The organism is Acidimicrobiia bacterium, assembly GCA_041393965.1.
GTDB lineage: Bacteria > Actinomycetota > Acidimicrobiia > Spongiisociales > UBA5794 > UBA5794.
The window spans coordinates 343921-574606 of sequence record JAWKJB010000002.1 but is presented as its reverse complement, the minus strand read 5'-3'; the positions used below and the strand labels follow the sequence as shown (position 1 = coordinate 574606).

At 63.6% G+C, this 230686-nt stretch carries 234 protein-coding genes, 4 tRNA genes, 1 pseudogene and 2 riboswitches (2 of these 241 running past the window's edge); of the genes and pseudogenes, 68 read left to right on the top strand and 171 right to left on the bottom strand.

The annotated features are described in order from the left end of the window. The 12 genes from pheT to rpe all read right to left on the bottom strand — a co-directional run. Positions 1-1458, bottom strand: partial view of a phenylalanine--tRNA ligase subunit beta gene (gene pheT, locus R2823_07620; protein ID MEZ5176058.1) — the 5' portion only. 933 nt of this gene lie to the left of the window's left edge; the window shows 1458 of its 2391 coding nt (coding positions 1-1458); it begins with the start codon at positions 1456-1458; the stop codon falls past the left edge of the window. After that, entirely contained in the window at positions 1455-2480 is a 1026-nt protein-coding gene (gene pheS, locus R2823_07615) for a phenylalanine--tRNA ligase subunit alpha (GenBank protein MEZ5176057.1), read from the bottom strand. The genes pheT and pheS overlap by 4 nt, the downstream gene beginning before the upstream one ends. 177 nt (positions 2481-2657) lie before the next feature. Further along, positions 2658-3389: an RNA methyltransferase gene (locus tag R2823_07610; protein ID MEZ5176056.1), complete on the bottom strand. Its 732-nt coding sequence runs from the start codon at positions 3387-3389 to the stop codon at positions 2658-2660. A 43-nt stretch (positions 3390-3432) separates the two neighbouring features. Then, a complete protein-coding gene (rplT, locus tag R2823_07605) occupies positions 3433-3789 on the bottom strand; it encodes a 50S ribosomal protein L20 (GenBank protein MEZ5176055.1) in 357 nt (118 codons plus the stop codon). Between the two features lie 8 nt (positions 3790-3797). Then, positions 3798-3992 (bottom strand): 50S ribosomal protein L35, encoded by a 195-nt coding sequence (rpmI, locus tag R2823_07600; protein ID MEZ5176054.1) that lies wholly within the window; start codon positions 3990-3992, stop codon positions 3798-3800. A gap of 3 nt (positions 3993-3995) precedes the next feature. Continuing rightward, positions 3996-4712 (bottom strand): translation initiation factor IF-3, encoded by a 717-nt coding sequence (gene infC / locus R2823_07595; GenBank protein MEZ5176053.1) that lies wholly within the window; start codon positions 4710-4712, stop codon positions 3996-3998. Between the two features lie 215 nt (positions 4713-4927). Continuing rightward, positions 4928-5398, bottom strand: coding sequence for a 6,7-dimethyl-8-ribityllumazine synthase (gene ribH / locus R2823_07590; GenBank protein MEZ5176052.1), 471 nt, complete (start codon positions 5396-5398; stop codon positions 4928-4930). Next, positions 5388-6605, bottom strand: a complete 1218-nt coding sequence (locus R2823_07585; protein MEZ5176051.1) for a bifunctional 3,4-dihydroxy-2-butanone-4-phosphate synthase/GTP cyclohydrolase II — start codon at positions 6603-6605, stop codon at positions 5388-5390. Before R2823_07585 ends, ribH begins: the two co-directional genes overlap by 11 nt. After that, positions 6602-7210, bottom strand: coding sequence for a riboflavin synthase (locus tag R2823_07580; GenBank protein MEZ5176050.1), 609 nt, complete (start codon positions 7208-7210; stop codon positions 6602-6604). The genes R2823_07585 and R2823_07580 overlap by 4 nt, the downstream gene beginning before the upstream one ends. After that, positions 7210-8265: a bifunctional diaminohydroxyphosphoribosylaminopyrimidine deaminase/5-amino-6-(5-phosphoribosylamino)uracil reductase RibD gene (gene ribD, locus R2823_07575; protein MEZ5176049.1), complete on the bottom strand. Its 1056-nt coding sequence runs from the start codon at positions 8263-8265 to the stop codon at positions 7210-7212. The genes R2823_07580 and ribD overlap by 1 nt, the downstream gene beginning before the upstream one ends. Before the next feature lie 3 nt (positions 8266-8268). Then, a riboswitch (FMN riboswitch) is annotated at positions 8269-8387 on the bottom strand. A gap of 51 nt (positions 8388-8438) precedes the next feature. After that, entirely contained in the window at positions 8439-9365 is a 927-nt protein-coding gene (locus tag R2823_07570) for a response regulator (GenBank protein ID MEZ5176048.1), read from the bottom strand. Continuing rightward, entirely contained in the window at positions 9362-10033 is a 672-nt protein-coding gene (rpe, locus tag R2823_07565; GenBank protein ID MEZ5176047.1) for a ribulose-phosphate 3-epimerase, read from the bottom strand. The genes R2823_07570 and rpe overlap by 4 nt, the downstream gene beginning before the upstream one ends. Positions 10034-10085: 52 nt before the next feature. Here rpe and R2823_07560 point away from each other — a divergent pair, with 52 nt between their 5' ends. Further along, entirely contained in the window at positions 10086-10892 is an 807-nt protein-coding gene (locus tag R2823_07560) for a polyphosphate kinase 2 family protein (protein MEZ5176046.1), read from the top strand. 7 nt (positions 10893-10899) lie between these two features. Here R2823_07560 and fmt read toward each other — a convergent pair whose 3' ends face one another. The 44 genes from fmt to R2823_07340 form a co-directional block, all read right to left on the bottom strand. Beyond that, complete coding sequence (gene fmt, locus R2823_07555) at positions 10900-11817, bottom strand: methionyl-tRNA formyltransferase (protein MEZ5176045.1); 918 nt, start codon at positions 11815-11817, stop codon at positions 10900-10902. After that, complete coding sequence (gene def, locus R2823_07550) at positions 11817-12320, bottom strand: peptide deformylase (GenBank protein MEZ5176044.1); 504 nt, start codon at positions 12318-12320, stop codon at positions 11817-11819. The genes fmt and def overlap by 1 nt, the downstream gene beginning before the upstream one ends. 60 nt (positions 12321-12380) lie before the next feature. Then, the gene (locus R2823_07545; GenBank protein ID MEZ5176043.1) at positions 12381-14141 is read right to left on the bottom strand and encodes a hypothetical protein; all 1761 of its coding nucleotides are present in this window, start codon (positions 14139-14141) and stop codon (positions 12381-12383) included. Then, a complete protein-coding gene (coaBC, locus tag R2823_07540) occupies positions 14126-15310 on the bottom strand; it encodes a bifunctional phosphopantothenoylcysteine decarboxylase/phosphopantothenate--cysteine ligase CoaBC (GenBank protein MEZ5176042.1) in 1185 nt (394 codons plus the stop codon). The genes R2823_07545 and coaBC overlap by 16 nt, the downstream gene beginning before the upstream one ends. 3 nt (positions 15311-15313) lie before the next feature. Beyond that, positions 15314-15547, bottom strand: a complete 234-nt coding sequence (gene rpoZ, locus R2823_07535) for a DNA-directed RNA polymerase subunit omega (protein ID MEZ5176041.1) — start codon at positions 15545-15547, stop codon at positions 15314-15316. 40 nt (positions 15548-15587) lie between these two features. After that, a complete protein-coding gene (gmk, locus tag R2823_07530) occupies positions 15588-16163 on the bottom strand; it encodes a guanylate kinase (protein ID MEZ5176040.1) in 576 nt (191 codons plus the stop codon). Continuing rightward, positions 16147-16470: an integration host factor, actinobacterial type gene (gene mihF / locus R2823_07525; GenBank protein MEZ5176039.1), complete on the bottom strand. Its 324-nt coding sequence runs from the start codon at positions 16468-16470 to the stop codon at positions 16147-16149. The genes gmk and mihF overlap by 17 nt, the downstream gene beginning before the upstream one ends. 13 nt (positions 16471-16483) lie before the next feature. Next, a complete protein-coding gene (gene pyrF / locus R2823_07520) occupies positions 16484-17197 on the bottom strand; it encodes an orotidine-5'-phosphate decarboxylase (GenBank protein MEZ5176038.1) in 714 nt (237 codons plus the stop codon). Continuing rightward, on the bottom strand, positions 17191-18099 hold the full coding sequence (locus tag R2823_07515) for a dihydroorotate dehydrogenase (protein ID MEZ5176037.1): 909 nt from the start codon (positions 18097-18099) through the stop codon (positions 17191-17193). The genes pyrF and R2823_07515 overlap by 7 nt, the downstream gene beginning before the upstream one ends. Then, on the bottom strand, positions 18096-21356 hold the full coding sequence (carB, locus tag R2823_07510) for a carbamoyl-phosphate synthase large subunit (GenBank protein MEZ5176036.1): 3261 nt from the start codon (positions 21354-21356) through the stop codon (positions 18096-18098). The genes R2823_07515 and carB overlap by 4 nt, the downstream gene beginning before the upstream one ends. After that, positions 21340-22515 carry a glutamine-hydrolyzing carbamoyl-phosphate synthase small subunit gene (gene carA, locus R2823_07505; protein ID MEZ5176035.1) on the bottom strand — a complete coding sequence of 392 codons (1176 nt, stop codon included), beginning with the start codon at positions 22513-22515 and terminating at the stop codon, positions 21340-21342. The genes carB and carA overlap by 17 nt, the downstream gene beginning before the upstream one ends. Continuing rightward, complete coding sequence (locus R2823_07500; GenBank protein ID MEZ5176034.1) at positions 22512-23774, bottom strand: dihydroorotase; 1263 nt, start codon at positions 23772-23774, stop codon at positions 22512-22514. Before R2823_07500 ends, carA begins: the two co-directional genes overlap by 4 nt. Beyond that, positions 23767-24684: an aspartate carbamoyltransferase catalytic subunit gene (locus R2823_07495; protein ID MEZ5176033.1), complete on the bottom strand. Its 918-nt coding sequence runs from the start codon at positions 24682-24684 to the stop codon at positions 23767-23769. Before R2823_07495 ends, R2823_07500 begins: the two co-directional genes overlap by 8 nt. Further along, positions 24681-25214, bottom strand: a complete 534-nt coding sequence (gene pyrR, locus R2823_07490; protein MEZ5176032.1) for a bifunctional pyr operon transcriptional regulator/uracil phosphoribosyltransferase PyrR — start codon at positions 25212-25214, stop codon at positions 24681-24683. Before pyrR ends, R2823_07495 begins: the two co-directional genes overlap by 4 nt. A 143-nt stretch (positions 25215-25357) precedes the next feature. Next, the gene (gene nusB, locus R2823_07485) at positions 25358-25741 is read right to left on the bottom strand and encodes a transcription antitermination factor NusB (protein MEZ5176031.1); all 384 of its coding nucleotides are present in this window, start codon (positions 25739-25741) and stop codon (positions 25358-25360) included. Next, positions 25738-26298, bottom strand: coding sequence for an elongation factor P (gene efp, locus R2823_07480; protein MEZ5176030.1), 561 nt, complete (start codon positions 26296-26298; stop codon positions 25738-25740). The genes nusB and efp overlap by 4 nt, the downstream gene beginning before the upstream one ends. Next, entirely contained in the window at positions 26295-27377 is a 1083-nt protein-coding gene (locus R2823_07475) for a 3-dehydroquinate synthase family protein (GenBank protein ID MEZ5176029.1), read from the bottom strand. The genes efp and R2823_07475 overlap by 4 nt, the downstream gene beginning before the upstream one ends. Next, positions 27362-27856 carry a shikimate kinase gene (locus R2823_07470; GenBank protein MEZ5176028.1) on the bottom strand — a complete coding sequence of 165 codons (495 nt, stop codon included), beginning with the start codon at positions 27854-27856 and terminating at the stop codon, positions 27362-27364. Before R2823_07470 ends, R2823_07475 begins: the two co-directional genes overlap by 16 nt. A gap of 2 nt (positions 27857-27858) precedes the next feature. Then, the gene (gene aroC / locus R2823_07465; protein MEZ5176027.1) at positions 27859-29013 is read right to left on the bottom strand and encodes a chorismate synthase; all 1155 of its coding nucleotides are present in this window, start codon (positions 29011-29013) and stop codon (positions 27859-27861) included. A gap of 38 nt (positions 29014-29051) precedes the next feature. Then, positions 29052-29786: an A24 family peptidase gene (locus R2823_07460; protein MEZ5176026.1), complete on the bottom strand. Its 735-nt coding sequence runs from the start codon at positions 29784-29786 to the stop codon at positions 29052-29054. Between the two features lie 57 nt (positions 29787-29843). Next, positions 29844-30626, bottom strand: a complete 783-nt coding sequence (locus R2823_07455) for a shikimate dehydrogenase (protein ID MEZ5176025.1) — start codon at positions 30624-30626, stop codon at positions 29844-29846. Beyond that, positions 30623-31705: an endolytic transglycosylase MltG gene (gene mltG, locus R2823_07450; GenBank protein MEZ5176024.1), complete on the bottom strand. Its 1083-nt coding sequence runs from the start codon at positions 31703-31705 to the stop codon at positions 30623-30625. Before mltG ends, R2823_07455 begins: the two co-directional genes overlap by 4 nt. Then, positions 31689-32114, bottom strand: coding sequence for a Holliday junction resolvase RuvX (gene ruvX / locus R2823_07445; protein ID MEZ5176023.1), 426 nt, complete (start codon positions 32112-32114; stop codon positions 31689-31691). The genes mltG and ruvX overlap by 17 nt, the downstream gene beginning before the upstream one ends. Continuing rightward, positions 32111-34732 carry an alanine--tRNA ligase gene (gene alaS, locus R2823_07440; protein ID MEZ5176022.1) on the bottom strand — a complete coding sequence of 874 codons (2622 nt, stop codon included), beginning with the start codon at positions 34730-34732 and terminating at the stop codon, positions 32111-32113. Before alaS ends, ruvX begins: the two co-directional genes overlap by 4 nt. Before the next feature lie 56 nt (positions 34733-34788). Next, a complete protein-coding gene (locus tag R2823_07435; protein ID MEZ5176021.1) occupies positions 34789-35007 on the bottom strand; it encodes a hypothetical protein in 219 nt (72 codons plus the stop codon). A 37-nt stretch (positions 35008-35044) separates the two neighbouring features. After that, positions 35045-36409 (bottom strand): replication-associated recombination protein A, encoded by a 1365-nt coding sequence (locus R2823_07430; GenBank protein ID MEZ5176020.1) that lies wholly within the window; start codon positions 36407-36409, stop codon positions 35045-35047. After that, positions 36402-38225: an aspartate--tRNA ligase gene (aspS, locus tag R2823_07425; GenBank protein ID MEZ5176019.1), complete on the bottom strand. Its 1824-nt coding sequence runs from the start codon at positions 38223-38225 to the stop codon at positions 36402-36404. Before aspS ends, R2823_07430 begins: the two co-directional genes overlap by 8 nt. Continuing rightward, positions 38207-39439, bottom strand: a complete 1233-nt coding sequence (hisS, locus tag R2823_07420; protein MEZ5176018.1) for a histidine--tRNA ligase — start codon at positions 39437-39439, stop codon at positions 38207-38209. The genes aspS and hisS overlap by 19 nt, the downstream gene beginning before the upstream one ends. Further along, positions 39436-40086, bottom strand: a complete 651-nt coding sequence (locus R2823_07415; GenBank protein ID MEZ5176017.1) for an MBL fold metallo-hydrolase — start codon at positions 40084-40086, stop codon at positions 39436-39438. The genes hisS and R2823_07415 overlap by 4 nt, the downstream gene beginning before the upstream one ends. Positions 40087-40136: 50 nt before the next feature. Continuing rightward, positions 40137-42377 carry a bifunctional (p)ppGpp synthetase/guanosine-3',5'-bis(diphosphate) 3'-pyrophosphohydrolase gene (locus tag R2823_07410; protein ID MEZ5176016.1) on the bottom strand — a complete coding sequence of 747 codons (2241 nt, stop codon included), beginning with the start codon at positions 42375-42377 and terminating at the stop codon, positions 40137-40139. A 9-nt stretch (positions 42378-42386) separates the two neighbouring features. Beyond that, positions 42387-43457: a protein translocase subunit SecF gene (gene secF / locus R2823_07405; GenBank protein ID MEZ5176015.1), complete on the bottom strand. Its 1071-nt coding sequence runs from the start codon at positions 43455-43457 to the stop codon at positions 42387-42389. Continuing rightward, positions 43454-44926: a protein translocase subunit SecD gene (secD, locus tag R2823_07400; protein ID MEZ5176014.1), complete on the bottom strand. Its 1473-nt coding sequence runs from the start codon at positions 44924-44926 to the stop codon at positions 43454-43456. The genes secF and secD overlap by 4 nt, the downstream gene beginning before the upstream one ends. Then, positions 44923-45270 carry a preprotein translocase subunit YajC gene (gene yajC, locus R2823_07395; protein ID MEZ5176013.1) on the bottom strand — a complete coding sequence of 116 codons (348 nt, stop codon included), beginning with the start codon at positions 45268-45270 and terminating at the stop codon, positions 44923-44925. Before yajC ends, secD begins: the two co-directional genes overlap by 4 nt. 48 nt (positions 45271-45318) lie before the next feature. Then, complete coding sequence (gene tgt, locus R2823_07390; GenBank protein ID MEZ5176012.1) at positions 45319-46434, bottom strand: tRNA guanosine(34) transglycosylase Tgt; 1116 nt, start codon at positions 46432-46434, stop codon at positions 45319-45321. Next, positions 46431-47456 carry a tRNA preQ1(34) S-adenosylmethionine ribosyltransferase-isomerase QueA gene (gene queA, locus R2823_07385; protein MEZ5176011.1) on the bottom strand — a complete coding sequence of 342 codons (1026 nt, stop codon included), beginning with the start codon at positions 47454-47456 and terminating at the stop codon, positions 46431-46433. Before queA ends, tgt begins: the two co-directional genes overlap by 4 nt. Before the next feature lie 16 nt (positions 47457-47472). Continuing rightward, positions 47473-48510, bottom strand: a complete 1038-nt coding sequence (gene ruvB / locus R2823_07380; GenBank protein MEZ5176010.1) for a Holliday junction branch migration DNA helicase RuvB — start codon at positions 48508-48510, stop codon at positions 47473-47475. Next, positions 48507-49082, bottom strand: coding sequence for a Holliday junction branch migration protein RuvA (ruvA, locus tag R2823_07375; GenBank protein ID MEZ5176009.1), 576 nt, complete (start codon positions 49080-49082; stop codon positions 48507-48509). The genes ruvB and ruvA overlap by 4 nt, the downstream gene beginning before the upstream one ends. Further along, complete coding sequence (gene ruvC, locus R2823_07370; protein MEZ5176008.1) at positions 49079-49573, bottom strand: crossover junction endodeoxyribonuclease RuvC; 495 nt, start codon at positions 49571-49573, stop codon at positions 49079-49081. The genes ruvA and ruvC overlap by 4 nt, the downstream gene beginning before the upstream one ends. Before the next feature lie 59 nt (positions 49574-49632). Then, positions 49633-50373, bottom strand: coding sequence for a YebC/PmpR family DNA-binding transcriptional regulator (locus R2823_07365; protein MEZ5176007.1), 741 nt, complete (start codon positions 50371-50373; stop codon positions 49633-49635). A gap of 2 nt (positions 50374-50375) precedes the next feature. Beyond that, positions 50376-50960: a pyridoxal 5'-phosphate synthase glutaminase subunit PdxT gene (gene pdxT, locus R2823_07360; GenBank protein MEZ5176006.1), complete on the bottom strand. Its 585-nt coding sequence runs from the start codon at positions 50958-50960 to the stop codon at positions 50376-50378. Then, positions 50957-51850, bottom strand: a complete 894-nt coding sequence (gene pdxS, locus R2823_07355) for a pyridoxal 5'-phosphate synthase lyase subunit PdxS (protein MEZ5176005.1) — start codon at positions 51848-51850, stop codon at positions 50957-50959. Before pdxS ends, pdxT begins: the two co-directional genes overlap by 4 nt. A 70-nt stretch (positions 51851-51920) precedes the next feature. Continuing rightward, positions 51921-52958 carry a glycosyltransferase family 4 protein gene (locus R2823_07350; GenBank protein MEZ5176004.1) on the bottom strand — a complete coding sequence of 346 codons (1038 nt, stop codon included), beginning with the start codon at positions 52956-52958 and terminating at the stop codon, positions 51921-51923. Further along, positions 52958-53848, bottom strand: coding sequence for a phosphatidylinositol mannoside acyltransferase (locus R2823_07345; protein ID MEZ5176003.1), 891 nt, complete (start codon positions 53846-53848; stop codon positions 52958-52960). The genes R2823_07350 and R2823_07345 overlap by 1 nt, the downstream gene beginning before the upstream one ends. After that, on the bottom strand, positions 53845-54429 hold the full coding sequence (locus tag R2823_07340) for a CDP-alcohol phosphatidyltransferase family protein (GenBank protein MEZ5176002.1): 585 nt from the start codon (positions 54427-54429) through the stop codon (positions 53845-53847). The genes R2823_07345 and R2823_07340 overlap by 4 nt, the downstream gene beginning before the upstream one ends. Before the next feature lie 128 nt (positions 54430-54557). Between R2823_07340 and R2823_07335 the strand changes: the two genes are divergently transcribed. After that, positions 54558-55853, top strand: coding sequence for a citrate synthase (locus R2823_07335; protein ID MEZ5176001.1), 1296 nt, complete (start codon positions 54558-54560; stop codon positions 55851-55853). 9 nt (positions 55854-55862) lie between these two features. Here R2823_07335 and R2823_07330 read toward each other — a convergent pair whose 3' ends face one another. The 3 genes from R2823_07330 to thrS all read right to left on the bottom strand — a co-directional run bounded on the left by R2823_07330 (position 55863) and on the right by thrS (position 61065). Continuing rightward, the gene (locus tag R2823_07330; GenBank protein ID MEZ5176000.1) at positions 55863-56297 is read right to left on the bottom strand and encodes a hypothetical protein; all 435 of its coding nucleotides are present in this window, start codon (positions 56295-56297) and stop codon (positions 55863-55865) included. Positions 56298-56318: 21 nt separating this feature from the next. Further along, the gene (locus tag R2823_07325; protein MEZ5175999.1) at positions 56319-59021 is read right to left on the bottom strand and encodes an MMPL family transporter; all 2703 of its coding nucleotides are present in this window, start codon (positions 59019-59021) and stop codon (positions 56319-56321) included. A gap of 97 nt (positions 59022-59118) precedes the next feature. Then, positions 59119-61065, bottom strand: a complete 1947-nt coding sequence (gene thrS / locus R2823_07320) for a threonine--tRNA ligase (protein MEZ5175998.1) — start codon at positions 61063-61065, stop codon at positions 59119-59121. Positions 61066-61121: 56 nt separating this feature from the next. Between thrS and R2823_07315 the strand changes: the two genes are divergently transcribed. Then, on the top strand, positions 61122-62018 hold the full coding sequence (locus R2823_07315) for an aminoglycoside phosphotransferase family protein (GenBank protein ID MEZ5175997.1): 897 nt from the start codon (positions 61122-61124) through the stop codon (positions 62016-62018). A gap of 58 nt (positions 62019-62076) precedes the next feature. After that, complete coding sequence (locus R2823_07310) at positions 62077-62280, top strand: hypothetical protein (GenBank protein ID MEZ5175996.1); 204 nt, start codon at positions 62077-62079, stop codon at positions 62278-62280. Here the strand turns inward: R2823_07310 and R2823_07305 are convergent. Then, the gene (locus tag R2823_07305) at positions 62265-63113 is read right to left on the bottom strand and encodes a GNAT family N-acetyltransferase (GenBank protein MEZ5175995.1); all 849 of its coding nucleotides are present in this window, start codon (positions 63111-63113) and stop codon (positions 62265-62267) included. The genes R2823_07310 and R2823_07305 overlap by 16 nt on opposite strands. A 60-nt stretch (positions 63114-63173) precedes the next feature. Between R2823_07305 and R2823_07300 the strand changes: the two genes are divergently transcribed. Then, on the top strand, positions 63174-64133 hold the full coding sequence (locus tag R2823_07300) for a patatin-like phospholipase family protein (GenBank protein ID MEZ5175994.1): 960 nt from the start codon (positions 63174-63176) through the stop codon (positions 64131-64133). 24 nt (positions 64134-64157) lie between these two features. Beyond that, positions 64158-64865 carry a hypothetical protein gene (locus tag R2823_07295; protein MEZ5175993.1) on the top strand — a complete coding sequence of 236 codons (708 nt, stop codon included), beginning with the start codon at positions 64158-64160 and terminating at the stop codon, positions 64863-64865. A gap of 128 nt (positions 64866-64993) precedes the next feature. On the opposite strand, the gene R2823_07290 is transcribed toward R2823_07295, so the two are convergent. Together R2823_07290 and R2823_07285 are read right to left on the bottom strand one after the other, a co-directional pair. Next, positions 64994-66367: a 3-deoxy-7-phosphoheptulonate synthase class II gene (locus R2823_07290; protein ID MEZ5175992.1), complete on the bottom strand. Its 1374-nt coding sequence runs from the start codon at positions 66365-66367 to the stop codon at positions 64994-64996. Between the two features lie 247 nt (positions 66368-66614). Further along, positions 66615-66686 (bottom strand) — tRNA-Val (locus tag R2823_07285). Between the two features lie 65 nt (positions 66687-66751). Here R2823_07285 and R2823_07280 point away from each other — a divergent pair. From R2823_07280 to R2823_07260, 5 genes are all read left to right on the top strand, one after another. After that, positions 66752-67105 (top strand): metallopeptidase family protein, encoded by a 354-nt coding sequence (locus R2823_07280; protein ID MEZ5175991.1) that lies wholly within the window; start codon positions 66752-66754, stop codon positions 67103-67105. A gap of 26 nt (positions 67106-67131) precedes the next feature. Continuing rightward, complete coding sequence (locus tag R2823_07275) at positions 67132-68100, top strand: alpha/beta hydrolase (protein MEZ5175990.1); 969 nt, start codon at positions 67132-67134, stop codon at positions 68098-68100. A gap of 55 nt (positions 68101-68155) precedes the next feature. Then, positions 68156-68515 carry a hypothetical protein gene (locus tag R2823_07270; protein ID MEZ5175989.1) on the top strand — a complete coding sequence of 120 codons (360 nt, stop codon included), beginning with the start codon at positions 68156-68158 and terminating at the stop codon, positions 68513-68515. An 11-nt stretch (positions 68516-68526) separates the two neighbouring features. Then, positions 68527-70818 carry a 1-acyl-sn-glycerol-3-phosphate acyltransferase gene (locus tag R2823_07265; protein ID MEZ5175988.1) on the top strand — a complete coding sequence of 764 codons (2292 nt, stop codon included), beginning with the start codon at positions 68527-68529 and terminating at the stop codon, positions 70816-70818. Positions 70819-70917: 99 nt separating this feature from the next. Continuing rightward, positions 70918-71568, top strand: coding sequence for a hypothetical protein (locus R2823_07260; protein ID MEZ5175987.1), 651 nt, complete (start codon positions 70918-70920; stop codon positions 71566-71568). A 28-nt stretch (positions 71569-71596) separates the two neighbouring features. Here the strand turns inward: R2823_07260 and R2823_07255 are convergent, their stop codons facing one another. Together R2823_07255 and R2823_07250 are read right to left on the bottom strand one after the other, a co-directional pair. Continuing rightward, positions 71597-72220: a NifU family protein gene (locus R2823_07255; GenBank protein ID MEZ5175986.1), complete on the bottom strand. Its 624-nt coding sequence runs from the start codon at positions 72218-72220 to the stop codon at positions 71597-71599. A 28-nt stretch (positions 72221-72248) separates the two neighbouring features. Next, positions 72249-72545, bottom strand: coding sequence for a hypothetical protein (locus R2823_07250; GenBank protein ID MEZ5175985.1), 297 nt, complete (start codon positions 72543-72545; stop codon positions 72249-72251). Between the two features lie 174 nt (positions 72546-72719). On the opposite strand from R2823_07250, the gene R2823_07245 reads away from it, so the two are divergent. Continuing rightward, positions 72720-74153 carry a nitronate monooxygenase gene (locus R2823_07245; protein MEZ5175984.1) on the top strand — a complete coding sequence of 478 codons (1434 nt, stop codon included), beginning with the start codon at positions 72720-72722 and terminating at the stop codon, positions 74151-74153. Positions 74154-74573: 420 nt separating this feature from the next. On the opposite strand, the gene R2823_07240 is transcribed toward R2823_07245, so the two are convergent. Then, a complete protein-coding gene (locus R2823_07240; GenBank protein ID MEZ5175983.1) occupies positions 74574-74948 on the bottom strand; it encodes a hypothetical protein in 375 nt (124 codons plus the stop codon). A 228-nt stretch (positions 74949-75176) separates the two neighbouring features. Here R2823_07240 and R2823_07235 point away from each other — a divergent pair, with 228 nt between their 5' ends. The 5 genes from R2823_07235 to R2823_07215 all read left to right on the top strand — a co-directional run bounded on the left by R2823_07235 (position 75177) and on the right by R2823_07215 (position 79622). Next, complete coding sequence (locus R2823_07235) at positions 75177-75542, top strand: peptidase inhibitor family I36 protein (GenBank protein MEZ5175982.1); 366 nt, start codon at positions 75177-75179, stop codon at positions 75540-75542. Positions 75543-75618: 76 nt separating this feature from the next. Continuing rightward, positions 75619-76563: a hypothetical protein gene (locus tag R2823_07230; protein MEZ5175981.1), complete on the top strand. Its 945-nt coding sequence runs from the start codon at positions 75619-75621 to the stop codon at positions 76561-76563. 77 nt (positions 76564-76640) lie between these two features. Then, the gene (locus R2823_07225) at positions 76641-77789 is read left to right on the top strand and encodes a hypothetical protein (protein MEZ5175980.1); all 1149 of its coding nucleotides are present in this window, start codon (positions 76641-76643) and stop codon (positions 77787-77789) included. Further along, complete coding sequence (locus R2823_07220) at positions 77770-78462, top strand: ABC transporter ATP-binding protein (protein MEZ5175979.1); 693 nt, start codon at positions 77770-77772, stop codon at positions 78460-78462. Before R2823_07225 ends, R2823_07220 begins: the two co-directional genes overlap by 20 nt. Next, the gene (locus tag R2823_07215) at positions 78459-79622 is read left to right on the top strand and encodes an ABC transporter permease (GenBank protein MEZ5175978.1); all 1164 of its coding nucleotides are present in this window, start codon (positions 78459-78461) and stop codon (positions 79620-79622) included. The genes R2823_07220 and R2823_07215 overlap by 4 nt, the downstream gene beginning before the upstream one ends. 760 nt (positions 79623-80382) lie before the next feature. Here R2823_07215 and R2823_07210 read toward each other — a convergent pair. From R2823_07210 to dut, 5 genes are all read right to left on the bottom strand, one after another. Then, positions 80383-80454: transfer RNA gene (locus R2823_07210), tRNA-Val, on the bottom strand. A gap of 46 nt (positions 80455-80500) precedes the next feature. Next, positions 80501-81559, bottom strand: coding sequence for a lysylphosphatidylglycerol synthase transmembrane domain-containing protein (locus R2823_07205; protein ID MEZ5175977.1), 1059 nt, complete (start codon positions 81557-81559; stop codon positions 80501-80503). An 87-nt stretch (positions 81560-81646) separates the two neighbouring features. Continuing rightward, a tRNA-Cys gene (locus R2823_07200) sits at positions 81647-81717 on the bottom strand. A gap of 40 nt (positions 81718-81757) precedes the next feature. Next, positions 81758-81830: transfer RNA gene (locus R2823_07195), tRNA-Gly, on the bottom strand. 32 nt (positions 81831-81862) lie between these two features. Continuing rightward, positions 81863-82300, bottom strand: a complete 438-nt coding sequence (gene dut / locus R2823_07190) for a dUTP diphosphatase (GenBank protein ID MEZ5175976.1) — start codon at positions 82298-82300, stop codon at positions 81863-81865. A gap of 29 nt (positions 82301-82329) precedes the next feature. On the opposite strand from dut, the gene R2823_07185 reads away from it, so the two are divergent. Then, positions 82330-83568: a hypothetical protein gene (locus R2823_07185; protein ID MEZ5175975.1), complete on the top strand. Its 1239-nt coding sequence runs from the start codon at positions 82330-82332 to the stop codon at positions 83566-83568. Here R2823_07185 and nrdR read toward each other — a convergent pair. The 3 genes from nrdR to R2823_07170 all read right to left on the bottom strand — a co-directional run bounded on the left by nrdR (position 83555) and on the right by R2823_07170 (position 85308). After that, positions 83555-84013 (bottom strand): transcriptional regulator NrdR, encoded by a 459-nt coding sequence (nrdR, locus tag R2823_07180; protein ID MEZ5175974.1) that lies wholly within the window; start codon positions 84011-84013, stop codon positions 83555-83557. The two genes, R2823_07185 and nrdR, sit on opposite strands and share 14 nt — an antisense overlap. A 53-nt stretch (positions 84014-84066) precedes the next feature. Then, the gene (locus R2823_07175) at positions 84067-84354 is read right to left on the bottom strand and encodes a LysM peptidoglycan-binding domain-containing protein (protein ID MEZ5175973.1); all 288 of its coding nucleotides are present in this window, start codon (positions 84352-84354) and stop codon (positions 84067-84069) included. 264 nt (positions 84355-84618) lie between these two features. After that, entirely contained in the window at positions 84619-85308 is a 690-nt protein-coding gene (locus R2823_07170; protein ID MEZ5175972.1) for a hypothetical protein, read from the bottom strand. A 144-nt stretch (positions 85309-85452) separates the two neighbouring features. Between R2823_07170 and lexA the strand changes: the two genes are divergently transcribed. After that, positions 85453-86085 (top strand): transcriptional repressor LexA, encoded by a 633-nt coding sequence (lexA, locus tag R2823_07165; protein ID MEZ5175971.1) that lies wholly within the window; start codon positions 85453-85455, stop codon positions 86083-86085. A 15-nt stretch (positions 86086-86100) separates the two neighbouring features. On the opposite strand, the gene dapF is transcribed toward lexA, so the two are convergent. The 10 genes from dapF to R2823_07115 form a co-directional block, all read right to left on the bottom strand. Then, on the bottom strand, positions 86101-86862 hold the full coding sequence (dapF, locus tag R2823_07160) for a diaminopimelate epimerase (GenBank protein MEZ5175970.1): 762 nt from the start codon (positions 86860-86862) through the stop codon (positions 86101-86103). Continuing rightward, positions 86850-87710, bottom strand: a complete 861-nt coding sequence (gene miaA, locus R2823_07155; GenBank protein ID MEZ5175969.1) for a tRNA (adenosine(37)-N6)-dimethylallyltransferase MiaA — start codon at positions 87708-87710, stop codon at positions 86850-86852. Before miaA ends, dapF begins: the two co-directional genes overlap by 13 nt. 56 nt (positions 87711-87766) lie before the next feature. Then, entirely contained in the window at positions 87767-89152 is a 1386-nt protein-coding gene (gene miaB, locus R2823_07150) for a tRNA (N6-isopentenyl adenosine(37)-C2)-methylthiotransferase MiaB (protein ID MEZ5175968.1), read from the bottom strand. A 32-nt stretch (positions 89153-89184) separates the two neighbouring features. Beyond that, entirely contained in the window at positions 89185-90711 is a 1527-nt protein-coding gene (rny, locus tag R2823_07145; protein MEZ5175967.1) for a ribonuclease Y, read from the bottom strand. Between the two features lie 223 nt (positions 90712-90934). Continuing rightward, positions 90935-92017 carry a recombinase RecA gene (gene recA, locus R2823_07140; GenBank protein ID MEZ5175966.1) on the bottom strand — a complete coding sequence of 361 codons (1083 nt, stop codon included), beginning with the start codon at positions 92015-92017 and terminating at the stop codon, positions 90935-90937. Positions 92018-92141: 124 nt separating this feature from the next. After that, entirely contained in the window at positions 92142-92708 is a 567-nt protein-coding gene (gene thpR, locus R2823_07135; GenBank protein MEZ5175965.1) for an RNA 2',3'-cyclic phosphodiesterase, read from the bottom strand. Further along, on the bottom strand, positions 92705-93940 hold the full coding sequence (locus tag R2823_07130; protein MEZ5175964.1) for a competence/damage-inducible protein A: 1236 nt from the start codon (positions 93938-93940) through the stop codon (positions 92705-92707). Before R2823_07130 ends, thpR begins: the two co-directional genes overlap by 4 nt. Continuing rightward, positions 93940-95265, bottom strand: a complete 1326-nt coding sequence (gene rimO, locus R2823_07125) for a 30S ribosomal protein S12 methylthiotransferase RimO (protein MEZ5175963.1) — start codon at positions 95263-95265, stop codon at positions 93940-93942. Before rimO ends, R2823_07130 begins: the two co-directional genes overlap by 1 nt. Before the next feature lie 28 nt (positions 95266-95293). Beyond that, complete coding sequence (locus tag R2823_07120) at positions 95294-96175, bottom strand: PHP domain-containing protein (protein ID MEZ5175962.1); 882 nt, start codon at positions 96173-96175, stop codon at positions 95294-95296. A 42-nt stretch (positions 96176-96217) separates the two neighbouring features. Next, positions 96218-96631, bottom strand: coding sequence for a hypothetical protein (locus tag R2823_07115; GenBank protein MEZ5175961.1), 414 nt, complete (start codon positions 96629-96631; stop codon positions 96218-96220). A 58-nt stretch (positions 96632-96689) separates the two neighbouring features. Between R2823_07115 and R2823_07110 the strand changes: the two genes are divergently transcribed. Continuing rightward, entirely contained in the window at positions 96690-98312 is a 1623-nt protein-coding gene (locus tag R2823_07110; protein ID MEZ5175960.1) for a long-chain fatty acid--CoA ligase, read from the top strand. Continuing rightward, positions 98309-99121, top strand: a complete 813-nt coding sequence (locus R2823_07105; protein ID MEZ5175959.1) for a thioesterase family protein — start codon at positions 98309-98311, stop codon at positions 99119-99121. Before R2823_07110 ends, R2823_07105 begins: the two co-directional genes overlap by 4 nt. Before the next feature lie 51 nt (positions 99122-99172). Here the strand turns inward: R2823_07105 and R2823_07100 are convergent, their stop codons facing one another. From R2823_07100 to dapA, 3 genes are all read right to left on the bottom strand, one after another. Continuing rightward, positions 99173-101422: a DNA translocase FtsK 4TM domain-containing protein gene (locus R2823_07100; GenBank protein MEZ5175958.1), complete on the bottom strand. Its 2250-nt coding sequence runs from the start codon at positions 101420-101422 to the stop codon at positions 99173-99175. 97 nt (positions 101423-101519) lie between these two features. Continuing rightward, complete coding sequence (locus R2823_07095; protein ID MEZ5175957.1) at positions 101520-103148, bottom strand: ribonuclease J; 1629 nt, start codon at positions 103146-103148, stop codon at positions 101520-101522. Then, positions 103145-104047 carry a 4-hydroxy-tetrahydrodipicolinate synthase gene (gene dapA / locus R2823_07090; GenBank protein ID MEZ5175956.1) on the bottom strand — a complete coding sequence of 301 codons (903 nt, stop codon included), beginning with the start codon at positions 104045-104047 and terminating at the stop codon, positions 103145-103147. Before dapA ends, R2823_07095 begins: the two co-directional genes overlap by 4 nt. Positions 104048-104140: 93 nt before the next feature. On the opposite strand from dapA, the gene trxA reads away from it, so the two are divergent. Further along, positions 104141-104986 carry a thioredoxin gene (gene trxA / locus R2823_07085; protein ID MEZ5175955.1) on the top strand — a complete coding sequence of 282 codons (846 nt, stop codon included), beginning with the start codon at positions 104141-104143 and terminating at the stop codon, positions 104984-104986. A gap of 26 nt (positions 104987-105012) precedes the next feature. Here the strand turns inward: trxA and dapB are convergent, their stop codons facing one another. From dapB to arfB, 3 genes are read right to left on the bottom strand one after another with little or no spacing between them, the layout of a single operon-like run. Beyond that, positions 105013-105774, bottom strand: a complete 762-nt coding sequence (dapB, locus tag R2823_07080) for a 4-hydroxy-tetrahydrodipicolinate reductase (protein ID MEZ5175954.1) — start codon at positions 105772-105774, stop codon at positions 105013-105015. Next, complete coding sequence (locus tag R2823_07075; protein ID MEZ5175953.1) at positions 105771-107018, bottom strand: pitrilysin family protein; 1248 nt, start codon at positions 107016-107018, stop codon at positions 105771-105773. Before R2823_07075 ends, dapB begins: the two co-directional genes overlap by 4 nt. A 55-nt stretch (positions 107019-107073) precedes the next feature. Continuing rightward, positions 107074-107469, bottom strand: coding sequence for an alternative ribosome rescue aminoacyl-tRNA hydrolase ArfB (gene arfB, locus R2823_07070; GenBank protein ID MEZ5175952.1), 396 nt, complete (start codon positions 107467-107469; stop codon positions 107074-107076). A gap of 45 nt (positions 107470-107514) precedes the next feature. Between arfB and R2823_07065 the strand changes: the two genes are divergently transcribed. Then, positions 107515-109731 (top strand): hypothetical protein, encoded by a 2217-nt coding sequence (locus R2823_07065; protein ID MEZ5175951.1) that lies wholly within the window; start codon positions 107515-107517, stop codon positions 109729-109731. After that, positions 109724-110716, top strand: a complete 993-nt coding sequence (locus R2823_07060) for an AAA family ATPase (GenBank protein MEZ5175950.1) — start codon at positions 109724-109726, stop codon at positions 110714-110716. The genes R2823_07065 and R2823_07060 overlap by 8 nt, the downstream gene beginning before the upstream one ends. A 51-nt stretch (positions 110717-110767) precedes the next feature. Here the strand turns inward: R2823_07060 and R2823_07055 are convergent, their stop codons facing one another. Then, on the bottom strand, positions 110768-111253 hold the full coding sequence (locus tag R2823_07055; GenBank protein MEZ5175949.1) for a YajQ family cyclic di-GMP-binding protein: 486 nt from the start codon (positions 111251-111253) through the stop codon (positions 110768-110770). Between the two features lie 70 nt (positions 111254-111323). Between R2823_07055 and R2823_07050 the strand changes: the two genes are divergently transcribed. From R2823_07050 to R2823_07030, 5 genes are all read left to right on the top strand, one after another. Further along, the gene (locus tag R2823_07050; GenBank protein MEZ5175948.1) at positions 111324-112385 is read left to right on the top strand and encodes a TIGR00730 family Rossman fold protein; all 1062 of its coding nucleotides are present in this window, start codon (positions 111324-111326) and stop codon (positions 112383-112385) included. A 36-nt stretch (positions 112386-112421) separates the two neighbouring features. Beyond that, positions 112422-113204, top strand: coding sequence for a maleylpyruvate isomerase family mycothiol-dependent enzyme (locus tag R2823_07045; GenBank protein MEZ5175947.1), 783 nt, complete (start codon positions 112422-112424; stop codon positions 113202-113204). Positions 113205-113206: 2 nt separating this feature from the next. After that, positions 113207-113974, top strand: a complete 768-nt coding sequence (locus R2823_07040; protein MEZ5175946.1) for a BtpA/SgcQ family protein — start codon at positions 113207-113209, stop codon at positions 113972-113974. 316 nt (positions 113975-114290) lie between these two features. Continuing rightward, positions 114291-114683 (top strand): hypothetical protein, encoded by a 393-nt coding sequence (locus tag R2823_07035; protein ID MEZ5175945.1) that lies wholly within the window; start codon positions 114291-114293, stop codon positions 114681-114683. Between the two features lie 40 nt (positions 114684-114723). Next, positions 114724-115257 (top strand): universal stress protein, encoded by a 534-nt coding sequence (locus R2823_07030; protein ID MEZ5175944.1) that lies wholly within the window; start codon positions 114724-114726, stop codon positions 115255-115257. Here R2823_07030 and R2823_07025 read toward each other — a convergent pair. From R2823_07025 to R2823_07010, 4 genes are read right to left on the bottom strand one after another with little or no spacing between them, the layout of a single operon-like run. Beyond that, positions 115227-115784, bottom strand: coding sequence for an NUDIX hydrolase (locus R2823_07025; protein MEZ5175943.1), 558 nt, complete (start codon positions 115782-115784; stop codon positions 115227-115229). The two genes, R2823_07030 and R2823_07025, sit on opposite strands and share 31 nt — an antisense overlap. Beyond that, on the bottom strand, positions 115781-116344 hold the full coding sequence (locus tag R2823_07020; protein MEZ5175942.1) for a hypothetical protein: 564 nt from the start codon (positions 116342-116344) through the stop codon (positions 115781-115783). The genes R2823_07025 and R2823_07020 overlap by 4 nt, the downstream gene beginning before the upstream one ends. After that, positions 116341-118230 (bottom strand): ABC transporter ATP-binding protein, encoded by a 1890-nt coding sequence (locus tag R2823_07015; GenBank protein ID MEZ5175941.1) that lies wholly within the window; start codon positions 118228-118230, stop codon positions 116341-116343. The genes R2823_07020 and R2823_07015 overlap by 4 nt, the downstream gene beginning before the upstream one ends. Before the next feature lie 60 nt (positions 118231-118290). Then, a complete protein-coding gene (locus R2823_07010; protein MEZ5175940.1) occupies positions 118291-118968 on the bottom strand; it encodes a hypothetical protein in 678 nt (225 codons plus the stop codon). 55 nt (positions 118969-119023) lie between these two features. Here R2823_07010 and R2823_07005 point away from each other — a divergent pair, with 55 nt between their 5' ends. Further along, positions 119024-119824 carry a lipoate--protein ligase family protein gene (locus tag R2823_07005; GenBank protein MEZ5175939.1) on the top strand — a complete coding sequence of 267 codons (801 nt, stop codon included), beginning with the start codon at positions 119024-119026 and terminating at the stop codon, positions 119822-119824. Continuing rightward, positions 119821-120267, top strand: a complete 447-nt coding sequence (locus tag R2823_07000; GenBank protein ID MEZ5175938.1) for a type II 3-dehydroquinate dehydratase — start codon at positions 119821-119823, stop codon at positions 120265-120267. The genes R2823_07005 and R2823_07000 overlap by 4 nt, the downstream gene beginning before the upstream one ends. A 24-nt stretch (positions 120268-120291) precedes the next feature. Here R2823_07000 and R2823_06995 read toward each other — a convergent pair whose 3' ends face one another. Beyond that, entirely contained in the window at positions 120292-121437 is a 1146-nt protein-coding gene (locus tag R2823_06995; protein ID MEZ5175937.1) for a pyridoxal phosphate-dependent aminotransferase, read from the bottom strand. Between the two features lie 99 nt (positions 121438-121536). Here R2823_06995 and serC point away from each other — a divergent pair, with 99 nt between their 5' ends. The 4 genes from serC (at position 121537) to msrB (ending at position 124742) form a co-directional block, all read left to right on the top strand. Continuing rightward, complete coding sequence (gene serC, locus R2823_06990; protein ID MEZ5175936.1) at positions 121537-122658, top strand: phosphoserine transaminase; 1122 nt, start codon at positions 121537-121539, stop codon at positions 122656-122658. 33 nt (positions 122659-122691) lie between these two features. Beyond that, on the top strand, positions 122692-123189 hold the full coding sequence (locus R2823_06985) for a histidine phosphatase family protein (GenBank protein ID MEZ5175935.1): 498 nt from the start codon (positions 122692-122694) through the stop codon (positions 123187-123189). 68 nt (positions 123190-123257) lie between these two features. Continuing rightward, on the top strand, positions 123258-124304 hold the full coding sequence (locus R2823_06980; protein MEZ5175934.1) for a threonine aldolase family protein: 1047 nt from the start codon (positions 123258-123260) through the stop codon (positions 124302-124304). Positions 124305-124343: 39 nt separating this feature from the next. Further along, the gene (msrB, locus tag R2823_06975; protein MEZ5175933.1) at positions 124344-124742 is read left to right on the top strand and encodes a peptide-methionine (R)-S-oxide reductase MsrB; all 399 of its coding nucleotides are present in this window, start codon (positions 124344-124346) and stop codon (positions 124740-124742) included. Between the two features lie 6 nt (positions 124743-124748). Here msrB and R2823_06970 read toward each other — a convergent pair whose 3' ends face one another. Continuing rightward, entirely contained in the window at positions 124749-125207 is a 459-nt protein-coding gene (locus tag R2823_06970) for a hypothetical protein (protein ID MEZ5175932.1), read from the bottom strand. Positions 125208-125287: 80 nt separating this feature from the next. After that, positions 125288-128602: an error-prone DNA polymerase gene (locus R2823_06965; GenBank protein ID MEZ5175931.1), complete on the bottom strand. Its 3315-nt coding sequence runs from the start codon at positions 128600-128602 to the stop codon at positions 125288-125290. Between the two features lie 115 nt (positions 128603-128717). Between R2823_06965 and R2823_06960 the strand changes: the two genes are divergently transcribed. Beyond that, positions 128718-129098, top strand: coding sequence for a hypothetical protein (locus R2823_06960; protein ID MEZ5175930.1), 381 nt, complete (start codon positions 128718-128720; stop codon positions 129096-129098). Between the two features lie 54 nt (positions 129099-129152). Beyond that, positions 129153-130163, top strand: a complete 1011-nt coding sequence (locus tag R2823_06955; GenBank protein MEZ5175929.1) for an LLM class flavin-dependent oxidoreductase — start codon at positions 129153-129155, stop codon at positions 130161-130163. A gap of 1 nt (position 130164) precedes the next feature. On the opposite strand, the gene R2823_06950 is transcribed toward R2823_06955, so the two are convergent. From R2823_06950 to R2823_06900, 11 genes are read right to left on the bottom strand one after another with little or no spacing between them, the layout of a single operon-like run. Next, the gene (locus tag R2823_06950; GenBank protein ID MEZ5175928.1) at positions 130165-131148 is read right to left on the bottom strand and encodes a hypothetical protein; all 984 of its coding nucleotides are present in this window, start codon (positions 131146-131148) and stop codon (positions 130165-130167) included. Between the two features lie 34 nt (positions 131149-131182). Beyond that, positions 131183-131584 (bottom strand): hypothetical protein, encoded by a 402-nt coding sequence (locus tag R2823_06945; protein ID MEZ5175927.1) that lies wholly within the window; start codon positions 131582-131584, stop codon positions 131183-131185. Then, positions 131581-131931 carry a hypothetical protein gene (locus tag R2823_06940; protein ID MEZ5175926.1) on the bottom strand — a complete coding sequence of 117 codons (351 nt, stop codon included), beginning with the start codon at positions 131929-131931 and terminating at the stop codon, positions 131581-131583. The genes R2823_06945 and R2823_06940 overlap by 4 nt, the downstream gene beginning before the upstream one ends. Further along, positions 131928-132245, bottom strand: coding sequence for a hypothetical protein (locus tag R2823_06935; protein ID MEZ5175925.1), 318 nt, complete (start codon positions 132243-132245; stop codon positions 131928-131930). The genes R2823_06940 and R2823_06935 overlap by 4 nt, the downstream gene beginning before the upstream one ends. 35 nt (positions 132246-132280) lie before the next feature. After that, complete coding sequence (locus R2823_06930) at positions 132281-132436, bottom strand: hypothetical protein (protein ID MEZ5175924.1); 156 nt, start codon at positions 132434-132436, stop codon at positions 132281-132283. A gap of 27 nt (positions 132437-132463) precedes the next feature. Continuing rightward, entirely contained in the window at positions 132464-133243 is a 780-nt protein-coding gene (locus R2823_06925; protein ID MEZ5175923.1) for a type II secretion system F family protein, read from the bottom strand. Continuing rightward, positions 133240-134040, bottom strand: a complete 801-nt coding sequence (locus tag R2823_06920; protein ID MEZ5175922.1) for a type II secretion system F family protein — start codon at positions 134038-134040, stop codon at positions 133240-133242. Before R2823_06920 ends, R2823_06925 begins: the two co-directional genes overlap by 4 nt. Further along, on the bottom strand, positions 134037-135008 hold the full coding sequence (locus R2823_06915) for an ATPase, T2SS/T4P/T4SS family (protein ID MEZ5175921.1): 972 nt from the start codon (positions 135006-135008) through the stop codon (positions 134037-134039). Before R2823_06915 ends, R2823_06920 begins: the two co-directional genes overlap by 4 nt. Beyond that, entirely contained in the window at positions 135005-136042 is a 1038-nt protein-coding gene (locus tag R2823_06910) for a hypothetical protein (protein MEZ5175920.1), read from the bottom strand. Before R2823_06910 ends, R2823_06915 begins: the two co-directional genes overlap by 4 nt. After that, positions 136039-136659: an RcpC/CpaB family pilus assembly protein gene (locus R2823_06905; protein ID MEZ5175919.1), complete on the bottom strand. Its 621-nt coding sequence runs from the start codon at positions 136657-136659 to the stop codon at positions 136039-136041. Before R2823_06905 ends, R2823_06910 begins: the two co-directional genes overlap by 4 nt. After that, complete coding sequence (locus R2823_06900; GenBank protein MEZ5175918.1) at positions 136659-136958, bottom strand: hypothetical protein; 300 nt, start codon at positions 136956-136958, stop codon at positions 136659-136661. The genes R2823_06905 and R2823_06900 overlap by 1 nt, the downstream gene beginning before the upstream one ends. 280 nt (positions 136959-137238) lie before the next feature. Between R2823_06900 and ychF the strand changes: the two genes are divergently transcribed. The 3 genes from ychF (at position 137239) to R2823_06885 (ending at position 140106) form a co-directional block, all read left to right on the top strand. Then, the gene (gene ychF / locus R2823_06895; GenBank protein MEZ5175917.1) at positions 137239-138333 is read left to right on the top strand and encodes a redox-regulated ATPase YchF; all 1095 of its coding nucleotides are present in this window, start codon (positions 137239-137241) and stop codon (positions 138331-138333) included. 92 nt (positions 138334-138425) lie between these two features. Beyond that, on the top strand, positions 138426-139229 hold the full coding sequence (locus tag R2823_06890) for a DUF4328 domain-containing protein (protein ID MEZ5175916.1): 804 nt from the start codon (positions 138426-138428) through the stop codon (positions 139227-139229). A gap of 46 nt (positions 139230-139275) precedes the next feature. Then, positions 139276-140106, top strand: a complete 831-nt coding sequence (locus R2823_06885) for a GDSL-type esterase/lipase family protein (protein ID MEZ5175915.1) — start codon at positions 139276-139278, stop codon at positions 140104-140106. Here R2823_06885 and udk read toward each other — a convergent pair. After that, on the bottom strand, positions 140036-140671 hold the full coding sequence (gene udk, locus R2823_06880) for a uridine kinase (protein MEZ5175914.1): 636 nt from the start codon (positions 140669-140671) through the stop codon (positions 140036-140038). The genes R2823_06885 and udk overlap by 71 nt on opposite strands. Positions 140672-140708: 37 nt before the next feature. Here udk and R2823_06875 point away from each other — a divergent pair, with 37 nt between their 5' ends. The 6 genes from R2823_06875 (at position 140709) to R2823_06850 (ending at position 148390) form a co-directional block, all read left to right on the top strand. Continuing rightward, positions 140709-142694, top strand: coding sequence for a potassium transporter Kup (locus R2823_06875; protein MEZ5175913.1), 1986 nt, complete (start codon positions 140709-140711; stop codon positions 142692-142694). Further along, positions 142681-143973 (top strand): APC family permease, encoded by a 1293-nt coding sequence (locus tag R2823_06870; GenBank protein MEZ5175912.1) that lies wholly within the window; start codon positions 142681-142683, stop codon positions 143971-143973. Before R2823_06875 ends, R2823_06870 begins: the two co-directional genes overlap by 14 nt. Before the next feature lie 40 nt (positions 143974-144013). Next, a riboswitch (TPP riboswitch) is annotated at positions 144014-144136 on the top strand. Continuing rightward, positions 144122-144775, top strand: a complete 654-nt coding sequence (locus R2823_06865; protein MEZ5175911.1) for a thiamine diphosphokinase — start codon at positions 144122-144124, stop codon at positions 144773-144775. (Overlaps the previous riboswitch by 15 nt.) Further along, positions 144772-145812, top strand: coding sequence for a thiamine ABC transporter substrate-binding protein (locus tag R2823_06860; GenBank protein MEZ5175910.1), 1041 nt, complete (start codon positions 144772-144774; stop codon positions 145810-145812). Before R2823_06865 ends, R2823_06860 begins: the two co-directional genes overlap by 4 nt. After that, entirely contained in the window at positions 145788-147443 is a 1656-nt protein-coding gene (locus tag R2823_06855; GenBank protein ID MEZ5175909.1) for an iron ABC transporter permease, read from the top strand. The genes R2823_06860 and R2823_06855 overlap by 25 nt, the downstream gene beginning before the upstream one ends. Continuing rightward, a complete protein-coding gene (locus R2823_06850) occupies positions 147440-148390 on the top strand; it encodes an ABC transporter ATP-binding protein (GenBank protein MEZ5175908.1) in 951 nt (316 codons plus the stop codon). The genes R2823_06855 and R2823_06850 overlap by 4 nt, the downstream gene beginning before the upstream one ends. Before the next feature lie 4 nt (positions 148391-148394). Here the strand turns inward: R2823_06850 and R2823_06845 are convergent, their stop codons facing one another. Then, positions 148395-148952 carry a cysteine hydrolase family protein gene (locus tag R2823_06845; protein ID MEZ5175907.1) on the bottom strand — a complete coding sequence of 186 codons (558 nt, stop codon included), beginning with the start codon at positions 148950-148952 and terminating at the stop codon, positions 148395-148397. Between the two features lie 2 nt (positions 148953-148954). Continuing rightward, positions 148955-149971, bottom strand: coding sequence for a 5-formyltetrahydrofolate cyclo-ligase (locus tag R2823_06840; protein ID MEZ5175906.1), 1017 nt, complete (start codon positions 149969-149971; stop codon positions 148955-148957). Positions 149972-150067: 96 nt separating this feature from the next. Between R2823_06840 and R2823_06835 the strand changes: the two genes are divergently transcribed. Continuing rightward, positions 150068-151300, top strand: a complete 1233-nt coding sequence (locus R2823_06835; protein MEZ5175905.1) for a hypothetical protein — start codon at positions 150068-150070, stop codon at positions 151298-151300. A 25-nt stretch (positions 151301-151325) separates the two neighbouring features. Here the strand turns inward: R2823_06835 and R2823_06830 are convergent, their stop codons facing one another. Further along, on the bottom strand, positions 151326-152513 hold the full coding sequence (locus R2823_06830) for a crosslink repair DNA glycosylase YcaQ family protein (GenBank protein ID MEZ5175904.1): 1188 nt from the start codon (positions 152511-152513) through the stop codon (positions 151326-151328). 35 nt (positions 152514-152548) lie between these two features. Here R2823_06830 and R2823_06825 point away from each other — a divergent pair, with 35 nt between their 5' ends. After that, a complete protein-coding gene (locus R2823_06825; GenBank protein MEZ5175903.1) occupies positions 152549-153295 on the top strand; it encodes a lysophospholipid acyltransferase family protein in 747 nt (248 codons plus the stop codon). 23 nt (positions 153296-153318) lie between these two features. On the opposite strand, the gene R2823_06820 is transcribed toward R2823_06825, so the two are convergent. Then, entirely contained in the window at positions 153319-154791 is a 1473-nt protein-coding gene (locus R2823_06820; protein MEZ5175902.1) for a DNA polymerase Y family protein, read from the bottom strand. Continuing rightward, entirely contained in the window at positions 154727-155443 is a 717-nt protein-coding gene (locus R2823_06815) for a hypothetical protein (protein ID MEZ5175901.1), read from the bottom strand. Before R2823_06815 ends, R2823_06820 begins: the two co-directional genes overlap by 65 nt. Positions 155444-155587: 144 nt before the next feature. Here R2823_06815 and R2823_06810 point away from each other — a divergent pair, with 144 nt between their 5' ends. Then, the gene (locus tag R2823_06810; protein MEZ5175900.1) at positions 155588-155791 is read left to right on the top strand and encodes a dodecin family protein; all 204 of its coding nucleotides are present in this window, start codon (positions 155588-155590) and stop codon (positions 155789-155791) included. Positions 155792-155821: 30 nt separating this feature from the next. Here the strand turns inward: R2823_06810 and R2823_06805 are convergent, their stop codons facing one another. The 26 genes from R2823_06805 to R2823_06680 form a co-directional block, all read right to left on the bottom strand. Then, positions 155822-157129, bottom strand: a complete 1308-nt coding sequence (locus R2823_06805) for a phenylacetate--CoA ligase (protein ID MEZ5175899.1) — start codon at positions 157127-157129, stop codon at positions 155822-155824. A 111-nt stretch (positions 157130-157240) separates the two neighbouring features. After that, complete coding sequence (locus R2823_06800) at positions 157241-158560, bottom strand: phenylacetate--CoA ligase (protein ID MEZ5175898.1); 1320 nt, start codon at positions 158558-158560, stop codon at positions 157241-157243. A gap of 80 nt (positions 158561-158640) precedes the next feature. Beyond that, on the bottom strand, positions 158641-160962 hold the full coding sequence (locus R2823_06795; GenBank protein ID MEZ5175897.1) for a polyribonucleotide nucleotidyltransferase: 2322 nt from the start codon (positions 160960-160962) through the stop codon (positions 158641-158643). Positions 160963-161108: 146 nt separating this feature from the next. Continuing rightward, a complete protein-coding gene (gene rpsO / locus R2823_06790) occupies positions 161109-161366 on the bottom strand; it encodes a 30S ribosomal protein S15 (GenBank protein ID MEZ5175896.1) in 258 nt (85 codons plus the stop codon). A gap of 102 nt (positions 161367-161468) precedes the next feature. Beyond that, positions 161469-162437, bottom strand: a complete 969-nt coding sequence (locus R2823_06785) for a hypothetical protein (protein MEZ5175895.1) — start codon at positions 162435-162437, stop codon at positions 161469-161471. A 57-nt stretch (positions 162438-162494) separates the two neighbouring features. Next, the gene (locus R2823_06780; protein MEZ5175894.1) at positions 162495-163439 is read right to left on the bottom strand and encodes a bifunctional riboflavin kinase/FAD synthetase; all 945 of its coding nucleotides are present in this window, start codon (positions 163437-163439) and stop codon (positions 162495-162497) included. Then, positions 163436-164329 (bottom strand): tRNA pseudouridine(55) synthase TruB, encoded by an 894-nt coding sequence (gene truB / locus R2823_06775; protein ID MEZ5175893.1) that lies wholly within the window; start codon positions 164327-164329, stop codon positions 163436-163438. The genes R2823_06780 and truB overlap by 4 nt, the downstream gene beginning before the upstream one ends. Further along, positions 164326-165291 (bottom strand): bifunctional oligoribonuclease/PAP phosphatase NrnA, encoded by a 966-nt coding sequence (locus R2823_06770; protein ID MEZ5175892.1) that lies wholly within the window; start codon positions 165289-165291, stop codon positions 164326-164328. The genes truB and R2823_06770 overlap by 4 nt, the downstream gene beginning before the upstream one ends. Continuing rightward, the gene (gene rbfA / locus R2823_06765) at positions 165284-165670 is read right to left on the bottom strand and encodes a 30S ribosome-binding factor RbfA (GenBank protein MEZ5175891.1); all 387 of its coding nucleotides are present in this window, start codon (positions 165668-165670) and stop codon (positions 165284-165286) included. Before rbfA ends, R2823_06770 begins: the two co-directional genes overlap by 8 nt. Positions 165671-165676: 6 nt before the next feature. Then, positions 165677-167734, bottom strand: a complete 2058-nt coding sequence (gene infB / locus R2823_06760) for a translation initiation factor IF-2 (GenBank protein MEZ5175890.1) — start codon at positions 167732-167734, stop codon at positions 165677-165679. Between the two features lie 2 nt (positions 167735-167736). Then, complete coding sequence (nusA, locus tag R2823_06755; GenBank protein MEZ5175889.1) at positions 167737-168918, bottom strand: transcription termination factor NusA; 1182 nt, start codon at positions 168916-168918, stop codon at positions 167737-167739. Between the two features lie 9 nt (positions 168919-168927). Beyond that, complete coding sequence (gene rimP, locus R2823_06750; GenBank protein MEZ5175888.1) at positions 168928-169407, bottom strand: ribosome maturation factor RimP; 480 nt, start codon at positions 169405-169407, stop codon at positions 168928-168930. A 120-nt stretch (positions 169408-169527) separates the two neighbouring features. Beyond that, positions 169528-171258, bottom strand: a complete 1731-nt coding sequence (locus tag R2823_06745) for a proline--tRNA ligase (GenBank protein MEZ5175887.1) — start codon at positions 171256-171258, stop codon at positions 169528-169530. A gap of 10 nt (positions 171259-171268) precedes the next feature. After that, positions 171269-172483, bottom strand: coding sequence for a flavodoxin-dependent (E)-4-hydroxy-3-methylbut-2-enyl-diphosphate synthase (gene ispG / locus R2823_06740; protein ID MEZ5175886.1), 1215 nt, complete (start codon positions 172481-172483; stop codon positions 171269-171271). Positions 172484-172529: 46 nt separating this feature from the next. Then, a complete protein-coding gene (locus R2823_06735) occupies positions 172530-173690 on the bottom strand; it encodes a site-2 protease family protein (protein MEZ5175885.1) in 1161 nt (386 codons plus the stop codon). Positions 173691-173743: 53 nt separating this feature from the next. After that, entirely contained in the window at positions 173744-174916 is a 1173-nt protein-coding gene (gene dxr / locus R2823_06730; GenBank protein ID MEZ5175884.1) for a 1-deoxy-D-xylulose-5-phosphate reductoisomerase, read from the bottom strand. After that, a complete protein-coding gene (locus R2823_06725) occupies positions 174883-176424 on the bottom strand; it encodes a phosphatidate cytidylyltransferase (protein ID MEZ5175883.1) in 1542 nt (513 codons plus the stop codon). The genes dxr and R2823_06725 overlap by 34 nt, the downstream gene beginning before the upstream one ends. A gap of 43 nt (positions 176425-176467) precedes the next feature. Beyond that, positions 176468-177013 carry a ribosome recycling factor gene (frr, locus tag R2823_06720; protein MEZ5175882.1) on the bottom strand — a complete coding sequence of 182 codons (546 nt, stop codon included), beginning with the start codon at positions 177011-177013 and terminating at the stop codon, positions 176468-176470. Further along, positions 177013-177732 carry a UMP kinase gene (gene pyrH, locus R2823_06715; GenBank protein ID MEZ5175881.1) on the bottom strand — a complete coding sequence of 240 codons (720 nt, stop codon included), beginning with the start codon at positions 177730-177732 and terminating at the stop codon, positions 177013-177015. The genes frr and pyrH overlap by 1 nt, the downstream gene beginning before the upstream one ends. Positions 177733-177750: 18 nt before the next feature. After that, on the bottom strand, positions 177751-178362 hold the full coding sequence (locus R2823_06710) for a translation elongation factor Ts (protein MEZ5175880.1): 612 nt from the start codon (positions 178360-178362) through the stop codon (positions 177751-177753). 2 nt (positions 178363-178364) lie between these two features. Next, complete coding sequence (gene rpsB / locus R2823_06705) at positions 178365-179114, bottom strand: 30S ribosomal protein S2 (GenBank protein MEZ5175879.1); 750 nt, start codon at positions 179112-179114, stop codon at positions 178365-178367. A gap of 137 nt (positions 179115-179251) precedes the next feature. After that, a complete protein-coding gene (whiG, locus tag R2823_06700; GenBank protein MEZ5175878.1) occupies positions 179252-180043 on the bottom strand; it encodes an RNA polymerase sigma factor WhiG in 792 nt (263 codons plus the stop codon). After that, complete coding sequence (locus R2823_06695; protein MEZ5175877.1) at positions 180018-180923, bottom strand: tyrosine-type recombinase/integrase; 906 nt, start codon at positions 180921-180923, stop codon at positions 180018-180020. The genes whiG and R2823_06695 overlap by 26 nt, the downstream gene beginning before the upstream one ends. A 56-nt stretch (positions 180924-180979) precedes the next feature. Further along, positions 180980-181879, bottom strand: coding sequence for a DNA-processing protein DprA (gene dprA, locus R2823_06690; GenBank protein ID MEZ5175876.1), 900 nt, complete (start codon positions 181877-181879; stop codon positions 180980-180982). Next, the gene (locus R2823_06685; protein ID MEZ5175875.1) at positions 181876-183339 is read right to left on the bottom strand and encodes a YifB family Mg chelatase-like AAA ATPase; all 1464 of its coding nucleotides are present in this window, start codon (positions 183337-183339) and stop codon (positions 181876-181878) included. Before R2823_06685 ends, dprA begins: the two co-directional genes overlap by 4 nt. Before the next feature lie 76 nt (positions 183340-183415). Then, positions 183416-184204, bottom strand: coding sequence for an enoyl-CoA hydratase-related protein (locus R2823_06680; protein MEZ5175874.1), 789 nt, complete (start codon positions 184202-184204; stop codon positions 183416-183418). Between the two features lie 74 nt (positions 184205-184278). Here R2823_06680 and R2823_06675 point away from each other — a divergent pair, with 74 nt between their 5' ends. Next, positions 184279-184536: a hypothetical protein gene (locus R2823_06675; GenBank protein ID MEZ5175873.1), complete on the top strand. Its 258-nt coding sequence runs from the start codon at positions 184279-184281 to the stop codon at positions 184534-184536. Here the strand turns inward: R2823_06675 and R2823_06670 are convergent. Further along, positions 184522-184845, bottom strand: coding sequence for a YraN family protein (locus tag R2823_06670; protein MEZ5175872.1), 324 nt, complete (start codon positions 184843-184845; stop codon positions 184522-184524). The two genes, R2823_06675 and R2823_06670, sit on opposite strands and share 15 nt — an antisense overlap. Before the next feature lie 181 nt (positions 184846-185026). Between R2823_06670 and R2823_06665 the strand changes: the two genes are divergently transcribed. Beyond that, positions 185027-185791: a DsbA family protein gene (locus R2823_06665; protein MEZ5175871.1), complete on the top strand. Its 765-nt coding sequence runs from the start codon at positions 185027-185029 to the stop codon at positions 185789-185791. Between the two features lie 115 nt (positions 185792-185906). On the opposite strand, the gene lepB is transcribed toward R2823_06665, so the two are convergent. The 5 genes from lepB to R2823_06640 all read right to left on the bottom strand — a co-directional run bounded on the left by lepB (position 185907) and on the right by R2823_06640 (position 188937). Next, positions 185907-186572 carry a signal peptidase I gene (lepB, locus tag R2823_06660; protein MEZ5175870.1) on the bottom strand — a complete coding sequence of 222 codons (666 nt, stop codon included), beginning with the start codon at positions 186570-186572 and terminating at the stop codon, positions 185907-185909. Continuing rightward, a complete protein-coding gene (locus tag R2823_06655; GenBank protein MEZ5175869.1) occupies positions 186569-187237 on the bottom strand; it encodes a DNA-3-methyladenine glycosylase 2 family protein in 669 nt (222 codons plus the stop codon). Before R2823_06655 ends, lepB begins: the two co-directional genes overlap by 4 nt. 10 nt (positions 187238-187247) lie before the next feature. After that, on the bottom strand, positions 187248-187595 hold the full coding sequence (rplS, locus tag R2823_06650; GenBank protein ID MEZ5175868.1) for a 50S ribosomal protein L19: 348 nt from the start codon (positions 187593-187595) through the stop codon (positions 187248-187250). A gap of 79 nt (positions 187596-187674) precedes the next feature. Then, positions 187675-188346, bottom strand: a complete 672-nt coding sequence (gene trmD, locus R2823_06645; GenBank protein ID MEZ5175867.1) for a tRNA (guanosine(37)-N1)-methyltransferase TrmD — start codon at positions 188344-188346, stop codon at positions 187675-187677. A gap of 3 nt (positions 188347-188349) precedes the next feature. Further along, positions 188350-188937 (bottom strand): TetR/AcrR family transcriptional regulator, encoded by a 588-nt coding sequence (locus tag R2823_06640; GenBank protein ID MEZ5175866.1) that lies wholly within the window; start codon positions 188935-188937, stop codon positions 188350-188352. A gap of 91 nt (positions 188938-189028) precedes the next feature. On the opposite strand from R2823_06640, the gene R2823_06635 reads away from it, so the two are divergent. Genes R2823_06635 through R2823_06625 form a run of 3 tightly spaced genes read left to right on the top strand, consistent with a single transcriptional unit; the run spans position 189029 to position 191744 of the window. Next, entirely contained in the window at positions 189029-189970 is a 942-nt protein-coding gene (locus tag R2823_06635; protein ID MEZ5175865.1) for an ABC transporter substrate-binding protein, read from the top strand. A 41-nt stretch (positions 189971-190011) separates the two neighbouring features. Beyond that, positions 190012-190986: an iron ABC transporter permease gene (locus R2823_06630; GenBank protein ID MEZ5175864.1), complete on the top strand. Its 975-nt coding sequence runs from the start codon at positions 190012-190014 to the stop codon at positions 190984-190986. Beyond that, positions 190983-191744 (top strand): ATP-binding cassette domain-containing protein, encoded by a 762-nt coding sequence (locus tag R2823_06625; GenBank protein MEZ5175863.1) that lies wholly within the window; start codon positions 190983-190985, stop codon positions 191742-191744. The genes R2823_06630 and R2823_06625 overlap by 4 nt, the downstream gene beginning before the upstream one ends. A 33-nt stretch (positions 191745-191777) precedes the next feature. Here R2823_06625 and cofH read toward each other — a convergent pair whose 3' ends face one another. Then, on the bottom strand, positions 191778-193646 hold the full coding sequence (gene cofH, locus R2823_06620; protein MEZ5175862.1) for a 5-amino-6-(D-ribitylamino)uracil--L-tyrosine 4-hydroxyphenyl transferase CofH: 1869 nt from the start codon (positions 193644-193646) through the stop codon (positions 191778-191780). Beyond that, the gene (cofG, locus tag R2823_06615; GenBank protein MEZ5175861.1) at positions 193643-194785 is read right to left on the bottom strand and encodes a 7,8-didemethyl-8-hydroxy-5-deazariboflavin synthase CofG; all 1143 of its coding nucleotides are present in this window, start codon (positions 194783-194785) and stop codon (positions 193643-193645) included. The genes cofH and cofG overlap by 4 nt, the downstream gene beginning before the upstream one ends. A 58-nt stretch (positions 194786-194843) precedes the next feature. Between cofG and R2823_06610 the strand changes: the two genes are divergently transcribed. Beyond that, a complete protein-coding gene (locus R2823_06610; protein MEZ5175860.1) occupies positions 194844-195716 on the top strand; it encodes a hypothetical protein in 873 nt (290 codons plus the stop codon). 40 nt (positions 195717-195756) lie between these two features. On the opposite strand, the gene R2823_06605 is transcribed toward R2823_06610, so the two are convergent. The 3 genes from R2823_06605 to R2823_06595 all read right to left on the bottom strand — a co-directional run bounded on the left by R2823_06605 (position 195757) and on the right by R2823_06595 (position 201333). Beyond that, on the bottom strand, positions 195757-199065 hold the full coding sequence (locus tag R2823_06605) for a methylmalonyl-CoA mutase family protein (protein ID MEZ5175859.1): 3309 nt from the start codon (positions 199063-199065) through the stop codon (positions 195757-195759). A gap of 88 nt (positions 199066-199153) precedes the next feature. Beyond that, the gene (locus tag R2823_06600) at positions 199154-199411 is read right to left on the bottom strand and encodes a hypothetical protein (protein ID MEZ5175858.1); all 258 of its coding nucleotides are present in this window, start codon (positions 199409-199411) and stop codon (positions 199154-199156) included. A gap of 194 nt (positions 199412-199605) precedes the next feature. Continuing rightward, positions 199606-201333, bottom strand: a complete 1728-nt coding sequence (locus R2823_06595) for a discoidin domain-containing protein (GenBank protein ID MEZ5175857.1) — start codon at positions 201331-201333, stop codon at positions 199606-199608. An 85-nt stretch (positions 201334-201418) separates the two neighbouring features. Between R2823_06595 and R2823_06590 the strand changes: the two genes are divergently transcribed. Continuing rightward, on the top strand, positions 201419-202714 hold the full coding sequence (locus R2823_06590) for a DUF222 domain-containing protein (protein ID MEZ5175856.1): 1296 nt from the start codon (positions 201419-201421) through the stop codon (positions 202712-202714). Between the two features lie 33 nt (positions 202715-202747). Here R2823_06590 and rimM read toward each other — a convergent pair whose 3' ends face one another. The 4 genes and pseudogenes from rimM to ffh form a co-directional block, all read right to left on the bottom strand. Beyond that, complete coding sequence (rimM, locus tag R2823_06585; GenBank protein ID MEZ5175855.1) at positions 202748-203287, bottom strand: ribosome maturation factor RimM; 540 nt, start codon at positions 203285-203287, stop codon at positions 202748-202750. Between the two features lies 1 nt (position 203288). Continuing rightward, positions 203289-203540 carry a KH domain-containing protein gene (locus R2823_06580; GenBank protein ID MEZ5175854.1) on the bottom strand — a complete coding sequence of 84 codons (252 nt, stop codon included), beginning with the start codon at positions 203538-203540 and terminating at the stop codon, positions 203289-203291. Positions 203541-203638: 98 nt separating this feature from the next. Next, positions 203639-203890 (bottom strand): annotated as a pseudogene (rpsP, locus tag R2823_06575) (30S ribosomal protein S16). Between the two features lie 7 nt (positions 203891-203897). After that, positions 203898-205244 carry a signal recognition particle protein gene (gene ffh / locus R2823_06570; GenBank protein ID MEZ5175853.1) on the bottom strand — a complete coding sequence of 449 codons (1347 nt, stop codon included), beginning with the start codon at positions 205242-205244 and terminating at the stop codon, positions 203898-203900. Between the two features lie 121 nt (positions 205245-205365). On the opposite strand from ffh, the gene upp reads away from it, so the two are divergent. From upp to R2823_06540, 6 genes are all read left to right on the top strand, one after another. Next, positions 205366-205983: a uracil phosphoribosyltransferase gene (gene upp, locus R2823_06565; protein MEZ5175852.1), complete on the top strand. Its 618-nt coding sequence runs from the start codon at positions 205366-205368 to the stop codon at positions 205981-205983. Then, positions 205980-206264, top strand: a complete 285-nt coding sequence (locus R2823_06560; GenBank protein MEZ5175851.1) for an MGMT family protein — start codon at positions 205980-205982, stop codon at positions 206262-206264. Before upp ends, R2823_06560 begins: the two co-directional genes overlap by 4 nt. Beyond that, a complete protein-coding gene (locus R2823_06555) occupies positions 206261-207568 on the top strand; it encodes a thymidine phosphorylase (GenBank protein MEZ5175850.1) in 1308 nt (435 codons plus the stop codon). Before R2823_06560 ends, R2823_06555 begins: the two co-directional genes overlap by 4 nt. Beyond that, the gene (locus tag R2823_06550; protein ID MEZ5175849.1) at positions 207565-208401 is read left to right on the top strand and encodes a purine-nucleoside phosphorylase; all 837 of its coding nucleotides are present in this window, start codon (positions 207565-207567) and stop codon (positions 208399-208401) included. Before R2823_06555 ends, R2823_06550 begins: the two co-directional genes overlap by 4 nt. A gap of 73 nt (positions 208402-208474) precedes the next feature. Further along, complete coding sequence (locus R2823_06545) at positions 208475-209230, top strand: electron transfer flavoprotein subunit beta/FixA family protein (GenBank protein ID MEZ5175848.1); 756 nt, start codon at positions 208475-208477, stop codon at positions 209228-209230. A gap of 1 nt (position 209231) precedes the next feature. After that, on the top strand, positions 209232-210176 hold the full coding sequence (locus R2823_06540; GenBank protein MEZ5175847.1) for an electron transfer flavoprotein subunit alpha/FixB family protein: 945 nt from the start codon (positions 209232-209234) through the stop codon (positions 210174-210176). Between the two features lie 21 nt (positions 210177-210197). On the opposite strand, the gene R2823_06535 is transcribed toward R2823_06540, so the two are convergent. From R2823_06535 to R2823_06480, 12 genes are all read right to left on the bottom strand, one after another. Further along, positions 210198-210923 (bottom strand): hypothetical protein, encoded by a 726-nt coding sequence (locus tag R2823_06535; protein MEZ5175846.1) that lies wholly within the window; start codon positions 210921-210923, stop codon positions 210198-210200. A gap of 31 nt (positions 210924-210954) precedes the next feature. Next, positions 210955-211359 (bottom strand): cytidine deaminase, encoded by a 405-nt coding sequence (locus tag R2823_06530; GenBank protein ID MEZ5175845.1) that lies wholly within the window; start codon positions 211357-211359, stop codon positions 210955-210957. Beyond that, positions 211356-212354, bottom strand: coding sequence for a signal recognition particle-docking protein FtsY (gene ftsY / locus R2823_06525; GenBank protein MEZ5175844.1), 999 nt, complete (start codon positions 212352-212354; stop codon positions 211356-211358). The genes R2823_06530 and ftsY overlap by 4 nt, the downstream gene beginning before the upstream one ends. Positions 212355-212388: 34 nt before the next feature. Continuing rightward, positions 212389-215823 (bottom strand): chromosome segregation protein SMC, encoded by a 3435-nt coding sequence (smc, locus tag R2823_06520; GenBank protein MEZ5175843.1) that lies wholly within the window; start codon positions 215821-215823, stop codon positions 212389-212391. An 89-nt stretch (positions 215824-215912) separates the two neighbouring features. After that, positions 215913-216608, bottom strand: coding sequence for a ribonuclease III (rnc, locus tag R2823_06515; GenBank protein MEZ5175842.1), 696 nt, complete (start codon positions 216606-216608; stop codon positions 215913-215915). Then, positions 216586-217560, bottom strand: a complete 975-nt coding sequence (gene plsX, locus R2823_06510; GenBank protein ID MEZ5175841.1) for a phosphate acyltransferase PlsX — start codon at positions 217558-217560, stop codon at positions 216586-216588. The genes rnc and plsX overlap by 23 nt, the downstream gene beginning before the upstream one ends. A gap of 7 nt (positions 217561-217567) precedes the next feature. Further along, the gene (gene rpmF / locus R2823_06505; protein MEZ5175840.1) at positions 217568-217744 is read right to left on the bottom strand and encodes a 50S ribosomal protein L32; all 177 of its coding nucleotides are present in this window, start codon (positions 217742-217744) and stop codon (positions 217568-217570) included. A gap of 17 nt (positions 217745-217761) precedes the next feature. Next, on the bottom strand, positions 217762-218265 hold the full coding sequence (locus R2823_06500) for a DUF177 domain-containing protein (protein ID MEZ5175839.1): 504 nt from the start codon (positions 218263-218265) through the stop codon (positions 217762-217764). Positions 218266-218309: 44 nt separating this feature from the next. Next, positions 218310-218837: a hypothetical protein gene (locus R2823_06495; GenBank protein ID MEZ5175838.1), complete on the bottom strand. Its 528-nt coding sequence runs from the start codon at positions 218835-218837 to the stop codon at positions 218310-218312. Further along, the gene (coaD, locus tag R2823_06490) at positions 218834-219310 is read right to left on the bottom strand and encodes a pantetheine-phosphate adenylyltransferase (protein MEZ5175837.1); all 477 of its coding nucleotides are present in this window, start codon (positions 219308-219310) and stop codon (positions 218834-218836) included. The genes R2823_06495 and coaD overlap by 4 nt, the downstream gene beginning before the upstream one ends. Then, complete coding sequence (gene rsmD / locus R2823_06485; protein ID MEZ5175836.1) at positions 219307-219846, bottom strand: 16S rRNA (guanine(966)-N(2))-methyltransferase RsmD; 540 nt, start codon at positions 219844-219846, stop codon at positions 219307-219309. Before rsmD ends, coaD begins: the two co-directional genes overlap by 4 nt. Positions 219847-219854: 8 nt before the next feature. Beyond that, positions 219855-222062, bottom strand: coding sequence for an ATP-dependent DNA helicase RecG (locus R2823_06480; GenBank protein MEZ5175835.1), 2208 nt, complete (start codon positions 222060-222062; stop codon positions 219855-219857). Between the two features lie 86 nt (positions 222063-222148). Here R2823_06480 and rpmB point away from each other — a divergent pair, with 86 nt between their 5' ends. Genes rpmB through R2823_06465 form a run of 3 tightly spaced genes read left to right on the top strand, consistent with a single transcriptional unit; the run spans position 222149 to position 222828 of the window. Then, positions 222149-222337 (top strand): 50S ribosomal protein L28, encoded by a 189-nt coding sequence (gene rpmB / locus R2823_06475; protein ID MEZ5175834.1) that lies wholly within the window; start codon positions 222149-222151, stop codon positions 222335-222337. Continuing rightward, entirely contained in the window at positions 222338-222547 is a 210-nt protein-coding gene (locus R2823_06470; GenBank protein ID MEZ5175833.1) for a cold shock domain-containing protein, read from the top strand. 47 nt (positions 222548-222594) lie between these two features. Continuing rightward, positions 222595-222828, top strand: coding sequence for an Lrp/AsnC ligand binding domain-containing protein (locus tag R2823_06465; GenBank protein ID MEZ5175832.1), 234 nt, complete (start codon positions 222595-222597; stop codon positions 222826-222828). A gap of 12 nt (positions 222829-222840) precedes the next feature. Here R2823_06465 and R2823_06460 read toward each other — a convergent pair whose 3' ends face one another. Further along, entirely contained in the window at positions 222841-223884 is a 1044-nt protein-coding gene (locus tag R2823_06460; GenBank protein ID MEZ5175831.1) for a D-alanine--D-alanine ligase family protein, read from the bottom strand. Positions 223885-223927: 43 nt separating this feature from the next. Between R2823_06460 and R2823_06455 the strand changes: the two genes are divergently transcribed. Then, positions 223928-225712 carry an ATP-binding protein gene (locus R2823_06455; protein ID MEZ5175830.1) on the top strand — a complete coding sequence of 595 codons (1785 nt, stop codon included), beginning with the start codon at positions 223928-223930 and terminating at the stop codon, positions 225710-225712. A 6-nt stretch (positions 225713-225718) separates the two neighbouring features. Here the strand turns inward: R2823_06455 and fabI are convergent, their stop codons facing one another. Both fabI and R2823_06445 read right to left on the bottom strand, forming a co-directional pair. Continuing rightward, entirely contained in the window at positions 225719-226510 is a 792-nt protein-coding gene (gene fabI, locus R2823_06450; protein MEZ5175829.1) for an enoyl-ACP reductase FabI, read from the bottom strand. 51 nt (positions 226511-226561) lie between these two features. Continuing rightward, entirely contained in the window at positions 226562-226933 is a 372-nt protein-coding gene (locus R2823_06445; GenBank protein MEZ5175828.1) for a hypothetical protein, read from the bottom strand. An 85-nt stretch (positions 226934-227018) separates the two neighbouring features. Here R2823_06445 and R2823_06440 point away from each other — a divergent pair, with 85 nt between their 5' ends. Then, complete coding sequence (locus tag R2823_06440; protein MEZ5175827.1) at positions 227019-228239, top strand: class I SAM-dependent RNA methyltransferase; 1221 nt, start codon at positions 227019-227021, stop codon at positions 228237-228239. 22 nt (positions 228240-228261) lie between these two features. Here the strand turns inward: R2823_06440 and R2823_06435 are convergent, their stop codons facing one another. Next, a complete protein-coding gene (locus R2823_06435; protein MEZ5175826.1) occupies positions 228262-228876 on the bottom strand; it encodes a PH domain-containing protein in 615 nt (204 codons plus the stop codon). Positions 228877-229939: 1063 nt separating this feature from the next. Here R2823_06435 and R2823_06430 point away from each other — a divergent pair. Next, positions 229940-230686 carry the 5' portion of a PD-(D/E)XK nuclease family protein gene (locus R2823_06430; protein ID MEZ5175825.1) on the top strand. It continues 132 nt past the right edge of the window, so 747 of the gene's 879 nt are visible here — the first part of the coding sequence; it begins with the start codon at positions 229940-229942; its stop codon lies beyond the right edge, outside the window.

The window sequence follows — 230686 nt, the reverse complement described above, 5'->3', positions numbered from 1 at the left end:
CGGCAATCCGCCGCCAGGCCCGTTCGGAACGGTGTCCGGTATCCCCGCGAAGCCATGGAGGCGGGCGATCTCTTCGACGACATCGACCGGGGCCCGAACATCGGGGCGACGGGTGGGCACCGTGACCGTGAGCGGATCGGTGCCCTCGACCTCGAACGACATGCGTCGAAGCAGATCGCTTGTGGTGTCAGGGTCGAGTGCAATCCCAAGGATGCGTTCCGTCGTGGCGAGTGGGTAGGTGATGCTCCATGGTCGGACATCCGCAGGATTCACATCGACCGGCCCCGGGGCAGGTAGGCCTCCGGCGGTTTGGACGAGAAGCTGGGCAACTCGGTCGGCGGCCATCGCACAGAACGACGGATCAGCGCCGCGCTCGAACCGCATCGAAGCCTCACTGCGCAGCCCCATGTGTTTCGAGGTTTCAAGAATCGTCGCGGGATCCCAATACGCGGCCTCGATGAAGACATCCGTGGTTTCGTGCCCCACCTCGGTCGTTGCCCCACCCATCACGCCGCCGATCGCGACCGGCGCGACTCCATCGGTGACAACGAGGTCAGATCCTGTGAGAGTGCGAAGCCGATCGTCGAGCGTGACGATGGTCTCCCCATCGGTTGTCAGCCTCACCTGAATCGTCGTTCCGAGCCGGTCGACATCGAACGCGTGGGTCGGGTAGCCGAACTCGATCATCGCGTAGTTCGACGCATCGACGACATTGGAGATGGGACGAATCCCCGCCTGCATCAGACGCCATCGCATCCAATGGGGTGAAGGTCCGACCCGGACCCCTCGCACGCGTCGTCCCGCGAACCTGCCGCAGAGCTCAGGGACATCGATCGTGACGGTGATGTCGTTGCGTGCGCCGCCCTCGCGGAGGTCGATGTTCTGGCCCCGGAGCGGCACCTGGAAGTACGCGGCGAGATCCCGACAAAGCCCGTAGACGGAGAGACAATCGGGACGGTTCGGGGTCACATTGATCTCGTAATGCACATCGGGCAGACCCATGAACGCTGCGAAGTCGCCACCAAGGACAAAGCCATGGGGAGCATCGAGCACCATGATCCCGTCGGCGTCATCCCCGAGTCCCAGCTCGGTCTCCGAGCAGATCATCCCGTTCGAGGTGACGCCGCGGATCTCACGACGGGCGATCTCGAAAGAAGGGTCGAGGACCGCTCCCGGGACGGCAACGGGAACGATGGCGCCGACCTCGAAGTTCCACGCGCCACAGACGATGTCGAGCACCTCATCACCGATGTCGACCCTCGTCAAGCGCACCTTGTCGGCGTTCGGGTGTCTCGTGATGTCGGTGACCTTCCCGACGACGACGCCTCGAAATCCTGCTTCGAGGTCGTGCCAGTTCTCGACCTCGTGTCCGAGGCTCTCGAACACCTCGATGAGCTCCTCGGGATTCCTCGTCGGAAGGGTGACGAACTCGTCAATCCACGATCGGGTGAGCTTCATCGGTACTGCTCCAAGATGCGTGGGTCGGCGTCGAGGAGGGTTCGTAGGTCGTTGATGCCGTGGCGGACCATCGCCATCCGCTCGATCCCCATGCCGAAGGCGAAGCCCGTATATGCGTCGGGGTCGTACCCGACATGCTCAAAAACCGCAGGATTCACCATGCCGCAACCGAGCAGCTCGATCCACTGGCCGTTTGTGTACGCATGCATCTCGGCTGATGGCTCGGTGAACGGGAAGTAGTGCGGTATGAACTTGACGCTGGTGTCAGGACCGAAAAAGGCCTTCGCGAAGTAGGCAAGCGTGCCCTTGAGGTCGCCAAGGGTGATGTTCTCATCGACGGCGAGGCCCTCGAGCTGGGTGAACACCGGCGAGTGTGTCGCGTCGACGGCGTCCGCACGGTACACCCGACCCGGGACCACGACATAGGTCGGTGGGTCGTGCTGTTCCATATGTCGGGCCTGCATGGGCGAAGTGTGCGTGCGCAGGAGGACACCCTCGTGTTCGTCGCCGTAGTCGAGGTAGAGCGTGTCGCTCTCGAGCCGCGACGGATGGGACTTCGGGATGTTCAGCGCCGTGAAGTTGTAGAACTCGGTCTCTGCTTCCGGTCCTGTTGCCACGGTATACCCGAGACTGACGAAGATGTCGATGATCTCGTCCATGGTCGACTGGATCAGGTGATGTGTCCCACGCCGTGGCCGACGGCCCGACAAGGTGACATCCACCGTTTCGGTTGCCAGCCGTGCCGCTTCTTCTGCCTGTTCGACGACCTCGCGCTTCGCGGCAACGAGCGCCTCGATCTGTTTGGCAACATCGTTGATGGCCTTGCCGGCCGCTCCCCTCTCGGCAGGATCGGCAATCTGACCGAGGCCCTGGCGTGCCTTCGCGATCGGCGAGGAACGCCCGACGAGCGCTGATTCGACGACATCGAGTTCGGCGGTCGTTGAAGCAGACTCGATGCGTGCAGGAGCTTCCGTCGCGAGCTTGCGCAGTGGTTCCATCGATGGCGGCAGACTAGCGGTCATGGTTTCCTCGGTTGCGTTGGCGTCGATGCATCAAAAAAGCCCGGGAGTCACCCGGGCCGTTGATCGTGTGGTGAGACGAGTCAGGATGCCCGAGGTGACCTCGGAAAGAACTCGTTCGTGAATCGGATAGGTGTCATTGTGTTCGAGAGGCTATCAGAGTCGTGCTGTCGCGCCAATTCAACGCCGCGAGATGGCCACCATTGCCAGCGCTGCCGCAACCGACGCGTTCAGGCTCTCGACGGGGCCGGGCATCGGAATCGTGTAGGAGATGTCGCAGGCCGCGACGGTCTGTGGATCGAGTCCGTGGGCTTCGGATCCGACAAGCAAGGCATACGGTCCTCCCGTTGCCACCTCATGATGCCCACCGCTCACAACCGTCGCGACCTTGGTGTGGTCCGCGAGCTCATCGATTCCATCGATTCGACTGATGGCGGCGGCGAAATGGGCCCCGGCTCCTGAACGAAGCGTCTTCGGACTCCACAGGTCCACCGTCGCGGGGGTCGTCACGACGGCCCATCGGAACGCCACCGCCGTTCGGATGATGGTGCCCGCGTTCCCCGGATCGCCGACACCCACGAGCACCACGACATCGTCGTAAGGAACCGGCGTCGGCGGCGGTCGGTCAAAGACCGCTACCGGTGATTGGGGGTGTTTGGTGTCGGCAACTGATGCGAGCACGCGATCGGTGACAAGGATCGGAACGACTCCGGTTCGTTCAGCCGCGGCGATCGAGAACGAGTCGCCGGGTGTCACAAGCAGCATCTCTGGGATGAGCCCGGCCCCCGTTGCGGCTGCAAACAGCGTTGGCCCTTCGACGAGGATGCGGCCGGTCTGGTCGCGTTCCTTTCGGCGCTTGAGGCCTGCCACGGCCTTGATTGTGCTGTTTGTGGTCGACGAAACGACGGCCACCGCTCACCTCACGACGCATACCATCGAGGCATGAACAACCCGACTATTCGGTTGCGGTCGTTGCGACCTCGACCAGGGCTCGGAAGGCGTCCGGGTCGCTGACGGCCATCTCAGCGAGCATCTTCCGATCGACCTCGATGTCAGCAGCCCTGAGGCCCGCCATGACACGCGAATAGGTCGAGCCGTTCTGGCGGGCCGCTGCGTTGATTCGTTGGATCCAGAGGCGCCGGAACTGTCCCTTTCGTGCCCGACGATGGTCGTAGCTGTCCTGCATGGCGTGCATGACCTGTTCACGCGCGGTGCGGTACCGCCGTGATCGTGCCCCGGTGTAGCCGGAGGCACGGTCCATGATCTTTCTGCGTTTCTTGCGTGCGTTCACCGAACGCTTCACTCGAGCCATGATGCCTCCTAGTTGCCGAGCATGCGGTCGATTCGCTTGGCGTCGCCACCGCTGAGAATCCCGGTGCCGTCGGCGCGACGCCATCGGGTGGCACTCTTCTTGTTCCGGTTGTGGCCGTGCCAGGCCTTCTGGAACTTGATCTTGCCGCTTCCGGTGCGCTTGAAGCGCTTCGCGGCTCCCTTGTGGGTCTTCATCTTCGGCATCTGCTATTCCTCTCCAATCTCGACCGTCGCCGCAGCGCCGGGCGTGAGCCCTTCGTCGGCGAGCTCGGCATCGGAGTCCTGCTCCACATCGTCGTGGTCATCGTCGTGGTGGTCGTCGTCGAGATCCTCCGGAGGGGGGCCCGCCGGCATGTCCGCGGCAGGTACGAGAACCATGGTCATGTTGCGACCGTCGAGCCGCGGCATGGTCTCGATTTCGGCATAGTCCTCGACCTGTTGATAGAGCCGGTCGAGGATGTCCTTCCCGAGCTCGGGATGGGCGACTTCACGACCTCGGAAGCGCATCGTGCACTTGACCTTGTCCCCTTGCTGGAGAAACTTGACGACTCGCTTTCTCTTCACCTCGAAGTCGCTCGCACCGATCTTGGGTCTGAACTGAACCTCTTTGACCACGGTACGCGTCTGGTTCTTTCTGGCTTCCCTCGCCTTCACGGACTGGTCGTACTTGTACTTCCCGTAGTCCATCAGCCGCACCACTGGGGGTCTGGCATCGGGTGCCACTTCGACGAGATCGAGTCCGAGTTGCGCTGCGAGCCAGCGAGCCTCGTCAATGTCCTTCTCGCCGATCTGGCCCCCGTCTGGGGCGATCAATCGGACGCGTTTGACGCGTATGCGTTCGTTGACGCGTGGTTCGACGATGGGGGTACCTCCTGTGTCCCGGGGCCGAGCGGGGCGCCCACGGAACCAGCGACAGCGTGTCACGCTGCCAGGAAGTCCGGACCTACTGCACCTTGTGCCGCATCGCCTGCGTCGGTGAGCAGGTGGGAAGCAGGCGCCTCCTCTTGCTCTTTCTGTCACGGTGAGACTAGCGGTCTGTTGCTCGAATTGGGAGCGCGTATCGCCACAGCGTCACCGTCGTTCCTCGGGGCGACACCCTGCGAACACATAGTGGTGGGTGGCGGCCGCCTGTTCGGGTCTCAACCCGATGGGATCGCGCGCAGGGTATTCGCCGTGGTGACCGCCGCGATGGCCGCCTCACGGCCCTTGTTGTGAACCCCGGGCTTGGATCGCAGCTCGGCGTGTTCAATGTGTCGCACGGTGAGGACTCCGAACGCGACGGGAATGCCCGTATCGAGCTGCACCCTCATGAGGCCTTCCGCGGTCCGGCTTGCGACATGGTGGTAGTGATCGGTCTCGCCTTCCACGACCGCTCCGAGGCACACGACGGCGTCGTAGCCGACCTCCGCGAGTTTCTGTGCGATCACGGGCAGCTCGAATGCTCCCGGCGCATCGAGAACCAGGATCTCGTCGGCATCGGCTGCCTCGAGCCATGCGATCGCACCGTCCCGGAGACCATCGGTGATGCCACGGTTGAAGGTACTCGTCACGACGCCGATGCGGAGGCCGGCTGCGCTCACCTCATCGGAGGAGCCAGGATCAACCCTCATCGGGCGCCCCCGAACCGAGATGGCCCATCCGGTGAGCCTTCGTCGCGAGATACTCGCGGTTCTGGTCGGTTTCGCCGACCCAGAGAGGGTCTCGACCGCTCACCTCGACACCGAACCGGGTGAGTTGCGTGATCTTGTCAGGGTTGTTGGTGAGCAGCTTCACGCTGCGAATCCCCAGATCGTGAATGATCTGCGCATCAACGCCGTAGTGGCGTGCATCATCTGCATGTCCCATCTCCAGATTCGCATCGACCGTATCGAGACCCTGCTCCTGGAGGTGGTATGCAGCGATCTTGTTGATGATGCCGATCCCTCTCCCCTCGTGCGATGTGTTGTACACGAGAACCCCCTCACCCCGTTCATGGATGCGGCGCATCGACTCGGTGAGCTGCGCGCCACAGTCGCATCGCAGCGAGCCGAATGCGTCTCCGGTGAGGCACACCGAATGGACGCGGGTGAGGACATCGGACTTGTCCGCCACATCGCCCATGACGAGCGCAACATGCTGGGTCGGGCCGATGGCAGCCTCATAGCCAATCATCGTGAACACACCATGTTGGGTTGGAAGCGATGCCGAAGGGCCGCGTCGGACGATGCCTTCGGTTCGCCACCGATACGCAACCAGGTCGTCGATGGAGATCATGACGATGTGATGCTCAGCCGCGAACGCTTCGAGCGTCGCACCTCGCGCCATCGTGCCGTCATCGTTGACGATCTCGCACAGTGCACCGGCGGGTTTCAAACCGGCAAGCCTTGCGAGGTCGACAGCGGCTTCGGTGTGGCCCGGTCGGACAAGGACTCCGCCTTCCCGATATCGGAGCGGGAAGATGTGGCCCGGCCTCGAGAAGTCTGAGGCCTTGGTTCCGTCATCCACGACCGCCCGGATCGTCGACGCCCGGTCTGCCGCGGATATCCCTGTTGTCGTCCCCTTCGTGTAGTCGATGGAGATCGTGAATGCGGTCTTGTGCATGTCGGTGTTTTCGAGCACCATCAGCGGGAGCTCGAGACGATCGAGGATCTCTCCGACGGTTGGGAGACACACCAGCCCCGAGGTGTATCGGACCATGAAGGCGAGGTGTTCCGCGGTGACCTTCTCTGCCGCGATGATCAGGTCGCCTTCGTTCTCGCGATCCTCGTTGTCGACGACCAACACGAACTCGCCATTCGCGATCGCCTTGATCGCGTCCTCGATGGGGCTGAGTGTCATGGGCCGTATCCCAGGAGTCGCTCGACATACTTGGCAACGATATCCACTTCGAGGTTCACCCGATCCCCGACGCTCCGTTTCCCGAACACGGTGCTGGTCATCGTGTGCGGGATCAAGGCAACCTCGATCCATGGATCAGGCTCTCCGGGTTCCGACACGGCGGTAAGGGTGAGGCTGACACCGTCGACGGCGATGGATCCCTTCTCGACGGTGTAGGGGGCGATGACGGGCGGGATCTGGATTCGCAGTCTCCGCGCCTCACCTTCAGATTCGATTCCGCTGATCGTTCCGACACCATCGACATGGCCCTGGACGATGTGGCCATCGAATCGACCCATCGCGACCATCGGTCGTTCCAGGTTCACAGCACCTTCGACGGTGAGGTCCGCGAGTGCCGAGCGACCGAGCGTCTCGCCGATGGCGTCGCAGGTGAACCCGATGGGTGAGATCTCGGTTGCCGTGAGACAGACACCGTTGACGGCGATCGAATCACCCACCGCGGCCCCTGCGACCGTGTGCGGCGCCCTGATCACGAGGCGTGCACCCCCATCCGTCGGCTCAATGGCGGTGACCGTACCGACCTCGGTGATGATTCCCGTGAACATCAGCGGCCCCCGGGTCTCGGGTCGGCAATGATCCGTACATCGCCGCCAACCCTCTCCACCGATTGGATGCTGATGTCGATGGCATCGCCGATCGTCTCGAAGCGGGCATCGAATGCGGGGAGCCCGACTCCACCGGCGAGTCTTCCTCCGAGATACCAGACGATCCGGTCGACAGCACCGGCCGCGAGAAACGAGTGTGCAAGGGTCGGGCCCGCCTCCACCATGGCCGACACGATGCCCCGTGCTCCGAGCTCCTCGAGCATCGCTCCGATGTCGACGCGGCCATCGCTACCGGCCCGGAACACGAGGGGATCACGGTCGCCGATGGCGGCACCGCTCGGGAGGGGTCGCCTCCCGGCAAGGACAACCGGCACGGGCTGGGGTCCCTTGTAGCCCTCGAGCCGCACCGTGAGGGCAGGGTCGTCCGCGATGACCGTCCCCATGCCGGTGATGATCGCGTCGTGCTCCGCCCGCAGACGGTGCACATCTTCACGCGCTTCCTTTCCGGTGATCCAGCGGGAGGTCCCGTCGACAGCTGCGACCTGTCCGTCGAGGGTGGTTGCCACCTTGAGCGTGACGAACGGAAGGCCCGTTCTGCGGTGATGGAAGTAGCCGGGGTCGGCAGCGACGACCTCCTCAGCGACCACACCCGACACGACCTCGATCCCGGCCCCCTCGAGACGCGCAAGCCCCGTTCCGGCAACCCTCGGGTCGGGATCGGTGGCTCCCACCACCACCCGGGCAACGCCCGCATCGATCAGGGCGTCCGCGCATGGCGGGGTGCGACCGTGGTGGCTGCACGGTTCAAGGGAGACGATGACCGTCGCGCCTCGAGCGAGGCCGATCTCGGGCAAATGGTCCAGCGCGTCCGCTTCGGCGTGAGGTGTTCCCGGCCCCTCGTGGACCCCCACCGACAGCACCCGGTGGTCGGGTGTCACGATGATGGCTCCGACCCGTGGATTCGGATGCGGGTAGGTCGATCGAGCTTCGTGGATCGCTGCACGCATCAGCTCCTCCACGCCGAGTCCATCGGGTATGTCGACGGCGCGACGCAAAGCGTCCCCTTTCTTCCATCCGGACTGTCACCGTCGGCCCCGGACTCTCACCGGATCGGCCCCAGGGGGGTTCGCGGGCTGTTACCGCCGGTCGGGAATTGCACCCTGCCCCGAAAGAGGTATGTGCAACACAGCGTAGCCGGATCGCGGCCCCACCCGACCGCGACAGACCACTAGGAGCGTCGGTCCACCTGGTAGTTGGTGCCCGGAACGCCTTTGGCCACTTCCTTCATCTCCGATGCCACCGACGAAGCCTCCCACTCGGAAGTCAAGCTACGGCGCTCGCTCGTCGCAACGCCCATCGACAGCGAGCAGATCGGGTATGCGTTGCGCTCACCCTTGCGGTCGGTGACCTCGATGTAGCCCTGGAGCGCATCGGCCGTGTCGTAGTAGTCGAGAATGCCGTCATCGAATCGCGTGAGGATCTCCTCGCAGTACGCCTTCATGTCGTCGGAATGCACGATCGCCACGAAGTCGTCGCCCCCGACATGTCCGACGAACGCCTCACGGGTTCGTGCGACCGTGGCGGCATCCAACAGAACCCTCGCGGTGAACTTGATCACGGTGTCGCCGCGCATGAACCCGTAGTGATCGTTGAACGCTTTGAAGTTGTCCAGATCGGCATGGATCACGGCGATCTGCTCCCCCGCTTCGATGCGCTCCTCGAGCGCGGCGGTGATCCGGAAGTTCCCGGGAAGGCCGGTCAGCGGGGAGAGGTCACGCATCTGCCTCGATCGTCTGAGCACCGTGCGAACGCGGGCAACGAGTTCCTCGAGATCGAATGGTTTCGTGATGTAATCGTCCGCGCCGAGGTCGAGACCTTTCACACGATCCTCAGCAAGTGAGCGTGCCGTGAGGATGATCACCGGCACCGACGCCGTCGGCGGGTCGCTCCGCATCCGACGCAGCACCGTCAGCCCGTCCATCTCGGGCATCATGATGTCGAGCAGCATCAGATCCGGTGGCCGTGCTGCTGCCTGTTCGAGGGCAGCCCTTCCCCCGTCCGCTGTCTCGACACGGAAACCATCGAGCTCAAGGTTCATCTGGACGAACTGGAGAATGTCCGGATCATCATCGACCACGAGAATGCGTTCGCTCATCTCATCTCACTCTGTGCGGCTACTCGGATGGAATCGATCGCCGCTGCGGGGTCCGACGCCCCGAACACGGATGTTCCGGCGACGAACACATCGGCGCCTGCCTTGGAGGCGAGGGCCGCCGTGCGTTGGTCGATTCCACCATCGACCTGTATATCGACAGAAAGCGCCGCAGCATCAATGATTTCTCGCAACCGGACAATCTTGGGCACGACGGCCTCGATGAATGCCTGGCCGCCGAAGCCCGGATGCACGCTCATCACCACCACCATCGAGCACAGCTCGAGGAACGGTTCGACGGATTCGACCGGGGTCGGAGGATTCAACACGAGGCCGAACTCGACATCAAGGTCGGCAGCGACCCGCGCTGCCTCGTTTGGGTTCGGGACGGCCTCGATGTGGACCGTGACGCCGTCCGCCCCCGCCTCATGCATGGCAGGAAGGTAGGTCAACGGATCCGTGATCATGAGGTGGCAGTCGAGGTGGAGCGTGGTCGCGGCTCGCAGCGACGACACGACCGGAGGGCCGAGCGAGATGTTCGGTACGAAGTGTCCATCCATCACATCGACATGGAGCAGATCGGCAAACGGCTCCACCCGTGCAACCTCGGAGGCGAGGTTGGCAAAATCGGCTGCCAGAATGGACGGAGCCATCCGCACGGGGTTTCTCATCGCGTGCGAGTGTAAGGGAACATCCGGACGCATCGGGGCATCGGAGGCGGCGTTGGAGAGGTATCGAGTACGACCCAATGACCGCTGCGACCTCCGAGCCGTGGACACTCGCGACACCAGCGCATTCCCCGACATGACCAAAAAGCGTTCACGCGCCCTCCTCGCGAGCCTTCGCGACGAGCTCGCCGAGTTGCAGCGGGTGCTGTGGGCCGATGGCTCCCAAGCGCTCCTCGTGGTCCTCCAGGCGATGGACACCGGTGGCAAGGACGGCACGATCCGCAAGGTGTTTTCCGGGGTGAATCCGCAGGGCGTCGATGTGACCGGTTTCGGAGTTCCAACCGAAGAGGAACTGGGCCACGACTACTTGTGGCGTATCCACCGGCATGTACCGGCACGGGGCCGCATCGCGGTGTTCAACCGAAGTCACTATGAAGATGTACTGGTGGTACGGGTCAACAACCTGGTACCCGCCGATCGATGGTCGAGACGCTACGGGCACATCCGGGATTTCGAGCGCCTCTTGACCGATGAAGGGACGACCATCGTCAAGATCATGCTGCACATCTCCAAGGATGAACAGCGAGACCGGCTCAATGCGCGCCTGGAAGACCCCACGAAGAACTACAAGTTCAATCCGGCCGATCTCGTGGCGAGGGATCGCTGGGACGACTACATCGACGCCTACCAGGCCGTGCTCGACGAGACCTCAACGGAGACCGCGCCCTGGTTCGTCGTGCCCGCCGATCGGAAGTGGTATCGCAACCTCGTTGTGGCGAGCGTCCTGATCGAAGCCCTTCGCTCGCTCAACCTCTCGTACCCTGAGGCTGAGCACGATCTCACGGGTTTCAGGATCGAATAGCACGCCCTCAGCGATCGATGACCGTGAGCTGGTCGACACGCCGACCGTGCATCCAGTCGGCACCATCCATCGATTCCTTCCCTTGTGGTTGCACCCTCACGAGTCGGAGCCCACCGTCGGCAAGAGCAAGAACCGGTGCAGCGTCGACCATCCGAATCGATCCCGGGAGGTGGGCCGGACGGTCGGTGATCGATGCTCGATGGATCTTGATCTCTCCGGCATCAGTGACGATCCATGCACCCGGCCGGGGATTGAAGGCACGGATCGACCGTTCCGCCTCAACGACGCCCGTCGAGCTCACAAGCCTTGCCTCATCCCGTGAGAGCCGCGCCGCGTGGGTTGTTCCCGTGTCGATTTGGGGAACGGGAAGCCGTCGACCCCGCAAGTAGTCCGGAACGGCGTCATCGACGAGCCTTGCTCCGAGATAAGCGAGCCGAGCCGTGAGCGTTCCGCCGGTTTCGTCCGGAGCGATGTCGGTGGCTCGCTCCGCGAGGACCGGGCCCGTGTCGAGACCTTCATCGATACGCATCAGGGTGACCCCGGTCGTTTCGTCCCCAGCAGCAATCGCGCGCTCGACCGGCGCGGCCCCGCGCCATCGAGGAAGCAGTGAGAAGTGGACATTGAGGAAACCCATTGGCAGGCGGGAAAGCACTCCCTCGGTGAGGATCCTGCCGTAGGCCACCACGAGGCCGAAGGTCGCCATGCTTCGGGTAATCACGGCGTCGAGCTCGGCACTCGTGGCGGGTTGCGCGACGGGAAAGCCGAACTGGTGCGCGGCGGTCTTCACCGGTGGTGGGATCCCCATCCTCGAACGCTTCCCGGGCTTGTCCGGCTGGGTCACGACCAGCTCGATGTCGGCAACCTGGGCAAGGGCGCACAGGCTCGGAACAGCCGCGGCCGGTGTCCCGAGGAAGATCGCCCCCATCAGAGAGGCTCTCGCGTGCTGGAATGACCGGACCTCAGTTCCGCAAGGACCTCGTTGCGGGTGCGCCGATCCAGATGGGAGAGAAGGAGCGTTCCGTTCAGGTGGTCGATCTCGTGCTGAAGGACGCGACCCATGAGTTCCTCACCCTCGAAGCTCACAGGGCTTCCGTCGAGGTCCATGCCAACAGCTCTCGCATAGTCGGCTCGCTTGATCAGCCAGTAGCGGCCGGGCACCGACAGGCAACCCTCCTCGTATTTCCATGTGCCGCGAAGCTCGACGATCTCGGGATTCACCATAACGAACGGGCTCTCCCCGACATCGGCGACGAAGATCCGTTTCGAGATGCCGATCTGTGGAGCGGCGAGCCCAACACCGGGGGCGTCGTACATCGTGGCGAACATGTCATCCACCAGCTTCGCGAGCGCATCATCGAAGACCCCGACATCGGACGCCTGCATCGCGAGAACCGGGTCGGGAAAGGTGCGTATCGGGTAGATCGCCATGGCGGGCAGGGTACCGATGTTGCAACGAACAGGGCAGCCCTCTTGCACGCCGATCGTGGTTCACAGGTCGATGGGATCGGCGTCGATCCGAACCCTCGCCCCACTTGCGCGGAGCGCGTCGACGGCACCGCGCAATGCAAGGCGCGCCTCGGCGAGGTCATTGCCGTGAACCAACCAGCGTTCGCGATCCCGCATGTGCGCCGGCCCGCGGACCGTCGCCGTCGGCTCGCACGCTGCTCTGATACGCTGATCGGCCTCCGGCGAGTTCGCAACCTCAATCGCAATCAGTTCACCGTACGGCGGAAATCTGGCGGCTCGGCGGGCGGCCTGCTCGGCGCGCACGAACGCCGAGAATCGCCCCTCGCGCAACGAGCTCAAGACGAGATGATCGGGATCCGAGGTCTGGACGATGGTTCTGGCGTCGTGACGACCACCCACCCGATTGGCAAGTCGTGCAATGAGGCGAAGCGTGTCCTCTGCGGCTCGGAAATGAGGTGCCCCGACCATACCGTCGGCATCAACGACGAGACCGAGACCGACCGATGCCAGACCGATGAGGTCGCGTTCGGTCCCGACGAGGATCGCCGCAGGATCCTCAGCCGTCCCAACGGCGGCATGCCCTGCGAATCCCGCGATCTCGTCGACGATCGCACCGATACCCGCCCCGAGAGGGGCGAACCGGATGCCTCGACAGCCAGCACACCTGCCGAGCTCGTTCCCACAGCGCCGACATGCGCCCTTGTCGGCGGCTGCGGTCCCACATGCCGAGCACCGTCGGAGCGATCCGCAGGCCACGCATCGGAAGGCTGGGGCATACCCCCTGACGCCAACGAGCACGAACACCCTCCGTCCGCTCCGAAGAACCGCAAGGATCGCCCGCCTGGCGTGTTCGGTCACGAAGTGGGGGCTCGGCGGTTCTCGGGTACGGTCGAACACTTCGACGGGCCCCCACGACCGACCGGGATCCGCCACGATCTCGACTCCGTACGCGAGTGCCTCGAGTGTCGGAACGGGCCCGATCATCGCGACCGGTGTCCGAACATGTCGCCGCCGAGCCATGACCAGATCCCTCGCGTGCATCGTCGGCGTCGACGGAGACTTCATCACCCGCCTCCCGTCCTCGACGATCACCCATGCCCCGCCACCAGCTGCCCGCCACAACGCGACCTCACGGGTACCAACGAGGATCGTGTCCGGGTCGTGTGCTGCTGCGCCCCACGCCCGTGTCACGGTTGCATCCGACATCGCCGAGGTCGCCACCTCGACACCGTTCGGGAACTTGCCCCGGAGTTGCTCGGCCAGCACGATCGCTTCCTCCGATGACGGGACGATGACGATCCGGCTTCGCCCCTCGCCAAGCTCTCCAAGCGAAGCCTCCACCGCCTCGACATGGGGGGCGCGACTGACACGATACGGCAGCCGCCCGGTGGGTCCCGGGGTCGGCCCCCTTTCCGGCTGGCTTGAGCGCCGGGGCACATTCGGCGGGCTTGTGCGCGCAAGGACGGTCGCGAGCGGGGCCACATAGTGGACGGCCGCCCAGCGACAGACCGCGAGAAGGCCCTCATCGAAGACGGAGGCATTCCCGGACACCTTGTCGACGGGAAGCAATCGTCGGTTGGTGGGCCTTGGAAGGACCGCGGTGACATATCCCGTCAGACGACGACCCGAAACCCGCACCCGCACGCGTGAACCGACCGAAACTGACATCCCCCGCGGCACCGAATAGGTGAACCCATCGTCGACGGAGAACGACGGGATCTCCGGGACCACCTGACACGCGACTTCCGCCTCGTCTGGCGCCGAGATCAGGCTCCGCCCCACTGTGTCTGCACTTCGTCCCACAGTGCGTCGGCCACCGCGTCCTTGTCGAGGAGCGGGAGCTCTCGTGACGAACCATCGGCGCGAAAGATGGTCACCTGGTTCGTATCGGTCCCGAATCCGGAGCCCTCTGCCGACACATCGTTTGCGACAAGGAGATCAACGCCCTTCCGCTTGGCCTTCGCTGCAGCGTCTTCGAGGCTTCCGGTCTCGGCTGCGAACCCAACAAGGAAGGGCCGGGTGTCGGACTCGTGAACTCCCTTGAGCACATCGGGTGTCGGGACGAGTTCGATGGTCGGTACGCCATCGGCACGCTTCCACTTGACAGCTCCGCGTTGTTTCGGCTTGAAATCTGCAACAGCCGCCGACATCACCGCAATGTCGCAGGCTCCGAGGCGTGACCACACAGCGTCAGCCATTTCGTCGGCTGACTCGACGGTGACGGCCACAACACCGCTGATCCCGGGGTCCTCTGCCGCGGTCACGAGCGTCACCGACGCACCTCTTGCGGCTGCGGCACGCGCGATGGCGTTGCCCATCTTGCCGCTCGATCGGTTGCCGATGAATCGCACCGGATCGATCGCCTCCCGGGTCCCACCTGCCGTGACGATCACACGCACCCCTGCAAGGGGCCCCTGCGACAGTGCCGACACGACCGCGGCGACGATGACCTCCGGATCGGCGAGTCGTCCGATACCGACATCGCCTCCCGTCAGGTCCCCGGATTCGGGCTCAACGATGACACAGCCGCGGCGGCGAAGTGTCGCGAGGTTCGATTGAGTCGCGTCGTGCTCCCACATCTCCGTATGCATCGCGGGGGCGATCACGATCGGAGCGGTCGTGGCGAGCAGTGTCGCCAGAAGTGCATTCGACGATTCACCCACCGCCAATTTCGCGATGGTTGCCGCTGTCGCCGGAGCAACAACAACCGCATCTGCCCATTGGGCGAGGGTCGTGTGGGGTGAAGGGTCGGCGTCGGCGAACAGGTCGACGACGGGTTCGTTGCCCGTGAGTGCCGAGAGGGTCGCGGCACCAAGGAACTCGGTGGCGGCGGGTGTCATGACGGCGCGGACCGACGCACCTTGTTCGACCAGTCGTCTGGCGAGGTAGGCCGCCTTGTACGCAGCGACACCCCCGGTGACGCCGAGGACGATGCGTCGCCCGGCGAGCATGAGCTACTCCTCGGCTGGAGCCACAACGACCTTGTCCTCGACGATCTCCTCGAGGGCTATCGACAGTGGCTTGCGGGACAGCGAGTGGACCTGTGGCGGGACATAGCCGAACTGACCGGCTCCCAGTTCGTGGAAATAGGCGTTGATTTGCCGCGCCCTGCGCGCTGACAGGATCACGAGCCCGAAGCGCGACTGCGTCTTTTCGACGACCGCGCCAATGGGTGGCTCTAGCATCATGTTGAACTCCTGTTCGCAGCAAACGCTCGCGTATCGCAGTCTACGGGGTGCGCCGCGGTTGCCTCAGTATATCGAGCACCTCGGTGATGGTCGTCGCCAGATCGTCATTGGTGACGATGTGGTCGTACAGCGCCCCGGCTTCGACGATCTGTTCATCGGCGACGGCGAGGCGTTTGTCGATGTCTGATGGGGAGGTGTCTCCCCGCCGTGCAAGGCGCTCGGCGAGGTGATGGAGCGTCGGTGGCCGGATGAAGATCATGAGTGCATCGGGGTAGGCGTCCCGGATCTGGCGGGCGCCTTCGTTTTCGATGTCGAGGACGACATCGGTGCCGGTTTCGATGATGGGAAGGACCGCCGCGCGGGGTGTACCGTAGAAGTGGCCACCGTAGGTCGCCCATTCGAGGATGTCGCCTCGGTCGCGCATCGCGCGGAATGCTGCCGGTGTCAAGAAGGTGTAGTCGACCCCTTGCACCTCACCTGGTCTTGGCTCCCGAGTCGTCGCCGAAACGGAGAATCGTGCGTTGGTTCGGGCGAGCACGGCTTCGACGATGCTTGTCTTGCCAACGCCGGAAGGTCCGGAAATGACGATGAGCCTACCTTCAGGAGAATCGGGCAAGGAGGTCCTTCGTCTGCCTCGGTGTCAACCCGCGCAGGGTGCGGTTCTCGGCGATACCGATCTCTTCCAGAAGTCGGATGGTGGTGATCTTTCCCATGCCGGGCATCGAACCCACGATGGCTTTCACCCGGGTGCCCGCTACGAGATCGTCACCTTCTGCCCGGTCGAGAACATCCTGGAATGTGAGGCTGCTCGTCTTGAGGAGTGCCTTGATCTCGGCTCTTGTCCGTCGCGCGAGTGCTGCCCGTTCGAGGGCCGCCGCCCGTTGGTCATCGGTCATGTGGGGTGGGTTGTTTGATCGGGTCATGTCGTCATCGTACTCATTGGGCGGAGCGGCCCTCAGCAATCCGCTCGAGGATCCCCTCAGCGGCAGCAACAGGGTCCGCGGCGCCGACGATCGGTCTCCCGACAACGAGCATCGTCGCTCCGCGCTCGATCGCTGCCTCCGGTGTCGCCGTCCGGGACTGGTCGTCGTCGGTGGCATCGGGGCGAATGCCCGGTGTCACCCGAATCAGCCCCGGAGCCGACTGTCGCACGACATTGATCTCTTCGGGGGAACACACCACTCCTTCACACCCCGCGGCGGCAGCCACCTTCGACATCTTGCCGACAAGCTGCCCGCTGGTGCGCGGGATCCCGATTCGTTCAAGGGCATGTTGATCGAGGGAGGTCAGGACCGAGACACCGAGGATGCCCGCTTGCGCGTGGCCGGAACCACGGGCAAGACCCTCGACGGCAGCCTGCAGCATGTCGGCACCTCCGGAGATGTGGGCCGTCACCCATCGGGCACCGTGCGAACCGAGCCGCTCGGCGGCTCGTTCGACCTGGGACGGGATGTCGTGGAGCTTGGCATCCGCGAAGACCGGGAGGCCCACCCGTACCAGGGTGTCGATGACCCCGGGTCCCGGTCCGTGGAGAAGACCGAGCCCGACCTTGAACGCACCGACCACCGGAGCGAGCCGCTCGGCGAGCTCGACAGCCTCTGACGCGGTTGACACATCGAGCGCCACGATGATCGGGTTCGGCGTCACCACGGCACCATCGCTCCTCGAAGCTCTGACACAGCCCCGACACCGTGCCTCTTTCCGTACCGAAGGAAATCCCGGGTGATCTTGCGGCCGATGCGCGGCTGCGCGAGGTGCGCGGTGCCGATCGCGACCGCCGATGCGCCGGCGAGGAGGTACTCGACGACATGGGCAGCCGAAGACACCCCTCCGCATCCGATGACGGGAAGATCCGGCACGGCTTGGGCCGTTTCGATGACGCATCGCAGTCCCAAGGGTCGCACGGCGTCACCCGAGTAGCCCCCGATGACCCCCGACAGGAGCGGACGGCGGCTTTCGGGGTCGAATCCTGCGCCTCTCGCGGTGTTGGCAACCACGAGCCAGTCCGCGCCGCCGTCGGCGACTGCTTCGGCGACGGCGCCGATCGGGTGCGCATCGGGCGAAAGCTTGGCCCCGATCGGCAGATCGGTCACCGTGCGAACCGCCCCCACGACCTCGCGTGATGCCTTCGGATCGAGCGCGAACGGCATCCCATCCAGGTTGGGGCACGAGAGGTTGATCTCGATCGCCTGCACCCTCGTTCGGGTCATCGCTGCGGCAACCGTGGCAAAACCGTCGATGTCGTGCGCGACGACGCTCCCCCACACGGGAACCGGTGCCTCCCCAACCGCCTCGCCGTACTCGTCGAGCCAGACCTCGATGCCGGGGTTCTGGATGCCGATGCCGTTCAGCATGCCCCCACCGGCTGGAGCCATCCTTGGCGGCGGCCGCCCATGCCACGGGTCTGGCGAGACCGACTTGGCGACGGCAGCGCCGTACACCGACCAGTCGACCGTCTCGTCGAGGTCGACAACGCTTCCAACCGTTCCCGATGCCGCAATGAGGGGGGACCGAAGCCGCACAGGACCGAGTTCGACCGAAAGGTCCATCATGTGACTCCCGCTCCGTGATGGTGGTCCTGGAGGCTCACAACCGACAACGGAGCTTCCCTCGTCGCCCTGATCGACCTCGCCACGGCGAGGCCGCCCTGGGCGGTCGTCACGCTGGGAATACCGTGGCGGTTGGCTGCAAGCCGGATGAGACGACCATCTCCCCTCGCCTTGCCGCCAGCGGGTGTGTTCACGACAAGGTCGATCCGGTCCTCCTCGATCAGACGAACCGGGTCGTATGCGCCTTCTCCGACCTTGTCAACATGGGTGGTAGGAATGCCATGACGGGCGAGATGCCCGGCCGTTCCGTGGGTGGCATAGAGCTTGAATCCGAGGGCGGCGAGGATTCGCCCGATCTCGACCCCAACCGTCTTGTCCCTGTCGGCGAGCGAGATGAAGGCAGCACCGGTATCGGGCACGAAGTGGCCTGCGCCGCGCAGGGCTTTCGCGTATGCGATCCCGGCCGTGGCTCCGATGCCCATAACTTCACCGGTCGCTCGCATCTCAGGTCCGAGCAGGGTGTCCTCACGCGGAAAGCGCTTCCAGGGAAGCACGGCCTCCTTGACGGCTGTGTAGGCGGGTCGCGGTGTGGCCGCCGGAATCCTCCCCGCGGCACGGAGATCCTCCAAGGACTCGCCGAGCATCACCCAGGTGGCAAGTTTCGCAAGAGGAACCCCTGTTGCCTTCGAGATGAACGGCACCGTCCGCGACGCTCGTGGATTCGCCTCGAGGACGAACACATCGTCGCCCCTGATCGCGAACTGGATGTTGACAAGGCCCCGGACCGACAGAGCCTCTGCGAGAAGCCGCGTCTGCTCCGTCACGGTCGCGATCGCTTCGGGGCCGAGTGTGGGAGGTGGGACGACACACGCAGAGTCGCCCGAGTGGACGCCTGCTTCCTCGACATGTTCCATGATGCCGCCGATGTACAGCTCGGTGCCGTCGTAGATTGCATCAACATCGACCTCGACCGCCGATTCGAGGAACCGATCGATCAACAAGGGCGCCTCGGAAAGATCGAGCCCTCCGCCTTGCACCGCTCCATAGAACTCGGCGAGATACCCGGAAAGCTCTTCGATCGAATAGATAATGCGCATCGCCCGTCCGCCAAGCACATAGGAAGGGCGAACGACGGCAGGAAGACCGATGCGATCGACCACATCTTGGGCCTCGGCCATCGATGTGGCCGTTCCGTTCGGTGGCTGACTGATCCCGATCCGTTCACACAGAGAAGAGAACTGCTCGCGGTCCTCGGCCATGTCGATGGAAGTCGGAGAAGTCCCGGCGATCGGCACGCCAGCATCCTCCAGTGCTCGTGCAAGGCCGAGAGGAGTCTGCCCGCCGAGCTGAACGATCACGGCCCGGGGTCGCTCGACCGCAACGATCGCCATGACATCGTCAATCGTCAGCGGCTCGAAATACAAGCGGGTCGAAATGTCGTAGTCCGTCGAGACCGTTTCGGGGTTGCAGTTGACCATCACGGTTTCGTAGCCCGCCTCCTCGATTGCGAACGCTGCATGCACGCAGCAGTAATCGAATTCGATTCCCTGGCCGATTCGATTCGGGCCCGATCCGAGGACCATCACCGTTCGATCGCCCGGGGCAGGCACTTCGGACTCATCTTCATGAGTCGAATAGAAGTAGGGAGTCTCGGCTGTGAACTCGGCGGCGCAGGTATCGACCGTCTTGTAGGTCACACCCGAGTTCGCCCCGGCAGTGAGGGTCGCGAGCGTGTCCGGGCTGATTCGCCACAGGTAGCAAAGCTGGGGATCCGAGAAACCCATCCGACGGGCAACGCGAATCAGTTCGGCACTCGGGTGCTGTCCTTCCAATGCGTAGCGCAGTTCGACGATTTGGGCAATCTGGTCGATGAACCAGGGATCGATCGCGGTCAGCTCGGCGAGGCGTCCAGGGGTCTCCCCCCTCCGGAGGAGCTCGGCGACCTCGAAGATCCGGCCGGGGCTCGGAATTGCGCAGCTCGCGACAAGCGTGTCCGTGTCGGCCTCTCGCAGCGGGGCCTCCCCTGGGTCGGCGTTGAGCCCGGCACGGCCCGTCTCGAGACTTCGCAGTGCCTTTTGGAGAGCCTCGGGGAAGGTTCGCCCGATCGACATCGCCTCCCCAACGGACTGCATGGAGGTCCCGAGCGTGGCTGGAACCGACGGGAACTTGGCAAAATCGAACCGAGGCGCTTTGACCACCACATAGTCGAGCGCGGGCTCGAACGATGCGGGTGTGGCTCCGGTGATGTCGTTCGCGATCTCATCGAGCGTGAACCCAACGGCGAGGAGCGCAGCGATTTTGGCGATTGGGAACCCGGTTGCCTTCGATGCCAACGCCGATGACCGTGACACCCGCGGATTCATCTCGATGATGATGCGCCGTCCGGTTCGTGGGTCGACCGCGAACTGAACATTGGAACCGCCCGTTTCGACGCCGATGATCCGCAGACACGCGATTGCCTCGTCCCGCATTGCCTGGTACTCACGGTCGGACAGCGTCATCGCGGGAGCGACCGTGATCGAGTCACCGGTGTGGACCCCCATCGGGTCGAGGTTCTCGATCGAGCACACAACCACAGCGTTGTCGGCGCCGTCGCGCATGACCTCGAGCTCAAACTCCTTCCAGCCGTACACCGATTCTTCGATCAGCACCTCCCCCACGGGGCTTGTGGCGATGCCGTTGGTGACGATGTCGATGAATGCCGCCTCATCGTGGGCAAGACCGGTTCCACCACCCCCGAGGATGTAGCTGGGACGCACCATCGCCGGAAAGCCGAGCTCAGCCACCGCTTCGAGCGCCGACTCGACCGAAGTGACATACCGAGCCCGGGCCGTCGCGATTCCGGCACCTTCCATGGCCTGTTTGAATCGTCCGCGATCTTCGGCCATCTCGATGGCGTCGAGTGATGCGCCGATCAGTTCGACTCCGAGTTCGTCGAAGATCCCTGCCTTGGCGAGCTCCACGGTGACATTGAGCGCCGTCTGGCCCCCAAGGGTTGGGAGGACGGCGTTGGGGCGCTCCTTGCGCATGACCGCCTCGACGAACTCGGCGGTGATCGGTTCGATGTAGGTCGCATCCGCGAATTCGGGATCGGTCATGATGGTGGCCGGATTCGAGTTGATCAAGACGACCCGATGTCCCCGGGAACGAAGGGCTTTCACCGCCTGGGTTCCCGAATAGTCGAATTCGCATGCCTGTCCGATGATGATCGGGCCAGACCCGATCACAAGGATCGACCCCAGGTCAGTCCGCTGCGGCACGATGGCCTTCGATCATGGCGACGAAATCGCCGAACAGACCCCTCGCGTCCGAAGGACCGGGTGCGGCTTCGGGATGGTATTGCACCGAGAACGCAGCGACCTCCAAGCATCGGAGCCCCTCGTTCGTCCCGTCGTTCAGATTCTGATGGGTCGGCCGGACGATCCCGAAGTCGGTGTTCACAAGGTCCGGCAGAAGATCGCTCCCCGGGAGTCGACCCGCAGTAGGCCGTGCTGTGTCGGTCAGCGACCACAGGTCCACGGCGAATCCGTGGTTTTGGGCGGTGATGGCGACGCTGCCGTCGTCGAGTCGACGCACCGGATGGTTTCCGCCGTGGTGGCCGAACGGGAGTTTGAAGGTGGTTGCTCCCAGGGCGAGACCGAGAACTTGGTGCCCGAGGCAGATTCCGAACAGGGGTACTTGTCCGAGGAGTCCGCGCACGGCCCTGATCGAATCGGTCAGTGGCTCGGGATCCCCCGGGCCGTTCGAAAGGAACACGGCGTCCGGCGCCATGGCGATGACCTCCGACGCCGAAGTACCCGCTGGGACGACGGTGACATCGAGACCGTGGCTTGCCAGGCTGCGGGTGATATCGCGCTTGATGCCGAGGTCGTATGCCACCACCGTTCCACGCTTCGGCGCTGTCGCTTCCTGACAGTACGGTTCGACGGTGGTCACCGACGCGACGAGATCCTGACCCTCCATGGTCGGTGCCGAGGCTGCGAGTTCGGTGAGCTCGCGCTCGTCGATGTCGGATCCGACGGCGACGGGCATCGCGCCATGCTCCCTGAGATGTCTCGTGAGGCGCCGTGTGTCGATGTCGCTGAGGGCAATGGTTCCCCTGGCCTCGAGGTATTCGTCGAAGGGCTGATCCGATCGCCACGACGACGAAGACCTGCTCAGCGATCGGGTCACCACCGCGCGGGCGTGCACCCGTGCCGCTTGTTCGTCATCTTCGCTGCTGCCGTAGTTACCGATGTGTGGCGTCGTGAACACCACAACCTGCCCGGCGTAGGAGGGATCGGTGAGGATCTCCTGATAGCCGGTCATCGATGTGTTGAAGACGGCCTCACCGACGGCGACACCTCGGGCACCGTTCGCCGTTCCCCGGAACACCGTACCGTCCGCGGTGGCGAGAATCCCGGGCTGTGTCCCGTTCATTGATCCGCTCGATGCGTCACAACACCGCGCAACAGGGTCAGCCGTGACCTTCCCGTCAACTCCCGCCCGAGATAGGGGGCGTTGCGGCTCTTGGAGCGGGTCCTCACCGGTGTCCAGCGTTCGGAAGGGTCGATGACGGTGAGCGTCGCTGCTCGCCCCTCGGCAAGCAGGTGGCCGTGTTCGTCGAGGCCCGCGATGGATGCCGGTGCAACGGCCATGCGGTCAAACAGCGATGATTGGTCGAGGCCGACCACGCCGATGGCGACCGAGATCGCCCATTCGAGGCCAAGGATGCCGTGGGGCGCCTCTTCGAACGGCACTTCCTTCTCGAGGGCTGCGTGGGGAGCGTGATCGGTCGCGATCGCATCGATCGTACCGTCGCTGAGACCGGCAACGAGCGCCGCACGATCCGCCTCGTCGCGCAGGGGCGGCATGACCTTGAAGTTCGAATCGGTTGTGGCAACATCGGTGTGATCGAACGCGAGGTGGTGCGGGGTCACTTCCGCCGTCACCGGAAGGCCCCGACGCTTCGCCTCTCGAATCATTTCGACACCTCCGGCCGTCGATACATGCTGGAGGTGGTAGGTGACACCGGTCATCTCGACGAGGGCAAGGTCCCGGGTGATTTCGATGTCGTCGGCCTGTCGCGGGATTCCGTACATTCCGAGTTGTGACGACACGGAGCCTTCGTGCATGTGGCCCGCAGCGGCGAGGTCGGAATCGACCGCGTGCTGGGCGATGACGCCGCCGAGTGAAGAGACATACTCCATGGCCGTACGAAGGAGCGCGGCATTGGCAACCGAAGCGCCGTCATCGGTGAACATCCGGACGCCGGAAGCCCACAGATCGTCGAGATGGGCCATGACCTCGCCGCGTCGCCCCATCGTGATCGCACCCGCAGGCTGGATATCCACCAGACCGACCTCCCGCCCGCGGTCCTTGACGAATCGCGCGACATGGCCCGCATCGATCGCAGGGTCGGTGTTCGGCATCGCGACCACCGCGCCGTAGCCGCCGGCTGCTGCAGCGGCTGAGCCCGACGCGATGTCCTCTTTCCACTCCTGTCCCGGTTCGCGCAGATGCGTGTGGAGATCCACGAGGGCGGGCCCGATCCACCTGTTCGAGCAGTCGATGACTTCGTGGGCTTCGCCGAGGTTCGCGCCCATTGCCACGATCATGCCCTCACCAATTGCCACATCGGTGACGACGACACCCCCGGTGGTGGCCACCGAGCCGCCCCCAAGGATGAGGTCATACATCGGAATCACCGCCGAGGAGGGCAAACAAGACCGCCATCCGGGTTGCAACGCCGTTCGCAACCTGATCGAGGATCAGGGCGCGCTCGTGGTCGGCAACATCGTGTGCGATCTCGACGCCGCGGTTCATGGGGCCCGGATGCATGACGATGGCATCGTCGGCGAGCGCCGCGAAACGGCGGTTGGTCATCCCGAACCGCTGCGCATACTCCGCGATCGAAGGAAAGACCGATGCGCCACCGCGTTCTGTCTGAACACGCAAGAGGTAGACAACATCCACCGTTGGCACCGTTGCATCCAGGTCGGCGGTTGTCTTCACTGGCCAACCTTCCAAGTCGACCGGAAGCAGCGTCGGTGGTCCCACGAGGGTGACATCGGCGCCGAGGGCGGTCATGGCCTGCACATTCGATCGCGCAACGCGCGAGTGGCGCACATCCCCGACGATCGCGATGCAGAGACCGTCGAGCGTGCCGAATCGCTTGCGGATCGTTTGGCAGTCAAGGATCGCCTGGGTCGGGTGCTGGTTGGCGCCGTCGCCTCCGTTCACGATCGGGATGTCCAGCCACTCCGCGAGGCGCATCGGCGCGCCGGTGGCCTTGTGGCGAACAACCATCAGATCGACACCCATGGCTCGCACGGTGAGGGCGGTGTCCTTGAGCGATTCACCTTTCGAAAGCGCCGAGATTCCGGGGCTGAACGACACGGTGTCTGCCGAGAGCGCTCGTGCCGCCTTCTCGAAGGACATGCGTGTCCGGGTCGACGGCTCGAAGAACATCATCGCGACGGTCTTGCCCCGCAGAGCGGGCACCTTCGGGATGGGACGGCTGAGGACCTCACGGAATCCATCAGCCTCGTCGAGGAGCGAGGTCAGCGTCTCCCGATCGAGCGTCGCCGTCGTGAGCAGATGCCTCACGCAAGGACCTCGCTGCTCACCCAAACACCGTCCTCGTCGTCAGTGGGAACGATCCGAACCGACACATGCTCGCTCACCGATGTGGGGATGTTCCTTCCGACATAGTCCGGCCTGATGGGAAGTTGGCGATGACCGCGGTCGATGATGACCGCGAGTTGGACCGTGGCAGGTCGCCCGAGGTCGGCGAGTGCGTCAAGTGCTGCACGGATGGTTCTTCCCGTGTACAGCACATCGTCGACGAGCACCACATCGGCGCCGTCGATGGGCCGCGGGATGTCCGTCGGGCCCAAGCGTGTCCGCGGCCGCGTGTCGATGTCGTCCCGGTACATCCCGATATCGAGCGATCCGGCAGTCATCGTGACTCCCTCGATCTCGCACAGGACCGCACAGATCCTTTCCGCGAGCGGCTTGCCGCGGGTCGGTATGCCGAGCAGAAGCACATTGTCGACGCCGTGGTTGCGTTCGATGATCTCATTGGCGATACGCCGTACCACGCGGTTGATATCGCCTTCGTCCATCACCCTTCGCATGGAAGGACCGGGGTGTCGAGCGTCGGAAAGACACAAAAAGAACCGTGCCCCCTGAGGCACGGTTTGGCGAAGAGTTGCATCATGGCTGCTCCATCCTTGGCGGCCTCACGGGACCGCATTAAAGGTCGGTTGACCACACTGTACTACGACTCGGGTTCCGATCGTTCGGCACGCTGTCCGGCGACCGTCGAAAGGACGCCGTTGATGAACGCACCGCTCGCCGCGGTCGAGTACTCCTTGGCGAGTTCGACGGCCTCATTGATGATGATGCCGACGGCCATGTCGGTGTACAGCAACTCGAAGGTCCCGAGCCGCAGGATGCTCCTGTCAACCGCGGCCATTCGTTCGAGGCGCCAGGTGTCCGCCGCTGCGGAGATGGCAGCGTCGATGGCGTCGAGATGCTCCACCGTCCCTTGCGCGAATTGCCCAGCTCGGCGGCTGAGTCCCGAGGCGTCCAGAGCTTCGAGAGGTCTGGCATCGAAGGCGTAGAGGGCGCCGAGCGCCGATGCCCGGTCGCCGCTGCTCATGTCACACGCGTGATGTAGTCACCACTCCGTGTATCCACTTTGAGGATGTCTCCCTGCTCGACGAACAAAGGAGCCTGGATGGTCTTCCCGGTACTCAGCGTCACCGGCTTGGTTGCGCCCGACACACGGTCTCCCTTCACGCCGGGCTCGGCGTAGGTCACCTCGAGTTCGACCGACGGCGGAAGGTCCACCTCGATGGGGATCCCATCGTGGATCGAGATCTGAACGGTCATCCCATCAGATAGGTACTCGGCGGCTCCACCGACGATGTCCGTATCGATCATCGTTTGCTCGTAGGTCTCTTCGTCCATCACATGGAAACCGAGATCGTTCCGGTACAAGAAGGTGAAGTTGCGGCGATCGATTCTGGCGCTCGGAACATTCTCGCCTGCGCGGAAGGTCCGGTCGAGGACCGCGCCGGTCCGCACATTCTTCAGTTTCATCCGAACGAACGCCTTCCCTTTGCCGGGCTTGACATGCTGGTGATCCGTCACCGTGAAAAGCCCTTCGGGGAGATCGAGCGCCATGCCCGGCCTGACATCATTCGTCGAGATCATTCGCTTCCCTTTCCCGCGGAAGGCCCGGATGCAAGTCCGACAGCCCCGAGCGCGGCGTGTACGGTAGCGTCGTCGACCGCAACGACGACAGGGGAACCGAAGTCCTCAAGCAGGACCATCCTGAGGCCGGTCGCATCCCGCTTCTTGTCCCGTGCCATCAGCGCCCGGACGCGACCCCGTTCCGTTCCGGCTGGGGCAACCACAGGAAGTCCGAGGCTCATCAGCAGGTCCCGTTGTCGCTGCTCCCCCGCGAATCCGGTGACGAATGCTGATGCCGCTCCTGCGGCAGCGATTCCGATCGAGACGGCATGACCGTGAGGGATTCCGGCGGCGGTCTCAACGGCGTGCCCGACCGTGTGCCCATAGTTCAGGATTGCCCTTCGTCCCTTTTCCGTGAAGTCCTCGTTCACGACATCGACCTTCACGCCAATTGCCCGGTTGACAACATCCTCGAGGTCGACCCCGTCGATGCCGGACCGCTCGTACGCCTCCACGATCGCCATGTCGTCGATGAACCCAGCTTTGACGGCCTCCGCGGCGCCTTCCATTCGCAAGGTCCTCGGCAGACCATCGAGGGTGTCGATGTCAACGAACACATGCCGTGGATGCACGAATAGGCCGGCGAGGTTCTTCCCGTCGACATTGATGCCGGTCTTGCCGCCGATCGCGGCATCAACAGCACCCAGCATCGTTGTCGGGAGGTAGATCGCAGGAACGCCGCGCAGAAAGGTCCCCGCAATGAACCCGGCCGCGTCGGTGAGTGCGCCTCCTCCCACCGCGACGATGACATCGTCGCGGGTCAGTGATGCGGCGTTGAGCTTGCGGTACATATCCTCGACGACATCGACACGCTTGGCGGCTTCACCGTCGGGAAGCGTGAATCCGTGGCTGTCGACACCACGCGACAAGAGTGCGGTGGCGACACGGTCTGCAAGAGACTCGGTTGCGGGCTGGCACAGGATCGCTGCTCGCTCGGACCCGCCTTCTGCCACGGCAGCGGCGACGGAGGGGATCAGATCTCGCCCGACAACGATTGCTGAGGAGCCAGCGGGTGCGTTCTGAATCACATACCGACGCATGCCAACACCTCCCTCGCGACCGACGCAGCATCTTTGCCTTCGGTGGTCACTGCGTGGTCGGCGGCTTCGAGGTAGACAGCCGTCCTCAGGGCTGCGATGGCCTCAAGCGCCTTCGCATCGCGAGCGAGCGGTCTGGTGTGGCTCTGGGCAAGGCGGTCCATGATGGTCTCGGTCGATGCGGTCAACAAGACCGTCACCCCGGTTGCTGCCATCGCATCGAGGTTCTGCTGCGCGAGCACGGCTCCTCCGCCCGTTGCAATCACCGAGGGCGGCTGCACCGAGGCTTCGAGCAGAGCAGCTGTCTCGGCGCGACGGAAGACCTCCTCGCCATCGGCGAAGAGCTCGGGAATGGTCTTGCCGGTCGCAATCATGATCTCGTTGTCGAGGTCGATGAATGGGCGCTTCAGCTGCTCAGCGACCAACACACCAACGGTGGTCTTGCCCGTTCCCATCATCCCGATCAGCCACACATGGCGCACGATCAGAACTCCGAGATGCGTCTGCGGTACGCGGCATCAGCTGCGACGACATCGCCGACGGTATCGCCGCCGTAGGTGCGCAGGACTTCGTTGGCGAGCACATACGCGGTCATCTGTTCGGCAACGACTCCTGCTGCTGGGACCGCACAGACATCCGAGCGCTCGCGGAACGCCTTGGCGGCCTCCTTGGAATCCACATCAACCGTGTCGAGCGGACGCATGACGGTTGCGATCGGTTTCATCATGACCGTCACGCGAAGAACTTCGCCCGTCGTGATCCCACCTTCGAGACCACCCGCACGGTTGGTCCGGCGGCCGAAGCCCTCCCCGTCTCGGGTGATGGCATCGTGGGCAGCTGAGCCGGTCATGTGCGACTGTGCGACGCCGTCGCCGATCTGGACCGCTTTGATGGCCTGGATCGACATGAGGGCACCGGCGAGGAGACCGTCGAGCTTACGATCCCAGTGGACATGGCTCCCGAGCCCCGGAGGTAGTCCGTACCCGAGAACCTCGGCAGCGCCTCCAAGCGTGTCCTTGGCGTCGGCCGCCGTCGTGATCGCTTCGATCATTGCCGCTTCGGTGGCAGGATCGAACGCTCGAACGGCCGACGCATCGACCGCATCGAGGTCATCGGGCCCTGGGAGCGGCGCATCCGGGTCGGCGGCCGCTTGTCCGATCCGAACGACATGAGACACGACCCGGATGTTGATGGACGCAAGGAGTTGCTTGGCGAGGTATCCGACAACGGTGCGGGCGGCCGTCTCTCGAGCCGATGCCCGCTCGAGGATATCGCGGGCGTCATGGGTGTCGTACTTGAGCATGCCGACGAGATCGGCATGCCCCGGCCGTGGCTTCGTTTCCCGTTTGCCCCGTTCGCCCGCATCGGGAGACATCTGGGCCCGCCACTTCGGCCACTCGGTGTTCCGTATCAGGACCGCGACGGGTCCCCCGAGCGTCGATCCGAAGCGGACGCCTCCGAGGATCTCTATTTCATCTTCTTCGAGCGCCATCCGCGGTCCCCGTCCGAACCCGAGCCGTCGACGCGCGAGTTCGGTGCTGAGTCCCTCGCTCGTCACTTCCAAGCCTGCGGGGAGACCCTCGACGGTCGCGACGAGACCGGGACCGTGTGACTCCCCTGCGGTGATGAACCTGAGCATGGGCGAAGCGTAGGCGTCCTGTCGTGGTGCCAGGCAACTCAGGAGCTGTACCACGCCGCGATCTCAGTGGACCACAACACCGCAACGATCGCCGTGCTGGTCATGAACGGCCCGAAGGGGATCGTGTCCTTGCGGGACCGGATCCTGAGCGCGAGCAGCACGATCGATACGAGACCACCGACGAGAAAGGCGCCGAAACCGGCCGCGAGGACGGATTGCCAGCCGAGGAAGCCGGTGAACAACCCGATCAAGCCGGCGAGCTTCACATCCCCGTAGCCGAGGCCACCCCTCGCGATCACCGCGAGCAGGTACATGGCGGCGAAATAGCCGACCGCGCCAGCAACGGCACGCAGGAGTGAGCCAGCTCCGGTATCGGCGACCCAGCCGACGACCAAGAGCACTCCGGAAATGACCGAAGCGGGTCCGAGCATGCGGTTCGGGATGAGCTCGGTGTCGAGATCCACAACGGTGAGCAGCACCATCGTCCAGGCGAATACGGCGTAGGCGGGCCACACCCAATAGGTCGGGAGGGAGACGACCAAGGCGCCCGACAGCACCGGCGTGACAACCATGATGAGTGGGTTTGCCAGCCGCTGTCGATGGTGGCTGGCCCGGCACCGCACCGTCGCCAAGCCGAGTGGGCTACGACAGACGCCACAGACCGGGCCGTACCAGCGGTCCTTCTCATCCCAGCGATGCGCATCGACCGCCGCAACGATGGACCGAGCGGCGACGATTCCTGCGATCACGGCGAGTGCAAGCATGAGCGGCATGGCTGCGAGCATACGGCCCCGCGAACTCGATGTGGGGACCGGCATCCGAGCGCTCGGTCACTCCCCGGCCAGCCCCCGCGCTGCGGTCGTGAGGATGTCGCGGTCTGGTGTCGTGCCGGTGAACAGACGAAATGCGCCGATCGCCTGGCCGACGAGGACATCGAGGCCGTCGGCGCACGGCAGACCTCCGCGTCGGATCGCCCTGCACGCGGGGGTTTCTTCGGGGCCGTACGCCATGTCGACCAGACCACTTGCAACACCGAGCACCGGCCGCGGCAAGGACTCACCGTGCATGCCGATTGGCGTTGCGTTCACGATGGCCGATCCTGCGACCCCTTCACCCCAGCGCACGACAACACCGGGGCACTGCACCCGATCGAGCATCGCTGTTGCCGCCGCGGGGTTCCGAGCGGACACATACACGGCACGACCACAGAGCGCGACGACGGCGGACGCACTTGCCCCCCCAGATCCGAGGACGAGCACGGGTGCGAGGTCCGGGATACGGGCCGTGTCGAACGCGTCGGTGATGCCTCCCACATCGGTGTTTGCTCCCACGAGTCGGCCATTACGGCACACGATGGTGTTGACGGATCCCGATCGCTGCGCATCCACCGTGTGCTCGTCGACGGCGTCGAACGCCGCACGCTTGTGCGGCATCGTGACATTGACTCCGTCGAGTCGCCCGGATCGCAAACCGTCGATGATGCGGTCGAAGTGGTCGGGCGGGGTTGGAAGGAACTCGTACACGGCGTCGATGCCGAGAGCTCGAAACCCCGCCTCATGCATCGCCGGAGACCGCGAATGATCCACCGGGTCACCGACGATGCCGAACCTCACGGGAGAATCCCCTCGCGTTTGGCGCGCTCCACATTGGCCTTGTGTTCTTCGTAGGTCACCGCGAACGCATGCGCACCGTCGGTCGACGCAAGCACATAGAAGAGGTAGTCCGTGTCCGCTGGTGCGATCGCTGCCTTGAGACTCGCCGTCGACACCGTCCCGATCGGGGTCGGTGGCAGCCCATCGATCCGGTAGGTGTTGTATGGGGAGTCGGTCTCGAGATGGCTCGCGAGGACCTGACCGGGGTTGCCTCCGAGGGCGTAGATCACGGTCGCGTCGATCTGGAGACGCATACCCGTTGCCAAGCGGTTGTGGATGACACTTGAGATCAGCGGTCGGTCCTCGGCGACTCCCGCCTCGCGTTCGATCAGCGAACCAATGATGAGGATCTCATAGCGCGAGAGGTCGGTGTCTTGCAGTCCCGCCCAGTCGGTCCCCTCGAATCGCGCAACCATCTCGTCGGCCATCGTCTGGAGCATTGCTGCTGGCGTGGCGCCGGTGGGGATCTGATAGGTGGCGGGATACAGCAGTCCCTCCCAACGACTCAGCGGTGACACCTGCTCAGGGGCGTTCGTCAGCAGCGGCGAGGTGACGGCGCCGTTGCTGAGAGCTTCAGCGAAGTCGTCGACCGTGAACTCCGTCGCGTCGGCGAGTTCCTCGATGATGCGTGCAACCGTCCAGCCCTCGACGATGGTGATCGTCCTGCTCTCAGGCGCGTTCCCACCCTCAAGGAGGAGACGGAGAACCTCCCCTGCGTCCATTCCGGTCTCCAACGCATAGGTTCCGGCTTGCAGCGACGACTCGGCGTTGGCTTGGTGAACGGCCTGTTCGATTGCGGCATAGGCGACCACGCCTGCGTCTGCAAGTGTCCGGTAGATGGTCGATGCCGCCTCGCCGGGTTGGATCGATACCGTCACCGGGATACCCGGCTCGGTGGTCGGGCCGGTGTCACCGGACGAGACCATGCCCGCGACGATGGACGCGGCGACAGCGAGGATCACGACCGATCCAACGACGCCCGCACCGATGAGAAGCAGTTTCCGGGTGCGGGCCGGAGCGGGTTCAGGAGTCGTCGTCACGCTGGTTGCTCCGGTCAAGGAAGGCTTGGAGCATCACGGCTGCTGCAACCTGATCCCGCCTTGTTCGTCTCTTCGACCGGCGCACCCCACCTTCGATCAGGGCCCGTTCGGCTGTGTGGGTACTGAATCGTTCATCGGAAAAGACCACTTCGATTCCGGTCACCGCGTGCACCCTTTCGCCGAATGCTCTTGCCTTCGTGGCGGCAACGCCTTCCGTTCCGTCGAGGCTGATCGGGAGCCCGACCACGATCAGGGTCGCGTCCTTGGAGGCGCACAGATCCAAAAGCTCCTGATCCATGTCCTCGGTCACGGTGTCGATGTACCGCTCGGGCGACGCGATGGTACCGCTCGGATCCGATACTGCTACCCCGACCCTTCGCTCTCCGGGATCGAGTCCGATGATTCTCATGACGCCGTGATGGCCGTCCGTGCCGCGTCCGTCGCTGCGGCCAACGCTTCATCCATGGCAGCGGTGTTGGGCCCACCGGCCTGGGCGAGTCGCCGGTCTCGAGAGCTTCCCCCTCCGAGGATGGTCGCACCGGCCTGCGCAATTGCGCCTGCGGACACCGCTCGATCGGCGAGATCGTCGGTGACGAAAACGACGAGGGCGGCCTTCCCGTCACTGACCGAGGACATGACGCCGACCCCCGAATCGATACGATCCCGGACCTGGAATGCCAACGATCGCACACCGTCGGGGCCGAGGCCGTCGACCCGACCCGACACGAGCATGGTGCCGTCGATCGTTTCGGCGTCATCGACGAGCGTCAACGCGAGCCTTGCCCGATCACGCTCCTCAAACTCACCAAGCCGCTCCTCGGTTGCGCGAAGCCGTTCGGTGAGTGACCGGGCGGTATCCACGACTCCCGTCGGATGGGTACGCAACGCTGCGGCGACCTCGTCGAGTGTGGCTCGCAGCCCGCTCAGGTGTTCGTAGGCCGCGGAACCCGTCAATGCCTCGACGCGACGGATGTTGGAGCCGACCGATCCTTCGGTCACCAGCACGAGCGGCCCGACCTGTCCCGTTGCGGGAACATGCGTCCCGCCGCAGAACTCGGTGGAGAAGCCACCCGTCTTGACCACCCTGACTCGTTCACCGTACTTGTCGCCGAAGAACGCGATTGCCCCCATCTTCTCGGCTTCTGTTTTCGAGGTCTCGATCGTCGTGACCTCCTCGTTCGCGATGATGCGTTCGTTGACTTCGCGTTCGACATGGGCGAGTTCGTCGGGACGGACGGCATCGAAGTGGGAGAAGTCGAATCGGAGCCGGTCCGGCGCAACGAGCGACCCGGCCTGATGGACATGGTCACCGATGGTGTCCCGAAGAGCCCAGTGGAGGATGTGTGTTCCCGTGTGATTCTTGCGGATCCGCTCCCGGCGCGACCCGTCAACGGTGAGGCTCGCCTGTTGGTCTCTGCGCACCGTTCCGTCGACGACGGTGCATCGATGGCCGTGCACTCCGGGAAGCACGAACTGGGTGTCGTGCACCTTGAGCCGACCGGTTTCGGTAGCGATGGTGCCGGTGTCACCGACCTGGCCGCCGGACTCTGCGTAGAACGGTGATGTCTCGACGAACACCTCGACCTGGGTGCCGAGCTCTGCGCGTTCGGTCGACTCCCCTTCGACGAGAAGCCCGAGAATGGTCGCTTGCGCTTCGAGCTGGTCGTACCCAACGAACTCGGTTTGATGGATGGATCCGAGCTCACGGCGGTAGCGCGCCGCGTCTGCTCCACCGTGGTCGGCCCTGAACGCCGTTCGCGCGCGTTCTCGTTGAGCGGCCATGGCCCGTTCGAAACCGTCACGATCCACGGTAAGGCCCCGATCGGCGGCGATCTCGACGGTCAGATCGATGGGAAAGCCGTAGGTATCGTGGAGCCTGAACGCCATGTCGCCGGGGATGATGCCTGATTCCTCGATCCCGCTGATCGCGTCGTCGAGGAGCTGTTCACCGGCCGCGAGCGTTCGTGAGAACCCTGCCTCTTCCCGCGCGGCCATGTCCCTGATCGCATCGGCATGGGCGACGAGCTCCGGAAACGCCGGGCCCATCTCCGAGACAGTGGCATCGACGAGTGCAGGGACGATGGGTTCGGAGGTTCCGAGCAGGTGTGCGTGTCTCACGACTCGACGAAGCAGCCTCCGCAAGATGTAGCCGCGTCCTTCGTTCGATGGGACGACGCCATCGGAGATCAGGAATGTGAGCGCCCTGGCGTGATCGGCGAGGATGCGCAAGGAAACATCGGTCGGTTCGGCGTCACCGTAGGCGACGCCCGTTCTGCGCTCACCAACGGCCATGATCGCCCGTAGCGTGTCCGTCTCGAAGACCGAATCGACGCCCTGGAGCACCATTGCCATGCGTTCGAGGCCCATTCCGGTATCGATCGATTGCAAGGGGAGGTCGCCGACCACATGGAACGGCTCGTCCTGTACATACTGCATGAACACGAGGTTGCAGATCTCCATGAACCGTTCCTCGTCCACGACCGGACCACCATCGCCCCCATAGGCTGGGCCCCGGTCGTAGAACACCTCCGAGTCGGGTCCCGCCGGTCCTGCAACACCCATGTGCCAGAAGTTGTCCCGGTCGGTGCGCTGCACGCGTTGGGGATCGACACCGACGCCATCGATCCAGATCTCGGCTGCTTCGTCGTCGTCGACATGCACCGTGTACCACAGTCGATCCGCATCGATCCCGTACTGTTCCGTGATGAGCTCGTACGCGAGCGGTATCGCTGTCTCCTTGAAGTAGTCGCCGAATGAGAAGTTGCCGAGCATCTCGAAAAACGACATGTGGCGTGCCGTGGTGCCGAGCACATCGATGTCTGCGGTTCGGATGCACTTCTGGGAGCTGACGGCGCGTGGATACGGCGGTGCTTCCTCGCCGAGGAGGTACGGCTTGAAAGGCACCATGCCAGCGACCGTGAGAAGCAGCGTCGGATCAACGGGAATCAGCGACGCGGAATGGACCCGCGTGTGGCCACGCGCCTCGAAGAAGTCGAGAAAGGTGCTCCTGACAAGGTTGGTCTCCATGGAGCGCAGAGGTTAGCGACGCCCCTGCTGGCAGACGCGACCGCTTTGATACGGCCCTACGGGCCCGAGCCCGACCCCTCGGGGTCCCGATCTGCGGATCGTTGCAGGCGACGACCTGCGTACTCGATCACATCCGCGCCGTAGGCGGCAAGCACCCTCGCAACGCCTTCGGCGTCGAGTCGCTGCTTCATGCTTCGTGCGCGCTGGAAGATCAGCCCCGTGACGATCACCGTGGCCACCACTCCGTACAGGAACCACCGCAGGCGGGTGAACATGGTGGCGAACGTACCACGATCCCGCCTCCTACGGCGCCTACGACGATGGGGAACCCGGCGGCGATCTGCGGTCTTGCTTGCCGAGGATACGGTCGATGTGAACGAGCCGGTCAGCGATCTCCGCTTCGTCCCCGAGCCGTTTCGGGTGGTACAGGGTCGCATCTGCAACCGTGTCAGGGAGATAGGCCTGGGCGATCACGGCGCGGGCGTCATCATGGGGGTAGCGATATCCCGATCCGTACCCGAAGGATCGCTCCCCTGCCGTCGTCGCCGATCTCAGATGGAAGGGAACCTCTCCGGAGGCATCCGACGCAACGAGATCCGCCGCCGCCATCATGGCCGTCTTGACCGAGTCAGATTTCGGGGCAAGGGCGAGATAGAGTGCCGCGTGAGACAAGGCGAAGTTGGCTTCTGGCAAGCCGATGACCTCAACGGCCCGGAAGGCAGCAATCGCAATACCGAGCGCACTGGTGTCGGCAAGGCCAACATCCTCCGAGGCGAGGATGACCATGCGTCGTGCGATGAATTTCGGATCCTCTCCGGCGGCAACCATCGTTTCGAGCCAGTAGAGCGCAGCATCGGGATCTGAGCCTCTCACCGATTTGATGAACGCCGAGATGACATCGTAGTGCCGGTCTCCGGCCCGGTCGTAGCGGATGATCCGTCTCTGAAGAGCTTCTTCGACGACGGCAACATCGATGATCGCGCCAGATGATCGCCCTGAGGCAATGGTCGCCGCGAGTTCAACGGTGTTGAGCGCAAGCCGGGCGTCGCCCCCGACTCGCTGCGCGATCTCGTTCGTCGCTTCGTCGGTGATCGAGATCCCGCTGACACCACGCATTTCATCCGCGAATGCTGCGTCGATCAGATCTGCGATTTCGGAGGGAGTGAGCGCCTCGGTGCGAAACACGGTTGCTCTCGAGATGAGTGGGGAATTCACCTCGAAAAACGGGTTCTCGGTGGTCGCACCAATGAGGGTGACGGTCCCGTCCTCCACGCCGTGGAGGAGGGCGTCCTGCTGTGCCTTCGTGAATCGGTGAATCTCGTCGAGGAAGAGCACCGTCGGCCCGCGTCCCTCACCGAGGCGCTGATCGGCTCTCGCGAGGATCTCCCGAACATCTTTGACCCCGGCACTGGTTGCGGAGATCTGCTCGAAGAACCCACCAACATGCGTCGCGACGACCCGCGCCAGCGTCGTCTTCCCGGACCCCGGTGGGCCCCACAGGATCAGCGAACCGAGCCGACCGCTTTCCACCATCGATCGGAATGCGGCCCCGTGCGCGAGCAAGTGACGCTGGCCGATCACCTCGTCGACTGTGCGGGGCCGCATGCGCTCCGGGAGGGGTGCGTGGACACGCCGGTGCTCGTCGCGTGCGACGCCGAAGAGGTCCCCCTCAGCCATCAGGGGCGGATGAGGATGCGTCAGACTCATCATCCCAAAGCGCCACGATTGCAGGGTCGACACGAATACCGAGCTCGTGGAGCTGCTCGTTGTCGACTCTGCTCGGCGACCCGGTGAGCGGATCAAATCCTGTCTGTGTCTTGGGAAACGGGATGATCTCCCTGATGTTCGGTTCGTTCTGGAGGATCGAAACGAACCGATCGATCCCGATCGCGAACCCCGCATGCGGTGGTGTCCCGTATCGGAGCGCCTCGAGAAACCACCCGAACCGACGATCGGCGTCCGTCTCGCTGATTCCCATCACCTCGAAGACCTTCTGCTGCACCGCAGCATCGTGGATACGAACACTTCCAGAGCCCAGTTCTGTGCCGTTGAGCACGAGGTCGTATGCCTTCGAGACCGCCGACTCGGGTGACTCGACGAGATCTTCGACATCGGCGGGTGCGGTGAAGGGGTGGTGGGCAGGAGTGAGCGAGCCGTCTTCTGCGATGTCGAACACCGGGAAGTCGACGACGAGGACAAAGGCGAGATCATCGTGTCCGTCGGGCTTGCCGACATGGAGGCGGAGCAGGCCGAGCACCTCAAGAACGGTGCGCGTCTGATCGGCCACGATCAGCAAGGTGTCCCCCGGTGTTGCCCCGAACGCATCTCGGATCTGGGCGAGCTCGGGTTCGGACAGGAACTTGCTGATCGGTGAACGCATCGAGCCGTCGTCCTCCGCCACCATCCACACGAGCCCCTTCGCTCCGGCAGCCCGCGCGGTTGCGACGAGATCGTCCAGCCCTGACCGCGCAAGCCCGAGAGGTCCCGCATTGATGCCGCGTATCGACCCACCGGCTTCGATTGCCTCACCGAACGCCCTGAACGCGGTAGCCGAGAAAATGTGCGACAGATCGCGGATCTCCATAGCGAACCGAAGGTCTGGTTTGTCGGTGCCGTACCGCTGTGTGGCCTCGGACCAGGTCATTCGGGTGAATGGGGAATCCGACACAGATCCACGCAGCTCGGCCACAACTCTCTTGGCGACGGCCTCGATCGTTTCGAGGACCTCCTCTTGGCCCCAGAATGCTCCCTCGAAGTCGAGCTGCGCGAACTCGACCTGCCGATCGGCACGGAAGTCCTCGTCCCGGTAGCACTTGGCGATCTGGTAGTAGCGATCCACACCGCCGATCATCAGAAGCTGCTTGAAGAGCTGTGGTGACTGAGGGAGGGCATAGAACTGCCCTTTGCGGAGTCGGGATGGAACCAGCATGTCGCGCGCACCTTCCGGCGTCGACGCGATGAGCGTCGGGGTTTCCACCTCGAGAAAGCCTCGATCGTCCATCTCCGTTCGCATGGCGCGTATCGCCGCGGATCTCGCCTTGAGGTTGGCTGCCATCCGGTCCCGGCGCAGGTCCAGGTAGCGGTACCGCAGCCGCAACGCCTCATCGATGTCGGTTCGCTCATCGAGAGGAAATGGCAGAGGATCGGCCGCACTCAGCACGGTGACCTCTCGCGCGGCAACCTCGATCGCACCGGTGGGAAGGTGGGGGTTGACGGTTCCCTCTGGACGGAGTCGAACGGTGCCGACCACCTTGATACAGAACTCCATCCTCAGTCCATGCAGAACATCTGCATCAGCGGGAGCATCCTCGGGATTGAGCACGACCTGGATGATTCCGGTGGCATCTCTCAGGTCGACAAACACCACGCCGCCATGGTCGCGGCGTCGCTGAATCCATCCAGCGATAACGACCTCCGTGCCGACGGCTGCTGCATCGAGCGATCCGGCAGTGCTGGTTCGGAAGGGCCCCGCCATCATCGTTCCTCGAGCCATCGGTTGATCTCGCCCACGCCGATTCTCTCCTGATCACCGGTGGTGAGGTCCCGCATTGTGATCTCTCCGTCATGCCACTCAACGCCGACGACGGCCGCAGCGGCCGATCGCCTCCGGTCGGCCTCCTTGAACTGCGCTTTGACGGATCGTTCCGAGTCAGTCATGTCGGCTCGTATCCCCGCTCGACGGAGTGTCGAAGTCAGGGTCCGTGCAGCCCTCCTCAAGGCGCCATCGGCAACCACGACGAAGACATCCAAATCGTTGGGGTCGTGTGGTTGATCCGAAGCAAGCAGAATCCTCTCGATGCCCATGGCGAGACCGACCGCGGGCGTCGGCGCACCTCCGAGGATCTCGAAGAGCCCGTCGTAGCGGCCGCCTCCTCCCACAGCACTCTGGGCTGCCCCATAGCCGGCCGGGACATACTCCCACACGGTCCGGTTGTAGTAGTCGAGCCCCCGCACCAGTCTGGTGTCGATCACATAGGGGATCTTCATATCGGCAAGTCCATCTTTGACGGCATCGAAATGTTCGGCGGCCTCGGCTCCGATGTGGTCGAGGGGTACCGGCGCATCGGCAACGATCTCACGATCCGCTTTCGAGTCGAGGACACGCATCGGGTTCGATCCGATTCGCTTCCTCGCGTCGGTCGATAGACCGTCCTTGCGTTGTTGCAGGAATTCGGTCAGGAGGGTCCCGTAGTGTCTCCGATCCGATGGGTCCCCGATGGAATTGAGCCGGACTTCGACATCGGGAACCCGCATTGCTTCGAGGAATCGGTATCCGAACTCGATCACCTCGACATCAGCTTCGGGAGAGCCGGACCCGAGATACTCGACTCCCGCTTGGTAGAACTGGCGCATACGGCCCTTTTGGGGTCGCTCGTATCGGAACATCGGTCCCCAATAGACGCCTTTGAAGCGCCCCCGGCTCCCGGCCTGGATGGCTGCCCTCACGACCGATGCGGTGGCTTCAGGACGCAGGGTCAGGCTTCGGCCACCGCGGTCGATGAAGGTGTACATCTGCTTCTCGACCACTTCGGTGTCCTCACCGACACCGCGCGCGAAGACCTCGGTGTGCTCGAAGATCGGCGTGATGACCGGGTCGTAGCCGAATCGAGTGGCGATGTCATCGAAGGTGTGGCGTGCGAGGCGCCAGCTCACCGATTCGGGTGGGAGCACATCTGAGGTTCCTTTGGGTCGATGCAGATCGCTCATGGCAGGTTCCTCAGGAACGGATTGGTGCGGCGTTCGGCGGCAATCGTAGTGGTCGGCCCGTGCCCGGGAAGGACTGCCGTCTCGTCGTCGAGGGGAAGCACGATGTCGCGCATCGAGATCATCAGCTGGTCGAATGAGCCCCCCGGAAGGTCGGTGCGGCCGATGGAGCCCTCGAACAGGTGGTCCCCGCTGAAGAGGATCCCGTAGTCTTGGATGTGGAAGCAACAATGGCCCGGCGTGTGGCCAGGGGTGTGGAGGACACCGATCTCGAGCCCGGCCAACGACAGCTGCTGCCCGTGGGCGAGCGCTTCGATGGGGGACCTCACGGTGTCGTCGACCAGTCCGTCGGCAGCCGGGCCCATCAAGGCGCGCAGTTGCTCGCGGGGGTGCCGTGCCATGTCGATGTCGTCAGGATGGAGGTAGGCGGCCACGCTCGGTGCCGCGACTCCATCGATGCCCCCTGCATGGTCCACATGCCCGTGCGTCACGAGCACCGCAACCGGTGTGAGGTCGTGGGCCGCAAGGAGATCTCCGATCCCGCGGGGATCTGGCGGGGCATCGATGACCACAGCAGGGCCACCGCGATCCGGCGCAACGACATAGGCGTTCGTCTGGAAGTACCACAGGGGCGCCGAATCGATGAGCATGCGTTGAGCCTAGGGGCACCCGGGCACGGCGGTGCTCGACGCTATGACCGTCACACGACGAGTCGATACGCGTCGTAGACCGCCCCGACGCTGCGAAGCGCCGAAAGCACACCTTCGAGCGCATCGCGGTCGGACAACTCGATCTCGTAGCGAAGCAAGGCGATCCTGTCCCGCCCTGTCACCGAAGACGACGCGTGAATGTTCGCACCGAGATCCGAGAGCACTGCGGTGACATCGCGTAGCAAGCGTGGTCGGTCGAGAGCCTCGACCTGGATCCACACAAAAAAGGTTCCATCCTGTTCAGCGGTCCACGCCACATCGACCATTCGTTCGGCCCCGCGCGCCGAGAGCGAGCCGATGTTGGCGCAATCCGCGCGATGAACGCTCACGCCGCGCCCAACGGTCACGAAGCCGACAATGTCGTCCCCGGGTACCGGACCACAGCACTTCGCCATGCGGACAAGCATGTCCTCGAAGCCCTCAACGACGACATCACCCGCGACTCGTTGCTTGCGCTTGTGCGGTGTGGGGAGCCGTTCGGCCTGTACCGCCTCGGCGGCGTCGTCGGGACGGAGACGCCGGGTGAGGCGCTGCGCAACGGTTTGTGGGCTCGTGCGACCCTCACCGACGGACATGAACATCTTGTCCGGCTCATCGAATCCGAGGTCGGACGCAACCTTCGCGAGGTCATCGTCGATCCCCCGGATCGGAAGCCCGTGCTTGCGGAACGCTGCAATGACCGATTCCTTGCCCTCGACGAGCGCATTGGCGCGGCGTTCCTTGGAGAACCAGCCGCGGATTTTTGACGCAGCCTTCGACGACTTCGTGAACTCGAGCCAGTCACGGGACGGGTGAGCGTCCTTGGCTTTCGAAGTGATGATCTCGACGATGTCGCCCGATTCGAGCTTGGTCGACAGCGGAACGAGACGCCCGTTGACTCTCGCCCCCGCGCATCGATGGCCCACATCCGTGTGGATCCGGTATGCAAAGTCGATCGGCGTTGCGCCCTTCGGAAGCGTCTTGACATCCCCTTTCGGGGTGAGGGCGAACACCTCGTCCTGATAGAGGTCGAGCTTGAGGTTCTCAAGGAACTCCTGGGGATCCTCAGCGTCCTCCTGAAGTTCGCGGATCTCAGCCACGACCGGAAGGTCACCGTTGCTGGTGATGTCATCGTCCTTGTAGCGCCAATGCGCTGCAATGCCCGCCTCGGCCCTGTCGTGCATCTCCGTGGTGCGGATCTGGACCTCGAGGGCCTTGCCATCAGGCCCGACAACCGTGGTGTGGATGGACTGGTAGAAGTTGAACTTCGGCATCGCGATGTAGTCCTTGAAACGGCCCTGGATCGGCGGCCACAGGGTGTGCACCAGCCCGAGCGCCGCATAGCAGTCGCGCACCGTATCGACGATGATCCGGATACCGATGAGGTCGTGGATGTCGCGGAATTCGAGTCCCGACGAAACCATCTTGCGATAGATCGAATAGAGGTGCTTCGGTCGCCCGGTAATCGTGGCCTCGATGCCTGCTTCGTCAAGCTCCTCACCGACGAGCTTGATGACCGTATCGATGTAGCTCTCCCGCTGTGGAGAGCGGCGGCGAACCGCCTCTTCGAGTTCCGCCTTCGGTCCCGGATACAACACGCCGAAACAGGTCTCCTCCATCTCGTGCTTGATCTCCTGCATCCCGAGTCGATGCGCGAGCGGGGCGTAGATGTCCAGCGTCTCAGCGGCCACTCTGCGTTGTTTGTCGGGGGGAAGAGGGGCGAGGGTGCGAATGTTGTGGGTGCGGTCCGCCAGCTTGATCACGAGAACACGGATGTCTCTGGCCATCGCCACCGCCATCTTGCGAATGGTCGCCGCCTGCGCGACCTCCCGCGACGAAAACTTGATCCGATCGAGCTTGGTGACTCCGTCGATGAGAAGGGCGACCTCGTCGCCGAATTGGTCGACCACACCGTCGAGGGTGAGGTCAGTGTCCTCCACCGTGTCGTGCATGAGTGCCGCGGCAAGGGTGGCTTCATCCAATCCGTACCCGGCGAGGATCTCAGCAACCGCGATCGGATGCACGATGTACGGATCACCCGTTGCCCGCCGCTGCCCCTCGTGGTGTGCGGCGGCAACCCGATACGCTTCCTCGATGAGGGTCGTGTCGGCGCCGGGATGACTCTCGAGGTACAGCGAGAGCAGATCTTCCATCATCTGGTCGACGCTGCGGCCGTGCCGCGCCGGATCGGCCTGAGAATCGAGCTCTTCGTCCGCGCCAGGGCTCGGATTGGCGTCTTCGGCATCTGCCATCACGCAATGCTACCGGCGTTTTCGCCTCTGCTTCGGGGGTCGCGCCGCTGCCTTCGGGACATCGGGGGTCAGGGCCTTCTCCGCAATGTCGGCCTGCGTCACCTCCGGATCCTCACCTTCCCGCGATGCCCTCCTGCGCTGACGCTCCCACGCTGGTTCCTGTTCCTTCCAGCGTGCAAGGATGGGAGCAGCGACAAAGATCGAGGAGTAGGTACCGATCGCGATCCCGATGAAGAGGGCAAGAGCGAACTCCTTGAGCGTTTCGGCGCCGATGGCGAGAACGCTGACCACGAGCAACGACCCGACCGGCAGCAGCGAGGTGAGGGAGGTGTTGATCGATCGCATCAGAACCTGGTTCATCGACAGGTTCGTGATCGCCGAAAAGGTCGTCTTCGTGTGGAGCTGGTGCTCGTTCTCCTTGACCTTCTCATACACGACGACGGTGTCGTACAGCGAGTAACCGAGGATCGTGAGGACCGCGATGATCGTGGATGGCGTAACGACGAACCCGACGAGGGCGTAGATGCCACCGGTGATGATCAGGTCGTGGAACAGGGCCGCGAGGGCGGCGATCGCCATCTTCCATTCGAAGCGCCAGGTGATGAACAGAACAACGACGATGAGAAACACGACGAGGGCCTCGATCGCCGCCCTGGTGACCTCATGACCGAATGTCGGGCCCACTGCGGAAATGTTCGCATCGTCGACATTGGACCCTGCTGACTCCGCAACGGTGGCCACGAGAAGATCCTGCTCGTCGGGATCTTCGATCGCTTCCGTCTGCACCGTCACCGTCGGCGGTCTCGTCTCGTCGAGGCCGTCCTGGGCGATCTGGACGCGAGCGTCGCCATGCCCGATGTCGCGGAGGTCTGCTCGGATGTCCTCGACGGTCGCCCCGTTCTGGCCGGGTACCGTCACGATCACTCCGCCGGTGAAGTCGATCGAGAGGTTGAACGGTCGCACCAGCATGATCAGGAGCGATGCTGCGACGGCCACAAGGGACACTCGGAGCGTCGTGCGGGAGACGCGCACGAAATCGAAGTGGGTTTCTCCCCGATAGAGCCTGCTGATCACACTCATGCGTCCGCTCCGACAGGGTCGTCGACGGCAGCGGGGATGTCGTCGCGACCCATGGCTCCACGGATGGAGAACACCCCGCCATCCCCGAGCGGGCCGCGTCCCAAGAGGTAGACCATCGGGCGGGTATAGAAGTACGCGACGACGATGTCGATCACCGTTGCGATTCCGAGCGTGAGAGCGAATCCCTTCACCTGCCCGATGGCGAGCATGTACAGCAACGCAGCCCCGAGCAGCGTCACGGTATCCCCGGTCACGACCGTCCGAAATGCCGATTCGAACGCATGCGAGATCGATGGCCTGAGGCCCCGTCCCTTTCGGTACTCCTCCTTGATCCGTTCGAAGTACACGATGTACGAATCCGAGGTGATGCCGACCGACACGATCACGCCGGTGACCCCGGCAAGCGTCAGGGTCGTGCCCTGGGTCTCGCCGAGGAGTGTGATGATGCCGATCATCAAGGACCCGAACACGGTCAGGCCGATGATCGAGGCAAGACCCAACGATCGGTAGTAGACCAGCATGTATCCCGCGACCAACATGAGGCCACCGAGGCCCGCGATCAGGCCGGCCCTGAGGGAATCCTCGCCGAGGGTTGCCGACACCGATTCGACGCGTTCGCGCTCGAAGTTCGTCGGCAGGGCACCGTATCGGAGGATCGCGGCGAGATCTTCGGCTTCCTCCTGGGCATTGGACGACGCCCCGACCGTGATGACAACGGCGTTCGGATCGAGCCCCTGGGACGGATCCACATCGGTTGCGACGGCCGGAGCCGAGAAGACAACCCCATCGACCACGATCGCGAGCTGGCGTCGGGGGTCGCCTGCGGGATACCCGGCAAGGATCTTGGTCGCTTCCTGAAACTTCTTGCCTCCCTCGTCGGTGAACACCGGAACGACCACCCACTGCGTTGCAACACCGCTCTGGGAGAACTGGACCTGCGCGTCAGTGATGTCCGCCCCGGTCAGGAACGCAGCTTCAACCGAATAGACGAACAGATCATCCTGATCGGCCAGATAGGCCGGGCGGGTCACATCGTCGACCATCGTGAGGCCGGTTTCGGGATCGAGACCGTCGGGGTGATCCCCGTCGGGTTGCGTGAGGGCAGGACTCTCGACAAACTCGCCGAGAACAGGTCGGAACGAGAGCTCGCCGGTCGTGCCAACCGCCTGCAGGGCCCGGTCGCGATCCGTGACCCCGGGAAGCTGCACGACGATGGCCCTTGTGCCAACGACCGCTATCTCCGGTTCCTGGACTCCACCAAGGTTCTCGACCCTCCGGCGCATGATCTCCGCAGCGGTTTTGAGCGTGTCCGCATCGGTCCCCTCGGGCGCCACGAGGGTCACGGCGAATCCACCCTGGAGGTCGAGGCCCAGCTTCGGAGCCCAACCCGCCGACAGCATCGCCGCGAGCGAGCCCCAAGCGATTCCGACCGCGACGACAAGGGTGATGATCGCGCGCCGTTTGCTCACGCGTCGTCGCCCTCGTCAGCTCTCGGCGGCCGAATCGGCTCCGCGACGGCCCGTTTGACGACCCGCATCGTCGAGCCGCCGAGGTCGAGCGTGAACGTCTCGTCATCCTCATCGACGATGGTGCCGATGATGCCGCCAATAGTGCGCACATCGTCGCCGATGCGCATCGCGTCTTGCATTTCCCGTGCCTTGCGTTGCCGGCGCCGCTGCGGCATGAGGATGAAGATGTAGAACAGGGCGCCGAGGATCAAGAAGGGAAACAGGAATGCCAGAGCCGAACCTCCAGCCGAGTCTTCCTCGGCTGCGGTCGCAAGTACTTGGATCGCGGTGATGGTTCCGATCACAACAACGCCTCCGTCGACGGACGGGATCTGGCCGGCAAGTACCGGATGCTAGTCCGTCCGATTCTTTCGTTGTCTGCGACCAACGGTGTCCCGGTGAAAGGCGGCGAATGTCCGTGAGGCGATGTGGAATCGAACTTCGGCGAACAGTCGGTAGGTGTAGGTCAGGTTGTGAAGTGTCAGAAGGCGTGCCCCGAGGGGCTCTCCCGCTGCGACGAGGTGCCTCAGGTAGCCCCTGGTGTAGCGGCGGCACGCGATGCACGGACAGTCCTGTTCGATCGGTCCGGTGTCGTCGGCCCACTCGGCACGCTTGATCGAGAAATCGCCGGATCTTGCAAGGGCCTTTCCGTGGCGCGCCAATCGGGTGGGAAGCACGCAGTCGAACAGATCGATCCCGCGTGCGACGGCATCGAGAATCCCCTCCGTGTCACCGAGTCCCATGACATAGCGCACAGCGTCGGGCGGGAGTTCCCCAGCGCAGACCTCGATCGCCTTCGCGCGTTCGGCAGCGGACTCCCCAACGGCGAGTCCACCGATTCCGAAACCGGGGAACCCGATCTTGGCCGTCTCACGCGCTGACTCGGCGCGGAGCTCTGCATCGACCCCTCCCTGGACGATGCCGAAGAGCGCTTGGTCGTCACGCTGCTTGGCGTGGTGTGACCGTTCGGCCCAGCGAAGGGTCTGATGCATCGCGGCTTGGACAATCCCACGCTCGGCGGGCAGGGCCACCGGCACATCGAGCACCATCGCGATGTCGGATCCGAGCGTCTCCTGGACTGCCACCGCCCGTTCCGGCGTCAGTTCTACCGGCGATCCGTCATAGCTCGACCGGAAGACGAGAGCGTCGTCGGTGACCGTGGGGCGGAGCGACAGCACCTGGAAGCCGCCCGAATCCGTCAGGATCGGCCGATCCCATGCCATGAATCCGTGGAGCTCACCGAGGCGGCTGACGGTCTCTTCGCCGGGGCGCAGCATCAGGTGATAGGTGTTTGCGAGGACGATCTGCGCGCCCACCCGATCGAGGTCGTCCGAGTCGACCGTCTTGACGGTGCCGCGAGTTCCCACGGCCATGAACGCGGGAGTCCCCACATCTCCGTGTCCGGTCGACATCACACCGCAGCGGGCATCACCATCGAGCGCGGTCCCGGCCCACGACACGGCGCTCACCGACGCACCTCGAGGTACATGGCGTCGCCGAAGGACAAGAATCGATAACCCTGATCGAGGGCAAGGCGGTACACGCTCCGCCATCGGTCGCCCATGAGCGCCGCGATCATGACGAGCAGTGTCGTGCGAGGTGCATGAAAGTTCGTGATGACGGCGTCGACCGCCGCGAATCGAAACCCTGGCCGTATGAACAGGTCCGTGGAACCATCGAAGGGAGCAAGGCCACCGTGGGGAGTCGCGGCACTCTCGAGTGACCGAACGACGGTCGTTCCTACGGCGATCACTCGTCCGCCGCTGCGACGGGTCCGCTCGACGGCATCGACGGTCGCGGGTGGGACCACCACCCGTTCCGAGTGCATCCGATGGGCTTCGACGGTCGCGGCTCCGTTCCTTCCACGATCCATGGGCCGGAAGGTGTCGATGCCGACCTCAAGGTCGACCGCAGCGATCCCAACACCGGTGGCCTCGATTTCGCTTACGAGTTCCGGAGTGAAATGAAGGGCCGCGGTCGGTGCTGCGGACGAGCCGATCTTCGACGCGAACACGGTCTGGTAACGACCGAGTTCGACCTCACCGTGGAAGTAGGGCGGAAGCGGTGTCGACCCATGGGCAGCGATATCGTCTTCGATGTCGGTCGAACACCCCTCGACGAGCACCGTGGCAACGCCATCGACCGGTGTGGAAAGCAGTTCGACCCGCAATGGTCCGACCGCGACCACCGAACCCGGCGAGAGCTTCCTTGCGGGACGAACCAGCGCCTCCCAGCGTTTGTTATCGATCCGGCCGGTGAGCAGCACCTCGGTGGTCCCTCCCCCGTCGCGTTCACCCACGAGGCGTGCGGCACGCACCTTCGTTTCGTTCACGACGAGCAGATCCCCCGCATCGAGAAGTTTCGGAAGCTCGCGGAATACGCGATCAGTCATGGTCGTCGTGTCGAGCAGGCGCGACGCATCGCGCGGATCGATCGCCGTCTGGGCAATCGCCTCTGGCGGAAGCTCGTAGGAGAAGTCATCGACCAGCATGCCGGGCAGGGTACGCCTAGAGCAGTGTTCCCTGACTGTCGTTCGAGCCGTTGCGCGGCGGTGGGTCCAAGCCGAGGTGCCGGTATGCGCGTTCGGTGGCGACCCGACCCCGTGGCGTGCGCTGGAGCAATCCCTCAAGGATGAGGAAGGGCTCGTATGCGTCCTCGACGGTCTCGGAATCCTCTCCGACCGCGATCGCGAGGGTGGATAGACCAACGGGTCCTCCGTCGAACTTCACGACGAGGGCTTCGATGATTGACCGATCGACCTTGTCGAGCCCGGCGTCGTCGATCTCGAAGGTTGCGAGCGCAACCTCGGCGACCTCCGCTGTGACAACACCCTCGGCACGCACCGCCGCGTAGTCACGCACGCGGCGCAACAGCCTGTTCGCGATGCGTGGTGTGCCCCGACTGCGGGAGGCAATCGCATTGCGGCCGGAAGGCTCGGTGTCGCATTCGAGCAGCCGCGATGAGCGTTCAACGATTGCAGCGAGGTCGTCGGAACCGTAGTAGTCGAGCCTCGCCACATAGCCGAACCGGTCGCGCAGCGGCGGGGCAACCCTGCCGACCCGGGTCGTGGCGCCGATCAGGGTGAACTCGGGGAGGTCGATCTTGATGGAGCTCGCAGCGGGCCCCTTCCCGACGACGATATCGAGTTGTCGATCCTCCATGGCCGGATACATCACCTCTTCGACTTGGCGGGGAAGCCGATGGATCTCGTCGATGAACAGGACATCTCCCGGCTGGAGGTTGGTCAGCACAGCTGCCAGATCCCCCGGCCGGTCGAGCGCAGGGCCCGAGGTCGAGCGCAGCGCCGCCCCCATCTCCGCCGCGACGATGGCCGCAAGGCTGGTCTTGCCCAAGCCGGGCGGCCCCGAGAAGAGAATGTGATCGACGGCTTCACCACGCGCCGAAGCCGCCTCGACGAGAATCGACAGGCGTTCCTTGAGAGGTCCCTGCCCCACGAACTCGGACAGCCGGCGTGGCCTGAGTCCGATCTCAACGGCTCGATCCTCGTCTGATTGTGCCGTCGCGAGCAGCCCGTCCTCTCTCATGGCTGACTCCGCCCGAGCTCTTGGAGGGAGCGCTTGACGAGGTCTGCAACCGGAAGATCCGGCGACAGCGCGCCGAGGACTCCGCGGATCTCGTCGGGTGCATAGCCAAGACCCTCAAGGGCAGCTCGAGCCTCACTCATCGAACCTGAGACCGCACCGGAACCGATGTCGATATCCATCCTTGGGCGGAGCTCGACCATGAGCTTTTCGGCGCTGCGCTTGCCGATACCCGGAACCGTCGTGAGGGCCGAGGTGTCACCCGAGTGCACGGCCCTGCTCAGATCGGTCGGGGTGAGGGTCGCAAGGATCGCGAGGGCGACTTTCGGACCGACACCCGAGATGCCGAGCAGCACCTGAAAGAGGTTCCGCTCTTCGGTCGACATGAAGCCGAACAAGGCGAGCTGGTCCTCGCGAACATGCAGATGCGTGTGCAGGACGGCAGCCTCGCCGAGGGCCGACAACTCGCTCAGCGTCCTCGGTGTCACAGCCACGGTGTAGCCAACGCCGCCGACATCGAGAATGACCGATTCGGGCCCACGATCGACAATGGCGCCACGCAGACGGCCGATCATCGTGTCGCCAGCCGTGCGAGGAGGCCCGCATGCTGGATATGGCACAGCGCAACACCGAGCGCATCGGTTGCATCCACAGGACCACGAAGGGTCCCGATGCCGAGGCGCAGGTCCAACACGGCAGCGATCTGATCCTTGGTCGCGCTGCCTGAGCCGGTGATGGCCATCTTCATGCTCGAAGGAGAGTACTCGGTGACCCCGATGCCCCGACTTGCGATCGTCGCCATCACGACGCCCGATGCCCTCGCGACCGCGATCGCGGTCCCACGGTTCCGGTTGACGAAGACCTGCTCGATGGCCGCCGTATCGATGGGATGCTCATCAAGGACACTGTCGAGATCATCCCGCAGCTCCAGGAGGCGCATCGCGTCCTCGATGTCCGGGTTGGTGACAATGACCCCGGCCGCGAGGGCACGCACCTTCCCCCCGGATGATTCCACGACACCGTAGCCGGTACGGGTGAGACCCGGATCGATACCCAAGACGAACATATGTTCGGAGCGTACCCTGTGGGCTCCACATACTCAAGCACCGCACGAGCCAGCGAGGTTCACATCTCCATCGTCGCGAGCACATCGTCTGGGATGTCGAAGTTGGCGAAGACCGCCTGAACATCGTCGAGATCCTCGAGCGCGTCGACCAGACGGATCACCTGAGCCGCATGCCGCTCGTCGATCGGCACCGAGGTGGCAGGAAGGTAGGTGACATCACTCGACTCGATGGCGACGCCTGCGGTTTCGAGCGCGGAGCGCACGGCCTGGAGATCGCTCGGTCCACACAGCACCTCCCATTGCCCATCGGACGGGGCAACATCATCGGCACCCCCGTCGATAGCGGCGAGCATGACGGTGTCCTCATCGCCATCGACCAAGAGGTAGCCGCGCTGTTCGAAGAGGTACGCGACCGAACCCGGCTCCCCCAAACTGCCCGCGTTCTTCGTGAACGCGGCCCGTACATCAGACGCGGCTCGGTTGCGGTTGTCGGTAAGGACCTGAACATACACGGCGACCCCACCGGGGCCGTACCCTTCGTAGAAGCTTTCGGTGTAGTCGACGCCGTCGAGGTCCCCTGATCCCCTTGCGATCGCTCGGTCGATGTTGTCCTTCGGGACCGAGTTGTCCTTTGCCTTTTGCACGGCGGTTGCAAGGGTCGTGTTCGCCGCGAGGTCAGGGCCACCGTTGCGTGCAGCCGACTCGATCGCTTTGATGAGCTTGGCAAACAACTTCCCGCGCTTGGCGTCCTGCCGTCCTTTGCGGTGCTTGATGTTGGCCCACTTCGAATGGCCCGCCATGGTCAGGACTCCTCAACAAGATCGACAAGCATCCTGTGGAGCCGACGGTCGTCGGTCAACTCAGGGTGGAAGGCAGCCGCGAGGATATGGCCCTGGCGTACCAATACGGGGTGGCTCGCGCCGCCTTCGCTCCGTACGGATGCAAGCACCTCCACATCGGCGCCGATCTTGTCGATCCACGGGGCCCTGATGAAGACCGCGTGCATCGGCTCGTCGAGGCCATCGATGGTCAGGTCGGCTTCGAAGGAGTCGACCTGACGGCCGAACGCGTTGCGTTGCACGGTCGCGTCGAGCAACCCGAGGAGCGGCTGATCGTGGCCGACCGTGTTGGATGCGAGGAAGATCATTCCTGCACAGGTACCCAGGATCGGCATCCCCTCATGCGCCCGGTCACGGATCGGCTGGATGAGACCGTGGGCGACCGCGAGCCGCCCGATGGTTGTCGACTCCCCGCCTGGAATGATCAGCGCATCGACCGTATCGAGATCAGCGGGTGTCCGCACATCGGGAGCGTCGATTCCGAGGGATTGGATCGCCCTGCGGTGCTCGCGGAAGTCCCCCTGAAGCGCAAGGATGCCGACCCTCATGACCCGCGATGCTGCATCAGCTCCGTGTCGGGCAGCGTCTCGATGTTGATGCCGACCATCGCCTCGCCGAGGTTCTTCGATACCTTGGCGATCATCGCTGGATCGTTGTGGAAGGTCGTTGCCTGCACAATGGCGCTTGCTCGCTCGGCCGGATCGCCCGACTTGAAGATGCCGGATCCGACGAAGACACCGTCACAGCCGAGCTGCATCATCAACGCGGCGTCCGACGGTGTGGCGATCCCGCCGGCGGCGAAATTCACGACCGGCAGCGTTCCGCTTGCGGCGACTTCCTTGACGAGGTCGTATGGGGCACGCAAGTCACGAGCGGCGTTCATCAGCTCGTCTGGCCCAAGGGTCGTCAACCAGGCGATCTGGGCGTTCATCTTCCGCATGTGGCGCACGGCTTCGACCACATTGCCGGTACCGGGCTCGCCCTTGGTGCGAATCATCGCGGCTCCCTCACCGATACGGCGCAACGCTTCGCCGAGATCCTTGGCACCGCACACGAACGGCACCGTGAAGGCTCGCTTGTCGATGTGGTGCTCGTCGACGGGACTGAGCACCTCTGATTCGTCGATGTAGTCCACCCCAAGGGATTCGAGAACCCGCGCTTCGACGAAGTGCCCGATGCGTGACTTCGCCATGACCGGGATCGACACGGCGTTGATGATCTCCTCGACGCGGGCCGGATCCGCCATGCGGGCAACTCCCCCGGCGGCCCGGATATCGGCAGGCACGCGTTCGAGGGACATCACGGCACAGGCACCTGCCTCCTCGGCGATCCGGGCCTGGTCGGCTGAAACGACATCCATGATGACGCCGCCCTTGAGCATTTCGGCAAGGCCGCGTTTGACCTTGTCGGTACCGTGTTGCGTCGTTGCATCGGACATGGTTGAACCCTCACTTGGCGGCCACTTGGCGTCGTGACAAGTCTAGGCGAGGTGGACATTCCCGCGACCGTCACGACGCGGCGATTGCCTCCTCGTACGCCGCAACGAAATCGGAGGCCACCCGATGTCCGTCGAACTGCGCTGCACGCGCAACGCCGGTCCGCGAGAGCCCGGCGCGGAGGCCTTCGTCACCGAGAAGGCGAATGATGCCGTCGGCGATGCCTTCCGGGTCGTTGGGTGCAACGAACACCGCCGCATCCCCCGCGACATGGATGAACGCCGGGAGGGCCGATGCGACCACGGCACATCCCGACGCCATGGCTTCGGCGATGACAATCCCGAAGGACTCCCCGCCGAGGTTCGGGGCGCAGTAGATCCCGGCTCTTGCAAGGATGCTCGCCTTCGTCGACTCATCGACCCGACCATGCCACACAACTCCCGGGATCTCATCGGGCCGGGCCGCCCCCATCACATCGAGGGTTGCCTCCGGACAGGTCGCCCGGATGCGCGGCCAGGCGCGAAGGAGCACATCGAGCCCCTTGCGCGGTTCGTCGCGACCTAGGAATGCAACCGATGCAGGCCGCTTCGGCTGTTGGGAGTAGGACGACACATCGATCCCGTTCGGTACGATCCGGGCCTCGACGATTCCCGCGACCGCGGAACGAGATACCGGGCTCGTTGCCGTTGCCACATCGAGCCCCGACATGATGCGACGCAACAACATGCCCGTTCCGCGATACATGCGGCGCATCAAACGGGAAGGATCGGCGTGGAAGGTACCGACAGAAGGCGCTGCATGCATCCGAGTCGCTGCCAGTGACACACTCGGAACGAGGGGTTCGTGGATGTGGACGACCTCCACTCCTGCGAGTGCTTCGCGCAACGCATGCCGCGTCCGAAGGCTGAGCCTGATCGGAGCTCTCGAACGGTTGACGGCCAAGACGCTGGTGGTGCCGAGGAGTGTCGCAGACTCGGGGCCCTCCGTCCCCGGACCGACGAGCATTGGCTCGTGTCCGAGATCGCGGAGCCATCCGACCAGCTTGATCGCTTGATCCTGGACACCGCCCACCGCGCCAAGATCGTATGGGCAGACGATTCCGATTCTCATCACCCGACTCCTTCGTCGGAAGGCCAGTTCGGTTGGAAGAGATGCCACTGCGACGGGTCACGACGAATGATCGACTCGAGCGTTGTCGCCATCAGCGCCGCACCCTCGGCGATGGCCACATCGCGGGTCTCCGCAGCGGGGATTTCGAGGGGTGGATGGATCTCGATGCGGTGCCCGGCCCCCTCACGGAAATACACCCCGACGGGAATCAACGCCGCCCCCGTCAGCACCGCAAGACCCACCGGTCCGGACGGCATTTTCGTTTCCTCTCCGAAAAACCGGACTGACACGCCACGCCCGGTCACATCTCGATCGGCGAGCAACGCGATCGCTTCGCCACCAGCGAGACGGCGGATCAACTTCGATCGCCGTTGCGGGTCGGTCGTGAGAACGATGTCGATGCCGAGGGCATTCCTGATCCGTACGAACCATCCAGTGATGAGGCTGTTCGGAAGGTCTTCGGCGACCGCGAGTACCGGGACGCCGATCTCGTCGGCGACAAGCCCGGCGACCTCCCAACTCCCGAGGTGCGGAAGGGCAAAGATGATGCCTTGTCCCCGCGCCACCGCTTCGTCGATGTGCCAGAAGCCGTGCCGTTCGACCCGCGCACACACCGCATCGTGTCGCCGCGGACGAAGCCAGAATGTCTCAGCCCAGTAGCGGCCGTACGATTCGAACATCCGATCAACCGCGTAATCGATGGCATCGGCCGGGGCCTGCGATCCCATGACCCGCCGCATGTGACGCTCCAGGAGGGGACGCTTCGCCTTCGAGCGAGCCGCCCAACGCCGCCCGAACCACTCGCCGATGTGGCGCATCCACGGCTCGGGCAATGCACCGAACACGGCCGCGACCGATCGGAATCCCGCATAGACCAGACGCGCCTTCACGATCCGAGCTGCTGCCAGGTCTTCCAGATGCGTTGCGCCACAGTGAAACCGGTCAGGGCGACGAACACCCAGAGAATGGGTTCGAGCGCCAGCCCGAAACCGACAAGTCCGACACCGGTGAGAATGAAGATCATCCGCTCGGCCCGCCCCATCCAGCCCCCTTTTCCTTCCAAACCGAGCACCTGTGCATGCGCCCGGATGTACGGGACGAGGAGTGACAGCACCAGTCCGATGATGCAAAGGACGAGGAGTCTTTGGTCACCGCGGACGAATACCGCGATACCGATCCAGATGGCGATCTCCCCGAAACGGTCGGAGATGGTGTCGAGGAATGCGCCACGGTTCGTCGCCGTTCCCTGCAGGCGCGCGAGCGGGCCATCCAACGCGTCGAGCAGCGTACCGAATCCTGCGGTTGCCGCGCCGAGGGAGAGCCTGCCTGCCGCAATCAGGGTGGCGCCGACGACGGTGATCACCAATCCGAGGATCGTGACCACCGTCGGGGTGAGCCTCAGCCTCGCGAGGAATGCGGCGATCGGTTTGAGTACCGGAGCGACCTTTTTTCGCCCCTTGAGGTCGAGCAAGCGGGACCTCCTTCGCCGGAAAGGTACCACAGACAGTCACGGTTCCTCCTGCCGCTAGAGTCACACCCACGACGGGGATCGGCCGTCAGATAGGGACTCCACGCACCGCGAACGAGGAACCAGGACAGATGAGCGACGCAAAGGCCAGGCTTCAGATCGGAGATGCCAGTCTCGAACTCGACACCTTCGAGGTGTCGGCTGGCCAGCCCGGAATCGACATCAGGCGGCTTCGCGCTGAGATCGGTCATGTCACCTTCGATCCCGGATTCGCGAACACGGCGAACGCCCGTTCTGCGATCACCTACATCAACGGCGCGGCTGGCGAGCTGCGCCATCGCGGCTATGCGATCGAGGACCTCGCTCGCAACTGCAGCTTCCTCGAGGTCGCGTACCTGCTGATGTATGGCGAGCTCCCAAACAAAGCCGCACTCGACACCTGGGAGCACGATATTTCGACACACACGCTTCTCAACGAGGAGATGCGCTCCTTCTTCGACGCGTTTCCCCGTCGTGCACACCCCATGGCGGTGCTGTCGTCTGCGACCAATGCCATCTCGACCTTTTACGACATCTATCGGCGCCCCACCCGGAAACGCGAGGTGGATTCGGGGGCGAGAACGCTGATCGCCAAGCTTCCGACGGTTGCCGCGTGGGCCTATAAGAAATCGATTGGCGAGCCGTATATCTATCCGGACAACACCCTCGGTTATGTCGAGAATTTCCTCCACATGATGTTCGCTCGCCCGGTTGAGGAGACCCCGATCGATCCTGCCGTCGTCAAGGCCCTCAATGTGCTGCTGATCCTCCATGCGGACCACGGCCAGAACTGCTCAACGGCGACCGTACGGTCCGTCGGTTCGTCGCGCGCCAACATGTTCACGAGCGTTGCGGCAGGTATGGGTGCGCTGTGGGGTCCGCTCCACGGTGGTGCGAACCAGTCCGTCATCGAAATGCTCCAGGAGATCCATGACGATCCGAAGGCAACAATCGCCTCGACTCTCGAGCGAGCAAAGGACAAGAACGACGACTTCCGGCTGATGGGCTTCGGCCACCGCGTCTACAGCAACTACGACCCGCGGGCTCGGGTGTTGCGATCGTACGCAGAGGATGTCCTCGACCGGATGGAAACGAGCGATCCGCTCCTCGAGATCGCCCGTGAGCTTGAGGCCGCGGCACTCGAGGACGACTACTTCGCCTCACGCAAGCTGTATCCGAATGTGGACTTCTACTCCGGGATCATCTTCCGCGCACTCGGATTCCCCTCAAGGATGTTCACGGTGCTGTTCGCAATCGGGCGTTTGCCGGGCTGGATCGCGAACTGGATGGAGATGAACAGCGACCCCGACACGAGAATCATGCGTCCGCGCCAGCTCTACATCGGCGAGACCGCGCGGGAATTCGCCCCGATCGCCGATCGGTCCTAGAACTCGTTTCTAGGGAACCCCAACCGCCTCTTCGTGGGTGCCGAGGACCTCGCCGGTCAGGGCATCAATCACCACCAACGCCTGATGGTCCGGTGTGCCACCGGCGGCATAGACGACCACCTGCCACACGGGCTTGGCCAGCCAGCCGCGATAGCCGAGGGTTGCCGATCCGTGGCCGACCTCGAAGGTCGTGTGCCGTCCGGCGGCGGCGATCGCTGCCATGTCCGTGACCTCGATCCTCCAACCACCGACGAACTGGGAGAGGGCAAGCAACAGGATCGGCAGCACCGCCGTCAGCCACATCGCGTTGATGCCGACAGCGAGGATCAGGAGCGAAGCAACTCCGGCGGCGCCGAGGTAGACGACAGAGGCCCTTCGGCGGGTCGCCGTGTCGAGGACACGATACGGAACGGCCCCCGATGGTCGACTCCCGTTGGTCGTCATCCCTCCTGCCCTCCTGAGGCTCTAGGTGGCGTCTCCGTTCGGATCCCCTCCGAGCGGCACAATCGACACCGGTGCATCACCCCGGCGCAGGTGCCAGCGCGACCACACCACAAGCATGGACGGCAGCACCGCCACTGCCGCGATCAGCGCAAGCAGAATCGTGTATGCGGTGACGAACCCGAACTGCCTGAACGGAATCGTGGACGAGGTGACGAGTATCCCGAATCCGAACACGGTGGTTGCGGCAGATCCACCGAGGGCACCACCGGTATGGACGAGCGTTTCTTCGATGGCATCGTCGATATCGTCGACCTCGGCACGCTCCTCGAGGTACCGGTGGGTCACATGGATCATGTACGGGATCCCGATGCCGATCGCGAGCGCCGAAATCGTGGCGGTCACGGGGCCGAAGGGGATCCCGAGCGCTGCCATCAGCCCGAACGACCACACAACCACGATCGCAACCGGGATGGTCGTGATGACGCCCACCATCGGCCTGCGAATCTCGTACCAGAAGTTGATCACCAGAAGGAGGAGGGCGGCCGACAGGGTGAGAATCAGCGATGAGACCTGCGAATCGCTCAGCGTGTCGACGACGAGGCCGCTGATGATGAAGTTCGAAGTCGCTACGGCCGACCCGCCGATGTCGCGCATCGGCTGGAACGCCTCGTTGAGATCAACGGCGAGGCTCCCTGCGTCGGACTCACCCGCCGTGGTGTCGAAGTTGTAGACGGTCGCGTCGTACGAAGGCGTCAGGATTGCACGCATCGTGACGGGATCCTTCGCGTACGCGGCGTCGTAGAGGGGGGAAACATCGGCATCCTCCGGCACTCGCCGATCCTGGCCGAAACCGACCGACAGCGCGGTATTGAAGAGGTCCTGGTCGAACGCCGGGCTTGCCGGGTTGAGCCATTGGTTCATGATTGTCATCAGCGAGTTCCCGGCTGCGAATCGTGCACCCGATGGGAGCTCGACCACCGACACATGGTCGACATCGCCAGCGTTGGTATAGGAGGTCAGCATCGCGTTCCATCCGTCGCCGTTGGTGAGGTCGCCCTCGACGAGTACCGAGGTTGTCTCGGGGAAGTCGAACCGGGTGTCGATGGTCTCCGCCGTGTCCCGAAGCGGGGAAGTGGTTGGAACGAAATCGAGAAAAGAGAACTTCGTCGTGAGTCCCGTCATGCCGTAGGCACCCAACCCGGCGAGAAGCAAGGAAACGACAAGGGTTCCGACCGCGAACTTGTGCGGAAGAATGGCAAGGCTACCGACGGCTTTCGGAATGAGCCGTGACTCGTTGCTGTCGAAGCCGCCCGTGTCGAGAGTGCCTTGCCGTTCGGCCTTGCGATCGAGGAGTTCCCGAATCGCAGGGACAAGGGTCAGCATCAGGGCGAACGATGCGAGAATCCCGAAGGCTGCCATCTCCCCGAACTCGGCAAGCGCGGGAATCGAGCTCGTCACATTCGTGAGGAAGCCAACGGCCGTGGTGACCGTCGCAAGGACGAGGGCAACGCCCACCGTTCGAATCGCTCGGGAGATCGAGCTGTCGACGGAACGGCCGCGTGCGAGTTCCTGGCGGTACCGGGAGTTCATGTGGATCGCGTAGTCGACACCAAGCCCGATGAGCAGGATCGGGAGCAGCTGCACCATCTGGGACATGTCCTTGAACCGGAGGTAGCCGTACCCGTTCATCCAGACGATCGCGAGCATGATCGCCACGAAGGTCACGAGCGTGTCGGCCGTTGTTCGGCGCAGCCGTCGACTCGTCAAGGTCCACATCAAGAAGGCGATCAGGTAGCACGCTGAGGCGCCAATAAGGACTGGCTGCACCTCCACATCGGCCCACGCATCGGGGAACAGGTCCGGAAAGATCGTCGCGAGTCCCGGCACGATCGCAATCCCGGCGCCGACGATCATGAGCGTGACACCCGCGATGTGAATGGCGCGGTCCCGACCACCTTTCGGTTTGACCAGGAAGATCGTTGCGAGAACGAGCAAAATGATCATCACCGCAGCGAGCAACAAGCGCGAGATTTCCGTCTGGAACTCGTCCGTTGACGAGAAGATCAGCTCGGCACTGAAAGGGGTCTCGGTGATCGATGCTGGCATCGGTGCAGAACCGATCGCTGCGGCAAGGTCCTGCGCCCGGTCGGCGAGCTCATCGAAATCATCGGTCGTCTCATAGGTGATCACCGTCAGACCGAGCTCGCTCGTCGCCGTTGCGAGGTCGGCATCGTCACTGAGCAAGGAGGTCAGGAACGGTCGAAACTCAGGCGGCGTCTGCTCGAGCCCTGCCGTGTAGAGGGCTTTGACCTCTGCATCTGAAGTCGGTGCCGGGGCTCCCGCCGCGACCGCGAACTGCACCGGGGCGAGATGGCTCAGAACCGCAGGGAGCTGCGGCGTGTCGACGAGGTACTCCCCGGCACTCGAGGACCGCACTGCCGCTTCGAGTTCTTGGGCCGCTTCGAGCGCAGCGAGCGTGACCACATCTCCGGTGTCGCTGCTCACGACGACCTGCATGTTGGTGACGGCTCCGAACGAGGCAGCGATCGTCTCGGAAGCTTCAAGTTCGGGAGCCGAAGGGGCGAACGACTCGTTCTGGTCCTCGGCTGGCTGGAACTGTGAGCCAAAGGATCCGAGCACCATCGTCACCAAGACGACGACGCCGATCACGATCCACGGGCCACGGCGCACGGACATCGCGAGTCCATTCACAAGGGTCTTCACGGCATGCCTCCAAGAAAAGCGAAAGAAGTGGGGGTGCTTCGCCGGCGCAGACTAGTGACGGTTCTGTTGGCAGCGGTGACCACCGGAAACGGTCGAATCAGCGTGGCGGTGCGGCGAGCTTCTCAAGGCGTTCAACGGTCGCTTGCACCGCAACGCCGCGTTCTTCCTTGTCGTCGCCGCGAAGACGAAGCCCGACGGTGTCGTTTTCAACATCGTTGTCCCCGACAACCAGCACCGCGGGGTGCTTGGCGGTGATGGCCTTCCGGATCTTGTCGCCGACGGTGTCGTCGGCGGTGTCAACCTCCACCCGGAGACCGACCCCCCGGAGGCGGTCAGCGACGGAGGCGGCGTAGTCGCGGTGACGGTCCGCGACCGGGACAACGGTGGCCTGCACAGGTGCCAACCACACCGGGAATGCACCGGCGTAGTGCTCGACGAGAACCCCAACGAATCGCTCGATGGAACCGAGAAGGGCGCGATGGATCATCACCGGTCGTTCCCTCGTGTTGTGAGCCGATGCGTACACGAGATCGAAATTCTCCGGCTGTGCGAAGTCCACTTGGATCGTCGAGAGTTGCCATCGTCGCCCGATGGCGTCCTTGACATGGATGTCGATCTTCGGCCCGTAGAAGGCTCCTTCACCGGGAGCGAGCTGATAGGACAGGCCTGCGGATTCGAGTGACGCGGCGAGGTACGCCTCTGAGCGCTTCCACGCCTCGATGTCCCCGACATATTTCTCGGGGCGGGTCGACAGGTCCGCCTCGAACTCCTCGAAGCCGAAATCGCGCAACACCATCAGCACGAAGTCGAGGAGTCGTTGGAGTTCGTCAGCGAGGCCGTCCTCGGTCGTGAAGATGTGGCTGTCGTCCTGGGTGAAACCTCTCGCCCGCAAGAGACCGTGAACGACGCCTGAGCGTTCGTATCGGTACACGGTCCCGAGTTCGAACAGCCGCATCGGAAGGTCGCGGTATGACCGCGTCGAGGATCGGTAGACGAGGATGTGGAAGGGACAATTCATCGGTTTGACGACATACGCCTGGCCTTCACGCGTGTCGTCGTTGTCGAGCACCATCGACGGATACATGTTCTCGGCGTAGAAGCCGCTATGCCCCGAGGTTTCCCACAGGTCGGCCTTCGCGAGATGTGGACTCACCACACAGTCGTATCCACCGGCAAGGTGGGTCCTGCGCGAGTAATCCTCGATCGTCTTGCGCAGGATGCCGCCCTTGGGATGCCACAACGCAAGACCACTTCCGAGTTCTTGGGGGAAGGAGAAGAGATCGAGCTCTGCGCCGAGCCTGCGGTGATCCCGCTGAGCTGCCTCCTCGAGCCGGACCAGGTACTCGTCGAGTGCTTTGGGTGACTCCCATGCCGTTCCGTAGATCCGCTGAAGCTGCGGGTTCGTCTCGTCACCACGCCAGTACGCCCCGGCGGATCGGAGAAGCTTGAAGGCGACGAGTCTGCCGGTCGATGGCAGGTGGGGACCGCGACACAGGTCGAGGAACTCATCGTTCCGGTAGGTGGAGACGCCGCTGTCTCCGACACCTTCGCCTGCATCGACCCCTTTGATGATCTCGAGCTTGAAGGGATGATCCGCGAAGGCAGCCAGCGCTTCATCGATCGTCAGATGGTCTCGCTCGAAGGGCTGGTCGGCGGCAACGATCTCGGCCATCTTCTGCTCGATCCGTTCGAGATCCTCGGGTGTGAACGGCTCATCGACCGCGAAGTCGTAGTAGAAGCCGTCGTCGATCGCCGGACCGATGGCGAAGGTCGCGTCCGGGAACAGACCGAGGACGGCCTGGGCCATGATGTGCGCTGCCGAGTGTCGCATGACTTCGCGGCCCGCTTCGGTGGTGTCCGTGACGATCGACACGGATGCGTCATCCTCGATGGGACGGTGAAGGTCGTACAGTGCACCATCGACCGTGACCGCCACCGCCGCTTTTGCAAGGCGCGGCCCCACATCGGAGGCAATGCCGTGGCCGGTGACACCTTCGGGATACTCCTTGATGCTGCCGTCCGGGAGCGTGATCGCAACCGTCACCGTGTCTCCTGATCGTACGGATGTGAACGGCAAGGGTACCCTCGTCCGGCATTGGTGTGTATCGTTCGGGATACGACGACAAGGGTGGGGCAATGGATCCGAAAGCGCTGGCAGAGAAGTTCGCCGAAGGGACGGCGGTCCAGCAGTTGACTTCCCCGACACCCCTCCAGGGCGCAAACCATGTGTTCCGGATCTGGCGTGAACATTCCACCGAGATCCTCAAGATCTATGGTTCCGATTCGCGCCTCCGTCGGGAGATGCATGCGCTCGATGCCTTGTCGGATGTGCCCGGCGTGCCGTTGATCGTCGAACGGGGGGTCGAAGAGGGGATCCACTGGGCGAAGTTCGTCGATGGGGGGAAATGGAACCTCCAAACTCTTCCTGAGAATCCCGGACTGGCAGAGAAGACCGGGGAGATCCTCGCGTCGCTGCACCGAGCTGCGCCTGCCGCCTTTTCGAATCTCGCACGAGGCATCGATCAGGAGTGGATCGCTGTGGATTTCCGTTCGGCGTTGCGTCGCCTCGACCGTTACCGGGCACGGGTCGGTGTCCCCGCCGAGTTGGTATCTGCCGCGACAACGGTGCAGCCTCCCCACGCTGGGACGCCGGTGGTCTCGCACACGGATCCGATCGCGAAGAAGTTCGTCGTTGACGACGCGGGGGGCGTGACCCTTGTGAGCTGGGAATGGGCAACGCTCGCACCGCCCGAGTGGGACCTGTCGCGCGCCGCGTGGTCCGTTGGTATCCACATGGGGCCGGTTGCAGCCGCGGCGGTGCTTCGCGGCTACGGAAAGACCTTCGAGCCTGCCCAGCTCGACCGCTGGATCGTCTACCACGCAGCGCAGGCGCTTGTGCACCTCGCGGAACAGCAGCTCTCGTCGAAACCGACCGATGTTCCCGACAATCTGGTGCCCGAATTCAACCGCGCGGTGCTCGGGGCACTCGGCGAGTAAATACCGGGGATTTTCGCGGTCTGCGCCTACATTGGGTCACCCGATGGAGGGAGAGCCGATGTTGGAGATTGCCCTTGCCGCCGTGTTCGTAACCATCGCGCTCGTCACGGTCGGCAGCCGGGCCGTTCCGTCACCGAACATGGGGAGGGAACCCCAGGTAGCGCTCGTCGGCGACGGAAGCGACCTGCCGTGCCCGTGGTGCCGCGCCCAGACATCAGACGGGGATGTCCACTGCCCGTCGTGCGGTCATCGGTTCGGCTGAACACGCCTCGCCGCGAATTCCCGATTCCTGCGGCGTGGAGTGAACCCGATCCGCTGATACATCGCAACGGCAGCGGCATTCGTCTCGTCGACCCACAGAAAACCCTCGGTGCATCCATGCTCGGCAGCAAGGTGGTTGAGACCCTGCTCGGTGATGGAGCTCCCGATACCCATCCCGGCTTCCTTGGGTCGGACCCCGATCCGATAGATCTCTCCACGACCGTCAGGGTGGACCTTCGTCCAGCAGAAGGCGACGATTGGCCCGTCGGGGGGATGCAACAAGATGCCGTCGGGATCGAACCACGGCTGGGCTGAGAGCTGAGCCATTGCTTGCCGATCGAGGTTCCCGGCCTCGGGATGATCGGCAAACGCAGTGTTGTTGAGATCGATCAGATCATCGAGGTCATCCGCTGCGAACCGCCGAACCGGGAGCACGGCGGATGTCCCCAAGGGGAGATCAACACCCATTTCGACGAGGGACCGAACGGGCAGGTAGCCGGATCGTTCCAGGACGCCATCAAGGCTTGCTCTGGCACTCCACACCGTATGCCGCTCCCCTTCCGGTACCAGATCGACGGTGGCGGTGAGGAGCCGTTCCTCGAACGCTGGGAACTGCATGGAGGGGTGGACCGCCGTTTCGACGGCCCACCGGGTTCCGTTCGGTGCTGAGTGGGCCACGGCGACGCCAAGGCCGCAGATACCATCGTCACCGGCAATCGAAACGAACGACTCCCCACGCTCGAGACCAAACACCTTGGCTTCGCTCAGTGGCTGATACCCCTGAGCCGCGGCAACATCCTCGAGGAAGCTTCGATGGGCAGCATCGGTCGGCACCTGCGCACGATAGGGCCGATGTGCACCGCCACAGGTCCACCAGCCGATATGCTCCCCGTCGTGAGCCGGGTAGGACTTGTCTTGGGAGGTGGCGGCATCACGGGGGCGGCGTTCCACTTCGGAACGCTTCTGTCGATCGGGATGGCCACCGGATGGGAGCCGAACGACAGTGAGGCCCTCATCGGTACCTCTGCTGGCGCCTTCGTAGGTGCCATGGTGCGCGGCGGGCAGCTCAACATGGAGACCTTCACCGGTACGGGAGAGTCAAGGGACGAGATCCATGCCTACCTGAGCGACTACCTCTACACGCGCGGAGCGCCCCGGGGAGCGATCAGGTGGATTCGGCGGGGGCTGATTCCGGCGCTGCGGCGACCGAGCCTCCACGCTGCGGTGGGAAGCCCCGGGATGTTTCGAACCGACGGCTTGCAACGGTGGGTTCGCGATGCCGTCGGTGCTCTCGCTGATGGATGGCCGGACAAGCCGACAGCGATCGTTGCGTATGATGTGCGCGAGCATGTGCGCGTGCCGTTCGGTATGGAGTCAGCGCCCGATGCCACCCTGGTGGAGGCGGTCGCTGCTTCGTCAGCGGTTCCATTCGTGTACGAGCCGGTTCGGATCGGGGATCGCTGGTACGCTGACGGGGGCCTCGCGTCAGGCACCTCTCTCGACCTGATCCTTGCCCATCCTGACCCACTGGACCTCGTGATTGTGATTGCACCGTTTGCTGCGACCGAGCCACGTTCCGGGGGCCGCATGTACGAGGACATCTTCGACCGTGTCGGTCGCAAGGCCCTTGCGGGAGAACTCGCGGTGGTGAGAAGCGAATGGCCCGATACCGAAGTGGTCGTGTTGCGGCCCGACGATGCGGTGCTCGAGTTGTCGCGGCCGAACCCGATGTCGGCCGCCGCCGCGGTTCCGACCTTCATGGCGACGCTGCGGTCGATGCACCGACAGCTCGCTCGTCGATCTGTCTGGCGGGTGCTCGACCAACACCTCAGCGGGTCAACGGCCATGCTGTAACCTCGCAGCGTCTACGATCCCGTCATGCCTGAACCAATCGAAACCGACAGAGGCTCCAATCTTTGGGGCAGCAACGACCGAATCGAGCTGATCGCAACCGTCATCTTGGCGGTCGCGACGATCCTCACCGCCTGGTCTGCCTTCCAGGCCGGGAAGTGGAGCGGTCAGCAGTCCATCAACTTCTCGGAAGCCGGAGCGGCTCGGACCGAGTCGACGCGACACGACACGGCCGGCGGCCAGCTTTCCCAGATCGATGTCGCAATGTACATCGATTGGGTGGCTGCGGTCTTCGACGAGATGGAGGCCGGAACGCTGGTGCTCGACGATGCATCCGAGTATGTGCCACAACGGGGAACCCTGTCGGGCTTCCTGTACTTCCGGTTCCGGGACGAGTTCAAGCCCGCCGTTCAAGCATGGCTCGCAACCGATCCTCTGAACAACACCGACAGCCCATCGTCCCCGTTTGTGATGGACGAGTATGTGGTGGCCGAACGGGTCGAGGCGCAACGCCTCGTCGGGGTTGCCGACGCCAAGGCCGCGGCAGCCCGGCAGTCGAACCAGAACGGAGACAACTATGTCCTCACGATGGTGCTGTTCGCCTCGGTGCTGTTCTTCGCAGGCGTGAGCTCCAAGATCTACAAGCCGCGCAACCGGATGATCGTCGTCGGAATCGGGGCCACCATGCTCGTGGTCGGCGTCATCGTGCTGCTCAGCCTCCCGATCCTCGTCTAGCCGTCGAAGGCCCGTGAACGCGTACCCAGGGTTCCCGTTCAACTGAAAGGTCAACTATGGCCCACGGAATGGTGCGTTCTGTGGACAGGAGAGAACCTTTTTGTTGAACGGGAACCCTGGGTACCAGTTCACTCGTTGGGTCGAGTTGGGAGTCCCCGCAAACCTCGGAGCTGATCCGCGAGGATGAAAGCGAATTCGAGCGCCTGGCTCGCGTTCAGCCTCGGGTCGCAATGCGTGTGATAGCGATCGGCGAGGTTGGCTTCTTCGATCTGGATGGCCCCACCGGTGCATTCCGTCACATTCTGGCCGGTCATCTCGAAGTGGACACCTCCGGGATGCGTTCCGTAGTCGCGGTGGATGGCAAAGAACTGCTCGACTTCCGACACGATACGCTCGAACGGTCTTGTCTTGTACCCGTTGGCTGACACCATCGTGTTGCCGTGCATCGGATCGACTGACCACACGACATCCATGCCCTCGCGTTCGACGGCCTCGATGAGGCCGGGGAGGTGCTCAGCGACTCCATCGGCGCCGTGCCGGGTGATGAGTGTCAGGCGTCCCGGGTCGTTGTCGGGGTCCAGGGTGGCAATCAGGCGAACGAGCTCGTCGGGCGTCAGGCTCGGTCCACATTTGAGGCCGATCGGGTTCTCGACACCTCGCAGGAGCTCGACATGCGCCCCGTCGACCTGCCGGGTGCGGTCCCCGATCCACAGCATGTGGGCAGAGCATGCGTAGTAGTCGCCCGACATCGAATCCACACGGGTCAAGGCTTGCTCGTATCCGGGCAACAACGCCTCGTGGCTCGTGTAGAAGTCGGTTTCGCGAAGCTGTCGAGCCGTGTCGGGCGTCAAGCCGATGGCACGCATGAACGCAAGCGTCTCGTCGAGATCCGAAGCAAGTCGTTCATACCGTGTGAACTGGTCGGTGTCCGTGACGAATTCGAGGTTCCATCGGTGGACCTGTTCGAGGTTCGCCATGCCACCTTGCGCGAACGCTCGTAGCAGATTGAGGGTCAGTGCCGACTGGTGATAGGCCTTGAGGAGGCGGCCGGGGTCAGGCGTTCGGGACGCGGCGTCGAAGGCAATACCATTGATGATGTCCCCGCGGTAGATGGGGAGCGAGACTCCGCCCTGAGTCTCGGAGTCCGCGGTTCTCGGTTTCGCGAACTGACCCGCCATCCGACCCACCTTGACAACCGGAAGGGCAGCGCCATAGGTCAGCACCACCGACATCTGAAGCATGACCTTGAAGGTGTCACGGATCGTGTCGACATGGAACTCGGCGAAAGACTCCGCGCAATCACCCCCTTGAAGCAGGAAAGCCTCACCCCGTGCAACCTTCCGGAGTTGTTCACGAAGACGCCGAGCTTCGCCTGCGAACACCAGCGGAGGCGACGACGCCAGCTCCTTTTCGACACTGTCGAGCGCGTCCCGATCCGGATAGTCGGGTTGTTGGAGCGCAGGTTTCGTGCGCCAGCTGTCAGGCGTCCAGGTCATGGTCACGGCCCAGTCGTTGCGTGCCCACCCTCAGGGATCGGGTGGCGTCTCGAGTGGGATGGTACCCCCACCGGAGTCACGGTCAACTCCGTGCCGAATCATCCGACTCAGTACAGCATCATGCCGCCGATCACCGATGCAATGAGGACCAGCGCGACGAGCGCCACCCCGATGCGCAGGACAACCGCTCGAGACGAGGGTCTCATCACCAACTCACGGGCCCAACGCGGTTTCCACTGGTGCGCGCATCGAGTGGGCGATACTGGGATTGAACCAGTGACCTCTGCAGTGTGAATGCAGCGCTCTCCCGCTGAGCTAATCGCCCCCGTGGGTGGCGCATGGTACCGCGCGAGAGCCGCCAACCGCGAGGGCAGACCCTACGATCCCTCCATGCATATCGACGAGTTCGAGGCAGAGGTCGAAAGGGTGCTCGATTCGCTGCCGGAGTGGGTCATTGACCAGATCGACAACCTCGTCGTCGTCGTTGAGTCTCGGCCTTCGCGTCACCAGAACCCGTCAGGCGAATCGCTTCTCGGACTGTACGAGGGCGTCTCGCTTGCCGAGCGCGGCGTGGATTACTACGCGGTTGCACCAGACCAGATCACGGTGTTCCACCGGCCACATCTCGCCCTCGGGCTGTCCGACGACGACCTCCGCCGAGAGATCCGCACCACGGTCCTCCACGAGCTCGCGCATCATCTCGGTATCGACGACGCACGACTCCACGAACTCGGTTGGGGCTGAACGGGCGCGGCGGTACGCTGGGCGGCGTGCACATCGACCCTGAGCTCTTCACCGACTCGGCTGTCACGGACGAGACCCGAGCCTTCGTCGAGCAGATCCGCGACCGGTTGCTCACCGAACCGCCGCTCGCAAACGCGACCCCCGACCAGGTTCGAGCAGCTCGTCGTGCGGGGGACAGCGTCTTCGGACCGGTGATCCAATATCCCCGAGCGCGCACATTCCGCGTCCCGGGACCAGGCGGCGAGATTCCGCTGCGCGTCATCGACGCGGACGACCCAGCGGGCGTCTATGTCCATATCCACGGGGGTGGGTGGGTGCTCGGAGCTGCCGATCTCAGCGATGTCGGCAACCTCGCGATGATGCACGCCGCAGGGGTCACGGTGGTCTCGATCGACTATCGGCTCGCGCCGGAGCATCCGTATCCAGCGGGTCCAGATGACTGCGTCGCTGCTGCCGAATGGCTGATCGACAACGCGTCGGACGAGTTCGGTACGGATCGCTTGACGATCGGCGGAGAGTCGGCTGGAGCGAACCTTGCCGCCTCCGTTCTCCTCGCGGTCAGAGATCGCACCGGGTTTACCGATTGGCGTGCCGCGAACCTTGTCTACGGGTCGTACTTCCCCCCGGGGACACCATCGGTGAAGAACTGGACCATCCGCGGGTTGGTGCTCGACCCTGCATCGCTCGTTTGGTTCGCGGACCACTACTTCGGATCCTCGGCCACGCTCGCCGACGCCATGGATCCGCATCTGTCCCCGCTGTACGGGGATCTGAGTGACATGCCCCCGGCGTTGTTCACGGTCGGCACCTGGGACCCACTCGTCGATGATTCACTCTTCATGGCTTGCCGGTGGGTCGCTGCGGAAAACAAGGCCGAACTCGCTCTCTATCCCGGGGGAATCCATGCCTTTGATGCGTTTCCCATCCCGATCGCTGCACAAGCACGAGACCGCATGCACGCCTTCATCAAGGACCATAGTTCGGCCCCTCGGTGAGCCACGCCGAAGCGCAGTCGGTACAATGATCGCGCGTCCAGATGAGGGGTCGAAGTTGGAAGATCTGATCAAAGAGATCCGGGACCGAACCGGACTTCCCACCGACAAGGTCGTCGAGGTCGTGACGATCGTCACCGACTTCCTCAAGGAGAACCTCCCAAAGGATCTGATCGACCAAATGACGGCCGCGATGGCCCAAGCAGCAAGCGCCGCTGGCGATTCGGCATCTGCGGCGGGAGGCGCGGCGGCAACGGGCGCGACGGGGGCCCTGTCGGCAGCGGCTGGCATCGCATCGTCGGCCCTGTCGAAGGTGCTGCGTTTCGTCGGAGATGTGCTACCGAAAGGCGCTGAACCCACCGGGGCCGACGAAGCCGCAGTTGACACAGGCTCGACCCCCAACGACGACACTCCTTGATGGTTGGCCGCGTGCCGCGCGCCCCGATGTGGCCGGATGAACCCGGGCCGTATGTGGTCCTGATCGACGCCTCAAGTGATCTGGAGGCATCGATGATCCACCACTATCTCGATGAGATCGAACCTCGCGTGACCGAGCCCATGACCCGGCTCCGGATTCCCCCGTCGCGCAGGCAGCACAAGTTCGGCAGCGTCGACCCAGCCATCAGCGAACGACTCCACCGCGAAGACGATCCACTGTGTGTGCCGCTGCGGGTCGTGTGGCTCGCTGGAGAGCACGAAGGAGTCCGAAGGGTGCGAGTCAAGGATGTCCTTATCCCCGGCGATCCGAGGGATCCGAACATCTTCCTCCAACACTTCATCCACACCCGACACCCAGATCGGATCCGCATCGTGATGGGCGCCCCTGCACGGCGGAGCGTCATCGAGAAGCTCTGGACCGAGCCGAGCGGTCGAACGGTCACCGACGGCACCACCCTTGGGGAGTTCGTCGCGCTCAGAGCATGGTTGGCACTCGAACGAGCCGAACGGAACAAACGAGGGCTTCACTACAAGGTACCGAAGTTCCTCATGGAGGACCTCTTCTGGAGCCGGGCATTCCAGGCGGGTGTGCAGCGCCTTGCTCGATCCGAACGCAAGCCCGAAAAGCGCATGTTCCAGCGCACGAAACGGTATCTCAAGGAGATCGCCGCGCAGCACTCACCGTATGTGATCGACATCGTCAACGGCATCACATCGGCGATGATCGCAACGGCCCACCAGAAGGTGGACTACTCCCCCGCCCGTTTGCACGAGATCTACCAACTCGCAGACGAGAAACCCTTGGTGTTCCTTCCATCCCACAAGTCGAACTTCGATCACCTCGTCTTCCAGCATGTGCTGTATGAGAACGAACTCCCGCTCAACCACACCGCCGGCGGCATCAACATGAACTTCTTCCTGATCGGGCCACTCCTCCGGCGTGCCGGAATCTTCTTCATTCGCCGGGAGTTCAAGCACAACGAGCCGTACAAGTTCGTCCTCAAGCAGTACCTCGACTATCTGCTGGAGAAGCGTTTCGCACTCGAGTGGTACATCGAAGGTGGCCGATCCCGATCCGGCAAACTCCGCGAACCGCGTCTCGGGCTCCTTGCCTATGTCGCCGACTCGTATCAGCGCGGCATCACCGACGATGTCGCCCTCGTACCGGTGTCGATCGCCTACGACCAGATCACCGATGTGGCGGCCTACACGGCCGAACAGCGGGGACACAAGAAGGAGAAGGAGTCCTTTGCATGGGCGGTGAAGTTCATCTCGGGCCTGCGCAGCCGCCACGGCAACATCTATGTTCGGTTCGGTGAACCGCTGCTGCTCTCCGAGCACCTGAACCCGACGCTGGACCTGTCTTCCGACGAGGGCAAGCTCGCCCTTCCCAAACTTGCGTTCGATGTATCGACCAGGATCAACGATGTCACCCCGATCACGCCGATCAGCCTCGTGACGATGGCGCTCCTGTCGGTCGGCAACAAAGGGGTGACCGCGTCGGAGGCGATCGAGATCCTTGAGCCGTTTGTTGCGTTCGTCGAAGATCGAAACCTTCCAACCTCGTCGCCGGTGTCGATGGCGGCTCCAGAACAGGCGAGGGCGGCATTGGAGCAGCTGGTCGTGAACGGGGTCGTCACGCGGACCGATGGTCTCACCCACCGCATCTACAGCATCACCCGCGACCAGCATCTCGCAGCGGCCTACTACCGCAACACGATCATCCACTTCTTCATCCCCGTGGCGATCGCCGAACTGGCGCTTGCACTCGACTTTGCGTTCGGCGAAATGCTCGAGGACTCGATCGTCGCACGGGCACTCGCTCTCAGGGATCTGCTGAAGTTTGAGTTCTTCTTCGCCCCCACCGACGAGTTCGCCAACGAGATCCGAGGCGAGATCAGCCGGTATCGGGTCGGGCAAGCAACGCCAGGTACGCCGGTGCGCGTCGATGTGGATGCGATGAACCCGCCGAAGAGCCCCATCGTCCTACGCCCGTTCCTCGAAGCGTACGGCGTCGTCGCCGAGACGCTTGCCCTTGCGGGCGACCAGAAGCTTGAGCCCACCGAGCTCGCCGCCCGCTGCCTCCTGATGGGTGAGCAGATGTACCGGCACGGGCGGATTCGCAACGCAGAGGCCATCACAACAGCGCTCTATGCCTCTGGTATCCAGCTCGTCGACAATCGGAACCTCCTCGATGCCACGGCCGAGCAGCGAGAGGATTTTCGGGCGGAACTCGAGGCGATCCGGGAAGCTCTCAACTCGATCGATGATCTCAACAGGTGAGAAGTTCGCGACCTTGAGATTCGGCTCAATACGGACCGCTCATTCTCCGATACCATGGGAAGAGGCGGAGGCGCGCTGTGGCGTGCATGGAGAGTTGATGTGACGACGGACCAGATCCGAAAAGCTGGCGTCGAGAACGCTGACGGAACTGACATCGACGCGTCGGTTGCCGAAGCAACGGCGAAGGCAAAACAGATCATTGCCAAGGCTCGCTATGACGCCTTCCGAATGGTGACCGACGCCCGCGACGAGGCCGAGGCGATTCTCGTCGATGCCCGCTCGTCGCTCGCCGACGGTGGAGAGCCGGCCACCGACATCTCGGACCTCGAAGCAAGACATGCTGCCCTCGTCGCCGCCAACGAGGCCCTCTCCGCGGAGCATGACCGGCTCCTCGACCAGGTGGCACGCACTCGCAGTCTCGTCGAACAGCTCGAAAACCGACTTGCACGCATCGCATCGGTCACCGATTCGCCACCACCTCCCGAACGAGGCGATTCGTCGCACTCGACGAATGCGACGGCAGTGAGCCAGACCGAACCGGCTCCGCCACCGCGCAAGGGCCTCACGATGGACTACTCGCCGTCAGTGCCGTCGCCTCGCGCCCCGGAGACGCCGTCGAAGGAAGAAGCGACCGAGGTTGGCTCGTTCTATTCCCGCAGGTCAGCGAAGCTCCCCCGCATCGGCACCGAGGGCGAGCGAAGCGCGCTGAGTGCGATGCGAACGATTCGGGCAGGGCTCGAGGAGGAGTAAATCCGACGAGTCGGAGGCCTGTGCGCCGTCAGGCGTAGAACGGGTTCGTCCCCATCGAATGGTCGGTGACATCCACGACCTGGTCGATCTCGGGTATGGCGTCGAGGATGGCTCGCTCGATGCCTTGGCGAAGCGTCACGGCGGCCAAGCCACATCCCTGGCACCCTCCGCCGAGTTGGAGTTGAGCCACAGATCCTTCGACGGCGATGAGGTGGGCAACACCGCCATGGCTTGCGATGGCAGGATTGATCCGCTCCTCCAAGAGCTGGCGGATCTTCTCCTCGGTCGTTCCCGTGAGCTCGAGGTCTCCGAGCTCTCCGCCGGGGACGCTCGGTGTCGGGACATTCGGGTTCCTCATGACAAGACCGGGCCCCGTGCCGTCCCCGGACAGGTCGAGCACTGCTCCCCGCAGGTTCTCAACCGAGTCGAGGTCGATCGCAACACCGAGCCCGTCGTGCTGTTCCACGATGTCGGTTGATGCGATGTCGTCAGGGCGAAGGAACGAGGTCTCATAGATGAACCCCTGCGCGCCCACACCGGTGATCCGGAGCCCGAGATGCAGATCGGGCAGATCCTCGCCTTCACGCAGCGCGAGGATCTTCTCTCGCGCGGCGTCGGTGATCTCAACGATGGTGGTCGTGGTGTCGCTCATCGGGGCGAGGATAGAACCCGCTCGCGGGTTACTCGGACAAGCGTGATGGAACGGGTCGCAGCGTGTTCGTCGTCAGATCGAGGATCTGTTCGCGGTCACTCGACCGGTCTGCGATCCATCTCGCGAGGGACTCATTCGGAGCCCGCACGATCCACCAGCTGACATCCCGGGTGCCCGATGCCCGCGCTTCCTTCCATACCCGTCGACCGTGCTGGATCGCCTCGGCCTCGGTGTCGTAGGTGCCGAGCACCGTCTCGATGGTGTCCGAGATCGGTTCGCCGGGAACCGGCGCGGGATCACGGAACTCGACAATCTCGAATGCCACGATGAGCCCTCCTTGCGGATCCGCTTCCGAGTGTACCAGTCCCGCCCGATCGGGCGAACAACAGAAGTTTCTCGCACGGCACACAAAACCCGAAACCAGCCATACCCTGCACGAGTCAGAAGCGTGTCGCGTGCAGACAGGTCCGCTTCGTCCGTCTACCAATCGAGAGCCGCCATGACCGCAAGCCTGCCCATCATCATTCAAGGTGGCATGGGCGCGGCTGTCTCGGATTGGCGACTCGCCAACGCTGTGTCGCGTACGGGACAACTCGGTGTTGTCTCCGGGACGGCCCTCGACATCATTTTGGCTCGGCGCCTCCAGATGGGGGACCCCGACGGGCACATGCGGAGAGCCCTCGCATCGTTCCCCGTCCGTGAGATGGCGAAACGGATCATCGACAAGTACTTCATCGATGGCGGAAAGGGTGACAACGAGCCCTTTGTCACCAAGCCCATGATCAGTCACAAGGCGTCTCAGGCAACCAACGAGCTCCTGGTGGCTGCGAATTTCGTGGAGGTGTTCCTCGCAAAGGAGGGCCATGGCAATCCAGTGGGCGTGAACTTCCTTGAGAAGATCCAGGTCCCGACCCTCCCGTCGATCTATGGTGCAATGCTTGCCGGGGTCGACTACATCCTCATGGGTGCTGGCATCCCGAAAGCCATCCCGGGCATTCTCGACCAACTCGCCGAGGGTTTCGATGTAGAGATGCGGATCGATGTGAAGGGCCTCACCGAGAAGGCCGACCCGTTCGTTCGGTTCTCGCCAACCCAGTTCGCGAAAGACCTCGTTGGGAAGCTGCCGCGGCCCCGGTTCCTCGCCATCGTGTCTTCCAACATCCTCGCCAAGATGCTCGCGACGAAGTCATCCGGAGAGGTCGATGGCTTCGTAGTGGAACTCCCCGTCGCCGGAGGACACAATGCTCCGCCGCGCAAGAAGGGCGATTTCAACGAGATCGGGGAACCGATCTACGGCGAAAGGGACGAAGTCGATCTCGATGCGATCGCCGAGCTGGGCAAACCCTTCTGGCTCGCCGGAGGCTATGCCGAGCCACATCAGGTCAAGAGTGCGATCGAAGCGGGTGCTGTCGGGGTTCAGGTCGGGACCGCGTTCGCCTACTGCAATGAGTCCGGGTTCACGCGAGATGTCAAAGACCAGGTGATCCGTCAATCTCGGGAGCACGATGTCAAGGTGTACACCGATCCCGTGGCGTCGCCGACGGGATTCCCCTTCAAGGTTGTCGAGCTCTTACAGACCTTGTCCAACCCGGTGCTGTACGAGCAACGAGACCGAATCTGCGACCTTGGCTATCTGCGGCACGCCTACGAACGACCCAACGGGACCATCGGGTGGCGTTGCCCATCCGAACCGGTCGATGAATACCTCGAGAAGGGTGGAGAGCTTGCTGACACGGTCGGACGGAAGTGCCTGTGCAACTCACTGCTCGCCAATGTGGGGCTCCCCCAGGTCACGCCGACAGGCCGAACCGAGGAGATGCTCGTCACCTCAGGGGATGATGCTGCCTTCGTCGCCCGGTTCGCCCCCGATGGCTCGACCGAGTACTCGGCACAACAGGTGATCGACTACCTGATGAGCGACCTCCGCGTCTGAACTCGGCGTGACGCGCGACGCGTCCGGTGTTGTGGTGGGCGATACTGGATTTGAACCAGTGACCCCTGCCGTGTCGAGGCAGAACGATCGCTGCGATGTGGCTCAGCGATGCACCATGCAGTAGCCCATTTCCCGTTAGTTACCATGGGCTGGAGGCGCGTAGGGTCCATCGGTGCTCTTCGTAGCATTTCGGTGGGTATGAGCGTGTCTTGCGGACACCTTCAGATTCATACACGACCATTGGGCGAGGCCGAACGACGGTGTGCCGGTTCCAGCCGCCATTCCCCACGCTCCCTGTTAGACGAAGTACAACGGCGACTCTACCAGCCGGTCCACGCCCCGTTAGGCGAAGTACTCCGAACCTGAACTGCGTCTAACCAGACTTAGACGCAGGCGGCGCCTACGCTGTCTGACCGACCGCTACTTGGCAACTCTGCCGGATACGACTGATTCGGGAGGGTTCAATAACAGGTCAGAGATCCGCTGTCGGCTCACGCCTAACAGACGGGCGATCTCCGCCACGGTGATGCCTTCCTGCTTCAGAGCTGTCGCTTCGGACCAGCGAAGCCGCGCACCGACATGATTGAGAGCGCTGACGTTCTCCGTGATCAGTTCCACGATGAGCGGCCGCCGCTCGCTTCGCACGATGTCGACAAGCGATCGTCCGGATGCAACCTGCCGCCGTAGCACCCAAATACGTCGTGTGATCTGTCGCGATCTCTCGATATTGGCATCTGCGACGCCAACCAAGTCGTCGAGCACAACAAGCAGCTCACTGATAGCGGCATCTGGCACCTCTCCTCTCATGAGGTCAGATTGCCCACGACAAGCCCACATGTCAAGAACCCTTGCGCAAGGGGCCTTGACACCTGGTGCGTGTTCGGTGATAATGCGCGCAAGGGTTGTTGCGGAAGCGGCAACCAAGGACTATCTAAGTCGCCCTCGCCAAAGGGGCGCTGGATTCGAGAGGGGGATGCAACCCGATTTCGTCAGCGTTCGCTGGCACTTCAACGAAAGGACGCCATGGTGCGACGATTATCCACAGTCGTGCTACTGATCGGTTTATTGGTCGTCGGGGCAGCGGCGCCTGCCCTGGCTTCAGACTGCAATTCAGGTCGGTTCTGTGCGTTTGACGGCACGAACTATGTGCATCCGAAGCTGCTCGACTCGGGAGCGGCTGCTGGAACGAACAATGTCGACGTGGCCGACGATCTTGTGTCTTCGGGCAAGAACCGCACGGGGAATCGCTGGTGTGCGGTCAATAACGGGTTCCCGGGCGACGACACGATCTGGAACTTTGCTCCGAACACGAACGTGTCGACCTTGGGTTCGCAGAACAACAAGACGGACCACTTCTACGTGAGAACGTCCGCTCAGAACTGCACCTGACACATCCGTCCACTCCATTGACCGGGGCCCGGCGCCTGACAGCGATTCACACTCCCATGGCCGCCAGCCCCGGTCAATGGCCTTTGAATGCGAGCGATTGATCATGCACGATCGCCGACTCCGACTGTTTGGATTGTTGGGTGCGGTGGCTGTGGCGGGGGCGGCATGCGCGTCTGGCGCGGCGGCTGAACCTGTGCAGCCTGCCACTCGCCAGGCGCTCGTCGAGTTGTACAACACGCCTGTGGAGTTCGTAGTCGCCGAACTCAAGGTGACCGCAGAGTGCATGGCCGCGGCCGGCTTTGGATATCTGCCGTACACTCTGTTGCGAGCCGATCCTCGCCCGACGCGCAGCCTTGCCGGCTTGCCGTTCCGGATGAACCGGGGCGAAGCAGAACAGGATGGGTACGGAACACGTATCGGCACCGCCGACACCAGCCACCAGGACGTCGATTCAGCCGTCGCGGCGTATCTCGCGACACTGACACCCGACCAGCAGCTGGCGTATTCGCGGGCGGAGGTGGACGACACCGCCGTGGAGGTCACGGTGAATCTTCCAGACGGCGCGGTTGTTGGTGCCGCTTCGGAGGGGTGTGTTGCTCAAGGCAGGATCGCCGTGTACGGCTCCGTCGCCGATTTCCTCACATTTGAGTACTTTCCGCAGGGGCTGCGGCAGTTCAGTGAAACCGCGTACGCGTCGACCGAGTTCGAGGCGGCGCAAGGCCGCTACGCCGGCTGCATGCGCGATGCAGGCTTCGACGTGGCGACAGTGTCGGGCGCCGTCGAACTAGCGCAAGAGCGCTTCGGGTCGCGGCCGACGACAGGCGCGCCAAGCCCGGATGAGGTTGCGATGGCGGTGACGGATGCCGAGTGCCAAACCGCGAGCGGTGTGTATGAGGCTGTGGACGACGCACTGGTCGCAGCGGCGTCGTCTTGGATCAACGACCATGAAGGCGAGTTGCTTGGGATCGCTGAGCTGCAGCATTCCGCCTCCGCTCGCGTCGCGGCAATCCTCGCCTCATGAGCACGGCACCCGACAACGACCTCCGACTGCTCCGAGATCAGGAGACAGAAGAGCGTCCCCGTCCCCGAGGACGACCGATGCGATGGATCGCGGTCGCGGTCGCGATCGTTTTGGGGGGACTAGCCGGGTTTGTTGGCGGTCGCGGGATCGCGAACAACGGCGGTGGATCCAGCCAGTTCGCTGAGCCGCGAGTCGTCGTCGCGGTTGAGCAGGGAACGCTCACCCAAACCGTGACCGGACAGGCCGAGGTACGACCGGAAACCACAACGAGAATCGGAGCGCCAGCGGTTCCGCAGGGCACAATCGCAGTGGCTACCGAAGTTCCGCTCCTCCCAGGAGATCCCGTGGCTGCCGGCACGGTGCTTCTCGCTGTGGCCAATCGGCCGATCATCGCAATGGAAGGCCCCGTACCGGCCTACCGGCCCATGACACTTGGCGCCCGCGGACCCGACGTCGCACAGCTTCACGAGGCGTTGGCAGACCTTGGCTACGGCGAGGTATGGGATGAGGCTTTCTACGATCGCGCCACCGCCCGCGCGGTCGCGGCTCTGTACCGTGACCTCGGCTACCAGCCCCTGGACGCCGACGGGTCTGAAGTAGGCGAGACGGGCACCGACGCCATCGTCCCGCTCGGCGAGATCGTGTTCGTCAACACGCTCCCGGGCAGCGTGACCGAAGTTGGCGTGACAGTCGGCTCGACTGTCGATGCCGACGCGTTGGTCGTATCCTCGGGAGCCTTGACGCTCGTGGGAACCATCGCGACTGTCGAAGCCGCGGGCGTCCGCTCGGGTCAACCAGCCGAGGTCAGGTTCTCGGACGGCTTTGTCGCAGCCGCCCAAGTGGTCGCCGTCCCAGCACCGTCGCCACCGGGCTCATCCACCGACGACGAAGGGGCATCACCGACCCTCGGCACGACGCTCGTCCAACTCGAACCGACCCAGCCGCTCACGCCGGATCGTATCGGGTCATCCGGCGCCCTGAGTATCACGACCGCAGTCTCATCGCAGGAGGCACTGACGGTTCCGATCACGGCGATTCACGACGACGGCGCCGGAAACACATGGCTCGACGTAGTCGAAGGCGACAACAGCCGACCCGTCGATGTCAACGTCGGTCTCAGCGTATCGGGCCGCGTCGTCGTGGAAGCGACCGACGGCTCATTGCGCGTTGGGGACCAAGTGCAACTCGTCACCGCGGACAGCACCGATGACCCTCCCTCGTCCTGACCTGGTCGCCCTCACGAACGTCACGCAGAGATTCTCCAACCACGTCACGGCCCTCCACCAGGTCACCATCACGATCGGAGCGGGAGAGATCGTGGCGGTGACCGGAACCTCCGGATCCGGGAAATCGACGATGCTCCACATCCTTGGCCTACTCGCCCGCCCCACCGAAGGGGAATACACACTGGCGGGTGTCAAAACCCGTGACCTTCCCGACAGCCGGCTAACCGCACTCCGAGCGCAGCGCATCGGATTCGTTTTCCAGTCGTTTCACCTCATACCACACCTGACGGTCCTCGAGAACGTAATGATCAGCCTCCAATATCACGGGACGCCGCAGAGCCGACACCGCGCGGCGGCCGCCGATGCGCTCGGAGCCGTAGGAATGAGCCACCGGCTGGCGGCTTTTCCTGGCACCCTGTCGGGCGGCGAGCAACAACGAGTGGCGATCGCTCGCGCCGTGGTCCGCCGCCCACTGCTACTGCTGTGCGACGAACCCACCGGCAATCTCGACAGCAATAACACCGAGGTCGTACTCAACATCCTCACCCAGGCCGATCACACCGACCGCGCAGTCGTGATCGTGACCCACGACCCCGACGTCGCCAAGCGAGCAGACCGAGTCTTCAGCTTGCGCGATGGTCAAATCATCAACCCGATGCGGACCAGCAAGTGACCAGCGATCAGATCCGTGACGCGTGGCGCAGCGTTGCCCGTCGCCCGAAACGCAGCGCCCTCACCGCCCTCGGAGTCTGCCTCGGCATCGCCGCGATCGTTGCTATCGCGGGCCTTACGGCCAGCGGTTCCTTACAGGTCTCCCGCCGCTTCGACGCGTTCACCGCCAATGCCGTGACGATAGACATCCCGCACGCTCAACACGCCGACACCCCGGCCGCGATCGCCCACCGACTCGCAACTCTCGACGGTGTCATCGCCGCCGGGATCTATACCAATATCGCGGCCGACACCACACCCCTCTCAATACGCACTGCCCGCCAGACCGAGAGCCGCAACGTCCCCCTCATCGTGGCCGACAGCAGCGGGCTCCTCGCCGCCAAGGCCAACATCATCGCCGGAGCGATTCCCACCCACTGGGCAGAAGCTCAAAACACACGCATCGCGCTCCTCGGTCAAACGCTCGCCCGCGACTACCACGTCACCCCAACCGCCGGCGAGCAGACCATCTACCTCAATGGCCAACCGTTCGACGTAGTCGGCGTCGTCGCCGACGCAAACAACACCGGGCTCCTGACCACCAGCGTCATCGTCAACCCAAACGCAGTCGGCCACCTCGACCCGAACATCGAGCCCCGATCACTGCTCGTCCGCGTCAAAGAGGGCACGGCACAGCCAGTAGCACAGCGGGCAGCCCTGCTCGTCTACCCAGAAGAGCCCAACCTGGTCAGTATCCAGCTGCCACCTCAACCCGAGCAGCTCCGGGGACGAATCACCGCAGACACTCGCGACCTCATCGTCGCCCTAGCCGCGGTCACGCTGGCCGCCGCAGCAATCGGAATCACCAACACCATGCTCATCGCCGTTTGGGAACGCAGAGCCGAGATCGGCATCCGACGATCCATGGGAGCCACCAAGGCTTCCATCGCCACACTGTTCCTCATAGAAGCCGCCTTCATCGGAACCGTCGGAGGGCTCGCCGGTACAACGATTGGGATACTCGCCGGCTCCTCCCTCTCCGCCATCCGTGGCTGGGCCTACGCGCTGCCACCAGCGGCACCACTCGCAACCCTCCTCGGAGCCACGGTCGGCACACTCGCCGGCGTCTACCCAGCAATCCGAGCCACCCGAGTCGACCCAATCGAATCACTCCGAGCGTAGCCGCCTGCAAACAAGGCGGCTCGAGCCAACCTGCGATCCACGTCCGGTGTGACATCGTGTTCCGATCCCGGGCCGCCGTGCGTCCCTAGCAAGCCCCGGCCCGATGCCCGGAGCGAATAGTGTCGCGTCGCCAAGGCAGACGAGTACGACCGTTTCGCATGTGGCCTCGATGATCAGTAGACCCCAGGACGCCACTCAGGCCGTCCTCGGAGCGACCCGAACCAAGACGCCTACGCCCTGTTCACGCACTTAGACGAAGAACAACCCTCGCATTTGGCGCCGATGATCAGCAGACTCCTCAACATAGACAAGTTGTTGAACGCCTCGACCGAGGGGAGATCACGGTCACCGCAGCCGCCGCCGAGATGGGCGCTTCTACGACCACAGCCCGCAAACTCTTAAAGAATCATCGCAGCGGTCTCCCCGATTCGATCGAGATCCGACAAGCAATGGTTGAATGTCTCGCTACCGAACACGGCGCAGCCCTTTACGCCAAACGGAAAACCACCGTCGAGACGGTTATTGAGAACGTCAAAGCCAACCTGGGGTTTCAGAGATTCTCGATGCGAGGGCTCGACGCTACATCGAATGAATGGCGACTCGTATGCACAGTCCACAACCTTCTCAAAATCCACCGCCACCGACTTGCAGCCACATAAATCCAGAACAAAGATCGGCGCGTCCTCACCCACAACACGCTGAAACTCGCTGCCCAGAAACCATCTGTGCGACAGCCCCCAGCCGTAGGGTTTCTCTCTTGTGGGCGATACTGGATTTGAACCAGTGACCCCTGCCGTGTCGAGGCAGTGCTCTGCCGCTGAGCTAATCGCCCGGATGGGAGAGCCGAAGATAGTGGTCCCCTCGCCCAACGGCAAAGGTCACGCCGCAACCGCCTTTCGGGCCGCGTCGCGTCGCCACAGCACCATGGTGAGGGTTCCGATGAAGACCTGAGGGAAGTAGGTGGCCGCGCGCCAAACGAGGGTCGCGGCGAGGGCATCGCTGCTCGGCATCCCGAAGGTCGTCAGCATGCCGCTGATGATCGCATCGGTGGTGCCGAGGCCGCCTGGTGGAATCGGGATGAAGGTTGCAAGCCTTCCGAGAGAGAACGCAGCGAACGCTTCCGCCATTGAAACCGGCCCCCCGAAACCCCCCTGGAGGGCGGCAACCGCGAGGTACAGGATCGCGAACTGCGCGAGCTGCTGGCCCACATTCGCGAGCGTGATCAGCACCCAGCGGTCCGCAACCACATCGATGATCGAGTCGCGGAAGTCGACGATTGCCGCCTCGGCATCAAACGACAGGTCGCGTCGGATGAGCTTCGACACCCATGCGACAACGGCGTTGCCCCAGCTCCCGATGCGGCGTGCCAGAGGTTCGCTGCGCAGGATCAACGCAAGCCCACCGACCATGACGACAACGACCACGGCTGCCAGGACGGTGAGCGCAACTTTGTCGACACCGCCCTGACCCGTCACCATCAGGGCGACGACACCGACCAACGGGAGGGAGAGCGTGACAAGCGTGTTCCAGACGCCGGTGATACCGATCGCTGCAGTCGCCGGTGCCGGTCCGTATCCGTAGCTCGACAGCATCCCGTACTGGATCGCGAGTCCAAACGCTCCACCGGCCGGGATGACATTCGAGATCATGAACGATGTCTGACGCGTGTAGAAGCCATGGCGATATCGCAGTCCCGGCATCGCTGCCGAGTACGGATACACATAGGCGATGATGAGCCCAACCGTCGCGGCCACGATGAGTCCGAGCTGCCACGCCTCCATGGCTCGAATTGCAGACCACGCTTCGCCATAGTCACCGAACTGGGGCAGCACGACGGCAAAGACCACGATGAGGACGATGAGCGTCAGGATCGTGGCAATGATCTGCTTCTTGCCGAAGGTTGCCTTCGGCGCTTGCGCGGGTCCAGGTTCGGTCATCTCGGCCATGGTGCCGCCTCGATCAGTCGGATCACGCGACTCTAGACGCACTCGTGACCCGCTGGATGGTCGATCAACACCGATCAGAGGCGACGGCGGGAATCGAACCCGCGTCCAGGGTTTTGCAGACCCTTGCCTAGCCACTCGGCCACGTCGCCGAACAGGAAAGGCGGTCACGGTGGACCGCCCTCCTCGCGGAGCGGACGACCGGGTTCGAACCGGCGACCTCAACCTTGGCAAGGTTGCGCTCTACCAGCTGAGCTACGTCCGCGTGGCCCCGATGGTATCACGAGGGGGTTCTTTCTACCGGCCCTCGATACCGGTGGATCCGAATCCACCCTCCCCCCGAGGCGTGTCGTCGAGGGACGCCACCTCGACGAATTCGGGGGCTTCGATCGCCATGATGACGAGCTGGGCGATCCGGTCTCCGCGAGCGACGCGGAACGGGGCATTGCCATGGTTGATCAGACCCACACGCAACTCCCCGCGATACCCGGCATCAATGAGGCCCGGCGCGTTCACGACGGTGACCCCGTGGCGGGTTGCGAGACCCGAACGCGGCAGCACGAATCCTGCGTATCCGCGAGGAATGCCAAGCCGAAGCCCCGTCCCCACCAGTGCGACCGCCCCCGGTTCAATGGTCGCGTCTTCGGCGGCCGCGAGGTCCGCTCCGGCGTCACCGGGATGCGCGATCGTGGGTATGGGAATCCGAGGATGAAGGCGAACGACGGGTATCTTCATGACCGGATTGTCCCACGGAGCACGAACACATGACGACCAGCATCCCCGACGGCGAGGACCGCGACAACGGTTCGTGGTTTCTCGAAGCGGTCGGAGCCGCTCCGCCATCTCCCTCGGGTGCGGATGCGATCGCTGATCTCACCCGCGAGAACGACATGATTGCCGATGGTCCCGCGGCATCGGCACCGTCCGACGAGCGGAGGGTTGCCACGACGACCATTCGAACCACAAGCATCACGGTCTCGTCCTTCGACGGCGATCCGGGCACCCTCAACGCAACCTACGACCGCAGGCGGCTGCCTCCACAACCGGCCGCCGCCGCGGCCACCATGGCACCGAATCTCCCGCCCCCGCCCCCCATGCCCGAGGCCAAGCAGGTGATCGAGCCTGTGAACGAGCCGCCTTCCGATGCAGCAGCGTTCGACGAAGAGCTTCCACGGCAACTCCGATCCCGGAGGTCGTATCGATGGCCCATCGTGGTGGTGCTCATCTTGCTCATCGTCGCTGTCGGTATTGCCGCGATCTGGCTCCCGCGGGCCACCGAGTCGGAGGCGATCGCAGTCCGCCAGCGCTACTACGACGCGACCGTCGCAGTGCGGAACCAACTCCCTGGCGCCCAGTCTGCCCTCGACGCAATCACCACAATCGACTCGACCCCCGAATCGCTGTCCACGGCGATACCGATGATCGCCGAACTCGACAGCGCCGCGTTCACCATGCAAGAGGTTGCATCCGAACCGCTGCCGAGCATCCTGCCACTCGTACCGAAGGGGCCGATCGACGCCCTCGAACCCCTCAAACAAGAAACCGCGATCCTCGGTACGGAGGGAAGCGAACTCGCTGGCCGCCTTGGGAACGGCTATGTCTACCGCGTCAGGATCCCCACGATGCTCAGTCCGGGAAACCTCCCCACAACCGCAAGCTCCGAGACGATCAACACGATCAGTGTCACGCTCGCTGCGTCGCTCGCAGACGACGCAGCAGCCCTTGCCGAGCTTCCCGACGAACCGACCTTTGGCGATGTCAAGGCCGCGGCCCAGGCATCCCACGCTCGCTACACCGATTGGCAAACCGAGTACCTTTCGGCGCTCTCGGAAGGAAACACCACCGTCGCCCTGGCCCTCGTGACGGAACTCGACGCCCTCCGCGCCTCTCTCATGACCGAAGAAGCAACTGCGCTCGGAGCGTTCCGCACCGAGATCGACGGACGCATCGTGAACTACGCAGGCGAACTCGAGACGCACATGGACGACCTCACTCAGATCTGAGCGGATCAACCTCAAGTGATGCCGCCTCACGCTCGAAGTCGCTTGCATCCTGGAACTCCTTGTACACGGAGGCGAACCGGAGATACCCGACCTCGTCGAGGGTTCGCAATCCCTCAAGAACGAGCTGGCCGATCTCATCGGCGGTCATGTTCTGCCGTGAGGTGTACGCGGCTCGTTCCACCGCCGCCACCAGATCATCGACCGCCTCATCCGCAACGGGCCGATCGGCGAGGGTGATGGTCACCCCGCGGCGGACCTTGTCGACATCGAAGGGCTGGCGGCGCCCATCGCGCTTGATCACGATCACCGTCGTGGGCCGCTCGAATGTGCTGAATCGGTGCCCGCATTCAGGGCAAGCTCGTCGACGGCGCACCGCCATGCCACCGTCGGTCTGTCGGGAGTCCACAACCTTCGTGTCGTGGGTGAAGCACAGGGGGCAGCGCATGTCCGGCATCGTACTGTCGTCGCACCGCGCTGGCGCCAGCAACAGACTGCTGGCTAGGTGTCCACGACCGGGATCTCAAGGATTTGACCGATCTGGAGTGGTTCAGAACCGAGGTCGTTGATCCTCTGGATCACCGCGACGACCTCCCGACGATCCCGGTCTTCCGGACCGAGGTCACCGGCGATCTGCCAGAGGGTGTCACCGCTCCTGACCCGATAGGGCTCGGTTGCGGTCCCCTCGAGCGATGCCTGCCCCGCCGAGGTCAGGAGCAGCAGCACAACGATCACGGTGATGGAGATGATGGAGAGCGCCCGAAATCGTGCGCCGTTCATGATCGTCATGCTGCTCACTCCTGCAACCTCGTCCAGCCGGGCCCTCACGGAGTGACCCGTGTGCCCAGTGATGAGCCGAAGCTCATACGATCACGGTACGGTCCGGGTGTGACACTTTTCGGTGCACATGGGCGCCGCACCTGCGGTGCCTCGGATCGTCGGCTTTTCGACCTCGAATCCCACCCGTACCGAACAGATGTTCGATCGTTGGGAGAAACCATATCGAACATCTGTTCGATTGTCAAGCATGAAATGGTCGTGATCCGGGTTGCGTCACTCCGACGCGCAGATTCCCCCGACGCTGTGAAGTTGGTAGACGGTCGAGCCCGGGTATCGGACCGAGATGTCGTTGGCGTCATCATCTCGAAACGCGACCGCTCCACCATTGGGGTAGGTGATGAGGTCCCACCCTCCAGGAGGCGTGAGCGTCGGCTCAGTAGGACTGCCGAGTGCATTCGGCTTCGGGAGGTACTCGGTTCCAGCGAACACGATGACATCGGTGGATGGGCAGGTTGCGCCCGGTTGGGTCCACGCCGACTGTGGGACCGCGCCCCAGGTCGACGCTTCGCTGCTCGGACACCCGTGGTCCACCGTGCCGGCAAAGGTCTGGACCGTGTAACCATCGCCAACGAAGCGGACGCTGAGATCCGCGTAGTGCCGCCACTCCCCCGCCACGCCAAGGGTGTTGGACCGCGATGTCCATGGTTCGACAGCCGGTCCCCAGACCTCATCGAACCACGCCGCCGCGTCCTCGTGTTCGCTCGCACCGACCACGCCGCGCCAGCCGGGGAAGTCGTCTCGGCAATCGCTGCTGTCTCGCAGCTCCATGGTGTCGCCGGGCGCCGTCGCGGCTTCGACGGAGATCGCACCCATCGGATGCGACGAACCGGTGAAGGCGACGAAGATGAGTACGCCGGACGCGATAAACAGAACGCCTGCTATCCCCATCCAGATCTTTTGCACCGACCCTCCCGTGCCAGACACGCAGACTACCGATACACCGGCGCTGGTCTCGCGATCGGCACGCTGCAACATGGCTTGATATCGAACATATGTTTGGTCTTTCGCTTCCGAGGCGGTACACTGCCACGGACGAACGGAGGACATGTGCCTGACCCCACAACACTCACCACACGACAGCGTGAGATCCTCGACCTCATCACCAGCACCGTTGCGGACCGTGGCTATCCGCCGTCCGTTCGAGAGATCGGGGATGCGGTCGGACTTCGCTCCCCCTCGACGGTGCACAGCCACCTCTCCACCCTCGCCAAGGAAGGTTTCATTCGTCGCGATCCATCGAAACCTCGCGCCATTGAGGTGATCCAGCCAGACGCCGCGATCCCGATCGCTCGGGCCGCGGTGCGCGATGTGCCGCTCGTCGGCAACATCGCGGCGGGATCACCGATCATCGCCGAGGAAGACATCGAAGAGGTATACCCGTTGCCGACCGAACTCGTCGGAAGGGAACCCGTGTTCATGCTCACGATCAGAGGCGACTCGATGGTCGATGAAGGGATCCATGACCGGGACTATGTGGTCGTGCAGAAGCAATCGACGGCCCGCAACGGTCAGATCGTCGCCGCCCTCATCGACGACAACGAAGCCACCGTCAAACGCTTCGAACAGACCAGCAACGGCATCGTGCTCCATCCGGCGAACACGGCGTATGAGCCGGTGGTGTACACCGACGGACTGACGATCCTTGGAGTCGTGGTCGCGGTCCTGCGCCGCATCGGGTAGCGGCTGTTGTCCGCACTAGGACACGGACTCGATCGAGCCGCGGAAGACGATCTCGGCAGGCCCGTCCATCCACGCGCCCGCGTCGTCGAACGATACCGTGAGGAAGCCGCCCGCGAGCTCCACCCGAACCGGCGCGTTCACTCCATGGACGGCATGGGCCATGTAGGCGGCGGCGGTTGCCCCTGTACCTGACGCAGGCGTCTCCCCCACCCCCCGTTCCCAGATCCTCGCTCGGATGCCGTTCTCAACGATCTCCACGAATTCGACATTCGTCCGATCCGGGAACAGGGGATCGGTCTCGACAAGGGGCCCGATCCGTTCGATCTCCACATCTGCGACCGTATCGACAAAGATGACCGCGTGTGGGTTTCCGATCGAAAGGGGATGCACGAACACACCATCGATCTCGAGGGTCTCCGTCCGGTATCGACTCGGCGTGCCCACGAAGGCATGCACGACATCGTCGTACACCACAACCGGATGATCCCCAACGGCAGTCCGAACGATGAAGTCCCCACGGGACACCCAACCACGCTCGTACGCAAGCCTGGCGACGCACCGGAGCCCATTGCCGCACATCTCGGCTTCGCCGCCGTCCGCATTCCAGTAGCGCATCTTGACGGTTCCTTCGTCGAGTGACTCGATGACGAGCACGCCGTCGCCGCCAACGCCCCGCCGACGGTCGCACCACGCAACCACATCAGCGGGATCGGGTTCGAACGGTCCGTCAAAGACGAGGAAATCGTTGCCGAGACCCTCCACCTTCACGAACTCCACGATGTGGTCCTCTCGATCTGTTCCATGACGGCTCCGATCCTCCCGTCGGCCTCATCCTGCCACGGTATCCAGACAATCCGTGGATCCCTCCTGAAGAAGGTCCGCTGCCGCTTGATCAGCGCCTTGGTCGCTGCTCTGGCGGCCGCAACACCATCGTCAAGGGAGATCCGGCCCGCAACGACGGGCAACAGCTCCTTGTAGCCGACTGCCTGCGCGGCCGTGCGACCGAGTCGTCCGGTGAGCGACTCCACTTCAGCGAGGAGACCCGCTTCGAGCATGCGATCGAGGCGCTGCTCAGACCGCTCACGAGCAGCATCCCCGGCATCGAGACCGATCGCTGTATGGGGAATCAGCGGCTCGTATTCGCGTATCGCGGCGGCTTCGGGTGTCCGGTACCGGGAGCTCGGGGTTTGCCCGGTCACTTCGTAGATCTCGAGCGCACGAACCACTCGGCGCGGGTTGTCGAGATCGACATGCTCTCCAGCGGCCGGGTCCACCGCAGCCAAGCGGGTGCGCGCCTGTGCAGGCTCCAACGCCTCAAGAAAGCTCCGAACCGATGCATCCGCATGACCAAACTCGAGCGGATCCACAACAGCTCGGTAATGGAGTCCGGATCCGCCAACGACGAGCATTCTTGCATTCCGGCCGGATCCGTCGGCGAGGACGGCCCTTGCCATGTGCTGAAAGGTCGCAACATCGTATTCGTCGACCGGATCGACGAGATCGATCATGTGGTGGGTGATTCGCTCCCGTACGCGCAGGGTCGGCTTTGCCGTGCCGATGTCCATGCCCCGATAGACCTGCATCGAGTCCACCGACAGGATCTCGGCACCAAACCGGTCTGCCACGGCCTCGGCGATCGCGGACTTCCCCGAAGCCGTGTGACCGACGATCGCGACGATGCTCAGACCGGAACTCCCTCAAGATAATGGGGTGCTGCGCGACTGATCTGTGCATTGAGCAGCGTTCCCGGAGCCCACTCACCCCGAAGGTGCACGATGCGGTTTCCGCGGGAGCGAGTCGTCGCGATCTGTGGGTCCTTTCGTGACGGACCGACCACCATCACCTCCTCGCGGCGCCCGATCCGTTCGCGATTCCGCTCGAAGGTGATACGGTTCTGTGCCGCCACGAGCCTCTCGAATCGTTCCCGGAGAACCTCCCCGTCAACCTGATCGCGCATTTCGGCTGCCGGTGTCCCCGGTCGCGGCGAGAACTGGAACATGAACGCCGAGTCGAATCGTGCCCGTTCGATGGTTGCGAGCGTCGCTTCGAAGTCGGCGTCGGTCTCTCCGGGAAAGCCGACGATCACATCGGTTGAAGCGGCGAGGTCGGGCACGATGCTGCGCATCATCTCGAGCTTGGCGAGAAAGCGGTCGGAGGTGTATCCACGGTGCATCCTCGCAAGAACCCGGTCACTTCCGGATTGGAGAGGGAAGTGAATGTGCTCACACACCGCCTCGGTCGCGGCCATGGCGTGGGCCACATCGTCCGTGAAGTCCTTCGGGTGCGGACTCGTGTATCGGACACGATCGATACCGGCGACCGACCCGACACTCCGGAGCAGCTCTGCGAACAGTGGACTGCGCCCGTTCAGGTCGAGGTCCCTCCCGTAGGAGTTGACATTCTGACCGAGTAGGGTCACCTCGCGAACACCGTCTGCCGCCAAGCGTTCCACCTCCCGGATGATGTCGCCGGGTCGGCGGCTGATCTCACGGCCGCGCACGATCGGGACAATACAAAAGGTGCACGAGTTGTTGCAGCCGACCGTGATCGTGACCCAAGCCGAATGGTCCGACTCGCGCGGGGCGGGAAGGCCGGCAGGACGGGCATCGTCTGGGCGCGTCTCCTCCCAGACTTCGGTGATGGGACCCCAATCGTCGGCGTGGTCGAGGAGTTCGACGACGCGGTGGACATTGTGTGTGCCAAACACGACATCCACCCAGTCCGCGCGAAGGCGCACCTCGTCCCGGTCCTTTTGGGCCGAGCAACCGCCAACCGCGATGCGAAGAGACGGTCGATCGTCTTTGAGTCGTTTGAGCGATCCGAGATAGCCAAACAGCGCCGCGTCGGCGTTTTCCCGAATCGTGCATGTGTTCACAACGATGACATCGGCTCGATCGGGAGCGAGAACCGGCGTCATGCCGTCAGCTTGGAGCAGTCCGGCGATGCGCTCGGAGTCGTGCTCGTTCATCTGGCATCCGAATGTCCGCACGAAGTAGGTCAAGCCGTCGCGTGTCGGATTCCGCGCTTCCCTGACGGCGGGCGTTCCAAGCATGGAGATCTGCGACATGCCGCTCCTCGACGATCACCAACCGGCTGGTCCTAGCGTGCGTAGCCCTTGGCTCGGTATTCGCGGATGACCGTCACCTCGATCTGGCCCGGGTACTGTAGGTCGTTCTCCAGCTTCTTCGCGATGGACCGTGCGAGACTCTGCGATCCGAGATCGTCGAGGCTGCCGGGATCCACCACAACTCGAACCTCACGACCGGCTTGGAGTGCGTAGACCTTCTCGACACCGTCGAACCCGCGGGCGATCTCTTCGAGACGCTCGAGGCGACGCACATACGATTCAAGGGCCTCACGCCGAGCTCCAGGCCTCGCCGCACTCACCGCATCGGCTGCCTGAACGACAATGGCTGTCAGCGTGCGCGGCTCCACCTCGTTGTGATGTGCTTCGATGGCATGCACGATCGCTGGGTCCTCGCCGAACCGTCGAGCGATCTCAGCGCCGATGAGTGCATGAGACCCCCCGACCTCGTGACTGACCGCCTTGCCGATGTCGTGAAGGAAAGCGGCTCGTTTCGATTCGGTCTCGTCGACACCGAGCTCCGCTGCGAGCATGCCAGCGATGTGAGCCGACTCCACGAGATGATCCAGAACATTCTGGCCGTAGGAAGTGCGGTAACGAAGACGCCCGATCAGCGTCGTTAGCTCAGGATGGAGTCGGTTGATGCCAACCTCGAGCATTGCCCACTCCCCGGCATCGCGGATCGACTGCTCGACCTGGTCGCGTGCCTTCTCGTATGCCTCCTCGATCGAAGTCGGATGGATCCGACCGTCCTCGACGAGTCGCTCCAGTGTGCGCCGCGCGATCTCGCGCCGTACCGGATCGAAGGTTGACACACTCACGGTCTCTGGCGTATCGTCGACGATCAGATCAACCCCCGTCACCGCTTCGAACGACCTGATGTTGCGACCGTCCCTTCCGATGATGCGGCCCTTCATGTCTTCGGACGGAAGCGCGACGGCAGACACCGTCGCCTCTGACACCACATCGGATGCCAAGCGTTGGATCACGGTGGCAAGGATTCGCCGCGACCGACGATCGGCCTCTTCCCGAGCCTTTGCCTCCATGTCCCGCACGAGCACCATGGCGTCCCGGCGAGCCTCATCCTCGACCTTCTGGAGCAGTTCCTCCTTGGCCGCCTTGCTGTCGAAGCCAGCGAGCGCCTCGAGCTCGAGGCGGGCCTCTTCCGCGAGCCGCGCCGCTTCCGTGGCGGCGTCCGACGCGACACGCTCGCGCTCGATTGCCATTTCTTCGCGCTGTGCAAGGTTGTGGGCGCGCTGTTCGAGCGTCGCTTCGCGTTGGGTCAGGCGGTCTTCATGAGAGTCGATTTCGACCTTGCGGTGCTCGATGGTCGCCTCTTCGCGATCACGATAGGTGTCGGCCTTCGCTCGCCCCTCCTCGTCAGCTCTTGCGAGGATGCGCTGCGCCTCGATCCTCGCGTCGGCGAGAATCTCTTCCGGAGCCTGGGGCTGGCGGACCAACTTGCGACCCAGGTACAGGCCAACAAGGAACACCGTGGCGACGATCGTTCCCGGAATGAAGAACCCGATGATCGAATCCATATCGTTCTCGCTCTCGGCAAGACACAAACGGCAGTGCCGAGCCCCGCGGGCCCGGCACACACACGAAAAGCAAATACAGTGGGGCTACCCCGCTGTCACCTGCTCTCGCTTGTCGTCACGGTCATGTCTCGGCGTATATATCAGTCGTGTTGTGTGTGCCTTCCGATCCTACCGCATCACCGATCATCTGGGAACGCGAAATCTCGGGATACCGCTTCGTTGGTCATGTTTCGGATTCCGCACTGTCGTCATCGCCACCGACCGGCTCCGCGGTCGCTCCGGCTTCGTCGTCGACGATCACCCCAACCGCGCGCAGAACCTGATCCTGAAGCTGGACTGACAGCTCCGGATTCTGACGGAGATACTCCTTCGCCTTCTCGCGACCCTGACCGAGCTGATCCCCGTCATAGGTGTACCAAGCACCCGCCTTCTGGACAATGCCTTCCTCGACAGCAACATCGAGCAGGCTGCCCTCCCGCGAGATCCCCTCCCCGAACATGATGTCGAATTCGGCGAGACGGAAGGGTGGTGCGACCTTGTTCTTGACGATCTTGGTTCGCACGCGGTTCCCGATGTTCTCGGTACCGACCTTGATCGACTCGATGCGCCGGATGTCGATCCGCACGCTCGAGTAGAACTTGAGGGCACGGCCACCCGGCGTCGTTTCCGGCGAACCGAACATCACGCCGATCTTCTCGCGAATCTGATTGATGAAGATCGCCGTCGTATCAGATCGATTGATTGTCCCTGCCAGCTTCCGCAACGCCTGGGACATCAACCGAGCCTGAAGTCCGACATGCGTGTCGCCCATGTCCCCCTCGAGCTCCGCGCGTGGCACGAGCGCCGCAACCGAGTCGATGACTACGACATCGAGGGCGCCGGATCGGATCAGCATGTCGGCGATCTCAAGGGCCTGCTCACCGGTGTCGGGCTGGGAAATCAGCAGTTCGTCGATATCGACACCGATCGCTCTGGCATAGATCGGATCGAGCGCATGTTCGGCATCGATGAATGCCGCAGTTCCGCCGTTGCGTTGGGCTTCGGCGACCACATGCAACGCAAGGGAGGTCTTCCCGGAGGATTCGGGACCGTAGATCTCGACGATGCGACCGCGAGGCACGCCGCCGATGCCGAGCGCGAGGTCAAGGGACAACGCGCCGGTGGGGATGGCCTTGATGCGACGCACCTCGTCGGTGCCGAGCCGCATGATGGCCCCCTTGCCGAACTGACGCTCGATCTGGGACATGGCCATGTCGAGGTTCTTGTCCCGCTCGGCCCTGGCCTTGTCGTCTTCAGGGTTTGCCATCCCGGTGTCCTTTCGTCGGTGTGTCGGCAACCTATCGCACGGGTGTGACAGATTCCGTTCTCTCTGCGTCGTCACATCATAGGCGAACACCTGTTCGATAGCGAGCATCTCTTGAGATGTCGAATCAGCGTCTCGCCGCCTTGCGCAGGGAAATCTCGTGGATCGCCCGATAGGCCACCCCACCACGAATCTGCTCGGTTCGAAACACCGTGATCGCAGCCACCTCCACCGGAACCCGAGCCGACAACCCATCCACGAGTCCGGAGAGATCCACGGCGGGTCGGATACGGCTCAATGTCAGGTGCGGCACGAAAGGGCGCGTCTCGGGGTCGAAGCCGACATCGATGGCAGCTTCGTCGCAGATGGCTGCAAGCACCGTGAGAAGGCGCGACGGGTCATCGATACCCGCGTAGGCCACTGTTGCCTTGCTGGCTCGCGGAAAGCCACCGATGCCCGTGACCCACACCCGGCCCGCCCATACCTCGTCTGCGTACGATTCCACGCGTTCCGCGAGTCGATCCACTTCCGCCTCGGCAGCTTCGCCGACGAACCGGACCGTGACATGCCAGTTCGCAGGCCCGACCCGTCTGCCGGGAAGACGGCGGGCGATCCGCTCCTCTGACAACGCAGCCGCAAGGTCGTGGCGTTCGGTTGCGGTGAGGGCAACGGCGAGAAACACATTCCCGTTCATGTGGGGTCGATGGCGCGCCTGACGAGATGAAGCGCAGCAGTCGCCGCGTATGCTCTGACCCGCTCACGATCACCGGGAAGGTGCAGCGTCCTCACCGTTTCCTCGTCGGGTGTGGCCACGGCGATGATCATCGTTCCGACCGGCTGCTCGAGCGGCTCGGGTCCGGCCGAGCCGGTCACCGCGACGGCAACATCGGCTCCGAGCACGCGCCGTGCGCCGAGCGCCATCGCCGTCGCGACGGGTTCCGATACAACACCGTTGCGCTCGATGATCCCTGGATCGACGCCGAGAACTCGGGTCTTGACTTCGTTCGCGTAGGCCACCACCGACCCTCGAACGGTCGCACTTGCGCCGGGGGTCATCGTCAGCCGTTGCGCGATGATGCCCCCGGTCGCGGATTCAGCCGATCCGACGGTGAGGCCACGCTGCGCGAGGAGGCGATGGATGACCCCTTCGATCGTGTCGTCATCGATGCCGAACACCGCTCGACCGAGTCGTCGCCGTACTTCCGCTTCGATGGGGTCGATCAGGGCAGCAGCCTCCGCGCCGGTGCGCGCGAGGCAGCTGAGCCTGACGCCGATCTCGCCGTCGGAAGCCAAGAAGGCGACCGTCGGGTTCGAGGAATCCTCGAACAGATCACCGAGATCCTCGCCGACCTGGGCCTCGGACATCCCCCAGGTCCTGAGCACCCGGCTCACCACCACGCCGTCGGTACCCGACATGGAACGCAGAAACGGCATCACTTGTTCGTCGAGCATCGCCCGCATCTCCGCTGGGACACCGGGCAGGCAGATGACCCAGCAGCCATTGACCTCGATCCGGAATCCGGGCGCGGACCCTTTGTGGTTGTCGATCACGATCGCACCGTCGGGACGATATGCCTGGCGCAGGTTCGACTCGGGAAAGCGGCGCCCTCTCGCCAACCAAGCGGCGCGCATCTCGGCTGCATGGGCTTCGTCGAACATGAGGGGGATGCCGGCCACCGAGGCGACGCTCTCTCGCGTGACATCGTCACCGGTCGGCCCGATCCCACCCGTCACGATCAGTGCATCACAACGCGTCGTTGCGGCCGCGATCGCCGCGTCCATGCGTTCCCGATTGTCGCCAATCACCGACTGCCGATGATGGGTAATGCCCGAGGCGGCAAGGCGCGTCGCGATGTCAGAGGCATTGGTGTTGACGATCTGTCCCAGGAGCAGCTCGGTGCCGATCGCAAGACTCTCGACGAGCATCAACGAATCACCGACGCCGACAGGTCGGTGCCGTAGGCCCCGTCGATGTGTGCCGTGAGCCACTCGCCTTCCACCCCCGCGTCGAGCAGAATGACGCCATCGATCTCGGGCGCTTCACGGAACGATCTGCCGACCGCGACGCCGTCCTCGACCTGATCAACCAGCACCTCGACGGCCGACCCCACCCAGCCGGCATTGGCGGCCGCCGTGATGTCGTCTTGGATCACTTGCACCTCGCGGAGGCGCTCGGCGGCCAGCTCCGACGGTACCTGATCCGGGAGTTGAGCGGCTCTCGTCCCCTCCTCGGCCGAATACGGGAAGAAGCCAGCCCAGTCGAGGCGCGCGGCAAGGAGGAACTCGCAGAGGAGCTCGTGATCGTGGTCGGTCTCACCGGGGTACCCGACGATGAACGATGACCGCGTCGCTGCCCGAGGCGCCGCCTGTCGTATTCGTTCCAACAGCGCGAGGTGCTGGTCACCGCTTCCGGGACGGCGCATGGACCGAAGGAGCTTCGGGGATGCATGCTGGAGACTCAGGTCGAAATAGTCCGCGATGCCCGGGTGTCCGGCCATGACATCGACGAGATCCTGGCGAATCTCGCGTGGATACAGGTAGAACAGACGAGTCCGTTTGAGTCCATCGACATCGGCAGCCTCGGCGACGAGTCGCTCGATCGAACCTCCGCCGTTGTCCCGCCCGTACGCCGCGAGATCCTGTGCAACGAGGACGACCTCCTGAACGCTGTTGGCAACCAATCCTTCGATCTCGGCGATGACGCTCGCACGAGCTCGGCTTCGCTGTTTGCCGCGGATGAGGGGAATCGCGCAGAACGAGCAGGTCTTGTTACAACCCTCGGCAACCTTGACATAGGCGTAGGGCGTCGTCGGCGTCGGTCGTTTCACGACATCGAGGATGTCCATCCGGGATCGCCTGACACCACCGATGCTGATCGGTTGCCAGCCGGTGAGCGTGTCGATGTCGTCGATGAGCTCCGGGTAGCGGTCGAGCCCGATGATGGCATCGGCCTCGGGGAGAGCAGCGACCAGATCCGATTCGTAGCGCTGTGCCATGCACCCAACCACCACCAGCTTGGCGTCGCGTCGCTTGGCGTCAGCGAGATCGAGAATCGTCTGGACCGATTCGCGCCGAGCGTCCTCGATGAAGCCGCAGGTGTTGACGATCACGACATCAGCAGCAGCCGCGGTCTCGGCGTTGCGGTATCCGGAGTCACCGAGTACCGCGACGATCTTGTCCGAGTCGACCTGGTTCTTCGAGCAGCCCAGTGTGGCCATGAACACGCTTGGGGCAGAGGGTGCCGTCGACATCCCGCGAGTGTATCGCCGCAGCCCCGGGTTACTCGAGGGGAATCGACCGCCGTTTGCGCTCGGTGAAGGTGACCCGTTCGCGGTAGCCCACCGATCGGGCGAAATCGACGGCGAGGCTTCGGTCACGGCCTGTCTGTTCCGGATAGTGGGCATCGGAGGCGATCGTGATCGGCACACCGTTGGCGAAGAACCGCGAAAGCAGGTCGGGGTGCGGGTACATCTCACGGGCTGGCTGGTAGAGGCCAGCGGTCGACACTTCGATCGCGACCCCCGAACGACCGGCAGCGACCGCGAGGGCCTCATAGAGGTCAATCGGCGGTTCCGCCAGATGCACACCGAGCTTCTTGACGACATCGGTATGGGCGAGGACATCAACGGCCCCGGATGCCGCGAGCTGGGTCTCCACCTCGAAATAGTCGACATACGACTCCCGTGCACCTCTGCGGTCGAACTCGTGAACCTGGGTCGGTAAGTCGAATCCCCATTCCCGAACCCAGTGGGTCGAACCGACAAGGAAGTCGAACGGGTACCGGTCAAGCAGTTCGAGCACTGCTTCGATCGTTTCGGGAAAGAAGTCGACTTCAAGGCCGAGCAACACCGGAAGTGCACGGTCCTTGGCTCCGGTGACGACCTCCACATAACGATCGAGGGACAAGGTTCGTTCGAGCTCGACATGCTCGATGGTCAGCGCAGCAAGGTCCGGCTTGCGGGCGTTCTCCCACCAGCGGCCAAGGACATCTGCGGATTCGTGGCACCGGTACAGGTGCTCGGTGAACCCGATCTCGTCCGCCCCGTTGGCGAGTCCATGTTCAACGAACGAGTCGATGAAGCCGTCGGGATAGGTTCCCGGCGGTGGGCCGACGCCGTTGTAGGCGCCGTGGGGGTGGAGGTGGACATGGTGGTCACCCATGGAGGCGAAGCGTAATGCTCGCCGACAACCGTCCCGTTCTCGTCAGTCGGCAGGGGGAATCTCGACGCCTCGGTCGGTGAGGATGCCCTTGAGCACACCGATCCGCGCCTTGATTCCAGACAGACCCATCGCCTCGTTGATGCCCCGATTGATCTGAACTCCCCCGAGATTCCCCATCTCCGACGACACGGCACCGAACGATCCGGCCTGGGTGACGAGATCGATCCGCTGCGCCTCGATGTCGTGCATCCGGGAACGCAACCCGGCGAGTTCGGCGAGCAGATCCTCGGTGGGTCGTCCCTTGTCGAGATCGCCTGCATGGGTGCTCGCCGCTTCCCTGAGGGCGTCCTGTTCGCGCTTGAGGGCGTAGCGCTCGGCGAACGCATCGCCCGGTAGTTCGTGCAGTTGCCGCTGCACCTCCGCGAGCCGTCGTGCGAGATCGCCGACCTCATCCATCCGAACCAGCCTACTTGTATCGTGAGGTCGAACACGACCGTCGAACGGAGGAGCACCCATGCACATGCAGGACGACTTCCCGCTGCTGTTGAGCACCCTGTATGACCACGCCGTGTGGCAATACGGCCCCCAGGAGATCGTCTCGGTCGAGTCGGACCTATCCATCCACCGGTCCACCTACGCCGCTACCGACAGCCGCATTCGCAAGCTGGCGACCGCCATCGCATCGACGCTTGGGGTGGCCGAGGGTGAAGCCGTCGGCACCTTCGCGTGGAACAACCACCGGCATCACGAGCTCTATTGGGCAACCGTGAACACCGGCCGCATCTGCCACACCCTCAACATCAGGCTGTTCGCCGACCAGCTCGTCTACATCGTCAACCATGCACGCGACCGGGTCATCTTCGTCGACCCTGACCTCGCACCGGCCATCGCGCCGCTGGTCGACCGCTTCGAGACCGTCGAGCACTATGTGATCCTCGGCCCCACCACCGAGGGCTGCAACATCGACGGTGCGATTGCCTACGAAGACCTGATCGCGGATGCCCGGCCGCAGGAGGCATGGCCGCTGCTCGACGAGCGAAGCCCCATGATGTTCTGTTACACCTCGGGGACGACCGGCAATCCGAAAGGCGTCGCGTACACGCAGCGCTCGACCTACCTCCACACCCTGTCGAACCTCACGGCGAACCCGATCGAGACCCACGACAATGTGCTGCCGGTCGTGCCCATGTTCCATGCAGCGGCGTGGGGCTATCCGTTCATGGCGGTCACAGTAGGGGCAAAGCTCACCTATCCCGGACCCGACCTGTCAGGAAAAGGCATCGTCGACCTCCTCGTCAACGAACGCGTGACCTTCTCTGCGGGTGTACCAACCGTGTGGCTTGGCATTCAGCGACACCTCGAGGACAACCCTGACATCGGTCTGAGCCATGTCCGAGCCCTCTTCTGCGGCGGTTCGGCGGTGCCGCGGGCGATGATCGACTGGTTCAAGACGGAGCGGAATGTCCGTGTCGTCCAGGGATGGGGCATGACCGAGACCAACCCGGTCGCTTCAGCAGCAACCCTCAAGCCGTGGATGTTGGACTGGGACTGGGAACGCCAACTCGATGTCCTTGAGACCGCAGGGATGCCGATTCCGGGTCTTCGTGTGAAGATCGTTGACGACACCGGCAAGCCACTTCCCCACGATGGTGAGGCGTTCGGTGAGCTGCTGATCCGCGGACCGTGGATCGCCGCCGAGTACTACAACGACGAACGCTCCTCGGAGTCGTTCGTCGACGGATGGCTGCGAACCGGCGATGTCTGCAAGATCACCCCCGATGGCTACATCCGGATCACCGACCGGTCCAAGGATGTGATCAAGTCTGGTGGCGAATGGATCTCATCGCTCGATGTCGAGAACACGATCATGGCCCACCCGGCGGTCACAGAAGCCACCGTTGTGGGGCTCGCACATCCCAAATGGCAGGAGCGCCCGGTTGCCTTCGTGGTCCTCAAGCCCGGCACCGATGCAGACGCCGATGACATCGCTGGCTTCCTCGAGCCGCGGATCGCATCGTGGTGGATGCCCGACCGGATCGTGTTCGTCGACGAAATCCCGAAGACCGGGACCGGGAAATTCGACAAGAAGGTGGTGCGCGCCAGCTACGAGAACCTGCTGATGGTCGACGATTCATGACCGACGAGCCTTCGTTCACCGAAGCCACCGCCGTCGCCGCCGCGGGGTCCGGACAGTGGAGTGGGGCATTTGCTCCCGGTTGGGACATCCTTGGGAACACCAACGGCGGCTACACACTGGCTGTCGCTTCGAGAGCGGCGAGCGCGTCCGAGGATGGCCGGCTACCGGTGTCGGTGACCGGACACTTCGTGCGGCGCGCGAGGACTGGGCCAATCACGGTTCGGACCGAGACCGTGCGCTCCGGCCGCCGATTCTCGGTCGTGCGTTCCGACATCAGCCAGGACGGCGCGGTCGTCCTGGCAACGATCGGGACCTACTCGGCAGATCCGGGTACAGCGGAAACGCTGCTCGCGGATGCGACCCCCGTCGACCTTCCCCCGCCGGAGAAGTGTGAGCGGGTGACATCATCGAAGACCGGCCCGTTCCCTCCCCCGTCCATGGACCGCTTCGAGATGCGCGCAGGACCGAACCTCGCACGAATGGCGGCGGAGGGCCCAACCGGTCAGGCACGGATCGATGGCTGGCTCCGGCTCCACAACAATGAACCGTTCGATGCGCACGCCCTGATCATGGCCACCGACGCCTTCCCTCCAACCGCCTTCAATGCCGGCCTTCCGGTCGGTTGGACCCCGACCCTTGAACTGACCGTTCACCTCAGGGCGACACGGGTTGTCGGCTGGCTGAAGTGCGAATACACGACGAGGTTCGTTTCCGGCGGCTACCTCGAAGAAGATGGATTGATCTGGGACGAGAACGACAACCTCGTCGCGCAGTCGCGCCAGCTCGCACTGGTCTCACAGCCGCAATGACGAAGAGCGCCGTCGGTGACGACGCTCCTCTGTGGCGCGGACTTGCGGGTCCTAGCCGAGAACGCTCTCCAGCTCATCTTCGGTGATCAACACATCGCGGGCCTTCGACCCCACCGATGGCCCAACAACGCCCCGTGTCTCGAGGATGTCCATCACCCGACCGGCCCGAGCGAAGCCGATCCGAAGCTTGCGCTGCAGCATCGAAGTCGACCCGAGTTGGCTCCTGACCACGAGCTCGATCGCTTCACGCATCACCTCGGGATCCTCTCCATCGAAGTCCTCCATTTCGGCCGCTGCCTGTCGCGCCTGTTCGAAGACCTCAGCGTCGCGGTATTGGGCGTCGCGCTGCTCGCGCACCCAGTCGACAACGGCATGGACCTCCGCTTCGGTCACGAACGAGCCCTGGATTCGCTCCGGCTTCGGCTCGCGGGAAGTCACGACGAGCATGTCGCCGAGTCCGACCAGCTTGTCGGCGCCCGCCTGGTCGATGATGACCCTCGAATCGGTCTGGGAAGCCACGGAGAAGGCAAGCCGCGAAGGAACATTCGCCTTGATCACGCCGGTGATCACATTCACCGAAGGGCGCTGGGTGGCAAGCACGAGATGGATGCCTACGGCACGCGCCATCTGGGCGATACGAACGATCGCATCTTCGACGACCTTGCCTGCCACCATCATCAGGTCGTTGAGCTCGTCGACAACGATCACGATGTGCGGGAACCGGTCGAACAGCTCCTCATCGAGGCCACCGGCGTCGAATTGCTCCCGATACGAGTCGATGTCGCGAACCCCGGCGTCGGCAAGCAGGTCGTAGCGGCGATCCATCTCGGCGACCGCCCATTGGAGGGCATCGGCAGCCTTCCTCGGGTTGGTGATGACGCGGGTGAGCAGGTGTGGCACTTCGTTGTATTGGCCGAGCTCGACGCGTTTCGGGTCGACAAGGATGAGGCGAACCTCGTCCGGTGTGGCTCGCATGAGGATCGAGGTCAGCAGGGTGTTGATGCATGACGACTTCCCGGCGCCGGTCGCGCCAGCGATCAACAGGTGAGGCAGCTCGGTGAGCCGAAGCATGCGTGGCGCCCCTGACACATCCATGCCGAGGGCAACCAGCATCGGATCCCGATCCTGCTTCGCCGTGTCGGATCGCAGTACTTCACCGATCGTCACCAGGTGCCGCTTCCGATTCGGCACCTCGACACCGATTGCCGACTTCCCCGGTATCGGGGCGAGAATCCGGACATCGGTCGCAGCAAGGGCATAGGCGATGTCGTTGCTGAGGTTGGTGACCCTCGCCACCTTCACCCCTGGTGCAAGCTCGATCTCATAGCGGGTCACCGTCGGACCCGGAACGATCCGTGTGAGGGTTGCCTCGACCCCATGCTGGCGCAGCGCGCCTTCGAGGTCCTCGCCGGTTTCCTTGAGCCCCCTTCCGTCGTGGCCGTCACGAGCCGACACCGACAGGATGTCGAGAGGAGGAAGCCGGTACCCACCCCCGGCAACGGCCCCCGTGGCCTTCGGAACGAGAGAGATCCTTGGTTCCGAGGTTGGTGCCTCGACCTCAGCCGGTGGATCGACATCGACGGTCGCTTCCGGGGTGTCCCTTCGGTTTCGGATGGGCGCCGTCACGCTGATTGGTTCATCGATCAGAACCGAACCGCTCCGATCGCTTCGTCCGAAACCCATGAGATGCACGAACCCCGACACATAGCTTCCGACCTGGCGGAAGACATCACCAAGCGATGCGCGGGTGATGAGCAGCGCTCCCACCCCGATCAGCGCAACGAGAACCACCGCCGTCCCCCAGTAGCCGATGAGGCGTTCGAGAGGAAAGGTGATGAGGGCTCCGACCGCGCCGCCGCGTTCGGAGACCGATTCGGTACCCCCAGCGAGCGGAACATTGCCGGTGAAGAGGTGAAACAGCGAAACCGATCCGACGAACAGCAGCAGGATCCCGGCCACCGTCCGGCCTTGGGCGTCCTTGTTGATGAGGTCGATCAGTGAAGCCCCGCAGATGAACAATGCGAGCGGAATCGCGAAGGCCCACATCCCGAACAGCAGCTTCGATCCATTCGATGCCGAACGCCCGACGGGACCGGCGAGGTCGAAGAAGGCGAGTGTCAGGAGAATCGCTGCGACGATGAGGACAATGCCCCACACATCGGCGCGGTGATCGCCGAGCGCCTCGCCGATCCTTCGCGGTGCCGCCCCCAGCGCGGAGGCTGTGCGTCGCAGGATCGACCGCTTCCGTTTTCGTGCGGTGCTCCGCCCCTTGGCCCCACCCGTTGTCGTGCGAGTGGCCATGGGAGGCCAACACTACCCCATGTCTCGCACTGAACAAACCACCCGCCGCGCGTGCCTGCGCGCGATGAGTTACATCGTTGTCATTTGGTCGACGGGTTCATGCCTCAATGATCACCGGAAGGACAACCGGACGGCGCCCACTGTGCTTCTTGACGGCCCTCACCGCGGTGTTGCGAACCCGTTTGCGCAAGCTGTCGAGATCGATCGGAACATCGAGCGTGTGCACGGACGCCTCGACCCGCTCCTTGATGAGGTCGTGGAGTTCGGCGTCGTCGGTGGTCACGCCGTGGGAATCGATGTCGGGACCGATGAGGATCTCACCTGAGGAGATGTTGATCCCGATGGTCACGATCAAGATGCCGTCGTCGGCGAGGTGTCTGCGATCTCGGATGATCGCATCGGCCTCACCGATGTCGGTCCCATCGACATAGACATAGCCAGACGGGAGAACATCTCGTTCAATGGTCAGCGCGCCATCGCGCAGAACGACCAGATCACCGTCTTCGCAGATCTCGACCTCAGGGATGTGAACGGACCGACCGAGCGCAGCGTTCGCGACCAGGTGCCGATACTCGCCGTGGACGGGAATCAGCGCGTCCGGTCGAACCGCGTTGTAGAAGGTCTTCAGTTCCTCTGCCGCAGCGTGACCCGAGACATGCACATGCGTGTTGTGTCCGTGGTAGACCGTCACTCCCGCCCGGTAGAGGTTGTTGATGACCTTCGAAACGCGCTTCTCGTTTCCGGGGATCGGCGTGGCGGAGATGATCACCGTGTCGCTCTGATCGAGTGAAACCGACCGGTGCTCCCCCGCCGCCATCAACGACAGGGCGGCAAAAGGCTCCCCCTGGCTCCCCGTCGAGATGATCGCGGTATCGGCATCAGGCATGTCGATGAGATCCTCGAGCTCAACGAGCGAGCGTTCCGGAATGTCCAGCGTGCCGAGGCTTGCGGCAATGTCGGAGTTACGCAGCATCGAACGCCCGATGAACGCAAACTTCCGCCCATCACGAACCACCGCATCGATCGCTTGCTGCACCCGATGGACATGCGATGCGAAGCACGCGAGGATCACCCTCCCCTTCGCGTGCGCCACGATCTCGTCGAGGCGCTCCCCGACGGTCATCTCCGACGGCGTGTAACCGGGGCGCTCGGCATTGGTCGAGTCTGCGAGCAGCAGTCGCACGCCCCTCGCACCGATCGTCGCAAAGGACCTCAAGTCGGTCGGTACGGCATCGATCGGCGTCGGATCAAGCTTGAAGTCGCCGGTGTGGAGGACGATTCCCTCCGGGGTATCGAATGCGACACCGGCAGCATCGGGTATCGAATGCGACACCGGCACGAAGGTGAACCGGAACGGCCCGTGGTCGATCCATTCGTAGTAGTCCTTCGCTCGCAGGTCCGGTGTGATGCCGTATTCGTCGATGCGGGCCCGCGCGAACTCGACGGTCAACGAGGTCCCGTAGATCGGAACATCGACATCCCTGAGAAAGAACGCGAGAGCCCCGATGTGGTCTTCGTGCCCGTGGGTCAACACGACACAGGCGAGGTCATCTTTCCGTTCGATGAGATCGGAGAAGTCGGGAAGCACGAGGTCGACGCCGAGCATGTCCTCTTCCGGGAACATGAGCCCGCAGTCGATCATCGCGATCGACCCATCGATTTCGAGCGTCGCGCAGTTGCGACCGATCTCGCCGAGCCCACCGAGGAATCCGACCTTGACCGTCATCGCGAACGGTGCGTGGCGATCGCGTCCATGGCTTTGCCGACTGCTTCGACGGTGGCACCGCTCGCCGACAGCAACGGCAGCCTCGGTTCGCCCACATGATCCCAGTATCGACTGAGCGCAGCCTTCAGCGGCATCGGACTCGGTTCGGCGAAGAGCGCCTCCGTGAGGGGACGGACAAGGTCGTCGAGCTCGGATGCAGTCGAGTCGTCGCGATCGAACACGGCCTGCACCATTGCCGCGATCTCCCGGCCGGCAAGATGGGAGGACACGGACACAACCCCGACGCCTCCCGCCTCGACGATCGCTTTCGTCTGTGAATCGCTGCCGCTGTAGACGGCGAGTTCCGATACCTGGTCGATGGCATCGCGGGACCATGCGATGTCGTCGACAGCGTCCTTGACAGCCACAATACCGGGATGCGTCGCGAGTGACCCGAGCGTGTCGATCTCGATCCGTGTCGCGGTACGGCCGGGGATGTTGTAGATCATCATCGGAAGATCGGCAGCGTCGGCGATCGCGGTCATGTGGGCAATGATCCCTGCCTGCGGGGGTTTGGAGTAGTACGGCGTGACGGCCATGACCCCGTCGACTCCGGCTTCTCGGGCCGCAACAGCGAGATCGACCGACGCGGCCGTGTCGTATGTGCCCACCCCCGCAACGACCGTGAGCTTGTCACCTGCGGCATCGACGGCGGCTTTGAACAGAGCACCCTTTTCTGCCCTCGACAGCGTCGGCGCTTCGCCGGTGGTGCCGCACACGACGATGCCGTCCGAGCCGTTGGCGCCGAGATGCGCGATCAGCCGCCAGAAGGTTGCGTAGTCGACGCTGCCATCGGGAGTGAACGGTGTGATGATCGCCGTGAGGACACGCCCGAAGGGCGCGTGGGGTCGCTCGTGCATGACGCGACCATACACCTCAATGCGGCGACCGGCAGTCCACGAGGACCTCAGCCGGCGGGACATCGTACCGGTTACGGCCACTACCCTTCCGGCATGGAATCAACGAGTCCCTATGTCAATGATGTCACCGCATCGGAGTTCCAACACCAGGTGCTCCTTCGTTCACGCGAGGTTCCGGTTCTTGTCGACTTCTGGGCCACCTGGTGCCAGCCGTGCAAGATGCTCTCCCCCGTCCTCGAATCCCTCGCAGCCGAATTCGGTGGGGCATTCGAGCTCGCGAAAGTCGATGTGGACGCCAGCCAGGAGCTTGCTTCCCAGTTCATGGTCAAGTCGGTTCCGACCGTGGTCGCCATCAGGAACGGCAAGGAGGTCGGCAGGTTCCAAGGCGCCGTTCCCGAGGCATCAGTTCGAGAATTCCTCGGTGTCGTCCTCCCGAGCGAGTTGGATCAGATGGTGGAACAAGCCCGCAATGCCCTCATCGAGGGCGACACGCCCGGAGCTGAGCACATCCTGCGGCAGATCCTTGAGGCGAAGCCCGACCATCAGGATGCGGGCACCAGCCTTGCGGCACTCCTGATCGACCACGGCGACATCGCTGAGGCGATGATTGTCCTCGGCAAGCTCGTGCCTGATGCCGAGGTCGACCGCCTCCAAGCGGCAGCTCGCCTCCGACAACGGGCCGGGGACGACATCAGCGAACTCGAACAGGCTGCGAATGCCGATCCGGGCAACGACCAGGCCCAACTCGACCTCGCAAGGGCGCTCGCCGCTCGAGGCGAGTACGAACCCGCTCTCGACCGCATGCTCGCGGTCGTGGTCAAGAACGGAGACGGACGCGATGCGGGACGGCTCGCGATGGTCGACATCTTCGATGTCCTCGGCAACGAGCACCCTCTCACGCCGGAGTATCGCCGCAAGCTCGCAATGGCGCTGTTCTGAGCGTTGTTCCAGCGGGGTTGTGGCGCTCAGTCCAATCCCAACAAGGACTCGATACCGACCGCAACGGGTGCTCGCTGCGCCGACACCGACCGCAACGCAAGCAGAACGCCTGGCATGAACGCCGTGCGGTCCGTCGTGTCGTGGCGGATCGACAGCCGCTCTCCGTGGGACCCGAACAGGACGGTCTGGTCGGCAAGCGTGCCGGGAAGGCGAACCGAGTGGACGGAGATACCTTCGACCTCAGCACCGAGAGCGCCGGCGTGGGACTCCTCCGAAACCGTGGCGCGGCGCTGCTCGCTCCCGGATGCCGAGATGCGCTCGGCGGTACGGATCGCCGTTCCCGACGGCGCGTCGACCTTCTCGTCGCTGTGCATCTCGATGATCTCAGCAACCGGGAAGTGCCGTGCCGCCATCTCGGCCATCCGCATCATCAGCACCGCACCGATGGAGAAGTTCGGGACAACAAGGCAGTTCCCTGGCCCCTTCCCCCACACCACCTCGAGCTCGTGAAGGCGCTCCGCGTCGAATCCCGAGGTACCAACCACGACATTGGCTCCGAACGATCGCCAATGGTTGATGTGTTCCATCACGACATCCGGGCGGGAGAACTCGAGGATCACATCGCAGCCGTCGAGAGCTTCCGGATGCTGACTGATGGGAATCCCGGCGATGTTGCCAGCCGTATGACGATCGTACAGCGCAATCAGGTGGAGGTCCTCCGCCTCGTGCACGGTGACGGCAGACAGGCTCCCCATCCGCCCCGACGCTCCGGATACCCCGATCTTCATCGTACGAACGCTTCGAGGTCGTCGGCGACGAATGGTCCGACGGCACCGATCACGAAGGGGCCCGAGTAGGAGGCCTTGACCGCGTCGCGAACCTGATCGTGGGTGATCTGCGAGATCACGGCCACCGTCTCGTCGACCGTGAGGTGCTCCATGCCGGTGAGCTCGGTTCGGCCGATGCGGTTCATGCGACTGAGGGGATCCTCAAGTCCGAGCGCAAGCGCACCCTTCGCGTGCCCTTTTGCTCGCTCGAGCTCCTCATCGGTGAGACCTTCCTCGACCAGCTGTTCGATCTCGGACCGGATGATTCGGAGAACCTCGGGCGCTTGAAATGGGGTTGTACCGACATAGATCGCAGCCGCCCCCGCGTCGGCGAACGGCATCCGGAAGCCGTTGACGGCGTAGGCGAGGCCCCGCCGTTCCCGGATCTCGTGGAACAGGCGTGAACTCATGCCCCCGCCCAACACATGGTCGGCGAGCATCAGCGCAAACCGGCGTTCGTCGTTGCGTGGAAACGACGGGCTGCCGAAGACAAGGTGAGCCTGCTCGGTGTCTTTCGTTCGGACCTGAATCCGGGGTGCCGTGACGGGTTCCGATTCGTTCCGTCCGATGGCGTCGCCCTCCCAGGTCCCGAAACGGGCGACGATCTGATCCGTCAAGTCGTCCGGCAGGTTCCCCGCCGCAGCCACGACGACCGACCTCGGCGAGTACCTCCGCCCCCAGTAGCCAGCGATGGTGTTCCGCGACATCCCGGTGATCGAGTCCCGGGTGCCGAGGATCGGCGGAGCAAGTGGGTGTCCGCCCCACAGGGCGTCGACGAACTGTTCGTGGGCCACATCGGTCGGATCATCCTCGTTCATGTTGATCTCTTCCAGAACGACATGGCGCTCGCTGTCGATCTCACCGGACCGGAATGCCGGGCGTTGGATCATCTCGGCGAGAATCTCGATCCCGAGCGGGAGATCCTCGTCGCGGAGCCGAGCCCAAAAGCAGGTGTACTCCTTGGAAGTGAAGGCGTTGTGGCGAGCTCCGACACCGTCGAACGCTTCCGAGATCGCCCGAGCCGACCACTGTTCGGATCCCTTGAAGAGCAGGTGCTCGAGGAAGTGGGAGGCACCGGCCTCGGGGCCCTGCTCGTCCCTGCTGCCGGTGTTCACCCAACAACCGATCGCAACCGATCGCGTCGACGGCATGTGGTGGCTGATCAGCCTGAGCCCGTTCGGGAACTCAGTGAGTTGGTGTTCCATTCGTCTGATGATAGGAATCCGGTGGTGTGCACGAGCCTCGCAAGACGGTATCCGGTCACTCGTCATCGATGTTTGGGCGTCGGCGCTTCGCCTTGGCTGCACTGCGCCTGCGCTTGTCGGCGAGGCGTCGCATCCGACTCGCTCGGGTGGGCTTGGTTGGCTGCCGCTTCGGCGATTCGGGAAGGGCAGCGTCCTCGAGCATCGATGCGAGACGGCGCCTTGCCGTTGCGCGGTTCCTTGCCTGGGACCGGCTCGCATCCTCGGTGATCCGGATCCGGGGTCCGAGGCGGGCAACGACCCTGTCACGGGTGGCTTCATCCAGCGCCGTCGACGCGGCAGCATCAAAGACGAGCTCGACCCGAGTCGCACGCTTGTTGGCATGCTGCCCACCGGGACCGCCCGATGTCCCGAACCGCCATTCGATCTCGCGTTCGGGGATGTCGATACGCACAACGGCTTCCTCGTCGGGACAGGGGCATCGTACACTTGGAGGTTGATGCGCGAACGAGACGAATCGGTCCTCCACGAGATTCTCCCGCCAGAGGAGCGGGCGATCGAGGCTGTCGTGGCACGGTATCAGCGGGTCGCACCGGCGGTGACACGGTTCGCACGCTCGCTCGCAGGTAGCGAGGACCTCCAGGTTCGGCTCGGCACGCAGGCCGCTTCGACGATGGACACGATCATCATCGATCCCCGCGCGTTCCAGACGGCGTACGCACGCTCGGCTCCTGTGACGCCCGCCGAGGTTGCGTTGACCTCGGCACTCCACGAGGTGATCCATCTCATTGCCACCGATCTCGACGAGCAGCGCCCCATTCCGAAGGAGTGGCTTCCTTTTGCGCGGACGAGCGACACGGTTGACGAAGATGAGGGACCGATGGTTCCTGTCGGACTGTTTCAGCTCGGGGAGATGGAGGACGATGTCATTCGACCCGACATCGACGACAGCGACATCGCCGAGGACGACGAACCAGATGCGGCGTCCATGACGGTGCTCGAAGGACTCCACACAATCGGTGGCCCTGCCGCAGAGGCGCTTTTCTTCGCCATCGAGGATGCTCGCCAGGAACGCATCCATTTCGAGGCGTATCCCGGCGCGGGGTCGGTCCTCAAGGACCTGTACGGGACATCCGTCGGGCACGCGATGGGCAAGGCCCGCCCGCTCGGGCAGTTCGCCCTCGCGTGTTTCATGATCGTCGGGGGCCACGAGGAACGGGACCGGATCCAGCGGCGCCTCGATCCGCATGTTGCGGTCGCGATCGATGACGCCGTGGCCTTTCTCGACCCGGTGCTCAATGTCGACGATGTGTGGTCTGTTGGGACGATCGCGCTCCAGCTGCTCTCGGTTGCGCGAATGCACAACCTCGTACAGGAAGGCGCTGCGACGACCGCACAGCACAAGGCACAGGAACAAGCCGATGGTGCCGCTATCGCCGACACCGTCGACGCCGTCCGGATGGTGACACCGCCACTCGCCGATCGCGAGTCGTACGATCAGACACGGCAGGCCGCCCAATCGGTGAGTGCCCACGCGGGAGCCAAAGGCGATGCCGACCAGGCAGGAGATCCGGCGACTGACCAGCTGATGCGGGTTTCAACGGCACCAACGGTCTTTCTCCCAACCGGCCAAGGGGGCAAACTGCTGGTCACCGATCTGCCGACGCTCTTCACCACCTTCGCCCCCCAGGGCCGCACGATGCTCGAGCGGGCCGGAGACGACTGGGGGGTCGCGCAGCACCGTGTCTCCGGTGAGCTATATCCGTTGTTTCTCGCCAACCAGCGGCGCGGGCTCCGATCGGGATTCGATGCGGGCGACCTGTCCCCATATACGCCGTTGTTGCTCGGTGCCGGGTTGTACGAGCGGATGTTCGAGCGGCGGGATCTCCCTTCAAGGCGATCGTACGCGGTGAGCCTGCTCGTGGATGGCTCCGCATCGATGCTCCAACCGCGCGACGCCGGAGGCCGGAAGACTCCGTGGGCGATGGCGGCTGCGCTCCTTGGGGCGTGGACCCTTGCGAGACTCGCCGACGAACTCCAGATCGATTTCGAGGTCGCGATCTTCAATCGGTCGTTCGCCGCCGGGCCCGACGACTCGGAGCTCTCGTACCGGGATACCCGTACGCGGGCGACCGCCGGATTGCGGCAGGCACAGGGAGGCAATGCGGAGCGGCTCACGCGGACGGTGAACCACTATCTCGTCAAGTCCTTTCGACAGCGCTGGAGGTCCCGTGAAGACATTCTCGCCGGGCTGTTCTACACGGCTGCATCGCCCCAGGATGCCGCTCGCGACGCCCGCAAGGATCCTGCAAGCGCACCGCCCGTGTCGATGTTCGACAAGGCAGCCAATGTCGACGAGTTCAATGTGTCCCACGCCGCGGAACGACTTGTCGCCCAGCATGCAGCACATCGCATTCTCGTCGTACTCGCCGACGGCATGACCCGCGGGTCCGCCCAGGCCCTCGCCGAGACCGTCGCCGAAGTCGAGTATGGCGGCGCAACCGTCCTCGGAATCGGCATCGGCGACGACACGGTGCGCGCTGCGTATTCTCGGGCACAGGTCGTCGAACAGCCACGCCACCTCGCCGCGGCGGTGGTCGAAGGCGTCCGCTCGGCGCTGTACCGGTCGATCGCCGCGTCGGGAGTCGACGCGTGGTGGGGCCATGAGGGAGAACGCGTTCTCAAGGAACAGATGACAGGAGCAACCAATGCCTGAAAGTGTCACCTTCGTCGACCCGATGGGTGAAGGTCCCGATGTCACCCTGCCGGTCACAACGATCAGCAAGGACCTTCCGGATCACGCCCTTCGACGCGAACACATCCCGACCGTGGACGAGTTCTATGTCGATCTCGGCATGCAGTACAAGCTCGCCCGCCTCGAAGCGATCCGGCGCTCGCATTTCACCGACAGCCCACTGCATCTTGCCCTGCGCGGACACATGGGGACGGGCAAGGACCACGATCTTGAGCAGTTCGCCGCAAGGCTCAAGACTCCCTACTACCGAATCCCTCTCACCGGCGAGGTTCGCGACATCACCCTGATCGGATCCGTCAAGCTCCACGGGGATGGCAAGGGGGGCACCGAGAGCCGATGGGAGGACGGCGACATCACCCGCGCCCTTCGTGGCCCTGCGATGATAAACCTCTCGGAGCTGAATGCGGCGGGGGCAGAGACGCTTTTTGCACTCCACGGACTGCTCGACCGCCACCGCGCGCTCGAACTCCCCACAGGAGAAATCGTTCGGCTGCGGGACGATGTTCGCATTTTCGGAACGCTCAACCCAACGGATCTGCGCGACTACGCAGGCACCCAGACACTGAACAAGGCTTTCGCCGACCGGTGGATCATCTGGGAGAAGGTGTTTCCGGGCGAGGATGACCTCGCAACCATGCTTGAGCGCAGGCATCCCGACATGGACCCGACCGTGCGGGGCCTTCTGACGAAGCTCGCGGTCGAGATCAACACTTCGTTCGTTGCTGGCGACGCACGGACACGCGTCGAAACACCGATGTCGCTCAGGACGGTGCTCGATCGCTACCCGGCAGGGCTACGGATGTACGCTGACAAGGACGATCCGATGCGCTGGTCGTGGCAGGAGTTCGTGCTTCCCCACATCGAACCATACGACCGGGACCACTACGAGACCATCTGGTCCGCGATCGTCAGGAAGGGCCCATCCGGAGATCCGTTCAGCGGATGAGGAGCGGGTTCCGGCACGATCCGGACCTGAGGAAGGGGCGAACCGCTTTCGTCAGTCGCGGAAGTTGAGGTACTGGAGCGGGAGCCGGAAGTCGAGATCCTTGAGCAAGGCAATCACGGTCTGGAGGTCGTCCCGCTTCTTGCCGGAGACCCTCAGCTGGTCCCCTTGAATGGCGACCTGAACCTTCAGTTTCGCATCCTTGATGAGCTTCGTCAGCTCCTTCGCCGCGTCCTTGGCGATCCCCTGGTTGAGGTGGAAGGTTGCCTGGTATCGACCACCGCCGATCTGCGTCGGTTCGCCTCCTGAGATGGACTTGAGGCTGACCCCACGCTTGACCAGCTTCCCTTTGAGAACATCGACGGCAGCGGCAAGGCGACCTTCCGAATCCGACTCGATCACGATCCCGTCGTCGACAAGGCGCACCGTCGAGGCCGTTCCCTTGAAGTCGTACCGGTTGACGATCTCGCGGGAGGACTGGTCGACGGCATTGCGCACCTCTTGGAGGTCGACCGTCGAAACAACATCGAATGAGGGCATGGACGAAGCCTACTGCCGGGCCATGACCACAAGTGTTCGGAAACGGCGACCCGCCTGATACCTTGGGGCCATGCCCGAACTCCCCCCCGAACTCTCCCCCGAACCCTCCCTCGACGCGCAGATCGATGCCCTCATCAACCGCGTCATGCCAGCGAACCCCGGCGCGCATCGCGACGAGAACCTTATCCACGAGATCATCGACACGGCGCTCAAGCTGATCAAGGACAACACCGACCGCGGTGATGTCAAGATGATGAACACGGCGCTCAAGGAACTCAGGTACTCCTCCCTCGTCTTCGCGCCCCATCACGACCTCCGGAAGGTCGCCGTCTACGGCTCGGCACGAACACAGCCGTCGGAGCCCAATTACCTGCTCGCCGAGGAATTCGGGCGCACCATGGCCGAGGCCCACGGTTGGATGGTCATCACCGGTGCAGGCCCAGGCATCATGGAAGCCGCAAACAAGGGGGCTGGCACCGCGTCGAGTTTCGGAGTGAACATCCGGCTTCCGTTCGAGTCGGGCGCCAACGAGTATCTGTCGCCGGGCAATGTGATCAACTTCAAGTACTTCTTCACCCGCAAGGTGCAATTCGTCAAGGAATCCGACGCCTTCGCCCTGTTCCCGGGCGGTTTCGGAACGATGGACGAGGTTTTCGAGCTTCTGACCCTTGTCCAGACTGGCAAGTCCGACATGCACCCGATCGTGATGATCGATGCCGAAGGAACGGGATACTGGGATGCGTGGCTCGACCTGTGTGATGTGCTCCTTCGACAGGGGATGATCTCTCGCCACGATGCAAGCCTCTACAAGGTCACCAACAGCGTGAGGGAGGCAGCCGACGAGATCCTCGGGTTCTTCCGGGTCTACCACTCCCAACGATTTGTGAACGGGAAGCTGGTCCTGCGACTCACCACCGATGTGCCGGATGATACCGTCAGGGAACTGTCGGATGAATACGCGGACATCATCGATGTCGGCGGCATCGAGCGGGTGACGGCGAGCAAGGCAGAGATCGAGACTGACGATGTGGTCGACCTCCCGAGGCTGTCGTTCGCTTTCGATCGGCGCAGCTACGGCCGCCTTCGTACGCTGATCGACCGGCTCAACCAGTCCGCTCCGCCAGCGTCATGAGTCCGCCAACAAGCCTGCGTACGGTAGAATCTGCCGATGCGAGAAATCCTGTCAGACCTCGTCGCCGAGCAGCAGCATCTGGACCAGTTCCTCCAGACACTGCGTGTCCACCAATGGGCAATCGAGACGCCAGCTGAGGGCTGGACCGTCCAGGACACCGTCAGTCACCTCGCATTCACCGAAGACTTCGCCGCGGAGGTCATCGAGCAGGGTGCCGCCAGGATCAAGGCGGAGAAGGTCACCGATATCGACGAGTGGACCGAGCGGGGTGTCGAAAAAGGACGAGGCCGCCGCCATCAGGAGATCATCGAATGGTGGCGCTTCGGTCGAGCCGATGTGGTCGAAGCTCTTTCGCGGATGCAGGCAAGCGATCGCATTGCGTGGCTCCACGGTGAGATGAGTGCACGATCGTTTGCGGCGGCACGCCTCATGGAGACCTGGGCACATGGCCTCGATGTCAAGGCGGCGATCCTTGGACGGATGGAGCCGCTCGAGGAGCCGCCCGGAGAGGACGAGGACCCCGATCCCCTCGCGGATACTTCCCGTTTGCGCCACATCGCATCGCTCGGCCAGCGGAGTCTTCCATTCGCATTCGCCGAGGCTGGCGAGGAGTTCCCCTCGTCCGGCATCCGGGTCGAGGTCATGGGGCCGCTGTACGCTGCGTGGCGTTTTGGTCCGGAGGACACCGACCAGGTCATCAAGGGAATGGCCGGGGATTGGTGTCGGGTGGTCGTACAACGCCAGGATCCCGAGGACACCGGGCTCAAGGCTGTTGGTGACTACGCCGAGTTGGCACTCCGCATCGCCCGCGCGTACTGATCGTGCTTCCCCGCCTCATCGGCGTGGTCCATCTCGGGCCCCTTCCCGGCAGTCCACGGTTTCGAGGTGACTTCAGTTCGGTCCTCGACGGGGCAGCAGCAGACGCCCGGCTCCTCGCCGATGCCGGGTTCGACGGTGTGATGGTCGAGAACTTCGGGGATGCCCCATTCGACGCCGACGATGTCCCAAAGGTGACCATCGCAGCGATGACTGCTGCGGTAGGGGAGGTCGCGGAGGCGTGCCAGCTCCCGACCGGAGTCAATGTCCTTCGCAACGACGCCGTCGGTGCACTCTCGGTGGCCGCGGCGACATCGGCGTCCTACATCCGAGTCAATGTTCTTTCCGGAACGATGTTCACCGACCAGGGCCCGATCGTCGGACGGGCAGCTGAGGTCTCACGACTCCGCGCACACCTCTGTCCGGATGTGTCGATCATGGCAGATGTCTTCGTCAAGCACGCAACGCCGCCACCGGGTCTCCATCTCGTCGACGCCACCCGCGACCTCACCGAACGCGCTGGCGCAGATGCCGTCATCGTGACCGGCTCCGGGACCGGCGCGGCAACCAACATCGTGGAGTTGCGGGCGGTGTGTGAGGCGAGCAACCTTCCGGTCTATGTCGGATCGGGCGCCACGGCCTCCACGATCGCCGAACTGCTGGCCATCGCTGACGGCGCCATCGTCGGCACCGCCACCAAGGAGGACGGCGTGACCACGAATCGCGTCGATGTCGACCGCGCGGGCGCGATCGTCGCCGCTGCATCCGAATGAGACGCCCGATGCCGCGCCATCAGACATGCTGTCGAGACGGCACCGGCCCTCTTACACACAGGAATGTGCGTAAGTCGATTTTACTCCCAGCCGAACCCTCGACCGGTCGTTGAGGGAGCAGCAAAAATGCCCGCCAACTCGACGAATCTTCGACCCTCAAGCATCGGTTGAACCTTGGCCGATGTGAGCCACCGAGGATCGACACTGCGGTGACATCCCGGTCCATTTCTGTCGTGAGCCGGCAGCGAGTCCCGCAGTTGGTGCCCGTGATCAGCGGACTCCGGGTACTGTGTCGGCTGCATCACCGGAGCTGCCCGTGTCCGAACTCGTCGACAACCTGGTCAATGAGATCCGAGTGCTGAGCCGCGACATCGCTGGCATGGACGATGACAATCCAAGGCGCGCCGACCTCATTCACGAACGCGAACAGCTCCGTATTCGTGCGAGACACCTCGCGGATGCGTCTCGTCACCCTGATGCGGTGCAACGCCAGATCGAGGCGCTCGAGGACAGGCTCGATGAGATCGAGCGGATGCAGATCGAGCCGGGCTGGAGCGAGCGGCACCACGCGCCACGAATCCAGGATCCCGGCGCGTATCGCTACGGGATCAACAGGGCGATCACCGACGACCATGCCGATGAGGTGGCGTCCATCAAGGCGCAGCTGGAACGGCTCCGGTCGACACGACCCGACGCCCGCGAGGGCTGACACTCCGGCGCCAACTGGATTTCGGACCTATGCTGGTGTCATGCATGTTCTCGTCGCTACTGCCGGCGCGTTGAACCCCGAACCGGTCGTCGGATTCGTGCGCCATCTGATGGGAAACAACGGAGCCGTCACGATCGCGACGGTCGTCGAGGTGCCGAGATCGTTTCTCGAAGAGATCAACCGCGATGATTGGCACCCGCTGCGAGACGCGGGAGTCCCGACCAGCGAGGACACGCTCGTCGCCAAGTACCTCAGCGAGCGGGCGCATCGCCTCACCGAGCCGATCCGTCTCGCCCTCGAGCGGGCGCACATCCCGTGTTCGTTGCTCACCTTGGAAGGACGGGACGCCGCGACGGAGATCTCAAAGGCCGCGTCGGAACTCGATGTCGATGTCGTCATTCTCGGGGCAACCAAGCAGATCTTCAATCGGGATGCGTGGGAATCGGTATCGAGTCGAGTGATGCTCGAATCCGGTAGGGCGGTCCTTGTGCTTCCGGAAGCTCGCGCCGAACCGGATGATCCCGAATCGGTTGAGGGTTTCGATCAGGCGGTCGAGTCGAGCCTGTCGAGATAGGCGACGAGCGCGGCGTGTGACGACGGGACGAACCACTCCCGATGCTCGGAGACGGCACACCGCAGATCGGGAAGGGGCCACCATCGCACATCGGTTGTTGCCCCCGCCTCTGGCCGGATCGAGCCTTCCCCGATGCCCGTGAGCACCAGATGGGCCGCGGGAAACGCCGCCGCGGCGCCGGCGACCACCGCAAGCGGACGAATGGTTGCCATGACTCGGTGCGCATCGAGCTCTTCGACGGTGACGCCATCAACCGATACGAGATCCAGACCTGTCTCCTCCCGGACCTCCCGGATGGCGGTCTCCGTCGGGGACTCCCCCGCCCGCCACCGTCCGCCCGGGATCTCAAGGAGACCACGCACGGATTCGCCCGCGCCGTCACGCCGCTGCAACACGACGGATCCACCGGAGCGGTCAGTCACAACGACCCGTATGACGGGAACGACAACACCGTCGGGACCACTGACCGGAACGGCGACCTCGACGAACGCTGCCCCGTCCCAGACGCGATGTCGGCCTGGCGTCACGGTGTGCGCTCGGTCTTGACACACTTGAGGTCGGCTCCACGGCCGAGATCTCTGATGCGCTGTTCGAGCTGCTGACATGCGGCGGTCCATGACGCCTGACCGTCGGCATATGCCGATCCAGCCAGCGACCGTTCGATGTCCTGGAGGGTCGCCGCATCCGAGATTGCGTCTCGGAGAGCAGGCAGATGAGCTCGGACCGAGGCAATGGTGTCAACATACGCGTGGTGGGTTTCCTCAAGGGCGCTCGGTGGTTCGAGCGAGCCCATTGCGGCCACATACCGACCGACCGCATCGTCGACGAGCGCGAGATATGCAGCGGTCTGTGACGCGACCAATTCCGTTGCGCGGTCGAGGTCCGGTTGCTCTTGGTCCTCGACGAGATCTCGAACGCCTTCTTGTACGGTCGTCTGGTAGCGGAGCGAAAGCCCCTGGGTTTCGGTGACATAGGTGTCTGCGAGCGTGGCCGCCTCCCGTGCGTAGGTCTCGACCGTGAGTCGTTCCGCGCCCGAACAGGACACGAGCATCGGCGCCACAACGAGACCGATCACGATGGATCTCATGGCTTTGCGGCCGCTTCGCGGAACTGGGTCCGGAACAAGCGTGTGTACAAGCCGCCGCCTGCAAGAAGCTCGTCGTGTGGTCCGGACTCGACGATGCGGCCTCCATCGATCACGAAGATGCGGTCAGCAGACACGACGGTCGAGAGCCGATGCGCGATGACAAGCGATGTTCGGTGCGCCATGATGCCCTCGAGTGCTTCTTGCACGAGCGCCTCCGACCGGGCATCGAGATGTGAGGTCGCCTCATCAAGGATCAGGATCGCCGGGTTCTTGAGAATGACCCTCGCGATCGCGACCCGCTGCTTCTCGCCACCCGAGAGCCGGTACCCGCGTTCGCCGACGCGGGTCTGCATGCCGTCTTCGAGGGAGTCGATGAACTCGAGGATGTTGGCCGCCGCAGCGGCGTCCCGGAGCTCCTGCATCGTTGCATCGGGCCGCGCGTACCGCAGATTCGCTTCAACCGTGTCGTGGAACAAGTAGGTCTCCTGCGTGACCACCCCGACAGCCTTCGCGATCGTCTCGAACGACAGGTTCCGCACATCGACCCCGTCGATTCTCACTTCCCCCTGCGACGCGTCGTACAGACGCGGCACCAAATAGGTCAAAGTCGTCTTTCCTGCCCCCGAAGGGCCGACGAGGGCAATCATCTCTCCCGGCTTCGCCACAAACGACACATCCTTGAGCACCCATCCCGCCGGTGAGCGTCGTTGCACCTCATCGACCTCGCCGGTGTCGAGCCAGCCGAACCGACGAACCGACTCGAGCCCTGACTCGCTCGTCGCGTCGTATGAGAACCAGACATGGTCGAAGACAACCTCCCCTTGAACGGTTGGGAGTCGAACGGCTTCGACCGGCTCTGCGATGTCGACGGGCATACCGAGCACCTCGAAGACCCGCTCGAACGACACAAGCGAAGTCGTGAATTCAACTCTCGCCGTCGAAAGCGCCGACAGGGGCCCGTACAGTGAACCGAGATAGGCCGAGAGCGCCACAATCGTTCCGACCGTCAGATTCCCGTTGATCACGAGGTACGCCCCCAACCAGAACACGAGTGCGGTGCCAAGCGCCGAGACGACCCCGAGGGCCATGAAGAACCACCGTCCGATCGTCGCTTGCCGAATCCCGAAATCCCGCACCTCCCCCGCATATCGTGAAAAACGATCGTCTTCATGATCCGTGCGGCCGAAGAGCTTGACGAGCAAGGCCCCCGACACCGAGAGCGTCTCTTGCATGACCGTGTTCATCTGTGCATTCGACTTCATCTGCTCGCGCCGGATCACCCGAAGACGGGATCCGACTCGCCGCGACGCAATGAGAAACAGCGGAAGGATCAACAGCGAAAGCAGCGTGAGCCGCCATTCGAGACCAAACATGATGATCAGCGTCGCCGCCACGGTCACGACATTCGACGCAAGGGTCACAAAGGTGGAGGTGACGGCTTGTTGGGCTCCGACGACATCAGAGTTCAGGCGCGACATGAGTTCACCGGTGCGAGTGTTCGTGAAGAACCCGAGCGACATGCCCTGGAGGTGGGTGAACAGTTGGCGCCGCAGGTCGAAGATGATGCCTTCTCCCATTGAGGCGGAAGCCCATCGCTGTGCCACGCCGACCGCACCGTTGATCAACGGGACCGCAACCATGCCGAGTCCGAGCCAGGTGACGAGTCCGAGGTCAGCGTTCGGTATCGCTGTGTCGATCAGGCCCCGCATCAACAGCGGCGGTAGCAGGGAGAGGCCAGAGATCACAAGGATTGTGACCACAACGACCGTCAGCTCAAGGCGGTACCCCGAAGCGTACGACAGAACCCGCGAGACGAGCGCCCGATCGATCTTCGGTTGGGGCTGCTCGTCGTCATGACGAAGATACGCCCCCCACCCCCTATGCATGGGACGCCCTCGTCATGACAGCAACGATAGGACACCGTGCCGCGGCGCCTGCCCTCATGCTCACTCGGACGCCAGGAGTGCCGACAGCCGCGTCGACGACGCAGCGATTGCCTTGCAGAGTTCCTCGGAGATCTCCGAGCGGCAGAACAACTCGTATCGCATCCCGGCGGCTGTCCATCCGAGGCTGAGCCCGTCGGGAACGACGATCGCGACCGGTTCAGGGCGGTCGTCCGAGTCGAGAACCTTCCCGACACGGAGGACGGCGACGCGTCCTGTGTCCGACTGGTACGGGTCGGTCGTCCACAGGCCGAACGCCGCTGAGGTATCGGGATCGAGGGTGCCGGTCACCTGGTCGTACACCAATTGACTCGTCACCCACCGCACCTGTTCGGGCACGAGCGACGGGAACTGGAGTGACGGCAGTGCGTCAGCGATCTCCGATCGAGATGACTGCACGAAACGGCTGTTGCCGATCCTGGTGTTCCATACGCCGGCGATCACCGACTCGGAGGAACCGTGGTGTTGGGGTTCCTTCTGGTCGTTGTACCACAACACATCGACCGAACCGACCGCGGCCTCTCCCGGCTGGCCAACATCGACCGAAGCGAGCGTGACCGTCGTCGTCGTGTCCCCCTGGACGAACGAACGGGTCATCTTCCCTGCACCGTCGAGCAGTCCGGCTTCACCGCAACCGACGACGGACAATCCCAAGATCACAACCAACGCCACGCGCCTCATGGGGTCAAGGATGGCACGCAAGCCCGGCAACTGACATCACCCCTACCCTGCCCTGATGGACGATGGCATCGTGACGGTGATCAGGCATCAGTCGACCGGGGATGGTCCGCTCGACACGGCAGTTTCTCGCGCGGTCCTCGACGCGGTCGGAAAGGGCACCATGGGCGAGAGTCTCGAAGTCTCGGCCACGGGCCAGATCCTTGCGTTCGGCAAGCAGGATGCGGGCACTCCCGGGTTCGACGCCGCCGTTGACCGTGCCGAGGGTCTCAGATATCAGTCGACCGTGAGGATCGTCGGTGGAAGAGCCGCAGCCTTCCACGATGCCACCATCCGATTCGGTTGGACCCGACCGATCGACGACGCAGCATCGGCAATGGCCGACGGGTTTGCGCGGCTCACCCGCGCCGTCGTCGCCGCGCTTGCATCTTTCGGTATCCGCGGCGAGGTTGGGGAAACGCCCGGGGAGTACTGCCCGGGGAAATGGAGCGTCCACATCGCAGGAAGGAAGGTGATGGGTGTCGGACAACGGCTCACCCGCACCGCCGCCCATGTCGGAGGCGTCATCGTTGTCGATGGCGCGCAGCGAATCAACGAGGTTCTCCTCCCGGTCTACGGCGCGCTGGGACTGCCCTTCGATCCCTCCGTTACCGGTTCGTTGTCCGACGCCATGGTGATCCCGACCGGTGACTTCATCGACGCCTTCGTCGGCGAGCTGTGCCGAGGCCGGACGGTCGTCGCTGGCACCGTTCCCGATCATCTCCTCCGTGTCGCTCACGATCTTCGGAGCGATCACGATCCGAAGGCCCGCCGTCCGGTTTGCAGGACCAGCGATTTCGCCCGAGACTCCCCATCATGAAGTTCCTCGTCGTCAACGGCCCGAACCTGAACCTGCTCGGGGAGCGGGAACCCGAGATCTACGGCCACGACACCTTGGATGATCTCGAGACGGCTTGGCATGATCTCGCATCGACACTCGGGATCACCATCGAGGCGATCCAATCGAACCATGAAGGCGTCCTGATCGACGCCATCCACGCGGCGAGAAACGATGTGGATGGCATCGTCATCAACGCCGGCGCTCTGACGCACTACAGCCGAGCCATCGCCGACGCGCTCACCGGTGTCGGATTGCCGTATGTCGAAGTCCACATTTCGAACATCTACGAGCGAGAGGGTTGGCGGAGCGTCTCAGTTCTCGCCGACCACGCCGATGCCCTGATCGTCGGCCGCGGAACCCAGGGCTACCTCGATGGGATCAGGCACCTCCATGACCGCCTGTCGGCACCTTTGTCCGAGTAGTCGGCTGCGGCTGGCGCCCTTCACCTACCGTGACACGAGCTCGGTGATCCGTTCGAGTCCCTCCACCAGGTCCCCGTCACCGAGGGCGAAGGAAAAGCGGGCGTACCCGGGCGCTCCGAAGGCTTCACCGGGGACGAACGCGACCTTGGCTTCCTCGAGCACGATTGAGGCGAGCTCAAGCGAGGTCTGCGCCACCCGACCGTGGATCGGCCTTCCGAGGAGCCCCGAGACATTGGGAAAGGTGTAGAACGCGCCACCGGGCTCCTGGCAGGTGACGCCGTCGATGCTCCTGAGCATCTTCACCATCGTCATCCGTCTCCGATCGAAGGCCGCCAGCATCTGCTCGGATGCCTCAAGTGAGCCCGACACTGCAGCGAGAGCCGCCGCCTGGGCAACATTGTTGACATTCGACGAGATGTGTGACTGCATCCGGGACGCAGCAGTCGCCACCGCGTTGGGTGCGATCAGCCAACCGACCCGCCAACCGGTCATGGCGTAGGTCTTGGCAACGCCGTTGATGATCACACAGCGTTCAGCGACCGCAGGAGCTTCCACCGGAACCGAGCTGAAGACGGCGTCACCGTACACCAGATGCTCGTAGATCTCGTCGGTCATGACCCAGATACCTCGTCGCACAGCCCATTCCCCGATCTCGCGCACTTGATCGCCCGTTGCGACCGAGCCCGTCGGGTTCGACGGGCTGACAAAGACCAGCATCTTCGTACGGTCCGTCACCGCGGCGTCGAGCTGGTCGATCGATGCCATGAAGTTGGTCGACTCGTCGGTTGGCACCACGACCGGCACCGCACCTGCGAGGCTGATGGCCTCCGGGTAGGTGACCCAATACGGCGCCGGGAGCAGAACCTCGTCGCCGGGATCGAGGAGTGCCTGACAGGTGAGATACACCGCCTGCTTGCCGCCGTTGGAGACGACGACCTGCGACGACGACACCTCGAGCCCGGAGTCCCTCAGCGTCTTGTGCGCGATCGCCTCTCGGAGCCGCGGCTGACCTGCCGCCGGCGAGTAGCGATGCGAGGCTGGGTCCGCCGCCGCTTCGATGGCGGCCTCGACGATGGGGGTCGGGGTCGGAAAATCGGGTTCACCGGCGCCGAACCCGATCACCGGTTCACCGCTCGCCCTGAGTTCGTTTGCACGGTTGGTGATCGCCATCGTTGCCGACGGTTGCACCGCTCTGGCTCTCGCTGAGATGGATTCACTCGTGGGCACCGCCACTACGCTCCTGATCGATCGGTCGCCGAAACGATAGGCATGCCCGTGAACGCCCACATCGCCATCCCGCATGCACTGCTTCCCTCCGACGGACGCTTCGGTTCGGGCCCTGCGAAGATCAACGACACATCCCTGGCGAGTGCAGCACCGTTCGTGGGGACAAGCCACCGCCGCGACCCGATCAAGTCCATGGTGGGCCGGATCCGCGAGGGGTTGGCTGATCTGTACCGACTCCCGGACGGATATGAGGTCATGCTCGGTGTCGGCGGAGCAACCGCGTTCTGGGACGCCGCCGTGTTCGGCCTCATCGAGCGACGATCAGCCCACTTCGTCTGCGGTGAGTTCTCGGAGAAGTTCGCGGCGACGGTTGCTTCGGCACCTCACCTCGACGAACCCGAACTCGTCGAGGCTGCCCCGGGCTGGGCTCCCGAGCCCGTTGCGGTCGAAGGCGTCGATGTCGCGGCCTTCATCCACAACGAGACGAGTACCGGCGTCGTCGCGCCGTTCGGACGCCTGACGGAAGCACTCGTCGTCGTGGACGGCACTTCGGCGGCCGGCGCCATCGCGTACCAAGTGGATTCCGCAGATGTGTACTACTGCTCCCCCCAAAAGGCCCTCGGCTCCGAGGGCGGGCTCTGGATTGCCATCGTCTCCCCTGCCGCGATCGATCGCATCAACACCGTCGCGTCATCGGGTCGTTGGATCCCCCCCTTCTTGTCCCTTGCCACCGCGTTGGAGAACTCACGCAAGGATCAGACCTACAACACACCGGCACTGGTGACCCTCCATCTCCTCGATCGACAACTCGCAGCGCTTGGCGACCTTGGCGGCCTTGCATGGGCAGCGGAACGATCTCGGGACTCGTCACAACGGTTGTATTCGTGGGCTGACGCACACCCACGCGCCAGTGCATTCGTACGGGACCCGAGCCTTCGCTCGCCCACCGTCGTCACCGTCGACCTCGCCGACGAGATCGACGCCGCGTTGGTCGCGTCGACGCTTCGGGCGAACGGGATCGTCGACACCGAGTCGTACCGCAAACTCGGGCGCAACCAGCTCCGCATCGCGACCTTCCCCAACATCGATCCTGATGACATCTCGGCGCTCACCGCATGCATCGATTTCGTGCTCGACCATCTCGACCGGGACTCGACCAACTGAGTCGGCACGGTGCCGCTCGTGTACGATCGGGACATGCTCCACCTGATGTTGATGCGACACGGCAAGTCGGATTGGGATGCCGGTGCTCCCGACGATCACACCAGACCGCTGAACGAACGCGGTATACGGGCATCGCAACGCATGGGAGTCGTGATCCGGGATCTCGGAATCGTTCCGGATATCGTCGTGTCGTCAACGGCAACGCGAGCTCGTTCGACCGCGGAGATCGCGAGGCTCGCCGGTGGCTGGAGTAGCAGGCTTGTTCTCGACGGAGGGCTCTACGGTTGCTCGGTTGAAGATGCCCTGACGATCGCAGCGGGTCACGGCGCAACAACCGAGCGTGTGATGCTCGTCGGACACCAGCCCGTGTGGGGGATGCTCGTACGGCGACTCACGGGCGCGTCGACGGAGATGAAGACCGCATCGGTTGCCGACATCGAAATCCAGGCTTCGGCGTGGGACGAGCTTCCCGCATCGCACGGGATCATGACACAGCTCCTCCAAGCGCAGGCGTTCCTGACACCGGACTGATCGTCATCCTGTGTGGGGTCTCGCAGGCGTATCCTTCGGGATTCCGCTCCGAAGGCATGGGAGGCACCATGATCGATCTCCGCAGCGACACCATCACGAGGCCGACTCCACAGATGCGCAGTGTCATGGCAAACGCCCCGGTCGGCGACGATGTGTACCACGACGACCCAACTGTCAATGCCCTCGAGGAGCATGTGGCAACGATCCTCGGGGTGGACGCCGCCATGTATGTCCCGTCCGGGACGATGAGCAACCAGATCGCAGTTCGGCTGCACACCGAACCCGGAGACTCGGTGGTCATCGAGCATTCCGCTCACATCGGAACCCACGAGCTCGGTGGTGCGGCCCATCATTCGGGCGTGACGCTGAATCGGATCAAAGGGTCGCTCGGCGTGTTCACGGCCATGCAGCTGATGGAAGCCGTACCGGTGCCTCACCCGTCGATGCCCTTCCACCTGTATGACCCCCACACCTTGATGTGTCTCGAGAACACGCACAACCTCGCCGGTGGCACCGTGTGGCCCATCGAACAGCTGCGCTCGGTCACCGCCGCTGCGCGCGATCTCGGCCTCGTCTGCCATCTCGACGGCGCCCGTATCTGGAACGCATCGATCGCCTCGGGGGTCGACATTGCCGAATACGCCTCGCTCTTCGACACCGTGAGCGTGTGCTTCTCCAAGGGCCTCGGTGCCCCGGTCGGATCCGCCCTGTGCGGATCCGCGGAAGCCATTGCGCAGGCGCGCCGTTTCAAGCACATGTTCGGTGGCGGCTTCCGGCAGGCCGGTGTGATCGCCGCCGGAGCCCTCTATGCCCTCGCCAACCACCGGGACCGCCTCATCGAGGATCACGACAACGCACGGACCTTCGCCGAAGGGATCGCAGGGATCGACGGCGTCACCGTGGATCTCACATCCGTCCAGACCAACATCGTGAACTTCACGGTGGCCCATCCGGGAGCCGTCGTGGATGCGTGCCTCACCGATGGTCTTGCTGTGCTCGTCAACGGTCCGTCCGAGATTCGCGCCGTCTTTTCGATGGAGGTGGATGCGTCCGGCGCCACGGAAGCGATCGGGATCGTGGCCGATGCCGTTGCGCAACGCGGTGGAGGGCCGTGATCCGACATCCGGGCATGGTTTGCGCGGTACGCTGCGGGTATGGCAGCACAGTACTCAGAGGCCGATCTGCGGAATCGGCTGACACCCCAGCAGTTCGCCGTGACCCAGGAGGCCGCGACCGAGCGTCCGTTCACGGGAGAGCTCCTCGGCAACAAGGCAGAAGGCACCTACCGATGTGTCGTGTGTGGAGAAGCGCTGTTTGCATCCGATACGAAGTTCGACTCGGGCTCGGGTTGGCCGAGCTTCACGACACCAATGCATGATGACGCCGTTGGCGAGACCGAGGATCGGTCCCACGGCATGGTTCGCACCGAGTCCACCTGCGCCAATTGCGGGGCACACCTCGGCCATGTGTTCCCCGACGGCCCAGGTCCCGGCGGGCTTCGCTACTGCATCAACTCGGCGGCACTGGCCTTCGACGCCGCAGACGACTCCTAGAGCGGTCTAGAGCGTCGTGCTCAATAGCAGCAGGGCGATCATGAGGGCACACGACACCGCTACCACCATGTAGGTGACGGCTCTCCCGAGGACTTCCTGCTTTGCGACCGATTTCAGCGGCTGAACCTTCGTCGGCGTCGTAACCCGATTCTTGCGCCCCTTCGTCTCGGCACCGATGCGGTCGGCGAGGGGAACGGAACGAGCCGGTTCGGGTTCGGGTTCCACCATCACATTCGCGAATTGGATCGGTGTGTCGGGTGTGAAGAGGACCATCTCCCCTCCAAGGACGACCTTGAACGACCCTTCACCGATCGCGGTGACGGAGCACTCATCGTGGCTCCATGAACCGAGCTCATCCTCGCCGGCAACGAGTTTGACATCGGCGTCGACGGTTTCGAGCACGGCGCTGAGCCCGGGGCCTTCCTCTCCCGGTAGCAGCAGGGTGCCTGCGAATGCGTGGCTCACGCCAAGACTCCTCTCGGTCACCAGAGTATTTTCGGATGCAAGTCCCCGCGAATGAAGCCTTTCTTTGGCGATTCTTGGAACTACCGGAAGTCCCGCGACGGCAGATCGGGAGCCGGCCAGGTGTCCAGTCGTTGCGCGACCAGGTTGGTGACCCCGTCCCGGTACCTGAGCGTTCCCGTGATCACCGCACCGATTGCCTTCCGGGCGATCTCGTAGTTGGCGTCCCACACCGCCGGCATCATGATGATGTTCATGATCCCTGTCTCGTCCTCGAGATTGAAGAAGCGCACACCGTTGGCTGTTTCGGGCCGTTGACGGTGGGTCACGATGCCGGCGACCGTGACGGTGGGACGATTCTGACGATACCCAAGAGCGATGGCGATGGGAGTGACCCCCCGTTCGTCCAACTTGGTCCGGATCAGACTGACAGGATGTGTCATCGAGATCCCCGTTGACCACAGGTCGGCCTCGACGCGCTCGGTGGGCCCCATCGGAGGAAGATCCGGACGAGCGGCCCCCGATCCGAGCGCCAAACGGTCGGGGGCGAGTTGTGAGAGCGCGCCTGCTTCCCACATTCCCTCCCGTCTGCCAACCCCAACAGACGCAAAGGCACCAGCGGCGCTGAGCGCCTCATGGGCGGTCACGGTGAGGCCGGTTCGCTTGGCAAAATCGTCCGTCGAAACGAACACACCGCCAGTGAGACGAGCAGCTTCGATGCGAGTGATGTCGCTCTCCCCGAGGTTGCGCACATACCGCAATCCGAGCCTCAGCGCGACAGGCATCCGGACATCATCGTCGATGGCGCCCATGCCTTTGCGCCAAACACCGCCGAGATACGAGATCGTTCCCCGGTCGGCATCGGACGGCTCGATGGTGCAATCGTGGATCGAATGATTGATGTCTGGTGGCAACACCTCGACACCGTGATGGCTGGCATCGGCAACGAGAGAGTTCGGGGAGTAGAACCCCATCGGTTGGGCATTCAGGAGTCCTGCGAAGAACTCCGCCGGCCAGTGGTACTTCAGCCATGAGGCCGCGTACACGATGTACGCGAACGAAACCGAGTGGGACTCGGGGAATCCGAATGAGGCGAAACCCTTGAGCTTCTCCCACAGCTCGTCCGCTGGTCTCCCGGTGAGCCCGTTGGCAGCCATACCCAGGTACACCTCGTCTCGAAGTTTCTTCATCTCGTCTGCTGAGCGCTTGTGGGTCATCGCCTGCCGAAGCCGGTCAGACTGTCCGGGGGTGAAGCCCGCGCAGACGCGAGCGAGTTCCATCAGCTGCTCTTGGAAGATCGGCACACCAAGGGTCTTCGCGAGAATCGGTTCCGCTGCCGGGTGCAGATAGGTGACTGGTTCTTCGCCGCTGCGCCTTCTCAGATAGGGATGGACCGACTGACCCTGGATCGGCCCCGGCCTGATCAAGGCAACCTCAATGGCGAGGTCATAGAAGGTTCTCGGCTTCATCTTCGGCAGCGTCGCCATCTGAGCACGGGACTCGACTTGGAAGACGCCAACCGTGTCGGCGCGGGTGAGCATGTCGTACACCACGGGCTCTTGCGGAATCGTCGCAAGGTCCACATCGATCCCGTGGACCTGCGCAATGAGATCCACGCTGAGATGCAGGGCGTTGAGGGCTCCGAGGGCAAGCAAGTCGAACTTGACGAGGCCCATGGCGGCAGTGTCGTTCTTGTCCCACTGGAGGACCGAGCGGTCAGCCATCCTCCCCCACTCCAGTGGTGTCGTTTCCCACAGCGGACGCTTCGTGATGACCATCCCCCCGGAATGGATGCCGAGATGACGGGGGAAACCGTCAAGCCTTCGGCACATCTCGTAGATGTGGTCGGTTGTCATCCCACAGGGAAGATCGACGACCTCGCTGAGTGCTGTCGGGCTTCGCGTATCGATGTACTTCGTCAGGCCGTTGACCTGCGCCTGGGTCAGTCCGAACACCTTTCCGACATCCTGGAGGACCGAGCGTGCTCGATAGGTGATGACATTGGCGACCATGGCGGCACGCTCGCGTCCGTACCGCCGATAGCAGTACTGGATCACCTCCTCCCTTCTCTCTGCCTCGAAGTCGATGTCGATGTCGGGCGGTCTCCCTCGTTCATGGGAGAGGAACCGTTCGAAGGGCAGGCCGAGCCTGATCGGATCGACCCTGGTGACCCCAAGGCATCGGCACACCGCAGAGTCCGCCCCCGACCCCCTGATCTGGCAGTAGATGCCCCGCTGTCTGGCGAACCGCACAATGTCCCACGCAACGAGGAAGTACCCGGCGAAACCGAGTGAGGAGATCACCCCGAGCTCATGCATGAGTCGCCGTCGCGCTGCCGGATCAATGCCATCGTCAGACCCCGGATAGACCTCCCGTGCCCCTTCGAGGGTGAGCCATGCGAGATACTCATCCTCGGTGGTGAAGGCTCCCGGCATGGCGAAATCGGGAAGCTCGGGTGTCAGGAGATCCAGATCGAATGCGAGGGCAGTGCCCAATTCGGCAGCTCGTTCAACCGCACCGGGATACCTGCTGAAGCGTCGCTGCATCTCGTCGGGTGTCCTGAGGTGACGAAGGTCGGTCGCCGGCCTGAACCCATCGGACGCGTCCAGTGTGCGTCGTGTGGCGATCGCGGCGAGCACCTCGGCAAGATCGGCGTCTGTGGGCTGCGCGTAGTGGACATTGTTCGTCGCGACCGTCGGAATGGAGAGCCGTGTAGCGATCTCATGCAACAGGTCGTTGCGGTCATCGTCTCCGGGGAGCCCGTGGTGTGTCAGCTCGATGTGGAACCGGTCCCCGAAGATGTCCCTGAGTCTTGCTGCGCTGGCGATGCCACCGGCAAGGTCGCCTCGTGTGGCTGCGCGGGGCACCGCACCCTGCCAACAGCCCGACAGCGCCACGAGGGAACCATCCCGAGCCGCTTCCTCGAGGTCTCCGAAGGCGTACCGTGGAGCATCCTTCCTCCCCCGGAACTGTGCACGGGTCACCAGCCTGCTGATCGCTCCATAGCCTGCCGGGCCGGGTGCAAGCAGGACGAGATGGTCGGTGTCGTGGCGCTTGTCCGGCTTGGTCCCGTACATGCGTCGAACCCTGCCACGCCTCGACACATCACCGGTTCCGGTCACCGGAACCGGTTCGTCGCTTGGGGCAACGATGCGTTCAACGCTCTCCTCCGATGAGGGTGTTGCCGGAAGGCCGATTTCGGTCCCGTACACGATGGGCACTCCGGCATGGGTGGCGGCAGCATGGACCTGAACGGCGCCACGAAAACCGTCATGGTCGGTGATCCCGAGCGCTACATAGTCAAGATCCCCAGCTCGTTGAACGATCTCGTCCGGCCACGACGCACCGTCGAGAAACGAGTAGTTCGTGTGACAGTGCAACTCCGCGTATCGTGCCATTCCTCCAGACTATCGAACATGTGTTCGGTCCGTCAACAAAGACGGAAACAAGGTCGGTTATCGCGTTCTCGTGGTTTCGGTTTGCCGCAACGGCTTTCGAGCGTATGGTTGACCCATGACCGAGTTCTCAGTTCGCCTCACCAACAAGCCCGGCCAGTTGGCAATCCTCGCCCGCACCCTCGCGGATGCAGGAGTCGGCATCGAGGCGTTCGCGACCATCGCCGACATGGGACAGTCCTATGTACGATTCATCCCTGACAACGATGCACGGGCTCGTCGTGTCCTCCAGGTCGCAGGCGTCGACTACGACGAGACCGAGGTGCTCGATACCTTCATACCCCGCGGAACATCGGGGCTTGCTGCGATGGCGGAAGGGCTCGCCGGTGCAGGCGTCAACATCGACTCGATGTACCTGCTGCACACCAACGCCCAGGGCTACCACATCGCCGTCACGGTGAGCGATTCGGATCGTGCCAGAACCGCCCTTGCCGGCTGAGGTCGAGATCGGGAACCAACGATCACCCGGGCCGATCGCCGGTACATTGAAGACATGAATCTCGGATTCGGTTTGCTTTCCGGCCAGCGGGCGCCGGACGATCCACGCTCGTGGGAGGATGTGTATCGGGAGTTGGTCGAGCTCACCGTACACCTCGAACGGCGTGGCTACTCGTCGGTGTGGACCACCGAACACCACTTTGTCGATGACGGCTACATGCCTTCCCTCCTCGTCACCTCAGCCGCGCTCGCGACCGCCACCTCCACGATCGCAATCGGTACGGGTGTCGTGCTCGCTCCACTGCATCACCCGATTCGTCTCGCCGAAGACGCAGCGACCGTACAGCTGATTGCCAATGGAAGGCTGATCCTCGGACTCGGACTCGGTTGGTCGGCGACCGAGTTCGAAGCGTTCGGTGTTGACATCACCACCCGGGGTCAGGCGATGTCGGAGATCCTCCAGTTCCTTCCACAGGCATGGTCAGGCGAACCGTTTGCCTGGGAAGGCGACCTCTACTCGTATCCCGAATTCGCCATTCGCCCGACACCGAAACGGCCGATCCCCATCATCGTGGGAGGTTCCGTCGACGCGGCGGCGAGGCGAGCAGCGCGACACGCCGACGGATTTTTCTCGAACGCACCCCCGGAACGGTTTGTCTCGCAGGTCGCTGCTGCGACGGAGGAGATGGAACGGATCGGACGCGATCCGGCCGGGTTCCGATGGATTCACTACAGCGTCATGTTTCCCGGTCCGAGGGACGCGATCATCGATCATGTGTGGCATCAGATCTGGAAGTACACCGACATGGAGGACTCCACAACCCGTGTCGGGCCGATCGCGCGAACCCCACCACTCACGGCCGAGACGGCAGAACGCGTCCGCAGCCGCATCGTCGGTGGCTCTCCGGACGAAATCGTCCACACCATCGGCACGCTTCGCGACGCGGTGGGCGTTCCGGTCGAATGGGTGGCGCGGAGCCACTTCTGCGACCTGCATTACGGGCAGCAGGTCGAACTGGTCGATCAACTCGCCGAGCAGGTCATGCCCTACCTACCGGTGGATTGACTCACACAGCGTCGACCGCGGATAGCACCCATGCGATTCCGTCGTCGGGATCCTCGATGCCGAGGTGAAGGTTCCAGCCACCCACCCGATCACCAGGATCCCACAGCACCCAACGAAGCTCTTGCGCTTCATCGCCGAGACCTGACCGGTCCTCTGGCATCTCCTCGTAGCCAAGGGCTTCGAGAAGCACCCACCATGCTCCGGCACGACCGGTCGGGGACCCACGCCTGCGGCCATGTCCTCCCCCGCTGGCACCCGCCCACACCATCGCTTCCATTGCGGTCGTGTACGGCACATCGGCGAGTCTGGCCCGTCGTGGCCCAAGTGATCGGATTCCGGCCTCGATCGAGGCGTCAACGGTGATGGCCTCAGACTTGCCGAGTGAATCCTCCCACCATGGCTTCACCAGCTCCATCAGTGCGTGACACAACCCATCCTCGACCTGGACCTCTGCCGCATCGGGGAGGTCCTCCCATCCCATGTCGATGTCGAACAGATCGTCAGGGAACACGGCCCGGTCGGACTTGTATTCGGCGACGGGATACGCGGGCTCCCATAGCTGGATCTCGACCGGGGCCGCTATCACATGATGATCGATGGCGTCGCTCGGAATCGTCTCACCTCGGATGGCGCGCTCGTGGGCGATCAGGGCCCGGATCGTGGGCGTCAAGGCGTGGGACGCGAAGTCCTCCCAAGGATGCGTCGATGCAGCAACCTCCCACAGTGGTCCGAGGGAGAAACGGCCCCGGCCGTCGGTGAAGATGCCCGCCCGAACCGAGACGGCGACGGGTGCCTCGAGGGCGAGCCGGTACTCGGCGAACTGGGAGATCCCCCACACCTGCTTGCCGCGTTCGACGGCTTCGTCGCACCGATCACGCAATTCGACAAGTTCGTTCCACGCCCGCCTGGCACATACCGCATCGACATGACGCGACAAGCTGGCGAGATCCGATGCCTCGATGAGCGGTGTGAGCTTGTCGTCCATGACGCAACACTAGATCCCGCGAGCGGATCGGTCCTCACCCGACTCGTGGTTGCGCACAGCTCGTGACGGTGATGTCGACACCCGAGACCCCGACAAACGCGAGGGTGGCTGGCTGATGCCGTCCCACGATCGTGACACAGACCTGCTCGGCGGCCACGCGGACGGTCGCGCGCGTGTCGGGAAGAGATGTTGCGAGCCGTTCCGCTTCGGCGACGGCGCGTTCGGTGTCAACAACGATCGATCCGCCATATGCCGACGATTCGGTCACCATCGCAGCGCCGGCCTCTGCCGATGCGTCGGCGATGGCCGCGACCTGTCGATACTCGGTACCGACGAGCGCGAGTTCCACCGTGAGGGCGATCATCAACAGCGCAACGAATGCCAGACCGCCGAACAGGGGGACCGTCGATCCGCGCTCGGCGCGCAAGGCGATCATCGGCCGCTGCGGTAGGGGCTGATCGGCATTGCGAACGAACCGGATACGGTCGTGCTGACTCCTGTTCCTCCAACCGACAGCAACTCGACGCGGACGGTTGCGACCACTCGGACCTCGTCACCGTTGCGTTGAACGGTGAGTTCCGAATCGTGATCGGATCCTGGAAGGGCACCGTGTCGCGCATACCACAGTGCTGCCGAACGGGCCTCGCCTGTTGCGATGTCGGAAGCCTCGACCATTCTGGCGGTCAGCACGATCGTCGGCAGCACCAAAGCGAGGACGGCGAACCCCACGACGACCATTTCGATCATCACGATGCCGCGGTCGGCTGCGGGTCGTCCAATCATGGTGGAATGACGACCGGAGCGGAACGAGTCACCTCGATGCGGATCGGAATGAGGTCGGGGCCCGGTGGTGTCCACGAGAACGACACGGATCCCGTCACGGACCTCCCGTCCGACACCACGGAGATCCTGGCATCGCTCGATCCGGGAACGGTTGCCCCGATGTCGCGACCGAGTCGATCAGCCGCAAGAGCGACCTCGCCGTCCACCGACGCAGCGCGAACGGCAGCGTCGACCGCGACCGCCGTGGCGTTCCGCGCGACGACGAGAAAGCCGATCTGGACGATCAAGAGCAACAGCATGAAGAACACGACCATGGCGGCAAGGCCCTCGATCGTGGTCGACCCGGCTTCTAACCGAGGAATCCCCCGAACTGATCGGCGACACTGCTCCAGATGTCCCCCGCCGTGGCTCGCACCTGGGGGAGGAGGAGGGCGATGACGAGGATTGCAATCGTTGCCAGACCGAGCCATTCGACCGTCGTGGCTCCCCGTTGCGTTCGTAGCATGTTCGCTTCCTTTCTGTGGTCGTACCTTCATTGCGTTCCCGACAGCGCGCGAAGGCCCAGGAGTGTCGGATACAGGAGGAACAGCAGCGCGGTGGGGACCATCAGCGCCAAGACGGGTCCGTAGGTCGTGATCGCACGCTTCCCACCTTCGGCTGAGAGATCCCGTTCGATACCGGCACGCAGGTCCGTCGCGAGCTCCCCGAGCATGACAGCGAGCCTTCCCCCTGATTCGTGCGCGTGTGCCAGCAGGTCGTAGAGGCGACGGGCGTCCTTGTGGGCCGTGGCGAGGCCCACCGATACGAGACATGACTCAAATCCACTTCCCGTATCGTGTTCTTCGATCACCGCTTCGAGTTCTTCGATCGCGACACCATCCATTTGGACGGTGATGGTCCGAATCGCCGCCGCGACGGAACTGCCGGCAACAACATGCAGAGCGATCGCGTCTGCGACGATCGGAAGCTCGAAACGAAGCCGACGGGCTCTTCGCTCCTCGGCGTTGGTCCGCCGGACGGACCACAGGAAATAGCCGGAAGCCCCGCCGAGCAGTGCCAATGCCGGAACGGACCGTCCTGGCCCGGCAAGAAACAGGTCGCCCTGTGCGAGCAGGATTCCGACAAGGCCCCCAGTGAGCACCCACGGCAGCCACGGCTTGGCGCCGGCACGAACCAGCTCGAGTGGTTGTGCATCTGCGTCAGTCGACGGCATCAGGTATTGGCCGAGGTCATCGGCAAGTGACGGGTGGCTGCCACCCGTCACCACGAGGTAGACGCCGCCAGCGAGAAGCACCGCAACCAGTACCGTCATCGGAACATCCTCGGGTTCTCGCTCAGCGCGGCAAGGCGCCGTGCAAGGAAATACCCCGCCACGGTCAGCACGAGCCCGATACCGACAACGAAGGCCCCCTCGGAGGTCGAGAAGGCAGCTGCGGCCTGAGGGTTGGTCGCCATGGAAAGACCGAGAATCACCCACGGTGCAACCAGCGCCACTCCTGCAGTCCAGCGCTGCTCGGTCAACGCTGCGTCGTGTGCCGCTCGGAGTCTCGATTCGGCCGCCACCGACGCGCTGAGGGCCGCGAGGACCTCACCGACGCGGTGTCCGCCGGTCTCGTTCGCGACGACGAGTGTCGTCGTCACACGATCGGCCGTCGCGTTGTCGGCATCGGCGCGCACGACAGCCATTGCGGCCGGAAACCCCGCTCCGTAGACCAACTCACGGCGAACCTCCTCGATCGTCGCGGTGAACGGATCCCCGACGCGGGTCGCTGCATCGACCCACGCGTCGGGGAGGGTCTTCCCCGCAGCGATGGAGGACCTGATATGGGCAAGGAGGTCCGGCCACGCAGCTGCCTCGGCGGCCTTTCGGGAACGCTCACGGCCAGCAGCGACATGCGCCGGCAGACCAACGGCAAGCAATCCGAACGCCGCGGCGGGGACCGCCGAACCGAGCAGACCCAACGCGAGGAGAAAGGCGACCAGACCGCAGCACGCGCCAGCGACGACGGTACGAAGCCGGACATGAGGCATGGCCACACGGACCTTCAAGGCACCGCCCGCAAGCAACCATGCCGCTCCCATCGCGGCCAGCACCGCGATTCCCCTCATCGTCGACCCCGACCGGTGTCGGATCGCGTGTACAGCGAGTCAACGGTGAACACATCACCGTCGAGCTGGGCAGGCACGGCAAGAATCTCGTCGACATGACGCCCCCCAACATCGCGCCTGAGGAACACGACAAGGTCGACAACCGACGCAACGGTCCGGCGCAGGAACGGCACCGAGATGTTCTCGCCCGCGAGCACCCCGTAGGACACGAGCTTCTCGAGAGCGTCCCGGCCCGAATTCGCGTGGATCGTGGCCATCCCGGAACACCCGGCGTTGAGCGCCATGAGCATGTCGAGTGCCTCGGGGCCTCGCACCTCGCCGACGACGATCCGGTCGGGTCGCTGCCGAAGCGCCTCCCTGACGAGGTCACGAAGCGAAATCGTGGCGCCACCGTCGAGTCCCGCATCGCGGGTCTGCATCTGGGTCATGTCCGGGAGCGGCACATCGATCTCGAAGACCTCTTCGCATGTGACCACCCGTCGGTCGGGTGGAACCTCCCGCAGCAGGCAGTTGACCAGCGTCGTCTTGCCAGCTCCCGGAGCCCCCGCAACGAGAATTGTCTGGTCCGACCGGACCGCATCGCGCAAGAGACGGACAAGGTGGTCGGGCATCGCGCCGCGATCAGCGAGATCCTGGAGGCTGTCGGCCGCAACGACGAACTTGCGGATCTGGATGTTCATGCGGTCCTTGTGCGTCACCGGGGGCCCGGTGATGTGGACACGACTGCCGTTCGCGAGCTGGGCGGACACGATCGGGCTCGCCTGGTCGACTCGGCGGCCCGTCCCCACGAGAAGCTGGTCGGCGACTCGCCGCACCGTGGCGGTATCGACAACGATGTTCGCGAGTTCCTTGATGCCATTCCTGACCACGAAGGTCCGCATGCCGCCGATGACAATGATCTCCTCGACTTGCGGGTCATCGAGAAGGTCGTCGAGGAATCCGTACCGGCTCGGCGTCGTGGTTGTCATCGCGACGCTCCCGCAAGTGCCCTCGTGAAGGAGCGATCCGGAAGCCGGGCGCGGACGGTGTTACGCCTGACTCTCGGGTGTTCGGGAATGACCGCAACCGGATCAAGTCCCGTCCATCGACGAACCGCCACAACGGTTTCATCGTGGCGAGTTCGCGGAACCTTGTTGACCACCAACCGGGGGGTCGGTCCGAACCAGTTGCTGGTGGCTCGCGCGGCCCTGACGATGCCGACCGGTGATCCATCCACGACGAGGACGACCTCGTTGACCGTTTCGATCAGCGCATCGCCCACCGGCGATGACCCCACATCGAGAATCACCGAGTCGTACAGCCCGGCCGCGACCTCAACGAGGCCAGTCACCATGGGATCCCGCATCACGGGCTCGTTGTCACGGTGCGAGCCCACGACCACATCGACCTCTCCTACCCGCCGAACGCATGATCGGTCGAAGGTTCCCTCGCTTCGGACCATGTCGGCAGCGTCCGCGAGGTCGGGTCTTGGGGCGACGCCGAGGCGGATTGCAAGCGCTGGCGCGATGGTGTCGAGGTCGATCAGAACCGTTTTGGACTGGCGCGCCGATGTCACGGCCATCGCGCACGCCACCTCGGTGCAGCCGGGAGCACCCCGCGTCCCAACCACCGCCGTCACGACGCCTCGCGCATCGGACACCCGAACATCGCCTGCGGGAGCGACGAAGCGAATCGCCTGGACCAAAGCAGCAATATCGATGTCATCTGGCAGCACCTCCGCTGCGCCACCGAGTTCGAGGAGGGCAGCCGCTGGACGGTCCCCGGGTGGGTGAATGCCGACAACCACGATCCCCAGTCGAGTCCATGTCGTGATCTGATGCGGGGTGACCCACGCAACCTCACCACCGGCCACCACGACATCGATCTCGCCGCGGTGGGACTCGATGTCGCGAGGTTGGAAGGCACGAAGCACGACACGGATGGCTGCGGTGTCGCGGGCGTACGCAACGAGACCGGATTCCCAGTCCCGCGCCGAGAGCACGGTCGCCACTCGAACGGTCACGGTGCAACTCGCACAAGGTCGATCTCACCGTGGCGCGCCGCGCCTGCGATCACGGCTGCGAGGTCTTCATCAACGGCGAGGAGGAGATCGACGCGGTCGGCATCGAGGCCGGTCTCCCCGGTTCTCGCCTCGACGACATAGATGCGTGACGCGAGGAGCTCGGTGACGGGAGCGGTATCAAACCCGCCGCTTGTCGAGGTGCGGTAGAGGTCCACGCGGTCGCCGGGTGCGATGCGTCCAAGGACGGCGTGGGACTCGTCGAGCGACAACGCGATGACATTCGGCATCGCAGAAACCTCGGGCGACTGGAGCAGGGACGGAATGAGCGGCTCTCCTGCGACCAGCGGTGCTCGCAGTGTCCAGTTCTCGATGGCGTCGAACGAGTCGAGATCAACGAAACCTTCCGCTGACGACACCCACCGTACGGTGACCGAATCGGAGGTGAGGGGGACACCCGGCCTGAGGTCCTCGGCGGCGACCAACACACCGATTCTCGGGGCTGGCTGCGTCAGGAACAAGACGAGGATCCCGGCGAACGCCGCGAGCGCGATGCCGATGAGTCGTCTCCGATCGAGGGTCGGGAGCGACCACCCCCGAGCGCGGATGCTGATCGCCATCAGATCGTCTCCAGCGCAATGATGTGGGCAATGGCGAGCCACCGTCGGGTCTTGAGGTCCTCGAGAACGACATGGTCGATGCCGACGGACCGAACCACGCCGCGATACAGATGCCCGTCCGACGCGGCGACCTGGATGCGTTCGGTACGGTCCTCGCTCTCGATGAGCCGGTCACGGAGGGTCATGCGGCGCATTGCCGCAGATCGCGCGGCTTCCTGCTCGGCATCGAGGGTGTCGTCGAGCCGCGAGCGAAGTGTCCTGCCGAGCCGAGCCAGGTCGGGGTGGCTGAACGGATCCATGGATGCTCCACTGCTCACGCCCAGCGTCTATTCCCATGTTCAGGAAACCGATCGTGGGCGGTACATGCAAGGGGTGCGTTGCGAGTTCTTTCGCGACATACGGCACGACTTCGCGACATACCGAACGACTTCGCGAGCTACCGGTTGTCTTCGCGACTTGAGCCCGGTTTCCGCGGTCCGACGAACTCCGGGCTGGTACTCGGCCATACCCGAGTGGCAGCCCAGGGTTCAACCCGGGGTTGTCGTATCCTCACGGGTTCGGCCGATCCTTGGAGATCTCATGGGCATCGCGTGCGGCATTGTCGGGTTGCCGAATGTCGGGAAGTCGACGCTGTTCAACGCGCTCACCGGAGGGACGATTCCGGCAGAAAACTATCCGTTCACCACCATTGATCCGAACGCTGGGATTGCATTGGTCCCCGACCCGCGGCTTGACGCGTTGGCCGCCATCGTCAACCCGAAGGAAGTCATCCCGACCATGGTCGAGTTCGTCGACATCGCCGGCCTCGTTGCAGGGGCATCCGGTGGCGAGGGGCTCGGGAACCGGTTTCTCAGCCACATCCGCGAGACCGATGCCGTCGCCCATGTCGTGCGATGCTTTACCGACGACAACATCGTCCATGTCGGTGGACGGGTCGATCCGCTCTCCGACATCGCAACGATCAACACCGAACTCGCCATCGCCGATCTCGAAACGGTCGAGCGTTCACTCGACCGCCAGCGACGGAAGGCACGCTCAGGCGACGGCGACGCAAGGGCCGCCGTTGCGACCCTCGAGCGGGTCAACGAACACCTCGCCGAAGGCAAGCCGGTACGCACGATGTCCCTCACCGGAGCAGACCGCCTCATCGTGCGTGACCTGTTCCTGCTGACGGCAAAACCGACGATGTACATCGCCAATGTCGACGAGGATGGACTTGCGGGCAACGCAATGAGCAGTGCCGTCGCTCAACACGCCGAATCGGAGGGAGCCGCCGTTGTGACCATTTGTGGTGAACTCGAGGCTGACATCGCCGCCCTCGATCCCGAGGATCGCACCGCACTGCTCGACGAGTACGGCCTCAGCGAACCCGGTCTTCACAAGGTGATCCGGGCCGCGTACGATCTCCTCGGCCTTCTCACCTTCTTCACGGCAGGAGACAAGGAGGTACGAGCCTGGACCGTCCGAAAAGGCTCGACCGCTCGACAGTCTGCCGGGGTGATCCACACCGACTTCGAACGGGGTTTCATCCGCGCTGAGGTCGTGTCCTACGACGACTTCATCGAATGCGGCGGTGAGACGGGCGCCAAGAACAACGGCCGATGGCGCCTCGAGGGCAAGGACTACATCACGCGTGAGGGCGATGTCATGCACTTCCGGTTTTCCCCACGATGAGGGACCGGCCCAGCTGGTCGCTCCGACACGATCGCCGCTTCCCGAGAGGACAGGACTTTGGGCCTACCGGAAGCTTCCAGTAGAGTCATCGCATGAGCGATCGACCCCAAGGTGACGACTGGTGGCTTGCCTCGGACGGCAAGTGGTATCCACCCCAGAGCAGAACCCAACCACCTCCTCCGAGCACTGCGGCAATCCCAAGCCAACCCGTTCCCGCGGCCTCGTACGGTGCCCCGACACCGACAGCGCCACAGCCGGGGGTCCAGTCGAGCCGCCGGTATGTCTCCGCCGGGCTCAACGGCACGCTGTTCGCGTTCCAGATCGCCGCAGCGGCTCTGGCCATGCTCGCCGGTGTCATGTACCTCGGCACCTACGCCTTGTGGCAGGACTACCGCAACGGCGGTCCGACCTCGTTCAGCGAGGTCCTCGATGTTGCCGATGCGAGCGACGCCGTCGCGGGAGTATGGGCCATCTGCGCCCTCGTCGTGTTCATCCTGCTCGTCATCTGGTGCAACCACGCCTACAAGGCTGCGCTGTCGAGAGGCCCTTCGCGAACATCATGGTCTTCGGGGTGGGCCGTGGGGGGATGGTTCATCCCGCTCGCCAACTTCGTCATTCCCAAGCTCGTCATCAACGAGATCGATCGGATGGCCCAACCACACCTCGAGGAACCCATCGGTGATTCGTGGCGTTCACAGCGGCGAACGGCGGTCTCCGATGTGTGGTGGGTGTTTTGGATCGTCGGCATCGTCGTCTCCCAGATCGGAGACACGCTCGCGACAAGCGACATCGAACTCCTGTGGGTCTCCACGGTCGGATACCTCATCTTGGGAACCGGGTTCATCCTCGGAGCGATCGCGATTCGCAAGATCGGCAAGCGCCTCACACCTCGCTGACGAGAAACCGTTTCCGGACCCGGAAAATGCCGCGATCATTGGGGCCATGAACGCGTGGAAGTTCGTTCGGCCGTCCCTCGCCGCCAGCGCCTACCTTGCTGGCCAGATGGCCCACGCCATACGGAGGGACGACCTACCGAGCCTCGCAAACCAGGATCCCTCCGGCACCTTTGGAGAACCCGACGCTCCCCCGCTCGGGCTCGTGTTCCTCGGCGACAGCTCCATCACCTCACCAGGAGTCGAGCCTCTCGACGCATCGTGGCCACGGCAGATCGGCATTCACCTCGGCGAACGGTTCCATGTCCGGACAACGAGTCTCGCCGTTGGCGGGTCGAAGGCTCGCGATGTGCTTGCCAACCAGCTCGAACAGGCGATCTCGCTTTCCCCAGACATCGCGTACCTCTCAGTCGGTTCCAACGACGCTCTACGCGGCACACCGGTGCCCCGTTTCGAGTCGGAGTACGATCGCATCGTCGCTCGCCTCCATGCTGCGGTTCCCGCCGTTGGTCTTTCCGGTGTCGGCGATCTCGGCACGATCCCACGATTCCCCGAGGTTGTCCGCGGCGTCGCCCGAATCAGAGCCCGAGCCATGGATCGCGCAATCGCACGGGTAGCGGCCCGATACCCGCACGCCGTCAAGTCGAACGCGTGGGATGTCATGCATCCGTGGTTCGAGGAGCATCCAAGCATGTTTGCGGGCGACCTGTTCCACGCATCGGCGTCGGGCCACATGCTGTTCGCGTCCGTCGCCCGGCCGGTTGCGGACCATCTGGTGGACCTGTGGCAATCACAGTCCGCGCCGGCAATCACTGAACGCTCGGCCGCTCAAGGAAATGGCGGATCATCAGCGACACCGTGCCGATCGCCCCACTGTTGATACCTTCGGGGATGATGATGTCGGCGTACCGCTTCGACGGTTCGACGAACCGGTCGTGCATCGGCCGCACGGTCGTCTCGTATTGCAGCAGGACGGAATCCATCGTCCGGCCGCGTTCGATGATGTCACGGTTCAGTCGCCGGATCAGGCGCAGGTCGGCATCGGTGTCGATGTAGACGCGTAGATCGAATCGGCTACGGAGCCCGGGATCGGAGAGCACAAGGATGCCCTCGACGATCACGGCAGGCTGGGGCACGAGCGTGATGGTTGCCGGCGTTCTCGTATGCGTCGAGAAGTCGTAGACGGGGCGCTCGATGGCTTGGCCCGATCGCAGGGTGTCGAGGTGAGCGATCAACAGCTCGAGTTCGAGCGAGTCGGGATGGTCGTAGTTGATCCTCTCGCGATCGCGCATTGGCAGAAGTGCGTTGTCGCGGTAATACGCATCCTGCTGGATGTAGATCACCTTGTCCTTGCCGACGAGATCGACAACAGACTTGGCGATCGTCGTCTTGCCGGAACCGGAGCCACCGGCGATGGCGATGAAGAGAGGCCGCTCCTCCCCGATGCCGGGGCCGAATTCGTGGGTTGCGAGGAGTCCCGTGATGTCGACGGTCACGATGCGCACGCTAGCGGTCTCGGCTGCGATCCGGCCCATCAACCTTCTGAACGACGGGCGGGATCCGGGATTCGGATGGGTTCCCAACCGCAGTATCGTTGATCGAATGGCCGCACGGAAATCGGCAAAGGCAATCGCTGTCCTCTCGGCTGGCGCACTGGGCGTCGTCTTCGGAGATATCGGCACCAGCCCGCTGTATGCCCTTCGAGAGTCACTGGCAGGCGAACACAACCTCGCCGTCTCCGAAGCCAATGTCCTCGGGGTGCTTTCGGTGATGTTCTGGTCGCTGATCCTCGTGATCTCCGTCAAATACATCATGATCGTCATGCGAGCCGACAACGATGGTGAGGGCGGCATCCTTGCCCTCGTCGCGCTCCTCACGGCGCCGCTGCGATCGAAGCGATGGCTCATCCTCATCGGGTTGTTCGGAACCGCTCTGCTGTACGGAGACGGCATGATCACGCCCGCGATCTCGGTGCTGTCCGCTGTTGAGGGGCTTGAGGTTGCTGCCCCGTCGGTGCACCGGCTCGTCCTCCCGGTCGTCGCAATCATCCTGATCGGTCTGTTCTCGATCCAATCCCGTGGGACCCACCTCATCGGCCGCCTCTTCGGGCCGGTCATGCTGGTGTGGTTCGGTGTGCTTGCGATCCTCGGCATCGGACAGATCGCGAACGATCCGTCGATCATCCGGGCGCTCAACCCGCGATTCGGGTTTGACTTCTTCAGCCACAACGGCTTCGAAGGATTCCTGGTGCTCGGATCGGTATTCCTCGTCGTCACCGGTGGCGAAGCGCTGTATGCCGACATGGGCCATTTCGGGCGCCAGCCCATCAAGTTCGCGTGGTTCGGCGTGGTGCTCCCCGCGCTTGTGCTCAACTATTTCGGTCAGGGCGCTCTTCTCCTCGCAGAGCCATCGGCGATCGACAACCCCTTCTATCGTCTCGCTCCCGATTGGGCCCACTGGCCCCTCCTCGTGCTCGCAACGGGAGCCACCGTCATCGCGTCACAGGCCTTGATCAGTGGCGCCTTCTCGCTCACCGCTCAGGCGATCCATCTCGGCTATCTCCCGAGGATGAGGACCGTCCAGACATCAGCTCACAGCCGGGGACAGGTCTATGTGCCGGCCATCAACTGGTTCCTGCTCGCTGCATGCCTCGTTCTCGTGTTCGCATTCGGATCATCGACGAATCTCGCCGCTGCGTACGGTGTTGCCGTCACCGTGACGATGGTCATCACGACGATCCTGATCGCGTCCGTCGCACGACAACGCTGGTCGTGGTCGATTGCTCGCACACTCATCGTCCTCACCCCGATCCTCGTCATCGACCTCGCATTCACCGGAGCCAACCTCTTCAAAGTCCCGTCCGGTGGTTGGTTCCCGCTGCTGGTCGGTCTTGTCGGATTCGCGATCTTCACGACTTGGAGAACCGGCCGCCGAATCCTCGCGGCGCGTATCGAGCGCGACGCGCTCACCGTCGAGACCTTCGTCGAGGAGCTCGCAAAGCATCCACCGATGCGTCATGTTGGCACCGGGGTCTACCTCCACCGTCAACAAGGGCGCGTCCCCCCTGCGCTGTTGGCCAACCTGCGACACAACGAGAGCCTCCACGACACGATCGTGTTCGTGTCGGTCGTGACTTCAGATCGTCCCACCGTCACCCCCTTCGAGCGCATGACGGTCAAGCACCATTCGTTGGGGTTTCACGAGCTGACGGCGCTGTACGGCTTCATGGAGACACCGACCCTCGCGCCGGACCTGACGAGCTACGACATCAACGGACTGGACTTCGATCCCGACCGGACAACCTACTTCCTCGGAAGAGAACGCGTCGATGTGACGGATCGGCCGGGAATGATCCCGTGGCGTGAACACCTGTTCGCATTCATGATTCGCAACAGCGGCGACCCGACCAGCTTCTTCAATCTCCCAACGGATCGGAGCGTCGACATCGGCACGCATGTCGACATCTGACCACGACGCCCCGATCGGACTCGTCGGCGCGACGGCCATCGGTATCGGTGGCATGGTCGGGGGTGGCATCTTTGCCGTCCTCGGGGTGGCGGCTCGATACGCGGGAGGTGCCACACCGGTCGCCTTCATGATCGCGGGCGCTGTCGCAGCCGTCACCGGCTACAGCTACACCAAACTGTCTGTGCACTACCCGAGTCCCGGAGGAACGGTCACCTTCATCGACAGGGCGTTCGGTGTGTCGGACATCACCGGAACGGTCAATGTCGTGTTGTGGGCTGGCTACATCGCAACGACGGCTTTGTACGCATCGGCGTTCGCGAACTACGCAGGCGCTCTTGCAACCTCAGGATCCACGATCGATCCCGTCGTCGTCCGGCTCCTGATCGCTGTGGGGATCGGGGCACCGATGCTCATCAACATGGCCACGGCCTCCCTCGTGTCGAAGAGTGAAGGAATCATCGTGGGAATCAAGCTCACGATCCTGATGATTGTCATCGCCGCCGGTATGCCGAGCGTCGACGCGGTCAGCCTTGCACCGTCATCGTGGCCTTCACCGTTGGGCATCATCGGGGCCGGAATGCTGATCTTCGTTGCGTACGAGGGATTCGAGCTGATCTCGAACGCTTCCACCGAGATCACACGACCGCGACGGAATCTCCCCCGCGCCTATGGCCTGTCGATCGCCATCGTCATCGTCTTGTATGTCGCCATCGCCGTGGTGGTCGTCGGCACACTCACACCCGCCCAGATCGAACAAGCTGCGGACTATGCCCTTGCCGAAGCCGCCTCCGAAACCCTCGGACAGGCAGGGTTCACCCTTGTCGGTGTCGGAGCGGTGCTTGCCACGCTGTCGGCGATCAATGCCACCCTCTACGGCGCGGCGCGCCTCGCTTTCACCGTCGCATCACAAGGAGAGCTCCCTCACCGTCTCACCCACCAGGTGTGGAACCAACCCGCGGGCCTGTACATCACCGCTGGCACCTCGGCAGCGATCGCGATCACCCTTCCGCTCGCGAACATTGCAAGCCTCGCGAGTGCGATCTTCCTCATCGTGTTCGCGGTGGTCAACACGGCGGCATTCCGGTGTGGATCCGAAGCAGCGGTACGCAGGCCCCTTGCCATCATCGGGACGATCGGCTGTTCGGGGGCACTCATCGTCCTCATCATCGACTCAATCGCGAACAACCCCACCGCGATGGTCGCGCTCGTCTTTCTCCTGGCCGCAGTGCTGACCGCTGAACATGCGTTCCTCAAACACCGGAGGATCCGCTCGGTCTGAACCGTCGACCGAGCGCGACGGTCGAGCCGCTACACTGGCCGTGACCACACCGGGGAGCTCGGGAGATACCGGGCTGAGAGGGTGGCTTTGCGACCGCACTGCCACCGACCCGCTGAACCTGACACTGGATAATCCCAGCGGAGGAAGGGTGGAGGCCATCGCAGCAACAAGCCGAACAGCAAGCATCTTCCTCGGCGGCGAGCTCTGCACGACCCCTGCCCCTCAGCCGAGATCGTTCATCATCGCTGCCGACTCGGGGTATGACCACGCATTGGCACAGGGATTCGCCGTCGATTTCCTCATCGGCGACCTCGACTCGATCTCGGACCATGGCCTTGCCCATGCCGAACGCAACGATGTGACGATCGAACGGCACGATTCCGACAAGGATGAGACCGATCTCGAACTCGCGATGCTCAAGGCGGTGGCGCGAGGCTCTCGCCGTATCGACCTTTTCGGTGGCGAAGCGGGCCGCCTCGATCACCTCCTCGGCATCGCGTCCGCGCTCACTGATCGCCGGTTCTCCGACATCGACATCGTGTGGCACACCTGCACGGGCCAGGTCCGTCCCATCAGCGATGGCGGAACAATCGAAGTCGATGTCGCCATCGGCACGACCGTCTCGCTCGTCGCGATGTCCGACACGACCGGTGTCTCGACCTCGGGGATGACATGGGCGCTGTCGGGCGCAACGCTCGCACGGGGAACCTCGCGCGGTCTCAGAAACACAACCAATGCCAGGCCAGCATCGGTGTCGGTCGACACCGGCGCCCTCCTGGTGATCGTGGAAGGAACAACATGACCAGGATCGTCCGAACGCTCACCATTATCACGGCAGCCCTTGCGGTCCTCGTCGCGGCGTGCACCTCCGAGACGAAGCCAGACCAGCTCGTGCTGCTCACCCACGACTCGTTCGCGCTCAGCGACGGGATTTTCGACGAGTTCACCGACGACACCGGCATCACGGTGAGCGTCCGAACCGGAGGTGACGCCGGGACGATGGTCAACCAGGCCATCCTGACCAAGGACAACCCCATCGCCGATGTGGTCTTCGGTGTTGACAACACCTTGCTTTCACGAGCGCTGGACAACGACCTGTTCGCCCCGTACCGAGCCGGTGAGCTCGACAAGGTCTCACCCCTCCTCCATGTCGAAGGGGACTACGCCACTGCGATCACCTTCGGGGATGTGTGTGTCAACTACCACAAGAAGAGCTTCGAGGACGCGCAGCTACCGGTCCCAGCCGACCTCGCCGCACTCACTGACCCCATGTACCGGAACCTGCTCGTCGTCGAGGACCCAGCAACATCGTCTCCGGGACTCGCTTTCCTCATGGCAACCATCGCGGCGTATCCCGACGGCGCCGCCTACGACTGGAAGGCGTACTGGAACGACCTGTTCGACAACGGAGTATCGGTTGCGTCCGATTGGTCCGAGGCCTACTACACGCAGTTCGCCCAATCGGGCGGTGACCGTCCACTCGTCGTGTCATACGCGTCCTCACCGCCAGCCGAGGTCCTGTTCGGTGAGCTGGCCGACGCACCGACCGGTGTCATGACCGAGGGTTGCTTCCGACAGATCGAGTTCGCCGGCATCGTCAACGGGACCGCCCATCCGGCGGCGGCCGGACAACTGATCGACTTCCTGTTGTCGACAACCGTCCAAGAGGACATCCCGCTCAACATGTTCGTGTACCCGACAAACGAAGAGGCGGCGCTGCCGCCTCTCTTCGTCGAATACACCGTGTTTCCGGATGCCCCGGTGATCATGGATCCCGGCACGATCGACACCAATCGCGAAAGATGGATCCAGGAGTGGACGCAGATCGCTCGTTCGTAGCCGAACGCAGGCGGACCAGGGTCGGCCGGTTCGCTCTCGTCGCCGTACCGACCGTGTTCCTCGGGTACTTCTTCCTGTATCCGTTGGTTTCGATCACGATCCGGGGTCTCTCGGTTGATGGATCGCTGAGCCTCGGCGTTGTGGCCGATGTCGTCAGCGATCCCGGTTTGCGAGGGATCGCCTGGTTCACGCTCTGGCAGGCCACCGTCTCGACCGTTCTCACGGTTGTGTTCGCCCTCCCCGCAGCGTGGGTCTTCGCCCGATTCGACTTCCCGGCGAAGCGGATCCTGCGGGCGTCGACACTGATTCCCTTCGTTCTTCCGACCCTCGTCGTCGGAACCGCCTTTCTCACCCTTGTCGGACCGCGAGGCATGTTCCGTGTCGACCTCACCGGCACGGTGTGGATCATCCTCATCGCCCATGTGTTCTACAACTACGCGATTGTGGTGCGAGGAGTCGGCGCCTACTGGGAACGGATCGATCCTGATCTCGAGGAAGCCGCAAAGACCCTCGGTGCGACACCGCTGACCGTGTTTCGAACCGTTACGCTGCCGCTACTTCGACCGGCGATCGCGTCGACGAGTGCTCTCGTCTTCCTTTTTTCGTTCACCTCGTTCGGAGTCGTGCTGATTCTTGGCGACCTCAGCTACACCACGATCGAAGTCGAGATCTGGCGCCAAGCCACTGCGGCGTTCCGCCTCGACATCGCATCGACGCTCGCGGTCCTCCAGATCATCGGTGTCGGAGGCATCCTGATGATGTACGGCAGCTTCCAGCGACGAACCGCCGTCACCTTCCGCCAGGACATCACAGGGCCCCGACGGCCGCGCGACCGGCGGGAACGGACGCTGGTGACAGCAATCGTTGGATCGATGATCGCCATCCTCGGTATCCCCATCGTGGTCCTGGTTGGCCGATCCCTTGTCGAACCCGGAGGAGGCGTCGGCTTCGGAAACTACATCTCCTTTGCCACCCTCCCAAACCAGAGTGCAGCGTTCGTGGACCCCGTCGCGGCCATCGCCAACTCATTCCGTTTCGCGACCGCTGCGGCCCTGATCGCGATCGTGATCGGACTCCTCGCGAGTGCCGCGCTCGCGTACACCTCCAGACGCGTCGCAAGCACCTTCGATGTGTTTGTCATGCTCCCGCTCGGGACCTCGGCAGTGACAATCGGATTCGGCTTTCTCGTCGCCCTCGACTGGCCGGTTGACCTACGCGCGTCGCTTCTGCTGATCCCAATCGCTCATGCGCTCGTTGCCATTCCGTTTGTGGTACGCACCGCAACGCCAACCCTCGGAAGTGTGCAGTTCGAGCTGAGGGAAGCAGCAGCGACCCTTGGCGCAACACCGTGGCGCGCATGGTGGACCGTCGACTTTCCGCTCGTTGGCCGGGCGCTGACGGTCGGAGCGGCGTTTGCGTTCGTGATATCGATGGGGGAATTCGGCGCGACGGCGTTCATCGCTCGACCAGAAGCTCCGACGATTCCGATCGCGATCTTCCGGCTCCTCGGTCGCCCCGGTGGCGCACCGTTCGGCGCTGCGGTCGCGCTGAGCGCCGTCCTGATGCTGATCACGGCGGTGTCGATCCTCGTCATCGACGGCGTTCGCGCCGAGCAGCGAGGTGAGCTGTGAGCGTCGTGATCGAGAACCTGAGCGTCGCCTATGGGGCAAACCTTGCGCTTGAGCGGATCAGTCTCGTGATCGAGGAGCGGGAACGATTCGCCGTGATGGGTGCCTCCGGATCGGGGAAGTCGAGCCTTCTGCGCGCCATCGCCGGGATCATTCCGTCCACCGGAACGATTACGGCGGACGGCGTCAGGCTGGATCTCCTTCCGCCACATGAGCGCCCCATCGGCCTCATGTTCCAGAACTATGCCCTGTTTCCGCACATGACCGTCCTCGACAATGTCGCGTACGGGCTCCGGATGGCGGGCATCCCCAGCGCTGCGAGGAACACGCGAGCATCGGAACTCCTCGATCTCGTCGGACTCGGAGGCTTCGGTCCGCGCGATCCGAACACGCTGTCGGGAGGAGAGCAGCAACGGGTGGCGCTCGCGAGGACGCTCGCTCCGGAACCGACGATCCTCATGCTCGACGAACCGCTCGGTTCCCTCGACCTCACCCTTCGCGAGTCATTGCTGCACGAGATGCGCACGATCGTGACCGCCGTTGGTGCCACCGCCATCTATGTCACCCACGACCGCGGTGAGGCATTCGCGTTCGCCGATCGGGTTGCGATTCTCGATACCGGGCGGGTCGCCGCCGTCGCCAGTCCCGCCGTGCTGTGGCGGGCACCGGGAACCGAACGAGTTGCCCGCCTCATCGGGCATCCGAACATTCTCTCCACATTCCGTGGAAGGGGACCCGTGTCGATTCCGTCGGATGCCATCACGATCGATACGGACGGGGCGCTGCGCGCAACGGTGGTTGAATCGATGTTCTCCGACGGAGCCTTCGCGACCTCGGTGGTGACCGAAGACGGATCCGAACTCGCGCTCACCACACGCCACCCGCTGGAACCCGGCACCGTTGTGGGGATCACCATCGATGACAGCGAGATCATCGATCTCGCGCCGTGACTCGTCAGTCCACCAGATCTGCAGTATGCATGACCGATCCGAAACCCGCCTCGAGGGTGACCGCCGTGTAGCGCGCGATCTCACGGGCACGGTACACCTTGTGGGTCGGGGTGACGATGTCGAAGGTGTGGGTTGCGTCGATAACGAAGATCATGTCATAGCCGAGATCGGAGGCGATCCGCGCGGTGGTCTCGCAGCACATGTTTGTCTGGATCCCGCAGATGGCGACTCCTGCAACGCCGTGTTCGGTGAGCCACGCATCGAGGTCCTCGTCGCCGTGGAATGCTGAATGGACCGACTTCGTGATCAGGAGGTCGGGCTCCCCCGAGACGACATCCTTGAAGGCGAATCCGGGTGAGCCGGCGGCGAGGGGCGAGGACCGCTCGGCCGATCCATGGCGCACGAAGACGATCGGCCAGCCCTGTTTGCGCCACGCAGCAATGAGAAGTCCAATGTTGGTTTCGCACTCGGTGTTGTTGCGCGGTCCCCAGTAGCCCTCGTCATCGAATCCCTTCTGGACATCGATGACGACAAGTGCCGTGCTGTTCTCCCACTGCTTCATCCTCATCCTTCCGATGCGACCGACGCGACCCTCGCGCCGGTGGCGGCGATGAGGCGCTCAAGTGACACCGGATACACCGACTCGGGTGTTCCTGCCGCCGACCAGACCCAACGATAGCGGCCGAGAGATGCGTCGATCACCGCTGGCATCTCCGTCGAGTGACCAACCGCGGGTGTCCCCCCGCCCGCGTAACCGGAGATGTCGCGCACCTCGCTGAGTCGGGCCGCGCTCGCGGTGGTCGCACCGACGAACGAAGCAAGCTTGCCCTCATCGACGCGACGATCACCCGAACAGATGACGAGGACCGGCTTGCCGTCTGCCACAAAGACGAGCGTCTTCGCGATCGCTCCGAGCTCGCAGCCGATGGCGTCTGCAGCATCCCTCGAGGTTCTCGTCCCTTGAGGAAACCGCACCGGCGCCGCAGCGATCCCGTATGCAACCGCAGCGGACACGAAGCGGTCGCTCGCGTCCTGGAGCTCACCACCGACCCGACGAATCCCCGACTCCGTCACGACCCAGTCAACGGACTCATCACGCTCATCGACCGGCACTTCGTCGACGAAGGCTCCCTCCACGGTGACACCGACAAGGACGACTCCCCGCGGGAGTCGAGCGAGGAGGCGGTCGTAGTAGCCCTTCCCTCGACCCAGCCGATTGCCAGCCGAGTCAAAGGCTCTTCCGGGCACGAGCACGACATCGACCTCATCGAGGTCGACCGCACGAGCATCGACGCCTGGCTCGAGAAAGCCGAACGGGTGACGACGCAGTTGATCGGACCGCAGCTCATGGATGCACAGCTCCCCACCGGCGTCGATACGCGGCGCGAGGAAGGAACACCGTGCAAGGCTCGCGAGGCCGCCCAGATCGATCTCGTCGCCCATCGCAAGGTAGGTGACGACCCGTCCATGCAACGGCGGCCAAGCAGCGAGGTGCTCAACCACGGCGCCCGAGTGTGCTGCGCGCCCAACGCCACGCATCCTCTCACGCAGTTGCCTCTTCGCTTCTCTGATCGAATCCACAGGGCCTCCGGGCACTGCACGGTAGCGACTGTGTGCGTTCAGCCGGGTTGGGGCTCTTCGACTACCGATCCCCTTCGCGGCGGTAGGGTGCAACCCATGGGCACGCCATCGGACGACCCCCGGGTTCGACCCATCCCCATCGAGGATGACCTGTCCGCTTCGGTTCTGTCCTCGCCATCCGACGAGGGCACGCCCATCACGGGGCGTCCGTGGCTTCCCATCGCCGTGTCGGGGCTCGCGGTCGCCATCGTGGTCGGATCGGTTGCTCTTTTCGGCGCCCTCGGCGAGGACGATCCGCCCGTACTCGATTCGACACCGTTCGCCGACCGCGCAGGGGTCGAGGACCGGGCAGGGAACGCTTCTCCCTTCGGGGAACCTCTCAACGAGCTGATTCCCGGCATCGAGGACCGTTTGACCCTGATCGTCGACAGCGAGGACGGGCCCACCACCCTGCAATGGGATCCAGAGTTCATACGCCCGAAGGAGATTCTTCTCGACCCCCGACCGGCGCCCGACTCGACACATAGGGCAGTGTTCGACAGCAGCGGCAGGTTCATCGCCGTGACCGAGCACCTCCCCGACACCCTCACCTACAACCTGTCCCTCGGGATTCCGACCGAGCTCGAGACGGTGACGCTCCCCGCGGTGCTCAGCCACACCTGGCACGCCACCGAGGTCGGACGGCTCGCGTGGGTACAGCAGATGGCCGATGAGTCGTCGATGCTGTTCACCGCCGCCGTTGACCCGATGGGTCGCTCCCTGATGCACATCTCGGCGGTGACACCGATCGACGAAGGCGAACAGCTCGTCCGCTGGGACGCCAACGGCTTCCTGTCAACGACGCCGCGACAGACCACGCTGTGGCGGTCCGGGGACGGTTCACTTCTTCGGAGCAGGCCGGGCACGGTTGCCGCTGTATCCGCCACCAGTCTCGTGATGGCTCCACCGCATGTTGCCCCGGACCATCTAACCGAAGCGGTGCTGATGACGCGGATGGGCGACGATCCCGAAACGCTCTTCGACCGGCGCGTCATGGAGGACGATGGCGTCGCCAGCGTCGCGATGAGCGCGAACACCGATCTCCTCGCGAACTTCCGCGGAGGGCTCAGCGATGCCCACCTCGAGGTACATGGCCCCACCGTGAACCCGACGCGCCACCTCACCTACCGCGGGGCACTCACACCGGTCGGGTTCACGGCAAACGACCGATTCGTCGTCCTGCGCGTCGATGGAACGAACGATCTCGTCTTCGCCGATTGGATGGCCGGGAGTTTCCATCTGCTGGATGTCCCCGAGGGCTACACGGTGCTCGCATTCGACATTGGGTGAGACATCGGGTGATTCGGAGCCAGCATCATCGTTGCTCCCGGAGGGCATCCATCAGGTTCCCTGCACGCTCGAATGCGATGTCGGGGAGTCCGAGCCAGCCGGCAAAGCGGTCGAGTTCCGAGCTGAGAGCACCAGCAACCGTTCGAGGATGGCTCCCCTCCTCCCGGAAGGCGCTCTTGACGATGAGCGTCCCGTTCTGCCGGTCGGCTTTGAGATCCACCCGACCGACGAGGTCGCCGTCCATCATGAACGGCAGCACATAGTAGCCGTACACCCGATCGGGCTCAGGGACATAGATCTCGATTCGGTACCGGAAGCCGAAGAGGCGCTCGGCCCGTTCGCGGTACCACACGACGGGATCGAACGGGCTCAGCAGGGTCGTTGCGTTGATCGAATGCGGACGCACCGCCTCGGGATCGAGGTACACCGGTCCCTTCCATCCGGCAACGGCAACCTCCTCGATGGTGCCTTCCGACGCAAGCGACTTCGCGACCGATCGGGCGGTGGGGATGTGAAGCCGGAAGTAGTCGGCGATGTCGTGGAGTGTGCCGACGCCGAGATGCCGTGTGGCCGCGGTGAGGAGTTCCCGATATGCCGCCTGCTTCGTCGGCGTCTCACTCCTGAGCACACCGGGCGGAAGCTGCCGTGCGGGCAGGTCGTAGAGCTTCACGAAGTTGTCGCTTCTCCGCGCGCTCAGCTTCCCGTTCGCGTACAGGATCTCAAGCGCGAGCTTGCCGGGGCCGTATCCCCACCACGGCTCACCGGAGCGTCCGGGTGCATCGAGATCACGAACGGTCAACGGTCCGCGATCGGCGATCTGGCCGAGGACATCGTCGAGGATCTCGGGGTGTCCATCGAGAAGCTCTCTGGCCGAACGCCATCTCGAGGGCAGCATCTCATCCATCTTCCAGCGCCACAACGGATGGCGATCCACCGGGAGGACTGCCGCCTCATGTGCCCAGTACTCGAAATGCTCGCCCGATGTGTGAAGCCACCGATCGAGCCGTTCGCGATCGTATGAGCCGATGCGCGAGTAGAAGGGCATGTAGTGGGCACGCACACAGACATTGACGCTGTCGAGCTGGATCAACCCGAGCCGGCCCATGACGCGACGGAAGTGGCGAACATCGACCCGTCCTGTCGGTGAAGGGTCGCCGAATCCCTGCGCGGCCAACGAGATCCGTCGAGCCGCGTCGCGGCTCAGTTGGCGCATGGGGTCACCCGAATCATCTCGTCTACGCTACCGCCATGCACAAGATCCTTGCTGCAGTGCGGACATTCGTCCTCGTGCCCCTCTTCTTTCTCCTCACATGCGTCTACGCGCTCTTCATCATCGTCTACGGCATCTTCAGACCGCATACGCCGCTGTTCGGGCGGATCGTGAAACGGTGGTCCCGCCAGTTCCTTCGTATCCCTCCGGTGCGGTTCGAGATCCATGGCGTGGAGCATGTCGATGAGTCCAGACGCTATGTCGTCGTGTCGAACCACCTGTCGACCTTCGACATCCCCCTTCTGTTCTGGGTCCTGCCCATCGAGGGCCGCTTCCTCGCCAAGAAGGAACTGTTCAGGATCCCGATCGTCTCCCCGGCGATGCGCCGGATCGGGATCATCGAGGTTGACCGGCAGGCCGGTGGTTCGAGCCGGCAGGCGATCAACGACGGGGTGCGGCTTGCCGCCGAGCGCGGTTACTCGCTCATGGTGTTCCCGGAGGGGACCCGCAGCGGCGGAGAGGAGCTGCTGCCCTTCAAGAAAGGAGCGTTCCGGATTGCGATCGACACCGGGCTTCCAATCCTGCCCGTGGCCATCGAAGGAACCGATCGTATCTCGACCCCGGGATCGAAGCTGTTCTTTCCCGGCCATGCGAGGATTCGTGTCCTGCCGCCGATCGAAACAGCCGAGTTGACGAACAAGGATGACCTCACGCCGCTGATGCGCGCCACCGAAGCGGCAATCACCAACGCCTATCTCGATCTTCACACCTCGTCGAAGCCGTGAACGGGGAACGGTGGACTTCCCCATCAGTCGTACACCCCGATCAGGTAGGTGGCACCGTCCCTGATCTCGCAGAGATAGGCGCCAACCGAGGTCACGATCTGGTATCGGTCGGCGGTCGACTGCCCATTCCACCATTGACCGACGGCTCTCCATGGTCCCGCCCATGACAGCACGGGAACCCAACGGGCCTTGAGTCGAACCTGCTCTGGCATCCCGTCGACCCAGGTCACCGGGAATGGCACAGGCTCCGGTGGAACAAGGGCCGGCGAGGGGCCAGGGATCTGCCCTGGCCATGGTGCGTCGGGATCGCGCTCCGATGCTGTTGGGGCCTCTCCCCAACGCGTCCATTGCACCCTCTGGCGCGCGTCCCGTCCTCCTTGTGGTGTCGCGACGAGAACATTGTCGAGACCGGCGATCGCCTGCACCTCCATGAAGGCCCGCTGCATCTCCTCGAAGGAACCCGCGTCTTCCTCGATGGCCATCTGCCTCCCGGCACCTGAAAGGTCAGCCGGTTCGAGACGAAGACTGACAAGGCCGCCACGGACGCTTGCCCCCGTCCCTTCGATCCATGTACGGAGCTGCCATCGGATCCGATCGGCAAGCGTATGGTCGTTGAACGGATCCGCACTCCGCCATGTTCGCGTCCGAACGGTCCCGTCACCAGCCATGGCCGTCACGATGACCCGGTGGGGGGCAACTCCCGATCGGGCGAGTTCTGCGATCAATCGTTGCGAGAGATTTCGCGCAGCAAAGCCCGCCGTTTCGAGATGGTCGATGGGTGGGTCGAAGTCCGACGAGATCGTGGGATCCCGACGAATCTCCCTCGGCTCGATGGGACGGTCCATTCCCCGAGCAAGCCGATGCGCCTCGTGCCCTTCCCTGCCAAAGCGTGACACGATTGCTTTGGTCGGGAGCTTGGCGAGCGACCCGAGCGTTGTGATCCCAAGCCGATGAAGGACCGCTGCGAGATCTTCGCTTGCGAGTGTTCTGACATCGAGTGCTGCGAGAAACGCCGCGTCGTCGTCGACGATCAGGATCGGTTGTGCCGAGGTGGTTGCCTTCGCTGCCCGATGGGCCGCGAAGGGACCGCGAGCGAGCCCCATCCGAAATCCATGACGGTATTCGGCAAGCTCCGTTGAGATTCGTTCGACGAGCGGGGCCTCTCCCCCGTAGTAGCGAACGGCGCCGTCGATGGGAACGAAGGCGAGGCCCGGTTCTGCGACCTCGACGGACGGAACCAGTGCCTCGATCGACAGGACGACGGGCTCGAATCGCGTCATGGCTTGCTGTTCGTCGGCATTGACGGTCACCACGGTCGGGCAGATCGCTTCCGCCGAGCGTCGCTGCATCCCGACCATCACACCGCCCGACGCTGCGAGATCGTTGTAGGCGACCACCTTGTTGGTCTCGTCGATCGCTTGGATCGGCTGATCAGGCAAGGTATCTGGTTGTCCGAGCATCCATGTGGGGAACCACACGCAGATCGTTCGTTCCATCGTCCTCGACTTCGATTGTTCGCTCCATGCCCCGAGTCGACTTGCCTGAGGCATCAAAGATGGTTCGCCGTGTCCTCAGCCGCCCATGACCGCTCTCGGCACCGTCCCAGATCACGGCCCTCGCCCTGAGATGGAGATGGGCGATCCCGCCGGGAAGATCCCCGGCAACGGGACGCAGCGCGAGGGGGATGCGTCGGGTTCGTGCCTTGCCAGCGAGTTTGCGAAGCACCGCATCTTTGACTCCGTTCGGAATCTCGGCATAGACGGCTTGTGCACCGTCAAGCAGGGTTGCAACGACTCGGCTCCAAGTGACGAGGTCACCGTTTCGCACCACGATCAAATGCTCGGGTTCGATCCCGAGTTCCCATGCCGCCTGCGGGCTCGCCCATCCACGGACATCAACCACCGCGAGGGCACCACGAGCAGCGTGTGGCGCCAGAAGGGACAAACCGATCCGTGTCAACCCGGAGCCGGGAAGCCCGGAAAGGGCCGCGACCTGCCCCTTTGCAAGCGCGAGGATGGATCCGGTCTCGTGCCCGTTGGACCGATCAGCAAGATCAGCATCTCGTGATGCCGTCGCCGAGAGGCCTCGCCGGGGGACATCTTCTCGTTGCAAGCTGACAACCACGCCGGTTCCTCTTGTTCGACTCACCAGCGTGACGCCCTCCGCCGGAAGGACAGACTAATCGAACACATGTTCGATTGGCAAATGGGGACGGCCCTGATCCAACCGATCGCAGTGCTCACGACCGAGGTAGATTCAGGGGAAGACGAGCGACCAGAAGGAGCGTCTCACGTGTCAGTTGCCAAGGTGATCGAGGTCACATCAACTTCCCCCGGATCATTCGAGGATGCCATCCGCAAAGGCATCGCCAAGGCGCAGAAATCCGTCGACGGTATTCGTGGGGCGTGGATATCCGAACACAAGGTCGAGATTGCCGAAGACGGCACCATCAAGCACTTCCGCGTCGACATGAAGCTGACCTTCGTCCTCGAGTAGCGCGACCGCAGGACGGATCTGCTTCGAGGACTACCTTGAGAGCGGGTCCCGGTCATCCACCTGTTCGTACACGCGTTTCGCCTTGCCGAGCTCGGATCGCGGAATGGATCCCGGGTCCCCAACGAGCACCGTTGTACGCGTCCGCAGCCGGGAGTGCAGCAACTTCTCGAGCCGTTCGCGGATGTTGTCCCGTTCCCTGAGACACTCGGCGCTGGCGAGTTCGCACCGCACCACCATCTCGACGAGTGTTTCCCGCTTGTCGAGCACGATCGCCCAATGACCCGAGACGCCCGCCTCGTCGAGGATGATGGCCTCGATCTCGGAGGGAAAGACATTGATGCCGCGAATGATCAGCATGTCGTCGGCGCGCCCCGCGATCCTGCCCATGCGTTGGAAGGTCCGGCCGCACGGAGACGGCTCATCGACGAAACGGGTGATATCCCTCGTCCGATACCGGATGACCGGAAGCGCCTCTTTCGTCAGGGTGGTCAACACCAACTCGCCATACTCTCCTGCCGCGACGGGCTCGCCCGTCTTGGGATCGACGATCTCGGGATAGAAGTGGTCATCGAAGATGAACGGAGCACCCTTCCCTTCGATCGACTCGATGGCAACACCGGGACCGATGATCTCCGAGAGTCCGTAGACATCGACCGCATCGATCCCCCACGCCTCCTCGACCTTCGTGCGCATCGACTCGGACCATGCCTCAGCCCCGTGGATTCCGTATTCGACCTTCATGTCACCCATCCGACCAGCTGCCTCGGCGCGCTCGGCGAGCAGCAGGGAGAATGACGGCGTCGCACAAAAGCCCCGCGCCCCGAGATCCGCGAGCAACTCGACCTGGAAATCCGTGTTGCCGCCCGAGGCCGGGACGACGGTCACCCCGAACAGCTCGGCACCCGCATGCAAGCCGAGACCACCCGTGAACAGCCCATATCCGTGTGCATTGTGGAAAATGTCATGCGGCTGTGCCCCTGCGCACCCCAGCACCCTTGCGTTGACCTCCGCGAACACACCAAGATCATGCTTGGTGTACGCGACGATGGTGGGCTTGCCAGAAGTCCCCGATGATGCGTGAATCCGGTTGCACGCCGCGACGGGGACGGTGAGCATGCCATAGGGAAACGCTTCGCGCATCTCGGACTTGTCGGTGAACGGGAGGCTCGTGATGTCGTCAATCGAGGTGATCTCCCCCACCTGCGCCATCTTGGTGCGCCAGTACGGAACCTCCGATGCCTTCAGACGATCGACAAGGGACACAAGCCTCGCACTCTGGAGGCGGCGTCGCTCCGTCCGTGGCATCGTCTCGAGTTCGCGCTGATACAAGCCGTCCACGCTCCTGCGGTCGCGTCACCGAACCATACTTGCAGACTCAACAACTCCACAATCCATGAATGTGACAACGAGCGGAACGAGGGCTGGCATCAGGATGTGAAGACGATGCGCTCAGCCGAGCGGATCACGATCGTCGGTCTGTTCGAAGACGCGCTTGGCCTTCCCGAGCTCGGATCGCGGAATGGACCCCGGATCACCGACGATGACCGAGGTCCTCGATCGCAGGCGTGTGTAGAGGGCGGCCTCGATCCGATCGCGAATGGCCTCTCGCTCCGGAATGTCGCCAGCCTCGGCGAGTTCACATCGCACGACCATCTCCACCATGGTGCCCCGCTTGTCGAGGACGATCGCCCACTGACCCGACACGCCGGGTTCGGCGAGGATGACCGCTTCGATCTCCGACGGAAAGACATTCACGCCGCGGATGATGAGCATGTCGTCTGCGCGGCCTGCGATCCGGTCCATCCGCTGGAAGGTTCGACCGCACGGTGACGGTTCGTCGACGAACCGCGTGATGTCGCCGGTCCGGTAGCGGATCACGGGCAGCGCTTCCTTGGTGAGCGTGGTCAAGACGAGTTCTCCGAACTCCCCGACATCAACCGGCTCTCCCGTCTTGGGATCGACGATCTCGGGATAGAAGTGATCATCGAAGATGAACGGCGCACCCTTGCCCGCAACCGACTCCATCGCGACCCCTGGGCCGATGACCTCGGAGAGCCCGTAGATGTCGAGCGCATCGATCCCCCATGCCTCCTCGATCTTCGTGCGCATCGACTCGGACCATGGCTCGGCGCCGAGCACGCCGTACTCGACCTTGATCTCGTCCATGAGCCCTGATTCCTGTGCGCGTTCGGCGAGCAGGAGGGAGAACGACGGCGTCGCACAAAAGCCGCGAGCTCCGAGGTCGGCGAGCAGCTCCACCTGGAACGCGGTGTTCCCGCCCGATGCGGGCACAACCGTGACACCGAACAGTTCGGCTCCGCCATGGAGGCCGAGGCCCCCCGTGAACAACCCGTAGCCGTAGGCGATATGAAACACATCGTCGGGATGCGCGCCGGCGCATCCGAGCACCCGTGCGTTCACCTCGGCGAAGACCCTGAGATCCGATGCGGTGTAGGCCACCACCGTTGGTTTTCCCGATGTACCCGACGATGCATGGATGCGGTTGCACGCTCCAACGGGCACCGTCAACATGCCATACGGGAAGGCGTCGCGTAGGTCGGATTTGACCGTGAACGGGAGCAGCGAGATATCGTCGATCGATACGATGTCACCAACGCTGGCCATCTTGGCCTTCCAGTACGGCACCTCGGAGGCTTTGAGGCGGTCAACAAGCGCGACGAGGCGTTCGCTTTGCAGTTCACGCTTGTCGGCCTTCGGCATGGTCTCGAGCTCTGGTTGGTACATCCTCGCCTCGTCGATCGACTCCACCGCATGATTGCAGACAAGAGAAGTCAACAATCCGGGAGGGCCGACCCGCGCGGGTCGGCCCTCCCGGATTCGGATTGGTACTAATTGGTTCGATCGAACTCGTCTTCGAATGAGACGACCTTGCGCCCGGGTTTGTCCGCCCGATCGCGGTTCCGCTTCCCGTCACGATGACGGTTGCGGTCGCCGCGGTCGCCCCTGCGTCCGTCGCCACTGTCGTCCTTCGGTTCGTCGTGCGTGTTGTCACCGTCGCTGGCGGCTGCACCGTCGGCCATGTCGAGGCTGACCTTTCCACGATCGTCGATCTCGCGCACGATCACCTTCACGGCGTCTCCGAGGTTGAGCACATCTTCGACCTTGTCGATCCGCTTGTTGCCTCCGATCTTGGAGATGTGCAACAGGCCGTCACGCCCCGGAAGGATGTTGACGAATGCACCGAACTTCGTCACATTCACCACCTCCCCGTCGTAGATCTCGCCAACCTTCGCCTCGGGTGGGAACCCGATCGCGAGGATTCTCTCCTTCGCGAGATTGAGTGAGGTGGTGTCAGGAGCGCCAACGCGGATCGTGCCATCGTCGTCGATGTCAATCGATGCGCCGGTCTCCTCCTCGAGTTCGCGGATAGTCTTCCCCTTGGGCCCGATGACTTCACCGATCTTGTCCTTGGGAATCATGACCGCCTCGATCTTCGGAGCCTTTTCGGCCAGTTCGGATCTCGGCTCAGCGATACACGCGTTCATGGTTTCGAGGATCGACAATCGCGCGTCGCGGGCCTGGTTCATCGCCGCGATGAGCACATCAGCCGGAAGACCCTCGATCTTGGTGTCGAGCTGGAGCGCCGTGATCATCTCGGCGGTGCCTGCGACCTTGAAGTCCATATCGCCAAGGTGATCCTCGACCCCGAGAATGTCCGTGAGGGTGACAAACTCGCCGTTCTGATGGATCAGCCCCATGGCGATACCTGCAACGGGAGCATGGATGGGAACGCCGGCAGCCATCAGGGAAAGCGACGATCCGCACACCGACGCCATCGAGGACGAACCGTTCGACATCAGCACCTCCGACACCAGCCGGTAGGCATAGGGGAAGTCCTCGGCTGGCGGAATGACGGGCAGCAACGCCTTCTCGGCGAGTGCTCCATGCCCGATCTCACGGCGCTTCGGGCCACGCATGAACCCCGCTTCCCCCGTCGCGAACGGTGGCATGTTGTAGTGGTGCATGTAGCGCTTGGATTCCTCCGGGGAAATCGTGTCAAGCATCTGCTCCATCTTCAACATGCCGAGTGTGGTCACATTGACCACCTGTGTCTCGCCTCGTTGGAAGAGGGCCGAGCCGTGCACATTGGGGATCACATCGATCTCGGCGGCAAGGGGTCTGATTTCGTGCGTCGCCCTCCCGTCGATACGCACACGGTCCGCAACGACCCTCGACCGCATGACCTCCTTCTGCACCTTCGAAAAGGCGGCCTTTGCAGCCTTGGAGTCATCGTGTTCGCCGTCGATGATTCCGAGTGCCTCGAGCACTTCGTCGCGCACGGCACTCTCGGCATCCTGGCGCTCGTGTTTGGCCACGATCGACCCGAGAGCTTCGAGCCTCCCCTTCGCGAGACCCTCAACCTGCGCGTAGAGGTCATCGGAGTAGTCCGAAAGAAAGGTCCAAGCGACCGGCTCGGGATCGCCGAGTTGCTCGGCCAGTTCGAGCTGGAGATCGATCATCGCCGCGATGTACTCCTTGGATTCCTCGAGCCCGGCCGCGACCGTGGCCTCATCCGAACCCTTGGCACCATCTTGAACCATGCGATAGCCGTTCTCTGAGGCTCCGGCCTCGACCATGGCGATGTCGATCGAACCCTCGGCATTGCGCTTTCCGGCAACGACGATCTCGAACACGGCCTCCTCGCCCTGGGTGTAGGTCGGGAACGGAACCCACGATCCGTCGATGAGCGCGAGACGCACGGCACCGATCGGGCCCTCGAACGGAATCGGACTGACCGTGAGGGCCGCCGACGCGCCGTTGAGCGCGAGGATGTCATGGGGGTTGTCGAGATCGGCTGCGAGGACGGTGGCAACGACATGGGTGTCGTGACGGAACCCGTCTTTGAAGTTCGGGCGCAGGGGTCTATCGATGAGGCGAGCGGTGAGGGTCGCCTTCTCCGTTGCACGCCCCTCCCGACGGAAGAACGAACCGGGAATCCGACCCACGGCGTAGGTGCGCTCCTCGACATCGACGGTGAGGGGGAAGAAGTCGACGCCCTCACGCAGTCGTCGGCTTCCGGTTGCGGTCACGAGGACCTCGGTGTCTCCGACGCGCACCACAACGGCGCCGTCGGCAAGTTGTGCGAGCTTTCCTGCGCTCAACGAGATCTCGATCTCGCCAAGGCGCCCGCGAACGGTGGTCTCTGCCACGCGTTTCTCCTTCTGTTGGGGAGAAGCGCCCAATTGGCAGTGGTCGGTGCTCGGAGGTGACCCGAACGCCCACCACTGTCAACTGAAACCGCTCCTCCGGTGCTTTCGCTCCCAAACAGACACGGCGTGAGCCGTACCTGGATTGGCTAGCGACGCAGACCCAGGGCTGCGATCAGGTTCCGGTAGCGCTCCACATCTTGTTCCTGGAGGTACCGAAGCAGTCGCCTGCGCTTCCCGACCATCATCAGGAGGCCCCGCCGGCTGTGATGGTCCTTGGGGTGGGCCTTCAGGTGTCCGGTCAGGTGATTGATACGCTCGGTCAACAATGCCACCTGGACCTCCGGCGAACCGGTGTCAGTGGGGTGCGTTCCGTATTCGTTTACAACCGTCTTCGTGTCGTTCACGAGGCACTTTCCTGCGAGGGAAGGAATCGGGCGATTGCCCACACGGGATGTTAGCAGCCTCCGCCCCTATTCCATCCATGCCGTTTGTCGTTCGAGACCGTCTCAGTCGTCCCCGAGCTCTTCACACGAGCCGGGATGATCGATTTCGGCGCGGACACATGCCGCGACCGCATCACTCACGAGCACCGATCGATGTGCCTGCTGAACCCGCCACACGAACAACAGGGGGCTCAACAGGGGATACAGCCACGCGCTGCCCCGACCATCATCAAGATCGAGCACCCGCAAGCCATCTGGTTGGTCGGGGAAGTTCGTCACGACCGCATCCCGATTCCTGATCACGAGCACCTCGACCCCCGCATGATCCCCGAGATGGTCACGAACATCTCGACATCCGGCAGCGTCGCACCGGGTTGGCGAGAAGTCCCCGTCGTCGGGAAGAAACCCGAAGGCCCACCGCGCCCCTACCGATTGCAACACACCTGCACCGCCGGATGCAATGGCGGGATCGAGCAGTGCCGCACCGCGGTATCCGTCGATGCGTGGCCTCTCACCGGCATCGATCGCTGCGATCATCTCCGCCCCGACGGCGCCACCGCGCGAATGGTGGATGCTGTAGATGTTGGCATTGTCCTCGGCGAGACCGCGCAAGAGGCCATCGAGTTCGGCCGCAGCAGCGTCAGTTCGGACATGATGGGACGACGCCGCGGAACTCGGACCGCCGTCGACCGTGGAGTAGTCGAACGCGACGACCCGGCTGGGATCAATCTCCATCGCCTCGATGAGGAAGGAGAAGTCGTCGACCGATCCGCCATCCCCATGGACAACGACAACCAGCGGATCGGTTCTGCGGCGTCGATACATGGTCACCGCCCCGGCTGCTGCGAGCACGACGCCAGTGGTCGAAACGGGGATCATCGGATGCCAAGGTCGTGGCACACCGACCGGTACCGACTGATGTGAGCGGACGGTGGGGTTCGGCGCGAGGCCGATACCATCGCCCGGTGCCATCCCGTCGGTGTTCGGAGGGGCGACGGCGAGGATCCCCGAGAGCAGCAGAGGCCCGATCATGGTGCTTCCTGTCACGGGGAAGCGCGGTGCCCCCACGATGCATCATTCGGGGCCGAGTTACAACCCTTGCGTGTTCACCCGCGGTTCGAGAACCGACTTCGCGATGTCGATGTCCGCTTCGATCTGTGACACGAGGGCGTCGACGGTTGTGAAGCGCTGCTCGTTGCGGATCCGGTCGATGAACTCGACGAGGACGGTCTTGCCGTACAGATCGATCTCGGCGTCGTACAGGTGCACCTCGATCGTTTCGGTGGTACCTCCGAAGGTTGGGCGGGTCCCCACATTGCACACACCGTTGAGGGGCGACCCGTCGACGACGCACCGCACCGCGTACACTCCCCCGGCTGGCCGAACGACACCATCGGGAAGGGCGATGTTTGCCGTGGGGAACCCGAGGGATTTCCCACGGTCGTCACCGACGACGACCGCGCCTTCGATCGTGAACGGCCTTCCGAGCATGCGGGCCGCGAGCTCGACGCTCCCCGAACTGATGGCAGCACGAATCGACGATGAACGGACCTCGGTTCCGTGGAGGTCAACAATGTCGGTTTCGACCACATCGAAGCCGAGGTCCCGACCGAAGACCCGCAGATCGTCGACGGTCCCTTCAGCGCGGAAGCCGAAACGGAACCCATGTCCAACGGCGACGACCTGTGCGTCGAGCGCATCTGCCAAGAAGATCTCGGCGAAGGACCGCGGAGCAAGGTGACGGATCTCATCGTCGAAATCGATGACAGCGACCGCATCGAGCCCTGTCGATTCGAGCAGCTTCAACCGACGACCAAGCGTCGTGAGCAGCGGTGGTGCCTCACCGCCGGTGATGACAGCGTGGGGGTGCGAACCGAATGTGAGTGCACAGACCGGTAACCCGACGGCCGAGGCGCGCAGTGCAGAGAACACGGCCAGATGGCCACGATGAACGCCGTCGAAGACGCCGATCGCAACGGCATACGCCGTACGGTCGGTGTTCCAGGTCGAGGGGTTCCCCTCGAACAGCTTCATGACAGGACCACCTCGGGTTTGAGCTGTTGTTGGTCACGACGGTACACAGCAACGAGTCGATCATCGCCATCGAGCATCCGCACGAATGCGCCGTCGGGCACATCGGGAGCGTCGGCCGCGGCGATCGGGGCGCCGTTACGAACTCGGAGCGCGGTTTGTGGGTCGGCGGTCAGTGACGGCATATGGCGGAGGGCCATCGACGGGGGAACGACGATCGAGTCGATGGATCCCGCCGTTGCGGTCTCGACGATGATGTCCACCCGAACTGCATCGTCGACATGCAGATCACCGTTGCGCACCCGGCGCAGCGCCGATAGGTGGGCGCGCCCTCCGAGCGCCCTCGCGATGTCGTCGCCGAGCGTGCGAATGTAGGTTCCCGTCGAGCACACGACCGACATGACAAACTCGGGATAATCCGATGGCATGAAATCGATGAGGTCGAGCCGGTGGATCGTTACCGGTCGGGCTTCGCGTTCGACGACCATGCCTCGCCGAGCCATCTCGTGGAGTCGACGCCCTTCGACCTTCCTTGCAGAGACCATCGGTGGTATCTGCATGATCTCCCCTCGGAACCGGTGCATGACTCGTTCCACCTCGGCTTGGGTGACCGGCATGGGTTCGCGCGACAGGATCGCGCCATCCGCATCGAGGGAGTCAGTCGCAACGCCGAGCTGCACCGTCGCGAGGTATTCCTTGCTGGCACCCTGCACGAAACGAAGCAGCTTCGTCGCCCCGCGGATTCCGAGAACGAGGAGACCGGTCGCCATGGGGTCGAGGGTGCCCGCATGGCCGACCTTCCCGTCAACGACCGTTCGTACCTTCGCCACGACATCGTGGGAAGTCCAGCCGGCTTGCTTGTCGACGAGGAGGAACCCTGGTCCTCGGGTCATGAGGGCAGCAGTCTGGTGATCTCTTCAATGATCCGCTCGGGGTTCTCGCTTGTCGTGAAACCAGCGGCATTGTGATGGCCACCACCACCGAACGCCGACGCGATCGCTGCCACATCGACAATGCCGCGGGAACGCAGGCTCCCCTTGTGGACTCCGGGCTTGGCTTCCTTCAGGAGGCAGGCGACCTCGGTACCGCGTGCGAGACGAACGAGATCGATCAGCGCATCCACCTCGTGATAGGCGAGATCGGCGGCATCGAGATCCTCTTGACGCATGACCGACCACACGAAGGCACGGTCGGCGTCGAGCACCGCCCGGCCGAGGACTCGGGAGGCGACGGTGTAGAAGCCGAACGGCTGTTCCTCGAAGAGGCGTTGGCCGATCGCGTCCGGCGATACGCCCGCACCGAGCAGCGAGGCTGCGATGTGGTGCGTGCGCGGTGTCGTCGCCGAGTATTGGAACCGTCCGGTGTCCGTGACGAGTCCGGTGTACAACGCCGTCGCCATAGGCTCGGTGACGGGCCACTTGAGCGCGTCGAGTACCTCGAAGACGAGTTCGGCCGTCGCGGCCGCTGACGGGTCGATCAACACGATATCGCCCCATGCGCCGTCGGAGATGTGATGATCGATGATCGCGAGGGACTTCGCGGCCTCCATGGGCGGTGCGAGCGCCCCGACCCTCCCACGCGTCGAGGTGTCGACGACGACGGCGAGATCGAGGTCCGACGGGAATCGGGATGGACGCACAAGGACCGAGGTGTCGAGGTAAGCCATTTCAGTGGGCACCACGAATGGCTCATCGAATGACGCAACAGCCGCCTTGCCTGCATTCCTGGCGCCGAGAGCAAGTGCGATCATCGATCCGAGCGCATCCCCGTCGGGACCGACATGCCCAACGACACCGATCGATTCTGCGTCTTTGAGCGCGGCGACAACGGCATCGAACCCGTGTTGATCAGTCACGGGAATCGGCATCATCGTCTGGGAGTGGATTGTCGGACTCGAGTCGACGGAGCAACTCCGCGATCTTGAGACCTTCGTCAATCGCGGGATCGACTCGAAACTCCAGCTTCGGCGTGAATCGCAAGCTCGACTGGGTGCCGACGGCACGCTGGATTCTCGATCGTGCTGATGCCAGTGCAGCGGCCGTTGCCGTCTTCTCCTCGTCGGAACCAAGGACGGAGTAGAACACCACTGCGTGGTGGAGGTCGGGGCTCGTCTCGATGCCGGTGATGGTCAAGAAACCGACTCGGGGATCCTTGAGATCCTTGACGCTGTCGGCCACGATCTCGCGTACGAGCTCGTTCACCTTTCGCATGCGCTGGCTTCGTGCTCGAGCCATGTGACCTCAGGTTCGTGCGACTTCCTTGATCTCGTACGACTCGATGGTGTCGCCTTCTTTGATGTCGCGGAAGTTGGCAAGCCCGATTCCGCACTCGTACCCGGCAGCGACCGTCTGGACATCGTCCTTGAACCGGCGAAGCGAAACGATTCGTCCGTCGTACACAACGACGCCGTCACGCACGAGGCGTGCTCTTGCGTTGCGGTTGATCGACCCCTCCGTGACATAGGAACCGGCGACGAGGCCGAGACGGGGTGCCCGGAACACCTGACGCACTTCCGCGACGCCGAGGAAGGTCTCGACTTCGTCTGGCGCAAGTTCTCCCACGAGAAGCGACTCGACATCATCGAGCAGCTCGTAGATGATCGAAAAGGTCCGAATGTCGATGCCTGCCTCTTTCGCTGCCGCTCGTGCCTGGGCGTCCGGGCGGGCATTGAACCCGTAGATGATTCCTCCGGATGCCTCGGCAAGGGACACATCGTTGGTGGTGACCCCCCCGACGGCACCGTGGACGATGGTGACATACCCGTCTTCGCGGCTGATCTTGCTGACAGTCTCCTTGATCGCTTCGAGCGAACCATGGGTGTCCGCTTTGACGATGACTCGCAACTCGGAGTGATCCTGGGTTCTCAGCTGCTCGATGAGCATGCCGAGCCGGTCGGTCGCCGAAGGAACGACGAGCTCCTTGGATCGAAGTTCATCCACCTTGGCTTGGGCGAGCTTCCGGGCAGTGCGTTCGTTCTTTGTCACCTCGAACATGTCTCCGGCGGTCGGCACATCGTCCCACCCCATCACAAGGACGGGCGTTGAAGGTCCTGCCGCGGTGAGTTCCTCGCCTGAGCCGTCGAACATCGCCCGCACCCGACCCGAAGTCGGGCCTGCGACGATCGCGTCCCCTTTCTTGAGGGTTCCGCGCTGGACGATCACCGTGGCAACCGGGCCGCGGCCGATCTCGAGCTGTGCCTCGATCACCGTCCCGATCGCGCGAGCCTTGGGGTTCGCTGTCAGTTCCTCGACCTCGGCAACAAGGGAGATCATCTCAAGCAGATCGTCGACTCCTTGGCCGGTCAAAGCGGAGAGTTCGACGGCCGGTGTCTCGCCTCCGAGCTCTTCCACCACGATCTCGTGTTGGGTCAGCGCTGCCCGGACCGCATGCGGGTCGGCGGTCTCGAGATCCATCTTGTTGATCGCGATGATGATCGGGACTCCCGCCGCCTTCGCGTGATCGAGTGCTTCGACGGTTTGCGGCATCACCGAATCATCGGCTGCCACAACGATCACGGCGATGTCGGTGACATCGGCGCCCCTTGCCCGCAATGCGGTGAAGGCCTCATGCCCAGGCGTGTCGATGAAGGTGATCGGCATTCCAGCCGATTGAACCTGGTAGGCGCCGATGTGCTGGGTGATGCGGCCGGCTTCATCGGCGATGACATTCGTGTTGCGAATCGTGTCGAGAAGTTGGGTCTTTCCGTGGTCGACATGGCCCATCACCGTGACAACCGGCGGCCGCGCCACGAGACTGCCGGGATCGTCCTCGTATTCGATGAGGTGCCGTTCCCTTACATGCGGCTCATCGTCCTCATCGGACTCCGCGACGAGGATCTCCCACCCGAGTTCCCTCCCGAGCGGCTCGATCGCCTGCACGGGAATCTCGCCTCCCCCTGGAACCATCTCGCCCATGAACATGAGGGTCTTGACGATTTCGGCGGTTCGGATCTTGACCATGCGGGCAAGCTCGTGGACCGTGATGCCGGGTTCGACGAGCAGCACTCGGTCTTCGGGCTCGTCGTCGCTCGGCTCGGTCGGCTCCACCGATGCTTCGGCTCGGGGCGCCTCCACCTCCGGCTGTTCGCCGTCGGAAGCTTCATCGGCGGCTTCTTCAGGGGATTCGACGGTGTCGGCGGCGTCATCGACAAACGAGAGGCGAACCAACTCGGCTGCGTCCTCGTCGAGGCCCGACGATGCGGTCTTCACCTCGATACCGAGTTCGACGGCGCGCGCAAGCACCTCTTTGGACTCCTCCCCGAGTTCTCGGGCCAGCTCGTAGACACGCTGTTTGCCCACGGCTATTCCGCCCCCTCTCCAGATGCATCTGCTTCGCCTTCGGTCTCTTGGTCCTCGGACTCCCCACCGTCTTCTTGGTCGTGGGACTCCGTCGCGTCGTGTGGCTCCTGCTCGTGGGACTCCGCCGCGTCCTTTGGTGCGTCACCCGCGGCGACCGCGAGCTCGACATCTTCGTCCTCTTGAACATCGAGCCCGAGGTCCTGGGACTCGGAGCGAATGTCGATCCGATAGCCGCTCAGGCGGGCAGCGAGTCTGGCGTTCTGGCCTTCCTTGCCGATGGCAAGCGACAGCTGATGATCCGGGACGATGACGGTCGCTGTCGGCGCCTCACCCTCCTCGAGTGGCTCATCGGGTTCCTCCAGCCTGACCTCGAGGACGCGCGCGGGGCTGAGGGCTTCTGCGATGAACGCTGTGGTGTTCTCATCCCATTCGACGATGTCAACCTTCTCGCCTTTCAGCTCCGTGACGACCTGCCTGACACGGGACCCGCGCGCGCCGACACAGGCACCGACCGGATCGACATTCGGATCATGGGACATGACGGCGATCTTGGTTCGGTGTCCCGCTTCTCGTGCGATGACTTTGATCTCGATGTCCCCATCCACAAGTTCAGGAACCTCAAGCTCGAAGAGGGCACGGATGAAGTCGGGGTGGCTCCGGGTCACGACGATGGGCGCCCCCTTCCCCTCCTCTCGTACTTCGAGGATCAGCGCCTTGACGCGGTTGCCTCGCTCGAGACGCTCGAATGGGATCTTTTCCGAACCGGGGAGGATGGCCTCGGCATCCCCGAGATCGAGGATTGCGTAGCGGTGGTCGGACTGCTGGACGATGCCGGTGATCAGGTCGCCTTCGCGGCCTTCGTACAGATCGAAGACCTGCTTGCTCTTGGCATCCCGAAGACGCTGGAGGATCACCTGCTTCGCCGTTTGTGCGGCGATGCGGCCGAAATCGTCAGGAGTGTCCTCCCATTCGTCGACGACATTCCCCTCCTCGTCGAGCTCCTGGCCGTACACACTGATCTCGCCGGTGTCGGCGTCGATCGTGACGCGGGCCTCCTCTGCGGCTCCCGGTGTGCGCTTGTACGCCGAGACAAGCGCATTCGCAAGCGCCTCCAAGATGGTGTCGCGAGGTACGCCCTTTTCCCGCTCGAGGAGATCGAGCGCATCCATCAGGTTGTAGTCCATCGTTGTCTCCTACGCGTGCGAAGTCTTCTGGCCGGGCTTCTCCCAAACGAACACGGTTCGTGCTGACGAAACATCGGCATACGAGACCTCGCGGTCGGTGCCATCGATGTCGATGACAAACGATGTCTCACCAGCCGTATGGAGCCGCCCCGTATGGACCTTGGTGCCGTCGATTTCTGCAAAGGTCTTCACCTTGACGGTCCGGCCGATCGACTTGTCGTAGTGCCGTTTGATACGGAGCTTGCGCTCGAGACCGGGCGAAGACACCTCGAGCGTGTACGCCCCTTGAATGGGATCCTCGGCGTCGAGTGTGCGACTGATCCCCCGGGACAGCTCGGCGATCTGATCGACGCCGACCCCGTCGGGCGAATCGACGGTGACGCGCACGATCCGACCACCGTTGAGGACCTCGAGATCGTCGAGCTCCACACCAACGGCGGTCACATGGGGCTCAATCATGCCCCACAGCCGGTCCTGCACGCTGCTCATCGTGCTCCTTGCACGCCAAAGAGAACTCTGCTCAAACAAAGAGGCGGGCCACGGCCCACCTCGGCAGAGATCTCGGTTCGTCCCTTCAGTATAACGCGCGCGGTGCACAGCGGCGCTGGCTCAGGAGCTGTCTCGAAGTCCCGACCTCCCGCCACGCACGAGGCTGGCCACATGGTCGACGATCTCATCGACCGGGATCTCGGACACCGAACCCGCCCGTCGTTCGACGAGCTCGACAACGCCTCGCTCGAGTCCCTTGGGTCCGACGGTGATCCGGTATGGGACACCGATGAGCTCGGCATCGTTGAACTTGACGCCCGGCCGTTCGTCCCGGTCGTCGAGGAGCACCTCGACTCCGGCATCGATCAGTTCCTCGTAGATGCGGGTGCTCGTCTCAGCTGAAGCCGCCGCGTCGGGCCTGACGACGGTGATCACGAGGTGATAGGGCGCGATCTCGATTGGCCAGATGATGCCACGCTCATCGTGGTTGGCCTCAACGGAAGCGGCCATGTTGCGTTCCACGCCGATCCCGTACGAACCCATCACGATCGGAACGGTTGTACCGTCCTTGTCGAGCACGGTCACACCGAGCGGTTCGGCATAGAAGGTCCCGAGCTTGAAGATGTGCCCGACCTCGATCGCGTTGAACACTCGGAGGGCCGACCCGCATGAAGGGCATGCCTCACCGTCGACGACCTCACGCACATCCACCCATTCCGTGACCTTGATGTCACGCTCGATGTCGACACCCCTGAGATGCCAATCATCGATGTTCGCTCCTGTTGTCATCGCGCGCCGACCCCTGAGCCCTTCATCGGCGAGGATTCGCACCGCCTCGACACCAACTGCTCCAAGGCTTCCCGCATCCGCTCCGAGCAGCTCCCTGATTTCGTCCGGTCGGGCGGACCTCGCCTGAGTCGTGCGCGTGATGTCCATCAGCTTCTGCTCTTGGAGACCGTGATCGCCACGCAGAAGGACGAGGATGAGCTCACCATCGAGAACCTGAACGAGCGTCTTGATCTGTCGGTCGGCCGAAGCCCCGCCGTCGAACCGCTCGAGATCGGCAATCGTGCGGACACCAGGGGTCGGGAACTTCTCGACCTCGAAAGGCCCGTCGGCATCCGCGATATCACCGATTCGTGCTGTCGCCTTCTCGAGGTTGGCGGCATAACCGCAGTTTGCGCAATGGGCGACCTCGTCCTCACCAACATCGCTCTCGACCATGAATTCGACCGATTCCTTGCCGCCCATCGCTCCCGACGACGCCCGCACGGCAACCGCTTGCATTCCCAGCCGCTCGAAGATCCGTGTGTAGGCGTCGTGATGTCGCGTGAACTGCACATCGAGACCATCGAAGTCAAGGTCGAAGCTGTACGAGTCCTTCATCGTGAACTCTCTGACCCGCAGCAGGCCCGATTTGGGACGCGCCTCGTCGCGGAACTTCGTCTGGATGTGGTACCACAGCTGTGGGAGCTGCTTGTACGATGTCAGTTCGGACGATACCGTTGCGAAGATCTCCTCATGGGTGGGACCGAGCACCACCTCGGCACCCTTGTTGTCCGTGAAGGTCATCATGATGTCGGCCATGGTGGCGGAGCGTCCCGTACGGTCCCAGATCTCCCTCGGATGGAGTTGGGGGAGCATGAATTCCTGACCGCCGATGCGATCGATCTCCTCGCGGATGATGTCCATGACCTTCGCCCGCACGCGCTGGCCGAGCGGAAGCATCGAGTACACACCTGCCATCAGCTGGCGCATGTAGCCAGCCCGCACCAGCAGCCGGTGGCTCACGGCCTCGGCATCGGTCGGATCGTCGCGCAGTGTGGGAATGAAAGCCTTGGACCACCGCATCTTGAGAACCCTACCCGTCCCGCTCAGCGACCCGCTGGACGGCTTTGCGTCGTTCGGCGACCCGGTTGGCGTCTCCTTGGATCGACAGCAGCTCGAGGCGGGTCTCGTTGGCGAGATCCGCCGCCGTCACATCGGCGGCGGCGATCCTGGCCTCGGCACCCTGCTCGGCGAGCAACTCCGCTTCGGTGATCAGCGCTTCAACCATGTCCTCTTCTGGCACGACGCGAACCACCTCGCCCTTGATGAACAGGTGCCCGCGGCCGCGTCCGGCGGCGAGTCCGAGATCGGCCTCACGGGCCTCACCGGGGCCGTTGACGACGCACCCCATCACCGCGACCTGGATTGGTAGGTTCATTGCTTCGAGACGCTCGTTTGCCTCAGAGGCCACGGCGATGACATCGACTTCGGCCCTGCCGCACGATGGACACGCGATGAGATCCAGCGATGAGCGCTCCCGAAGTCCGAGGTACTCGAGCAGTGCCCGACCGGACTTCGCCTCCTCGACCGGGTCGGCGGTAAGCGAGAACCGGATCGTGTCTCCGATGCCTTCCGAAAGGAGCGTCGCGATCCCAGCGACCGACTTGATGAGACCGCTCGGCGGCGGCCCCGCCTCGGTGACGCCGAGGTGCAATGGGTAGTCGACCGTGTCGGCGAGGAGCCGGTACGACTCGATCATGGCCGGCACATTGGAGTGCTTCACCGAGATCTTGATGTCGTGGAACTCGACATCGTTGAGGTACTTCGCCTCGATGAGGGCCGATTCAACGAGGGCCGCAGGCACCGGTCCGCCGTGCTTGGCCAGCAGGTCCTTGTCGAGGGATCCGGCATTCACGCCGATCCTGATGGGAATCCCCGCATCGAGCGCTGCTCGGGCAACCGCCTTGATGTGCTGTTCCTTCCGGATGTTGCCGGGATTGAGTCGGAGCGCCGACACCCCGGCTTCGACTGCGGCGAGCGCGAGACGATACTGGTAGTGGATGTCGGCGACGATCGGCACCGGTGATCTCGGCATGATCTCTGCGAGCCCCTCAGCCGCTTCAACGGTGTTGCAGGTGACCCGTGCGATGTCGGCGCCTGCACCGGCAAGTGCATAGATCTGGGCAAGCGTGCCGTCGACATCGTGGGTCTTCGTCGTGGTCATCGATTGCACCGAGATCGGGGCGCCGGCACCCACCGGAACCGACCCGACCTTCAGACCCCGTGTCAACCGCCTGTCGTAGATCATGTCATCGGAGGGTAGCCAGCCACTTGCCGCGTCCATGCCGGGATGGCTACCCGATGGGATCGAAGATGTCGAGGTAGACGCCCATCAGACCGAGGCTCACGAGAAAGATGAACACGACGGCGGCAACCGGCAGAAGCCTCTCGATGTTGGGAGTCCTGCCGGAGACCTTCTCGTAGGCCGCAACAGCGAAGTGTCCGCCGTCGAGCGGGTACAGCGGAACGAAGTTGAGCACGCCAACGAACACATTGACGAGCGCGAGGAGCTCGATCGTCGCCTCAACCGGCCCCGCGATCTGCACGAGGCCGATCGGGCTGACGGGGCGCACCGTATCGAGAACCTCGTCGTCACCGCCGAACATCGCCATGACAAGTTTCGGGAAGCTGACGACCATCTCCCACAGGCCGCGTGCGCTCTGGACGGCAGCCTCACCAACCTGCGTGGCTGCGTGTGGAACCATGCCGAGCACGCCGGGGTGCTGTCGCTCCGCTTCGGCGATGACCCCGAAGAAGCCGACCTGCTCGGTGATCGGCTGCCCATCGCCTCCGACAACGACCGCGCCCGTCTCGTCGCGCACAGGGCGTTGGACCACAGCCAGCCGAGCCGTCAAGTCGATGTCGGTGCCATCGCGATCGACTCGAATGACCACCGTTTCGTCTCCGTGGCTCGCCGTGAAGTTCGCGAAGTCCTCCCAGTCGCCAACGGTTTGCCCATCGGTCGCAACGATGACATCCCCAGCAAGGACACCTGCAAGGCGTGCAGGCGACGCAGTCGAGCCGTCCGGAACGGTCTCAGAGACGGCTGCGATCGTGGTGGTTCGGACCACAAGACCGTTGACATCGCGTACGACGACACCGACGGTGACGCCGAGGATGTACAAGAGCAGGAATGCCACGATGAAGTGGCTCGCGATCCCTGCGAGGACCACGACCGACTTCTTCCAGAAGGGAGCGACACGATATGTCCGGTTCTCCTCTTCAGGCGCGATCTCTTCGAATGGATTCATTCCGATGATTCGTACATAGCCACCGAATGGGATGGCCTTGACGCCGTACTCGGTCTCCCCTCTCACGGTCGACCACAGTTTCGGGCCGAACCCGAAGAACGCTTCCGTGGCCTTCATCCCGAATGACTTCGCCGCGACGAAGTGACCCCCTTCGTGGATGACGATCATCAGCACGACACCGATGATCATGATGGCGGGGCCCATGCGCGGCTCCTCGTTGCGGTCGTTCGGTCGCCGAACGGTACCGACAAGACCGACTAATCAGACGCCTTCTGCACCGCCGAACGAGCCTCCGAGCGAGCCCAGTCGTCTGCTTCGAGCACCTCAGCGACCGACTCGGGCGTCGTCGGCTCGTGGCGAGTGAGCACCTCGGCAACGATTGATGCGATTGCAAGGAACGGAATCACTCCATCGAGGAACGCTGCGACGGCGACTTCATCGGCGGCGTTGAGCACCGCCGGTGCGGTTCCGCCAGCTCGCCCTGCCTCGTACCCGAGTGCAAGGCATGGAAATGTCTCATGATCCGGCGCTTCGAAGGTGAGGTCCGTGCCCACGAGATCCAGCGGCGCATGGTCAACGGCGATCCGCTCAGGATGCGTGATCGCCATCTGGATAGGCTTGCGCATGTCGGGAAAACCGACTTCCGCGGTCACGATGCCGTCGACGAATTCCACAAACGAGTGGATGACGCTCTGGGGGTGAACGGTGACCGCGATGGCGTCGAAGGGCACACCGAACAAGAAATGCGCTTCGATCACCTCGAATGCCTTGTTCATCAGGGTGGCCGAATCCGTCGTGATTCTCGGCCCCATTTGCCATGTCGGATGCGCGAGCGTCTCGGCAACCGTGACCGCTTCGAGTTCCGAACGGTTCATCCCTCGAAAGGGCCCGCCCGAGGCGGTCAGGATCAGCCGCGCGATGTCCCGGCTCGACGAACCAGCGATGCACTGGAAGATCGCTGCGTGCTCGGAATCGACCGGGATGAGCTCGCCACCGCCGTCCTTGAGTGCTGCAAGGACAAGCGAGCCTCCTGCGACCATGCTCTCCTTGTTCGCGAGGGCGAGTCGGTTGCCCGCGTAGAGCGCCGCGAGGGACGCTTCGAGTCCGGCCGCGCCGACGATCGCATTCAGCACCGTGACATCTTCGATTGCGGCCGCTTCGGTAATGGCACCGTCGCCGAAATGGACACGGTCGCCCAGTTCCTCCCGAAACGCACTCGCGGCATCTCCCGGTTCCACAACGCACACCGCCGCCTCCGGGTGTGCGTTCGCGAGGCGCAAGAGCGCGTCAGATCCGGTCTTCGCTGCCATCGCAGCGATCGGAACGCCAATCCGTTCAGCCACCTCGACTGCTTGGCGACCGATCGAGCCGGTTGCGCCGAGGATGACGAGGGGCTTCAGAGCAGACCTGCGAACATGAGGACGGCCCACGCAGCCGGGATGGCGAACAGGAGCCCGTCGATCCGGTCAAAGAATCCACCGTGCCCTGGGAGGACCGATCCCATGTCCTTGAGGCCCAGTGCGCGCTTGGCGGCCGACATCGCAAGGTCACCGAGCGGGGTCATGACCGCCGCGACCATCCCGATCACAAGTCCCGAAGTGAGCTCGAACGGCTCGAAGTAGTGGAGCATTGCGCCGAGACCCACCGCGACGAGCGTGCCCGCAACAAGGCCCTCAACGGTCTTGTTCGGCGAAACCCATGGAGCAAAATGGGTCCGACCGATCGATCGCCCGACGAAGAACGCCGCGATGTCGGCGCCTGCGACCACCACGACGACACCGATGATCAGGGTCTCGTAGGCGTCGGCGTTGGCGATCAGCATCGCGAAGGATCCAAGTCCCGCCCAGACCATCACCGTTGTCGTCAACGCAAGGTTCGCAAGCGGGTCTTCCTTGTCCGGAACGACGGCGTAGAACATGAGGAGCAGCACGGTGGCAATGAGAAACGCGATCGGGATCGCCGCGGCGCTCCACCAGAACGCGCCGAGACTTGCTGCCACGATGCCCGCGAACCCGAACAGCGAGATGGGCCGTCGGCCCGACCTCGCCAGTGCCGTGTAGAACTCGCCCGCCGCGAGGACGAAGACGACGATGGCAAACACGACGAGTGCCGGCCTCCAGACGAGCGATGCCGCGAGGGCGAGGATCAGGATGATTCCGGTGATGACGCGCGAGATCAGATCCCCTGTCGCCCTTGCACGCACACGACGGTGCCCCTCGGCCTTGACGACATCGTCGAATCCGACCACCGACGACTCGAGTCCCGGAATCTCCGCGACGAGTGCGACCTGCTCGGTGTCCTCGGCTTCGGCTGCTGCGATGGCCGCGGCGAGCCCAGCGTGCTCGCGCGTCGAACCGTAGAAGATGGTCTCTTCGGCGAACCCGAAGTCATCTGCCCCTGCGTCATCGTCGGGCGCATCGGCAGTCCCGTACGGAACGGCCGCAGGGTCGACGGCGTCATCGAACGGGGATTCGCCCCCGTCCTCGTCCGCCCACAGGTCGCCGAACGATGCTGCGATCCCCGCAACCTCATCGTCGGGTGCGACGATTTCGATCTCGCCCGTATCTGGCTCGTCGTCCCCGACATAGGCCTCGAATTCGAACACCGCATCCGGATCGAACGGCTCATCGTCGGTTGGAACGGTGATGATCCCAGCGGTGTCAGTTGGATCCACGACCTCCTCGTCTGCATCGGGGGCCGGTTCGGGATCTTCCGCTGTTGATTCGTCGCCCGGCGGGCCCGTCTCGGGACGGAACACGGCATCGTCGATGGTGTCGATCTCGTCGGTTTCGTCGCCATCGGCCGGTGGCGCGTACGGGTCGGTCGCGGGTCCGGCTTCCTCGGCAAGCCAATCGTCGAAGCTGGAGGCGTTGTTGTCGCTGCGTTCGTCTGCCATGGTGCTCCACGGTACCGGAATCAGGTGCGACAGGTGCGTCATCGACTCACCGCACGCTGGTGGGTCTCACCAGGATGCAGTGCCGTCACACCTCAAGCAGTTCCTCTTCCTTGCGTTCGAGAGCCTCGTCGATTGCCGCGGTGTGTTTGTCGGTGAGGCTTTGGAGTTCCTCTTCTGCGCGATAAATGTCGTCCTCGGAGACATCCTCGTCTTCGATCGCATCCTTTGCATGGCGCCGCACATTGCGGATCGCAACGCGGCCCTCCTCTGCGAGGGATCGAACGACCTTGATGAGCTCTCTTCGCCGCTCCTCGGTCAGTGCCGGGAAGGCAAGCCGGATGATGTTGCCGTCATTGGAGGGGTTCAAGCCGAGGTCCGCCTCCTGGATCCCGCGTTCGACCGCGGCGATCGACCCTTTGTCGTACGGCTGGACGATGAGCATGCGGGCTTCGGGGACAGTGAACGATGCAAGCTGCTGAAGGGGTGTCCTGGTACCGTAGTAGTCCACGCTGACGCGACTGAGCAAGCCCGGATTGGCGCGACCCGTTCTCACGCCCGCGAACTCATTGATCGTGTGTTCAACGGCCTGATCCATCTTGAGTTCTGCGTCGCTGAGCACTTCGTTGATCATCAGCTTCTCCCAGCCTCGACGAGCGTGCCCACGGCGTCCCCGCGGATCGCTTTTGCGATATTCCCCGGTTCGCTCATGTTGAACACCCGGATGGGCAGGCCGTTCTCCATACACATCGTAATCGCCGTTGCATCCATCACTCCGAGCTGCTCGGAGATCGCGTGCATGTAGTCGAGCTCCCCCATGAACTCCGCCGTGGGATCAACGGTGGGATCAGCGGTATAGATGCCATCCACCTTGGTCGCCTTGAGCACGGCGTCGGCACCGATCTCCGCGGCGCGAAGCGCCGCAGTCGTGTCCGTCGTGAAGAAGGGATTGCCGGTTCCGCCGGCGAATACCACAATCCTCCCCTTCTCGAGGTGGCGGATAGCCCTGAGTCGGATATAGGGCTCTGCGACCTGTTGTATGTTGATCGCGGTCTGAACCCTGCACTCGGCGCCCGCCCGTTCGAGGGCATCCCGAATTGCCAACGCGTTGATCACCGTCGCGAGCATGCCCATGTAATCGGCGCTTGCCCTGTCCATGTTCGACGCTGCTCCGGAGAGACCACGGAAGATGTTGCCGCCTCCGACAACAATGGCGATCTCGTGGCCCTCGGCGCGAGCAGCCGCGATCTCGGCCGCGGTCTGGTCAACCGTTGCGGGATCGATGCCGTAGCCGAGTTCGGCATCGGCGAACGCCTCACCGGACAGCTTCAGCACGACTCTGCGTTTGGTCATCCGATCCTCCGCGTTGTGTCACTCCCCGATTGCGACCCTAGCCATCGAAGAGACGGAAATGTTCTCACCCATCCTGACCGCCAGATCCCGAACCATGTCGCCGATCGTGCCGTCGTACTTGTCAGTCCTGACGAACACCTGATCCAGCAGCACATGATCCTTGAAGAACGACTCGATGCGCCCCGCGACGATCTTGTCCACGATCTCGTCGGGCTTGCCTTCGTTGCGGGCCTGGGCGGCGATGATTCGCTTCTCCTCCGCCAACACATCCTCTGGAATGTCTTCACGGTTGATCCATTGTGGCCGAGATGCGGCAGCGTGCATCGCGATGTCGTTGGCCGCTTCCTTGAATTCGTCGCTCTTGGCGACGAAGTCGGTCTCCGATGCGAGTCCGACGAGGACTCCGAGCACGGGACGGCCTGCCTGGTGGTGCATGTAGACCCCGACAACACCTTCGGTCTGCGTGCGGTCGGCTCGTTTCGCTGCGGCAGCGATCCCTTGCTCCCGGAGGTATTCGGCAGCCTTCTCCTTGTCGCCGCCGGTCGCCTCGAGCGCCTTCTTGGCGTCCATCATGCCGGCTCCGGTCAGCTTCCTGAGATCCTGGACATCCTTGGCGGTGAAGTCAGCCATGATCACTCCCCCGCGGGCGCGTCGGACGGTTCCGCGTCGGTGTTGGGGGCGTCCTTTCGCTTTGACTTTGCGATCTCCGCACCGGCGATGCACCCGTCGGCCACTACACCAGCGAGCAGATGGGCGGCACGAATGGCGTCGTCATTGCCCGGTATGACGAGATCGACATTGTCGGGATCACAGTTCGTGTCGACGAGTGCGATCACGGGAATACCGAGCCTGTTCGCCTCGGTGACCGCGATGTGTTCCGTGTTGATATCGACGATGAAGACAGCTTCGGGTGGTCGCCTCATGTCGGCGACACCTCCGAGCACTGCCTGGAGCTTCACGAGTTCCTTTCGCAGGCGAAGGCGCTCCTTCTTCGGAAGCTGACCCATCTCCCCCGTGGATTCCATCTGTTCGAGTTCGTGCATGTAGAGGATCCGTTTGTGAATGGTCTGGAAGTTGGTCAGCATCCCTCCGAGCCACCGCTGGTTGACATAGGGCATGTGGGACCGCTTCGCAGCCTCCTCGATGGCCGGTTGGGCCTGCTTCTTGGTCCCGACGAAGAGGACCTTCCCACCGTTGGCAGTGATGTCACGCGCCATCGCATACGCCTCTTCAGCGGCTTCAAGCGTCTGGCGAAGATCGAGAATGTGGATGCCGTTGCGTTCCGAGAAGATGAAAGGACGCATCTTGGGGTTCCACCGAGAGGTTTGGTGACCAAAGTGGACGCCCGATTCGAGCAGTTGGCGCATGGCGATGACGGCCATTGAGAGTTCTCCTTGTTCGGGTTGTGCTTCGGACCACCCTTCGAGCCTCCGAACACCGACATCGGTCGGTGCACCACGCGGAGATTGCGGTGGTCGTGTGTGATGGTGGGAACGATACCGTCTCGATGCTGTTGTCGCTATCGGTACACCGGCTCGATGAAGCGATTTCGGAGGCTCATGACAGCCTTGGTGTGGATCTGACAGATTCGCGACTCGGTGACATTGAGGACGCCTCCGATCTCGGCGAGGGTGAGGCCCTCGTAGTAGTAGAGCGTCAGCACGAGCCGCTCACGATCGGGAAGCCGGTTGATGGAATCGGCGAGGAGGTATCTCGTCTCCTCCTTCTCGAAGTTGCGTGACGGATCGACTGCGGACTTGTCGGGAATCATGTCGGTCATGGAACCAGACTCTCGTTCGCCAGGGCTCAACAACTCGTCGAGCGCGACGAAACCGAGATTCGCGATCTCACCGAGGTGCTCCCTGAGCGTGTCGACATCGAGGTCCATCGCTTCGGCGACTTCGTCCTCGGTGGCGGTCCGTTGGAGACGATGCTCGAGCTCGGCCATGGTTCGCTGGATCTCCCTTGCTCGTGCACGCACCGACCGTGGAACCCAATCGAGGGCCCTCAGCTCGTCGAGAATCGCTCCCTTGATCCGGTTGACGGCATATGTCTCGAACTTGAATCCCCGCTCCGGTTCGAACTTGTCGACCGCATCGATCAGGCCGAAGGTGCCGAACGACACGAGATCCCCATGATCCACATTGCGCGGAAGGCCCGAGCCGACCCGACCGGCGACGAACTTCACGAGGGGCGAGTAGTGCAGGATCAGCCCCTCGCGGGCGCTCTCATCACCGGTCGCCTTGTACGATGCCCACAGGTCATCGAGCTCGTGCTGGTCCTTCTCAGGCACGGGGGTGACTTCTTTCATAGGTCTCTGCCATGTGCTTGCGCGTCACCGAAGTGTAGATCTGCGTCGTCGCGAGTTCCGAGTGACCGAGCAATTCCTGCACGGCACGCAAATCTGCGCCGTTCTCGAGCAGATGGGTTGCAAAGGAGTGGCGGAGCGAATGGGGATGCGATCCGAGCCTCTTGGCAACAACCCGACGGATCGATCGCGGCGAGAGATCCCCGCCCCGCGCCCCGATCCAGAGGCGGTCCGACACCCTCCCGTCGACGAGAATGGGTCTCGCTCGTCTGACATACTGCTCAACCACCCGCTCCACGCGTGGTGTCACGGGAATCGATCGTTGGACGCCCCCTTTCCCGTTGACGACGAGGAACGGGCGGCCATCGAAGGCGCGAACGGGGAGGCTGGCAAGCTCCGAGACACGGAGCCCGGTTCCGTAGAGGGTCTCGAGGATCGCCCGATCACGCAGATCGATGGGTGCTTCGTCACCGATCGATTCGAGCATGGTCGCGAGCGAACCCGACGGGATCGCCCTTGGCAGGATTCGTGGACGCTTCGGCTGTGCGACGCCAGCAGCGGGATTCGCATCGATGAGGTACCGCGCCGCGGCGTCTGAGAGGAATCCACGAACCGCGGATGCCTTCCGTGCGATGGAACGGGCGGCATACCGCTTGGTCGACAGCTGGGCGAGATACCGGCGAACCACACGCCGGTCGATGTCATCGAGTCGCGTGAGACCGCCACGGCGGCAGAATTCGGCGAACCCGGCGAGATCAACCCGGTACGCGGCGATGGTGTGTGGCGACAGACCGCGCTCGAATGAGCAACGCTCCAGATACGACTCTGCGGCGTCCGAAATCAGCGGGGCGACCGTTCCGCGGTCGATTGGCGTTGTTGACATCCACCCATGGTGCCACGCCCTGGCCGTTCGTCAATGTTCTCCGTATCCAAAGCCGTCTACACACCTCCGGCCATCGACTTGGGTGCGGTCTGGGTGAGCGGGGCGAGCAGGTCGAGGACCGCGGCGAGGTCATCAGCACCGAAGATCGGGAAGGCGCCGTCGCGAATGAGCGCGTTCGTACCGGCCGAGGTGGACCGATCGATGTCCCCTGGCACTGCGTAGACGGGCACCCCGTAGTCGATCGCGATCCGAGCAGTGATGAGGGCGCCGCCGGTCACGGAAGCCTCGACGACGAGCACGATGTCTGACAAGCCGGCAATGATCCGGTTGCGGGTGGGGAATCGCCACGCATCGGGACGGATGCCGGGCGGGTACTCCGACACGATCGCGCCCGAGGCCGCCACCACCTGATGGAGGGAACGGTTCTCCGCCGGGTACACGACATCGATGCCACACCCGAGCACGCCGATGCACCGACCAGTCCCGCTCGTTGGTGGTTGGTCCGGCCGCGCGCCGCGATGGGCCGCTGCGTCGATGCCGCGCGCGAGCCCACTCACGACATTCCAGCCCGAGCGCACCGCAGCGAGGCCGTAGGCGGCCGCGAGCTCACGACCGTACGCGGTACAGGCACGACTGCCGACGATCCCGATGGCGGGCCCTTCCGGCATCCTGCCCCGCACGAAGAGCCATCGGGGTGCCCCGTCGTAGTTGGTGAGACGGCCCGGGTACGACTCGTCACCTGCCATGACGAACTCGACTCCGAGGGCGAGGAGTTCTGCTTCCCGTGTGGCTCGATCGACCCGGATTGCCTGCTGTGAAGCGTCCGGTAGTCGGGGCAGCCCTCGCTCAACGGCGTCAACGGCGGCGTCGATGGTGCCGAATCGATCGATGAGCTCGTCGACACGACGAGGGGCCAGCGCACCGTGAGCGAGTCGTACTGCGGCTTGTCGCGTCATGCCACCTTCTCTCGCAGGTCCATCGCCTCCTTGATGTGGATGTCCGTGGTCAACTCCGCCTGTTCGAGGTCGGCAATGGTTCGTGCGACTCTGCGTACCCGGTTCCATCCCCGCGCGGTCAACCCGGCAGCACTCGGTTCCGCGACGAGGAATGCCGGAACCGTCACTGGATCCTCCAGCGATTCGAGATCCCCGGCGCCGAGATCCCGATTGAGTACACCTCGTTCGTGTTGGCATCGGCGTGCCTCGAGAACTCGCTCCCTGACCGCCGCGCTCGGCTCGCCACCGGGCCCGCGCAGCTCGGCCGGGCGGAGTCGCTCGACCGTGAGCCGCACATCGAACCGGTCGAGGAGCGGACCCGAAAGCCGTGCACGGTATCGACCGAGCTGTTGGTCGGTGCACTGACACCCTTCGAGGCGGTCGTCCCGATAGCCACAAGGACACGGGTTCGAAGCCGCGACGACCTGAATCTGGGACGGGAACCGAACGGAGGCGGCCTGGCGTGACACGACGAGATGACCCGCTTCCATCGGCTGGCGCAGGGCATCGAGTACGGCGGGTGGGAACTCCCCGAGTTCGTCGAGGAACAGAACACCCCGATGGGCTCTGGTGACCTCGCCGGGAACCGGGATGCCAGCACCCCCGCCAACCATTGCGGGTATCGAGATCGAATGGTGAGGAGCCCGGAATGGTGGGGCGGCCGAGGTGGTCCCTCCACCATGGGCCGCCTGGATCAGGGCAACCTCGCGTTCTTCGGCCTCCGACAATGGCGGGAGCAGCGAAGGCAGACATGCCGCAAGCATCGACTTGCCTGCACCGGGAGGCCCAATCATGAGCATGTGATGTCCGCCGGCTGCGGTGATCTCGAGTGCGCGACGGGCCGTCGGCTGGCCGCGCAGGTCGGCGAGATCCGTCGCGTGACGGGTGGTTGCAGGGCTCATGTTGGCCCCGGGAAGGGCCGAGGGCGTGCGAATCGCCGCCACGGCGTCAGCAAGGGTTGCCACGGTTGCGGTCGAAGCAACGAGCGAACGCGGCACGACCGAGCCGACGGGCACGAGGGCAACAGCACTCGTCGCTTCGGCCACGCAGGCTGCTGCTATGGCCCCTCGAGTCGGAAGCACCGCGCCGTGCAGCGAGAGCTCTCCGATCGCAACGAAGTCACCGAGGCGGGCTCCGATTCCCTTTGCAGCGTTGATCAGGCTGATCGCGATCGGCAGATCGTAGGAGGATCCGGCCTTCGGGAGATCCGCGGGTGACAGCGACACGACCACGCGACCCTTCGGAAACGGAAAGCCGGAGGCTTTGATCGCTGACCGGACCCGCTCACGGGATTCCCGCACCGCCGCGTCGGGTAGCCCGACGATGATGAACTGTCCGCGCCCGCCACCGAGCGTTGTCTCGATGTGGACGGGTATCGGCTCGACACCAACGAGTACCCCGGATGTGACATGTTGACTCATGGCTTCACCGTATGACACGGGTCTGACAGAAAGACTGCGCCGCGCATGCCAGCCGTGATCGTTGGCAATTGCCGTCTCAGCGACCCCGGAAGTGGGGGGTTCGTTTCTCGACGAACGCCTGCGCTCCCTCACGAAGGTCGCCGGATCCGAGCAGAACCGCCTGCATCTGTGCCTCCATCGCGAGCGCCTGTTCGAACGACACCGATGACGACCGGTCGAGGGACCGCTTGATCATCGACTGGGCGAGCGGCGCGCCCGCGGCGAGGTCTCCGGCAAGGGACTCGACGCGGCCGGGGAGTTCATCGACGCTGACCACTTCGGCAACGAGCCCGATGCGGAGCGCCTCGTCGGCATTCACGATGCGGCCGGTGAGAGCGAGTTCGCGGGCCCTGGCGAGTCCCACGAGTCTTGGCAACAGCCAGGTGCCGCCGAAGTCAACGGTGAGACCGCGCCGGACGAAGATCTCGGCGAACCTGGCCCGTTCCGTTGCAATCACGACATCACAGCCAATGGCGAGGTTCATGCCTGCCCCGACGGCGACGCCATCAACCGCAGCGATGGTCGGCTTCGGGACGCGATGCAGCTCGGTTGCTGCCCGGTTGGCACGACGCATCCGTTCGGCGTTGTCCGCTGCACTCGGAACATCGGTCAGGTCGCGGTGCATGTCGGCTCCTGAGCAGAAATCCCCGTCCGCGCCCGCCACGACGAGCACCCGCGCATCTGATGCTGCGAAACCTGAGAAAGCGTCGGCAAGGTCATCCCAGCCCGTTGCCGGAACCGCATTCCGGCGACCGGGATTCGACATGGTGAGCCAACGCACCGTTTGGGTGCCGATGACATCCTCGGTGGTCACGAAGCCGCTCACGCCGACACAGTACCTTGGTGCGTGTACGGAGGCCGGTACGCAGGGTGTGGGCGGGTGTGTCCTAGCATCCTGGCATGACCGACACGACCTTCACGGACCCGGCCGCATCGGGGGCCTTCGGGGTGCCGCACGCCGAGATCGTCCAGCCGATCCAGCCGTATCAGGCGAACAAGCCTTATCTCTGTCCCGGATGCGAGGTGAGGATCGACCCGGGAACGGGTCACCTCGTGGTCGTACCACAGGAGATGCCAGACCTGCGTCGCCACTGGCACCGCGGCTGTTGGTTCAAAGAGCGGCGACGCCGAGGCGACCACCGTTCAGTCAATCCCTAGGAGCCATCTCACTTCAAGGGTCGACGGTGTCATTGCGACCGCAACGACATCGATCCTGTCGATCGTTTGCCGAAGACTTGCCGCCGTTCTGATGATCAACCCGACCTTGACATCATCGACGGCATCGAGCGGGTCGGATCCATCCGAGGTGGTCTTCACCTCGACGGCCACTCGTCGGTCACCGTCGCGGACCACCAGATCGATCTCGCCGCCGTCGGCATGGACATTGCGACCGAGCACGACGCATCCCCGACGAGTGACGAAGGACTCTGCGATACGCTCACCGAGCGGTCCGATGGGCTGTGGCATCCCGGACACGGTACGCCATCGACCAGCGCGTTGCTAGCTCGTTATCTCACCCACCGGTGCCCGTTGCCGGCGTCTGGACCAAGCCCAGCTCAGCTCGGAAGCCGAAGCGATATGGGAATGGTGCGTCGGTGTCAATTGTTGTCCCAAATGAACCGAACACATCGCGGGCGACGCAACATTCGTGGCATTTGTCATGGCTGCCCGCAGGTACCCAACACCCCAGGAGCTGATCGTGACTTCCGTACCGTCCCCGAGCACACCCATCATCGATACCGGGGTGGACCGCGAGTTCATCTATGTGGGCGACCCGATGTGCTCGTGGTGTCACGGTTTCGCACCGGTCGTGAAGAAGGTCGCGACTGAGTTCGGTCTCCCCCTGGCTGTCAAGGTCGGCGGGCTTCGCGCGTTCGAGAGCGCCGAACCTCTCGGTGAGCGACTCAAGGGATTTCTTTCGGCGGAGTGGGCCAGAATCGGCGAGGTCACCGGTCAACCGTTCTCGACGGCTGCGCTTGACCGAGAAGGCTGGGTCTACGACACCGGGCCAGCGGATCAAGCGGTGGTAGCAGCGCGTAACCTCGAGGCAACCTCGGCACTGGACTTCTTCGCCGCACTCCAGCATGCCTTCTACGCCGAAGGGCGCGACATCACCCAACGCGAGGTACTCATTGATGTTGCTGCTGGATTTGGGTTCGATCGTGCCGCGTTCGGCGCCGCATTCGACAATGCGCACGAAGACACGCTGCGTGACTTCGCAGAAACACGGTCGTGGGGAGTCACTGGCTATCCGACGCTCCTGATTCGAACGGGCGACGAGCTGGTGAGGGCCACCGCGGGCTATACCTCGTTCGAAGACTTGCAGCCACAGCTCGCAGCCTGGTTCGAAACCAACGGTGTGGCCGAAGTCGCGCCAGCAATGATGTGCGATGTCGATGCTGGGCTCTGTTGATCGAGTCCAAGCAACGGCTTGACCATCGCGCCACCTCGGTACCGCTCTGAGACACCCAATCGCAGACACCCAATCGGCCCCGGTTTGGTGTTCCAGACACCCCGTGTTGCGACCGCTACAGACCGCCCCAACGGCTCGGGGGCCAAATGATGACGAAGGCCTTGCCCACGATGTCCTCGATCGGAATCGGACCGAAGAACCGCCCATCGCTCGAGTGGCACCGGTTGTCTCCCATCACCATCACATGATCCTCGGGAACGGTGATCGGCCCATAGTCGGAGGTACCGCAGGATGAAGGCGGCACCGCATCGGCAGCCAGATAGGGCTCATCGATCACCGCGCCGTTGATGTAGAGCTGGTTCTCGACGAGCTCCACCTCGTCCCCCGCGAGGCCGACCACTCGTTTGATGAACTCCGACTGCGGAGTGGCGAGCCCGATCGATTCGAAAAGGTTCCGGATGGCACTGCCGAGCATGCCCTCGGAAGCCTCCTCGAAGCCCGGACGCGGATCATCGAAGACGATCACATCACCCACCGATATGTCCCCGAACGAGTAGGCCATCTTGTTCACGAGCACCCGATCCTCGATTTGGAGGGTCTCTTGCATCGAACCAGACGGGATGAAGAACGCCTGGATCAGGAAGGTCTTGATCACCACCGCAACGACGAGAGCGATCCCAACAAGGATCGGGAGTTCGATCCAGAACGGGAGAGCCTTCTTCGTGACCGGTACTGGCACCTCTTCGGTGACATCGGGATCATCGTCGTCGGGGAAGGTCACGACGGAACCATACCGGCGCCCTCGATGAACCCGGCAGTGTCCGGCGGTCGCCACGAGGCCCCTCCGAGGTACTCATGCCAGAGCATGCGAGCCGCCGTGGATCGGTGCGGCGACCACGCCGCGGCGATCGAAGCGGCAGCGTTGCTCGACGGCACATCATCCAGTCCCATGACCCGTGTCATCGAGACATGAAGAGCGCGATCTCCTCGTGGCCACACATCTGCAGCACCGTTGACGAAGAGTGCGAAGCATGACGCGGTCCATGGCCCCACGCCTCGGATCGCGGTCAACCTGGCAACAGCGTCGTCCGCGTCGAGGCTCGCGACAGCCTTCAGGTCGAGCGCACCTTCGATCAGTAGTTGTGCGACGCCCTTGACATACCTCGCCTTCTGGCGGGAGAAGCCATCGGCGCGCAGCTGCTCGTCGCTGAGGCTGACCACGGCTCCTGGAGTCACTTTCCCCACACGACGCTCGAGGCGGCCGAATGCGGCGCTTGCGGATTGCAATGAGACTTGCTGCTCGAGGATGAGCCTGACCAGTGTCTCGAAGGTCGCGGGTCGGCGGAGATCGGGCGGGCGACCGTTGCGCTCGAGAAGCCGCGCAAAGGGCTCATGGTTGGAGGCGAGAGCTCCAGCATCGTCGAAGGGCTCGGCTGCTTGTCGCAAGCGCCGAACGCTAGTCGCGCTTTTCCTTGATGCGGGTCGCTTTGCCGACGCGGTCGCGGAGGTAATAGAGCTTTGCCCTGCGAACATCGCCCCGGCGCGTCACCTCGATCTTGCCGATGATCGGCGCGTGCAGCGGAAAGATGCGCTCGACACCGACGCCGAAGCTGATCTTGCGAACGGTGAAAGTCGCTCGGGCGCCGGATCCACCGTTCCGTGCAATGACGACGCCTTCAAACGCCTGTATCCGCTCACGGCCACCTTCGATCACACGCACATCAACCCGAACCGTGTCGCCAGGAGCGAAGTCGGGGATGTCGTCGCGCAGTTGAGCCTGCTCGATCTCTTCGATCGTGTTCACGGGTCCTCCGAGGGGTGCAAAAACAGTGCGGTGCGAGGCCCAATCCTATCGGTGTGTGCACCGTATCGCCGCTGTGGGATCAGGAACCGCCGAGGAGGTCGGGTCGCCTCCGGAGCGTCCGCTCACGCCGCTGTTCGGCCCGCCAGCGCTCGATCATGGCATGATCTCCGCTGAGCAGCACTTCCGGTACGCGCCAGCCCCGAAACTCGGCAGGCCTCGTGTACTGCGGCTCCTCAAGGAGCCCATCACCTCGGAACGACTCCGTTTCGGTCGACATCGGGTTTCCAACGACACCGGGCAGGAGTCGCACCACACCTTCGATGATCACCGCTGCGGCGGCTTCCCCACCGGAAAGGACGAAGTCGCCGAGCGACACCTCCTCGTCGATGAGGTTGGCAACGATGCGCTCATCGATTCCTTCATAGCGGCCACACACGAGGGTGAGCGCGTCGATGGTTACGAAGCGGTCGAGGTGCTCTTGCCGCAGCGGCACACCAGCGGGAGTGAGCAGAACTCGGTGCGTTCCCGCAAGCGGATCGAGGGTCTTCGCGAGCGGTTCCGGTGTCATGACCATCCCTGCGCCCCCGCCAAACGGTGCGTCGTCGACTTGACGGTGGACACCCTTCCCGTGGTCGCGTGGATTGTGGAACTCGACCTCGACGACACCGTCTTCGATCGCCTTTCCCACAAACGAAACGGTCAGCGGTGTCGTGAAGAACTCAGGAAACAGCGTGACGACATTGATCTTCACGGTTCACACCCGGAACGCATCGACGAGAAGCCGCGCGGTGTCGGCCGCGAGCGCCTCAACGCGCGCGGCGGGATCGTCCGAATCCATGACGACCTTGCCGCCGGTCATGATGATCTGCTCGATCATCCGCCCAGCGAAAGCAGGTGGGTACGACCGGAACACCCCTGCGGCGACACCAGCCCGGTAGATGCTCGCGAATTCAGAGCCGAGCCCTTCGTGGGCGTGGGCGATGGCCCGCTGTGCCTCGGGTGAAAGGCGCGGCACCTCCGTGTGGAGGATGAGACCCATGTGGTCGGTCCCGACGAACTCGACCATCTTCTCGGCGAGTCGAGCGAGGCGTTCATCGGGAGGAAGATCAATGGGGACGGCAGAGACGATTGCCTCGGATGTCGCCGGAAGGTCCCGCCGAACGAGCTGTACCAACAGGTCCTCCTTCGAAGAGAAATGCTCGTAGAAGGTGGTCCTCCCGATGCCCACCGCGGCGGTGATATCGGCATGGGACATCTCGGTGCAGCCGACGGTGGCGATCAGCTCCCTTGCAGCATCGAACATCTCATCGCGCAGCTGGTCCGTCGAGGCTCTCGGTGCCATCCGCCAAGCGTACCTCTCACCGTTGGTTGAACAGCGGGACGCATCGAAATTCCGACAGGAAGTCGGGATCGGCGAACCATAAGTTACGGCCATGAAGACAACCAACTCGATCGTGCTCGGGATGAGCTTGCTGGTCGTGGCGTCGTGCAGCCCCAGCACCTCAACCGCAACTCGTCCTACGCCCGAGCAGTCGCCCGCTGCGCTCTTCGTGGGTGTCGACGGGGTCGAAAGCGACATCTCGGACACAAGCCGGATCGTCGTCCTCAACGGCGACCTCGTCGAGGTCATCTTCGCGCTCGGCGCCGGTGATCGAGTGGTCGGGAGGGATCTCACCACGACCTATCCGCCCGAGGCTCTCTCGATCCCGGATGTCGGACTGGGCCGACGCCTGAACGCCGAGGCCGTCATCGGTCTCGACCCGACGCTCGTCCTCGGTGACACGCAGATCGCACCGGCGTCAGCGATCGAGCAGATCAGAGCTGCTGGCATACCGGTGGTGATCCTGGATGTGCAGGCAACGCTTCCCGGTGTGAGTCGGAAAATCACCACGATTGCCGAGATCCTCGGTCTCGAAGCAGAGGGCCAGAAGGCCGTCGCCGGTGTGGAAGCTGAGATCGGGCGGGCGCAGAGCCTCGCCGCAATGGCGACCGACACCCCTCGTGTCGCGTATGTCTATGTGCGAGGTCCCGAAACACTCCTCATGTTCGGAAATGGCATGCCAACCCATTTCCTGATCGAGGCCGCCCACGGGGTCGATGCGCTCGGTGACACCGGCGTCGTGTTCGCCGAGCCACTCGTCGCCGAACAACTCGTTGCGGCACAACCCGATGTTCTGATCACGCCCATCGAAGGCTTTGATCTGATCGGCGGACTCGACGCATTCCTCGCCTTGCCGGGAGTGGCGGACACACCTGCCGGAGTAACGGGGCGCATCATCACCTATGATGAAGCCCTGTTTCTCGGCATGGGGCCCCGCACCGGCGAGGCACTCATGCAGCTCGTCGTCGATCTGCATCCGGACCTCGCGCCGTGAGGCAACCCCGGTCGCTCGGGATCATCGCGATCCTGGCTTGTTTGGCAGTTCCAGCGGTCGTGATCGTCTCGGTGAGTGTCGGAGCGGTGCCGGTACCGATGTCGGATTCGCTCCGCGTGCTCGTGGATCACCTCACCCCGTTTCGGCTGGATCCTCCATCCCAGACCAATGCGATCGTCTGGAACATTCGACTTCCGAGGACGGTCGTCGCGATGCTCGTCGGGATGATTCTCGGAATCGCCGGAACCGTCCTCCAGGGATCGCTGCGGAACCCGATTGCCGACGCGCAGCTCATCGGCTTGTCCTCCGCCGGAGCCGTCGGTGGCCTCACCGGCTTCTGGCTCGGATATGCGTCGGGTGGGCCAACCGTCGCGATCGCCGCCGGTGCCGTGGCGGGAGTCTGCGGTGCGCTTTGCGTGCTCTGGCTCTCCTCACGGGTTTCCGGCGAGCCGACCCGCTTCATCCTTGTCGGTGTCGGAGCGGGCCTTGCCCTTGGGGCGTTGGTTGCGGCCGCGTCGATCGCGATTCACGATCCCCGCATTCCTGATGTCGCCTTCTGGTTCTTCGGTGGGCTCGGTGCGTCCACATGGGAGGTCGCGGGTGCCCTCGCCCTTGCGGGGGCCATCGTTGCCATCGGTGTGATGCCGTACGCCAGAAGGCTCGACATCTTGAGCCTCGGCCACGATGCTGCACGCCATGTCGGTGTGAATGTGGGGACCACCCTGATCATCGTGCTCGGCCTCATCGGGCTCGGTGTCGGTGCCAGCGTCGGGGCTGCGGGTTCGATCGGCTTCGTTGGGCTCGTCGCGGGTCGCACGGCCGTCGCCGCGGTCGGGCCGCATCACCATCTTGCGATACCGGCGTCCGCCCTCGCAGGTGGGCTCATGGTTGCTCTCGCCGATGTCGTCGGAAGGATCATCGGGCACGGCTTCGAGGTGCCCGTCGGGTTGGTAACGGCGATCATCGGGGGCCTGTATCTCGTTGGGCTCATCACACGCAACAGGGTTCCGATATGACCCCGCTTCGCGTGGATCTCTCATCGGTCACCGTCACCTTCGGGCGTCGGCGGGCACTGGAGAACATCAACCTCGATGTGAGCGCCGGTGAATTCGTTGCGGTCGTCGGGCCGAACGGCTCCGGGAAGTCCACCCTGTTGCGCACCATTGCCGGCGAGGTCGCTCCCACACGCGGAACGGCGACGGTCGCTGGCGTCCCGATCGCGGATGTGGGGCCACAAAGCGCAGCGCGGCTGCGCTCATACCTTCCGCAGACCCACTCCGGCGACATCGGCTTCGATGTCGCAACCGTTGTGGGGTTCGGCACATTCATTGCCAGCACATTGGAAGAACCCGACGCTCGGGTCCGATCAGCGATGGCGCGAGTCGGTGTCACCGAACTCGCCGACCGTCCGTTTCGTGAGCTGTCAGGAGGCGAACAACGCCGCGTTGCCGTCGCACGGGTCCTGTGCCAGGGGGCGCCCGTCATGTTGCTCGATGAACCAACGGACAGCCTCGATCTCGGACATGCGGACTTGGTCATGTCGGCCGCCGAAGCTGAGGCGGCGGGAACCCGAATCGTGGTCTCGACCAGCCACGACCTCAATGCTGCGGGACGGCACGCCAGCCGCATGGTGCTGCTCAACCACGGCAGGATCGTGCGCGACGGCACACCGGCAGAGGTGCTGGACGCGACGCTCCTCAGCGCCGTCTACGAGACTCCGGTCCTGGTGGTGCCGCATCCCGACACCGGCGTTCCGATCGTCATCCCCGCATGAGACGCAAGAACGAGGCTGGGGAGGCCATCGGCGTCAGATGACGATGCCCGATTCGATTGCCTCATACAGCGTGGTGCGACGCACAGGTTGACGGTCAAGGTCGAGGATCAGATCCCTGAACTCGGCGGCAGAGACCTCCGTGCCGTGGGACGCACCCGCGGCTCGGGAAATCGATTCATCCATGAGCGTCCCGCCGAGATCGTTGCAGCCCGATTGCAGCAACGCTGCCGCGCCATCGAGTCCGAGCTTCACCCATGACGCTTGGATGTTGTCGATGAGGCCGACCAGCGCGAGACGGGCAACCGCGTGGACGAGAACGACTTCGTCCCAGGTCGGCCCGGGCCGCGCCTGCCCCCGAAGCCAGATCGGAGACCCCATGTGTACGAACGGCAGCGGAACGAATTCAGTGAAGCCGCCCGTGCGTCGCTGAATGGCTCGAAGGACCTCGAGGTGGTTGGCCCACGATCTGGGACCGTCGATGTGGCCGAACATGATCGTTGCGGTCGTGCGAAGACCGATCTCGTGTGCCGTCAACATCACCTCGGACCATTGCGCCGTGCGGATCTTGTCCGGACACAGCGTGCGGCGCACATCGTCGTCGAGGATCTCCGCGGCGGTCCCGGGCAGCGTGCCGAGTCCAGCCTCCTTCAGCATGGTCAGCAGCTCCCTGACACTCACACCTGCCGTTTCGGCGCCCTGCCACACCTCAAGGGGAGTGAACCCATGAATATGCATACCCGGCACCACAGCCTTGATTGCCGTGACGAGGTCGACATAGAAGCGGCCAGTGAATTCGGGATGGATGCCTCCTTGCAGGCAGACCTCGGTGGCTCCGCGCTCCCAGGCCTCCGCAGAGCGTTGCACGACCTCGTCAATCGACATGAGATAGGGCGTGCCTCGGAGATCGAGCGAACGCGGTCCCTTCGAGAAGGCGCAGAACCCGCACTTGTAATAGCACTGGTTGGTGTAGTTGATGTTGCGATTGACGACAAAGCTGACCTCGTCTCCGACGACGAGACGACGCAGGCGATCCGCAGCGTCGGCGATCGCCTCGACATCGCCACCCCGAGCGTGAAGGAGCAACTCGATCTCATCCACCGACGGGGCCGTCCCGCACAGGGCGTGTTCGAGAATCGGGAGCACCTCAGAGGATGCATCCTCCATCGCGACGGCATCATCGGATTTCCAAGGCGAATCGTGCCATGCCGCCGAGACACGCCGCGGTCCGTGAGGAGCGGGTTCGTCCATGCCGGGTGCCCACGAAACCCTCGGGCGGGCAACACCGGTACCATCGATCTGGTTGAGGTACGCCCGTAGGGAGTCGGCATCGAGCTCATTCACCGCCTCGTCATAGCCGAGGCCGGGCGGGAATGCCGAGCGTTCGACGAGAGACCGGTCGCCAAGCGCGTCACGCAGCTCACCGATCCGTTCGGTGCCCCAGTCTCGCAACAGCAGATCCGATGCTCCCGCTGCGATCACCTCAAGGGCTTGGGTGACGGTATCGACGAAGGTCGACACGGCTGCGTTGCATCCGGGTACGGCGACGAGGGCAGCTGCTTTCGCAACGGTGCTCCGGCTCGTGCGAAGGTAGCTGGCCTGAGTAAAAGCAAGCGCGTCGAGAATCTCCATTCGCGAGCCGGTATCGATGATGCTGACCCGCCAGCCGGCGACGGCGTTTCGGGTCAAGGTGCGGCTGACCCCCGGCGTCACGACATACGCAGCGGAGACGACCGACGGATCGCCGCTTGCCACAAGGAGGCCACCGTTGTGCGCCGCCCTGAGGTCGTCGAGGGTCGGCGCGTCCACCTCCACGACCAGCGTCCCTTCGCGGCGGCGGGTCGACGCCCACATCTCGTTGAGATGAGAGGCAGGGCGAACTTGGAGAAAGGTAACCGCCGTCATAGCACTCCTTCGCGATGCAGCGACGGGATGGCAGCGTAACCCTCATCGGTGGCCGCTGAGACCGCATCGTCGAACAACCGGGGGTCGATCCACCGTTCGGTGAGGTACTCGGGGTAGACGGGAAGCCGTGGACGCAGATCGAATCCTGCTCCGACCGTCACGGCCCGCAGACGCTCGAGCGACGGCCACGGAGCCTCGGGATTCACCCAATCGATGGTGAGGGGACTGACGCCGCCCCAATCGTTGATTCCGGCGTCGAGGTAGACCGTGAAGTCCTCGGTGAGGTTCGGCGGGACCTGAAGATTCATCTCTGCGCCGAGAATCCACCGCGCGAGGGCCACCACCCTGACGAAGTACGGTATGGACGGTTCCGGGCTGAAGCGCATGAGCGTGTCGGCCTTTGCGCGGAAGTTCTGGATGATCACCTCTTGGATGTGGCCGCGCTCGGCGGCAAGGTCGGCGAGCGCGAACAGGCTGGAGACGACCTCGTCATCGGTCTCACCGATCCCGACGAGGACGCCCGTCGTGAACGGAATGTGCTGGCGGCCTGCCTCCCGGATCGTTGCGACCCGAACCTCCGGAACCTTGTCGGGGCATTTGTGGTGCGGCATGCCGGGCTGGGTGAGCCGCTCCGAGATGTTCTCGAGCATCAGCCCCATCGACAGATTGCTCGGGCGCAGCCGTGCGAGATCGTCGGCATCCATGATGCCGGGGTTGGCATGCGGGAAGAGTCCGGTTTCGCCCCGTATCAGTTCGGCCATCGTTGCCGTGTAGTCGATCGTCGACGACGCACCGTGTCGATCGAGGAACTCTCGGGCCTGGGGCCACTTGTCCTCGGGCTTGTCGCCGAGCGTCAGCAGTGCTTCCGTGCAATGCAGTGCATCACCGGCTCGCACGATTGCCAGAACATCGTCCGGGGTCAGGTACTGCCCACCGGCCCCGGGGGGTTTGACGAAGGTGCAGTAGCTACAGGTGTCCCTGCACAGAGTGGTGATCGGGACGAACACCTTGCGGGAGTAGGTGATCGTCCGCCCGTGCCCCTCGTTGCGGAGCCTGCTCGCTGTGTCCAACAAGTCATCCGGCTCACAGGATCCGTCGAGGAACCGAAGCGCGAGTTCCGGATCAGGGTTTCCGAGCATCTGGGCAAGGTATCACGCTGTGACGGTCACGATTGCGGGACCAACTACGCTCGGCACGATGCGACGATTGGCAAGGATTCCAGCCCTGCTCGCCCTCGCAGCCGCCGCATGTTCGTCGCCGTCGACCGTGACCTCGGTCACGACAACCGTTCCGACACCGATGTCGACGACCACGACAGTCGCATCGGACGAGATCTGCCGTATCGGCGATGTCCGTTTCGGTGACGATGGTCTCGTTGCCGCCCTCGGCGAGGATGTCGGAGATGCAACCGCGATCGCCAGTATCCACTGGACCGACTCGGCAACCTGCGAGCGGGTCGTCATCGGATTTGCATCCGATACTGGCGCTCCCGCCAGTTCCCTCGGGCCGACGGGCGTCACCGTCCTCGCCTACGCCGCTGTGGTGAGGGTTCAGCTGCCACCAGAGGTCGACGCGACCGCGATAGCCGACTCTCTTCCCGACGGGGATCTTGTCAAGCAGGTCTTCGTCGTGAGGGACAGCGACGGCATGCTGTCGATCGACCTGCAAGGAGCTCCGGGAACCGCGATCATGGCGCGGGCGGTTGCGACCTCCTCGCCGGCGAACCTCATCATCGACATCATCCCGAGCGACGCAGCGGTCACGCCCCCGGGACCCACGCGTTCACCCGCCGTGATCGTGATGACACCGTCCCCGGGATCGACGATCTATCCCGTATCGGTCGAGGGATACGCCGCACCGGGGCTCGATTCGCTTCGGCTGGATCTCGTTGCATCGGACGGTTCGTTCACGCGGCGAAATGTCCCGCTCAACGGTTGGATCGACACATGGCAAGGATTCGAGGCGGCCATCGGCGACGGGCCCTCTGGCATGGTGAGCCTCTTCGTCGGAACGGTTGGACCGGAGGGCCAGCAGGACGAGGGTGCAACCCTCTCACTCGACCTTCCGTAGGGCCTTGTCCTCGTCCGGCGCCATGCCGGCGGCACGATGGTCACATGTTTCGCCGGTATCTCCCACCGACGGCGAACAAGGCATCGGAAAGCTGTCCGAGTGAACACACCTTCGCGGCCTGCATCAGGGCGTCGAAGATGTTCCCCCCTGCGAGGGCGACGGATTGGAGGTCGCGCAACGCGACTTCGGCGGACTTGCGCTCACGATCGTGCAGCGAGCGCAGATCGTTGATCAGCCGGTCCTTGTCGTCGTCACTCGACCGAATCACCTCGTCAGGCGTCAGGATGGGTGACCCGGCCTCCGACAGGAACATGTTGACACCGACGATCGGGAGTTCCCCCGTGTCCTTGAGGTGTTCGTACCTGAGCGACTCTTCCTGGATCTTGGACCGCTGGTACATCGATTCCATTGCACCGAGCACCCCTCCCCGGTCGGTGAGCCGATCGAACTCCATCATGACGGCTTCTTCGACCAGGTCGGTCAGTTCCTCGATGATGAACGAGCCCTGCAACGGGTTTTCGTTCTTGGCGAGACCGAGCTCCCGATTGATGATGAGCTGGATGGCGAGTGCCCTGCGGACCGATTCCTCGGTCGGTGTGGTCACCGCTTCGTCGTAGGCGTTGGTGTGGAGCGAGTTGCAGTTGTCATAGATGGCGTAGAGGGCTTGCAGGGTCGTACGGATGTCGTTGAATGCGATTTCCTGGGCATGCAGGGAACGCCCTGAGGTCTGGATGTGGTACTTGAGCTTCTGGCTGCGCTCGCCCGCGCCGTAGACATCGCGCATCGCTTTGGCCCAGATGCGGCGTGCGACGCGTCCGATGACGGCGTATTCGGGATCGAGACCATTGGAGAAGAAGAAGCTGAGGTTGGGGGCGAAGCTGTCGATCGCCATGCCGCGCGCGAGGTAGTACTCGACGAAGGTGAAACCGTTGGCAAGCGTGAAGGCGAGCTGTGAAATCGGATTGGCTCCCGCCTCGGCCATGTGGTAACCCGACACCGACACCGAGTAGAAGTTTGAGATGTCGTGCTCGATGAAGTACTCCTGGATGTCGCCTTGCATGCCGAGGGCGAACTCCGTGCTGAAGATGCAGGTGTTTTGCGCCTGGTCCTCTTTGAGGATGTCCGCCTGGATGGTGCCCCGGACGGCGGCAAGCGTCTCTCGCTTGATGCGCCCGTAGGTTGCCTCATCGAGGACATCTGCGCCGGAGATTCCGAGGAGCATGAGGCCCGAGCCGTCATGCCCGGGGGGAAGGTCACCGTGGTAGCGGGGCTGTTCATGACCCCGTTCGGCGAAGATCTCTGCGATCTTGGCTTTGACCGGCTCAGTGAGCCCTTCCGCGACGATGTGCCGCTCGCACGCCTGGTCGATTGCCGTGTTGAGAAAGAACGCGAGCATCATCGGCGCTGGCCCGTTGATCGTCATCGACACGGAAGTTGCGGGATCGCAGAGATCGAACCCCGAGTACAGCTTCTTGGCATCATCAAGACTCGAAACCGACACTCCCGAGTTCCCGACTTTTCCATAGATGTCGGGCCTCGGATCCGGATCGTGGCCGTACAAGGTGACCGAGTCGAATGCCGTTGACAGCCGCACGGCAGGCATGTCTGCTGCGAGATAGTGAAAACGACGATTCGTCTGCTCGGGACCGCCCTCTCCTGCGAACATCCGAGTCGGGTCCTCGGCCTCACGCTTGAACGGGAAGACACCCGCCGTGAACGGGAAGTGGCCGGGGAGGTTCTCCTTGCGGAGCCACGCGACGCGGTCCGCCCACCCACGGATCGTCGGATGGATCACCTTGGGGAAGACCGTGCCGGACAGGCTCTCGATCCTGTTGTCGACCTGGAGTTCGGTACCACGCACTTCGTAGGTCACGACACCGCTGCGATACCGATCGGCAGTCGCATCCCAGCTGTCGAGTGCCGCGGCGAGTTCGTCGGGTAGCTCCGCCGGTTCAGGAATGCCCATCTCCGGGTGGAGTCGGCGCAAGGTTGCGAAGGCTTCTCGATCCGCCGCAACCTCTGCGAGCCGGTCGGTTTCGCGGTTGTAGGAACGAACCGCGTCGGCGATCTCCGACAGGTACCGCACCCGCGATCGGGGAATCAGCGGATCCGTGTTGGATGTGCCACCCCGTTGCTCGAACGGGCCGAGCGTCTCAGGGAACGCCGAATCGACCGCACGCATGACGGCTTCGTAGAGCTGTTGGGTGCCAGCATCATTGAACCTTGAAGCGACCGTGGCGTGGATCGGAAGGTCGGCATCGTCCGCATCGAACAGCTTGCGGTTCCTCTTGTACTGCTTGCGCACATCGCGCACAGCGTCGTCTGCACCGAGACGGTCCGCCTTGTTGATGGCGATCACATCCGCGTAGTCGAGCATGTCGATCTTCTCGAGCTGGGTCGCCGCTCCGTACTCCGGTGTCATCACATAGACGGCAACATCGGATGCGTCCACGATCTGGGTGTCCGACTGCCCGATCCCGGAGGTCTCGAGGAAGACGACATCGAATCCTGCGGCCTTGACGATCGCAACGGCGTCCCCGACATGGGGCGACATCGTCAGATTGGGTTGCCGGGTGGCCATGGATCGCATGAAGCACCGTGGTCCCGACACCGCATTCATCCGGATTCGGTCACCGAGGAGCGCGCCCCCCGACCTGCGATGTGACGGATCCACTGAAATGACGGCGACGGCGTTCGTCGGGAAGTCGCGCCGAAATCGCAACACCAGCTCGTCGACGATCGAGGACTTCCCCGACCCGCCGGTGCCGGTGAAACCGACAACCGGAACCCCACGATCTCGAGCTTCGGCCCGAAACCGGTCGAGCACATCGACGACGGCGTCGGGAGCGTTCTCGGCAAGGGTGATCGCCCTTGCAACGGCCAGGTGATCCCCCGCGAGCACCCGCTCATACAGATCCTCCAAGATCGGTTTGTCGGATCGTGCCTGCTCGAGGAGGTCCGCGATCATGCCCTCGAGCCCGAGTCTCCTGCCGTCGTCGGGTGAGTAGATCCGTGCGATTCCGTTCCGTGCAAGCTGAGCTGCCTCGTCGGGAAGGATCGTCCCGCCGCCGCCGCCGAACACCTTGATCCCGGTACCGCCCGCCTCATCGAGGGTCTCGCGCAGGTAGGTGAAGAACTCCATGTGGCCGCCCTGATAGGAAGTGACCGCAACGCCGTGTGCGTCCTCTTCGATGGCGGCCTTGGCGATCATGGCCGCCGATCGGTCGTGGCCGAGATGGATCACCTCTGCGCCCTTCGACTGGAGAATGCGGCGCATGATGTTGATCGATGCATCGTGGCCATCGAAGAGCGAGGTGGCGGTGACGATCCGAATCGATTCTGGCTGCACCCGCGAGATGTTAGGACGCACTGCCGTGAGGACTCACGAACGGGGTCGAGCCCGGTTCCGACCTGTTCCACCCAGGCTCGATATCGAGTCAACCCTTACGGCTGGAACTCAGAGTCCGAACAAGGCTCCGTGTGACGAGATAGGCAGCAATGACAATGTTCACACCGAAGAGGGTCAGTGCCCAAACGGTCTGATGGGCATCTGCCGCAACATATGCAATGGCCACGGCGAGGGCACCTATCACGGGTCCCCACTGCTTGATGACCGGTGGCCATCTCGGAGCGAAGGGGGCAACCGCACCAAATGCCGCTACCAAGAATGCCCAATAGTGAGCGATGCCCTTCATCCGTCGTCCCTTCAACCGCAATTGTATGTAATCCGAATGACTTGGTGGGTCCACGCGGGCTGACCAATTGGGTAGGACTTGATTCCCAGGCCAGTCAATAGCGGAATGTCTGTCGGCGACGGCTGAACAATGAGCGCTTGATCGCCGGTCGAACACTGCGCGGTGTCATAGACAGGCAGCGGTCTTCGTCGCATTCAATGTCCGAGGACGGTGATCTCTCGCCACGACACGAACGACGGGCTGTTGGTCGTCACCACGCGAACGAAACGCACATGCTCGAGGGGTCCCGCAAAGACATGTTCAAGTCGGTCGCCATCGTGGGTGAAGCCGGCGAATTCGTAGACCTGGTGGAGCTGCGCAGCGGAGGCTCCAACCAGCACTCGATGCACCGTGTCGCCTTCGGGATACTGCGATGTCACGAGACGGATCGCCTCCACCGTCGACTCCGTTCCGAGGTCGATTTCGATCCATTGGGTCGGTCCATCGCCCGACTCCCACACGGTGGTGTTCCATCCGTCAACGGCGAGTTCACCCCGAGTCAACGATGCTGAGGTGCGCACGGGCCTGCGGCTGGCGATATTCGGTTCGAAGAAGTCGAATGACTCACCGATGCAGGGGTCGGGTCGATTGACGGGTGCAAGCGTCCTCAGAATCGCACCGTTGGCTTCGGTCCCGGTCCATACGTCGTGATCGTTGGTTCCCGTCCAGTGCCAGAACATCCATCCCTGCACCCCGTACTCACACGACTCCACCTGCCAGTCCTGGAGCCCTGATGCTGCGGACCGAGGCGAGTCGTACACGAATGTGAACCCGCCGGATTCGCCTGCCACCACCGGCTTACTGAAGTGATCGAGATCCAGGTTCTCGATCATGAGGCCCAATGGGACATATCCCGGATAGGGGTGGATGTCCAAGAAGTCAACGGCAGCAGCCTCGAATGCTGCTGCGGTCGGTACGACCCGGTTGAGGTCGGGCCGCCACACATTGGGCTCGTTCGGCGGAAACAGACCAACCGTGATGAGCGCGGTTGGGTCGAGCTCCTTGATGGCAGCGCCGACCCGGTCGACCCAGTACGCAACACCGTCCGCAACCATCTGGCGCTTCTCTTGGGACTCTGCCATGTCGTAGGTGTTCCCGTTCGCAGTCGTGACATGGCCGCCGGTCAGCGACAGGGGTGGGGTATCCGGGAAGAGGAACAGCTCTCCCCGAATCTGGTAGGCCATGATCGCATCGAGCGGAACCTCTCGGTCGATGAACGCCTCAACGACATCCGTCCAATACCGTGACCGCTGCTCGATCCCCACCTCAGACAGGTAATGGCTGTTGATGTACCCATCGAAGGGATCACAACAGGTCGCCTCGGCGATGGGGATGTACCCGGCATAGCGAGGAAGATCGTTGGATGTGATGATCACCAACAGGTCGCGTTTGTTCGCTCGGCGAATGAAATCGGCGACATTATCGAGGTAGTCCTGGCGCAAACCCCCCTGGCGAGATCCGATGCAGTCCTCCACGCACACATCGAGGGACGTGCGCACGATGTTGTAGCCCATGGTCACCATCAGGTCGAGCTGCGTATCGACGAAGGAAGGGGCGTAGCGGTCAGGCGAGAACAGCCTGTCGACGAAGTAATCGTTCTCGGGGCCGAGTTGGTGGAAGTTGGGACCCATAGGAACAATACGCTCGTCCGTGCTTCGCCGGTAGAACTCGGTCGTGCCGTCGCCGGAACGGACCGCAATGTCGTGTTCGGGGACCTCGTATGCCAGCTGGACGCCCGTGCTGGTTGTTGGGCGGATCGTCGTGGTGGGCAACCGGCTTGTGGGCACCGGCATTGATGAACTCGTGGTGGTGCTGGCTGCTCCGGACGACGGCGTACAACCAGATGCGATGACGATCGCCACCGACGCAACGAGGCGCTTCATGGTCACAGAAGGTACACAGCGAGCGTTCACATCGGCTGGCTCTTCGTCGCGAAAAGTGTCAGACCCGTTGCGTAGAATCGAACACATGTTCGATACTTTGGAACGCACCCGGCACACCGTCGAAGACATGAGCATCGGGGACCATCTCGATGCGATGTGTCCCGGCATCTTCCTCGCAGCAGCGTTGTCGAGCGTCGATGTTCACTCCCTTTCCGGCCATGACCGGGTCGCCGTCCTCCGAGCACATCAACGGATGGTGTCGTACTACTCAGCCAAGATGTACGAGGACATGAATGCCATCGCCGATGCGGTTGCCGATGACGAAGGCTGGGACCGCGAAAGCGCCTTGGAAGGCGCTGCGGCAGAGATCCGGGTCGCGCTCAATCTGACACGACGGGCGGCCGACATCGAATTCTCGTTTGCGCTCGACCTGAAGTCGCGTCTTCCTGCGGTCGCCGAGCTGCTCGCGCGTGGCCTCATCGATGTCAGACGGGCCAAGGCAATCGACCACGCGACGGCGCACCTCTCCACCGCAGCCGCCCAGGTGGTTGTCGATCGAATCGCTGCGGCGCTGCCCGACCTGACCACTGGGCAGATCATGGCTCGTATCCGCAAGCTCTCGCTCGAAGCTGATCCCGAGTCGGCCATGGATCGCTACGAATCGGCTTGCACCAACCGGCGGGTCGTCACTGAGCCGTCGATCGATGGAACATCGCATCTCTACGCCTTCGACCTTCCGCCCGATCGGGTGGCAGCGGCAACACGGCGGCTCAATGCTCTTGCGAGAACGCTCAAGGTCAAAAGCGAGGGCCGCACGATGGATCAACTTCGGGCCGATGTGTTCATCGACTTGTTGCTCGGAGCCGAGCCGACATCCGTCGAGGGATCGTCGGCGTCGGGCACCAAGCGCGGAATGGTCGATATCCGTGTGGACCTCGACACCTTGGTTGGCCTGAACTCACATCCCGGTGATCTCGGTGGATACGGCCCAATCGTCGGCGAAATCGCTGCACGCATCGTGGAAGAACACCACGATGCCCGGTGGAGTGCAACCGTTGTCGATACCGAAACTGGCAATGTGCTGTCCACACGGGCGCTCAGACGCAGACCGACGGCGGGCACTGCTCGGGCTGTTCGGGCCCAGGCACCGATATGCGTCTTTCCGGGCTGTCGGATGCCATCAACCCAATGCGACATCGATCACACGGTACGCTGGGTCGATCGTGGGCCGACCGCCGATAGAAACCTCGAGCCACTGTGCAGGCACGACCATGTGATCAAGGACACCCACCGCTGGACATACCGCCGCTGTCAGGATGGGTCCTACCGATGGGTCACGGCACTCGGTCAAATCGTGACACGGCCGCCAGATCCCCCGTAGACCCCCAACGGCTGGGGAGGCCGTCTTCGGCCCCTATTCGAACAACCCGCTTGGCAACTCCACAAAGATCCGATCGTGGGCGATGTCCACCGTCGGTACCAGCGCCTCAACAAACGGAACTTCTGCCGTCGACCCGTCGGGTGCGACAACGACGAGCCGATCCTGGGCCGAGCCGAAGATGACCTCATGGACCGTCCCGACCTGGCTGCCGTCGCTCGTGATCACCTGGCAGCCGATCAGGTCCTCCGGCCACCACTCATCGTCGGGAAGCAGGCGGCGCTCCGACGCGGGAATCGTGATCTGCACACCCCTGAGTTCCTCGGCGTGGGTGCGATCCGAGACCTCGGCAAACAAGATTCGATAATCGTCGGCGAGTGCCGTGACGGCCTCGATGGTCAGGATCGGCTGTTCCGGTGCGTCGGTCGCAAAGGAGGCTCCGACGACGAGACGCGTCGCCGCATCGTCGACCATGCTGCGAACAACGACATCGCCGCGGACGCCGTGCGCTCTGCGCACATATCCAACGGGGATGGGGCCGTCGGCGTCGTCGGAGTGGCCGCGGCCCGGGGCCATGTCAGTCGAGGAACTCCACATCGACACCGAGCCCCTCCTCGTCACCCGCTGCGCTGCCGACACTCCGAATCGCCCGTGCGACTCGACCCCGCTTGCCGATCACCCGTCCCATGTCGCTCTTGGCGGTTCGAACCTCGGCTACGACGGCGTCGGCGCCGTCGGCAACGATCTCGACCTCGACCTCGTCCTGGTTGTCGACGATCTCACCGACGACATAGGACACAACCTTCTCGACGATCTCCCCTTGGCTCATGCTTCTCCCGTTTCGTCATCGGACACATCGGTCGCCTCGACCGCCGCCATTTCGACCTCCGCGTCGGCACCGACCGTGTGAATCGCTCCGCGGGCGACCTTGAACTGCGTCCATGCACCCGAGATCTCGAGGAGCTTTCGCGCCCGGTCGGTCGGTTGGGCGCCTGTCTTGAGCCAATACAACGCCCGTTCGTTGTCGATGGTCACGAGAGAGGGATCCTGCCGAGGATCGTAGACACCGAGTTGCTCGATGTACTCGCCGTCGCGCGGCTTGCGGGAGTCCATAACGACCACGCGATAGGTCGGCTGCTTCTTCTTGCCAAGCCGCGTCAGGCGGATCTTGGTTGCCATCTGTCGATCACCTCTTCTTGTTCGTTCGTACACCGCCGGGCAGGGCGAGTCCAGGGATGGGACTCTTGCCGCCGGCCATGGCCTTCATCATCTTCTGTGCCTGCGAGAACTGCTTGAGGACGCCGTTGACATCCTGCGGCCTCGTTCCCGATCCCGTCGCGATGCGGCGCTTGCGGCTGCCGGAGATCACCTTCGGATTCCGTCGTTCCTCAGGGGTCATGGACCGGATGATCGCCTCCACGCGAGCGAGATGACTCTCGTCCACCTGGACATCGCGCAGGGCCGAACCTGCGCCCGGGAGCATACCAACGAGCTGTTGCAATGGCCCCATCTTCTTGAGCTGCTGGAACTGCTCAAGGAAGTCCTCGAGGTCGAATGATGCGTCAAGCATCTTCTTGGCGGCACGGTCCGCTTCCGCTTTGTCGTAGGCCTCTTCGGCCTTCTCGATCAGCGAAAGCACATCGCCCATGCCGAGGATGCGCGAGGCCATGCGGTCGGGATGAAACACATCGAGGGCATCGATCGATTCGCCGGTTCCGACCAACTTGATCGGTACCCCGGTCACCGCGCGTGCCGAAATCGCCGCACCCCCGCGGGCGTCACCATCGATCTTGGTCATGACCAGACCGGTGATGTCGGTGTGTTCGCTGAATCCCTGCGCAACGCTGACGGCCTCCTGGCCCGTCATTGCGTCCACAACGAGGAGGGTCTCGTCGGGTTCGGCAACTTTCTTGACGGCTGCGAGCTCCTTCATCAGCTCCGTGTCGATCTGCAGGCGACCGGCGGTGTCGACGATCACGACATTCGCCGACTGCGCGCGAGCCTCCTTGAGCGCCGACTTCACCACCTTCTGCGCGGATTTCCCATTGCGGTCCGTGTAGACCGGGATCCCGACCCGCTTGCCGAGCTGTTCGAGTTGGTCGATCGCAGCCGGACGCTGAAGGTCAGCAGCCACCAGCATGGGGCGCTTTCCCTTGCTCTTGACATGCTTGGCAAGTTTCGCCGCAGTCGTGGTTTTGCCCGATCCCTGCAACCCGACCATCAGGACCACCAGCGGCGGGGTCTCGGTCCTCGCGAGCGGAACCGCGGCCTCGCCGAGGGTGACGACGAGCTCCTCGTGAACGATCTTGATGACCTGCTGGCCGGGGGTGAGGCTCTTGGTGACCTCCACGCCGACGGCCCGATGTTTGACCCGCTCGATGAATGCCTTGACGACATGGAGGTTCACATCGGCTTCGAGGAGGGCGATCCGGACTTCACGAAGCGCGGCGTCGACATCATCCTCCGAAAGGCGACCCTTTCCTCGGAGCCTTCCGAACACCTCTCCCAGTCTGGCGCTGAGTGCGTCGAACATCATGATGCAGGGTAGCGATGCGGCAGCATCGGTCGCCGACGGGACGAGGAGGGACGAATCGTCGCGGACTCATCCGGGTTTGGAGGGGTGATGTCAGGGAGACATCGGGTATTGTCGGCGTGTGAACCTCACCGTCATCGACCACCCGCTCACACGGCACTATCTGACCGTCCTGCGTGATAGGAACACGCCTCCCCCCCAGTTCCGTGAGGCTGCCAAGGGTCTGACCTTCACACTCGTGCACGAGGCGACCAAGCGGATACCGCTCGAACGGTTCGAGATCGACACGCCCATGGAGAAAACCACCGGCTACCGGGTGTCGAATGTGGTGGCCGTCCCGGTCCTTCGCGCGGGTCTCGGCATGCTGAGTGCCGTGCTCGAGACAATCCCGAATGTGAAGGTCGGCTTCGCTGGCGTGGCCCGTGACGAAGAGACCGCTCTCCCCCAGGAGTATTACTCGAAGCTCCCTGATCTCACGGACGCAACGGTTCTCGTCTGCGAACCGATGCTGGCGACGGGCGGATCCCTTTCCTGGGCGGTGGACAAGGTCAAGTCATCGGGTGCCCGGAATGTGACCGCGCTGTGCGTCGTCACGGCCCCCGCCGGGGTGAAGAAGATGTACGGAGACCACCCCGATGTTCAGATCATCGCCGCGGCACACGATCGTGAGCTCAACGACCAGTTCTACATCGTTCCAGGACTCGGGGACATGGGCGATCGGCTGTTCGGCACGCTGTGACCGAACGCAACGGTGACGCCTTCACCGACGCGGTGATCAGCGTCGTCGAGGCCATTCCGATCGGACAGGTGAGCACCTACGGTGAGGTCGCAGCCGAAGCCGGGCATCCTGGAGCCGCGAGAGCTGTCGGGAACCTGCTGCGGGTGACACCTGGGTTACCGTGGTGGCGGGTGATCACGGCGACGGGGCGTCTCGTCCCCGGGAAGGAGCGGGAGCACGCGCAGCGCCTCGAAGCCGAAGGCATCACCGCAACGGAGTCGGGAGTGAGGTTGCGCCGATGACTTATTCGATGGTCGAACAGATCGGCGCCAAACGCGACGGTCGTGAGCTCGCCCCGGATGCGTTGCGCTGGATCGTCTCCGAATACACGGCCGCCCGTATCCCCGACTACCAACTGTCATCGTTTCTCATGGCTGTGGTCTTCAACGGCATGAGCCAAGACGAACTCGTGGCATGGACAGATGCGATGCTCCACTCAGGCGATGTCCTTGACCTCTCCGGGGTCACGAAGCCAACGATCGACAAGCACTCAACGGGCGGCGTCGGCGACAAGATCTCCATTCCCCTTGCCCCTCTCGTCGCGGCGTGCGGTGTCGCGGTCCCGATGATGTCCGGACGAGGACTCGGCCATACCGGTGGAACGCTCGACAAGCTCGAGTCGATCCCCGGCTTCACAACACAGATCGAACCGGACGCGTTCACCGACCAGCTCAACGACATCGGCGTCGTCATGGTCGGCCAAACGGACAAACTCGTTCCTGCAGACCGCAGGATCTATGCCCTCCGAGATGCGACGGGCACCGTACCGTCCATCCCTCTCATCGCATCGTCGATCATGTCCAAGAAGCTCGCAGAGGATCTCGACGGCCTCCTCCTCGATGTCAAGGTAGGAAGCGGCGCCTTCATGAAACAGCTCGGTGATGCAACCGAACTCGCAAGGACGATGGTCGAGATCGGCAGCTCCCATGACACGCCTGTCACGGCGATCCTCACCAACATGGACCAACCGCTCGGAAGGGCCGTCGGCAACGCCAACGAAATCGCCGAGTCCGTTGCGGTGCTGCAAGGCAACGGCCCAGCGGATGTGGCCGCGCTGACGCGGCGATTCAGCGTTGAGATGCTCCTCCTTGCTGGGGAAGAGGACCGAGATGCCGCCGACCGTACCGTCACGCGGGCAATCGAAACCGGTTCCGCCCTCGAGGTTCTCGTGCGGCTCGTCGAGGCGCAAGGCGGGGATCCCTCGGTGGTCGACAACCCGCGTCTGCTTCCCTCCGCCCCCAACACCCACACCATCACCGCCGAGACAAGCGGGCACCTCGCCCGGTGCGATGCCTACGAGATCGGCCTTGCGTCGGTTCGCCTCGGCGCGGGCCGCAGCACCAAGGAAGATGAGATCGATCCGGCGGTCGGCCTGCTCATCGAAGCGAAGCTCGGCGACACCATTGCATCGGGCCAGCCCCTCGCCACCATTTCGTACCGGACCGAGACAGACCTCGAAAGCGCGCTGAGTGTGCTCAAGAACGCCTTCGTCATCTCCGAAGAACCTGTAGTGGTCCCCGACCTGATCCACGGAGAGGTGCGATGAATTACCACACACTGATGGCCGCAGCAGCATCGATCCGGATGTTCACCGGAGTCGATCGGTACGACGCTGCGGTCGTGCTCGGATCCGGCCTCGGGGAGTACGCAGCGACGCTCGCGGACGCCATTGAGATGAGATACGAGGACATCCCCGGCTTTCCGGTGCCGAAGGTCGCCGGCCACTCCGGATCCCTCGTGGCCGCCCCGGTCGAGGACAAGCATGTCCTGTTCTTCTCGGGCCGGGCCCACACATACGAGGGATGGGAACTCGACGAGGTCGTTTTCGGTGTGCGCACGGCGGTCGCGTGCGGTGCCAAGCGAGTACTCCTCACCAATGCTGCAGGCGGCGTCGGTGATGGTCTCGCCCCCGGTGATCTCGTGATCATTTCCGACCACCTCAACCTCACCGGTCGCAATCCCCTTGTCGGCCAGAACGACGATCGGCTCGGACCTCGCTTCCCCGACATGTCGCAGGTGTACAGCCCGCGACTGCGCGGTCTCCTCGCCGAAACATGCAGGGATGTCGGTATCGAGCCGCATGAGGGTGTCTACGCGTGGTTTCTCGGGCCGAGCTATGAAACGCCCGCCGAGGTGCGGATGGCCAAACTGCTCGGCGCCGATCTTGTCGGCATGTCGACCGTGCCGGAAGCGATTGCGCTCAGGCACATGGGGGCCGAAGTGATCGGCATCTCCCTTGTCACGAATCTCGCTGCGGGCCTCTCCCCAACCCCGCTGTCCCACCAGGAGGTCACAGAGACCGCGGAGATCGCCAAGGCGACCTTTACGAAGCTCGTCGATCGCTTCGTTCCGGTGCTCGCGACGCAACCGGAGGAGTAGCCAGCCGATTACTGGTCAGCCGGCAGGTTCCGTAGCATGCGTGCAAACAACCCGCATCGAGGAGCCGCACGCCATGAACATCGCCGTCTGTGTGAAGCAGATTCCCGACCCGGCGACCCCCTACGACCTTGATCCGGAACACCACTGGGTCATTCGGCCCGACGACCAGGTACTTGACGACACGGACCGCTCCGGGGTCGAGATCGCTCTCCAACTCGCCGAGGCAACCGAGGGAACGGTGACGCTGTTCTCGATGTCGCCCTCGGGGTCCATGCAGGGGATTCGCCAGGCACTCGCGATGGGTGCCGACAAGGCCGTCATCGTTGATGATGCCGCATTGAAGGGATCCGACGCCCTCACCACGGCACGGGTGCTCGCTGCTGCGATGACAATGGAGGGCTTCGATCTCGTCGTCGCCGGAACGGAATCAACGGATGGGTATTCGGGTGTGATGCCCCAGATGATGTCAGAGTTGCTTGATGTCCCATGCCTCTCGTTCGCACGCAGGGTCGAGGCAAGGGATGGTTCCGTGACCATCGAACGCCAGACCGCCAACGGGTACGATGTCGTCGTGTCGGCAGCACCGGCGCTGATCACGGTGACGGCCGGGATCGAGCCTCGCTACCCGACCTTCAAAGGCATCATGCAAGCGAAGTCTAAGCCGGTCACGACGCTGACCCTCGCCGATCTCGGAATCGACCCAGATTCCGGACAGGTGGTTCGTTCGGTTGATCCAGTCGCTGCGAGGGAGGCTGGCGAGATCATCGAGGACGAGGGAGAGGCCCACCTGCGAATCGTCGAAGTCCTCGAACAGGCAAAGGTGGTCTGACATGCAGATCTGGGTGTTTGCGGAAGATGATGGCGGGCTCCCGTCAGCCGGATCGCTTGAGCTCCTGACCAAGGCGCGGAGCCTCGGGAACACTTCGGTGTTCTACCTCGGGGAAGGATCCGATGCCGCGTGGGCGGCGCTCGGGGACCATGGTGCCGAGTCGGTTCATCAGCTCGACACAGCAGGCGTGCTTCCTTCGGGCCCCGCGGCAGCCGCCATGGCAGACCTCGTTGCGGATGCCGACCTCGTCATGTTCGGAATGGGAAACACCGACCGCGATGTTGCAGGCCGTCTCGCGGCACGGCTCGACCGGCCCGTCGTGGCAAACGGGCTCGATGTGCTCGTGGATGGGAGCGTCGCGGTGGCGTCGGAGATCCTCGGCGGAACGCTTCGGGTCACGACCGAGATCACCGCACAGGGGCCAGCGATCGTTGTGACGCGACCGAAGGCCTTCGCTGCCGAGCCCGCAGGTGCGCCGACCCCACCGGTCACGGCGGTCTCGATACCCGACGCAGGACGGGCGAGCGGAGCGACGATCACCGAGCAGCATGTGGAGGAGTCCGAGGGTCCGTCCCTCGAAGCGGCAAGCGTTGTCGTTTCCGGTGGGAGAGGCCTAGGGAGCGCCGAGAAGTTCGAGATGATCGATGAGCTCGCACGCCTCCTCGGTGCCGCCGTCGGTGGCACCAGGGCAGTGGTCGATGCCGGATGGGTGCCGTACAGCTACCAGGTCGGACAGACCGGCAAGACAGTCAAGCCTTCGGTCTACATCGCTTGCGGGATATCGGGCGCCATGCAGCACATTGTGGGGATGAAGGGATCCTCGACGATCATCGCGATCAACAAGGATCCCGACGCACCGATCTTCGCTCTTGCCGACCTCGGTGTCGTCGGTGATGTCCATTCGGTGATCCCGAAGCTCATCGAAGCCCTCAAGACACGCGCCTGAACTCGGTCGTTGGGATCGGGGCTATTCCCCGCAGCCGACGCCGCCTTGCACTGACTCGACCACATCAGCGGGGTTCGTTCCGCTCACCTGCCCGTACAGCTGCTCATACGGGGTCGATCCCGCAACGAGGTAGTCGGTCACTCCAGCGAGGAACGGGTTTGGGCTGAAGACAACCGATGGATACAGGGCCTTGAGTTGGCCGACGGTCGTCCCGACCGTCAACGCGGGCGGTGTGACCGGAACCGGCGTGACGCCGTGGTAGTTGTAGGTGAAGAACTGCGCTACACCAGCAGGAGCGAAGAAGTTCGCATCCGTGAACAAGGCCCTGAAGTCGAACTGCTCGGGACCCCACTTGATCGCCCTGAACTGGGTTCCGGGACAAATCGGCTCGGCGAGCCATCCGGTGTCGCCCGATGGTGGCCCCATGATTGGTGTGAGCGCCGCGATCACCTCGTCCGGTGATGCCCCGAAATCCACAACACCGTATCCGTCGACGAAGAATCCGAACACGAGGGCAGGCACCGTCGTCGTGGCGGGTGTCGTGGTGGTCGTGGTCGTGGTCACCGTCGTCGTCGTAGCGAGTGTCGTGGTCGGAGCGGTCGTGGTTGGCGCCGTTGTCGTGGTGCTGGAGGTCGAAGTCAGTGGGAAGGAGGTCGTCGTGGTCTCCGAGGTGTCCGAAGTGCACGCGCTCGCCACGACGAGCAACGCGCCTGCCAGGGCGATTCTGCGAAGGCTCAGGTGGAACACGGAAGGCAATCTAGCGTCGCTCTGGCACCCGTCATGTGAACGCCTCCGGGCCGAACGACATCGGGAGCAACTCGGAAAGGGGAACACCGATCGGGGATCCGTCTTCGGCCTGCATCACTACGGTTTCGACGCCGAATTCGCGGAGGATCTGGCGGCAGTTGCCGCAAGGGGTGCACGGTGCAGCACCGTCGAGGCACACGACCGCCACCGTGTCGATTCGCCTCGCACCGGTTGCGGCAGCCGTCGTCACAGCGTTCGCCTCGGCACATATCGTTGCCCCGTATGCAGCGTTCTCGATGTTCGCCCCGGTGACCACGGTGCCGTCCTCGGTGACAAGGGCCGCCCCGACCCTGAACGACGAATACGGTGCGTACGCACGGCTGGCGGCATCACGGGCCGCATCGAGAAGGGCGAGATGTGCGGTTGTTTCGCTCATGGTCCAACCAGTGCATCGGTGAAAGCTGCTGGCTCGAACGGGATCAGATCATCGAGCCCTTCACCCACCCCAATGTACTTGATCGGAAGGTCGAGGTCGTGTTCGACCGCGACGGCCACACCCCCCTTCGGCGTACCGTCGAGCTTCGTCAGCACCACGCCCGTGACGCCGACAGCTTCGGTGAACGCTTTCGCCTGAGCGATGCCATTCTGCCCGGCTGACCCGTCGAGAACTAGCAGCACCTCATCGATGGCACCCCCTTCACGGGCGGCCACTCTCGTGATCTTGGCGAGCTCATCCATCAGGTTGGTGTGAGCGTGGAGCCTGCCGGCCGTGTCGATGATCACGACATCGGTGCCGTGTTCCTTGGCATGATCAATGGCCGCATAAGCAACGCTCGCGGGATCCGAACCAGGTGCTCCGGCAACGACAGCGACTCCGAGCCGGTCACCCCACACCTTCAACTGGCTGTCCCCGGCTGCGCGGTAGGTGTCGGCAGCCCCGAGAACGACGGTGCGACCGTCGGCGATCAGGTTATCGGCAATCTTCGCGATGGTCGTCGTCTTCCCTGCACCGTTGACTCCCACGACGATGATCACGGCCGGCCGACGGACAAGGTCGAGTGCCCGATTCCTGTATCCGAAGCGATCGACGAGGACACCTCTGAGGGCGGTCGCGGCTTCCTCGCTGGTCGCAGGCCCGATTCTGCGAACGGCCTCGACAATGTCCGATGCCGTCTGGGGTCCAACATCGGCGAGGATCAGCGCCTCTTCGAGGGTGTCCCACTGAATTCGGCCTGGTCCGCCTCGAAACATCGACCCGAGCACTCCGCCGATCGCCATCCGCGTCCGCGACAGTCGCTTCGAGAGGTGCGGCTCGCCCCGAGTCGCCGGTTGGGTCTCGACAGGGGACGATCGCCGGGAACGGGCCCTGATGACGACAAGGGCGACGACGATCACCACAATGATCAGAGCAACGATGACAAGTGGTTCCACGACGACCCCCACACCGGATTCGAACCGATGCGAATCACACGGTAATAGCATCCATTCGCTTCGAGATCACCTGCGAGGTGGCGCCGGATTCCATGGTGACACCGTAGAGGACATCGGCCGCGTGCATCGTCTGCTGTTGGTGGGTAATGATCACGAGTTGCACATCGCTTCGAAGCGTGTCGACCAGGGTCAGAAACCGATGGAGGTTGGCGTCGTCGAGCGCTGCTTCGACCTCGTCGAGGACATAGAACGGGCTCGGGCGGGCGCGGAAGACCGCGAACAGGAACGCAAGTGCGGCGAGGGACCGCTCGCCTCCCGACAACAGCGACAGTCTTCCCACCTTCTTGCCGGCCGGCTGGGCTTCGACCAGCACCCCCGCAGTGAGCGGATGATCGTCGTCGGTCAGTCGCAACCGACCGGATCCACCCGGGAACACGAGTGAGAAGTTCTCTTCGTAGAAGGACGCGATCTCGGAGAACGCCTGAACGAAGAGTGCCTCCATCTCGCGGTCGAGGGCGGCGATGACCTTTCGGATCTCCCCTCGCGAGGCTGCGAGGTCCTCGAGCTGCCGGTCCAACTCCTCGACCTCTGCTGCGAGTGTCGCGTATTCAGCTGCCGCAAGGGGATTGATCAATCCCATTCGCTTGAGATCCGCCCTCAGTGAGGCAAGACGGTCCTGCACATCGATGTCGTCGGAAAGTGATGGCTCCACCGCGGCGAGCGCCGCTTCCTCGTCTGCGTCGGCATCCCTTCGAATCCCCTCGACGACGGCCTCGTCCCGCACACGAAGCTCCGCGAGTTCGACATCGAGGCGTCCCACCATGTCTGCGGTGTTCCTGCGCGCCGTCTCAAGCATCTCGCGACGCTTCTCGGCCGATTCGAGGTCCCTTCCTGCAGCACCTGCACGATCACGAAGCTCCCTTTGCCGCTCCCGTAGCAGTTCGATCTTGCGGACGACGAGGGTCATGGTCCGTGCGGCGGCCTCTTCGATCCCTGTCAGGGTCCCAACCGTGTCATCGGAGGCGGGCAACAGCTCGAGTTGTCCGAGCTCGGAGGTGATGGCTCTCAACCGTTGCTCGTTGAGGCGGCGTCGCTCGACGATCGACGCGAGTGTCGCCGTCGCCTCTTCGCGGCGGCGTCTTGCACGGTCTCGGGCGGCAGCCACCGCTGCGCGCCGATCGTTGAGCGCATCCCACGCCGCCTGCCGCTCGGCCTCCTCCCCTTGGAACTCCTCGACGCTGCTGCGGAGCGTCGCGATGCGTTCGTTCCTTGCAACTTCGACCTCGCGCAGTGCCTCGAGGCGGTCGTTGAGGCGGCGCGCTTCGTCTCTGGATGCCGTCTGCGTACGCCCGGTCCGCGCGAGCGTCTCGGTGAGCCCTGCCAACTGGGCCTCCACCGATTCGAGCGATTCGAGTGCCGCGCGTTCAGCAGCACGATCGCGGTCGAACGCCGCCCTCGATCGATACAGGTGCTCCTCGGCTTCGGCGAGTCCCGATTCGGCTTCCTCGACGGCGACCTGCGCAGCTTCGAGAGCCGCAGGCCCCGCCCCGTCGGGTTGTGCAACGAACATGCGGCCCGCTGAGATGACATCGCCTTCAGGTGTGACAGCCGTGATCGACGGCTCGGCACCGACGATCTGCCATGCCGCCATCCACCCCTGAACCACGACGATATCGGCGAAAAGCCAGCTGGCAAGATCCGTGTCAGCTCGGGGCCCGAGGATGTCGACGATCGCGTCGACACCGTGCTTCGCGGCGATCTCGCGCACCTGCGTCAGGTCGCGACGGACCGGGTGGACGAACGATAGCCCACCAAGCCCGGTGCCCTTGATGCCTGCAACCGCTGTTGTCAACGATTCCGCGTCGTTCGCAACGAATGCCCCACGCCAGACCCCGAGCGCCGCGTCGACGGCCGCGGCGTACTCGCCGGGCACATCGAGGCGTGAGACGATCGTGCCGACGATGCCTTCGGTTGATTCCGCCACACCCACCGCGACCTCGTCGACGAGTCCCGAAAGGGCCGCCCCGAACGCCTCGGCGCGCGCTGCGGCGCCGGCAAGGGTGAGGCGGCGTTCCGCAACGGTCGCTTCGTCTGCTTCCCAGGCTTCCTGGGTCCGGGCACGAGCGCGCTGTGCGGCGAGATACGCATCCCCGAGCTTGGTGACGGCGGCGTCCGCGACCTCGATGTCGGCATTACAGCGCTCGATTGCGTTCCGGTCATCCTCGATCCTGTCCGTGACGACGGCGAGCCTTGAACGCACCTGTTCCATCTCGGCCGCGTCCCGGGACTCCGCCGACTCGAGGGACCGCAGATCGCCGCGAAGGGTCGCCACGACACCTTCGGTCGGAAGCTGAATCTGCTCGGCGAGTGACCGCTCCTCGTCCTCGAGGGCACGCAACTCGGCCTCGGCTCGCTCCGCGACGGCTGCAGCTTCGACCTCCTCGGCATCGTCAAGGGCATCGCTGAGGTCCCCGTGCTCGCGCTCGAGGTCCTCACGCCTTTCGTCAACGCCCTCGAGCCTGCTCTCAAGCGCGCGGCGCCGCTCACGGGCAACGAGGGCGATGCGCCTGAGACGCTCGTTGGTCGTCTCCAAGCGGGCCGCTGCCGTCGTGTCGCGTTCGAGCTCGGCACCGACGGAGCCTGCGCTCTCGCGCAGTCCCTCGAGGGAGGCGAGCAGCTCGCGGAGTTCGCCATCGGCTTCGCTGTGGGCTGCGGCCTTGTCGGAACGCTCCTGACTCGCTTGGTCGAGCCGCGATCGAATGCGGCGAAGTTGTTCCCCGGCAAGCCAGAGCGCCAGCTGGTGCGCTTCGTCGCGTACCTCGTCGTAACGGGCTGCGGCGTTGGCCTGCCGCTTGAGCGGCCGCATTGCCTTGCGCTTCTCGGCGAGAATATCGTTGAGGCGCTCGACATCGTGATCGGTCCGTTCGAGCCTTCGGATTGAACGGTCTCGCCTTGCCCGATGCTTCGTGACGCCGGCGGCTTCCTCGATGATCGCACGGTGGTCCTCGGGTCTGGCGGTGAGGATCTCGCCGACCTGGCCCTGGTTGACAAGAACATGCTGGTGACGCCCAATGCCACCGTCTGCGAGGAGTTCCTGGATGTCGAGGAGCCTGCATGCAGCTCCGTTGAGCTCATACTCGGATGTTCCATCACGAAACAGCCGTCGGGTGATTGTGATCTCGGCGAGGCCGAGTGGCACGAGCTGCTCGTCGTTGGCGAAGGTCAGCGACACCTCGGCTCGTGAGAGTGGGGGTCGGGATTCGGTTCCTGCAAAGACGACATCTTCCATCGTCTCGGTGCGCAACGAGCGCGTTGCCTGGGTACCGAGCACCCACGCGATCGCATCGAGGATGTTCGACTTGCCCGATCCGTTCGGGCCAACCACGACATTGATCCCCGTCGAGAAGTCGAGTCGAGTCCGGTCGGCGAACGACTTGAACCCACGGAGGGTGAGATGTTTGAGTTTCACGACATCCGAGGTTACCAGAGCGAATTACAAGGCTGTGTTTCGTCGTGATCTTTGACCGTTCGCCGGCGGGGGCTCAGGAGCGAGGTGGCTCAGAGCTCCTTGAGGGCCTCCGCAGAAGCAGCAAGCGCGGCGGCCTTCTTTGAGCTGCCGCTCCCCCGGCTCATGGGTTCGCCGTCGACGATCGCCACAGCCTCAAACACGGCGTCATGATCAGGACCTGAGCGGGTGTATGCGAAGCTGACGGCACGGCCGGACCGGGCAAGGTGCTCCTGGAGGGCACTGCGCGGATCGGTCACCTCGGTCTTGTCGACTTGCCTTCCGATCCGAGCGCTCCAGAGCCGATGAACCACGCGGCGTGCCGAATCGAAGCCCGCGTCGACATAGACGGCGCCGATGAGCGCCTCGACGACATCGGAGAGAATCGAGTCCCGTTCCGCTCCCCCACTCATGCGCTCACCCCTACCGAGCCTGATCTCATCACCGAGGTCGAGGTCGCGTGCGATGTCGCTCAGGGTGTTCACATCGACGACCGAAGCACGCAGCTTGGTCAGCGTCCCCTCGGATTCATCACCCAGCAGTGTGAACAGCATCGCGGTGACGGCGAGCTCGATGACGGCATCGCCGAGAAACTCAAGGCGTTCATACGATTCGGTGTCGGGGTGCTCCGCGACAAAGGACCCATGCGTCAACGCGGCGATGAGAAGCCCAGTGTTGTCGAACCGGTGACCGAGTCGTTCCTGAATCCCCGAGCCGGGTGTTGCGTCAGCCTGCCTTGGCGATTCCATCTGCGATCTTCTCCACAAGTCCGGAGTCGGCGCCCTCGGTCGCCATTGCGATCGCGTTGGAGACCGCAACCCGGGACGAAGATCCGTGGGCGATCACGACGACTCCTTTGGTCCCGACGAGATGCGCGCCTCCGACCGTCTCGGGACTCAACCGCTCTCTGATCTCGACGAAGGCAGGCATCAACTCCTGGATCGATCCGGAGAACTCGGGACGAGCAAGGATTTCGAGGATCATGTTCTGAATGACCTTGGCGGCCCCCTCGCTGGTCTTGAGGAGAATGTTCCCGGTGAAGCCATCGGTCACGATCACATCGGCCTTGGTCGTCGCAAGATCTCTTCCTTCCACATTGCCGATGAAGTTGATCGACTTTGATTCGGCCAGAAGCTTGTGAGCGGCGCGTTCGAGGTCCCGGCCCTTCGAAGCCTCCTCCCCGATGTTGAGAAGTCCGACCCTTGGATGCTCGGTGTGCTGATACACCTGGGCGAGGGCGGAGCCCATCACGGCGAACTGCAGCAAGTGTTCGGCCTTCACCTCAAGGTTGGCGCCCATATCCATGACGAGCTGGCCCGTCGGAAAGAAGGACGCGATGGCGGGACGGACGACATGTTGGAGCCTGCCGATCACGAACGCAGCACATGCCATCGCGGCCCCCGTCGAGCCTGCCGAAACAAGGGCGTCCGCTTCCCCCGTCGCGACCATTCGGGACGCGACCACAATCGAAGCATCCTTCTTCTCGCGAATCGCGTGTGCCGGATCATCATGCATGCCAATCGTTTGCCCTGCGTGCCGAATCGGCAGATCGCGCGATCGTGCGCTGAGCAGTCCGCGGAGGGTCGTCTCGTCGCCGACGAGGACGACCGATGCGCCCTGATCGGACGCCATGAGCGCTCCGTCGACGATTTCGTGCGGGGCATCGTCGCCGCCCATGGCATCGATGGCTATCAGCGACACGGTCGACCTACGACCCCGAGGTGACCTCGCGCCCGTTGTACGATCCGCACTCGGTGCACGCGCGGTGCGGTGCGTGCGGTGCGTTGCACCGGGGGCAACGAGCAATGGTCGGCCGTTCGACCTTCCAGTTGGCCTTGCGGCGACGAGTCCTCGACCGCGACATCTTCTTCTTGGGTACTGCCATCCTGGTGGTCCTTTGGGTCAGTCCGGGAACTCAAGCAGGTCCTTGAGAACAGCGAAGGGCGAACGCGAGAAATCCTCGGTGCCCTGGGCCTCCGTATTCAAGCCGTTCTGTGCGCTATCTACAACTTCGACACACCCGGACCTACAGGTCGTAACGAGCGGGAGTGACAACAGCACCTCATCGCGGAGCATCTGTTCGATGTCGATCTCGTGGCCGGACAGGTCGTAGGTCTCATCGTCACCACTCGTGTCGAAGAGCGCGCCGATGCTCGCTGTCCGGTCCGTGGCGGTCACTGCGAGACACCGATGACAGGTGTCCTCGGAAACGAACGACGCGGTGCCGGTCACGGCGATCCCACGGGACGCGGGGTGGAGGGTGAGTTCGCACAACACCGGCTCAGCGCCCGACACCTGGCTCATTTCCAAGCCCCAGTCAACCGTGACCTCAAGGCTCACCGGACGAGAGGAAGCATCCTGCCCGAGCAGGTCGGCGACCGGGAGAAGGAAGGGGCTGCGCACCATGACCCGAAGGGTAGGGATCGCATTGGCGATGCGCTATCGAGACCCTATTCGCTCACCGGCGGGGGTTCGGTGGGTGGGAGCGCCTTGTGGAGTTCGGCTCTCGCTTCGGTGATGTACCGATACAGCTCACCGAGGACGCTCTCGGCTTCCGCGAGGTGACGCTCGGCATGGTCCTCGGCCTCGAGGCGTATCCGCCGACCTTCGGATTCGGCGTTTCGCACGAGCTCATTCGCCTCCGCAACGGCTTCTTCGACGACATAGTTCTCGGAAACGAGCCGATCCGACTCCGCCTTCGCCTTCGCCACGAGCTCGCGCGCCTTCTCGTTGGTCCGTGCGATGTACGACTCGCGTTCGCGGACCATCCACCGTGCCGCCCGGAGCTCTTCTGGGAGCTCCTCGACGGCCTGATGAAGGCGATCGAGGATGTCCTCCTGGTTGATCATCACATTGCTTGACAGCGGGACGGCGCGAGCGGACTCGATCTCGGCGATCAGCTCCTCGAGGATGTCGAAGATGGCGCCGGGAACGGGCGGCGCCGCTCTTGGTTCCTCGGATTGGTCTTGGTGTGTCATGCGAGCCGCTCCTTGAGTGCCTTGGCGACCGGTTCCGGGACGAGGGCATCGACGGACCCGCCGAGCCTCGCGACCTCTTTGACCAGGGAGGACGATAGATAGCCGTACTCGGGTTTGGTCGCAACGAAGAGCGAAACCACATCACCTGAGAGGTGGCGATTCATCTGCGACATCTGGATCTCGTAGTCGAAATCCGTCACCGCGCGGAGTCCCTTCACAACGGTCTTGGCGCCGATCTCGAGTGCGTAGTCGACGAGCAACCCTTCGAAGCTTGCAACGGTCACATTCGGCCATTGCACCGTGCATTCCTCAAGCAGCGACACTCGCTCGGAGGCCGTGAACAACGGGGACTTGGAGGGATTGTGGACCACCCCGACGACAACGGCGTCGAACAACGGAACACACCGTTCGACGACATCGAGATGACCCTTCGTCGGCGGGTCGAAACTGCCGGGAACCAACGCCGTAATCACGACTCGAGCCTCTCCATCATGGTCACCACGGCATCACCGTAACGCCGCTGATCGATACAAGTGAGGAATTCCGGGATGTCGAATCCTCGACGGGAGCGACGGTGCACAACAACGAGCCCGCCGGGAACCACGACCGACCGAAGGGAGCCGACAATGTCGGTGATCGAAGCATCGTCGTTGGCATACGGAGGGTCGACGAAAACGAGGTCGAACGACTGCTCGAGATGGGTGAGAACTCTCTCGACCGGCCCGATTCGGACCACGCCGCCGAGCCCAACGGCGTCGATGTTGTCCTTGAGTCGGCGGGCTGCGACGCGGTCCCGCTCCACGAAGAGCGCATCAGCGGCGCCGCGACTGAGAGCCTCGAGTCCGAGCGAACCGGTCCCTGCATACAGGTCGAGCACGGTCGCATCACAACAACGGGCACCGAGGATCGAAAACAGCGACTCGCGAGCCCTGCCGGTCATGGGCCGCGTCGCGTGTCCGGCCGCTGCCAGCGGGATCCCCTTGGCTGCGCCGGCGATGATCCTCATCATGCCTCCGCTCATTGCTCGATCTCGGTGTCGGCGGCTTCCGGGAGCGATCCGAGGAACCGTGTCGCCTCGTCGAGCACCGCTTCGACGAACGGCATGTGGCGATCCGCTCCGATCGCGAGCTCGGCAACGGTTGCGGCAGCCTCGACGAGATCTGCGTCACGCAGGATGTGGCCGAGTCGCAGGTCGGCGGCGCCCGACTGGTCTGCTCCGAAGATCTTCCCCTGTCCGCGAATCTCGAGGTCCCGTTCCGCGAGGTGATATCCGTCGTTGGATGCGAGCATTGCGGCGATTCTGGCCTCGGCCTCATCGGTGGAGGCGTCGGCGGCGAGGACACAACTCCCTGGCTGGTCCCCTCTTCCCACGCGACCCCGGAGCTGGTGGAGTTGGCTCAGTCCGAACCGCTCAGCGTTCCTGATCACGATAAGCGTCGCATTCGGCACATCGATGCCGACCTCGATGACCGTGGTCGACACGAGCACATCGATGTCTCGGCTACGGAAGCGGTCCATGACCTCGGCCTTGTCGAGGGATGGCATCTGTCCATGAAGCAGACCGACGCGCATGGCAGGAAGGGAGGATGCGATGCGAGCGTATTCATCGGTCGCGGCTCTCACCTCGATCTTCGGTGATGGGTCCACGAGCGGGCACACCACATAGACCTGACCTCCCGCAGCCACATGAGCTTCGATCTCGGCATCGATGGCCCTGTCAGCTGGCTGACCCTCACTCAGGGCGGTGGTGTGCACCGGCGTTCGACCGGCCGGCATGTCGGGAATCGACGAGACCTTGAGGTCGCCGTACTGGACCATGGCGAGGGTTCTGGGAATCGGGGTTGCGGTCAACAGCAGCAGGTCGGGAATCGCGCCGTCGGGTCGGGTCGAACGGAGCCGAACCCGCTGCTCGACACCGAAGCGGTGCTGTTCGTCCACCACGGCAAGGCCCAAGGATGCGAGCTCGACACCTTCCTGGATGAGCGCCTGGGTGCCGAAGGCGATATCGATCGTGCCGTCGGCGAGCCACTCCAGTCCGGTTGCGCGGTCGACATCGTTGCGGCTGAAGTTGACCGCCACGCCCGAACCGGTGAACAACCCGAGCCGGACGGTTCGTCCGGCGGGTTCTTCCGGTGCGAACAGCGAAACCGTCCCGGAGGCACCTCGGTCGGCGACGCTCGGCGCGAGACCGGCATCCTCGAGGATTCGGACCGTACCGAGATAGTGCTGGGTGGCAAGCACCTCGGTCGGCGCCATGACCGCCCCCTGATGGCCACCCTCGACGGATGCCAGCAGGGCGAGCACCACGACGATCGTCTTGCCGGAGCCGACCTCACCGTGGAGGAGTCGGTGCATCGGCGTCGGCTCCTCCATGTCGGACCGGATGGCCGCCAGGGCATCGCCCTGGCCGGAGGTGAGCTCGTAGGGAACGGCTTCGAGGAATCGGGCGGTGAGCTCCCCGTCCCCGATGTTGTCTACGCCGCGCTGCGATTCGTAGTCGTCATGGGCCCGAGCCTTGAACATCATCTGAATCCGAAGGAACTCATCGAAGATGAGTCGACGCCGTGCCTTTCCGACATCGTCGAGATCGAGGGGGAGGTGGATGTCCTGGAAGGCCGTCGATCGATCGACGAGACCGTGTCCAGCGCGCACCTCGGCCGGGATGACATCCACCATCGGCAGCGAACGCCTGAGCGCGTTGGCGATCGAGGTGCGGACCTTCGTCGGGCCGACCCCGCCGACCGACGCGTAGATGGGGACGACACGCCCGGTCAGGTAGGTGTCTGGGCGCGACAGATCCTGCATGTCAGGACTCGACATCTGGAGTGAGCCCCGGAATGTGTCGAGCTTGCCAGCAAGCATCACATCATTGCCGACGGTCACTCGGAGATACGGATTGAACCACACACATCGAACGGTGCTCGTCCCGTCGCTGACGAGAGCGTCGATCATGGTCCTGCCGCCGGAGATACGACGCTTCGAGGTCGACAGCACGGTGCCCCCGATGGTCACCTCTTCGCCAAGTGGGGCGGCGGCGATGTCGAAGAGGGACTTGCGGTCGAGATATCGACGCGGGGCGTGGAGGAGCAGCTTCGCGACGGTGTCGACGCCTGCTCCGGAGGCTCTACGAGCCGACACGGTGCCGAACCCCTTGACGGCGCTGATCGGAACCTCATCGAGATAGGCGAGGGTTCGGGCGGCATGCTCGGGCGGAGTCGCTGTCACGAGCACACCTTACGGACCGTCAGATGCGAGATCGGGTACGCGACCACGGTGGTTATCGTTCTGCACGCCTCAGGAGGATGAGCGAGATGGCGTACAGATGCGAGGTCTGCGGCAAGGAGCCGTGGACGGGCAAGCAGGTCAGCTTTTCCCACAAGCGGTCGTCAAAAACCTGGCGTCCCAACATCCAGAAGATCCGCGTCAAGCACGGGTCCAATTCGCGCCGCGCCAAGGTCTGCACTTCGTGCATCAAGGCCGGGAAGGTCGAGAAGGTCTAGATGCAGGGCGTCGTGAAGGTGTACGACAGCGCCACCGGTGTCGGCATCGTCATACGCGATGACGACCGATCCGAGGTCCTTCTCAGGCCGGGCAGTCTCGACGGCTCGATGTTCCGCTTCCTCCGACAGGGACAGCGCGTTCGCTTCGACATCTCCGACGACGACACGCCCGTCGCCTCCAACCTCCGATTCGGTTCCGACGGCTACTGATCTGAATCGACATCCCGCGAGCGGTGACGGTGCGGTAGACTTCCACCATGGTTCAGGCCTATGTGTTGATTCAGACCGATTCGGGACGGGCATCGGAAGTCGCGTCGGCGATCGCCGCAATCGATGGGGTCACTTCGTCGGAGGCTGTCACCGGACCGTACGATGTCATCGTGTCGGCCACCGCTGAAGATGTCGATGCGCTCGGACATCTTGTCGTCACGAAGATCCAGCCCGTCGAAGGCATCGACCGGACGCTCACCTGTCCCGTCATTCGGATCTGAGCAGAGGCTCGATCACCGTATCGCGAGGGTCGAACGCTGGGCGTGGGCTTCGATCGCCGCGTCGATGAGGTGTGAACACAGTCCTTCGTAGGTGAGTCCCGACGCGAGCCACATCTTGGGGAATCCCGAGATCGAGGTGAATCCCGGCATCGTGTTCGCCTCGTTGAACAGGAACTTCCCGGTCGTTGCATCGAGGAAGAAATCGATCCGAGCGAGCCCCGAAAGACCGAGTAGCGAGAACACGGCCTCAGCAATCGACCGAACCTCGAGGGTCTGATCGTCAGGGAGGCCAGCAGGCGCGACGCATTCGCTCGAGTCGTCTGCGTACTTCGCGTCGTAGGTATACCAGTCCGCCTCAAGGAGGATCTCCCCGGGGAGAGAGGCTCTCGGGCCATCGAGGACGGCGACTTCGATCTCCCTTCCGACAATCGCTTCCTCAACGACGACCTTCGAGTCGTACCGAAGCGCCAGAAGGATGCCCGCGGACAGCGAATCGGCATCGGATACCTTCGAGATGCCGACTGACGATCCCTGTGCCGACGGCTTGACGAACATCGGGAAGGGCAATGCCGATGCGATCGCATCGATGGTCCCTCCGGGATCCTCATCCCACATGCGGCGCGTGACCGTTCGCCACCGCGGCGTCGCGATGCCCTCACCGGCGACGAGACGCTTGGTGAGGTCCTTGTCCATGCACACCGCACTCGCCCTCACATCGCAGCCGACATAGGGGGCATCGCAGATGTCGAACAGCCCCTGCACCGTCCCGTCCTCACCCATGGGACCGTGCAGCACCGGGAACACGACATCAAAGCCGATCCTTTCATCTGCAACCGCGAGGACCCCTTCGGGGACCCGCAGTGACACCGGCCTACCTTCGGCTCGCAACGGTCGATGAGAGGCATCGACGAGGTGCCACCTCCCATCCCGATCGATTCCCACCGGGATGACGCGGTGCCCTGCACCGACGAGGGCGTCGTGCACCGAACGGGCTGATTCGCAAGAAACCTCGTGTTCGGAGGATCGGCCGCCGAAGAGAAGGAGGACACTGGCCATCGGGCAAGATTACCGTGTGCACCACCAATCTCAGGGGGTTTGGATGAGCCGCAGCGACGACCGGCTCATGATCGACTATCGCGTACGAGTCATCCACACCGGGCTCGTCGTCTCGTGGATGGCGTTCGCTGTTTTCACGATCTGGAGTCTGTCGCTGACCGGACCCGACCGGGAGGTTGCGCTGCTGTCGGCAGGCGCCTTCGGCGTTGCCATGGCCATCCTGACCTTCATCCCTTGGCGCGACACCATCCAGTCGACGATCGCGGACTGGCTCATCACGGTGTGGTGCATCTCGGTGCTCATCGGCCAGCTCGTCATCGAACTGCGCGCCGTGTCGATCCCGACGGCAGTCGGCTTCCTCGTTGTGCCGTTCTTCGCGGCCGCAACGGCGGTACAGCTCAGCTCCCTGCTCGTTGTCAACATCGCTGCCATCTGCAGCTACTGGGCTGCCCTCGGGGCATCGGGTGGCTATGTCTCTTCCCGCACGAGCACCGCAATGCTCGCCTTCGTGGGGGTGATCGTCTTCGTGACGCTGATCTCGATTCGCATCCGGGTCCAGATCGAGGAGTCGTCGAGTCGGTACAGCGAGCTGGCTTCGCGCGAGTCGGACCTCGCGGAAAAAGAACGCGAACTCACCCGGCTCTACGATGTTTCGCTCGCGATCGGAGCAGGCACCAAGCTCACCGATGTCCTCCCCGAACTCGTCGGGCGTGTGGCTGATTCGGTTGGGGCACGGGTCGGCCTCGTCATGTTGTACGACCCGGCGTCCGAGACCCTCCAGCTGATGTCGCCGATCTGGGTGGCAGGCAGCATTGTTCCCGCCGACGAGTTTGTTGTCGCCCTCAACGAACCGGGGCTCCCCCAGCGGGTGTTCATGTCCGGAAAGACGGGAATGATCAACGATCCCATGGACCGAGGGCAAGAACGCCTTGCCGATGAGCTCCAGGCAGAACGGCTCGCCGTCGTCTCGCTGCGTGTCGAGGACAGATCCATCGGCGTCTTGATGGTCGGCGACAAGGAGACCCCGTTCACGGATGAGGACCTTGAGACCCTCGAAGGCGTCGCCGCGCCTGCGTCGCTCGTCCTGAATCAGATCACTCGATACGAGGCTGCCCGGGACATGGGTGAGCGTATGGCCGAACTCGCCCAGATGAAGACCGACTTCGTATCCGTCGTCTCCCATGAACTGCGAACACCGCTCACATCCATCATCGGCGCTCTGAGCACCCTGCAGCGACCCGAACTCGTTCCCGAGGACCCGCGGGCAAGACAGCTCATCGACATGGCTTCAAAGCAATCGAACCGTCTCAGGACCTTGATCGAGGACCTCCTCGTCATGTCCAGAATCGAGGCTGCATCGCTACCGGTTCGACCAGGAACCATCGATGTTGCCGTGTTCCTCGATGATCTCATCACGGTGCTACCCGGCGGCGATCGCGTGCGTCTCGAGGTCGCGCCCGGGATCGGCAGCATCGTTGCGGACCCTGACCACCTCGCACGCACGATGACCAACCTCGTCGAGAACGCCCTCAAGTACGGCGGGAATGATGTGATGGTGTCCGTCACCGAGGTGGGCGGTGAGACCCGGTTGCGTGTGATCGATCATGGCCCCGGCATTCCCTACGAGAAACACGATGTGGTGTTCGAGCGCTTCACCCAGCTTCAGCCGAACGAGACGAGGTCGAAAGGTGGCGCCGGGCTCGGACTGTCGATCGTCAAGGGTCTCGTGGAGGCGATGGGGGGTCGGGTGTGGTTCGAGCCAACGGTCGGTGGCGGTGCGACCTTCACCGTTGCGATTCCCGGTCGTTCCACAGGTCGAGGCGCCTGACCGGATTCAGGTATCGAGTCCCTCGTGAGGTCCCGCGGCGTTGCTGTGGAAGCCACCGTCGACATGAACGACCTCTCCGGATGTCGCGAGGGCGAAATCGGAGAGCAACACACAGGCCATCTTCGCGACCGGCTCCGGGTCGTGGGGATCCCAACCGAGTGGGGCACGAACAGCCCACAGGCTCTCGTATTGGGTGAATCCGGGGATCGACTTCGCCGCGACCGTGCCAAGCGGGCCAGCCGACACGAGATTCACACGAATGTCCTCTTCACCGAGATACCGAGCGAGATATCGGTTGACGGATTGCAGCGCCGACTTCGCGACACCCATCCAGTCGTATCCGGGCCACGCAACCGAGTTGTCGAAATCGAGCCCGACGACCGCTCCCCCACCGGCTTTCGCGAAGAGCGGTCGAAGGCCGACCGCGAGCGTCTTGTATGAGAAGGCCGATGTGAGGAACGCAACGGACGCAGAGTCGGCAGGGGTGTTGAGGAACTCCCCGCCGAGGGCGTCGGCAGGGGCGAAAGCGATCGCGTGGAGTGCTCCGTCGAGGCCACCCCATTTGTCGTCAAGTGCCGAGACAAGGTTCGCCATGTGCTCGGGGCTGTTGATGTCGAGCTCATGGACATCAGCCTCGATCGGGAGACGCTTGGCGGACCTTCGGGTGAGGGATATTCCGCGACCGAACCCGGTGAGGACAACCTCGGCACCGAGACCCTGAGCCACGCGTGCCGTGTGCCAGGCGATCGAGTCGTCGGTCAGCACGCCGGTGATCAGAATCCGTTTTCCCTCGAGCATGGTTCCTTCCTCTTCCGACGCTGGTTCGATGCTAGGCGACCGGCGAGTCGCTCAGCTGACGCTCATCCAAGCCCGTATGCCGAGCCCCATGACGAACAGCAGCAAGATGCCGTAGGTGAGGGCCGGACGGCGCGCCATCGTGGCTCGATAGACATAGGCGAGGGTGAGGGTGATCGCCGTCACCACGCCGTAGAAAACATGGAACGAGTTCGCAGGGCGCAGATCGTTTGCGTACAGCATCACCCCCGCGCCGACTTGGATCAGGATGGCCGTGATCGCGACGGCTCTTGCATATCCGAACCACCGGGAAGGCTCCCGCTTGAGAGCCGCGAGGATGAGCCCCCATACCCCGACAACTCCGCACGATGCGACGGCGAAGTAGAACCACTCCTGATGGAATCGAAGGATCGTGCCGAGATCCACCGCTGTCTCCCCTGTCAGTCAGCTCGGAAGGTACCGCGGCCGCCATCGGTACCCGTCACGCAGAGCGGCGAGGTACGCTGCCGCAGTGATCGAACTCCATCCCCACACCATGGCCCACGGTGGCGAAGCCGTGGCGCGCCACGACGGCAAGGCTCATTTCGTGGCCGGAGCCATGCCGGGAGAGGTGGTCACGGGCACCGTCGTCGAGGACAAGGGGGCATGGGCCCGTGTCGCCCTCGTCGAAGTGCTGGCTCCAGCACCACAGCGCCGCACGGAACCGTGCATCCATGCACCGATCTGCGGTGGGTGTCAATGGCAGTTCGCCGAGGACGGGGTCCAGCGTGAATGGAAGCATGCAACGGTGGTCTCCCAGCTCGAACACCTGGGGCGTATCGAGTCGCCCCTCGTCCACACAACCCGATTCGTACCCGGCGGCAGCTTCGCCTACCGCAACCGGATCGACTTCCATGTGCTCGGCGGGAGGCCCGCCTTGTACCGGGCGCGCTCGAACGAGCTGGTCCCGATCACGGATTGTCTCGTCCTCGCCCCTCCCCTGCGAATCGCCGTCGACACGATCGGCGATCTCAACGGTGTAACCCGACTGACGGTCCGGTGTGGCATCCGTACCGGTGACACCGTTGCGGTGATCGAAGGGAGTGTCCCTGACGATGTCGCCACTTGGGGGATCAGTGTCGTTCATGTCGATCGGGGACGGCTGCGACCGGTCGCTGGTGATCCGGCTCTGACGGAAACCATCGACAATGTGAGCTTCGACATCCCCCCGGAAGGCTTCTTCCAGAACAACACGCTCGGCGCCGAGCTACTGGTGGAACTCGTTCGGGACATACTGCAGGTCACGCCGGAAGAAACCATGCTCGACGCTTACTGCGGCGTTGGCCTGTTCGGTGCGACGGTGGGTCGTGGAGCCGGTCGAGTCATCGGGATGGACACCTCACAACGCGCCGTGTCGTTCGCGCGGCGCAATCTCGCTGCCGCCGGCGTCGACGCATCGGTCATCGCGGGTTCCCTGACGCGCGACATCGAACGGTTGGAGGAATACTGGGATGTGGCAGTCGTTGATCCGCCCCGGAAGGGTCTCGGTGAACGCGGAGTCGCCGCCGTGACCTCGGCGCTGCCACGCCGGATCGCCTATGTTTCGTGCGACCCCGCCTCCTTCGCTCGAGATACCCGCACGCTCACCGATGTCGGCTACAAGTTCGTGGAGGCCACCCCCGTGGATTTGTTCCCACAGACCTACCATGTGGAGATCGTCGGGAGATTCGATCGGGCCGGCAGCAGCGTCTGAAAAGCGGACGACGACAGCCCGATCACATCCCGTCGAGAAGCTCCTTGCGCTTTTGTTCGTATTCCGCTTCCGAGATCAGCCCCTCATCGCGCAGCGATGCAAGTTTGCGGATCGCTTCTGCCCCATCGGACTTGACCCGTCCGCCACCCGCGCCGGGGCCCAATGCAAGCGTGCGAGCCTCGCGTGCCTTGTACAGGACGCCCTGGAAACGGTCGGGATGTGGGATATTCGCAAACGAGCTCTGGCCGGTTTCCCCCGCAGACTCGACCAGCAGATCTCCCGCACCCAGCAGCCGCTCGATGATCGATTGGGAGAAGTTGACATTGGTGATGCGATCGAGCGGGATCTCGATGCCGCTTTGGGCGATCAAGCCGCGGCGGGTGATCAGGCGTTCGGTTGTCAGGACATAGCGGGTGAACCACCAATCGACCAAGGGGCGCACCACAAACCACAAGAGGATCAGTGCGGCGCCGAGCAGACGCAACCACAGCAGCGCATCAGTCCATGTCGCGATCAGGATGAAGACCACGAGAACCACGATCCCCCAGATAGCCGGGATGAACAGCAGCTTCCAATGTGGGCGGAACGAAGTGATGATCGTCTCGCCCTCGGTCAGCGAATTGTGTGGCCATCCCATGGCAGGAGCGTACTACGGCGACAAGCCCGACGAGAAGCAAACAGGGAGATCCTGCAAACGCGGGCAAGACGCGAGAAACCCCAAGGAAGCCGGAGCCCCCTTGGGGTGTTCTCACTGCCAAGCCTTGTGGTCTTGCGACCGCCGGTCTGGCGCTCCGCCGGTGTTGCCACCTGCGGGGCATGATGTGGATCGAAACCCACATCAATCCGTTCGGCTTCACCGCCGGGCCGAAGCCCTTCGGCGACGGGATCGAAATCCCCACGCTGCGAGAGCGCTGCCGTTCGGAGCGGCTGGTCCGTCACCTCGCCTTGCGGCGTGGTTCGGTTTCCCGCCATCCCGTCCGTTGCCGGTCGGGACCCGCCATCGGTCTCGGCTTGCGCCGGTAGCGAGCTGACGGTCTCGGCTCGGGTCTCCCCTCGCCGGTTCAAGAACTCTGCCACGATGCCGGGGGTACCGCAAGCCAGATTGCTGGTTGGTTTTCGCGACCAGACCGGAGTTTTCGCGCTCTGACCGAAGACCCTCAGGCGAGGGTTCGAGCAGTGGTTCACAAACTCACCGTTGCGAGGCGTACGCGACGAGCCCCGAAGAAGCAGGGCCGACGGCCTTGCCCCTTCGGGGCTCGTCTTCGAAATGGCGAACGCCACTCCGGTCCGGCTCGAGGCGGTTGCCCGCCGCTCACCGGTCGTGTCCTTTCGGCTGCCAGCTAAGCCGTCATGTCCGATCGGACTACCACCGACCGAGGTCAGTGGCTGGCGGAACCAAGGTTCCACCGGATCGCCCCACAACGGAGGCGGTCCTGTGGTCGTTTGAAGGCTGGGCTCCCTCGAACAACCACTATCTCTGCCGTGGCAGAGATACGGCTCCGGTTTCCCGGATGAGTCGACCTGAGGTCAGCTCATGCCGTGCCCTGAGGCTCTCACCTGCTGGGCACGGAGGAAGGTAGGGGTTGTGGAGGGTGCCGTGCAACCCTGTTGCGTGATTGGTTTTCGCGGTGTACGCAGGTTTTTCGCGGAGGGTCCCGAGTGGTTCCAAATGTGTCACACCCCCGCAGTATGGTCACGACATGACCACCCAACAGGACCGCAAGCGCCCGACAGACGCCCTTGTTTCGCTGTCTCCATCGCGGGCGAGTGACTTCAAACAGTGTCCCCAGCTGTACAAGTTCAAGTCCATCGACCGAATCCCGACCGAGCCGACCGTCCACCAGGCGCTCGGAACAACCGTTCATCTCGCACTCGAGCGCTTCTTCGAGCGGTCAGCACCTCAACGAACCCCCGCCGTGCTCTACGACCTGTTCCGGGAGGCATGGGCCGAGCTCAAGTCGATCGAGTATCCGAACCTCTTCGAAGCCGTTGAAGAGGAGCGGGCATGGGGCATGGAGGGACTCGACCTGTTGGCCGCCTATTTCTCGGCGGAGGACCCGACGGCGTTCGAGCCGATCGAACGCGAGATGGACCTCACCGTCCCGATCGATGGGATGCTCATCCGGGGCATCCTCGACCGCATGGAAACCATCGTCGAGCGGGCCCCCGACGGTACCCAGCGGCAGATGCTCGTGATAACGGACTACAAGACCGGCAAGGCCCCTCCGGAACGATATGCCGCCAAGGCATTCTTTGCTCTGAAGATCTATGCACTGCTGATCCGCATCACCAAGGGGATCACACCCGACCGCGTGCGTCTTCTGTACCTCAAGGGACCAACCGAGTACAGCCTCGACATCAACGACGCGCAGCTCGACGCCATGCATCAGCAACTCGCGGCGCTGTGGTCAGCCATTGAACGCGCCATCGAAACCGATACCTGGCCA

Bases quoted from the DNA above. Each gene is read 5' to 3' on its own strand.
- R2823_06600 (MEZ5175858.1), bottom strand. From the start codon at position 199,411: ATGAAGGGCATCGCTCACTATTGGGCATTCTTGGTAGCGGCATTTGGT.
- R2823_06460 (MEZ5175831.1), bottom strand. From the start codon at position 223,884: ATGGCCAGTGTCCTCCTTCTCTTCGGCGGCCGATCCTCCGAACACGAG.
- rimO (MEZ5175963.1), bottom strand. From the start codon at position 95,265: ATGTCGACGGCACCCTCTGCCCCAAGCGTGTTCATGGCCACACTGGGC.
- R2823_07330 (MEZ5176000.1), bottom strand. From the start codon at position 56,297: ATGACGACCAACGGGAGTCGACCATCGGGGGCCGTTCCGTATCGTGTC.
- R2823_07000 (MEZ5175938.1), top strand. From the start codon at position 119,821: ATGAAGTTCCTCGTCGTCAACGGCCCGAACCTGAACCTGCTCGGGGAG.
- R2823_07475 (MEZ5176029.1), bottom strand. From the start codon at position 27,377: ATGCGTCGGTATGTGATTCAGAACGCACCCGCTGGCTCCTCAGCAATC.
- R2823_06845 (MEZ5175907.1), bottom strand. From the start codon at position 148,952: ATGAAGCAGTGGGAGAACAGCACGGCACTTGTCGTCATCGATGTCCAG.
- R2823_07255 (MEZ5175986.1), bottom strand. From the start codon at position 72,220: ATGAGCGACACCACGACCACCATCGTTGAGATCACCGACGCCGCGCGA.
- R2823_06725 (MEZ5175883.1), bottom strand. From the start codon at position 176,424: ATGACGCACCTGTCGCACCTGATTCCGGTACCGTGGAGCACCATGGCA.
- dprA (MEZ5175876.1), bottom strand. From the start codon at position 181,879: ATGACGCGACAAGCCGCAGTACGACTCGCTCACGGTGCGCTGGCCCCT.
- R2823_06635 (MEZ5175865.1), top strand. From the start codon at position 189,029: ATGAAGACAACCAACTCGATCGTGCTCGGGATGAGCTTGCTGGTCGTG.
- R2823_06695 (MEZ5175877.1), bottom strand. From the start codon at position 180,923: ATGTCAACAACGCCAATCGACCGCGGAACGGTCGCCCCGCTGATTTCG.
- carA (MEZ5176035.1), bottom strand. From the start codon at position 22,515: ATGAACGGGACACAGCCCGGGATTCTCGCCACCGCGGACGGTACGGTG.
- alaS (MEZ5176022.1), bottom strand. From the start codon at position 34,732: ATGGAGACCAACCTTGTCAGGAGCACCTTTCTCGACTTCTTCGAGGCG.
- coaBC (MEZ5176042.1), bottom strand. From the start codon at position 15,310: ATGCTCGCCGGGCGACGCATCGTCCTCGGCGTCACCGGGGGTGTCGCT.
- R2823_07335 (MEZ5176001.1), top strand. From the start codon at position 54,558: ATGAGCGACGCAAAGGCCAGGCTTCAGATCGGAGATGCCAGTCTCGAA.
- R2823_07045 (MEZ5175947.1), top strand. From the start codon at position 112,422: ATGCGAGAAATCCTGTCAGACCTCGTCGCCGAGCAGCAGCATCTGGAC.
- frr (MEZ5175882.1), bottom strand. From the start codon at position 177,013: ATGATCAACGAAGTGCTCAGCGACGCAGAACTCAAGATGGATCAGGCC.
- R2823_06960 (MEZ5175930.1), top strand. From the start codon at position 128,718: ATGACCGAGTTCTCAGTTCGCCTCACCAACAAGCCCGGCCAGTTGGCA.
- R2823_06985 (MEZ5175935.1), top strand. From the start codon at position 122,692: ATGCTCCACCTGATGTTGATGCGACACGGCAAGTCGGATTGGGATGCC.
- R2823_06625 (MEZ5175863.1), top strand. From the start codon at position 190,983: ATGACCCCGCTTCGCGTGGATCTCTCATCGGTCACCGTCACCTTCGGG.
- R2823_07515 (MEZ5176037.1), bottom strand. From the start codon at position 18,099: ATGATGGACCTTTCGGTCGAACTCGGTCCTGTGCGGCTTCGGTCCCCC.
- R2823_07030 (MEZ5175944.1), top strand. From the start codon at position 114,724: ATGCATGTTCTCGTCGCTACTGCCGGCGCGTTGAACCCCGAACCGGTC.
- ruvA (MEZ5176009.1), bottom strand. From the start codon at position 49,082: ATGATCGGCCGTCTGCGTGGCGCCATTGTCGATCGTGGGCCCGAATCG.
- rpoZ (MEZ5176041.1), bottom strand. From the start codon at position 15,547: ATGATGCTAGAGCCACCCATTGGCGCGGTCGTCGAAAAGACGCAGTCG.
- trxA (MEZ5175955.1), top strand. From the start codon at position 104,141: ATGGAATCAACGAGTCCCTATGTCAATGATGTCACCGCATCGGAGTTC.
- R2823_06745 (MEZ5175887.1), bottom strand. From the start codon at position 171,258: ATGCGGTGGTCCAAGGCTTTCATTCCCACACTGCGCGACGATCCGACC.
- R2823_06995 (MEZ5175937.1), bottom strand. From the start codon at position 121,437: ATGGCGATCACCAACCGTGCAAACGAACTCAGGGCGAGCGGTGAACCG.
- R2823_06830 (MEZ5175904.1), bottom strand. From the start codon at position 152,513: ATGCGCCAACTGAGCCGCGACGCGGCTCGACGGATCTCGTTGGCCGCG.
- R2823_06925 (MEZ5175923.1), bottom strand. From the start codon at position 133,243: ATGACGGTACTGGTTGCGGTGCTTCTCGCTGGCGGCGTCTACCTCGTG.
- fabI (MEZ5175829.1), bottom strand. From the start codon at position 226,510: ATGCTCGAGGGAAAACGGATTCTGATCACCGGCGTGCTGACCGACGAC.
- R2823_06955 (MEZ5175929.1), top strand. From the start codon at position 129,153: ATGAATCTCGGATTCGGTTTGCTTTCCGGCCAGCGGGCGCCGGACGAT.
- R2823_06930 (MEZ5175924.1), bottom strand. From the start codon at position 132,436: ATGCTACGAACGCAACGGGGAGCCACGACGGTCGAATGGCTCGGTCTG.
- efp (MEZ5176030.1), bottom strand. From the start codon at position 26,298: ATGATCTCGACGAATGATGTCAGGCCGGGCATGGCGCTCGATCTCCCC.
- R2823_07280 (MEZ5175991.1), top strand. From the start codon at position 66,752: ATGCATATCGACGAGTTCGAGGCAGAGGTCGAAAGGGTGCTCGATTCG.
- R2823_06860 (MEZ5175910.1), top strand. From the start codon at position 144,772: ATGACCAGGATCGTCCGAACGCTCACCATTATCACGGCAGCCCTTGCG.
- R2823_06530 (MEZ5175845.1), bottom strand. From the start codon at position 211,359: ATGAGCGAAACAACCGCACATCTCGCCCTTCTCGATGCGGCCCGTGAT.
- R2823_06580 (MEZ5175854.1), bottom strand. From the start codon at position 203,540: ATGAGCCAAGGGGAGATCGTCGAGAAGGTTGTGTCCTATGTCGTCGGT.
- whiG (MEZ5175878.1), bottom strand. From the start codon at position 180,043: ATGAAAGAAGTCACCCCCGTGCCTGAGAAGGACCAGCACGAGCTCGAT.
- truB (MEZ5175893.1), bottom strand. From the start codon at position 164,329: ATGACCCGAGGACCAGGGTTCCTCCTCGTCGACAAGCAAGCCGGCTGG.
- R2823_07185 (MEZ5175975.1), top strand. From the start codon at position 82,330: ATGACGACCAGCATCCCCGACGGCGAGGACCGCGACAACGGTTCGTGG.
- R2823_06545 (MEZ5175848.1), top strand. From the start codon at position 208,475: ATGAACATCGCCGTCTGTGTGAAGCAGATTCCCGACCCGGCGACCCCC.
- R2823_07060 (MEZ5175950.1), top strand. From the start codon at position 109,724: ATGCCTGAAAGTGTCACCTTCGTCGACCCGATGGGTGAAGGTCCCGAT.
- cofG (MEZ5175861.1), bottom strand. From the start codon at position 194,785: ATGCTCGGAAACCCTGATCCGGAACTCGCGCTTCGGTTCCTCGACGGA.
- pdxS (MEZ5176005.1), bottom strand. From the start codon at position 51,850: ATGTCCGATGCAACGACGCAACACGGTACCGACAAGGTCAAACGCGGC.
- R2823_07435 (MEZ5176021.1), bottom strand. From the start codon at position 35,007: ATGTTCACCCGCCTGCGGTGGTTCCTGTACGGAGTGGTGGCCACGGTG.
- nusA (MEZ5175889.1), bottom strand. From the start codon at position 168,918: ATGGACTACAACCTGATGGATGCGCTCGATCTCCTCGAGCGGGAAAAG.
- rpe (MEZ5176047.1), bottom strand. From the start codon at position 10,033: ATGAGAAACCCCGTGCGGATGGCTCCGTCCATTCTGGCAGCCGATTTT.
- mihF (MEZ5176039.1), bottom strand. From the start codon at position 16,470: ATGACCCGATCAAACAACCCACCCCACATGACCGATGACCAACGGGCG.
- thpR (MEZ5175965.1), bottom strand. From the start codon at position 92,708: ATGAACGGGAATGTGTTTCTCGCCGTTGCCCTCACCGCAACCGAACGC.
- rplT (MEZ5176055.1), bottom strand. From the start codon at position 3,789: ATGGCTCGAGTGAAGCGTTCGGTGAACGCACGCAAGAAACGCAGAAAG.
- R2823_07095 (MEZ5175957.1), bottom strand. From the start codon at position 103,148: ATGACGGTCAAGGTCGGATTCCTCGGTGGGCTCGGCGAGATCGGTCGC.
- miaB (MEZ5175968.1), bottom strand. From the start codon at position 89,152: ATGTCGCAGATCTCCATGCTTGGAACGCCCGCCGTCAGGGAAGCGCGG.
- R2823_07570 (MEZ5176048.1), bottom strand. From the start codon at position 9,365: ATGAGCGAACGCATTCTCGTGGTCGATGATGATCCGGACATTCTCCAG.
- R2823_06870 (MEZ5175912.1), top strand. From the start codon at position 142,681: ATGTCGACATCTGACCACGACGCCCCGATCGGACTCGTCGGCGCGACG.
- R2823_07075 (MEZ5175953.1), bottom strand. From the start codon at position 107,018: ATGGAACACCAACTCACTGAGTTCCCGAACGGGCTCAGGCTGATCAGC.
- rny (MEZ5175967.1), bottom strand. From the start codon at position 90,711: ATGGATTCGATCATCGGGTTCTTCATTCCGGGAACGATCGTCGCCACG.
- ruvB (MEZ5176010.1), bottom strand. From the start codon at position 48,510: ATGAGAGAGGACGGGCTGCTCGCGACGGCACAATCAGACGAGGATCGA.
- R2823_06905 (MEZ5175919.1), bottom strand. From the start codon at position 136,659: ATGGCGATCAGCATCCGCGCTCGGGGGTGGTCGCTCCCGACCCTCGAT.
- R2823_06685 (MEZ5175875.1), bottom strand. From the start codon at position 183,339: ATGAGTCAACATGTCACATCCGGGGTACTCGTTGGTGTCGAGCCGATA.
- R2823_06885 (MEZ5175915.1), top strand. From the start codon at position 139,276: ATGAACGCGTGGAAGTTCGTTCGGCCGTCCCTCGCCGCCAGCGCCTAC.
- R2823_07415 (MEZ5176017.1), bottom strand. From the start codon at position 40,086: ATGCTCATCGATTCGGCGCCCCTGTGGTACTTCCAGACGAACGCCTAT.
- fmt (MEZ5176045.1), bottom strand. From the start codon at position 11,817: ATGGGGGCGATCTTCCTCGGGACACCGGCCGCGGCTGTTCCGAGCCTG.
- ychF (MEZ5175917.1), top strand. From the start codon at position 137,239: ATGGGCATCGCGTGCGGCATTGTCGGGTTGCCGAATGTCGGGAAGTCG.
- msrB (MEZ5175933.1), top strand. From the start codon at position 124,344: ATGGCAGCACAGTACTCAGAGGCCGATCTGCGGAATCGGCTGACACCC.
- R2823_06455 (MEZ5175830.1), top strand. From the start codon at position 223,928: ATGAGCCGCAGCGACGACCGGCTCATGATCGACTATCGCGTACGAGTC.
- R2823_06540 (MEZ5175847.1), top strand. From the start codon at position 209,232: ATGCAGATCTGGGTGTTTGCGGAAGATGATGGCGGGCTCCCGTCAGCC.
- nrdR (MEZ5175974.1), bottom strand. From the start codon at position 84,013: ATGCGCTGCCCCCTGTGCTTCACCCACGACACGAAGGTTGTGGACTCC.
- R2823_06940 (MEZ5175926.1), bottom strand. From the start codon at position 131,931: ATGATTGGACGACCCGCAGCCGACCGCGGCATCGTGATGATCGAAATG.
- R2823_06825 (MEZ5175903.1), top strand. From the start codon at position 152,549: ATGCACAAGATCCTTGCTGCAGTGCGGACATTCGTCCTCGTGCCCCTC.
- def (MEZ5176044.1), bottom strand. From the start codon at position 12,320: ATGGCGATCTACCCGATACGCACCTTTCCCGACCCGGTTCTCGCGATG.
- aspS (MEZ5176019.1), bottom strand. From the start codon at position 38,225: ATGGCTCGAGGAACGATGATGGCGGGGCCCTTCCGAACCAGCACTGCC.
- R2823_07050 (MEZ5175948.1), top strand. From the start codon at position 111,324: ATGCCCGAACTCCCCCCCGAACTCTCCCCCGAACCCTCCCTCGACGCG.
- secF (MEZ5176015.1), bottom strand. From the start codon at position 43,457: ATGAGTGTGATCAGCAGGCTCTATCGGGGAGAAACCCACTTCGATTTC.
- R2823_07295 (MEZ5175993.1), top strand. From the start codon at position 64,158: ATGCCTGAACCAATCGAAACCGACAGAGGCTCCAATCTTTGGGGCAGC.
- R2823_07410 (MEZ5176016.1), bottom strand. From the start codon at position 42,377: ATGGCAGATGCCGAAGACGCCAATCCGAGCCCTGGCGCGGACGAAGAG.
- R2823_07225 (MEZ5175980.1), top strand. From the start codon at position 76,641: ATGCGATGGATCGCGGTCGCGGTCGCGATCGTTTTGGGGGGACTAGCC.
- R2823_07055 (MEZ5175949.1), bottom strand. From the start codon at position 111,253: ATGCCCTCATTCGATGTTGTTTCGACGGTCGACCTCCAAGAGGTGCGC.
- queA (MEZ5176011.1), bottom strand. From the start codon at position 47,456: ATGCTGGTCGATGACTTCTCCTACGAGCTTCCGCCAGAGGCGATTGCC.
- R2823_06890 (MEZ5175916.1), top strand. From the start codon at position 138,426: ATGAGCGATCGACCCCAAGGTGACGACTGGTGGCTTGCCTCGGACGGC.
- R2823_07110 (MEZ5175960.1), top strand. From the start codon at position 96,690: ATGCACATGCAGGACGACTTCCCGCTGCTGTTGAGCACCCTGTATGAC.
- R2823_06500 (MEZ5175839.1), bottom strand. From the start codon at position 218,265: ATGGTGCGCAGCCCCTTCCTTCTCCCGGTCGCCGACCTGCTCGGGCAG.
- ribH (MEZ5176052.1), bottom strand. From the start codon at position 5,398: ATGAGGGTTGATCCTGGCTCCTCCGATGAGGTGAGCGCAGCCGGCCTC.
- ruvC (MEZ5176008.1), bottom strand. From the start codon at position 49,573: ATGTTCGTCTTGGGTATCGATCCGGGTCTCACCCGTACCGGCTACGGT.
- hisS (MEZ5176018.1), bottom strand. From the start codon at position 39,439: ATGAGCGATCTGCATCGACCCAAAGGAACCTCAGATGTGCTCCCACCC.
- pyrH (MEZ5175881.1), bottom strand. From the start codon at position 177,732: ATGACCAAACGCAGAGTCGTGCTGAAGCTGTCCGGTGAGGCGTTCGCC.
- R2823_07020 (MEZ5175942.1), bottom strand. From the start codon at position 116,344: ATGAGATCCATCGTGATCGGTCTCGTTGTGGCGCCGATGCTCGTGTCC.
- rpmI (MEZ5176054.1), bottom strand. From the start codon at position 3,992: ATGCCGAAGATGAAGACCCACAAGGGAGCCGCGAAGCGCTTCAAGCGC.
- R2823_07220 (MEZ5175979.1), top strand. From the start codon at position 77,770: ATGACCCTCCCTCGTCCTGACCTGGTCGCCCTCACGAACGTCACGCAG.
- R2823_06965 (MEZ5175931.1), bottom strand. From the start codon at position 128,602: ATGGCACGATACGCGGAGTTGCACTGTCACACGAACTACTCGTTTCTC.
- R2823_07130 (MEZ5175964.1), bottom strand. From the start codon at position 93,940: ATGCTCGTCGAGAGTCTTGCGATCGGCACCGAGCTGCTCCTGGGACAG.
- pyrR (MEZ5176032.1), bottom strand. From the start codon at position 25,214: ATGCGAAGGGTGATGGACGAAGGCGATATCAACCGCGTGGTACGGCGT.
- R2823_06785 (MEZ5175895.1), bottom strand. From the start codon at position 162,437: ATGATCGGGCCTCTGCTGCTCTCGGGGATCCTCGCCGTCGCCCCTCCG.
- R2823_06920 (MEZ5175922.1), bottom strand. From the start codon at position 134,040: ATGAGGGGAATCGCGGTGCTGGCCGCGATGGGAGCGGCATGGTTGCTT.
- R2823_06675 (MEZ5175873.1), top strand. From the start codon at position 184,279: ATGACCGACACGACCTTCACGGACCCGGCCGCATCGGGGGCCTTCGGG.
- rbfA (MEZ5175891.1), bottom strand. From the start codon at position 165,670: ATGGCTCGAGCACGAAGCCAGCGCATGCGAAAGGTGAACGAGCTCGTA.
- rsmD (MEZ5175836.1), bottom strand. From the start codon at position 219,846: ATGATGAGGATCATCGCCGGCGCAGCCAAGGGGATCCCGCTGGCAGCG.
- R2823_06780 (MEZ5175894.1), bottom strand. From the start codon at position 163,439: ATGAAGCTGTTCGAGGGGAACCCCTCGACCTGGAACACCGACCGTACG.
- pdxT (MEZ5176006.1), bottom strand. From the start codon at position 50,960: ATGAGGGTCGGCATCCTTGCGCTTCAGGGGGACTTCCGCGAGCACCGC.
- nusB (MEZ5176031.1), bottom strand. From the start codon at position 25,741: ATGAGCAGCGGCGACCGGGCATCGGCGCTCGGCGCCCTCTACGCCTTC.
- R2823_07175 (MEZ5175973.1), bottom strand. From the start codon at position 84,354: ATGACGATCATGAACGGCGCACGATTTCGGGCGCTCTCCATCATCTCC.
- R2823_06945 (MEZ5175927.1), bottom strand. From the start codon at position 131,584: ATGATCGCCTTGCGCGCCGAGCGCGGATCGACGGTCCCCCTGTTCGGC.
- R2823_07115 (MEZ5175961.1), bottom strand. From the start codon at position 96,631: ATGGATGAGGTCGGCGATCTCGCACGACGGCTCGCGGAGGTGCAGCGG.
- R2823_07580 (MEZ5176050.1), bottom strand. From the start codon at position 7,210: ATGTTCACGGGAATCATCACCGAGGTCGGTACGGTCACCGCCATTGAG.
- R2823_07245 (MEZ5175984.1), top strand. From the start codon at position 72,720: ATGACCGCAAGCCTGCCCATCATCATTCAAGGTGGCATGGGCGCGGCT.
- R2823_07015 (MEZ5175941.1), bottom strand. From the start codon at position 118,230: ATGCATAGGGGGTGGGGGGCGTATCTTCGTCATGACGACGAGCAGCCC.
- R2823_07120 (MEZ5175962.1), bottom strand. From the start codon at position 96,175: ATGGGTGACCACCATGTCCACCTCCACCCCCACGGCGCCTACAACGGC.
- rpmF (MEZ5175840.1), bottom strand. From the start codon at position 217,744: ATGGCAGTACCCAAGAAGAAGATGTCGCGGTCGAGGACTCGTCGCCGC.
- rnc (MEZ5175842.1), bottom strand. From the start codon at position 216,608: ATGGAATCGCCAAGGCAGGCTGACGCAACACCCGGCTCGGGGATTCAG.
- R2823_06465 (MEZ5175832.1), top strand. From the start codon at position 222,595: ATGGTTCAGGCCTATGTGTTGATTCAGACCGATTCGGGACGGGCATCG.
- R2823_06590 (MEZ5175856.1), top strand. From the start codon at position 201,419: ATGTTCGATACTTTGGAACGCACCCGGCACACCGTCGAAGACATGAGC.
- cofH (MEZ5175862.1), bottom strand. From the start codon at position 193,646: ATGACGGCGGTTACCTTTCTCCAAGTTCGCCCTGCCTCTCATCTCAAC.
- R2823_07235 (MEZ5175982.1), top strand. From the start codon at position 75,177: ATGGTGCGACGATTATCCACAGTCGTGCTACTGATCGGTTTATTGGTC.
- R2823_07100 (MEZ5175958.1), bottom strand. From the start codon at position 101,422: ATGGCCACTCGCACGACAACGGGTGGGGCCAAGGGGCGGAGCACCGCA.
- R2823_06550 (MEZ5175849.1), top strand. From the start codon at position 207,565: ATGAATTACCACACACTGATGGCCGCAGCAGCATCGATCCGGATGTTC.
- R2823_07205 (MEZ5175977.1), bottom strand. From the start codon at position 81,559: ATGACCGAACCTGGACCCGCGCAAGCGCCGAAGGCAACCTTCGGCAAG.
- pheS (MEZ5176057.1), bottom strand. From the start codon at position 2,480: ATGACCGCTAGTCTGCCGCCATCGATGGAACCACTGCGCAAGCTCGCG.
- R2823_07585 (MEZ5176051.1), bottom strand. From the start codon at position 6,605: ATGACACTCAGCCCCATCGAGGACGCGATCAAGGCGATCGCGAATGGC.
- R2823_07010 (MEZ5175940.1), bottom strand. From the start codon at position 118,968: ATGAGGCGCGTGGCGTTGGTTGTGATCTTGGGATTGTCCGTCGTCGGT.
- ispG (MEZ5175886.1), bottom strand. From the start codon at position 172,483: ATGATCTACGACAGGCGGTTGACACGGGGTCTGAAGGTCGGGTCGGTT.
- R2823_06980 (MEZ5175934.1), top strand. From the start codon at position 123,258: ATGATCGATCTCCGCAGCGACACCATCACGAGGCCGACTCCACAGATG.
- R2823_07430 (MEZ5176020.1), bottom strand. From the start codon at position 36,409: ATGGCTGAGGGGGACCTCTTCGGCGTCGCACGCGACGAGCACCGGCGT.
- ffh (MEZ5175853.1), bottom strand. From the start codon at position 205,244: ATGTTCGACGCACTCAGCGCCAGACTGGGAGAGGTGTTCGGAAGGCTC.
- R2823_07365 (MEZ5176007.1), bottom strand. From the start codon at position 50,373: ATGGCGGGCCATTCGAAGTGGGCCAACATCAAGCACCGCAAAGGACGG.
- R2823_06435 (MEZ5175826.1), bottom strand. From the start codon at position 228,876: ATGGGATGGCCACACAATTCGCTGACCGAGGGCGAGACGATCATCACT.
- rimM (MEZ5175855.1), bottom strand. From the start codon at position 203,287: ATGGCCCCGGGCCGCGGCCACTCCGACGACGCCGACGGCCCCATCCCC.
- R2823_07005 (MEZ5175939.1), top strand. From the start codon at position 119,024: ATGGACGATGGCATCGTGACGGTGATCAGGCATCAGTCGACCGGGGAT.
- R2823_06595 (MEZ5175857.1), bottom strand. From the start codon at position 201,333: ATGAAGCGCCTCGTTGCGTCGGTGGCGATCGTCATCGCATCTGGTTGT.
- R2823_06835 (MEZ5175905.1), top strand. From the start codon at position 150,068: ATGGGCACGCCATCGGACGACCCCCGGGTTCGACCCATCCCCATCGAG.
- recA (MEZ5175966.1), bottom strand. From the start codon at position 92,017: ATGGCAAACCCTGAAGACGACAAGGCCAGGGCCGAGCGGGACAAGAAC.
- R2823_07105 (MEZ5175959.1), top strand. From the start codon at position 98,309: ATGACCGACGAGCCTTCGTTCACCGAAGCCACCGCCGTCGCCGCCGCG.
- R2823_06915 (MEZ5175921.1), bottom strand. From the start codon at position 135,008: ATGACAACCACGACGCCGAGCCGGTACGGATTCCTCGACGACCTTCTC.
- R2823_06470 (MEZ5175833.1), top strand. From the start codon at position 222,338: ATGCAGGGCGTCGTGAAGGTGTACGACAGCGCCACCGGTGTCGGCATC.
- serC (MEZ5175936.1), top strand. From the start codon at position 121,537: ATGCCCGTGAACGCCCACATCGCCATCCCGCATGCACTGCTTCCCTCC.
- R2823_07310 (MEZ5175996.1), top strand. From the start codon at position 62,077: ATGTTGGAGATTGCCCTTGCCGCCGTGTTCGTAACCATCGCGCTCGTC.
- dut (MEZ5175976.1), bottom strand. From the start codon at position 82,300: ATGAAGATACCCGTCGTTCGCCTTCATCCTCGGATTCCCATACCCACG.
- R2823_06710 (MEZ5175880.1), bottom strand. From the start codon at position 178,362: ATGGCTGACTTCACCGCCAAGGATGTCCAGGATCTCAGGAAGCTGACC.
- dapB (MEZ5175954.1), bottom strand. From the start codon at position 105,774: ATGAAGATCGGGGTATCCGGAGCGTCGGGGCGGATGGGGAGCCTGTCT.
- R2823_06495 (MEZ5175838.1), bottom strand. From the start codon at position 218,837: ATGACACACCAAGACCAATCCGAGGAACCAAGAGCGGCGCCGCCCGTT.
- R2823_06900 (MEZ5175918.1), bottom strand. From the start codon at position 136,958: ATGGATCCGTTCAGCCACCCCGACCTGGCTCGGCTCGGCAGGACACTT.
- ruvX (MEZ5176023.1), bottom strand. From the start codon at position 32,114: ATGAGAATCATCGGACTCGATCCCGGAGAGCGAAGGGTCGGGGTAGCA.
- R2823_07460 (MEZ5176026.1), bottom strand. From the start codon at position 29,786: ATGCCGCTCATGCTTGCACTCGCCGTGATCGCAGGAATCGTCGCCGCT.
- aroC (MEZ5176027.1), bottom strand. From the start codon at position 29,013: ATGCTCAGGTTCATCACCGCAGGGGAGTCACACGGTCCCGGTCTCGTC.
- dapA (MEZ5175956.1), bottom strand. From the start codon at position 104,047: ATGCACGAGCGACCCCACGCGCCCTTCGGGCGTGTCCTCACGGCGATC.
- R2823_07065 (MEZ5175951.1), top strand. From the start codon at position 107,515: ATGCGCGAACGAGACGAATCGGTCCTCCACGAGATTCTCCCGCCAGAG.
- R2823_06670 (MEZ5175872.1), bottom strand. From the start codon at position 184,845: ATGCCACAGCCCATCGGACCGCTCGGTGAGCGTATCGCAGAGTCCTTC.
- rpmB (MEZ5175834.1), top strand. From the start codon at position 222,149: ATGGCGTACAGATGCGAGGTCTGCGGCAAGGAGCCGTGGACGGGCAAG.
- R2823_06820 (MEZ5175902.1), bottom strand. From the start codon at position 154,791: ATGGAACGAACGATCTGCGTGTGGTTCCCCACATGGATGCTCGGACAA.
- R2823_07230 (MEZ5175981.1), top strand. From the start codon at position 75,619: ATGGCCTTTGAATGCGAGCGATTGATCATGCACGATCGCCGACTCCGA.
- R2823_06935 (MEZ5175925.1), bottom strand. From the start codon at position 132,245: ATGGTCGTGTTCTTCATGCTGTTGCTCTTGATCGTCCAGATCGGCTTT.
- R2823_07350 (MEZ5176004.1), bottom strand. From the start codon at position 52,958: ATGAGAATCGGAATCGTCTGCCCATACGATCTTGGCGCGGTGGGCGGT.
- R2823_06640 (MEZ5175866.1), bottom strand. From the start codon at position 188,937: ATGGCACCGAGAGCCTCGACGGACCAGCTGCGCGATGAGATGTTCGAT.
- R2823_06555 (MEZ5175850.1), top strand. From the start codon at position 206,261: ATGACTTATTCGATGGTCGAACAGATCGGCGCCAAACGCGACGGTCGT.
- R2823_06610 (MEZ5175860.1), top strand. From the start codon at position 194,844: ATGCGACGATTGGCAAGGATTCCAGCCCTGCTCGCCCTCGCAGCCGCC.
- R2823_06950 (MEZ5175928.1), bottom strand. From the start codon at position 131,148: ATGGACGACAAGCTCACACCGCTCATCGAGGCATCGGATCTCGCCAGC.
- rimP (MEZ5175888.1), bottom strand. From the start codon at position 169,407: ATGAGCAGCGTGCAGGACCGGCTGTGGGGCATGATTGAGCCCCATGTG.
- R2823_06735 (MEZ5175885.1), bottom strand. From the start codon at position 173,690: ATGGGCCCCGCCATCATGATCATCGGTGTCGTGCTGATGATCGTCATC.
- R2823_07500 (MEZ5176034.1), bottom strand. From the start codon at position 23,774: ATGTATGACCTCATCCTTGGGGGCGGCTCGGTGGCCACCACCGGGGGT.
- R2823_06875 (MEZ5175913.1), top strand. From the start codon at position 140,709: ATGTCGACGGTCACGATGCGCACGCTAGCGGTCTCGGCTGCGATCCGG.
- rpsB (MEZ5175879.1), bottom strand. From the start codon at position 179,114: ATGGCCGTCATCGCCATGCGCCAACTGCTCGAATCGGGCGTCCACTTT.